Genomic DNA, 180000 nt, shown 5'->3' on the forward strand with positions numbered 1-180000 from the left:
CGGGATTTATACGGTATGCGTATCACCAGATAAATTGGAAGAACAGGCTTATTGGATTAATTGGTCCAAGAGGTGTTGGCAAGACAACTTTGGTTTTGCAGTATATAAAAAACAATCTGGACATTCGGCAAACCCTGTATGTGACAGTCGAAGATTTCTATTTTGCCAAAAACCGTTTAACAGATTTAGCAGATACCTTTGTAAAGTCGGGAGGAACATATTTGTTTATAGACGAGATACACAAATACCCCGATTGGTCAAAAGAGCTAAAACTAATTTACGATTACCATAAAGATTTAAACGTGGTTTTTACAGGTTCTTCGGTACTCGACATCAAGAAAGGCAGTTCCGATTTAAGCCGTAGGCACTAGTGTATACCATGCAAGGGCTATCTTTTCGGGAATATCTAGCGCTCTTTCATCAGATAAAAGTGCCAAAATTTAGTTTGGAAGATATCCTGAATCTAAAGGTAGACGTGCCTCAAATACCGCACCCTTTACCCTTGTTTTCAGATTATCTCAAGAAAGGATATTATCCCTTTTCTTTAGAAGATGATTTCGATTTGAGGTTACAGCAAGTCGTTAATCAAACTTTAGAAATAGACATTCCTGTTTATGCAGACATGAATGTAGCAACAGGCAGAAAACTAAAACAACTACTGGCCATTGTAGCCGAAAGCGCCCCTTTTAAACCCAATATGAGTAAAATTGCCGACATGTTAAACATTAGCCGAAACAACATTGCAGATTACCTTTTGTATATGGAAGAAGCAGGAATGGTGGCGCAATTGAGAGCTGAAACGGGAGGAGTTCGAGGATTAGGAAAGGTAAATAAAGTGTATTTAGATAATACGAATTTGGTTCATAATTTAGCCAAAGAAAACCAGAATAAAGGAAATGTTAGAGAGACCTTCTTTCTAAATCAATTACGGGTGAGTCATCAGCTTACCACGTCAAATGTAGCCGATTTTAAAATTAATACGATAGATTTTGAAGTCGGAGGAAAAAATAAAGGATTAAAACAAATCAAAACAGCAGCAAACGGTTTTGTAGTTAAAGACGATATAGAAAAAGGGTATCTTAATACAATCCCGTTATGGCATTTTGGGTTGATGTATTAAGTGTAATAACCAGCGTTTCGCATAACAACGGTTTTGTTAAACCACCCTGTTATCATGCAACACAACAAAACTTCCCTAAAAAGCCTCTAATCCCCAATCCCTAATCCCTAAGAACTCCCCACTATCCACTAAAGCACCACCAAAGGGTCACGTCTTCCGTCTTGGCTCATGACTCTTGGTTCCTAATTCAAGAGACACAATAAAATAGAAAAAACAAAACAAAATCCCCCTTTAGGGCCGGGGCGCAGACCTCTCAAATAAGTAAAGCAAAAACAAAATTCCCCCTTTAGGGCCGGGGCAAAGACCTCCCTTTAGGACCAGAGCGCAGACCCTCTAAAAAAAGCCCTCTGTCATTCAGAATAGAGTGCCAGCAAAACGAAGAATCTCAAAAAAACTAATCCCCAATTCCTAATCCCTAATACCTCCCCACTACCCACTAAAGTGCCACCAAAGGGTCACGTCTTCCGTCTTGGCTCATAACTCTTGGTTCCTGATTCAAGAGACACAATAAAATAGAAAAACCAAAACAAAAATCCCCTTTAGGGCCGGGGCAAAGACCCTCCCAAATAAATAAAGCAAAACAAAAATCCTCCCTTTAGGGTCGGGGCTCAGACTCTCTAAAATAAATAAACCAAAACAAGACTCTCCCTTTAGGGTCGGGGCAAAGATTCTCTCAAATAAATAAACCAAAACAAGATTCCCCCTTTAGGGTCGGGGCAAAGAAATCCTCCCTTTAGGGCCGGGGCAAAGACCCTCTAAAAAAAATCCTCTAATCCCCAATCCCCAATCCCTAATCCCCAATCCCCAATCCCTAATTCCTAATAACTACCAACCAAAAACCAAAAACCACCCACTAAAACCCACCACCCGTCATTATTATTCACAGATTCCCTATCTTTGGTTAAACGAACAAGCCTAAAACGAACAAGGCGCCTAATAACAGAACGCCATACGTAAACAACACCCCATTAACACGGGGCTAGGCAATAACATTCCATCATGCTTAAAACCATCTTCGATACCGTGATGGCCTTGGTGCTCCTCCTTGTTTTGGGCGTGCCTTTACTATTACTTTGGGGACTAAGCAGCATAGATGTGCAGGCCAACGGGCTGTTCTTGCAAACCCGTATTGGGCAGTACGGCCAACCCTTTACCATTTACAAACTGCAAACCGTACACCCCAAAAAACGAACCGTTACCAAATGGGGGCAATTTTTAAGGCGCTCAAAATTAGACGAGTGGCCACAGCTTATAAACATTCTAAAAGGCGAGATGAGCTTTGTAGGGCCGCGACCGGATATCCCTGGGTACTACGACCAACTTCAGGGCGAAGCCCGAAACATTTTAACCCTAAAACCTGGGATTAGCAGTTGGGCAGCCATAAAATATAAACACGAAGAAACCTTATTGGCGCAACAGCCCAACCCATTACAGTATAACGACGAGGTAATCTTTCCAGACAAAGTTAAAATGAACCTCGACTATTACTACAACAAAAGTTTTTGTGGCGATTTGAGAATTTTATGGAAAACCATATTCTAAAACTGCCTAAAAGTGTGTACTTTTATGGCCACGATTAATAGCCCTAAAAATACCTAAGAACAACCCCACTCCAAACGGTGTTTGGAGTGCAAAACGACTGTTATGAAAGACAAGATTTGGTTGTCCTCGCCCCATATGGGAGGGCGTGAACAGCACTATGTACAAGAAGCGTTCGATACCAATTGGGTGGCACCTTTAGGGCCCAACGTAAACGGTTTCGAGAAGGATCTAGAAACGTATTTAGGCCAACAGGCTAAAGTCGCTTGTTTGGCTTCTGGGACTTCGGCCCTGCATCTGGCCCTCATACTGGCAGGGGTTACCCATGGCGATGAGGTGCTGTGCCAAAGCATGACCTTCTCGGCTTCGGCAAACCCCATTGTATACCAAGGGGCAACCCCGGTATTTGTCGATAGCGAACCCCAAACCTGGAACATCTGCCCCAGCACACTCGAAGAAGCCATTACAGCCAGAATAAAAGCTAAAGGCACCCCGCCTAAGGCGCTTATTGTGGTGCATTTGTACGGCATGCCGGCCCAGATGGACCCAATAGCGGCCCTGGCTAAAAAATACAACATAACGCTTATAGAAGATGCAGCAGAGGCACTAGGCTCAACCTATAACGGCCAACAATGTGGCACCTTTGGCGATTATGGAATACTGTCGTTTAACGGCAATAAAATCATTACCACTTCGGGAGGTGGCGCTTTGGTGTGTCGTAATGAAGCGGACAAACAAAAAGCCATTTTTTTGGCCACCCAAGCGCGGGATCAAGCACCCCACTACCAGCATTCAGAAATTGGTTATAACTACCGCATGAGCAATATAGTGGCGGGCATTGGCCGTGGACAAATGGAAGTGCTCGATAAGCACATCGCCCTAAGGCAGGCTAACAACCAATTTTACCAAACCCTTTTTAAGCCTATAGAAGGCGTGCGCGTGTTTGCCGCACCGGCGCCAAGCTATGTGTCCAACCACTGGCTGTCGGCCATTATTATGAACGATATGGGACATGGTAAAACGGCCGAAGGCCTACGTTTAGCCCTAGAGGTCGAGAACATCGAATCGCGCCCCCTATGGAAACCCATGCATTTGCAGCCCGTATTTAAAACAGCACCCTATTATGGCGAGAATAGGGTAGCCGAAACCCTATTTGAAAAAGGGGTGTGCTTGCCTTCGGGCTCCAATTTAACCGATACCGATCGGGAACGCATTGCCCAAGTAGTACAAACGTATTTTTACCGTTAACAGAAGATATATTAATGTTATAGAGAACTCTAGAATAAACGCTATATTTGTTTGTCTTCTGGAAGGAAAGGCGATAGGGCTTTGCGCCTGTGATAAACAAAGTGGTTTTTAAGCGAATGAAGTATTTAGAGCGCAAATTTAAGGACTTGGGGTATCTGCCCCGTTGGATTATTTTAAGCATCGATACCATAATCATGATCGTGGCCTGCGTGCCGACCTTTCTAATTGTATCGAATCTTACGTTACGGTCGTACGATGCCTTTTCGGTATCGGCACGCTATGGCATGGTGGTGGTTGTACACCTGTTCTGTTTTGTTATTTTTCGAACCTATGCCGGAGTTATTCGCCACTCAACGGTCTCCGATGCCCAACGGTTGTTGGGGGCTAATTTTGTAGCCTTCATGGTGTTATTGCTGTTAAACTATGGCTATTATGCCGTTATGGGAACCAAAATCTTTTTGGTGCCGGCGCTCATCATTAATTTTGTGCTGTCCTTTATCATGCTGTTTGCGTTCCGCATAGCCGTTAAGTTTTTGTTTGAAAATTATTTGTCTTTCGAACGTCGACGCCAGCTTACCCGCGTAGCCATATATGGTACCGATGCCAATGCCGTAGCCTTGGCCAATGCCTTAAAAACCGAGCAGCCGGCTCGTTACCAGTTGGTGGGCTTTGTGGGCAGTAAAAAGTCCGCCCTAGCTAAGGAATTAATGGGCGTTCCCATCATTAGAAAAAAGAAAAACATCGCGCCTGTGCTGCGCTTGCTAAAAGCCGAGGCGGTTATTATTTCCGATAGGAAATTACCCAAAAGCACAAAACTTCAAATTGTAGAAAATTGCTTGGCGTTTAACTACCAAGTGCTTACCCTGCCACCCATAGTCGATTGGGAGGCCCAACAGCAAATTTCAAAGCGCATTAAAACCTTCGATATTAAGGATTTGCTCGAGCGTAGCCCCATTGTTTTGGACAACCATAAAATTGCCGAGCAGCTAAAGGGTAAGGTGTTATTGGTAACCGGAGCGGCAGGATCTATAGGTAGTGAGATTGCGTATCAGGTGCTAAACTTTGGCCCCGAAAAAGTGGTTTTAGTAGATCAGGCCGAAACGCCTTTGCACCATTTAAGCTTGCAGTTCGATAAATTAAACAAGCCTGTAGAGCTGGTCTCGATTGTGGCCGATGTTAAAGACGCTACCATCATGGGACGTATTTTTGAAACACACCGCCCAGAAGTGGTCTACCATGCGGCAGCCTATAAGCATGTGCCGCTTATGGAAGACAACCCCTATCAGGCCATTAAAACCAATGTGTTTGGCACCAAAAACTTGGCCGATTTGGCCGTGGCCTATAACACCAAACGCTTTGTGTTTGTATCTACCGATAAGGCTGTAAACCCCAGTAACATTATGGGGGCCAGCAAACGCATTGCCGAACTATACGTGCAATCCCAGTATTTCGATAAGCAAAACGCCTCACAAAACACCACTAAATTTATTACCACACGTTTTGGCAATGTGTTGGGGTCTAACGGTTCAGTGGTGCCCTTATTTACCAAACAAATAGAGGCCGGAGGCCCTATAACCCTAACCCATCCCGATATCATACGGTACTTTATGACCATACCCGAGGCCTGCCAATTGGTGCTAGAAGCTGGCGCGATGGGCAACGGGGGCGAGATATTTATTTTCGATATGGGCGAACCGGTTAAAATTATCGATCTGGCCAGAAAAATGATCCGCCTAGCAGGCTTTGTCCCCGAACAGGACATCCCCATCAAGATTATTGGCCTGCGTCCCGGAGAAAAACTGTATGAAGAACTGCTGAACGATACAGCAAAAACCTTACCGACCCACCATGAGAAAATTATGATTAGCGTCGATAAGCAATACGATGATGTTAAGGCTTTTGAAGCGTTAATAGCACAATTGTTAACCCATACCAACCAATTGGATTTAGATGATATGGTGGCCCTAATGAAACAAATCGTGCCCGAGTTTATCAGTAAGAATTCAGAATATGAGAAATTAGACCAAGTCACACCCGAGACGTCCAAAACATCAAAAGAGGCGTAAATTTTAAGATTAAAACAACAGCAATAAGGATATTAAAAAGGCGTTCTTTTGAGAATAACCAAAACCGCGTATCTTTGCTGCCATAAAACAACACTATGAAATTAAAACTTGCCCCCTTATTATTGCTTCTAGGGGTTGTTATGTCTTGCGCATCTAAAAAAGACATCCTGTATTTACAGGATGCCACCACCACAACAACCAAGACCTTAAACTATACCGATCCGGTTATACAGCCTAACGATATTTTAAAAATTACAGTAGAAAGCAGCATGCCCGAAGCGGCTTTGCCTTATAACAAAGTAGCATCTAATACCCTGTCGCAAAACCTGCAAGTCATGCAATTGGATGGCTATCTGGTGGCTAAAGACCATAGCATTCGCTTTCCCGTATTGGGGGCGGTTGCCACCAAAGGACTAACAACAGCTGGCCTAGGCGCACAAATTGCCAAACAGCTAATCGATGGCGGCCACCTGATGGACCCTAGCGTTACAGTCAGGCTAATCAATGCCAAGGTCTCCATTTTAGGGGAAGTTAAACAACCCGGCACCTATAATTTCACCGAACAAAACATCACCCTCATGCAGGCGTTGGGCTATGCAGGCGATTTGACCATTAATGGGAAACGCGACGATATTATTGTCATGCGTGAGGTTGATGAGGAAATGCGTATCGCCCATGTCGACCTTACCGATTCAAAATTTATCGATTCAGAATTTTACTACATCAAACCCAACGATGTGATTGTGGTAAATCCAAACGGCACCAAAGTAAAAACGGCCGGATTTATTGGTAATGCAGGAACCGTACTTACCATTGCTTCTTTAGCCCTAAGTGTCACCATTTTATTAACCCGTTAAGCTATGGACCAACACATGCAATCCCCGCCTCATTTTGATGCCGAAACCCCTACAGACCTCAAGTTAGAGATATACCGCTATTTACGGTATTGGCCGTGGTTTGCAGCAAGCGTTCTACTGGCTTTAATCTTGGCAGTAGGCTACCTAAGGTACACGCCCAAAGTGTACAACACCCAAGCGCAGGTTAAAATTGTCGACGAGTCTGAAGGGCTGGAATTACCCACTTCGGGACTTGTTTTAAATTCGGGGAACATTAATTTAGAGAACGAGATTGCCATCATGACTTCCTACCTGATTTTAGAACAGGTGGTGCGGGACCTAAATTTGAATACCACATTTTTTGTTGAAGGGAACATTAGAACCACCCCTTTAGTGGCGCTTCCGTTTGCTTTCGAACAGACCCTTGCTCCAGACCAGATAGAAACCGCAGTAGGTTACAAAGTGCATGTATTAGACCAGGGGGTTGAGGTGGAACAGATGGACACCGAAACAGTAACCACCTTTGGCCAGCACAACACCTACCTAGAGCAGCACAACTTGCCGTTTCAGATGCGATTAGACAGCACCCAGCAGGCTGCTCTCGGCAAATCCTATATGGTGCATTTAGCGCCTATAAAAGCGACGGTCATGGCGCTTAAACGCAACATTCGAGTAGAGCCGGTAGGCAAACAAAGCGATTTGTTGCGCTTGAGCATTAAAGGCGAATCGCAAGCGCGGTCAGAACTCATTTTAAACAAATTGATTGCCGTGTTTAATCAAGATGGCATCGAAGACCGCCAATTGGTGTCTAAACGCACTTTGGAATTTATAGACGAACGTTTTGTGTTTTTAGCTCAGGAATTGGATTCTATTGAGCTTGATCGCCAAGCGTTTAAGCAGGATAATAATTTGGTGGATTTAACCGTCGATGCCCAATTGGGGGTAGAGCAACGCAGCACCTCCGATGCCGAAGTGTTTAAGGTAGAAAACCAACTGGCTTTGGCCAAGGTGTTACAGCAAGCGTTGCAAACTCAAGAGCCATCAACCTTATTGCCCGCCAATATTGGTCTGGAAAACAGCAGCTTAAATAATCTAATTAACGATTACAACAACCTGGTGCTCAATGCCAACAAGCTTTTGGCCACTGGGGGCGAGAACAACCCTAGGGTGGTTCAACTGCGGGAACAGTTACAACACTTAAACACAAATATTACCGCGTCCTTATCGGGTTATATTTCACAATTGCAGCTATCGCAATCGCAAATGGCTTCCAGAAACCGCCGTTTTGTAGGTCAGGTTGCACAACTGCCTGAAAAAGAAAAGCTGTTACGAGCCATAGAGCGCCAACAAAAAATTAAAGAAAGCCTCTATCTGTTGCTTTTACAAAAGCGCGAAGAGGCTGCGATAAACCTAGCGATTACAGAGCCTTCTATTAAAGTGGTAGAGTATGCACTTACAGATGAAATACCGATTGCACCCAAATCGAAGATTATCTTATTAGGCGCATTTTTAATGGGACTGTTGCTGCCTTTTGGGGTGTTGTATCTGCGTTTTCTGTTAGATACCAAAGTGCACCAAAAGGAAGATATTGCCATGGTGAATAGCGATACGCCTGTTATTGCAGAGATTCCAGATATGAAAAAGGAGGGAACAAAACTGTTTACAAACCCTAACGATCGCTCCATGTTAGCCGAAGCATTTCGAATTTTGGCTGCTAATGTAAATTACAGTTTGCCTTTACATCAAGATGCTTTAGGAAAGGTGGTTTTTTGTACGTCGACCATTAAAGGTGAAGGCAAAACCTTTGTGAGTTTAAACCTCTCTTTAGCCTTGTCCAGTATGAACAAAAAGGTGTTGTTGATTGGAGCCGATTTACGTAATCCGCAAATCCATACAATTGTTAAAGTGAATAAAGATCAAGTGGGGCTATCTAATTGTTTACACAATCCTGAGATAGATTGGAAAACCTGTAAAAAGAACCTTTTTGAGGCACATCCGAATCACCAAATCTTGTTTTCTGGAAGCATACCGCCTAATCCGCCTAGTCTGTTAACCAATGGCCGATTTAAGCAGTTGTTAGAAGAGGCCAAAACCGAATATGATTACGTGATTGTCGATACCGCACCAACCATTTTGGTAACCGATACCACCCTAATCGCTCCCTTAGCAGATGCAACCCTGTATATGGTACGTGCAGATGTTACCGAAAAAAACTTACTACACTTCTCCAAAGATTTGGCAGAGACCAAAAAGCTGAATCATATGCTGTATGTGTTAAACGGTGTAGGAGCCAGCAAAGCCTATGGGTATAGCTATAATTATGGGTATAATTATGGGTATGGACAAAGCCGTTAATACACCACAACACCACAAAAACAACAAAAATTAAAAAAAGCCCCGTATGTGACATATGGGGCTTTTTTTTAACTGTTATATTGTTTACAAACAAAATACAAATTGTAAATGGTGCTGAAAGTGATTGCTATCTACAGGCTCTTGCCCTAAAGCAAATTTAGCGACACTTTGTACTTTTATGCCAAAACTGTGTGCCGAATTTAACCAAGCAACAGCACCAACACCTGCATTTAGAGAAAGGTTGGTTTCTTTAACAATAAACAACCCAGGCCCTGCACTTACATAAACATCTAACCAAGAGCGGTGATCCCATAATAAATCACGACCAATGTGGTAATTGGCGTGAAGGTCAGTAGCAAAATAGGTTTCGTCCTCTGGAAGCTCAAACCCATCTACGGTTTTTCCTGAATTAAAACCATTTAAGGATAATGCAACGTCTGCCGAAAAGCTGTCTGAAATAAGCTTGTTGGCACTAAAAGAAATAGGGTGTTTAAAGGCCCACTCATCAGGACTGTTGTATGGTGAGCGCAAACCAAGATTATTAATAAGGTTAGCACCAAAACTAAAACTCCATTCGCTGGCTTGGTGTTGCGCAAAACTTGAAAGGCTAAAAATTAAAGCGATTGTAAGGCAAAAGTATCTCATATTTAAATTTTGTAGGATTTTTGATAATAAACTTCAAATATAGTATAATATTATAAAAAACAAACCATATAACGCTATGGGCTATGGCAAGTTTAAAGTTATGCTTGTGTTAAGAATTGGCTAACGCTTTTAGGTCGGCAATAGTAGCCAATTGGTCTGCACTTTTAAAGACATAGCTGCCTGCAACCAACACATCGGCGCCGGCATCGATTAAAGCCTTGGCGTTTTTGTTGGTAACCCCGCCGTCAATTTCAATGGTTGTGCTAGCCCCCTTTTTAGCGATTAGGGCTTTAAGCTGCTGGATCTTGTTGTACGTGTTTTCTATAAAGCTTTGTCCGCCAAAACCAGGGTTGACACTCATAATACAAACCAGATCAATGTCAGCAATGGTGTCTTCTAAAAGAGACACATTGGTATGGGGGTTTATGGCCACGCCGGCTTGCATGCCTTCGGCTTTAATGGCTTGAAGGGTGCGGTGCAAGTGGGTACAGGCTTCGTAATGTACGGTAAGGATGTCGCTGCCTAATTCGGCAAAGGTTTTAATGTAACGATCGGGGTCGACTATCATTAAATGCACATCGATGGTTTTTTTGGCGTGTTTGGCAATGGCTTGCAAAACGGGCATGCCAAAAGAGATGTTAGGAACAAAAACACCATCCATAATATCGATATGAAACCAATCGGCTTCGCTGTTGTTTACCATGGTGATGTCGCGTTCTAGATTGGCAAAATCTGCTGCAAGAATCGATGGGGCAATTAATTTTGAACTCATGTGTTGTTGCGATTGTTTGTTGGTGCAAAAATAGCGTAAAAAAATGAACCCTCGGTCATCACTCCGAGGGTTCTTTCATCAATCAAAAAACGAACAGTTATGTTATTGTAACTGTTTGTTGCGGTAATATAATGTAATTTTTTAAAAATCCTAACCCAAGTAGGTTTTTAATATCTTGCTTCTTGAGGTGTGCTTTAAGCGTCTTATGGCCTTTTCTTTAATTTGGCGCACACGCTCGCGGGTAAGGTCGAAAGTTTCGCCTATTTCCTCTAGGGTCATAGGATGTTGGTTGCCCAAACCAAAGTACAAACGAATCACATCGGCTTCACGCGGGGTTAAGGTTTCCAAAGCGCGTTCAATTTCCGTGCGTAAGGATTCGTGTAATAATTCTTTGTCTGGATTTGGCGATTCCCCACTGTTTAAAACGTCGTAAAGGTTAGAGTCTTCACCTTCTACTAAAGGGGCGTCCATACTAACGTGGCGGCCAGAGTTTTTCATAGACTCCTTAACATCGTTAATGGTCATGTCCAGTTCTTTGGCAATTTCCTCGGCACTTGGTGGGCGCTCGTGGGCTTGCTCTAAAAAGGCAAAGGTTTTGTTTATTTTGTTAATAGATCCAATTTTGTTTAGGGGCAAACGCACAATACGCGATTGCTCGGCCAAAGCTTGCAGAATAGATTGGCGAATCCACCAAACAGCATACGAGATGAATTTAAAACCACGGGTTTCATCAAAACGTTGGGCCGCTTTAATAAGCCCTAAATTCCCTTCGTTAATTAAATCGGGGAGGGTAAGCCCTTGGTTTTGGTATTGCTTGGCTACCGATACCACAAAACGCAAGTTGGCCTTGGTAAGCTTCTCTAAAGCAATTTGGTCGCCCGCTTTAATGCGTTGTGCTAATTCTACTTCTTCATCGGCAGTAATCAGGTCAACCTTTCCAATTTCTTGTAAATATTTGTCTAAGGAAGCCGTTTCCCTATTGGTAACCTGCTTCGTGATTTTAAGTTGTCTCATCTAAAAAAATACGGTGTAAATACGTTTGGTGTTGCTTATACTTTTAGTTATACGTAAAAAACACAGAAAATGTTACAAAACAGCAAAAAAAAGCTGCAATATTAAACTGCAGCTTGAAAATGTGAACTTTAAATGTGTGTTTTTAAACTCTCACGTGGCCATCACCAAACACATAGTATTTGTTGGTAACTAATTGTTTTAAGCCTAATGGTCCACGATGGTGTAATTTATCGGTGCTAATAGCGAGTTCGGCACCAACACCCATTTGCCCGCCATCTGTAAATCGGGTAGAGGCATTATGATACACTGCTGCGCTATCTATTTGTTCCATAAATATAGCGGCAGTAGCTTTGTTTTCGGTGATAATGGCTGCAGAGTGTCCGCCCGAATATTTGTTAATCATAGTAATCGCTTCGTCTGTTGAAACAACTTCAGCAAGGACAATCTTTAAGGCTAAAAACTCTTCGTACCAAGTGTCTTCATTGTCGATCGTGGTTTCATTAGATAATATATTACCGACCTTATCATCGGTTACAATGGTCACGTTAACAGCGTGCAGAATTTCTTGAAGCTCTTTCAGTTTAGCGTTGTAATTAGGAATGTTTTTATTAATTAAAACTTTATCTAACGCATTACAGCCTGAGATTTTATCGGTTTTAGCATTCACGATTACTTTAATAGCTTTTTCCCAATTGGCATCTTCCGAAACATATAGGAAGTTATTACCACGACCACTAACAAGAACAGCACAAGAGGCATGATCTTTAACAAATTTAATTAGGCGTTCGCCACCACGAGGCACAATTAAATCAAGTGGTTCCGATGGGTTTCTTAAGAATTCTTGAGTTTCTTCGCGTTTTAAGTGTAATAGTCTAATCCAGTCTTTAGAAAGTCCGTTACTTTCTAAGGCTTCATGCCAACATTGTTCTAAAATTAAGTTGCTATTAATGGCTTCTTTACCGCCTTTTAATAAAATGTTATTGTTGGCTTTAAAGGCTAATACAGCTGCTTCTATAGTGACATCTGGTCTAGATTCGTAAATAATTAAAATCGTACCAAAAGGGGCCGTTTTGTTGGTGATTTGCAACCCGCTATCCAAGGTCATGTCAGAAATAGTCTGTCCCACAGGGTCGTCCTGAGCCATAACTTCTTTTACGGCTTGAATCATGCCATCAACTTTTGCTTCGTTAACAACCAGTCGGTCGTATAACGCTTGATCGTCTCGATTAAACGCATCGAGATCTTTTTTGTTGGCGGCGATAATGTTTTGGCGTTCTCTATCCAAGATGGTGATCATGGATTGAAGCACGTTATTTTTTATATCTGAACTTAAAAGTTTCATAGGTATATTATTTTTTTAATGAATAAATTTTGTGCCTACCGCTTTATCGTCAACAATGTCTACAATAACATTTTCACGTTTTCCGTTGGCGATATAGGTAGGGATGTTTTTTTTGGCAGTGCCTTTGGCAATTTTTAATTTAGAAGCCATACCACCACGACCTTCGCCTTCTTTTTTATTAGAGGCTTTGACGTATTTTTCAACGTTTTCATCGACTTTAACTTCGTTAAGTTTTTTAGAGTTATCGTCGTCCGGATGTCCTGTATAAAGGCCATCGGTATCTGATAAGATAATCAATCTATCGGCGTCAAGCAACTCGGCAACAAGACTGGCAAGCTCGTCGTTATCAGAAAACATAGACATGGTTAAAGATACGGCATCATCTTCATTGGCAATAGGAATAACGCCTTCCGATAGTAAGCCTTCGTAACAATTCACCATGTTTTGACGGTGTTTGCCTGGGTCGAAATCGCGTTTTGTGGCTAATACTTGAGCGCAACGCATACCGTAATCGTGAAAGATGCTGTAATAGTGCCGCATCATTCTTGGTTGCCCAATGGCCGAATAGACTTGGCGTCTAATTGATTTGTCTTTTATTTTGGTTTTTCCTAAGACTTCTTTTCCAGCAATAGCCGATCCAGAGGATACGAGGATAACCATAACATCGCGTTCGTAAAGTACCGCAATTTGTCTAACGAGTTCTCTTAAAACAGGGCCTAATATTCTATTGTCTTTATTAGTTAACACATTGGTGCCCACTTTTACAACAATACGTTTTGTGTCGTTTTTCATCTTATTTGTCGTTCCCTAGTTCTACAGCGCGATCAAAAGCGGCATAAGCAGCTTCTTGAATAAGTTGCTTTACATTATTATCTTCCATAGAGTCTATAGCCGCTTGTGTGGTGCCGCCTTTAGACGCTACGCGGTCAATCCAACTTTCTGGCGAAATATTAGATTGATTAAATAATTCGATAGCACCTTCAAAGGTGTTGCTTACAAGGACTTTAGAATCGTAGTCTGAGAACCCCATTTTTTGTGCGGCTTCTAGCATAGATTGCATAAAGTAAAACACGTAGGCTGGCCCACTACCCGAAATACCTGTAGAGGCATCGATATATTTTTCGGTGTCTACATGAATAGAGGTTCCGGTGGTATCTAATAAATTTCTAGCCATAAGAAGCTCTACTCTAGACACATCTTTAGACTCGGTATACGAAGTCACACCTTTACCTACTTTTGCCGGCAGGTTTGGCATGGTTCTAATCACTTTTTTGGCACCTAATAGCTTTTGTATGGTATGGATAGTTACACCAGCCATTAGAGATACAAATATTTGTTGTTGGTTTATCATAGGTTTCATGTCTTCAAACAAGCTTTCACTATGATAGGGCTTTACAGCTATAAAAACGATATCGGCTTTTGGAAGGCAATCTTCCAAGCTTTCGTAAACGTCAAAATTGGGGGTTTCTCTAAGTGTTGAAATTTTCTTTGGATCAGTATCATAAATTTTTAGGTTGTGTTTTCCTAAAAGTGGTGATTGCGACATGCCTTCGGAATATGTTAATCCCATGTTTCCTGCTCCAATTACAAGTACTTTCATGTTTTGTTTTTAAAATATTGATTTTCAGTGTTATTTGCTATATAAAGCCACAAGGATTGTGCGATAGTGCCAAATGATATTACGGATTTAAAAAATTATGATATTGAAACGTTTTTCCTCTTTATTGTATGATGTTGGAAGAGAAATGAAGGTTTTCTTGAAGAATGTTAAATTATAGCGTTGCTAAAACCTGTCATTATGTCGGCGACAAAATAGGGGAGTGCGTAAAAAAAAGCCTTAACAGTTGTGTTAAGGCTTTCGTAATTATATAATAAGAAACGCTTATTTTGTTGTTGAAGCACACACATAAAAAACGCCTTGATTCTTAAATCAAGGCGCTTTGGTTATGGATAATAATAGCTTAACAAAATATAAAATTAAAGGTTATTGGAATAATGCTGTAGGTGGTGGCGTTTTCAACGCGCAACCAAAACGTTATTTGGCTATCAGCTACGACATAAGGCTCTAATTCATCTAATACATTGGTTTGGTCTTGGGCATCTGCTGCCGTACTATAGTAGGTTGTGGTAATGTTTTCGGGGCTGTTTGAAATAGCATCGATATAGATGGCATCTAGGAGACAAGAGGTATGGTCTCCTAAAACAATTTCGGTCACCTCAATATTATCGAGATGGCATATTGAAAAATCCAATCCTGTATTAACGCAGCTTTGGTTTATAGTACAAAATTGACGCAGTATAACCGAGGTGTTATTTGCATCTAAACGCATTTCGGTGTCGCTAAGGTAGGTAACAATCCAATCGTGATTCCAGAAATTGGACGTTGCATCTTCACTGTTTAAATGAATGTTGAGGTGCAATTCGTCTTCGATAAAAAGAGGCGACCAAGACCCTATTAAATGCGTGTCGTCGAACGAAAAATTGGTGGCTCCGTTTTGGCCCTGAAATAAGGCTCCCGCATAGGTGTTGTTTGTGTGCTCTGAATAAACAACCTTCCAAAAACAGCTGTTTATTAATGTTTCGGATGCGCCTAAAAGCACGTCTTTTATACAGTTGTCTATGGCTTCTTTTAAGGCGTCATTAGAATTGATGGTTAATTGGGTGCCATCCTCTAGGGTGCTTTCTATGGGGTAACTAATGCTTATGGCCTGCGCGCTCGTTAATTGGCCTAATAAGGCGCTAAATTCCGCATCAGAATTAAGCATGTGAATGCTTTGGTACGCGTTGTTGTCATCAAATGTAAAAATGGTTAAGGGATAAACAAATTTAACACAGCTAACTTTGGTCGTGTCCAAATCGTTTTCAGGAACTTCAGCAACCCTGCGAATTAGGTTGTATAATTCAGAATCGACCTCGATGGTAGCTTCTTGATTGAAATCAGGGGTGTCGATAGGTTCGTTTTCGCAAGCGAAGAATAAGAACAAAGATATGGCGATTGAACATGTAAGGAGAAGACGAGTTATTTTCATGGAGTTTAATGTAATGGTTTATTATATAGTCTAAATACCCACAAAAGGTTGCGTTTAAAAGGTGTTGTTTTTGCAAAGCATCTAAAACCGATATTCAATACCTGCAGAAATGGAAATGGTATATGGCAGCACCTTCTCATAGTTTCTATAGGGGGCGACATAATATTTGAAACCCGATTCAACAGTTAAATATAAATTTTTAAAGACGTTTGTTTGAACACCTAAGCCGGCATTTAATGCCAAAGACGATTGGTTAAAATCGGTTTTGTTAGAGCTGCTATAGCCCGTTGAATGACCGCGCTCGTTTATGGTTGCGTCATAGACAAATAGGTAACTTAATCCCGTAAAGACATAAGGGGTGATTTTCTTGTCGATAAGCTTGTATTTAAGCTCTAAAGGGATTTCGGCATAGGCTATTTTTTGCTGAAATGTGGTGCCATTATCCGTCCAAGTTTGCTGTAAATTTAAGAGAGATACTCCCGACCTAAAGCTTAGTTTGTTCGCAGGGCGAAAGGTTAGATATACCCCGTAGCTAATCCGGTTATTGTCGCTGAAAGATTTTTTAAACCCGTTGTATTGAGTACGTGAGATATACGGGTATAGACTCCATTTTTTTAGGGGTTTAGAGGTTGAAACCGAGTCTTTGGAGGCCTCTGTTGTTGCTTGTGCATCTTCCGGTTGCAAGGGCTTATGTGTCAAGGTATCGCTTTTTAAGCTGTCTGGAATGTTTTCTGAACTTGTGCTTTTATGGCGTTGTTTGGTTGCATTCTTTCTTGATGATAAACCGTGTTTTGACGCGCTGGTCTGGGCTGCAATAGCCTGTTTTACCTGACCAGTAGTTGGGTGTTCCCCTTGATTAGTAGCCGGGTTTAGTTTGGTGGTGCCTGGTGTTTGTTTTGGCGTTGCAAATGCTGTTGCAAGGGTGTTTTTAGAGGGGCCTGCTAAGGGGGGAACTGGTGTTTCAGTTGCTTTAGTGGTTACGGCTTGTGTTGCTTTAACGGGAGCCGTTTTAAAAGTAGAAACAGTGCCATTGCTGTGTGTGGATTTTGGCTTATGCTGATTTTTAGGAGCGTTTGTGTTAGTGGTTTTGGCCCTTGTTTGCGTGGTCGTGTTGTTATTTGGGGATATGCTGGATTTCGAGAGTTGCCAATATTGCCCTAATGCGATTAAAACCAATAATAGGGCAGGGATGCCCCACCACAGGATTAAAAGACGTCTTTTCTTTTTGGGTTTTAACTCGCGCGCTATATGTTCCCAAACGACATCATCTGGGGATGCGCTATAATTTTGTAAGCGTTCCTTAATGCCTTTTCCAAGTGGTGTTTTAGATTCCATTTTTAATTGCTTTTTTGTTAGGAGTTTGGGCTTTACGGTGTGTGGTTATCTTATCCTTTAAAATAAGTTTGGCGCGGTGTAAATTAGACTTCGATGTGCCAACAGAGATGTTTAATTGGGTGGCAATTTCTTGATGGCTATAATCGTCCAATTCATACATATTAAAGATTAAGCGGTATCTGCTGGGTAATTCTTGTATAAATTTGAGGATGTTTTTTAAGGGAATTTTAAACAAATCTTCTGTATCAACATAGATGTCCGTAAAAATATAGTCGTCTTCTACAAGCAGAAAGCGACTTTCTTTTTTGTATTTGTCTATGGCCTTATTAATGGTTATTCTCTTTATCCAGCCTTCAAAAGAGCCTTTCCCCGAGTACCTATGGATGTTTGTAAATATTTCTATAAAAGCATCCTGTAAATTATCTTGGGCATCTTCCTTGTTCTTACAGTATTTTAAACAGCACATAAACAAGCTGTCTTTATACATGTTGTATAAGGCTAGTTGTGCTTGCGGATTGCGTTTTTTACAAGATTTTATCAGCTGTTCTAAAGTCAATATAAAAAGCGATTACATTATAGGTTGCAATAAAGGGCTTATTCTATAGTCTTCAAAGAATAAAAAGGTTGCGTAAAAAAAAAGGCTTTTAAAAAAAAGCCCTTTTTATATCTTGAAAAACCCGCAGTTTAATTGTTTTCTCTTGGTTTGCGGTCTCGGTCTCTGTTGTTGCCTTTGCTGTTGTTGTCTCTAGGCGGTCTTTCCTTAAACCCTTCAGGTTTTGGTAAAAGAGCCTTTCTCGAGATTTTTTCGCGTTTGGTACGTGGGTCAAAACCAAAGTACTTCACGTCAACAACATCACCAAGGTTCATTACATCGGTAACATTGCTGGTGCGTTCCCAAGCCATTTCAGAAATGTGCAACAGTTGTTCGTTTCCTGGGGCTTCGGTAAATTCTAATACCGCACCAAAATCAAGAATCTTAACCACTTTCATTTCGTACACGCTGCCTTTTTCAGGTTTAAAAGTCATGGCCTCTATTTTGGCCAATACAGCATCGATACCTTCTTGGCTGGTGCCTAAAATTTCAACAATTCCCGTTTCTGTGGCTTCGTCTTCGTTAATAACGATAGTCGTTTCGGTTGTTTTTTGTAGCTCTTGGATGTTTTTACCGCCAGGCCCAATAAAGGCACCAATAAGGTCGCCAGGAATGGTTGTAGTAACCATTTTTGGGGCATGGGGTTTTACATCGGCATTAGGCTGGGCAATGGTATCGGTAAGTTTGCTTAAAATATGCAAACGACCATCACGGGCTTGTTTTAAGGCTTGTACCAAAATGTCGTAGCTTAAACCTTTAATTTTAATGTCCATCTGGCAGGCGGTAATTCCGTCGGCTGTTCCGGTTACTTTAAAATCCATATCCCCTAGGTGGTCTTCATCACCAAGAATATCGCTTAATACCGCATGACGCTCGCCATCGGAAATTAGACCCATAGCAATCCCCGATACAGGTTTGTGCAATTGCACCCCGGCATCCATAAGAGCCATGGTTCCGGCACATACGGTAGCCATAGAAGACGAACCGTTGCTTTCCAGAACTTCCGATACCACTCTTACAGTATATGGGCAATCGGCAGGTACCATTTTCTTTAAGGCACGTTGTGCTAGGTTACCATGCCCCACCTCGCGGCGTGAAGTCCCTCTAATAGGCCTTGCTTCACCGGTTGAAAATGGTGGGAAATTGTAATGTAAATAAAAGGTCTCTTCGCCTTGGTAGGTTGGTAGGTCGATAACGTTGGCCTCTCTAGAGGTGCCTAAGGTTACTGTTGCCAAGGCTTGGGTTTCCCCACGCGTAAAGATAGACGATCCGTGTGTTGATGGCAGGTAATCTACCTCACACCAAATCGGGCGAATGTCGGTTGTTTGTCGGCCATCCAAACGCACCCCTTCGTTAAGGGTAAGGTTTCTAACGGCTTCTTTATGGGTTTTGCTAAAGTATTTAGAAATAAGTTTCCCGTAAGCTTCTTGCTCTTCTTCGGTAAACAAAGCAATTACTTGCTCTTTTACTTCGTTAAAGGCTAAGCCGCGTTCTTGTTTAGACGAGCCTGCTTTGGCAATGTCGTAACATGCTTGGTAAGCGGCTTCGTAAACTTTTTGCTCAATGGCTTCGTCCTCAAGTTCGGACTCGTAAGCACGGGTGGCTTTTTTACCAAAAGCTTCTGCTAAGCGCACTTGGGCTTCGCATTGTTCTTTAATGGCCTCGTGGGCAAATTTAATGGCGTCTGCCATTTCTTCTTCCGAAATCTCGTTCATCTCACCTTCAACCATCATCACAGAATCGGCAGAAGCACCAATCATCATATCAATATCGGCAGTTTCTAACTGTGCGCGGCTAGGGTTAATAACAAATGCCCCATCAATACGTGCTACACGCACCTCAGAAATAGGGGTTTCAAAAGGAATATCGCTTAGTTGAATGGCGGCAGAAGCGGCCAAACCAGCTAAGGCATCTGGCATAACGTCGTCGTCGTGCGACATTAACTGAATCATGACCTGTGTTTCGGCATGATAATCTTTTGGAAATAACGGGCGCAAGCAACGGTCTACCAAACGCATGGTTAGAACTTCGTTGTCACTTGGTCTGGCCTCACGCTTAAAAAAACCTCCCGGGTAACGCCCAGAAGCGGCAAATTTTTCGCGGTAGTCAACCGTTAGTGGTAAAAAGTCAACATCCGAGGCGTCGTAGTTAGATACAACGGTACAAAGCAACATGGCCTTGCCCATTTGCACAACAACCGAACCATGGGCTTGTTTAGCCAGTTTTCCGGTCTCGATAGAAATTTCTCTTCCATCGTCAAGAGTAATTACCTCTTTAAAAGTTTGTGGAATCATACATAATTAATTCTTGTTCAGGCCTAACAGGGCCCAAACTTGGTTAAACATTGGCGTTGTGTTGTTGTAGTTGTTGTGGTTACCAATGAAAAACTAAAATTTTTCAGCTTTTTGTCTTTATGGGCGTGCCCCTTAGGGGTCAGGCTTTCCGCTGTATCTTTTTTGGGTTGGTGGCCTTTTGCTGGTGTTAACAAAGTGCGTTTTTCCCAAAAAAGGATGCCGCTTCAATCCTTCACGCAAACAAAAAAGAGGCCGCAAAGCCTCTTAAATGTTATTTTCTAATACCTAATTCCTTGATTAGCTCACGATATTTAACGATATCTTTTTTCGCTAAATAATCTAGTAACGATCTACGCTTACCTACCAACTTTACCAGAGCACGCTCGGTGTTAAAATCTTTGTGATTGTTTTTCAAGTGGCCTGTTAGGTGGTTAATTCTAAACGTAAACAAGGCAATCTGACCTTCTGTAGAACCAGTGTTTGTTTTACTGCTTCCGTATTTTTGGAAGATCTCTTCTTTTTTCTCTTTTGTTAAATACATGCTAATATTGTATAAATGATTGTTATGTACAGCCCAGTACTAATTGGGCATTTTTTTTTTGAAAGGCTTTCTTTCAAGCGGCAAATATACTAATTATTTGTTAGTAACAAGATGCTGGACTTAAAATTATGCTCTTAAGGGCTGATTTGTAATTAAATCGATATACAAATTCACCTTGTTTTTTAAATCTTTTCTGTGGGTAATAAAGTCTAAAAAGCCATGTTCTAATAAAAACTCCGAGGTTTGGAAGCCTTCTGGCAGCTCTTGGCCGGTAGATTTTTTCTTCCGACTTTTTTTGTTTTACACACCTTAAAAACAACAATTTAACTTGTTGAAAATCAATGTTTCACCTTGTTTTTATGGTGTTTTTTTTTGTATCTTATTTACTGATAATCAATTAATTATGTCGGTATTTAAAGACCACAAAGTATCGGTAAAACAATTGTTAAGTGTTGTTCCAGAGGCGCTTCTGTCAAATTTATCATTAACCACAAAAGTCGATTATTACACCAAAATCCTTCATGGCAAAAAACTATTCTATTTATTGCTCTATGGCATTATTGAGAATGAGAAATTGAGCCAGCGTACCTTAGAAGACACTTTCAATGATTATTTGTTCAAAACACTTTTTGATTTAGATAAGTCGGAAACGGTAAGACGAAGCTCTATTTCTGAAAGGTTATCTAAAATCGACTCAGACTATTTCAAGCAGATATACCAGTGTGTTTATGAACAATTTCATGACACCTATCCTGAAAAAGACAAAGCAAAACACCATTTGATTCATGTAGATAGTTCTATGGTCGGTGAGGCTTTTGCGAAGTTGTTAAATGGAATAGATCATAAGAACGGTAAAAAAATCCGTTAAATACAGTATTGCCTTTGACGGTCTATTGCCTTGTGGTTCTGAGGTATTTACCGAACCCAAATATTCAAGTGAAGATATAGCCTTACCAAAAGCTATACTAAACCATGTAAAGCAAGAAACACATCATCAAAACATTTACGTTATAGATCGAGGCCTTCAATCTGCCAGGACCATGAAGAGCTTTAGCAGTAATACGATTTCCTTTATCGTTAGGGCTAAAGAGAATAGAAAATATGTGGAATTAGAATCATTGATTGATGGCAATCAAGATTTAAACTTAGGAGAACTGGCCCTTATCAAAGATAGTAAGGTATATCTTTACACAGGTAAAGCCATTAATAACAAGAAAGGGAATGTTCATTATAAAGAAGAATTGGTAGAAACACCTTTTAGGCTGATTATTACTAAAACAAAAACAGAAGAGGCTAAAGAGTTTTGGTTTATCACCAATGAATTCAATCTATCTGCCAAAGAAATTGCAGAAGCCTATAGAAAACGATGGGATATTGAGGTATTCTTTAGATTTATAAAACAAGAACTTAATGTCAGTCATTTAGTCTCATTAAATAAAAATGGTATAGAGGTTATGTTGTATATGACTTTAATCGTGGCAATGCTAATTCTTATCTATAAAAAAAGCCAATAATTTAGGGTACAAAACAGCTAAAAGAAGATTTAAAATGGAATTAAGAAACTTAGCTATAGCAATGATTGTAGTTATTTGTGATGGAAATTTAGACCATTTTGAAACCTAATAATAAAAAATGGTCGGAATTTCTTCCGACCATGACTGGACCAAATGGTCGCCTTTTATTAATTTGAACAATCTGTATCTCCCCAGCCAGTGACATTTGGTGGAAGGTTAAAGTCTTCTATGTTTTCAACCATATCCCAAACCTCTTGAGGTAAGCATAAAAGAGTTGTATTATTATATATATTAAAAACCTCTAAATTGGATAGATTACCAATTTCCACAGGTATACTGGTTAACGGATTTTGGGTTAAAGTTAAGTCGGTTAAATTATTCAGATATCCAATTTCTGAAGGGATAGTAGATAAATTATTATTGTCAAAGTTCAATTTAATTAAATTAGTTAAATTTCCAATAGATGAAGGAATATCATAGATCATATTGCTGTTCATTGAAAATTCAGTTAAGCTAGTTAGATTACCTATTTCTTCCGGGACGGAAGAAATATAATTATGACCTAAATTTAATATGGATAGGTTTGATAAATAACCAATAGAGCTAGGTATAGTTGTGATGTTAGTATATCTAAAACTCAAGTGGGTTAATTCAGATAAATATCCAATAGAATAAGGTATTGTAGAGAATGAATCTCCCTGAAAACTAATGACACTTACTCTACCATCATCATTTACAACAACACCTAAAATCTCTTCTAATAATTCAATGACTTCGCTTTCGTTTTGGGAATTCCAGCGGGGATCGTTGTGGTATTGAGGAAGAAAATTATTTGAAACATAAATTTCCTTAACAACTGCTGCATCGGTGAAAATGTCGAAATCATTTAAGTTCGTAATTTTAATATTAAAATAACCTGTTTTTTCATTAAAATCATCTGCATAAGAATAGTTTAAAGTAGCCACAGTTTCAACAATATTAGGGTCGTTTAAAAGGAGCTTTAAAGAAAGATTTCCGTTATTAAAGTTTAATGAATTTATAGTTACATCACTATTAGTAATTGAAAATGTAATATTATTATAAATGTCATTTGTGGTTATGATATTCTCTGTAGTGCTGTTTTGGGGAATAGTAATAGGTGTATTAAACGGATCCAATTGGAAAAGTGAAGGTGCATAATTATTATAACTATTAATCACGTTGTTTAAGCTATTTAATATGAAATTGTTGATCGTAGCAACATAAGAAAAGAAGTTGTTAATAAGTTCATTGTCGTCATTGTTGTCAGACGCCTTTAGGCTTCTCATATTATTTGTTATGGTAAAATCTTTTGAAACACCACTTGTAAAAAGAATTGGTGAGTTTCTGTTTTCACTTAAGTGGGATTTGGTAGATGAAGCTTGTTTAGAAGATACAAAGTTATCAAGCTTCATAAAAACATGTTTTATTTTACTTGTTAAGAAATTAGAACAATTCTCTACAGCATTTTTAAAAGATACTACAGCTCCAGCTGCAGCAAAAATAGAGATAGGCATAGTTGTGGGGTTTGCAGTAAGTGCCGCAATTCCTCCTAAAATAGCTGTTTTAAATTTTGCTTCTTGACATTTAGAAAAACTAGGTAACGCATCACTTGTTATAGCTGTTCGATTTGAAGAAAGGGAACCGTTTAATAGATCCTTGTTTATAAAGTAAAATTCAGCAATACTTTGTTTTTCAGAATTCGTTAAGGATGCGTAATAGGCATTAAAACTATCAATAAATTCTTGAACTTTTTCACCTTGGTCAAACCCTGAGGTATCAGTTGTGTTTAAGTTTGTTATAAAAGGTTCTATTGTCTCTTCTGGGGAGACACTAAGGGATGTCTGCTTTACTTTGTAATTTATTTTCAAATTTAATGAGTTGATTTCTAACAGATTGGTTTCATTAATGGCTGTAGAACTTGAAGGGACTAAAAAGGCTAATTCTCCTTCAGAGACATTAATGAGTTCTATGCTTGAACCATTAAAAGTTCCTTGGTAATACTCTTGATTTAGGTTTTCATGTTTGATTCTTACAATTTCAGAAGTGTAAACTGTACCTCCATCTCGTGTGACTTCTTGGTCCGATGAGCTATCGTCTGATGAACAATTGTTGAAATTTAAAGCAATGAGTAAAAAAAAGAAAATTGTTTTAAGTGGTTTCATTAAATGGGGAATTAAATTTGAAAAACATTATTAGTCATTATATGTGATGATGATTTTACAAAAAAAATAAAATATTAAAAAAAAAAAAATACTCAAATTGAGTATTTTTTTAAAGTTTGCTTAATTTCTAATGGATTGATTGGTAATCAAGTCAATATATAGATTTACTTTGTTTTTTAAATCTTTTCTGTGGGTAATAAAGTCTAAAAAGCCATGTTCCAACAAAAACTCCGAGGTTTGGAAGCCTTCTGGCAGCTCTTGGCCGGTAGTATCTCTAACCACACGAGGGCCTGCAAAGCCAATTAACGCCCCGGGTTCGCTAATGTTAATGTCGCCCAACATGGCAAACGAGGCTGTGGTGCCTCCGGTTGTGGGGTCGGTACAAAGCGAGATGTAAGGTACTTTAGCTTCGGCTAATTGGGCCAGTTTGGCCGAGGTTTTTGCCAGCTGCATTAGCGATAGGGCAGCTTCCATCATACGGGCACCGCCAGATTTAGAAATCATTAAAAACGGAATGTTCTTTTTTAGGGCATAATCGGCAGCACGCGTTATTTTTTCACCTACTACACTTCCCATAGACCCGCCAATAAACGCAAAATCCATACAAGCCACTACAAGATCCTGACCTTTCGATTTTCCTACGGCCGTTCTTACGGCATCTTTAAGCTGGGTTTTTTCCTGTGCCGCCTTTAGTCGGTCTGGGTACTTTTTAGTATCGACAAACTTTAAGGGATCTTTAGAGTCTAGCTTAGCATCTAACTCCTTAAATTTGTTGTCGTCAAAAAGAATTTCAAAATATTCCTTGCTTCCTATTCTTACGTGGTAGCCATCTTCTGGACTCACATAGAAGTTCTGTTCCAACTCTTTGGTGTCTACAATCTTTCCCGTAGGCGATTTGTACCAAAGCCCTTTTGGGGTGTCTTTCTTTTGATCGGTAGTTGTTTGTATACCTTTCTCTTTTCGTTTAAACCAAGACATTAAAAACTGTTTTTTTTGATTAGAAGTTGTTAGTTGCTAGTGCAAAGTTATAAAGTATTTACATTATTAAGGTCTTCGAAGGCTTTTTTTAATCTCGAAATAAACGCTTCTTCGCCTTTTCGTAGCCAAACCCTAGGGTCGTAATATTTTTTATTTGGGACGTCGTCGCCTTCTGGGTTGCCAATTTGCGCCTGTAGGTAATCGGCCTTGTCGGCCATATAATCTCTAACGCCACTCATAAAGGCATATTGCATATCGGTATCGATATTCATTTTAATCACCCCATAGCCAATGGCTTCCCTAATTTCTTCTACTGTCGATCCCGAACCTCCGTGAAATACAAAATCGATGTGGTTGTGGGGCACGCCATATTTTTCAGATACGTATTCTTGCGAGTTCTTAAGAATTTTAGGGGTTAGCTTAACGTTGCCGGGCTTATACACACCGTGTACGTTACCAAAGGCAGCGGCTATGGTAAACTGGTCGCTTATTTCACTTAGTGCTTCGTAGGCATAAGCAACTTCTTCTGGTTGGGTGTACAGCTTGGAGTCGTCTACATCGGTATTGTCTACACCGTCTTCTTCACCGCCGGTAATGCCCAATTCAATTTCTAGGGTCATGCCCATTTTGCTCATGCGGGCAAGGTAAGTTTTACAAATGGCAATGTTTTCTTCTATAGGTTCTTCGCTTAAATCAATCATGTGGGAGCTGTATAGCGGCTTGCCAGTTTCGGCAAAATGCGCTTCGCTGGCTTCTAATAAGCCATCAATCCAAGGCAATAATTTTTTGGCACAGTGGTCGGTATGCAAAATAACTGGAACCCCATACAGTTCTGCCATTTCATGCACGTGCTTTGCGCCTGCAACGGCCCCTGCAATAGCGGCTTGTTGGTTTTCGTTGCTAAGGCCTTTACCGGCGTTAAAGTGGGCGCCTCCGTTAGAAAACTGTATGATAACGGGAGCGTTTAGGGCAGCTGCAGTTTCTAAAACCCCATTTATGGAGTTAGACCCTACAACGTTAACAGCGGGTAAGGCAAAGCCTTTTGCTTTGGCGAGCTTAAAAATTTCCTGTACGTCTTTACCAGTTGCAACTCCTGGTTTAATATTGTGTGCCATGTTTGTTTTTTTGAGTTGTTTTAAGGGAACAAAAATAGTAAAATTATATAGCTTAAAAGGGGTAGTTTATACCAATGTTATAAACAGCATGCTTAAAATTGTAATCGTTAAACCATCTATTTTGGTCAATATAAGAGGGGTCGTAGGTTTTAAAACCAATATCCAACCTTAACAGGAATGGTCCAAAATCGTAGCGGAAGCCCAAGCCAGAGCCTATGGCGATGTCTTTTAACGAACCAAGGCTGTTAAAGGTCGCTTTGTCGTCTTCAACATCGTCTAGGGCATTCCAGATGTTGCCGGCATCGACAAACAGGGCGCCGTAAAAACTGCCAAAAATATTAAAACGCTGTTCGGCGCTTAGGGCAATTTTAAGGTTGGCTTCGTTAAACTCGTTGTTCGATTCCGAACTTCCAGGCCCTAAGCTATAGGCCGTCCAAGCGCGGTTGTCGTTGGCGCCTCCGGCAAAAAAGCTCTTAGAGAAAGGAATGTTTGTAGCGTTGCCATACGGTACGGCCAAACCAAAAAAGCTTCTTATGGCCACAACGTTCTTTTTGCCCAAATCCCAGTGTTTTACATAGTCTAACTCGGCCTTGGCGTATTGGGAGTAGGCCACATTAAAAATCTCGTACCGGTCGTTGCTGTTTTTGTCTAACCCACTAATGCTGGCAATGGTAGAAAACAGATTGCCGGCTAGCTCCAGTTTGGCTCTAAAAATAGAAAAGGTCTCATCGTATAGGGTTTCTCTATTGTCGCGTACATAGTTAAAGTTGGTGGCAAAAATAAGGTTGTCTTCTGTTAAACGTTCTTTCCGTTCGTTAATGGCAGAAACAGTTCTGTAGGGCTCAGTATTGGGTAAAATAGAGGTGTTGCCATTTAGCACGTCCCGTATAAACGCATCGGTTTGCGAGGGGTATTCCAAAGCGTTGCCGTTGTTGTAGTTAATGTTGTGGGCAATGCTGTTAAGCGAGTTAAAGGAGTTGGTATAGACCCCAAAGTAGTTGTCGGGGTTTAGGTTTTTTACAAACTGAACGTTAAACAGATCCAAGCGGTTAGTAACAATGTTCGAGGGGTGCCAGCGGTAGTTAAACACCCCAGAAAGGGTTTGCTTGTCAAGCCCAATGTTGGTTTGGCTTGTTGTGGATAGCGAGATTCTGGTGCTGGGGAACATGGTCTTGGGAATGATTTTTTCGGTCTTGAACGGGAAAAACAACCTTGGAATGGTGAGTTTTAAGTTTGCTCCAATCTCGTTAATGTCGAAAAAACGATCCCTGTCGTCACCGGCATCCTTCGATGCTCCAATAGATCCCAAAGCCGAAATCTCTAAGGTTTCTGCACCGCGAAATACATTTCTTATTAATAGCCCCGGGTTAAAGGAAAACCCTACGGTTTGTATGTTACTTTGGTAAGCTTCGGCACTTAAATTTAAGGCAAAACGCTTTTTTGGAGTAAGGTATATGTTGGCGGTTAACGTGGTGTCTGGGTTTTCAATGTATTCAATATCGGGGTAGTTAAAGGTGCGCAAATCGCTTAGGTGGCGGTAAGAGTTTCCGCGGTCTTTGTCCCTGAAAATTTCGTTTGGCGTAATAAAAATGGCATCGGTTAGCGCTTTGGGTTTAAAGCGCATTTTATCGTAGCTGTATAGGTTGTAGCCTTTGTAAGTGGTGGCGTGGTCTGGAGTTTGGTCTTTTTTGGCAAAGGCGTAATCGGTATAGATGTTAACGTCTTTTATGTGGTAAATGTTAAGCGGAAGGGTATAAGAAGAGTCTAAAGAGGTAATTTTCCTGTTTGATATTTGTAGCTCGACATTCACCTTGTGGTTGGTGTTTATGGTATCGTTTTCAAAAAAAATGTAGTCTTCAGAAAAGTGGTAAACCCCAGAATTTCGCATTTGGTAGTTAATCCGGTTTTTTTCTGCTTCAAAGTCCTTGGTTTCGTATTGTTTGCCTTGCACAACATGCGAAGCTTTGGCTTCCGATTGGTATAACGAGTCTATAATGGGCGAAGCAATAACGGTGGTTAACGAATCTATGGCATACGGTTTACCTGTGGTTACATTATAGGTTATTTCGGCCTTTTTGTCGTCTAGAACTGTAACGTTTGAAGTGGCAAGTGCATTAAACCAGCCGTTGTGGAAAAAATAAGCTTTTAGTTGCCTTTCGGATTTTTGGGTTTTCTCGTCGTTAATAATGGTGGGGGCTTCCCCCGTTTTTTTTAGCCATTGGTTAAACCCAACCCGAGAGGCGATGTATTTGTTTAATTGTTTTTTAGATAAAAAACGCTCTAAACGGTCCCGCCTTTTGGGGTGGGCGTCTATGTTAGCGTTTAAAAGCGAGTCGATATTGGGTCTGGCCAAATTGTAAATATGAAGCCTTAAGGGCGACACCCCTAACAACTCCCTGTTTTTGTGTTGGTAGAGGAGGTTGTTTATTCGCTCCGATTTGTTTTTCTCGCCATTTACCAAAACCGTGTTTTTAACCAGCAGGCGTTCACCATCAGGCACACGCTTAACAGTATTACATGAGGATAAAAATCCTAGAGAGAACAGAATTAATGCTATTTTTGAAAAAAATACTTTCAAATAAAAAATGATTAGTTTTAAAGGCTGTATGTTGTGTTAGGTCTATTACCTAACAACCAAGTCAAAAATACATTATTTACCCGAAAAACTATTGAAACACCTTTTAATGTTATCTAAAAATCAAATAAAATTAATAAACAGCTTAGGTCAAAAAAAGTATAGGCAAAAACATCGGCTTTTTGTTGCCGAGGGCATAAAGACCATTGGCGAGCTTTTAAACTCCGAGTTTAAGCTGCACCAGGTGTTTACAACGGCACCTTTTGATGGGGTTGCTACCGCCTATGAAACGCGTATTAGCCCTGCCGAATTGAATAAAATTAGTTTTTTAAAGTCGCCCAATACGGCTCTAGCGTTATTTAGCATGCCCGAAGAACAAGAGCTGGCAAATGCTCAAGAAGGGCTTACCGTTGCTTTAGATGGGATTCAAGACCCAGGGAATTTGGGAACCATTATCAGGCTTTGCGATTGGTTTGGGGTAACCCAATTGGTGTGTAGTTTAAACACGGTAGATTGTTATAACCCCAAGGTTATTCAGGCCACTATGGGGTCTATTAAACGGGTGCGGCTGTGTTATCGCGACTTAGAGACCTTTTTAGGCGCATCCAAACAGCCTGTGTTTGGCGCTTTTATGGATGGCGAAAACGTGTATGGTAAATCCCTGCCGCAACAGGGCATCTTGGTTATGGGAAATGAGGCTAATGGCATTTCGGCAGGTATAAAGGCCTGCATTACCGAAAAATTAGCCATTCCGCAATTTGGTGTTCATCAAGAAACCGAAAGCTTAAATGTGGCCACGGCCACAGCCATCTTATTAAGCGAGTTTAAACGGGCTACTGGAAGGTGAAGTTAATAAACACCCCGCGGGTTTTCATGGTTTCTATATTGCCGGTCCAAGGGCTGTTGGGATCGTAGTCTCTAACAACCTCGTCGTTAAGGGCAAATACCCCACGAATGGAAGGCGTAAATTTAAACCAGTACAGGTAAAAGTCAATCCCAAACCCAATTTCGTAAAAATACATGCTGCTTTTGGTTCTAAACTTTCCATTGCTGTTATCGTCGGGGTTGTCCTCGTTACTCGATAGGTTTAAAGCGGTAGAAATCCCGCCAACAATAAACGGTTTAAAATTGTTAAGACGTTTTGTAGAGAGCTTTAACAAGAGCGGGATGTGAATGTAGGTCGATTTAATTTCGCGCTCCAAATCGGAGTCGGTGTATTCCAGACCTTGAAAATAACTGGGGTGGTATTCCAAGTTACGAGTCGTCATGTACAAGCCTGGTTCCAGTCTTAAATCAATGTAGTTGTTAACGCGCATGTTACCAACCAGTCCAACATTAAAGCCTGTGGTTTTGTTAACCAAAATGTCTTTTCGGTCAACCTTGTAATCAAAATTAAAATCATAGCTGTTAAAGCCCAAGAAGTAGCCGTAGCTCAAGAATTTTTTGTCGAAATTATCGAGATTCCTAATACGTTCTTTGCTGAAGAGTTGGGCAGAAACCGATTGCGACATCAACACAAGCGCTGCGATATAAAAAAAATGCTTCATGTTACTTTTTCGATGATTTATAAATTGTTGCTACACCCAAAGTTTGTGGGAAGTTTTCAACTTGTATAAACCCAATTTTTCGTAAAATATTGTTTAAAGCTTCGCCATGAGGAAAAACCGATGCCGAATCGCTTAGGTACTTATAAGCACTTTTATCTTTAGAAAAGAGTTTGCCAATTAGCGGCATAATGTGTTTGGTGTATAGGTTGTAGCCTTGCTTAAACGGCGTTTTTGTAGGCACCGAGGTTTCTAGAATAACAAAAATACCACCGGGTTTTAAAACCCTAAGAATTTCTGATAGCCCTTGGTCGAGGTCTTCAAAATTTCTTACGCCAAAGGCCACGGTAATGGCATCGAAGGTATGGTCTTCAAAAGGCAGCTTTTCAGAATCGCCCAGCACCATTTCAATACGGTTGTCCAGTTTTTTTTCGTGTACTTTTTTCTTGCCTATCTCCAACATGCCGCTGCTAATATCCAGCCCTACAATGTTCGGGGCATCGGTTTTGGCCAGACTAATGGCTAGGTCGCCCGTTCCTGTTGCAATATCCAAGATAGATTCTGGATGGGATTGTTTTACCATCGCTACAACTCGGTTCCGCCATTTAATATCAATCCCAAAAGAAATAACACGGTTAAGGCTGTCGTAACCACCAGAAATGTTGTCGAACATTTTGGTGACTTGCTCTTTCTTTTTTAAATCACTGTCCTTATAAGGTTTTACTTTTCCCAATCGTTTCAAAATTTTTGTCAAATATAACCTTTTCAAGTGCCATTTTGCAATGGCGGGCGTAATAATTATATGCCGTAAATTTTTATCCCTCAAGTATTTTTGCTGTATATTTGTGTTCCCAATAGTACAAGAAAAATGAAAATAATTATTGCAGGAGCAGGTGAAGTCGGATTTCATTTGGCAAAATTATTATCTTACGAATCTCAGGAAATCACATTAATTGATGTTAACAAGGAAAGCCTTAACTATGCCGATACGCATTTGGATATTAAGGTGATTAGGGGCGATGCGACCTCTATTTCCATTTTAAAGGAGGCACGTATAGAAAATACCGACTTGCTTATTGCCGTAACCTCTTCTGAAACCACAAACATTACCGTTTGCGTTTTAGGAAAGCGTTTAGGGGCTAAGCGTACCATTGCGAGAATTTCTAATACGGAGTTTGTACACCACAAAGACGAAATCGCCTTTACCACACTGGGAATTGATGAGCTCATCTCTCCAGAAGCTTTGGCCGCTTCTGAAATTGAACTGTTGCTAAACCAATCGGCTTTTAACGATAGTTATGAGTTTGAGGAAGGCGCCCTGACCATGTTTGGGTTAAACCTATCCAGAACAGCGGCTTTTGTTGGTAAAACGGTTAAGGAGGCTGCCGAGATTTTTCCGGAAATACACTTTGTGCCCATAGCCATACAACGCTTTGGAACGCAGTATACCATTATTCCTCGCGGCGATACCCAGTTTAAAGACGGCGATAGTGTGGTTTTTATTACAAGCGAAGGCGGTGCCGAAGAGCTGTGCCGCATGACTGGAAAGGTGAATGCCGAGATTAAGAATGTCATGATTTTAGGGGGTAGTAAAATTGGGTATAAATCGGCTAGGGATTTAAGTAAAACCACCAATGTAAAGCTTATAGAAAAAGACCGCGAGCGGGCTTTTGATCTCGCCGATGGCTTGCCAAAAACCTTGGTTATTAATGGCGACGGACGAAATGTTGATGTGCTGGAGGAAGAGAATATTACCGACATGGACGCTTTTATTGCTGTAACGGGCAATTCGGAAACCAACATCATGTCTTGCTTGGTGGCCAAATCCAAAGGTGTGAAGAAAACCATAGCCTTGGTTGAAAATATGGATTATTTCGAGCTGTCCCAATCTATTGGGATCGATACCTTAATCAATAAAAAACTGCTTGCAGCCAACAATATTTTTAGATATATAAGAAAAGGAGAGGTTGTCGCCATGACCCGCCTTAACAATATGAATGCCGAGCTGCTGGAGTTTAAGGTGAAACCAACCTCTAAGGTGTGTAACAGGTATATTAAAGACATTGACTTCCCAAGATCGGCCATTATAGGTGGCGTTATTAGGGATGGTAAGGGGCATATTGCCCTTGGCGATTTTAAAATTAGTAAAGGCGATATGGTAGTTGTTTGTTGTTTGCCAAGATCGATAAAACAAGTAGAAAAATTCTTCCTATAAAATGAAGCTTAATTATAAGATTATCTTTCATTTTTTTGGCCTGTTGTTGCTCTTCAATGGCGGGTTTATGCTATTGGCCTCTTTAATAAGCTTAATCTATAAGGATGGGGCAACTTTAGGGGTGTTTGCAGCTGGAGCCTTAACCATTTTTACAGGCCTACTTTTAATGTACAACACCAAGGACCATAAAAAGGAAATGAACAAGCGTGAGGGATATGTGGTCGTGGCCTTTGGTTGGATTATTATGTCGCTGTCGGGAACGCTCCCGTACGTGATTACCGGGGCAATTCCCAGTTTTACCAATGCTTTTTTCGAGACCATGTCGGGGTATACCACCACGGGCGCTTCCATTTTAAACGATATTGAAGCAATTCCCAAAGGGGTGTTGTTTTGGCGAAGCCTAACCCATTGGATTGGGGGTATGGGAATTATTGTCCTAGCCGTAGCCGTCTTACCTCTATTGGGTATTGGCGGCATGCAAATGTTTGCTGCCGAAGCGCCTGGGCCTAGTGCCGATAAACTGCATCCCAGAATTACCGATACCGCCAAGCGGTTGTGGCTTATTTATTTTGGATATACGGCCGCAGAGACCATTTTGCTTAAGGTGGCGGGCATGTCTTTTTTCGATGCCATTAACCACGCACTATGTACGCTGTCTACAGGTGGGTTTTCTACCAAAAATGCCAGTGTAGCCCATTGGAACGACCAGCCTATTATTCAGTACATTATTATTGTGTTTATGTTTTTGGCAGGAACCAATTTTGTGCTGAGTTATTTTGCGTTTAAAGGGAAAGTGCAAAAGGTGCTTCAGGATGGCGAGTTTAAATTGTATTTTAGGTTTATAGTCGCTTTTACGTTAATTGCGGCAACCATAATTTATTTTCAAGCCGATGTGTCTAAATCGTCCATAGCCCATCCCATGGTTTGGGGCGAGGCCGAGAGTGCCTTTAGGCATGCGCTGTTTCAGGTGTTGGCCATAGTAACCACCACCGGATTTGTAACGGCAGACTATACGCTATGGACCCCATTTTTGGTGGTGTTCTTCTTTGGACTAATGTTTTTAGGAGGCTCGGCGGGAAGTACCTCGGGAGGTGTTAAGGTGGTGCGGCATTTAATGTTGATAGAGAACGGTTTTTTAGAATTTAAGCGGGCCCTGCACCCCAACGCCATTTTGCCGCTTCGATATAATAAAAAATCAATTCCTGGAGACATTGTTTTTAACATTCAAGGGTTTTTTATTCTCTATATGCTCTCGTTTATTGTGGGCGCCTTGGTGTTTTCAATGCTTGGTATAGACTTTAAGTCGGCCGTGGGTCTGGCTGCGTCTAGTTTGGGGAATGTTGGTCCGGCATTGGGCGAATTTGGCCCAGTAAATAATTATGCGGCCCTTCCGGGCTTGGGCAAATGGTGGGCGTCGTTTTTAATGCTGATCGGGCGTTTGGAACTCTTTACCGTTTTAATCTTGCTAACCCCTTTCTTCTGGCGGAATAGATAAAAATAAAAAAGAATCTACAGGGCTTATGCAGATTCTTTTTTAAGATAACCTATGGATTAGTTGTTGTTTTTTAGCTTACGACTTCTTTAATGCGTTTTAGGGCTTCAATAATCTGTTCTTTAGAAGCAGCGTAGGACAGGCGTATGCAATCTTTATTGCCAAATGCTTCGCCGGTTACCGTGGCCACATGAGCTTCTTCTAATAAATATAACGAGAAGTCGGTTGCATTAGTAATGGTCTTGCCTCGCAATGTTTTACCAAAGTAATGGGAGATGTTTGGAAACACGTAAAAGGCACCTTCTGGAACGTTGGTTTTAAACCCTTCAATATCATTAAGCAAATCTAGAATAAGATCTCTTCGGGTTTTAAACTCATCAACCATAAATTGAATGCGTTCTGGAGCTTCCGTTAGCGCGGTTATTGCAGCGCGTTGCGCAATACAGTTGGTGCCAGAGGTAATTTGGCCTTGCATTTTTGTACAGGCCTTGGCAATCCACTCTGGGGCGCCAATGTAACCAATTCGCCAGCCGGTCATGGCAAAAGCCTTGGCGAGACCGTTAACCGTAATGGTGCGGTCGTACATGCTGGGAATGGCCGCAAAACTGAACATTTTAGGGCCGTAATTAATATGTTCGTAAATTTCATCTGAAAGGATGAAAATATTCGGGTGGTCTTCCAAAACTTCTGCTAGAGCGCGGTATTCTGCTTCAGAATAAATGCTACCACTAGGATTGTTGGGCGAATTGAAAAACACCATTTTGGTTTTTGGGGTAATGGCAGCCGCCAATTGCTCTGGGGTAATCTTGAAATCGTTTTCAATGGTTGAAGGGATTTCTTTAAAGCTGGCTTCGCATAGCATGGCTATGGCCGAATAGCTTACCCAATAAGGCGCGGGCAATAGGACCTCGTCGCCGGGGTTTAAAAGCACCTGGGCAACATTGGCAATGGCTTGTTTTGCTCCAGTAGACACCACAATCTGATTGGGTTTGTAGTCCAGACCGTTATCCCTTTTAAATTTAAGCGCTACAGCTGCTTTCAAGTCGGCATAACCGTCTACAGGAGTGTAGGAATTGTAATTGTCTTCAATGGCTTGAATAGCGGCCTCCTTAATATATTCTGGGGTGTTAAAATCGGGCTCTCCAAGGCTTAGGCCAATAATATCAACGCCTTGCTCTTTAAGTTCCCTAGCTTTAGCGGCCATGGCTAAAGTGGCCGATGTAGGTAAGCTGTTAATCCGGTTAGAAAGTTGGTTGTTCATGCAAAAAAAATTAAGCAGTTACAGGTTTTGCTCCCATGTCCTTTAGGTATTTAAAGTGGGCTGCAATGGCTTTTCTTGTGGTTTTGTATTCGTTATAAGGTAAATTAAATTCTTTAGCGGTTTCTCTAACAATTTTAGAGATTTTAGTGTAATGCACATGGCTAATGTGTGGGAAAATGTGGTGTTCTACTTGGTGGTTTAGCCCGCCTGTAAACCAATTAACCAGTTTGTTTTTTGTTGAAAAGTTTACCGTGGTTTTTAATTGGTGGATGGCCCAAGAGTTTTTCATAGTCCCGCTTTTTTCTGGTAGGGGCATTTCGGCCTCTTCCATAACGTGAGCCAATTGAAAAATAACACTTAAAATAAGTCCGGCCGTATAGTGCATGATAAAGAAGCCTAAAAGAATTTTCCACCATACAATGTCTAAAATTAGCATAGGAAGTACAATCCAAACAGCAATGTAAATAAGTTTTGAGATAACCAATTTACTCCAGTTCCAAACAGGATTTGGAAACTGCCCGTAAGACAGTTTGCGTTTCATGTAGCGTTTCATTTGCTGCCAATCGGTGGTGATGGCCCAGTTAATGGTTAACAAACCATAAAGCAATACAGAGTAGTAGTGCTGAAATTTGTGGTGCCAGCGCCATTCGGCATGTTCTGAGAATCTTAAAATACGTCCGGCTTCTAGGTCTTCGTCATGACCATGGATGTTTGTATAAGTATGGTGCAATACATTGTGTTGTACTTTCCAGTTGTAAACATTTCCTGCTAAAATATAAATACTGCTTCCCATCAATCGGTTAATCCAGGCTTTGTTCGAGAACGAACCATGGTTCCCGTCGTGCATAACATTCATGCCCACACCGGCCATACCAATACCCATAACAATAGTTAAAAGCAATTGGGCCCAACCGGGAATGTCTAGGGTTAACAGTAAAAAGTAAGGGGTTAAAAATAAGGAGAACATCACAATGGTTTTTACCCATAATTTCCAGTTACCTGTACGTTTTATGTTGTTTTCCTTGAAATAATTATTAACGCGTTTATTAAGCGTTCTGAAGAATTTTGCTGAATCTGTTCTTGAGAACGAAAGGGTTTGATTTGACATCTGTAAGATTTTTAATCTATTGAAGCCGTATGGCTTAAACTGTTTTAGGTGCCAAATATAATTAATATCTCATGCTTGCAGGCCAAAGTTTTCATAAAATATACACGATAAATTGTTTATTTTTGTCGAAAATTACACGGCATGGAGCTCATCCTAAACTATTTCCCTAATCTTACCAAGACTCAAATACAACAATTTAAAGCCCTAGAGAACTTGTATCAGGACTGGAATTTGAAAATAAATGTAGTGTCTAGAAAAGACATAGAAGAGCTTTATTTAAGGCATGTACTGCACTCTTTGGGAATTGCCAAGGTTATTCAATTTAAACCCGGTACGCGCATTATGGATGTTGGTACAGGTGGTGGGTTTCCGGGCATTCCTTTGGCTATTATGTTTCCGGAGTGCAGGTTTCATTTGGTAGATAGCATAGGAAAAAAGCTCAAGGTAGTTGACGAGGTTGTAGCAGGACTGGGGCTTGAAAATGTTAAAACAACCCACACGCGGGTAGAGGAGATAGATGAGACTTACGATTTTATTGTTAGTAGAGCCGTAGCGGCCATGCCTACATTTGTAAGATGGATTAAAGGCAAAGTGGCCAAAACCCAAACAAACGACCTTAAAAATGGGATTCTTTATTTAAAAGGCGGCGACCTTTCAGAGGAATTACAAGACTATCGGGCAGCAACACTTTATGAGTTGTCCAGCTTTTTTTCGGAACCCTTTTTTGAAACAAAAAAAGTGGTGCATTTGCCCATAAAGTTTAAAGGATAAAAAAAGCGCTTTGTGTCACACAAAGCGCTTTTTTGATGTACGGTACCTTATTTAACCAGCAGTTTGGTTTTTAATGCGGTTCCCTTTTGGGTGGTAACCTCTAAGAGATACATGCCAGAGGCTAACGATATCGGGATGTCGGCCTGTTCTTGAAGGTCTAACATGCTTTTAAAAACTTGTTTTCCTGTCATGTCATTAATATGAATGCTTGCCTGTTTATGAACTGTGTTACTATATAACTTGAGGCGTTGTCCTAAAACAGGATTTTGCCTTAGTGTAATGATGTCTTTAGTTGCAATCAGGTCTTCTACCGATAAAGTGCCTTGTAATATTTCGTTCAAAGCAAAAGTAATGTTGGGCTCGGTTAGCGTAACGTGGGGTTCGTTATCGGTTGGTACAAATGCATCGTCAAACGGGGCGTTGTTTAAATTGGGTGAGGCGTACCAGTTGTTGTCTGTTATGGCTAGCGCACTAAGCGTTGGAATAAAGCAGAAGTACTGCGAGTTTAGGTTGTTTACAAATTCGGTAATCATGGCATTCGAGCCATCGTCAAAGGCATGCATGTCAAACTGCCCGCCAGGCGCGCTGTCCAGGCCATCAGAAGAGGCTGTAGCCATGGCATCAGCCGAATAAAACATAGCGGGAACCCAACTGCCAAAAAGATTGATTTCACCAAGAAAATCGGTTACCGTAATCGTTTGGTTGGCGCTTGGTGCAAAATGCAGTTGTATGGTTGCTTGGGTGTCAAACCCAGATTGTTGCCCCGTGTCGAAGGTATGATTAATAAGCTCTAGGCCGGGTGTGCCGGTCATTTGCCCAGAGTTGCTGCCATTAGCAATGGTGATGTTTCTCGTGTTTTCAGGGAATCCCATGCCATCTAGTTCGGTTTGAAAGGCATCTCTAAAATTGGGGGCGCCAATGGGGGTGTGCGTTATGTTGTTGTCTTGGTCTATGCCAGAACCGTCAACATGCCCCAAATAATGATCGATAAGCATTTGTTTGGCGGCAGGACTGTTAAGTAGGCCACTAACAAGAGGCTCGGCTTCTGTAATGCCAGGGTCGCCATTTACCATATAATTAAAGAGGTACTGTATGCCAATAGGAACGTTAGCGCCAAGGTGGGGGGAGTCGAAGGAAATATATAGTCTGGTGTCGTGGTTTAGGGTGTTTTGTTCCATATACTTTAGGGCGTATCTGGAAATTAATCCGCCCATGCTTGGTCCAATAACAACATTTTCCTCATTGCCTTGTTTTTGGGCGTTGATGGTGTTGATGAGCTCGATAAGAATAAAGGCGTTGCGCTGAATAAAATCGGCACCGCCATTAATTTGGGCACCATCGGCAGCCCTAGTATAGGTTGGGAAGTTTAAAACCACAAGGTCGAAGCCTTGGTCTCTTACTACATCGGCTAAGTTTTCTACAGGATCGCCATAGTCTAGTAAGCTGTACATGGCTGGGATGTTCCTAGAATCGTTGGGGTCAAAACCATCCACAAAAAAGATGGGTTTGTCGAGAACACCATCCAAATTGTCGTAGTAAATTTTGTATTCCCCTGTACCAATATGGCCTTGGGTTTCGCCAAAGCCTTGGTATAAAATGGTTGATTGTATGCTGGTAATGTTACTTTCACTCCCGGCTTGGGGCAGCGCAATGGTGGTATGCAGTAAGAAAATGAGTAAGTAGTTTAATTTCATAAGATGTTTTTTTAAAGTGATAGCTGCGACTAAAGATAAGAAGTTTGATGTTAATAACGGAGGTGTTTGGAGAAGTGGTTATAAAAAAAGCCTTTAAAACAGGTGTTTTAAAGGCTTTTTATAAGGTATGTTAGGGTGTTTTTATTCCCCTAAGAAAGGATATCTGTAATCTACAGGAGTTACAAACGTTTCTTTAATCAATCTTGGCGACACCCAACGCAATAGGTTTTGTGCGCTTCCGGCCTTATCGTTTGTACCCGATGCTCTTGCGCCACCAAATGGCTGCTGCCCAACAACGGCTCCGGTTGGTTTGTCGTTGATGTAAAAATTACCTGCGGCATTTTCTAAAGCTTTTGTAGCTTCTTCAATAGCATAACGGCAGTTAGATATAATGGCTCCGGTTAGGGCGTATTCGCTTGTTTCGTCAACCAGTTTTAACGTTTCGCTGTATTGGTCGGCGTCGTAAACGTAAATAGTCATTACAGGACCAAACAACTCAGTACACATGGTTGTGTATTTTGGGTTGCTAGTTACAATAACCGTAGGCTGGATGAAGTACCCTTTAGACTTGTCGTAATTACCACCAACAATCACTTCAGCATCGCTATCGGCTTTGGCCTGATCGATGTACTTGGCTAGTTTGTCGAAGGAACCTTCGTGAATCACTGCGGTAATGAAGTTGCTCATATCTTCTGGAGAGCCCATTTTAAATGAGGCAACATCTTCAATTACGTAGTTTTTAACATCTTCCCAGATGTTGTTAGGGATATAAGCTCTAGAAGCTGCGCTACATTTTTGGCCTTGGAATTCGAAAGCTCCTCTAGAAATGGCAGTAGCCACTTGTTTTGGGTTGGCCGATTTGTGCGCGACAATAAAGTCTTTACCACCAGTTTCACCAACAATTTTAGGGTAGGTTTTGTAAATGTGGATGTTGTTTCCAATGGTTTTCCAAAGGTCTTGGAATACGTTGGTAGATCCTGTATAGTGCAATCCTGAAAACTCAGGGTGGTTTAAAACGGTATCGGTAATCATGGCTGGGTCACCAAAAACAACGTTAATAACCCCGTCTGGTACACCGGCTTCCTTAAACACATCCATGATAACTTTAGCCGAATAGACTTGGGCACTACTTGGTTTCCAAACCACAACGTTCCCCATTAAGGCCATACACGATGGCAGGTTTCCTGCAATGGCAGTAAAGTTAAATGGCGTTACGGCATAGGTAAACCCTTCTAATGGACGGTACTCTACACGGTTCCAAGCATCGCTGGTGCTTTCGGGTTGTTCCATGTAAATTTCGGTCATGTACTGTACGTTAAAACGCAAAAAGTCAATAATTTCACAGGCCGCATCTATTTCTGCTTGGTGAATGGTTTTAGACTGCGCAATCATAGTTGCTGCGTTCATTTTAGCACGGTAAGGCCCGGCAATTAATTCGGCAGCTTTAAGAAAAATACCGGCGCGTTGTTGCCAAGGCAATTGCGACCATGATTTTCTAGCTTCTAAAGCCGTAGCAATAGCCTCGTCGATATGAGATTTTTCGGCAAGGTGGTAGGTGCCCACAACATGTTGGTGGTCGTGAGGAGGAGACATGGTCCTGGTTTTACCTGTCTCAATATTTTTTCCGTTGATGTAAAGTGGTACATCAACCTTACTGTTGTACATGGCTTTGTAGGCAGCTAAAACCTCTTCACGCTCAGGGCTTCCTGGGGCATAAGATTTTACTGGTTCGTTAACTGCAATCGGTACATTAAAGAATCCGTTTCCCATATGTTGTGTTTTTATAGGGTTAGTATCAATTAAATCAGGCGCAAAGTTACGGTTTTTTAAGTATTTTTTAAGGTGAAAAGTTACTAAAACCGCGTTAAAAGTTTTTGGTTTTTTGTAAGTTGCCACGGCTTAAAAAGAGACTGTAGTTTTATGTGCACCGTAACACTAATTCCAAAGGGGAAAACCGATTTTATACTAACCTCAAGCAGAGATGAGGCGCCAGACCGGGAAACGTTGCCACCAGATTTTTATGTTGAGGGGCAAACCACCTTGTTGTACCCTAAAGATAAACTGGCTGGCGGCACTTGGCTTGGCGCTAGCGAAAAACAGCGGGTTATTTGCTTGCTTAATGGTGGGTTTTCCAAACACCAGCGTGCGGCGTCGTATACCATGAGTAGGGGAGTGGTTGTTAAAGCGTTGTTGGTGGCCGATCATCTAGAGGATGCCGTAAAAACGTTTCACTTTAAAGGGATCGAGCCTTTTACGATTGTTGTTGTTGATTGGAGCGTTGGCTTGCGGTTTTTTGAGTTGGTTTGGGATGGTGAAACTTCCTATTTTAAGGCTTTGCCATTGGCGCCGAGAATTTGGTCGTCTTCTACCTTGTATACCCCAGAAATGAAGTTGGCGCGGGAGAGTTGGTTTGCAGATTTTAAAAAAAGCCATACCCTAGAGGCGCGTACGCTTTTAGAATTTCATAAAACCACCCACCTGGATAATAAAACTTATGGGGTAGTTATGGATCGGGGTGTTGTGCGAACCACCAGTATTACACAGGTGGCAAAAACAGACGACGTCCTGCAAATGGTTTATAACGATTTAAAAAAAGAAGAACCAATAACCACTACTTTTCCAGTAATGGGAAATGCCTATGAATGATACTGGAATTATTTTAACGTTAGCCTATCCAGAAACTGTTGTCATGCATGCCGAAGAATGGTATTCTCCTTTTTTAAAGTACTTGGGCATTGGGAATAAAACCCATGTTAGAGCAGGCCATGCTGCTTTGGTGCTTATAGATAAAGCAACGGGTGTTTTAGAGTACCACGATTTTGGCAGGTACATAACCTCGCGTCCTAATGGTAGGGTAAGGGGCAGGGATACCGATTGTGAATTAGCTCCTCCTATGCAGGCCAAACTGGTAGCAGGTGAACTGGTGAATTTAAAGGCAATTTTGCGGTATTTGGCAACCCATCCAGAGTTTACTCATGGTGAAGGACCCTTGTATGCATCTGTGTGTAAAAAAATAGATTACCAAAAAGCTCGGGCTTTTATAGATGGTATGCAGGACTTGCATTTTATACGGTATGCAGCCTTTATAAAAGCGGCCAGTAATTGTGCGCGTTTTGTTACAGATACTTTAATCGCATCGGTAACCGATTCAAAAATAAAAAAGCGGCTGTTACGTTCAAAATGGTTTACTCCAAGTACGGTGGGCAATGTGCTGCTTTCAAATACCGAAACAGCTGTTTATAAGGTGTCAACGTTTGGTGAGGTAGATGTTTTTAAGGGGTCGGTCATGCAGATTAACCGGGCTTGTTTTCTGGATAAGTTAAGGGGGCATGGTGTTTCGCAAGTGGGCACACATTTGCCAAAAGGCGATGAGCACGTTGTGGCGCATGCCCAATGGCTGCCTGGGATTGCTGCCGGTGCCTGGTTTGAGTTGCATCCCGGAACGCTTGAAAACGAATATAGATTTAGACGGGTGTCGCCCCAAGGGCATGTTGATGTTGATGCTATTTTTATTGTGCAACAACACGGGTTTCGGTACCAACAAGCCTATGCGTTTGTACACTATTCTAACTGCCTGTTTTTTCATGTTGAGCAGCACGATACAATCTATCGTTTTAATAGGAAGTATGGTTAATTAATTGCGAAAGGTGCGCTTAGTTTAAACGTGGGGATGTTCACCTTAAAATAAGAGGTGGTGGCAAAGTCTACCATATCGTAATGTCCGCTCATGGCGCCAAATGGAGCTGTAAGCAAGCAGCCAGAGCTGTAGGTGTGGGATTCGCCGGGTTTTAAAATGGGTTTTTGTCCAATAACCCCAGGGCCTGAAACGATGGTGGTGTGGTTTAGGGCATCTTTAATAATCCAGTGCCTTGCAGAAAGCTGCACGGTGTTTTTTCCTTGATTTTCTATGCTAACCTTGTAGCCAAAAGCATATTGTATTTTATAGTCTTTGTAAAATGTCCCTTCAAATGTGGTTTCAACCGAAATCTTGATGCCTTTTGTAACTTGCTGTACCATATGCCATACGTTTGCTCCATGCAAGATGGAATGCGCAAAAGTACGAAATTTTAGAATAAGGTGTATGTAAAAAGGCTTGATAACCAATTTTTTAACATGTTTAGTTGGAGATGTTTACCGAAGTGGTCTCTCCAATGCCAATCAATCTGTCGTACCTAGCGCCCAAATCGCGATAGTATACTAAAACCTTATAGTTGTTTTCGGTTTGGTAGTAGTTGCCGCTTACATCGCCCTCTCCCAAGACACCATTGGCATCGACGGTAACGTATTTATAGTTGTAAAAACCTTGTTTTAAAAGGATGCTGGCCTGGTAGGTGTTGCTGTCTGCGTTGTAATGCATGATGTTGCTCTGGTTGGTGGCGTAATTGTTAAAGTTGCCATAAACGTAAACCTGTTTGTCTTTAAGGGTGTTATTGGCTACAAGAGAAAAGTGTACCCAGGCGTAGTCGGCTTCAATGGCTGTTTTTTCAACATCGAGTGCTGTAATTACAAAATTACCGTTAATGTCGGGGTTGTAGGTATAGGGTTTGTTTTTTCTGCTAACATTGGTAAAGAGGTAGTTATTGTACAGGTCGTGCAACTCGATAAACTGAATGTTGTTGTTTGCGGCGCGAATGTCTTTGTTTTCAAAGAACAGGTATTCGTTTCCGCCCCAAAAGCTGGTTTCTTTGGTGTATTTGTAAATCAGCTCGTTACCCAGGGTGTATTGTGGTTTTAGTCCAGATATGGCTGTGGTTAGGTTGTTGTTCTGTACGATTAATGTTTTTACCGTTTGGGACGGGTTGTTAAACCTAATGTTGTTGGAGTTTACAATAATATCAACACTTTGTTTTTCGTCTAAATACGTCACGTCTCTAGACCGTTTAATGCTAACTCCTACTTGAGCCATATTTTCTTGAACCATAAATTTTCTTGAAAAAACCAGTTCGTCATAGTCGTTGTAAATATTAAGCATGTAATTTCCCGAAACCTTTAGCGCACGGGTTCTTTGGTTTGGAATGGTAAGCTTGTAATGCGAATAGATTTGGTAGGTGTTAAAGGAGTTTTCGTAATTCCTGATGCGTTGGTTGTCGAAGCCCTCCATAAATTCTGCTCTGGCCAAGACCGAAGGCGTCCAATCGTAATTGTAATGCTCGATTTTGTAGTAAAAGTCTTCTTCGTCTCCGTTTAGGGCATCGAACTCTAAAACCAAGTATTCCCCTAAGGTTAAAATGGGGAGTTGGCTCTCTGAGGTGTCGCCCTTAAAGGTAATGGTTTTTATGTAGTCTGGCGGGTTAACTTCCTGCACTTGACCAACAATGGCTTGAAACTGAAAAAGAATAATAGAGAGATATAGCGTGAGTTGTTTCATTGGGAATTTTATACAGTTTGTGGGTAAAGATAAGCAATTTTTGTGCCTAAGACGAAAACCCTTATTTAGAACAAGTATAAATAAAATACTCCCGAGGTTTAAGCATCATTATTTCCTATTTACTTCGTAAATTTGCAGCGATTTTTTTGAGAACTAATATCAAATTAAACCTATGTCAAACGACATTACCATTAAGAAAGGTCTGAATATCAATCTAGTTGGTGAAGCTGAAAAGACTACTGAAAATGCCATAGTTAGCAATTTCTACACCATCAGACCTGAAGATTTCCACGGCATAACTCCAAAACTTATCGCAAAAGAAGGCACCCAGGTAAAAGCTGGTGAAACTTTATTCTACAACAAGGACGTTGAAGGGATGAAATTTGTATCGCCTGTTTCTGGTGAGGTTGTAGAGGTTGTACGTGGAGCCAGACGACGAATTATGGCTATTAAGATCCAAGCCGACAAATCGCAAACCGCTGTAGACCACGGTGCGTTTGATGTAGCTAAGGCCGATGCCGAAAGCATTAAGGCCCATTTATTGGCTTCAGGATGTTGGGTGTTTATCAAACAGCGTCCGTACGATGTTATTGCCAATCCTGCAAAAACACCGAAAGCCATTTTTATTTCGGGCTATGCTTCAGCGCCTTTAGCAGCAGATTACGATTATGTGTTGCAAGGGAAAGAAGCCGAAATGCAAGCTGCTATTGATGCCTTAGGGAAGTTAACCGAAGGGCCTGTACATGTTAGTGTAGGTAAACATTCAAATTCGCCTTTGGCTGGATTAAATGGAATTACACTACATAAGGTATCTGGGCCACACCCATCGGGGAATGTAGGTACGCAAATCAATAAAATAGACCCTGTAAACAAAGGCGAGACCGTTTGGACCATCAATCCGCAAGATTTGGTTGTTATAGGCGAGTTGTTGCTAACAGGTAAGTTTAACCCTGAGCGCGTGGTTGCCATGGTTGGTTCGGAAGTTAAATCGCCACGTTATTTTAAAACCAAAATTGGTAGTGAAGTATCGACTATGGTTTACGATAATGGTATAGAAAAGGACGCCAATGCGCGAATCATTTCTGGAAATGTTCTAACAGGAAAACACATTAAACCAGATGGTGCTTTAGATTATTACAGCAATACCATTACGGTAATTCCTGAAGGCGACGATTACGACTTATTTGGTTGGAACAAACCAATTTTTAATAAAATCTCGACATCGAGAGCCTTGACGTTTTCTTGGTTAAACCCAAAGAAAAAATACGACCTTAACACCAATACCAATGGTGAGCACAGAGCATTTGTAGTGACTGGAAGTTACGAAGAAGTATTTCCGTTGGATATCTACCCGATGCAACTGCTTAAAGCCTGTATGTATAAAGATTTAGATGAAATGGAGGCCCTAGGAATGTACGAGGTTGCCCCAGAAGACTTCGCTCTAACCGAATTTGTGTGTGTGTCTAAACAACCGCACCAAAAAATAATTAGAGAAGGTCTGGACATCATGATTAAAGAAATTGGGTAATCGTTCATTTTTAATTTCTAGAATGAAAAACTTTAAATAAATGAGTTTAAAAAACAATTTACATAAGCTAAAGGAAAAATATAATGGTACCAAGATGGCACCGTTGTTTAACGGTTTCCATACCTTTTTATATACGCCGAACGAAATAACGCATGGTGGGACGCACATTAAAGCTGCAGACGACTTAAAGCGTACCATGAACACCGTAATCATGGCATTAGTACCATGTTTAATTTTTGGTATGTTTAATGCCGGATACCAGCACCATTTAGCCCTAGGCGACATCCAAGCAGCCAATGGTTTTTTTGGAGCAACATTTTGGAGCTGGGATAATTTAGTGGTGGGATTATGGAAAGTATTGCCACTTGTAATCGTGTCTTATGGCGTTGGTTTGGCGATCGAATTTTTATTCGCCGTAATTAAAGGCCATGAAATTGAAGAGGGCTACCTGGTAACAGGGATGTTAGTGCCTCTAATTGTACCAATAGATTTACCACTATGGATGCTGGCTGTAGCCGTAGCCTTTGGGGTGGTTATTGGGAAAGAAGTCTTTGGTGGTACAGGAATGAACATCCTTAACCCTGCTTTAACCATTCGTGCCTTCTTATTCTTTGCCTATCCAACCTGGATGTCGGGCGATAAGGTATGGGTACATGGTGCTGTAGAGCGCGCCCAAGAGATCGCTGGAGGAGCCAATGTTGATGCCATTTCTGGCGAAACCGTTTTAGGAAGCTTGGCCCAAGGGCACGAAGCCAGCTATTCGGTTGCCGATATGTTCTTCGGAATGATTCCAGGATCTGTAGGTGAAACATCAACCTTATTAATCTTATTAGGTGGCTTGTTCTTAATCTTTACTAAAATAGGAAGCTGGAGAATTATGCTGTCATCGGTTGTTGGTGCTTTAGTGATGGGCTTGATATTTAATGGCGTTGTCGATGCTGGTTGGATTAGCGAAAGCAGCAAGTTTTATGGACTAATGAGTACCGAGTTCTGGCACCACTTACTAATTGGTGGGTTTGCCTTTGGTGCTGTGTTCATGGCAACCGATCCTGTAACCGCTTCACAAACCAATAAAGGAAAATGGATTTACGGATTCTTAATAGGATTTATTTCAATCTTAATCCGTGTGTTCAACCCAGCCTACCCAGAAGGTGTTATGCTAGCCATCTTATTGATGAACGTATTTGCGCCAACGATTGACCACTACGTGGTACAAGGGAATGTGAAGAAAAGAATGAAACGTTTAAAAGCAAAAACAGCTTAAAATGAGTAATAAAACAGATAGCAACGTATATACCGTATTGTTTGCCATAGGTATGGTAATTGTAGTTGGGGCTTTGTTGGCATTTACGGCATCGTCATTAAAACCAACGATTACAAAAAATAAAGAGCTGGAGAAGCAGCAAAACATCCTGTATGCTATGGGGGTTAATGAAAACGACGAGACAAGTGCAAATTTTGTATCGACCGATGTAGCTCCAGAATTATTTAACAAGTACATCACCAAACAGCTAGTTATCCAAGGTGGCGAAGTTTCCGAAGATAATGAAGCCTATTTAATGGATATTAAAAAAGAAAAGGCACAAGCTAAAGGCGATGCTTCTAAAAGAAGACTACCACTATTTATAGGGGAAAAAGATGGGAAAACCTATTACATTGCCCCAATACGAGGAAAAGGACTTTGGGATGCCGTTTGGGCTTATATAGCTTTAGATAAGAACATGGTTATTCAAGGCGCTTATTTCGATCATAAAGGAGAAACACCTGGTTTAGGTGCCAACATTAAAGAGCGTTATTTTATGGACGACTTTATAGGTGAGCATCTGTTGGATAGCAATGGCAACTTTAAAGGAGTGGCCATTACAAAAAGTAATGCCGATCCAACCAACCAGGACAAGACCGATAACGAAGTCGATGCCATTGCCGGAGCAACCATTACCGGAGATGGTGTGGCTGCCATGATTAAAGGAGATTTAGCATTGTACGTACCTTATTTTAAAAATTTAAACAACTAATCTTATGGGATTACTTTCAAAAAAAGACGCCAAGTTAATTACAGATCCGTTAGCCGATAATAACCCAATTACCATTCAGGTATTAGGTATCTGTTCTGCCCTAGCCATTACGGCGCAGTTAAAGGCCTCTATTGTAATGTCTTTGTCGGTATTGTTTGTAATGGGCGTAGGAAATGTGGTTATTTCTTTAATTAGAAATATCATCCCATCAAAAATTAGAATCATCGTTCAGCTTACCGTTGTAGCAGCCTTGGTAATTATTGTAGACCAAGTGCTTAAGGCTTATGCCTATTCTTTAAGTAAAGAGCTTTCGGTATTTATTGGGTTAATTATTACCAACTGTATTATTATGGGGCGTTTTGAAGCCTTTGCCTTAGCGAATGGCCCTTGGCGTTCGTTTTTAGATGGTATTGGTAACGCTCTAGGATACGCTGTAATCTTGGTAATTGTTGGGTTTTTTAGAGAACTTTTAGGCTCTGGTACCTTATTAGGAATAAAAGTATTGGGCGACCCTATAGAGAAAACAGGATTGTATGCCCTAGGTTACGAGAATAACGGTTTTATGCTGTTGTCGCCCATGGCGTTAATTGTAGTAGGAATCATTATTTGGGTACAACGTAGTAGAAACAAAGATTTAATAGAGGATTAAAATTGACTTGTCATTCTGAACTAGATTCAGAATCTCATCAAAATAAAGCATATGGAACATATAGAATTATTTTTCAAATCAATATTTATCGACAACATGGTATTTGCCACGTTCTTAGGAATGTGTTCGTACCTGGCGGTATCTAAAAAAGTAAGTACCGCAGTAGGTCTAGGTGCTGCAGTAATCTTTGTTTTGGCGGTAACTGTACCGGTAAACTGGTTGTTAGATCAATACATTTTACAACCAGGTGCCTTACAATGGTTAGGCGCAGAATACGCCGATTACGATTTAAGTTTCTTATCGTTTATCATGTTTATTGCTACCATAGCAACCATGGTACAATTGGTAGAAATTGTGGTAGAGAAGTTCTCACCATCGTTATATAACTCTTTGGGGATTTTCTTACCGCTTATTGCTGTAAACTGTGCCATTTTAGGAGGCTCTTTATTCATGCAGTCTAGAGAGATTGAAACCATAGGACTAGCCTTAAACTATGGTGTGTCTTCGGGTATTGGTTGGTTTTTGGCCATTTTAGCGATTGCCGCTATTCGTGAGAAAATACGTTACTCTAACGTGCCAGCACCATTAAGAGGCTTAGGTATTACGTTTATCATTACAGGTTTAATGGCGATTGGGTTTATGAGTTTTGGAGGCATGTTAACTGGCGGTGACGACGAGGCAAAGCAGGAGGAAACCACAACGGCAAAAGTAGAGCAAGCCAAGAAGGCAGAAGACAATAAATTAGCTGAAAACACCACGACAATAAACGAGTAACATGATATTAGCAGCAGGAACATTAGGAACAATTTTAGCAACCGTAGGGGCCTTTTTAGTGGTTACCCTAGTTTTGGTAGGCTTATTATTATTCGTAAAGCAAAAGCTTTCACCATCTGGGCCAGTAACCATAAAAATCAATGGTGAAAAAGAAATTGAAGTAGCCTCTGGAGGTACTTTATTATCAACATTAGGAAACCAAAAAATATTTTTACCATCGGCTTGTGGTGGTGGTGGAACATGCATTCAGTGTGAGTGTCATGTGCTAGAAGGTGGGGGCGAAGCGCTTCCAACCGAAACACCTCACTTTACACGTAAGGAACTGCAACACGGTGTTCGTTTAGCATGCCAGGTAAAAGTAAAACAGAACATGGAAATTACCATTCCAGAAGAAGTTTTTGGTATTAAAAAATGGGAAGCCGAAGTGGTGCGTAACTACAACGTAGCATCTTTTATTAAGGAGTTTGTGGTGCGTATACCAGAAGACATGAACTATAAGGCCGGAGGATACATTCAAATTGAAATTCCACCGTGTACCATCAATTATAAGGACATCGATATTACGGCTCACCCAGAAGAGCACGAAACACCAGACAAGTTCCAAGCAGAATGGGATAAATTTGGATTATGGCCTTTGGTGATGAAAAATGATGATGTTGTAGAGCGTGCCTACTCCATGGCTTCTTACCCTGCAGAAGGGCGCGACATTATGCTTAACGTGCGTATTGCTACGCCGCCATGGGACCGCAATAAAAACGGATGGATGGATGTAAACCCTGGGGTAGCATCATCGTATATTTTTGCTCAAAAACCAGGCGACAAGGTAACCATTTCTGGTCCTTATGGTGAGTTCTTCATCAACGAGTCTGAAGCCGAAATGTTATACGTTGGTGGTGGAGCTGGTATGGCGCCAATGCGTTCGCACTTGTACCACCTGTTCAAAACCCTTAAGACTGGTAGAAAAGTAACCTATTGGTATGGTGGTCGTTCTAAGCGTGAATTGTTCTATATTGAGCACTTTAGAGCGTTAGAAAGAGACTTCCCTAACTTTAAGTTCTATTTGGCCTTATCGGAACCGTTACCAGAAGACAACTGGAAAGTGAAAACCGATATTAACGATGAAGCAGGTGATGGATTTGTAGGCTTTATTCACAATTGTGTGATCGATAACTACCTAAGCCACCACGATGCACCAGAAGACATTGAACTGTATTTCTGTGGGCCGCCGTTAATGAACAAAGCCGTTGAAAAAATGGGACAGGATTTTGGTATGCCAGATGAAAACATCCGATTTGATGATTTTGGTGGATAAACCAAAACAACATAATGAAACAAGCCAGCTCATTCGAGTTGGCTTTTTTATTTAATAGAGGAGCTTAAATGTTCAGCGTTATAATTAAACATCTTGGAGCAATCCATAACATTAGGTAAGTTGTCTAGTTTACAGAGGACTTCAACAACATACGACAAGCCTTTAAATAAGTTATCCGGATTTGTTGCATGTTCGGGCTTCGAGTTTTTATGGTTTAAGGGGAGCTGGTAGCCGCAACCTTTTAAAAAAGCATGTTCAATTTGTAGCAATTCTAAAGGGGTATAACCATTAAAGCGTCGTCCAAACCTCTGGTTAACTAGCCCAATGTAATTCAAGTTTAAACTCCCATGCTCATCAGAGAGGTGTTTCCATTGCGCTGTTTGATTTAGAATATTACCAACAGCACATTGCTTGCAGCACTCTGGGTTAAGGGTGTTGCTGTGAAAAGCCGTGTATAATTTTATAACAGCTGCTTCAAAACGTGCGGTTGTTTTCATAACGAACTATCTATTAGTAAGATACAAAAAAATATTTAAAAGATTAATATTGAGCTAATTGAAGTGGTTCTGAAGGAGAAAGAACAGCTTGTAGCCATTTGCTTAAAATTGACAAAAAATTTAATGAAACGTGATTTTAGTTGTAATTTTGTGCTATGGGCAAGCCACTAAACACACAAGAACTGCATAACCTAGCCATGAACCACGTTGGAAAGGAACTGGAAAGCAGGGGGTATGAATTTGTAGCGATAAACAGCCAATTAAAACGGCATCCGCAATTTGTATGCATCGATAAAAATGGCCAATATTATTTTGTTATTGTAAAGGCTGTTATGCTACCAGATAACCCCAACAACTACGATGTGGTCTGGATGGAAACCTTTAAAAAGCATGCGCGCGAAAAAGATGCTCTAGTCTTGTATGCCGGTGTTGGTCTGGGCAACCCCAATGGCGAGCACCTTCCTATTTATCTAAACGAAGAATACTTAATGGAATACAACGGTATTCAAGTAATTGACATGAACTTAAACTAATGAGAACTCTTTTTTTTATAGCCTTAGCGGCTTTGGCGGTGTCCTGCAAAAAAGCGCCTAAAAACACCGCGCTTTCTGGACAAGTTTTTGGTACCTCGTATTCGGTTATTTACGATAAGGAAACCGATTTTACCCAAGAGTTCGATAGCTTGTTTCATGTGATTAACAAGTCCATGTCGACTTATCAGGTAAATTCAGATATTTCTCGGTTAAATAGAAATGAAACGCTAAAAGTAGATGCCCATTTTATTGAGGTTTTTCAAGCCGCTAAAGCCATTTATAGAGCCACCGAAGGCGCTTTCGATCCAACCATAGGGGCCGTAGTTAACGCCTGGGATTTTGGGCCCGGAGGGAAAATTCAGCAATTGGATAGCCTAAAAATAGACAGCTTAATGGCTTCGGTAGGGTTTAACAAAATGGGTTTGGTTAACGGTGAGGTTAAAAAACGCAATGGGGCATTTATCGATTTTAATGCCATCGCCAAAGGGTATGGAGTTGATGTTATTGCCAACTTTTTAGAGGGTAAACAAGTGGCAAACTACCTGGTTGAAATTGGTGGCGAAATCCGTACGAAGGGTTTAAATGTTGAAAAGGAAACTCCTTGGCGGGTGGGTGTAGAAATGCCGCATTTTGATGGCTCACAGTCCATTTTAAGAAGCATTGACCTAACAGATGCTGCCATGGCCACTTCAGGAACGTATAGAAAGTTTAAAACCGATGAACAGGGCAATCGGTATTCCCACATTATCGATACCCAAACAGGATATCCTAGTAAGACTAATTTGCTTAGTATTTCGGTTATTGCCAACGATTGCATGACAGCCGATGCCTATGCCACCGCTTTTAAAACCATGGGAGTGGAAAAAGTGACAAGATTTATGGTTTCACATCCGGAACTAAAGGCCTTTTTAATTTTCGAAAACGATGAAGCCGAGCTCGAAACTTTAGCCTTAAATGGGTTTCCTGAAAATTAAAGTTTTCTAACCAAAGGAATAATTTCACCTTTGGCCAAACAAAATTTTTCAATGTCTTGGTCAGAAAGGGTTGCGGTGTAATTAACTTCTTCTACCTCAAACCCTATGGCACGAAGCTTATCGAAGTAATCGCGGCCATAAATACGCACGTGGTCGTACTGTCCAAAAATTTTAGCGCGCGCTTTTTTGTCGGTTATGCTGTTGTCTTCAAAAGTAGTCGCCCTGTTTAAATCCTGCGGAATTTGAAAAATACCCCAGCCGCCAGGTTTCATTACCCGGTAGAGTTCCTGCATGGCTTTGGTGTCATCGGGAATGTGTTCCAAAACGTGGTTGCATAAAATAACATCGTAGCTGTTGTCTTTAAATGGCAGGTTACAGATGTCTGCTTTTACATCGGCCAGAGGCGAATTTAAATCGGTTGTGGTATACGCAATATTATGGAGTGCTCTAAATCGCTTGTAAAAAGCCTGTTCTGGCGCAAAATGGAGCACCTTTAAGTTTTCGGAAAACCAAGATGTTTCATTTTTAAGATAGAGCCACAATAGCCTGTGGCGCTCCAAACTTAGCGTAGATGGCGAGAGCACATTGTTGCGCTGTTGGCCATAACCATACGGTAAAAAGTGTTTAAAACTTTTGCCATCTATGGGATCGGTGTATGCGTTGCCCTTTAATATAAACGCAACAACTGGGCGTATAAGGTAGCTAAGCCTAATTAAAATAGGCCTCGGAATAACATTTAGGAGTATTTTAAATAGGGATTTCAAACGGTTGTTATACCACTAATGGGGTTTGCCTAAAGGCGTTTTCTTCATCGCTTTCTATACCTAGGGCACGATACACATAAGCAAAGGTAGAAAGGATTTCTGGCTTGCCATCGATAATGGCCACATCATGCTCGAAGTGGGCGCTTGGTTTGCCATCTTGGGTTACTATGGTCCAGCCGTCTTTAAGTTGTTTTATTTTGTGGGTGCCTAAGTTAATCATGGGTTCTATGGCTACAACTTGGCCTTCTAAAAACTTTTTACCACGACCGCGTTTGCCATAGTTGGGCATTTCGGGGTCTTCGTGCATTTTTCTTCCTAGCCCATGGCCTACAAGTTCTCTTACAACGCCGTAGCCTTGCGCTTCGCAATATTTTTGAATGGCAAAACCAACATCGCCAACACGGTTGCCTAATTTAAATTCCTTAATTCCTACGTAAAGCGATTCTTTGGTTATTTGAAGCAGTTTTTTGGTTTCTGGAGCTACTTCGCCAATTTCGAAAGTATAGGCATGATCGCCGTAAAAATCGTTCATCAAGGCGCCACAGTCTATCGAAACAATATCGCCTTCTTCCAGCGGTCTGTTGGTTGGCAACCCATGAACAACAGCATCGTTAACGCTGCACAATAGGGTGGAAGGGCAGTCGTAAAGTCCTAAAAACCCAGGAACAGCCCCTTGTGCACGGATAAAATCTTCGGCCAGTTTATCTAATTGGTTGGTGGTTACGCCAGGTTTAACCTCTTTGGCCAACATGCCCAATGTTTTAGAAACAACTAAGGCACTTTGGCGCATCAATTCAATCTCTTCTCGTGTTTTTACTATAATCATGCTAAAAAAAATATGGGCAAAGATACTTAAAAATATACGAGTAAAATCTGATATTAGAGGTTTAATTCCGAAGCATAAATAGGTGGAATAAAAAGGATAAGCGATAAAGTATTGTTTTGCGTTATTATTAAGGAAATATGATTTTTGACAGCTTTTATCATGCGTATTATTCGGAACTTTGCCGTACTAAAACAAAGAATTATGTATAAACCAGTTAGTGCTGAAAAAGCTGTAGAGATTATTAAATCGAACGACAAAGTGTATATTCAAGCTGCTGCTGCTGCGCCTCAAGTTTTAATTAAGGCGTTAACCAATAGGCATGAAGAATTAAGAAACGTTGAAATTTGCCAACTCCATACCGAGGGCGAGGCACCTTACGCCAACCCAGAGTTGCGTGATAGTTTTCATGTAAATTCCTTTTTTATAGGGAAAAATGTGCGACACACCCTAAAGGCGGGAAATGGATCGTATACGCCGGTATTTTTAAGCGAGCTGCCCTTGCTGTTTAAACGCAACATTGTTGATTTGCAAGTGGCGTTAATTCATGTATCTGTGCCAGACAGACATGGGTACTGCTCTCTAGGAGTCTCGGTAGAGGCGACGCTGGCGGCCATAGAAAATGCCGATTATGTTATTGCTCAAGTAAACAAACAAATGCCGCGAACTCATGGTGCGGGCATTATCCATATTTCTGAAATCGATGCATTTGTAGAGTGTGATGAGCCACTACCAGAGCATGCCATTTCGACCCCAACCGAGGTAGAACAAACCATAGGCGATTATGTGGCAAGCCTTATTGAAGACCGAAGTACCTTGCAAATGGGTATTGGTAGTATTCCTAATGCTGTTTTGGCAAAACTGGGCAACCACAAAGACCTGGGGCTGCATACCGAAATGTTTTCGGATGGCGTTATTGACCTCATTTTAAAAGATGTTATTAACGGTAATTATAAAGCCATAAACCGCGGTCGCGCATTAACCACTTTTTTAATGGGATCTAAACGGTTGTACGATTATGTAGACGACAACCCTTTTGTGGAAATGAGAGCGTCTAATTATACCAACGATGTTTCTATAATTAAACAAAACCCAAGAATGGTTGCAATTAACTCCGCCATAGAAGTTGATGTAACAGGGCAGGTTTGTGCCGATTCTATTGGGTCTAACATGTATTCTGGTGTTGGTGGACAAATGGATTTTATCCGCGGAGCCTCGCTAAGTGAGGGCGGCAAGGCTATAATCGCCTTACCTTCGATAACCAAAAAGGGGATTAGCCGAATTGTACCATCGTTAAAGCCTGGTGCAGGGGTTGTTACCACGCGCTCACACGTGCATTATGTTGTAACAGAATACGGGATTGCCAATTTGTACGGAAAAACCATTGGGCAGCGTATAAAAGCATTGGTTAATATTGCCCATCCCGACCATAGAGAGCAGATAGACAGGGCCTATTTTGATATGACGAGAGTGTAGTTTAGGATCTGAAAAAGTTAAAAAACCCTTTCTTACGGCGACGTTTAGGGATGTTGGGGGTTTCTTTGGTGATGGTTTGATAAATTTCGCCCCAGCCCAAGAAACCTCCAATATTTCTATCGTCAATAAAAATATCGGCGTGGATTTTCCTGCTTTTGTTTACATCGAACTGTTCGCCGGGAAAGCTTTTGTTTACAGCATAAAAATCAATGCCGTTTTCTTGGCAAAAATCTACCGCCTCTTGTAGTCTATCATCGCAGCGGTAGGTCCATAAAATTAACCGGTGCCCATCTTGTTGAAGCCGTTTTAAGGTTTCGAAAGCAAATAATTTAGGTTTGCCAATTTTAGGGTAGACGTCTTCGACTATAGTACCATCAAAATCTACGGCAACAATAAGCTTATCTAAATAATTCATGCATTTAATTTAGTTATAAGATACAAATTTTTTAAAACTAGGTTTGGTTAATGGTTACCCATGTCGTTTGTATGGTATTGGCTACATCTGATATAATAGGTGGCTTAGCGTGGTACTAAGGTAAATATTTTGTTCGGATTTTTATGCGGAATCTAAAATAGTTTGGTGCTATGGCATGGTGTTTTGACCATGTGGAATTAGAAAATTAGCACATAAAAAAACCGAAGCTAACTGCTTCGGTTTTTAAAGTAATTGCTGTACTCGAGCTATTTAATTCCAAAAAATAATTACAGCAATTCTTTTCAATAGCATTGTCTGTTGTGGTATGGTCGCTAATTGGGTAACCATAATCCCGTCATTCATACGTTCTTGTAAAAAGAGAAAAGGCCCTCCACCATTTTGTATGAAGGTTTCAAGATTGTTTATAAATAGGAGCATTCTGGATGGGTGTTTTTAGAGGGGCGTAGTATTATAATTTCTATAGGGACAAAAAAGGGTTTAGTCTATAGCGGCAGAGAATGTGCCGTTTGTAACGGTTATGGTTTTTGTTCCTGAAAGATTTTCGGCACTAAACTCGAAGGTTCCTTTAAGCTGGTTATTGGTGTTGCTAGTAATGGTTAGCGTACCAGAAAGATTCCCAGAACCATAGTCCTCACCTGTTTGGGTGTCGGTATATACAGCCCAAAAGCCATCTTGGTCTATTAAGTGGCCCACATTTGCTATAGGGTAGGTGCCGGGGCTTGGGTTGGCCAAAGTATTGTCGCTAAATGCTTTATAAAAGACCAAACTAAAGGTTTGCGTATCGAATGATGCCCCATCGTGGTTAGAAATCATGTAGGTGTTATTAGCATTTTCTACGGTTACGATAGAAGAACTCCCCGTTTTGCTGCCAGTTACATCACCGGCTATATCAAAAGCCATTTGATTGTTTTGTGTTGTGTTTGGTGGGGTGTTGTTTGGATTGTTGTTGTCGTCATCGTTAGAACATGATAGTGTAAAAAGGGTTAAAGCTAAAACGCAAGTGCTGGTCATAGCCTTTTTTAAAAAAGATTTTCTCATAGGAGGTTAAAGTGTAAAATTAATAATGCATTCAAAGGTTAATGCCATAGCCGTTTGCTGGTTAACATTTTTGAAGGTGTTTTTTTACAAAAAACCACTAAATATCTAACATTTAGTGGTTTGGGCTTTTACAGGATTGTTGTATGTGCTTGGTTTTTAGTTAAATAAGCCAAGAAGCTGGGGTGTAACGCGTATTATAGGTTTTATACCAAACTGTGCTGTGTCATGGCTTTAGGTTGCTCAATACCCATAAGGTGTAAAATGGTGGGGGAGATATCGCCCAAAACGCCATCTTTAATGGGGAGTTTTTCCTTGTCGATTAAAATTAAAGGTACGGGGTTGGTTGTGTGGGAGGTATTGGGTGAGCCGTCGGGGTTAATCATGGTTTCACAATTTCCGTGGTCGGCTATTAAAATGGTGGTGTAGTTGTTTTTTAAGGCCGAAGTAACAACGTCCTTAACGCATTGGTCAACAACTTCACAGGCTTTAATGGCTGCTTCCATAACACCCGTGTGGCCCACCATATCGCCATTGGCAAAATTAAGGCACACAAAGTCTGTTTTGCCTTGTTCTAGTTCTGGTAGTAGTGCATCGCGAAGCTCATAGGCGCTCATTTCGGGTTTTAAATCGTAGGTGGTAACCTTTGGCGAGTTTCTTAAAATTCGGGTTTCACCTTCAAAAGGCGTTTCCCGCCCTCCAGAAAAGAAAAAAGTAACATGGGGGTACTTTTCGGTTTCGGCAATCCGTATTTGAGTTTTATGGTGTTTTTCGAGCGTTTCACCAAGGGTGTCTTTTAGGTTTTCTTTGTCGAAAACAACATGAATGTTTTCGAAAGAATCGTCGTAATTGGTCATGGTTACATAGTGCAAATCCAGTTTGTGCATATTCTGTTCATGAAAACCCTTTTGGGAAAGGGCTTGGGTTAGTTGCCGCCCTCTATCGGTTCTAAAATTAAAGAAAATAACCACGTCACCATCTTGTATTTTAGCTATAGGACGCTCGTCTTTATCGGTTAGCACAATGGGTTTTATAAACTCGTCGGTAACATCGTCTTCATAGCTTTGATCTATGGATTTTAAGGCGTCTTTAGATGCCGTTCCTTTGCCATTTACCATGGCATCGTAAGCGAGTTTAACGCGTTCCCAGCGGTGGTCTCTGTCCATGGCGTAGTAACGCCCTGTTACGGTAGCCAATTGGGTATTGGTATTTTCTATATGTTGTTCCAGTTCGGTAATAAAGCCATATCCGGATTTGGGATCCACATCGCGGCCGTCGGTAAAGGCATGAATGTAGGAGTTGGCAATGCCATAAGCCTTGGCAGCATCAATTAAGCCAAATAAGTGATTGATGTGCGAATGCACGCCGCCATCGCTAACTAACCCTAAAAAGTGAACAGGTTTATTGTTTGTTTTTGCGTATTCAAAAGCATTCTTAATGGCAGTTTCATCACCTAGGGTATTGTTTTTTACGGCCAAGTTTATTTTAACCAGATCCTGATACACAATGCGTCCAGCACCTAAGTTTGTGTGGCCCACCTCGCTGTTGCCCATTTGGCCTTCGGGAAGCCCAACATGTAAGCCGTCGGTGCGCAAATTAGCATTGGGGTAGGTTTGGTATAGCGCATCTATAAAAGGGGTCTTGGCATGCTCTATGGCAGATACTTTGGGGTCTGGAGATTTTCCCCAGCCATCCAAAATCATTAAAATAACTTTTTTGTTCATGGTGTGTCCTTTACACCACCAAAGATAAAGGTTATAAATTTTTATTAAAAAAACCAGAATACAAAATATGCGGGTTTATCGCTTTTTTATGTCTTTATGCTGAAAAGGTTAATAGAAAAAAAGGTTTTAATACGCTCTTAACAGATTTGTTTGCTTATAGTTAAAAAAATGTTATAAGATTTTTTGAGGTGTAACAGACTAAAAAAAATATCGTCTCTTTAGTATAATCAAAATTAAAGCAATCAATTAATTTAAATTCTTTCATCATGAAAAAAACAGCAGTAATTTTAGCTATCGCATTAGGGGTATCCTTTGGATATGCACATGCCAACAACACCTTAAATTTTTCTAACAGCATCGAGGTTGTCTCATCACCAACCGTAAGTCCGTTTTGTGCGTCTATTGTAAAAGGCGACATGGATACTGTGAAAAAGCTTATTGAGTTGGGGGTAAATGTTAACGAAAAATCCAATGGAATGACACCAGCCATGTATGCCGCTAGATTTAATAGAGTAGAAATTTTAGAGCTTTTAATTAACGAAGGCGCCAATTTAAAACTAAAGAGCAAGAAAGGTTACACGGCTTTAAAGTACGCAGAGCTTTCTAATGCAGAAGCCGCCAAAAGCTTAATTAAAGAGACATTAAAGAAGAAGTAAACAGTAGTTTATTTTCAGTTGGTTAGTTAGTTGTAAAGCCCCAAAAGGGGCTTTGCTTTTTTAACGGTATTTTTCGATAGCCGCTTTTATGTGTTCTATTCTGTTTTCTGGATCGGGGTGAGTACTCTGGAATTCTGGCACCCGGTTTGGTCCGGCAGCTGATTTTAAAATTTCCATAACGCCAATCATTGCTTCGGGGTTATAGCCTGCTTTAATCATAAACTTCACGCCCAGATCATCGCTTTCCAGCTCGTCGTCACGACCATTTGCCAATAAGGTGTTTTGCCCTATAGATTGTACAAAATCGCCCATATCGGCACCTACCGAAGCTCCCATGGTTATGGTTTTCCAAAAATTAGCCTCGCTAATCCTCTCGTTGGAGTGTTTTCCTAAGACATGCCCAATTTCATGCCCCAGCACCCCAGCAAGCTGATCTTCATTTTCTAATTTAGAAAACAAAGCATAAGTAATAAAAACCTGACCACCTGGTAACGCAAAGGCGTTTATGGTATTTGGATCTGCCAACAAATGAAACTCATAGTCGTAAGGCGTTTTATTGGCGATGCTCCCATTAACAAGTTTTGCGCCAACTTGGTCTACAAAGGCTTGGTATTCGTTGTTGGGGTACAAGCCGCCATGTTGCTGAGCCATTTGTGGAGCGCTTTCTAGGCCAATGGCAATCTCCTGTTCGGGAGAAAGTGTGATGGTTTGCGTTCTGCCGGTATAAGGGTTTACTTCTTGTTGACTGCATTTTCTTAAGTAAGCAAATGCCACAATGGCAAGCCCTATAATTAGCCGTATTTTAAAATTTTTGCTTCTCATGTTAAGGGGGATTAGAGTGTTAAAGTTACTAAAGTAATTTTAAAAAGTCATTAAAGGTATGTTCCGGAACATCATAAGATGTGTTCCTATAAGCGGCACATGAAACGGTTTGCCAAACGCTAGAAAATCATTCCTGTTATAAAAGGAAATGGCGGCTTCTCTGGCATGGCACCAAACAATAGGGCAGTTTAAATGGACCAATTTTTCAATGCCGGCATCAATAAGTAGTTTGCCTAGCCCTTGTCCTTGAAAGGGTTTTAAAAGGGCCATGCCCCGCAACTGGTATTGGTGTTTTTCGGGTAGGTGTTCGTTAGAGGCAAGCATAAAACTAACAACGCCAATAAGCTGATTGTGATGAAAAAGCCCCAAGTGGAAGGTGGTGTTTAAATCATCACCTTCAAAAACACAGGTAGCCTTAGGCTGGCCTTGTCGTAAAATAGCATGCCTAATGGTGTGGGTGTCTCTTGCTGGGATTGTTTTAATGTGGTAATCTGGATTCAATTTTTTAAGTGAAATTTAATAAAAAAAACGTTGCTTTAATTTGAAAGAAAAGCTTTTGCTGAAAAAAATCTTTAATTATATTTGCACCCACGATTGCGGGAGTAGCTCAGTTGGTAGAGCGTCAGCCTTCCAAGCTGAATGTCGCCGGTTCGAACCCGGTCTCCCGCTCAAAGGACTTTGCCAAAAGGTAAGGTCTTTTTTTATGGGCACTCATTTCAGGTTTTAAAGACGGATTTAGGGTGAGAAGTTTATGCCGAGTGAAGCCGAGGTAAACCCGGTCTCCCGCTCAAAGGACTTTACCAAAAGGTAAGGTCTTTTTTATTTTAAATCACTTAAGTCGGCATTGGTGTCAACCTCGTAAGGCGGGGTGCCGCATTCAAAAATTCTAGCCTGCAAATGGCCTCTTAACGTAATGGTTTCGCTAGTGATTTCTAACCAACTCCCTTCGCGTAAGCCCACAACAGGTTGGGTGTTAAATTGATGGAATTCCTTTATTCGTGTTTCTCGTGTTTCGCCCATGTGCTTGCTGTTTGGTAAGGGGTCTAGGTAGTGGGGGTTAATGTTGAAGGGCACCAAACCAAGGGTTTTAAAACTAGGTGGATAAACAATAGGCATGTCGTTAGTGGTGTTCATGGTAAGGCCGCCAATATTGCTGCCGGCACTGGTGCCAAAATATTTTGCCCCCCTAAGAATGCTGGCTTTTAAGGGCTCGAAAACATGGTTTTTATAGAGCTGCTGTACCAATAAAAACGTGTTTCCGCCACCTGTAAAAATAGCTTTTGCATTGGTGATAGCCTCAATAGGGTCGTCGTATTGGTGTAGCCCAGTAACCGTTTTATTAATGTTTTTAAACCCTGCTTGTGCAATTTCTGTGTAGGCTTGGTGTGTGATGCCGCCGGGCCTGGCATAAGGGATAAAAAGAATGTCTTCTATGCCGTTAAAAAAAACGTCGAGCTCGGGTAAGATGTATTCTAGGTAGCCACTGCCATGAATGGTTGACGTGCTTGCAAGGATAAGATGTTTCATAAGATTACTTTTTGTAAAAGTAATTAAAGCTATCATTTAACAAAAGTTTATTAATCCCTTCCGAAGACATTAAGATATCAGAACCTTACTTTATACCAGCTGAAAACAAAACCGTTGGAAAAAATTAGAAGCAATAGGACAACGGGTTTTTTTAAATAACAGCTTTAAAAAGTCTTAAAAACCGATTTTTTCTATTTTTGTGCCGAAGCCCTAAACGTTATAACCTCTTGTAAAAACACAAGCATTACTTTTTTGCAGGAAAGAATTCAGCAGTATAAAAAGAATTTAAAACCAAAAACCCTCAATTTGGAACATTTTTTGACTTTATTACGGCGTTTTAAAAACCTTAAAATGAAAACATACATTAAGTACATAAGTTTACCTTTCTTATTGGTTTTTCTCGCTTTTGGCGTGCATAAGTACTATGTGAGCATTACCCAAATAGAGTATGTTGAAGACCAGGCCTCCGTACAAATTATTAGTCGGGTTTTTATTGACGATCTTGAAAATGCCTTAAAAAAGCGCTACGACAAGACCTTGGTGTTAAAATACAGCAACGAGTCCGAACAGGTAGATTATTACTTGGAACGCTACCTAAAAAGTAAACTTAGCATTAAGATTAACGGGAAAAAGCAGTTGCTAACCTTTATCGGCAAAGAATACGATGCCGATATTGCTGTTTGTTACTTGGAAATTAAGGGGGTTAAAGAGATTGCGCAACTAGAAATTTCTAACCAAGTTTTGTTCGATATGTTCGACGACCAACAAAACGTTATAAGAGCAAAGATTTACAATAAGAATAAAAGTTTTCTTCTGATAAAAGAGAATGATAAAGCTTTGTTAAATTTCAAGGAAAAACAATAAGGGTTTAATAAAATCAGTATTTTACGCAATTAATTTTTAAACAAACGCTCCGCAATGAGAATTTTGATGCCTCTATTCCTTTCGGTATTATTTTTATCTGTGGCAACTTACGCCCAAGAACAAAATGCCCAAGCGCCCAAAACAGGCCACCAAAACAACAATAAGTTTAAACAGCTTTACGACGAATTTTCTACACCCAATAGCTATCGTGCAGCTTCGGGAGCACCGGGTCACGCCTATTATCAGCAACAGGCAGATTATAAAATGGACATTGAGATAGATGACAAAAATGCGCGACTTTACGGAAACGAAACCATTACTTACACCAATAATTCTCCAGACAAATTAACGTATTTGTGGGTGCAGTTAGATCAAAATGTGCGTGCCAAAGACTCCAAAACACCGCTTATTCAAAGTGACGAAGTGGCCATGGCAAGCCAAGTGGCTACATTTGCCAAAGATTATATGACAGAACCTTTTGATGGCGGTTTTAAAATACAAGCCGTAAAAGATGCCCAAGGAAAAGATTTGCCCCACATGATTAACAGAACCATGATGCGGGTTGAGCTTCCAGAACCCTTAAAAACAGGCGAAAAGTTTGTCTTCTCCATCAAATGGTGGTACAACATTAACGACCACGTTAATGAAGATGGCCGCTCGGGTTACGAGTACTTTCCAGAAGATGGTAACAGAGCCTACGTTATTGCACAATTTTACCCCAGAATGGCCGTCTATAACGATGTGGAAGGATGGCAAAACTCCCAGTTTTGGGGGCGTGACGAATTTGCTTTGCCCTTTGGGAATTTTGAGGTGAATATTACCGTGCCGGCAGACCACATCCTCGATGCCACCGGAGAATTAATGAACCGTAAGGAAGTCTTCACAAAAACCATGATGAAACGGTATGAAGATGCTAAAAAAACCTACGACAAACCCGTACTAATAGTAACCCAAGAAGAAGCAGAACAGGCCGAAAAAACCTTTTCCAACGATAAAAAAACGTGGAAGTTCTATGCTGAGAATGTGCGCGATTACGGATTTGCGACCTCGCGTAAATTTATTTGGGACATGATGGCTGTTAAAATAGGCGATAAAGATGTTATGGCCGTATCTATGTATCCTAAGGAAGGAAACCCACTGTGGGAAGAATGGTCTACAAAAGCTGTAGCGAGTACCTTAAAATCCTACTCACGAATGACCTTCGATTATCCGTACCATAAAGCCATATCGGTACACGCCAAAAACCAAGGCATGGAGTACCCTATGATTTGTTGGAATTACGGCCGTCCAAACAGCGATGGCATTTATAGCGACCGTGTAAAATATGGCATGATTAGCGTTATTATCCATGAGGTAGGGCACAATTTTTTTCCAATGATTGTTAATAGCGACGAGCGCCAATGGACCTGGATGGACGAAGGTTTAAATACGTTTGTACAGTATGTAGCCGAACAGGATTTTGCTAAATGGTACCCAGCGGCTTTATCGGAAGGGCACGATACATACCCGTCACGTCGCGGACCCGCTGCCAAGATAGTACCTTACATGGGGGGCGATCAAAACTTTATTGCTCCAATCATGACCAAGGGGCTTAATACCTACCAGTTTGGAAATAACGCCTACGGCAAACCGGCAACGGCCTTAAACATCCTGCGCGAAACGGTTATGGGCGAAGACCTGTTCGATTATGCCTTTAAGGAATATGCACAACGTTGGATGTTTAAACACCCAACCCCAGAAGATTTCTTTAGAACCATGGAAGATGCCTCGGCATTCGATTTAGATTGGTTTTGGAGAGGGTGGTTCTATACAACAGACTGGGTGGATATTGGTATAAAAGAAGTGAAAAAATATAGAGTGTCTGCAGAACCTAACGACTACGTTAAAAACTTAGTGGCCGAACGCGGCATGCGAATGAGCGACCTGCCTCCATTGGTTTATATGGTTGATGAAAACAGTAACGAGTATACACAACACACACAAAACTTAAGCTCAATGGATGTGACCACGCTTAAGGAATATGTGATGGATAATTTTTCTGAAACAGCCCGAAAAAACATTAAAGATCCTAAATATTTTTACAATGTAACTTTTGAAAAACCTGGCGGATTGGTTATGCCTATTATTGTGGAATACACCTATGCCGATGGCACCACCAAAACCGAGCATTACCCAGCTCAAATATGGCGATTGAACGACTATGAGGTGAATAAGGCCATCGCTTCAGATAAGGAAATTGTTAAAATTACAGTCGATCCAAACTTAGAAACAGCCGATGTAGACACCACGAACAACGCTTGGCCAAAACAAGAACAACCAAGTGCTTTCGATGCATTTAAGCAAAAAGTACAAGACTAATTAAAATATAGCTTTAAAAAGCCGGTTTTTTTAACCGGCTTTTTTATTCTATACAAACTCTCATTATATTTGTAACGTGATACAAGAAGCTACATTTTTATTTATAGGAACCACAGAGATTGTTTTTATTCTCTTTGTTGTGGTTATGGTATTTGGTGCCGATAAAATTCCAGAAATTGCCAAGGGCATGGGTAAAGGCATGCGCATGCTTCGCGATGCATCAAACGATATTAAGTCTGAAATTACCAAAAGTGCCGAAAAAAGCGGTATCGATACCAGTGTAACTAAAGACATTCAAGATGAACTCAACAAAGTAAAAGACGATCTTGAGGATTTTACAGGCTCGGTAAGAAGAAAGCTGTAAAGGAAAGCAACACACTTTCTTCGACTTATAGATATTGGGGTTCCAGTCAAACGTGTTATGCCTAAAAATAACAAAAATTCAAGCAACAGCCTTTGGTTTTTTACGCTTTTAAATACAATACAACCAACAAACATCTTAGGGCTTGGTGGTGTTCGTAAGCCTTCAGGGCAGATGTTTAAACTTCCGTAGTTAGACTTTCTAGGGCATAAAGCAACCTGTTCTCGGCATTGGCCTGCGAACCGAAAATAGAGCGGTATAGCGTTTTGTCTTTGCTAATAAGAAGCCATTGTGGGGTGCCTTCGCTTTTAAACCTATCGTAAACCTTATGGTTGTCGTCAATATATATGGGGAAAGGCAATGTTTTGGTGGTGAAAATAGATGTGATATCGGCTTTGGTAACTTGCTCAGATCTAAAATTGCTGTGAATGCCCAACACCTTAATATGCTGGAACATGTTTTGAAATTTATAGGCCAAAGGAATGGCTCTTCCAGTGCATCCTAAACATTGGTTGTTGTAAAGAAGTAGCAGCAGGTTTTGGTCGTTGTAAAGGGAAAGCAACTCTACGTTGTTGCCGTCCAGGTCTTCTACCCAAATGGTGTCGATAGCGGTTTGCACGAGCTTATTTTTTTCGGCTTATGGTTAACCCATCACGAATGGGTAACATGACGGTTTCTACTCTGGGATCGTCTTTTAACAGCTTGTTATAGGCGATTAAAGCTTTAGTGTCTTCATCGTCCTCTTTTATCGTTTCAATAACTTTTCCGCTCCATAGCACATTGTCCGATAAGAGAACACCTCCCGGATTTAACAGATCGATAATAACCTTAAAGTAATTGGGGTAATTGGCTTTATCGGCATCGATAAACACTAGGTCAAAACGCTTGTTTAAGTGCGGAATGATGTCTAGGGCATTTCCAAGATGTTGGTGGATTTGATTGCCAAACCCCGAGAGATCGAAATACTTACGCTGAAAATCGATCAATTCTTCGTTAATGTCTATAGTGTGCAATTCACCATCTGCCTGCATGCCTTCGGCTAGGCATAATGCCGAATAGCCGGTATAGGTGCCTATTTCCAGAATGTTTTTTGGAGCCATTAATTTAGAGATGACGCTTAGCACACGTCCCTGATAATGCCCACTTAACATTCGCGGCTGCAAGATTTTCTGGTAGGTTTCCCTATTTAAGGCTTGTAAGAGCTGAGGTTCGTCCTCGGTGTGTGCCACCACATAATCGTCTAGCTGTTCTGGAATAAAATGCATTAGCTTAAAATTTTATTTACCAAGTCTTGTTTGCCCTTTTCATCATTACCATAAAGCCATTGTAGGACATTGTCTTCCCACATAGCGTCTTTCTCGGTTTCGTTTATAATGTCGCGTTCTATGGCTAGGTCTAAAATTTTTCCTGGGTAGGACGATTGTGGCAAACTTTCCATTTCACCTAATGGGTACGGATCATCTAAACCAATTAAAACTTGTTTAGAGCCTTGATTCTTTATAAGCAAGTCTAAAGAATTAGTATCGTGGACTAAAGTGTCAAAAAAGATGTTTTTATGGCCAACAGCCTTTCTTGGGTGTACTTTGCCCTCAAACAAATCGTGACGACCATCAAACCCCTGAATTCTCCGGCCGAGGTTTATTTGGGCCAATTGCCCGCCATGGGCAAAGCAAACACGCATGTTGGGATATTTTTCGTAATAGCCGTTAAGGGTTAAAAAATGATAAGCATCGGCACATTGCGCCAGCATCCAAATTAAATGAAACCTCCAAGAGGTGTTCTCAAGTTTTATAAACTTCTCACCATCATACGGATGAATTTCAACCGCTAGGTTATATTTGTTGGCCAATTCAAAAATAGGCTCGTTCTCTTCATCAAAAATACAACGCCACGTTCCAATGGTGTCCATATAGTGTGTGGGCAGGCATAACAGGCGCATGCCCAACTCCTCAACGCAACGTTCTATTTCCCAGCAAGCACCGCGTACAAATCCGGGGTGTACCACAAAGCCACAGGTGAATTTGCTTTGGTTTTCAGCCTGAATACGTGCATTAAAATCATTCTGGAAACGCAAGGCTTGTTTCATTTCCTCTAGGCGCAGTCCGTTGCCATAAAGTTGGGAAAGGTTTAAAACCACAGCGTGGTCTATCTTAAAACGATCCATCCAGGCCAGTTTTTCATTCAAAAAGAAACTAGAATCCGTGATGGGTCTATTCCAATCTTTTTGAAGCATAAATTTTCGGTCTTTATCAACCCAGAAAATCCCTTTATCCTTCATAAATTGAGGGATTTCCTCTGGATAAGGTAATAAATGCGAATGACCATTTATACGTAATTTGCGCTTTTCCATATAAGTTATTACTAGCTTTTAGATCTTATCTAAGATTAAACCTTAATGCATTAATATTTTAATTTAATAGAGTTTACTACTCACTACTTCTTAGGTGGCTGCATAACGTGACCACAAGACGTGCAAGTCCGTTTTTCTTCGTTACTGTAATATTTATCAAAAATCACAGGCATATCGGTTTCTATATTATCCAACGGAAATTCCTCACGATACAACAGCTCATTGCAATTCTCACAATACCACTCTAAGGCATCGTTTACTCCATCTGGGCGTGGATATTCTATTACTAAACCAACAGTGTCTGCTTGACGTTGTGGAGAATGTGGGACTTTAGGAGGTAGTAAATAAATATCTCCTTCCTTAATATGAACATCTTCGGGTTTGCCGTTGTTCATGATTTTAAGCACCATATCGCCTTCCAGCTGGTAAAAAAATTCTGGTGTTTCGTTGTAATGATAATCTTTTCGGCTGTTAGGGCCGCCAACCACCATCACGATATAATCCCCATTAGGCCAAACACATTTATTGCCAACAGGCGGTTTTAATAAATGGCGGTTTTCATCAATCCAAGCTTTAAAGTTCAAAGGGGTTACTAAATTGCTCATAAACTATATATTTTTTTGGGCGTGCCCCTATCGGGTCGGGCTTTACGCGCTACACGGTAGCTCGCTTCAATCCCTCACGCGGGTTTTGTTATAAAGTTACAAAGATTTTGTGCGCCCACCATCAACAGGCAGGTTAATTCCATTTATATAACTGGCACATGCACTGGCCAAAAAGGTAATGGCATACGCCAGCTCTTCTGGTTTGGCAAAACGTTTTGCCGGCACGGCTTGTTTCATAGCATTGGCAGCTTCTGTCTCGGTACTGCCGGTTTTTACCGATTTATTTTTAATAATTTCGGTTAAGCGCTCGGTTCCTGTGGCTCCGGGTAGCACATTGTTTACGGTAATGCCAAATTGGCCAAGCTCGTTGGCCAGGGTTTTACTCCAATTGGCCACAGCACCACGAATGGTGTTGCTTACACCAAGCCCATCTAAAGGTTGTTTAACCGATGTGGAAATTACATTAATAATACGCCCATAACCTTCATCTTTCATAAAAGGAACAACTGCTTGCGCCAACACATGGTTGCATTTTAAATGCTGTGTAAACGCGTTTTGAAATGCGTCTAGTTTGGCATTAAAAATTGGGCCGCCAGCTGGACCGCCTGTATTATTAACTAAAATATGAAAGCCGTGGTGGTTGGTTATAAAATCGGTAACCTTTTGTTGTAAAACTTCTGGGTTAGAGAAATCGGCAACAATATAACTGTGGTTCTCGGCATGCGGTAATTCTGTTAAAACAGCTTTAAGCTTGTCTTCGTTTCTGGCTATAAGCGTCACGTTTGCTCCTTCATGGGCCAATGCTAGGGCTGTAGCTTTTCCAATACCGGCGGTACTTCCGCAAACCAAAGCGTTTTTGTTGTTTATGTTTAGATTCATATTATTTCTTGATAGATAGATTTAATTATGTCGTTTTTTAAATATTATTTTTCACATCTCACATCTCACGCCTCAATACTTAATACACACATTCTTGGGTTCGGTAAAAAAGCGCAGGGCTTCAAAACCGCCTTCACGACCAACGCCAGAAGCTTTCATGCCGCCAAAAGGGGTTCGCAAATCGCGCATTAACCAGGTATTCACCCACACAATACCAGCGTGTATTTGGTTGCTTAGGCGCATGGTACGTTTTAAATCGTTTGTCCAAAGGGTGGCCGATAAGCCGTATTTTACTTTGTTGGCCATTTGTAGCACATCGTCTTCGGTATTAAACGGCATAATAGTTACCACAGGGCCAAAAATTTCTTCTTGGTTTACGCGACAGTCATCCGTTGTGACTTCAATAACGGTTGGTTCTAAATAATAACCGTTTTCAAAACCTGCAACAGTTACACGATTACCGCCACAAAGGACCTTGCCGTTTTCTTCTTTGGCAATTTGTATGCAATCCATTACTTTTTCTAAATGTGGTTTAGAAACTAAAGCACCAATATTAGTATCGTTTTTAGATGGATGACCAACTTTGAGTTGCTTTACTTTTTTAACATAATCGGTTTTGAACTTCTCATAGATGGAAGCTTCCACAAAAATACGACTGCCACATAAACAAATTTGACCTTGATTGGCGAACGATGATTTCACGGTTGTTTTCAGCATATCGTCATAATCGCAATCGGCAAAAATGATGTTAGGGTTTTTGCCGCCTAATTCCAAAGACAGTTTTTTAAACATTGGCGCAGCAGTTCTAGCAATATGAGCTCCTGTTGCCGTGCCTCCAGTAAACGATATGGCTTTAATGTCGGGATGCTCAATAATGGCTTGGCCAGTAGTGGTTCCCAAACCGTGAACAATGTTTAAAACACCTTTAGGTAAGCCCGCTTTATTGCAGATTTCGCCTAGTAAATAAGCGGTCATAGGTGTAACTTCACTGGGTTTTGCCACCACGCAGTTTCCTGCTGCTAAGGCTGGAGCGATTTTCCAAGTAAACAGGTATAAGGGTAAATTCCATGGAGAAATACACCCCACCACGCCAATAGGCTGGCGTAAGGTGTAGTTTATGGCATTCATACCAACACTTTCGTGACTTTCACTGGCAAATTGTGTAATGGCATTGGCAAAAAAACGAAAGTTACTTGACGCACGTGGAATATCAATAGCTTTAGCCAAGCTAATGGGTTTGCCATTGTCTTCGCTTTCGGCTTGAGCTAATTTGCCGAGGTTGGCCTCAATGCCTTCCGATATTTTTAGTAAAATGCGGCTGCGTTCTTCTAAGGTTGTTTGCGACCAACTAGGAAACGCCGATTTGGCGGCAATGTAAGCGTTTTCAACATCTTCTTTTGATGAGTTGGGAATTTGCCCATATACTTCGCCGTTGGCAGGACAAAAATTATCAATCCATTCGTTGGAGGATGGCTCGTGAAAATTGCCGTTAATGTAGTTTTTTATGTCCATATTTTTAGATGATAGAACCAAGAGGCAGGAACCAAGACATCTTGGTCTGGAGCCTTGCTTCTTATGTTTTTACACGTTCTTTTTATAGGCCATCACCTTAATTTCGACCACCAAATCGGGGTGTGGTAATTGGTGTACCGCAACAGTGGTTCTGGTTGGCCCGTTCGCTTTGTCGAAAAACTCGGCGTACGCTTTGTTGTAACCTGCAAAGTCGTTCATATTTACAAGAAATGAGGTTACATCAACCACATCTTTAAGCGAAGCACCAACAGTTTGTAGGTTTTTGTCAATATTCTTTAAAACTTCCCGTGTTTGCACTTCGGCATTCAGGCGTTTGGTGCCCATCTCGTCAATAATATCTACACCGGCAATGGTATTGTCTGCTCTTCGTGAGCTGGTGCCCGATACAAAAATAAAGTCGCCTACAACTTTAACGTGTGGGTAAGCGCCGCGTGGGGTTACATTAGTTCCTTTGTTCATAATGTTTTTGTCATTTTGTTATTCTGCACTTGGTTCAGAATTTATTGATACTTTTTACGGTTGAAATGAATTCCGCATTGTAGTGCGGAATGATAAACTACTTCAATCCTGCAATTCTATCGTCTTCCAGCATGTTCTCGGTTTCGGTTTTTACATCTTCCAAAACGTTTTTTAAGTCTGCTTTTGCTATATTGGTTACTGCTGGGATATTGCCGTCGGCCAACATGTTTAAAATGGCCTTGTCTTGGGCGCGACCTCTTAGCATGGCGTCACGATAGCCAATATCTTCATTAAAGGTAACCAAGGAATATTTTGATGAATACTCGGTTGGGAATTCTTTTTCAAAAGCCATTTCCAGGTTGCGTTTTTCTCTAAAATTAGTATGGTTTACATGGCCTTTCATTTCGTGAAAATTGTCGATTGCTAAATCGGCAATGGCATCGGTGTCTTTTTTTCTATTGGCTTGGTACACTTTAAAAATGGTTTCCCAGTCTTGATGTCCTTCATCTAGTACTTTATCAAATTCGGTAACATCTTCAAACGAGGCATTCATGCCCTGGCCATAAAAGGGAACAATGGCATGTGCAGCATCGCCCATTAACAGGGTGTTGCCTTTGTAGTGCCAAGGCGCACATTTAACAGTGCCTAATGGCGATGTTGGGTTTTTAAAGAAATCGTCAACCAGATTCGGCATGAGCTCTAAGGCGTCTTTAAAGTATTTTTCGAAGAATTCTAAAACGTGTTCTTTGGTGGTTAAGTTGTTGAAATTGTATTCGCCTTCATCAAAACTTAAAAAGAGGGTAACGGTAAAACTGCCGTCTAGGTTAGGCAGCGCAATAAGCATAAATGCTTCGCGTCCCCAAATATGAAGGGCGTTTTTAAAAGTTTTATAACTGCCGTTTTCTCCTGGAAGAATGCTTAATTCCTTATACCCATGGGTTAGCCAGTCTTGTGAAAAGCTGAACAAAAACTTCTTACCTAAGTAATAGCTTTGGCGTAGTGCAGAGCCTGCGCCATCTGTGGCAAAAATAACATCAGCATCTTCGATAAACTCTTTTTTAGTGTCGTAGTCTTTGAAAAGTGCTGTGGTTTTTTCAAAATCAACTGACAAGCATTTTTTATTGAAATGAATGTTGACGTTATCGTGCTTTTCGGCTTCGGTGAGTAGTAATTCGTTTAAACCACCACGAGAAATGGAGTTGATGTATTCGTGCTCACGCCCACTGTATGGTGCTAAAATAGTCTGGCCTTCTATATCGTGAAGCATTCGTCCTTTCATTGGAATACAGAGCGGCATGACTTTATCTAAAATACCAACCAAGTTCATAGCCTTAATACCACGATCTGAAAACGCTAAGTTTATGGACCGACCAGCGCTAATATCTACTTTTCGCATGTCTGGGCGCATTTCCATAACGGTAACGTTGTAGCCGCGTTGTCCCAACCGTAAAGCCAGTAGGGAACCACAAAGGCCTGCGCCAATAATGAGTATGTTTTGTTGTTTAGTCATTTAATATTTCTTTCAAACGGTTAACCATTTTGTACACATCTTCATAACTGTTGTAAAGTGGTACTGGGGCACAACGAATGACATCGGGTTCGCGCCAGTCTGCAATTACGCCAGCTTGGGTTAATTTGTCGAATAATGCCCGATTGGCATTTTTTACTTGTATAGACAATTGGCAACCTCTGTTTTCAGGGTTTTCTGGGGTGATAATACGAATGGTATCTTCGCCTAATTGTTTCAGTAAGAATTCAAAATAGCCTGTTAGGGTTTTGGATTTTTGGGCTAAGGCGTTCATGCCAACTTCACCAAAAATGTCTAGCGATGCTCTAATGGCTGCTAACGATAAAATAGGCGGGTTGCTTAATTGCCAGCCTTCGGCACCAGGAAGTACATCAAACTCGTGGCGCATGTTAAAGCGGGTTTGCTTGTTGTGGCTCCACCATCCTGTAAAACGGTTTAAGGTTTTGTTGTGGGCATGGCGTTCATGAACAAAAGCACCAGCTAAACTTCCAGGGCCCGAGTTTAGGTATTTGTAAGAGCACCAAACGGCAAAATCGGCACCCGAATCGTGAAGGTTTAATGGCACGTTTCCAGCACCGTGAGCACAATCGAACCCCACCATACAGCCGTGTTTGTGGCCTAGGGAGGTAATGCGTTTCATGTTAAAAAACTGTCCGGTGTAGTAATTGGTGTTGCCAATTAAAATAAGGGCAATTTCGTCGCCTTGTGTGTTTAAAATAGCCTCTAAATCCTCAAGGTGTAACAATTCTTCGTTTGGGCGTGGTTTCCAAAGGACCAACCCGTCCTTGTCATCGTATCCATGGTGGCGAAGTTGCGATTCAACGGCGTACTTGTCGCTTGGAAACGCATCGCTCTCTATTAAAATCTTGTAGCGTGTTTTTGTGGGTTTGTAAAAGCTTACCATCATAAAGTGTAGGTTGGCGGTAAGGGTATTCATGGTAACCACTTCCAAAGGTTTTGCGCCTACTACTTTTGCCATATTTTCGGTAAGAAATTCGTGGTAGGGCAACCAAGGGTTTTTGGCTTGGGTATGGCCTTCTACGCCTAAATTGGCCCAATCGTTCAGCTCTTGGTCAATGTAATCTTTTGTGGCTTTTGGTTGGAGGCCTAAAGAGTTTCCGCAGAGATAAACAAGCTCGTTTCCATTGTTGTCTTTTGGAATGTGAAACTTGTTGCGGTACCTTTTTAACGGATCGTTTTGGTCCATTTCTTTTGCGAAATCCAGACCTGTTTTATAGTTCAATGTGGGTTGCGTTTTTTGAGTTTTCCCAAAAATACAAATAATAGGGACGTTTTAAAGGGAGATGTGTAAAAAAAGCACGGCATTCAGAGCAGATTTTTTTAAGGAATGTGCGCATTAATGTTGTATTTTAGAGGGTGAAATTTTATACAGATGGAAGCACACAAAACGTATTTTGAAGTAAATAAAGCAACCTGGAATAAAAAAGTAGAGGTGCATGCCAAAAGCGCGATGTACGATTTAGAGGCATTTAAACAAGGGAAAAGCTCTTTAATGCCTTACGAGCTTAAGGCTTTGGGCGATGTTGCTGGTAAGACATTGTTGCATTTGCAATGCCATTTTGGGCAGGATACGTTAAGTTGGAGCAGGGCAGGAGCAAAATGCACAGGCATTGATTTAAGCGACGAAGGCATAAAATTAGCAAAAGCGCTTAATGCCGAATTGAATTTGGATGCCCATTTTGTATGCTGTAATGTCTTTGAAACATCCAAACATGTTCATGAAACTTTTGATGTAGTATTTACCAGTTATGGGGTTATTGGCTGGTTGCCCGATTTAAGGCCTTGGGCGCAAATGATTTTTGAAAGGTTAAAACCTGGAGGGATATTTTACATGGTTGAGTTCCATCCTATAGTTTGGATGTTTGACTACCTTGAAGAACCGCCCAAATTAAAATATGGTTACATGCAGGATGAGGTTATTTACGAAGAATATGAAGGCACCTATGCAGATGGCGAATCGAAAATGGTTAGTAAGGAATACGGTTGGAACCACGGTTTGGGCGCGGTTGTTTCTGCTTTGGCCGAAGCGGGATTGCACATAACATGTTTAAAGGAACACGACGAAAGCCCTTATAATGTGCTGCCCGATTTGGAAAAAACCACCTCTGGGATGTATGTAACCAAAGACAAGCTTTATCCCTTAATTTTTGAGATTAAAGCAACAAAACCTTAATGCTTGTTAAGATCTTTAATCAGGTCTTGAACGTTTTTCTTCACCAAAAGGGGGCAGCTTTGGTATAGTTTGTCCAGCCGTTTTTTAGAGACATTCTGAATGTATGGGTTGTTTGGATTGCGTTTTTCGTAGTTCTGGTGGTAGGCTTCGGCTTCCCAGAATTTTTGGAAAGGCATAATTTCGGCAGCGATATGACCACCAATTTTTTTAGCCCACTCGGCTTTTTTGGCCTCTGCAATTTGTTTTTGCTCGTCGTTCTGATAGAAAATAATAGAGCGGTATTGTGAGCCCCAATCTGGCCCCTGGCCGTTGATTTGGGTAGGGTCTTGTGTGCTAAAATACACGTCTATTAAATTGGCGTAGCTTACTATGTTTGGGTCGTAAATAACTTCTACGGCCTCGGCATGGCCTGTTTGCCCGGTATTGCTAGACTCGTAGGTGGGATTTTTGGTGTGCCCACCAGAATATCCAGATATGGCTTCGTCTACACCAATAACACTTTCGTAAATGGCCTCGACACACCAAAAGCAACCGCTGGCAAAATAGGCTCTGGCCTTACCGTTTTGTAAAGGTATTTCAATAGGGGTGTTGTGTGTCATTGCTTGCTGTTTTTTGGGATTATTGTGCGCATGATTGTTACAATTAAATAAAAGGACAACCATAAGTATTGGAACAAACTGTTTCATAGCAAGGTTTTTTATGTAGTCGAAACAATACCGGAAACCTTAAGTAAAAAGGGCTGGAATTTTCTATGAGTGGTATAAAGGTATCATTTTTTTGTTAAAAATAGTTGTGTTGGTGTTTGTTGTTGATAAAAAAAGCCCTTGCTACTGCAAGGGCTTTTTTGGTGTATGGTCAAGTTTGGATTAAAGCTTAGAAAATAGCTTCTCCATCTTTTCTTTTTCTTCTTCAGCTAATACGGCATCGACTAAAATACGGCCACTGTGCTCGTCGGTAATGATGCGTTTTCTGGTAGCGATTTCCATTTGAATTTGTGGTGGAATGGTAAAGAAAGATCCTCCAGAGGCACCTCTTTCAATAGGTACAACGGCTAAGCCATTTTTTACGTTAGAACGTATTCTGGTGTAGGCCTTAACCAATCGTTCTTCGATGTTCTCTTTGTAATCTTCAGATTTTTCGATTAGGGCTTTTTCTTCTTTTTCAGTTTCGGCTAAAATGGCATCCAATTCATTTTTCTTGTGCTTAAGGTGCTGTTGGCGCTCTTTTAGTTTGTCCTTGGTTTCAGAAATAACCTCTTTCTTTTGCTCTATTTGAACTTTAAATTCTTTGATGTGCTTTTCTGCTAACTGAATTTCCAATTCCTGGAATTCAACCTCTTTGGTAAGCGAGTTGTACTCTCTGTTATTTCTAACGTTTTTTTGCTGCTCGCTGTACTTTTTGATGAGTGCTTTAGACTCTTCAATAAGATTTTTCTTATCGCTAATTTGATTGTCAATAGACTCCAAGCTAGAGTCTAACTTGTCTAACCTTGTATTAAGACCTTCGACTTCGTCTTCCAAATCGCGAACTTCTAGAGGAAGTTCTCCACGAACATTTCTTATCTCATCGATGCGCGAGTCGATTAATTGCAAATCGTAAAGCGCTCTTAAACGCTCTTCTACAGTTAGTTCTTTCTTTTTTGCCATACTTTAAAAATAATTTACCGGATTGGTATTGGTCTTTGATAAAACGACTGCAAAATTAGTAATTTTTTTTGTAAGATAGGTGGTTAGGAGGTTTTTTGTGTACTGTTCGCTTTCAAAATGTCCAACATCGGCTAAAAGAATCTCGTTATTTGCCGAAAAAAAGTCGTGATATTTTAAATCGGCCGTTACATAGGCGTCTGCCTGCTGGGCTTTAGCTGCTTGAATGGCAAAACTTCCCGAGCCTCCCAGAACAGCTATTTTTTTAATGGGCTTGCCTAATAATTTGCTGTGGCGAATGCACCGGGTGTTCATGCGGTTTTTTAAGAACGTTAAAAAATGAGCCTCGTCCATAGGCTGTTCAAGCTCACCAATCATGCCCATACCCGTGTTTTGGTTGTCGTTGTCTAGAGTGATAATGTCGTAAGCGACTTCTTCGTAAGGGTGTGCATTAAACAGCGCTTTTAAGATTTGACGTTGTTGGTGTTTTTCAAAAATAACGGCAATTTGGGTTTCTGCTTCGGTGTGTAGTTGGTTTTTATTGCCAACGCTTGGGGTTGCGGCATCGTTGCCCATAAATGTGCCATAGCCTTCTGTGTTAAAGCTGCAGTTACTGTAATTGCCTATGCTGCCAGCGCCGGCGCTAAAAAGGGCTTTTCTAACGCTTTCGGCAGCTTTATTGGGGACAAAAGTGATGAGTTTTTTAAGGCTGTTTTTTTGGGGGATTAATATGCGGTTGTTTACCAGTCCCAGTTTTTCGCAAATCGCATGGTTTACACCAAGGGGGGCATTGTCCAAAGCTGTGTGAATGGCATAAATGGCAATATCGTTTTTAATGGCTTTTAAAACGGTTCGTTCGACATAATCCTTTCCGGTAATGCTTTTTAAGCCTTTAAAGACAATAGGATGAAAACTTACAATAAGGTTGCAGTTGTTAGCTATGGCCTCATCAACTACCTCTTCTAAGGTGTCTAGGGTAACTAAAACGCCCGTAAGGCTTTTGGTTTTGTCGCCTACCAATAGGCCAACATTGTCGAAATCTTCGGCATATGCCAAAGGTGCCAACGCTTCTAGATAATTAATGACATCCTGAATACTCATAAAGTTTTGGGTTTGGATTTAAAAACAAATATAAAATATTTACTTTCGTTACTATGAAATTACTCCGTTTACTTCTGTTTCCTGTGGTGCCCATTTATTATATTATTACATGGTTGAGAAACCGGTTGTACGATATGGGCTGGAAAGCCTCGACAGCATTCCCTTTTCCTGTTATTTGTGTGGGGAATTTAAGTACAGGTGGTACGGGCAAAACGCCTATGATAGAGTATTTGGTAAGGTTGTTAAAAGACGATTACAAGTTGGCGACTTTAAGTCGTGGGTATGGCAGGGCAACCAAGGGGTTTCGGCTTGCTGGAGCGCAGGATACTGCAGCGACTATGGGAGATGAGCCATTTCAGTTTTATAACAAGTTTAAGCCAGAATTGGCTGTGGCTGTAGATGGCGACCGGGTACGTGGTATAAACCAATTGGTTTTAAAAGTTGCTCCAGAAGTGATTTTGTTGGACGATGCCTTTCAACACAGACGGGTTAAAGCGGGTTTTAACATCCTGCTTACAACCTACCACGATTTGTATGTTAACGATTTTGTGTTGCCAACCGGTAATTTGCGAGAGCCTGTAAGTGGTGCAAAGCGTGCCCAGATTATTGTTGTAACCAAGTGCCCCGAAACCCTTTCTGAACAGGAACGGACAGGAGTTGTTAATTTGCTTAAACCACAAAAGCAGCAGCAGGTGTTTTTTAGTTTTATTACCTATGCCGAGCATGTTTATTCAGAAAACGCGTCGTTGCCGTTAAAGACGTTAAGGCCGTTTACCTTGGTTACGGGAATTGCTAACCCAAAACCGCTTTTAGCGTTTTTGAAGCAGGCAGGGTTATCTTTTAGGCATCATGCTTTTAAAGATCACCATGTTTTTAGCGAACAGGATGTTGCCGGTATTTTAGAGGACAGCACTTGTATTGTGGCTACCGAAAAGGATTATATGCGTTTAATGCAGTTTGAACAGTTAAAAGACAAGTTGTTTTATTTGCCAATAACGGTTGGTTTTTATGAGCAAACGGCTTTTAATAACGCAATAGCGCGTTTTGTTTCGGGAGATTAAACGGGTTTTTTGCGGTCTACAATAAGGGCGTTAAAGAGTTTTTTCTCGAAGTCTTCCTGCTTGAATGGTTTAGAGATAATATCGTCGAAGCCAGCTTCGTCAAATTCGTGCATTTTATCTTCTAAAGTAACGGCCGTTAGTGCAAAAATAGTAATGTCTTTGTTAAAGTCTCGTATTAGTTTGGTTGCTTCTAAACCGCTTATTCCAGGCATGTGAATATCCATTAAAACCACATCGTAAAATTGGTTTCGTACTTTTTCAACGGCAGCTTCGCCATTGTCAACCACATCGCACTTAAGCTGCATTTTGTTAAGGATTTTTTTGGTGATCATTTGGTTAATCTTGTTGTCCTCAACAATTAAAATGTTTATGCTTTCCAGATCCACTTCATCCACATTGCTAAAGTAGCTTTTCTTCACTTCGACCACTTCTTCTTTTTCGGTGTATTTTAAAGGGATTTCGAAGGTGAAGTTCGAGCCTTTTCCAAGTTCGCTATTCAGGTAGATTTTTCCTTTAAGAATTTTCACCAATCCTTTAACAATTGAGAGCCCTAACCCGGTTCCACCGTATTTTCGGTTAATTTGAATGGAGCCTTGTGAGAAGCTTTCGAACAGTTGCTCTTGTTTTTCTTTGCTAATGCCAATACCGTTATCGATAATCTCGAACTTGAGGTTTAAAACATCGCCTTCCTGGCTAGTTTGGCAAACTTTTACCCAGATATCGCCATTTTTGGTAAACTTAATGGCATTGCCAATTAGGTTTATAAGTATTTGCGAGATTTTTATTTGGTCTGCAATAAAGTTTTGAGGCAAGTCTTTTTCATACTCAAAATGCAGTTTGGTGTGGTTGTCGTTGGCCGAATTTTTTAAGGCTGCAATAACATTGGTAATCTTTTTCTTTAAGTTAAAAGGTTCTGGTTCGATCTCTACTTTATTGGCTTCAATTTTATTTATTTGAAGGATGTCGTTAATAAAAGTTAACAGGTAATCGCCAGAGAATTTTAACGATTTTAAATGCTGAATTTGCTCGGGTTTGGGGTCTTCTTCCAAGAGCATATTGGTTAGGCCCGTAACAGCATAAAGCGGTGTTCTTAGTTCGTGGGTTACCGTAGAGAGGAAGTTGGCTTTGGTTTTCGAGGCGAGTTCGGCCTTTTCTTTAGAAACAATAAGCTCGCTGTTTTTTTTGTGGAGCATGTTGTTGGTTTTTAGCCTAATGTTGTTGTTTTTGTATAGCGATAAGGTTAAAAGTGAAAGAATGGTAATTAGCGCAATACTTAAAATGGTGGTTAGTTTGCTTAGGTCGTTGGCTGCTTTTTGATCTTCCAGGTCGGCCAATTGCTTTTTTTGGTATTCGGTTTGGCCATCGGTTAGGAGTTGTACCCTTTTGTCTTGAGAAAGGCTGTTTCGTTTGGCTTCAAGCAACGAGTCGGAAAGCGTTAAGTGTTTTTTTAAATGTTCGTTTGCTGCTTGGTAGTTGCCATTAAACTCGTACAAATCGCTTAAAATAAGGTAGCCCTCATTTAAAACTACCGTAAATTTGTTGTCGGTCGCTATTTTAAGGCCTTGGTTGGCTTCTCGTAAGCCGGTTGCTTTTTCGTCTAGTTGGTATAAGCTGTATCCAAAATAAATTTTAGCACTGCTTAGTATCTTGTTCAACTCGTATCTGTTGGCAAGCAAGATGGACTTTTGTAATTGTTTTTTGGCTTTGGGGTAATCTTTTAAAGCGATGTAGGTTTTTCCTTGGTTAAGCAGAATTTCGGCTACAAAATTGTTGAGGTTGTCTTGCTCAAAAAGTGAATGCGAAGAGGTGTAGTACTCTAGGGCTTTATGGTATTCCTTTTTGGCGTAGTACACATTGCCCAAAATTTTATAGGTCTCTGCCAGATTGGTTTCGTCCTTGGCCAAACGTTGAATTTTATTGGCCTTAATTAGGGTTTTTATCGCTTCGTCTGGTTCTTCTGTAATAAATTGAAGCTTGCCTATTTTAGCATATATAATGCCCAGACTTTTTTGGTTGTCTATTTTGTTGGCAAGTACAAGGGCTTCGTCTAGTTTTTTTTCGGCCTCAAAAAAATTGTTGTTCTCAATGTCCCGTTGCGCTTGATTTATCCTAAAATCAATGCTGTTTTGTATGGTCTCTGGGTCGTCGCTAATGGACGTTTGAGCTGTTATACTGCAGCTTAGCAGGATAATAATAACACATATGAATTTGGTAATTTGGGACATATTTATAAGTTACTATACAAACAAATATAATTATTTATTCGATTAAAGTTATGTTTTTATCGATAAATCGCAAATTAAATCTAAAATTCTTGAAGCATATCCAGTTTCATTGTCATACCAACCAATAATTTTCACCATGTTTCCAATAACCGATGTCATTTGCGCATCGAAGATACAAGAGTGCGTATTTCCTACAATATCAATAGATACTATAGGGTCTTCGGTGTATTCTAGAATGTTTTTAAGCGTTGTTTCAGAAGCTGTTTTAAAGGCGTTATTAACTTCTGCAATGCTTACGGTTTGTTTTACGTTTAAGGTAATATCGGTTAACGAGCCATTTGCTACAGGCACCCGAATGCCACAGCCTCCAATAACATTGGCTAGGTCTGGGAAAATTTTGGTTAAGGCCTTTGCAGCACCTGTTGTTGTTGGGACAATAGATTGTGCGGCGGCTCTTGCCCGGCGCAAATCGCGATGTGGCTGGTCGTGTAAGCTTTGGTCGGTGGTGTAAGAATGTACAGTTGTAATATAAGCTTCGTTAATGCCGCAAAGGTCGTTAATGATTTTTATCATCGGTGCGGCATTGTTGGTGGTGCAAGAGGCGTTGGAAACAATGGTTTCTGTACCATCCAATGTGTTGCTGTTAACTCCTAGTACAATGGTTTTAATATCATCTTCTAAAGGCGGAACACTTAAAATAAGCCGTTTTGCCCCGTTGTTTAAATGGTGTTGCAAAACGCTTCGTTGCTTAAATTTTCCGGTACACTCTACAACAAGATCAATGTTGTATGCCGACCAGTTTATTTGCTCTGGGTGGTTGTGGTTTAATAGCGGGATAGCTTTGCCTTGCACTAATATGCTGTTTTCGGTATGGGAAACCTCAGCATTTAAAACCCCGTGAATGCTGTCGTATTTTAACAGATGGCTTAGGGTTTTGGCATCAGCTAAATCGTTAATAGCTACAATTTCTATGGCCGGATGGTTTAATGCCAATCTTAATAAGCGGCGGCCAATTCGGCCAAAGCCATTTATGCCTACACGAATCATTAGTTGATGTGCTTTTGGGCCTTGTAAGACGATCTTACCAAAGCACTACTCTCTACATGGCGGAACCCTAACTCTAAACCTATGGTTTTGTATTCCTGAAACTCGTCGGGAAGGATAAAGCGTTTTACAGGCAGATGTTTTTTACTTGGCTGCAAATATTGGCCAATGGTAACCACATCTACTTGGTGGTCTTTTAAATCGTGAAGGGTTTCGATAACCTCTTCGCGCGTTTCGCCCAAGCCAAGCATAATGCCCGATTTTGTGCGACGTTGCCCTTGTGTTTTTAGGTATTTTAAAGCGCCCAAGCTTCTGTCGTATTTTGCTTGAATACGCACATCGCGGGTTAGGCGGCGTACGGTTTCAATGTTGTGCGATACCACTTCTGGGGCAACCTCAATAATGCGGTCTAAATGGCGTTCTATACCTTGAAAGTCCGGAATAAGGGTTTCTAGGGTGGTTTCTGGATTCATGCGGCGTACAGCCTTTACGGTTTCGGCCCACATAATGCTTCCCATGTCTTTTAAATCGTCGCGGTCTACACTGGTAAGTACAGCATGTTTAATTTTCATGAGTTTTATAGAACGCGCCACTTTTTCGGGTTCGTCCCAATCTACAGTTTCTGGTCTTCCTGTTTTTACACCACAAAAACCACAGCTTCTGGTACATATGTTTCCTAAAATCATAAAGGTAGCAGTACCTTCACCCCAGCACTCGCCCATATTTGGGCAGCTTCCCGAGGTGCAAATGGTGTTTAAGCTGTATTTGTCTACTAAACTGCGTAATTCGGTGTATTTTTTTCCTGTAGGAAGTTTTACACGAAGCCATTTGGGCTTACGTTCTTTAGGTAATATGTTGGATGCTGTTTTTGTTTCCATAAATTGACTATGAGCTTACAAAGATACAAAGTATATGATTAAAACGGTAATAAAGAATTTCTTGAAGCGGACGGCCTAGAAGCTACATCTTGAGGATTTTTTTTAGATTAAGAAACCGCAAGGGGTATAACGTAAGGTAAAGAGGTGTTTATTTTTTAGCAATAATTTCTGCTAAGAGTTTTTTAGCCCGAAGTAGTTTTACTTTAACGTTGTTTATGGGCTCGTCGAGTTCGATAGAAATTTCCTTATAGCTCAGTTCTTGGAAGTATCTTAGATTAATAACTTTTTGGTAGTGGGGTTTTAATTTTTTTATGTCTCTAAGTAACTTGGCGAGGTTTTGTTCGGTAATGAGTTTGTCTTCGGCAGAGGGCGACTCATCTGCAATGGCATAATATTCATCTTCAACGGTGGTATTGGCTGTGCTTTCAACCGACGATTTTTGCCTTCGAAGCAAATCGATATGGATGTTTTTTGAAATGGTAATTAGCCAAGTTTTAAACACATACTTGTCGTTGTAGGTGTCTATTTTGTCAAACGCTTTGGAGAAGGTTTGAATGGTAATGTCTTCGGCATCATTTTCATTTTGGGTGCGTTTTAATTGAAAGCCGTATACGTCGTTCCAATAGGTGTCCAACAAAAAATTGAAGGCCATTTGGTTGTTTTTTTTAGCTTTTTCTATCGCTTCTTTTATTTCCAATGATGTGGTTTTGAGATAAGGTTTTTAATAAAGATAACCATTTGCATGCTAATTAAAAACAATTCGAGTATTGGTAGTACAGGCAAAAGGCCTTTTTCGCCAAGTTTGCGGGCAGTTTGTCCTAAAATAAGGTACAGCATAAAAAACCTAAATGCCACTAAGGCAAGTACAAGTTCCCAATTAAACATGGCGGCCAATAAAGTGACAGCCAAGCCCCAAAACAAGAACTGCGACGCATAAAAGGCCGTTAGCATAAGTTTGTGTTTTAGACGGTACCTGTGCGCTGTGCTTATGTGGCGTCTTTTTTGCAAGATCCAGTCCTTAAAAGTGGTTTTTGGTAAGGAAACCGTAAAGCTGTTTTTTGTAACACAAATACTGGTGTTTGCTGCTGTGGCAATTTCGTTTACAAACAGGTCGTCATCGCCAGAGTTAATGTCAATATGGTTCATAAACCCTCTGGCCTCGTAAAAGGTTTCGCTTCTATAAGCTAAATTTCGCCCCACGGCCATATAGGGCATGCCAATACTGGCGTACGAGAAATATTGTGTTGCCGTAAGCAAGGTTTCAAACCTTATAAGCAGGTTTAGCAAGGAACCTTTTATGCGTTTGTAGCTGCCATATCCTAGTACAATGGTTTTGTTATCGCTAAAACAGGAGCTCATTTCGTTTATCCATTGGTTAGAGACGGGCTTGCAATCGGCGTCGGTAAAAAGAAGGGTATGGTTTTTGGCGGCTTTTATGCCCAGTGTAAGCGCGTACTTTTTATTGGCCCAAAAGGCTTCAATATTTTTTACGTTTACAATTTTTATGTTGTTGTGTTGCGCTTTAAAATGTTCCATGACCTCTAAGGTGTTGTCGCGCGAACTGTCGTTTATTAAAATAACCTCAAAGTTGGGGTAGTCTTGTTGCAGTATGGAGGGTAGGAAGTTTTTTAGGTTCTGGGCTTCGTTCTTGGCACAGACAATAACCGAGACAGGGATGTTTTTTTTGGGGTTATGCTTTACCTTTTTGAAAGCAAACTTCGAAAAAATACCCAGATAGAACAGCGTTTGAATGCATATAACTACAACAAAGCTGTAGTATACGATATCTAATAGCGGCATTAAGGGTTAGGAATGTTGAGGTTCGTTACAAGAGTCGAATTGGTCTGGGGTTTTACCGCAAAAGCCACAAGCTTCACCGTCTTTGTTTAGCATGGGGTTTTGGCTGGCGCATGTACCCGCAAATTTACCGTCTTTTTTGGCCCAAATTTTTATGGCAATACCAGCAATTCCAAGTCCTAGTAGTAGTAGTGTGATTAATAAAAGTTTCATGTGCGGAAATTTTATGCAAAGGTACAATAATTAATGTATAGAGCCTAAATACGCTATATGAATTATGGGTGTGGAAATGGTATTTAAAAAAAAAGACCGGATTAAAAATCCAGCCTTCTTTTTTGTTTTACTTTTTTTGGAGTGAAATCTCTGCGACTTCGTTTTCAGAGGTAGTGGCATCTGTATTGGCTTTGTCCTCTATTGTTATGGTTAAGCCCAAAGCGTCTTCCATGTATGGAATGTTCTTAAGCTTTCTGTCGGCTTCATCTAGTATGCCTAAATTTACCATACGGTCCTGCACTTCGGCCCAGATTTGATAGGTTTGGTGTTCTGGTAGCTTAGGCAGTGAAATAACATCAATCATCGATGTTTTGTCCTTGGCGTTAATGTAGGCTACAGTTTTAAGGTTTTTGGCCCGGTCGTTGCCGCGTAACACGTATTTTTCGGTGTCTGGATTATTCAACTTCATGAACTGACGCATTAAATCGTCTAGCTTGTTGTTGTTGTTGTCGATATCGTTTCTTAGATCGAAAATCTCATCAACCACAGTTTGGTTTTCATGTTTAAGAGCTTGATTTTGCTGGTACAACATCACCGAAAGTGTGGCGAAGGCCACGGCTGCAAAACTTGCCGCTATGGCGTATTTAAACCACTTTTTAGAAACACGCACACTTCTGCTTTTGGTGGTTAAGGTTCTAACAGGGGTGTCGTCTAACGCATCCAACACATTGTGAAGGATGGTTTTTGGGGCTTCTACAGCATGGTACTTAGCAATAACCTCTAGGTTGTCTTGCAAGGTATTGTATGCTTGTGCTACTTCTGGATGTTTGGCGATGTAAGTCTCGACCATTTCTGTTTCGCCAGAAGAAGTTTCGCCTAAAAGATATTTTTCTAATAGGCCAGAACTTAAAAATGTAGTTATTTTATCATTCATGACGCTTTTTATTCTGGATCGTAAATTTTTTTCAATTCACGAAGTCCAATTTTTAATCTCGATTTTATAGTGCCTAGCGGAATGTCTAGTTCGTCGCTGGCCTCCTGTTGTGTCATCCCTTCAAAAAACAGGGCTTTAAGTACAATTTGATACTTTTCGTCCAGTGTTTTTAAGTGGGTTTTTATATCTATAACATCTTGATTTATACTTTTTGATGTCAATTTATATACGTTAGAAACTTCAATTTGGATTTCCTTACTTTGCTTATTCGATCTCGAACGTACTTTGTCTATGGCAGTGTTGTAGGTAATTCGGTATAGCCAAGTAAATAGTTTGGCTTTTTTGGGGTTGTAGGACTGTGGTTTTTTCCACACCTTAATCAAGCTTTCTTGAAGCGCATCCTGCGCTAAGTCGTCGTCTTTAAGAATCTTCATGGCTACGCCATAGAGGGCATCGGCATAATTCTCATAGAGTAGCGTGATGGCTCTTTTGTCGCTCTTTCCTAAAAGATCAATGATTTCTTGTTCTATTGAAGTCCTCAAATGGTTTAGCGTTAAGTTAGAAGCCCAAAGTTAGATATTTTTTATATAATATTAACTTCGGTGTCAATATCTATACCAAAAATTCGTTTAACGGTCTTTTGGATTAACCTAGCGAGGTTTAAAATATCTTTTCCAGAAGCATTGCTGTAATTTACCAAAACAAGGGCTTGTTTTTTATGCACACCATAGTTGCCAAAGGTTTTGCCTTTAAACCCCGCGTGTTCAATTAGCCAGCCGGCTGGGATTTTAAAGGTTTCTTTAGAAACTTGGTAGTATGGCATGTTGGGAAATTGGCTTTGCAAGCTGTTGAATGTTGCTTTAGAAACAACCGGGTTTTTAAAAAAACTACCGCTGTTACCAATGTCTTTTGGGTTGGGCAATTTGCTTTCTCTTATTGCAATAACGGCTTCAGAAACATTGGAAATGGTTGGGTTTGTAACTTTCATTTCTTGTAGCTGAGCCGTAATGGCACCATAATCTGTATGCAGTTTATGGTCTTTTTTTGAAAGCGAAAAGCAAACACTGGTTATAATGTATTTTCCTTTGGCTTGCTGTTTAAAAATCGATTCGCGGTACCCAAATTGGCATTCAGCATTGGTGAAAGTAACCACTTTTTGTGTGGTTACCTCAACGGCCTCACATGATAAGAATACATCTTTAAGCTCCACCCCGTAGGCGCCAATGTTTTGTATTGGGGCGGTGCCAACATTGCCTGGAATTAACGATAAGTTTTCCACACCACCAAAGTTGTTGTTTATGCACCACAGGACAAAGGCATGCCAATTTTCGCCAGCTTGGGCCTTTACGACCACATGACTGTCGCTTTCAGACAGCATTTCGATGCCCTTAAGGTTGATGTGTAAAACCAGAGCATCGATATCTTGGGTGAGTAGCATGTTGCTGCCACCGCCTAGAATAAACAAATCTTTGTTTTGGTGAACCTTTAAAGCTGTTTTTAAATCGGCTAGTGTGTTGACCTCCAAAAACGATTTGGCTGTTACATCAATACCAAAGGTGTTGTAGGGCTTTAAAGATATATTTTCCTTAACGACCATTAAGCTTTTTTGTAAACTTTTAAGGCTTCGCTAATTATTTTAACGGCTTTAATCAGACTTTCTTTTTTAAGCACGTAAGCAATTCTAATTTGGTTTTTGCCAACGCCCTTGGTTGAGTAAAACCCTGCTGCTGGGGCAACCATAACGGTTTCGCCATCAACATCAAAATGTTCTAAAAGCCATTGTGCAAAATCATCGGCATCTTCAATAGGAAGTTCGGCAATGCAATAAAAGGCGCCTTTTGGTTTGGCTACTTTAACACCTTCTATTTTTTCTAGCTCAGCTATTAAGGTGTTTCGTCGGTCTACATATTCGTCAATAACACTATCAAAATAGCTTTTTGGGGTTTCTAGAGCGGCTTCACTGGCAATTTGTGCTAAGGTTGGCGGACTTAACCTCGCTTGGGCAAATTTTAAGGCAGTTGCTATCACGTCTTTATTTTTCGATACCAAACAGCCTATTCTGGCCCCGCACATGCTATATCGTTTAGAGACAGAGTCTATCATGATGGCGTGATCTTTTATAGAAGCTTCCTGCATGATGGAGTAATGCTCGTAACCATCGTAAGTAAACTCTCGGTATACTTCATCGGCTATTAAAAAGAGGTCGTGTTTTTTAACCAAGTCGGCCAATTTTTTTATTTCTTCCTTAGAATAAAGATATCCCGTAGGGTTTCCTGGGTTACAAATAAGGATGGCCTTAGTTTTAGGGGTGATTAATTGCTCGAATTCTTCAATTGGAGGCAAAGCAAAGTTGTCTTCTATTTTAGAAATTACAGGAACAATATTCACGCCAGAAGCCGTAGAAAATCCATTGTAGTTGGCATAAAAGGGTTCTGGGATAATCACTTCGTCATCAACATCCATAATGCTTCCAAAGGCAAACAAAAGCGCTTCGCTACCACCAGTAGTAACAATAATGTCGTTTTTGGTAACATCGATGTTTTGATTGTGGTAATATTGAGCGATTTTTGTGCGGTAACCATCAGAGCCTTCAGATCTGGTGTAGGCTAAAATATCTAGGGAGTGTATTTTAACAGCATCTAAAGCAATTTCTGGTGTCTTTATATCAGGCTGCCCTATGTTTAAGTGGTATACTGTTTTACCTTCTTGATACGCTTTCTCGGCGTAAGGAACCAATTTTCTAATTGGCGATTGTGGCATGTTTTGCCCTTTTGATGATATTGCTGGCATGATTGTATATTTGTTTGCAAAGGTCTGAAATTTATCTTAAAGTTTTTTTAAAAAGAAACGTTAAAAAGCACACTTAAAAGAAAGATTTGTAACTTGGAGATAACGCAAAATGGCCTTTATGAAATTTTGGTTTGTGTATATCTTTGTTTTTTTAAGTGCGGGAGGCCATATTCAGGCTCAAGACGACTTTGTCTTGAATGCTAATCACTCTCGAAAAATCCCTTTTAAGTTAATTAATAATGTTATTGTACTGCCTGTAGAGGTTAATGGGGTGGCGTTGTCTTTTTTGCTGGATACCGGGGTGAGCAAGCCCATTGTTTTTAATATTTTGAATTTGGAGGATTCGCTTCAGGTAAAAAAATCGGAGAAAATTCTTTTGCGTGGTTTGGGAGAAGGAGACCATGTTGAGGCCTTGCGGTCTAGGGGGAATGTTTTTAAAATAGGCGAGGTTTTTAATATTAATCAGGAGTTGTTTATTGTTCATAACCAGATCTTGAATTTCGAGCCCCGTTTGGGCGTTCCAATTCACGGCATTATAGGCTATGATGTGTTTCGAGATTTTGTGGTTCAGATTAATTATGGTAAAAAGTACATTAGGTTTTATAAGCCTGAAAGCTTTGAGCCTAAACCTTGTAATCGATGTGCTGAGCTTGACTTGGAGTTTTATAGAAACAAACCCTATTTAAGGGGTGAGGTTGCCATTGGTAGCCAGAAGATTCCAGTAAAACTATTAATTGATACGGGAGGGAGTGATGCCTTATGGCTTTTTGAGGATGATAGCTTGGGGCTTGTGCCAGACCAACCTTATTTTAAAGATTTTTTGGGCCACGGCCTAAGCGGTAGTGTTTATGGTAAACGGTCTAAAATAGCAGCTTTTACGCTAGGCGAATTTACATTTCATCATGCCAATGTGTCTTTTCCAGAGGCTTCATCCATTTCGTATGTTAGAGAGCACAAAACACGGAATGGTAGTGTAGCGGGCCACATACTAAAACGGTTTAATCTTTATGTCGATTACCCTAGAAAACGCCTCTACCTAAAGAAAAATCGTTATTATAACGAACCCTTTAGGTACAACCGCAGTGGGATAGAGCTTGAGAAAAACGGGTTTATGTTAATTGTGGGAGAGCAAGGCGGTAAAACAGGAGAGGGGCTTGCCTTAAAGCCAGCGTTTATGGTTGTGGAGTTGCGTGAAAACTCTCCCGCCCAACAGGCTGGCGTTAAAATAGGCGATGTGGTGTTGTCTGTAAACGATAAGGCTAGTAGCGAATTTACGCTACAAGAAATCACACATAAATTCTATGGTGATAATGGTAAGAAAATGAGGTTGGTGTTAGACCGCGATGGTCAAATAATAAAAATGGCTTTTAGGTTAAAAAGCTTTTTTAAGGAGTAATAAAAAAGCCCCGGGGTGACCGGGGCTTTTTTTTATTTTGCCATAACGCTTTTCTTGTCTTTCTTCTCTAGTACACTAGATTTATTAGGGTCGATAACCTCTCCCTTAATTTTTAGGGCAACGGTAGGTGTATCGGCATTAGACATAACAGTAATGGTTTTTCTAATAGGCATAACACGTTTGGTGTCGTATTTTACTTGAATTTCTCCAGTCTCACCCGGCATAATCGGGCCTTCTGGTTTTTTTGGAACCGTACAGCCGCAGCTGGATTTTACATTCGAAATTATAAGCGGGGCATTTCCTGTGTTAGTAAATTCAAACACACGAACGCCATTGGCACCTTTTTCAATGGTTCCATAATCTATAACATCGGTTTTAAACTCGATCTTAGCTACTTTATCTTGTGCTTGTACAGTAAAGCTTAATAACCCAATGAATAGAATTGTAATTAAATTTTTCATGATATTTATATTTAATTGAATTGTAAACTTAGTTACTTTTCAGACCTTCTGCAAAAAAAATAGATGTAATGCATGTTAAAAATAATGTATCCCCATGCATCGGGCCTTAAATCTTTTCACAGAAAACAAATTATAAGTACTTTTGCATACTATATTTCAAAAACTATTCCAAAGTATGAATATTCCATCAAAATATGATGCCCGTAATGTAGAGAGCAAATGGTATGATTACTGGTTAAAAAACAAGTATTTTCATTCAAAACCCGACAAACGCGAACCTTATACTATAGTTATTCCTCCTCCTAACGTAACAGGGGTTTTGCATATGGGACATATGTTGAATAACACCATTCAAGATGTCTTAATTCGTCGTGCCCGTTTACTGGGGAAAAATGCCTGCTGGGTGCCCGGAACAGACCATGCGTCTATTGCAACCGAGGCTAAAGTGGTGGCTAAATTAAAAGATCAGGGAATAGATAAAAACGACCTGTCTCGCGAGGCGTTTTTAAAACACGCTTGGGATTGGACAGAAGAGTATGGTGGTGTTATCCTGGATCAGCTTAAAAAATTAGGCTGTTCCTGCGATTGGGACAGAACCAAGTTTACGATGGACGAGGACATGTCCGAATCGGTGATAAAAGTATTTGTAGACCTGTATAATAAAGGTCTTATTTATCGTGGATACCGTATGGTAAATTGGGACCCAGAGGCTAAAACCACGCTGTCTGACGAAGAGGTGGTTTATGAAGAAAAACAAGGCTTGCTATATTATTTAGCCTATAAAATTGAAGGTAGCGACGAAACCGTAACCATCGCAACCACACGCCCTGAAACCATTTTGGGCGATACGGCAATTTGTTTAAACCCTAACGATGAACGTTTTTCGCATTTAAAAGGGAAAAAGGCCATTGTGCCATTGTGCAACCGTGTTATTCCTATTATCGAGGATACGTATGTTGATGTGGAGTTTGGAACAGGTTGCTTAAAAGTAACCCCAGCCCACGACGAGAATGATAAAATGTTGGGTGACAAACACAATTTAGATGTTGTAGATATTTTTAACCCAGACGCCACCTTAAACAGCTATGGCCTGCACTACCAAGGTCAAGATCGTTTTGTTGTGCGTAAGGCCATTGCCAAAGAACTGGAAGAAAAAGGGTATTTGGTAAAAACCGAAACCCATATTAATAAAGTAGGTACTTCCGAAAGAACCAAAGCGGTTATCGAACCACGATTAAGCGACCAGTGGTTCTTAAAAATGGAAGATTTGGTAAAACCTGCCGTTAAGGCAGTGCTGGAAACCGAAGAGGTTAAACTATTCCCGAAAAAGTTTGAAAACACCTATCGCCATTGGATGGAAAACATACGCGATTGGAACATTTCCCGTCAGTTGTATTGGGGACACCAAATTCCAGCCTATTACTATGGCGATGGTAAGGACGATTTTGTGGTGGCAGAAACTGTAGAAGCAGCCTTAGAACTGGCCCAATCAAAAACAGGAAACACCCAGTTAACTCTAGATCATTTAACTCAAGATCAAGATGCTCTAGACACGTGGTTCTCGTCTTGGTTATGGCCCATGAGTGTGTTTGATGGCGTACGCCACCCAGAAAACGACGAGTTTAAATACTATTACCCAACAAACGATTTGGTAACCGGTCCGGATATTCTTTTCTTTTGGGTAGCACGTATGATTATTGCAGGTTACGAATACACCGGCGAGAGACCATTCGAAAATGTGTATTTAACCGGTTTGGTGCGTGATAAGCAACGTCGTAAGATGAGTAAATCTCTAGGAAACTCGCCAGACGCCTTAAAGCTTATTGATGATTATGGAGCCGATGGTGTGCGTGTTGGCTTGTTATTGAGTTCGGCAGCTGGAAACGATTTAATGTTTGATGAAGCCCTTTGCCAACAAGGAAAAGGATTTGGCAACAAGGTTTGGAGTGCCTTTTACTTAACAACACTATGGGACGTCTCAGAAACTGCAGCACAACCCAACGCAAGCAAAATAGCTTTAGAGTGGTACGAAGCCAAGTTTCAAAAAGCGCTGATTGAAATAGAAGACCACTTCAGCAAATACAGGTTAAGCGATGCCTTAATGGCAATTTATAAATTGATTTTCGATGATTTTTGTGGCTGGTTACTAGAAATAGTTAAACCAACTTATGGGCAACCTATAGATGCCGTAACCTATAATAAGCTTCTAAATTTATTTGAGGAGAATCTAAAAATCATGCATCCTTTTATGCCATTCATTACCGAAGAAATATGGCAAACCATGCGTAGCCGTACCCCAGAGGAAGCTTTAATAGTTGCGGCATGGCCAGAACAAAAAGCGGTGAACGAAACCTTGATTTCAGAATTTCAATTTGCGACCGAAGTCGTTTCTGGCATCCGTTCAATACGAAAGGATAAAAACATCGCCTTTAAAGACCCTATTGCATTTTCGGTGTTAAATAACGAAAACGTTAAGCCAACCTTCGATGAGGTGCTTAAAAAACTGGGTAATTTAGAGGATGTCTCTTATGTTACAACCGCTGTAGAGGGCGCGCTAACATTTAGGGTGAAAGCCAACGAATACTTTGTGCCCATGTCGGGAACTATTGATGTGGCGGCAGAAATTGAAAAGCTTGCCGAAGAATTAAAGTATACCGAAGGCTTCCTAAAATCGGTTCAGAAAAAATTGGCTAACGAGCGTTTTGTTAACAATGCACCAGAACAGGTGGTTGCTGTCGAAAAGAAAAAAGAAGCCGATGCGCTGGCCAAGATAGAAACTTTAAAAGCAAGCTTAACAGCTTTAAAATAATGAGCAAACGAACGCTATATTCCATCTTGGCAATTCTAGTTTTAGGTGGAATATATGTGTTTGAAGCCTACCTAGAACATCAGGAAGAGCAAGCCGTTGTAAGCCAAGGTGCACAAGAAAAAACACTTACAAACACCTTTTTTTTGCCAACAAGTACTACTGGGCAAGTGGTGCACCATAAAGGGTTTTCATTGTCTTATAACGAAACCTATGAACAGGCCGAATGGGTCGCTTACGAATTAAAAAAGACCCAATTGGTTCATGCGAATTTTAAGCGCCCTTATTTTGAAATAGACCCAGCCGTAAAAACCGGAGCGGCGAGCTGGCGAAATTATAAAAACTCTGGTTATGACCGTGGTCACTTGTGTCCGGCTGCCGATAGGGAGTTTGATTACGACTTGTATACCGAAACGTTTTTTACCAGCAACATTAGTCCGCAGGAGCACAGCTTTAATTCTGGCATTTGGAATCGCCTAGAGCAAAAGGTACGCTATTGGGCTTCGCGCTATGACGGGGTTTATGTGGTAACAGGTGGTGTTTTTACCAACAACATGAAAACCATAGGGCAAGAGCGTGTTGCCGTACCCAAACAGTTTTTTAAAATTGTATTGGACTACAACCAGAATAAGCCTAAAGTCTTAGCTTTTTTAATGCCACATAAAAATTCTGATGGCCCTTTGTATCGCTTTGTGGTCTCTGTCGATTCTTTAGAAACGTTAACCGGTATAGACTTTTTTCCTGAATTGGAAGACCGTATAGAGGCAGAAATTGAAGCCTCGGACAGTTACAAGAATTGGCATTTTTAATGTAACTTGTTTAGCATTCCTTTCCAGCGTAATTTTCTTATAAACAGGCCTTGTTCTTTAGTGACCAATGGTTCGACGTTATTTTTTCTAGCTTTAAAATAACCAACCATATAATCCTTAAATAACGAAAACCGCTGTTTTCTGTAAGCTAATTTTATAGCAGAAATCAGTGTGATTATAAATCCGTAACGCATTTTATACATGGCCTCACCCTGAAGGTGTTTAGAGGCTTTGTTGTAGCTAATACCTGTGGGTTTTAGGTGCTTTACATGCAGGGAGTCGTCGGTTAAGAGTTCCCAGTTGTAAAATTTGGCTAGAAGTTCATCAACAGTATCCCAACCCATGGCTGGTTTTAGTTTGCCAATATCTAAAAAACATTGCTTGCGGTAAGCTTTTAACGCACCGCGAATATGGTCTTTACGGGTTAAATTTTCTAAAACCCAATGGCCTTCTTTTTCAATATAACAGAAGCCAGCACACATGCCAAGTTTGGAATTTGCTTTAAAATGAGTCGCAATTTGTTCTAGATAGTTATTGGGAAAAATTAAGTCGGCGTCAAATTTACAAATCACATCATAGTTATTATCTAACGTTTCAAAACCTTTATAAAAGGCCTTAATTATTTTACTGCCGGGCAAATGTTTGTTAGAGGAAGTTGCGTTTACTAAAGAAATGAAATTGAATTTTTCGCAAAATGTCTCAACAACATGCCGGGTGTTATCGGTAGAGTGATCGTTTACCACCACCACATGCTTTGGTAATAATGTTTGCTTAACTAACGATTGCAGTGTTTGCTTAATAACATCGGCTTCATTATGTGCAGGTATGACGATGTAGAAGTTCATTCTGATATTCTTTCGGCATAAACGATGTAATACCTAGGTGTAAACCAGCGTAAAATAGGTCTTAAGCCTATTTTTTTAGTAGGATTTGTCCATTTTTCCCTAGCTACAATTTTCCATCCGGTTTTTTCTAATAGCCAATCGAATTGCCAGTCTTCAAACTCGTGGTAGTGTCTGTCCCAGATATCGGTCTTGCTTTTATAAGCTGGCGAAAACCATAAACGTAAAGGAACGCTAGCGACCAGTTTATTGGCTTTTATAGACTGTAAAACAGTGAAGGGAGACAAGAGGTGTTCAAAAATTTCAAAGGCGGTAACAACAGTGGCCTTAGAATTTTCAATAGCCGAAGTGTCAAAATCCAAATCTTCACCAGAAGTGTTTTCAACGGTAAATCCTTCATTAGCCATAATTTTAGAAAAGGGATTTTCAACCCCAAGATCTAAAATTTTAGCATCGGTAGTAATGTGTTTTTTAAGAAAATGAGCCGTAAGCTTAAACCGTTTGTTCGGAAATGTTTTTTCGTACATTATTAATATCTATAAACCATAGCGTTTATGTGCATGCCTGCACCAACGCTTGCAAATATAATAACATCGCCTGTTGTTAGGGTGTGGTTTTTTAATTTATTGCGTTTTACCAAATCGAACAGTGTGGGAATGGTGGCTACAGAGCTGTTTCCTAGCGTGTGAATGCTCATAGGGGTAACATCTTTGGGTTCGGGGGTTTTATAAAGTCGGTAAAACCGTTTAATAATGGCTTCGTCCATCTTTTCGTTGGCTTGATGGATGAATATTTTTTTCACGTCCTTTATATCAACACCACTATTATCAAGACAAGTTTTCATGGCTTTTGGAACCTGGGTAAGGGCAAATTCGTAAATTTTTCTGCCGTGCATTTTAATGTACCTTGTATCGGGGTCTAGCCTAGTGTTGTTCGATTTTCCAAAGTGCAGATAATAGGCTTCATCGTAAGTAAAGCTAGCAGTTTCATGGGCTAAAATACCGCTGTCCTTTTCGTCGGTAGCTTCAATAACCGTAGCACCAGCTCCATCAGAGAAAATCATGGAATCGCGGTCGTGTTTATCGACAACCCTAGAAAGGGTTTCGGTACCAATAACCAAGCATTTTTTTGCCATACCAGCTTTAATAAAAGCTTGGGCCTGAATAACCCCTTCTACCCAGCCCGGACAACCAAACAGGATGTCGTAGGCCACACATTTTGGGTTTTTAATACGTAGAGTGTGTTTTATTCTAGCGGCCAAACCTGGCAGAATATCACTTTGTATGGTTTGGTGCTTAACATCTCCAAAGTTGTGAGCCGTAATAATATAATCTAAAGTCTCTGGGTCTATGTTGGCATGGCCTATGGCCTTTTCGGCGGCAAAGGCTCCAATGTCTGAAGCGGTTAAATGGGCATCGACGTAACGCCTTTCTATAATGCCAGTAATGGCCTCGAATTTTTTAACAATAACATCGTTTGTCGATTCGATATAAGAGCCATCGGTATTTAAAAATTCATGGTTGTGAAATCCCGAGTTTTTTTCAATGTTACCTGGGATATAAGAGCCGCTACCTGTAATTTTTATAGACATAACCGTTGTATTTTTTGGCGTTAATAACACGTATTAAAGAACTAAGCTATGGATTTAATCATAAACAGCAGAAGGTTTTGGGAAGTATTTAAGAAAAAAAGCTGTTTTTGTAGGTGGGTAAAGACATAAAAAAAGCACCTATAAACTATAGGTGCTTTTATGATTTAAAAGGCTGTAAGATTAAGCCTCCATGTATTCTTCGATAGGTGCGCAGGTGCAAATTAAATTGCGGTCTCCATAGGCATCGTCAACACGACGCACCGAAGGCCAGAACTTATTGTCTGCTACAAACGCTAATGGATAGGCTGCTTTTTCTCTAGAATACGGAAGATTCCAGGTGTCTGCAGTAAGCATCTCTAAAGTGTGAGGCGCGTTTCTAAGGACGTTGTTAGGCTCGTCTTTAGATGCGGCATCGATTTCTTTTCTAATGGAAATCATGGCATCGCAGAACCTATCTAATTCCTCCTTGCTTTCACTTTCTGTAGGTTCGATCATTAGGGTGCCGGCCACCGGGAACGATACTGTTGGCGCATGAAAACCGTAGTCCATTAAACGTTTGGCAATATCGGTAACTTCAATACCATGAGCTTTAAACGGACGGCAGTCTACAATCATTTCGTGAGCGGCACGGCCTATTTCGCCAGAGTACAAGGTGTCGAAGTGTCCTTCAAGGCGCTGTTTCATGTAGTTGGCATTAAGAATGGCTATTTTAGTCGCATCGGTAACACCTTTGGCTCCTAACATTTTTATATATCCATAGGAAATTAAGCACACTAGCGCAGACCCATAAGGAGCTGCAGATATGGCTGTGATGGCTTGGTCTCCTCCTGTTTTTACAACGGGGTTTCCGGGTAGGAAAGGAACCAATTGTTTGGCCACACAAATTGGGCCAACACCTGGGCCACCGCCACCATGTGGAATGGCAAAGGTTTTATGAAGGTTAAGATGACAAACATCGGCGCCAATTTGTCCTGGGTTGGTTAAACCTACTTGGGCATTCATGTTGGCACCATCCATATATACTTGTCCGCCGTTATCGTGAATAATTTGTGTAATTTCCTTAATGGCCGATTCGTACACACCGTGTGTAGATGGGTAAGTTACCATTAAGCACGATAGGTTGTCTTTGTGCAATTCGGCTTTTTCGCGTAAATCGTCAACGTCTATATTTCCTTTTTCGGTCGATTTGGTAACAACCACTTTCATGCCGGCCATAACAGCAGAGGCTGGGTTTGTACCGTGTGCCGAAGCAGGAATTAAGCAAATATTTCTATGATGATCGCCACGAGATTCGTGGTAAGCTTTAATAACCATTAAACCGGCAAACTCGCCTTGAGCGCCAGAGTTTGGTTGTAATGAAGTTGCGGCAAAACCTGTAATTTCTGTTAATTGGTCTTCAAGTTCCTTTAAAACAGTAAGGTAACCTTTGGCTTGTTTTGCTGGAACAAAAGGGTGCACATTTGCCCATTTAAAAATGCTTAATGGTAGCATTTCGGCAGCAGCATTCAATTTCATGGTACAAGAGCCAAGAGAGATCATCGAGTGGTTTAACGATAAATCTTTGCGTTCTAGTTTTTTAATATAACGCATTAACTCGGTCTCGGAGTGGTACTTGTTGAAAACAGTTTCGGTTAGGAATTCGGTTTGCCTTTGTAAGTTTTCAGGAATGGCACTTGTTTGAGGAATGTCATCGATGGTGAAGGCCTCTTTATTGGCGATTTCCGAGAAGACTAAAATTAAATAGTTAAGGTCGCGAACTGTCGTGGTTTCGTTAATGGAGATGGTTACGGTGTTTTCATCTGGATAGAAGAAGTTAACCTTTTTCTCCTTAGCTATTTTTCTAACTTTCTTGGCATTGGTTTTAATTTGAAGGGTGTCGAAAAATGCTGTGTTTATTTGTTCAAACCCTAATTGCTTTAGAGCGTTAGATAACAAGGCTGCAGCGCTGTGTACACGGTTAGCAATAAATTCTAGACCTTTTGGCCCGTGGTAAACCCCATACATACCTGCCATAACGGCCAAGAGTACTTGTGCGGTACAGATGTTAGATGTCGCACGATCGCGTTTAATGTGCTGCTCGCGGGTTTGTAGTGCCATACGCAGGGCGCGGTTGCCATCTACGTCTTTGGTAACGCCAATAATACGTCCGGGGATTTCCCTTTTGTAAGCTTCTTTTGTCGCAAAGTAAGCAGCATGCGGGCCACCATAGCCCATAGGAATTCCAAAGCGTTGTGTGGTTCCTACAACCACATCGGCACCAAATTTTCCTGGGGCTTCTAATTTAACTAAGCTTAGAATATCGGCAGCTACGGCAACTTTAATGTTGTTGGCGTTGGCCTTTTCTATAAAGGTTTTAATATCGGTTACTTGACCATATTTTCCAGGGTATTGTAGGATGGCCCCGAAAAATTCAGTAGAAAAATCGAATTCGTTCTCTTTTGCTACAACTAATTCTATGCCAATAGGAATGGCTCTGGTTTTTAGTAGTGATAGGGTTTGAGGGAGGATGTCTTCGGAAACGAAAAACTTGTTAACCCCAGCTTTTTTCTGTGCCCTATCGCGAACGGCAAATAGTAAGCTCATGGCCTCTGCAGCTGCGGTACTTTCATCTAAAAGCGATGCATTTGCAAGCTCCATACCTGTTAGGTCGGCAATCATGGTTTGGAAATTAAGCAAAGCTTCTAGGCGACCTTGGGCAATTTCTGCTTGATAAGGCGTGTATGCAGTATACCAACCTGGGTTTTCCAATATGTTGCGTTGGATTACTGCAGGGAGGATGGTGGGGTGATAGCCCAGCCCGATGTAGGTTTTATATACCTTGTTCTTTTTAGAAAGGTTGTGGATGTGCACCAAGTATTCTTGTTCGCTCATGGCTTCGTCTAGCTCAAGCGGTTTTTCCAGTTTAATACCGTCTGGAAGGGTTTCAAAAATAAGTTGGTCCAAAGAGTCAACACCAATGGTGTTTAACATCTCTTTTTGTTCCTGTTGGTCTGGCCCAATATGGCGCAGTGCAAAAGATGTTGTATTCATTGAAAAATTAGTTGCGTTTAAAGGCGCAAAATTACGGAATAATTCAGGGTTTTTTGTTAAAGCATGCTAAAGTTTTTAACCAAAAATTATGGTTATTAACACATTGCCTATTTTTGTGGTATGCAAATGCTAAAACAGAGTTTCGATTTTTATTTAAACAGCAGCATTCATGTGGCTTTAAATGCTGTGGCGTTATCTTGGGTAACAGGCATAACATTTCATTTGCCTGTTGATGGGGCGGTGTTGTGGTTTGTGTTTTTTGCATCGGTTACGGGGTACAATTTTGTGAAGTATTCTGGATTAGCCAAATTTCATCATCGGCAGTTGGCAAATTGGTTGCGTGCCATACAGCTGTTTTCCCTTTTTTGTTTTGTTGCCATGCTTGTTTATTTTTTTAAATTAAGGCCGCAAACGTGGTGGTATGTTTTGGGTGTGGCGGTCATGACGTTTTTGTACGCGGTGCCATTTCTTCCCCAAAAGTATGTGCTAGATAAGCACGGGAACTTACGTAATATAGGTGGATTAAAAGTGTATATTATTGCGTTGGTGTGGGCCGTAGTTACAGTGGTTTTGCCGTTAGTGAATGGTCGGTATATCTTTGATTTTGACTGCCTTATAACACTTGTTCAGCGGTTTGTATTTGTGTTGGTTTTAATGCTGCCTTTCGAGATTCGAGATTTGCAATTTGATAGTTTAAAGCTAGCGACTATACCGCAACGGATAGGTGTTTTAAAAACCAAGGTTCTAGGGAGTTTGGGTTTGGTTGTATTTTCCTTGTTGGAATTTGTAAAAGACGATGTTTCTTTTAGGCTGGTTGTGCCCATGTTGGTTATTTCTGTAATAACCTTGGGTTTTTTATGGTTTTCTAAGGGTAACCAGGGAAGGTATTACTGCGCCTTTTGGGTAGAGGGTATTCCTATGATGTGGTTGTTATTGTTGCTTTTTTAACGCTTGTTTAAATTGCTGTTGCAGGTTTTGTTTTTCTGAGGTGTTTAGGCAATTTAATTGCGAACGCTCAATGGCCTGAGTAAGTTTTTTATTTTTACATACATAGGTGCGTGTTATGCGGCACCAAACATACCTAAAGTATAGTTTAACCTTTTCTAAAAATGAGGCTTCTTTGTATTGTGCTTTGTCGCAAATGAGTTTGGCCTCGTCGCAGGAGATAAATAAAAAGGATTGTTTTTTCTTCATATTAAAACCAGGTTTTTTCCATGCAGTCTGCCATAGCGTTTCTTGCTCTATGAACAATTACCCAGAGGTTAGACGCAGTAATATTTAATTCATTACAAATGGTTTCGGTGTCAAGTCCTTCAATGGTTTTCATTCTAAAAACGGCGGCTTGTTTTTCTGGGAGTTTTTCCAGGCACTTGAAAATGGCCTTACCAAGCTCGTCGTTTTCTAGGGTGTCCTCGGCCGTTTTGTCGAAGGGGTCGGCTACTTGTGCTTCAAGCCAGTCAGTTTCATCTTCGTTAAGGGTGTAGTTAATTTTAACTTCGGCCTGTCCCTTTTTGGAGTTGCTTTTGCGATAGTAGTCAATAATTTTTCGCTTTAAAATGGCAATAAGCCATGTGCGCTCACTGGCATCGCCCTTAAAGTTTTCCATGGACTTTAATGCAGCAAAAAACGTGTCTTGAACCAAATCCTTCGCCATTTCGCGGTCGTTAACCCGGGAAATGGTATAGTTAAACAAATAATCGGAATATCTGTTAATCCAATTGTCGGGATTTAGTTTGCGTTTTGGCATTGAAGCTCATTGTTTCTTCAAATGTAGTGAAAAATCTATTCTATTTCTCAATCAACCCAGCGCGTTTCAATAAGGCTTCTGGTTGTGGTTCTTTTCCGCGAAAGCGTTTGTAAAGTGTCATGGGATCTTCGGTTCCACCTTGCGAAAGCACGTTGTCCTTAAATTTTTGAGCAACATTTTTGTTGAAAATGCCTTCTTCTTTAAAAAACTCGAAAGCATCGGCATCCAATACTTCAGCCCATTTGTAACTGTAGTAACCAGACGAATAACCACCTTGAAAAATATGTGAAAACGAAGTGCTCATACAGTTTTCTGGAGCATCTGGATATAGTTTGGTGTTTTCAAAGGCTTCAGTTTCGTGTGCTTTTACGTTTGTAATAGTCGTTGGGTCTGAACCATGCCAACTCATATCCAGTAATCCAAAACTTAACTGACGTAAAGTTTGCATGCCTTCGTGGAAGGCGGCTGAAGCTTTTATTTTTTCAATTAAATCCATAGGAATCACGTCGCCGGTTTCATAGTGTGTGGCAAACAGTTCTAAAGCTTCTTTTTCGTAACACCAGTTTTCCAGCACCTGACTTGGTAGCTCCACAAAGTCCCAAAACACAGAGGTTCCCGATAAACTTGGGTAGGTGGTGTTGGCCAACATGCCGTGCAGTGCATGACCAAACTCATGGAACAGTGTAGTCACTTCGTTAAAAGTTAATAGCGAAGGTTTGGTTTTAGTGGGCTTGGTAAAGTTACATACAATAGAAATGTGTGGTCTGCTGTTTTCACCATTTTTTACATATTGCGGTTTGTAAACGGTCATCCATGCACCATTGCGTTTCCCTGTTCTAGGGAAGAAATCCGCATAGAAAATAGAAACATATTCACCAGATTCATCTGTGACTTTATAGGTTAAAACATCTTCATGGTATTTGTCAATGGTATTGATTTCCTCAAACTGCAACCCATAAAGTTTATTAGCAATATTGAAAACACCATTAATCACGTTTTCAAGTTTAAAATAGGGCTTTAGCTTTTCGTCGTCTAGATCGAATAGTTTTTGTTTTAGTTTTTCCGAATAGTAGGCACTGTCCCATTTTTGGAGTTGGTCAATACCATCCAATGTTTTTGCAAAATCACTAAGTGTGTTAAACTCGCGTATGGCAGCAGGCTTGGCTTTTTCTAAAAGCTTGTTTAAAAAGGTTTCAACAGTTTCGGGAGTTTTAGCCATACGCTCTTCCAATACAAAATGCGCGTGGGTTTTATAGCCTAATAAATTGGCGCGTTTGTGACGTAGTTTGGCTATTTTAAGTACGATTTCTTGATTGTCTAATGCATCATTGTTAAACCCTTTTGCTCCAAACGCTAGAGCCAATTTTTTACGCAGCTCACGATTATCGGCATACGTCATAAACGGAATATAGCTTGGATATTGTAAGGTAATCATCCAGCCGTCTTTACCTTTTTGTTCAGCAGTTTGTTTAGCTTCTTCTTTGGCGCTTTCTGGTAAGCCCGCTAAATCGGCTTCATGGGTAATGTGAAGTTGGTATTTGTTGGTTTCGGCCAAGACATTTTCACCGAATTTAAGTTTTAGTTGGCTTAGCGTTTTGTCTATTTCGCGAAGCTGTTGCTTTTGGTCCTCGGGTAAATTAGCACCGTTTCGAGAAAAGCTTTTGTATTTTTTATCGAGAAGCGTTTGCTGCTCTAAGGTTAAATTTAAGCGTTCCCGCTGCTCGTAAACTGTTTTTACGCGTTTAAATAAGGCTTCGTTTAAAGTAATGTCGTTACTGAATTCTGAGAGGAGCGGCGAAACGTCTTGAGCAATCTTTTGAATTTCGTCGTTGGTTTCGGCAGCATTCAAATTAAAGAAAATACTAGAAATGCGGTCTAATTGTTGGCCCGAAAAGTCTAGGGTTTCAATGGTGTTTTTAAAGGTAGGCGTTTCGGGGTTGTGTATAATAGCATCAATCTCGGCTTTAGCATCTGCAATGGCTTGTTTAAAGGCGGGAAGAAATGCGTCGTTTTCTATCTGGGAAAATGGCGCTGTGTGGTATGGTGTGTTGAATGTGTGGTTTAATAGATTCATGCTAAGGTGTTTGAAAGTAATGGATTTCTTACTAAGAAATTGATATTCTGAATATTAACAAAATTTTAGTTTCTTGTTTGAAAGAAGATGTTATCTTTGCCAAGATTTTTCATAAGAGTTTTAAAAGGCATACCCTTTTAAAAATTGGTTAATAGCGCTAAAAGCCTCGGTTTTATACCGAGGCTTTTATTTTAAGTCTTTGGCAGAGTCGTGAACTTTTGCCTTAAGATTCTCTTTATAGGCTACAATTTTATTTAAGATGTCGTTGTTCGAGCTGCCTAAAATTTGAGCGGCCAAAATGCCTGCATTTTTTGCGCCATCTAGAGCTACCGTAGCTACTGGTACTCCTCCTGGCATTTGTAAAATAGAGAGCACAGAGTCCCAACCATCGATAGAATTTCGACTTTTTACAGGCACGCCAATTACAGGAAGCGGCGATAACGATGCAACCATTCCTGGTAAATGTGCAGCACCGCCAGCTCCAGCAATAATAACGGCTATGCCTCTGTTGTGGGCATGGCTGCCGTAGTCGAACAATTTGTCTGGCGTGCGGTGTGCCGAAACGATATCGACTTCTACGGCAATACCAAATTCCTTTAAAATATCAATAGCGTCTTGCATTACCGGCAAATCGCTTTTACTTCCCATGATAATTCCTACTTTGCTCATAAAATTTTATTTTGTTAGCTGAAGTGCCACTGTGCTTGGGCACACGTTATTTACTAATTACTTTTATGGTGTTTTTTACATGCTCGGCAATTTGCCTTGCCGCATTAATATCTTCGTTAACAATAGTTACATGCCCCATTTTTCTAAATGGCCTAGTTTCTTTTTTGCCATAAATATGAGGGGTTACACCGTCCATTTTCATAATGGCATTGATGTTCTCGTAAACCACTTGGCCTGTATGGCCTTCGGCACCCACTAAATTTACCATAATTCCGCCCACCTTACTTGCGGTTTGTCCTAGGGGTAAATTTAAAATAGCCCGTAGGTGTTGTTCAAACTGCGAGGTGTAACTGGCTTCAATGGTTTGGTGCCCAGAATTGTGGGGGCGTGGGGCAACTTCGTTTACCAAGATGTTGTCGTCTTGTGTTTGAAACATTTCTACAGCCAATAATCCTACATGGTTAAACGCTTCGGAAACCTGTAAGGCAACCGCTTGCGCTTTTTTGGCTACGGCTGCATCAATTCTGGCAGGGCAGATAACGTACTCTACCTGGTTGGCTTCTGGATGAAACTCCATTTCAACCACTGGAAAGGTTTTAACTTCGCCATTGACGTTTCTGGCCACAATAACGGCCAATTCGTTTTTAAACGGAATCATGCGTTCGGCAATACATTCTACGTTTGGTAGGCCCTTTAGGTCTTCAACATGTCTAACCACTTTTACGCCATTGCCATCGTAACCAAATTGGGCACTTTTCCAAACAAAAGGCAGTTCCAGACCACCATTGTTTAGGGCTTCCTTAATTTCGGAGGTATAGGCAAACCTAGAAAACGCGGCAGTAGGAATGTTGTGGTCTACATAAAACAGCTTTTGTTTTGCCTTGTTTTGAATGGTTCTTAGTGTTTTTGATGAAGGGTATACTTGTACCCCTTCTTTTTCTAAGATTTCCAAAGCATTAACGTTAACGTTTTCAATCTCAATGGTTAGGGTGTTAACGCGTCGCCCAAAGGCCACAACGGTATCGTAGTCCATCAAGTCGCCTTGAAAAAACTCGTTACAGGCAATTTTAGAGGGGGCTTCATTACTGGGGTCTAAAACACAGGTGTAAATGTCAAATTTACGTGTGTTGTAAAGTAACATCTTACCAAGTTGCCCACCGCCAAGAATGCCGAGTTTAAAGTCTGAAGAGAATAAGTCCATGCAACGAAATATTTTCAGCAAAAGTACAAATCAATGGGCTACCAAAAAAGCCAAAACTCAAACAATGTAAAAGCAAATTCGCAAAACGTTAATCAAATGATTATCTTTGCATTTCTAAAACTTAAAAAATACGTGATGAAGCTTCACGACTTAGAATTTAAGCCGTTTATAAAGGCTGAAGAAATCGAAAAAACCGTAGCAAGGTTGGTTGGCGAAATTGCCGAAGATCTTAAGGATGAGGTTCCTGTATTTGTAGGGATTTTAAATGGCTCGTTTATGTTTGTGAGCGATTTTGTAAAAGCCTATCCCAAGCCTTGCGAAGTAACCTTTATTAAGCTGGCTTCTTACGAAGGGGTCAAGTCGACAGACGATATACAGCGCCTTATAGGCCTAACACAAGACCTTACTGGCAGAACGGTTGTGGTTTTAGAAGACATTATCGATTCGGGTAAAACCTTGGCCGAAGTGCACCGTATTTTTAAAAACGAACGCGTGAAGGCTCTTAAAATAGCCACGCTGTTTTACAAACCCGAAGCGTATAAAAAAGATTTTAAACTACATTATGTTGGTATTGAAATTCCCACAAAATTTATTGTTGGTTATGGCCTTGACTATAACGGCTTGGGAAGGGATTTACCAGAAGTATACCAATTAAAAACAACACAACACATGACAAATCTAGTCCTCTTTGGACCTCCAGGAGCAGGAAAAGGCACACAGGCAGAATTTTTAAAGGAAAAATACAATTTAGTACACATTTCAACAGGCGACGTGTTTCGATATAACATAAAAAACGAAACCGCTTTAGGCATGCTGGCCAAATCTTTTATGGATAAAGGCCAATTGGTGCCAGACCATGTTACCATAGACATGCTTAATGCCGAAGTAGAAAAAAATACCGATGCGAATGGGTTTATTTTTGATGGTTTTCCAAGAACCAATGCACAGGCCGAGGCATTAGATAAATTAATGGAAGAAAAAGATTCTCAGATTGATGGCATGATTGCCCTTGAAGTTGATGACGAGGTGTTGGTAAAACGTTTGTTGGAACGCGGAAAAACAAGTGGCCGCACCGACGATGCCGACGAAAATATTATAAGAAACCGCATTACCGAGTACTATAAGAAAACAGCCATTTTAAAAGAATTTTATTCGGCTCAGGATAAATTCTATGGCGTTGATGGCGTAGGCAGTATAGAAGAAATTACCCAGCGTTTAAGCAAGGTAATAGACGCGCTTTAACCGCTTTTTTTCTGCGTAAGCAGAGCTTAATTTAAAAGATTCCCGTTTTCTCGGGAAACAACTATGACAGAAGGAAATTTTGTAGACTACGTAAAACTGTATGTGTCATCGGGTAAAGGCGGAAAAGGTTCTGCCCACTTACACCGTGAAAAGTATATTGCCAAAGGCGGTCCAGACGGTGGCGATGGCGGCCGTGGCGGCAATGTTATTGTGCGGGGCAGCAAAAACCTTTGGACACTTTTCGAATACAAGTTTAAACGCCATTTTAGGGCCGGCCATGGTGGCGATGGTGGCAAGCAACGCAGCACAGGTGCCGACGGGGAGGATGTGTACATGAATGTGCCTTTAGGTACCGTAATTAGAGACAAAGCAACCAACAAGGTGCTTTTCGAAATTACCGAAAATGGCGAGGAAAAAATTATTGCCCAAGGCGGAAAAGGTGGTCGTGGGAATTGGCATTTTAAAAGTGCTACCAACCAAACCCCGCGTTATGCACAACCGGGCATTCCTGGAGAAGAAAAGGAGATTATTCTAGAGTTAAAAGTTCTGGCCGATGTTGGTCTTGTTGGTTTTCCAAATGCCGGAAAGTCAACTTTGCTCTCTGTCGTTACCGCAGCAAAGCCAAAAATTGCCGATTATGAGTTTACCACCCTAAAACCTAATTTGGGTATTGTAAAACACCGCGATTACCAAACGTTTGTTATGGCCGACATTCCCGGAATTATAGAAGGGGCTGCTGAAGGAAAAGGATTGGGGCATTACTTTTTACGTCATATCGAGCGTAATTCTACGTTGTTGTTTTTAATTCCTGCCGATGCCGAGGATATTAAACAACAATACGACATTCTGTTGAACGAACTAAAGCGCTACAACCCCGAAATGCTGGATAAAAATAGATTTATCGCCATTTCTAAAAGCGACATGTTAGATGACGAGCTAAAGGCAGAGCTAAAAGCCGAACTGGATAAAACACTGCCTGTAGAATATATGTTTATCTCATCGGTGGCACAGCAAGGTATTACGGCATTAAAAGATAAACTTTGGGAAATGCTTAACAGCTAAACTTAAAAACGGTGAGGGAGTTTGTTAAACGCGTAGTTGAACTTAACGATAACAGCCTAAGCAAGTGGTTTGCCTTTGGCATTCAAGTCTTAATTTTCTTATCGGTAATCGCCTTTACCGTAGAAACGCTTCCCGATTTAAAACCACAAACAAGAACCATTCTCCGCTCTATAGAGGTGGTTACCGTGATTATTTTTTCTTTGGAATACCTGCTACGTATCTATGCGGCCGATAACAAGCTTAAATTTGTATTTAGCTTTTATGGCATTATCGATTTATTGGCCATTTTGCCATTTTATCTGGCTTTTGGTTTCGATTTAAGGTCGTTGCGAGCCTTACGGTTTTTAAGACTCTTTAGAATTTTAAAGCTGGTACGTTATAATAAGGCAATCGCGCATTTTACCCGCGCTGTAAAATCGGTAAAAGAAGAGATTGTACTGTTTGTAGTGGTAACCATGATTTTAATTTACTTTGCGGCAGTAGGGATTTACTATTTCGAAAATCAGGCACAGCCCGAAAATTTCTCATCGATTTTCGATAGCTTGTGGTGGGCTATCATAACCCTAACAACTGTGGGGTATGGCGATGTTTACCCAATTACCGTAGGCGGGCGGGTATTTACATTCTTAATTTTAATGATTGGTCTTGGTATTGTAGCCATTCCTACTGGAATTATTTCTTCTGCCTTAACAAAATCACTAGACGAAAAAAAGTAATTATCTACCCCTGAATATCTGGTATTAAAACCCTTTCAGAACGCTTAAATTATAGCTATCTTTATGGCAATAAGCCTTTGGGCGGTTTAATGTTAGTCATGTTATGAAGTACGCTGTGTTTTTGTTGCTGTTGGCAATGGTGTCTTGTGCACCCATTAAAGTAGCCTATGATTTTGATGAAACGGTAACATTTTCACAATACAGAAGTTATAACTATTATTCTAATAGCGAATCGGGCTTAAGCGAGCTGGACAACAAGCGGTTGTTACAGCTGCTAGATGAAACCTTACAACAACGCGGATTTTCACTATCAGATACGCCAGATTTTTACATTGCCATTCAAAGCAGTACCTATCAAACACCCAATAGAAGCAGCGTGGGAATTGGTATAGGTAGCAGTGGCCGAAATGTGGGTGGTGGCATATCAATAGGTGTGCCCGTTGGCGAAGCCAATGTAACCAGAACCATTCAGTTTGATTTTGTAGATGAAGACGGGAGCGGCCTATTTTGGCAAGCTGTTAGCGAAAGTGCTTTTAATCCAAACGATTCTCCCGAAAAACGAACGGCACAATTACAGGCTATAGTAGAAAAAGTACTCGAGGGATTTCCGCCTAAACAGTAATCCTGCAATCTTAAGAAATTATAGGGCTGTTTGGGTTTTTCATTTTGTAACTTTGATAAAAAATAAGACCATATGGAAACTACAACACATAAAGTTGCCTTAATTACGGGCGGCACAAAAGGCATTGGTTTTGGCATAGCCAAAGCTTTATTAGACCAAAATATTAATGTCGCCATTACCAGTAGAAGCAGCGCCAAAGCCCACGAAGCGGCTGGCAAGCTTAATGCACAATCTAAAACCGATGCTAAGGTGTTTGGCTTAAAAGCCGATGTGCGCAGTTTAAAAAGTCAACAGGAAGCCGTTAACGATGTTTTAAAGGAGTTTGGGCAATTGGATATTGTTGTTGCTAATGCCGGGTTAGGACATTTTGCAAGCATTGAGGACATAACGCCAGAACAATGGCAGGAGACCATAGACACCAATTTAACAGGGCCATTTAACACCATAAAAGCCAGCGTTGATGCCCTTAAAAAAAGCAAGGGGTACTACATTACCATTTCCAGTTTGGCAGGTACCAATTTTTTTGCCAAGGGTTCTGCCTATAATGCCAGTAAATTTGGGTTAACAGGCTTTACACAAGCGGTCATGTTAGATTTGAGACAGCAGGGCGTTAAGGTGAGTACCATTATGCCGGGATCGGTATCGACTTATTTTAACGGTAACGAGCCTAGTGATAGCGATGCTTGGAAAATTCAGAGTGAGGATATTGGCGAGCTTGTGGTTGATTTAATTAAAATGAATCCACGAACTTTGCCCAGTAAAATAGAAGTTAGGCCAAGTATACCGCCAAGTAAATAAAAAAAATCGGTTTCATTTTGAAACCGATTTTTTTTATGGTTAATTTTTAACCGAAATCCTAACACCTTCACTATGGCTACTAAACTCTGGAGCATACATGCTTTGTATGGTGGTTATACCATTGCTCATAACACCGGCGTTGTTCACGCGTAAATCGTATTCAAACACATAAATGCCTTTGGGTAAGTAGTCGAAAAAGAAATTGGTGCTGGCATCTTTGGTGCTTTCGTAATAGCCTAAACCATCCTGCCATTTGTATTGCGAGAGTACATTTACAGGTTCTAGTCCAGCTGCGCGCATGTCTTTCATATGAAGAAATTCCATGTCGCGATCGCTTCGTAATTCGATATGCACACGTACCAAGTCGCCAACCTTTAATGGGGTTTCGGGTGTTATTTCGGTAATCACTTCACCGGTGTCTGTATTCTTTTTCTTGAATAATTTCTTCTTCAGTTTTAAAGGCGTTTCTGCCGAGGTGATGTTATCCAAATCTTCGAAATATTGCCAGTACAATCCGCCCCAAGCTATGCCGTCGCCTTTTTTGGTTAGGGTTACGTTGGCCATATTGGGTGTAATTTCCGAAGCCTCCCAAGAGGTTTTGTAATAGCCTGTTCCAGCTTCAACGGTTACATTGTCTATTTTTGAAGGTTCAAGTGGCTCGCCACCAACCCAAACAGCAACGGCATCTGTAACGCTTAACCAATCGCTGCCTTGTAATAACAGGGCATAAACCGCATTGGCAGTGGCTTTGGTGGTTTCCCATTTATTGGTTTGTTTGTTTTTAAGCAGCCAGATTTTTAGGTTGTCGATGGTTTCGAGGTTTTCCACTTCACTCTGAAAAATGGTGCCAACTTCAGAAAACGCTTCAATCATTAGAGCTTGGGTTTCTATAGGGGCCTGATGCCAATACCATGAGGCTGTGTTTGCTTTCCAGTACATGCCCAATTCGTCGTTGGTAATGCTATTTTCTTTTAGCGATTTTAAAATGCTTTCGGCTGTCTTATCATCCTGCATTCTATGGGTAATTAGTGCCATTAAGCCTTTGGAGTATAACGAGCGTTTTAACCAATACGTTTTAATTTGCGCGTGGTAGTATTGGGTAATGTCTTGCACTTCTTTTGAGGATTTAATTTCTGGGAAGAAGCTTCGCATATACAAATAGTGCAATTGGGTATAGCTTAGGTGGTCTTTGCTTAAATCGACATTTTTGTTGTATTTGGTCAAGTTTTTATACTCGGTTACAAATTCTGAATCGAGATAGGCAATGGCTTTGTTAATCATAGATGTCTCGACTGCGCCCGACGTAACATTGAGGTGCTTTAAATGCCCGAATCCAGCAATGATGTGTTGGCTGATAAAACGGTTTGGTCGCCCGCCGTTAAACCATGGCCAAGCTCCATTGTCCATTTGGTTTTGCTTTAATTTTTGTAAGGTGTTTTGTAGCTCGTCAGTCATTTTGTTGAGGTCAAACAACAAGGCAATGCGTTTTTTCTGTTCGGTTTCGCTTTGGGCATCGCGCAGCCAAGGGGTTTCTTGAATGAGTATGTTTTTTAAATCCTCGTTCTTTTCAAGATTGCTAATAAGCGCATCTTGAGCCCCCCATTGCTTAAAGACCTCTTGAATTCTTGGGTTGTTATTTGCAATATGACTTGCCAAGGCATTAGCGTAATATCGGCTAAAGGTTTGCTCGTTGCAATCGTACGGATATTCCATTAAATACGGCAACGCCTGAACCGCATACCAAGCCGGGTTGGAAGTCATTTCTAAAGTTAATTTATGATGCTTTAAGGTTGTAGAACTTGTCGAGGCCAATTTGTCTAGCGTAAAGGTTCTGGTCTCGTTGCTTTTTATCCACATGGGTAAGGTTTCGGTTACCAACATGCGGTTTGACAATACTGGCAACGCATTTTGTTCACCATCGCTAAAATCACCGGCTTTGGCTACAATTTTGTATTGCAGGGCATTTACGGTTTCAGGAATGGATAAATCCCAAGAGACTTGGGTGTTTCCATGTTGTTCAACAGAAAAGTTCTCAACGGCATTCGAACGGATTATCGATTCGGTAATGGCTTTTCCTGTCATGGCATCGAGCAATTGCAATTGTGCTTGTCCGGATAGGGGGGTGTCGGATAGGTTGGCAATTTTAGTACTTATGGTAATCTTATCGCCATGGCGTAAAAAACGCGGGGTATTAGGCATGACCATGAGTTCTTTTTGGGTCACGGTTTCTAGACTGGTTACAGTGCTTTCCAAAGTTTTGGTATGTGCCAAAAGTTGCAGTTTCCATTGGGTTAAGGCTTCTGGTGTGGTGAAACTAAAACTTACATTGCCATCTTTGTCTGTGAGCAATTGCGGATAGAAGAAGGCGGTTTCCTGCAGGTTTTTGCGAGTTTGTATTTGAGTAAGTTGGCTTAACCCTTGTTTGGTTGTGATAATTATTACACCGTTTTCCCCTTTTTCACCATATAGTGCTGTGGCTTCAGAGCCTTTTAAAGCTTTGATGCTCAAAATATCATCTTCTGAGATGTTTGCGAGACTAGTAGTTGGTTGACCATCAACAATAAATAATGGAGATGTTTTGTTATCATTAATATTAGAGCTGCCTCTTAAAATAATCTTAGTGTTGTTGCCTGGTTGTCCATTATTAGTTACAATATTAATACCTGCAATTTTTCCTTCAAGTGCTTGAGCAAAATTAGTATTGGCAGCTTCTTCATCCATTTCAGCCTCTTGTACTTCTTCTGCAACCATTTCGTTTATGGCAATGCCAGATGCTTTGCTACGTAACATTTGGTAGCGGTTTCCACCAAAATGTAGTCCAAACCAATTTAGCTGACTGTATTGTTGTAAGGGGTAGTTGGCACGCAAGCGGTCTTGGTTGTAAACCTTAAATCCATTAACTGCAAAACTTAAATGGGCATTTCTGCGCAAATACGAATTGTAAATAGGCTGCTGCAACGGACTAAAACGCCAATCATGCGGTTTAAATTGATCCAAGGATTTATCGTACATGCTAGCCAAAAGCTCGGCCGATACTTGCTCGCCTTTTGGGCCTTTTATTTTAAAGTTCCAGGTTTCCTTTTGGCCCGGTTGTAATTTATCCCTAAAAGTTGTGGTTTCAATTTCCAAATCGGTTTTAGGGTAGGGCACAGCAACCATTTTGGTGCCAGAGCCAAAACTATTAGCAAAAGCATAACTATAATGTATAGCAAAACCGCCCAGATCGTTTTGGGTTACTGGAACGGAAATGGTTTTCTTTTGGTTGCTAAGTGTAATAGTTTCGGTTTTTACAAGCTGTTTGTTTTTTTCGATAGCAAGGGTAACCACCATATTTTTAGCTGAAGTGCCTAAAGTAATATGGACTCTGTCGTTAGGTTGATAGCTCGATGTGTCGGTTGTGATGCTAAATAATTGATTATCGGCCAAGGTTTTGTCTGTGTTGCTGTACAGTGTTGTTTGGGTTTGGTCTTTTACCGTTTGCCCAAATGCGTCCTGAGTTTCCAATGTAATAAGGTATGCGCCAGAGGCCCAGTTTTTAAGCCTTCCCAACGGCAATTCCTTGGTGTTTTCGGTGTTGAAAGTTTTTTCGAATACCAACGGTCCTTTTTCCCAATTTTTTTGGTCGCTTTCATTGGCATAGGCCTCGTGCGGGAATTTGTTTATAAAATCTTCTTTTGAAATGTCCTGATAATCTGGTGCATTCCAAGGCCGTGGTCTTAGCACACGATCTGGGGCGCTTAGTTTGTATATTTTTATATTGCCTGTTGCAGGAACAAATGCCCCATTTAGGTTTTTGGTGTTAATAGTAAGTTGGTGCTTGCTGTTTGTTTTGTCTAATGCGGTTTCAATCAAAACTTCAGCTGTTAATGCGTGGTAGCCAACATTTACCAGGGTTGTGGCGCTTCGGGTTTCACCATTAATATCGGTTACATCGGCGGTAACCTCATATTGAAATGTGGGTAGGTCGTCTTTGTTTACACTTTGGTCGGGCAGTGCTTTAAACACAATGTCGAACGCACCATTCTTATCGGTGGTGGTTTCGCCATGAGCAATTTCTTGTGGCTCGCTATTAAACCATGGTCTAGACCAATAGTACCATCTTGGGAACTGTACTTTTCTGTGCACGCGATAGACCACTTTAGCCTGACTAATGTTACTGCCGGCATACGCTTTGGCGGTGCCATGTACTGTAACCGAATCGTTTATTTTAAAGGTCTCTGTAATGGGGTTGAAATTGGTTTCAAATTTTGGACGCTTGTATTCTTCAACCGAAATGTTGGCATAAGCGTATTCACCACAAAACATATCCAAGCTGTAATTTCCAGTGAGTCCAGTGTTTGGTAAAATAAATTCTCCAGAAACCGAACCGTAATCGTTGGTTTTTAAGAGCAATTCACTAACCACCTCACCATTAACGTTTTTAAGCCTAATTTTAGCTGCCTGTTGTGGGTTTACTAGAGTTTTGCCGTCTTTTGTAATGGTGCTAATGCCTTTAAAATACACTGTTTGGCCTGGTCTGTAAATGCTCCTATCTGTAAGTAGGAAGCCTTTGTATTGTGCTGTGTTGTCTTGATTGTTGTTACGGTAGTTGTACAAATAGAAGCTGCCAAAGTGGGCCGTTGTACCCCCATGTTCTACATTAATGTTAACATCTCTAAGGCGCTCGTTAGGTTGTTTGCTTCTGTTAAACAACCCTTGGGGATCGGTTGTATAAGTTTCATTAAAGGTACGACCGTTATAATTTTTTAAATAGGTTAATGTTATGTTGGCACCGCTTACAGGTTGCCCGTTACGGCGGTCGATAACTTGAAAACGATGCTGTAGGTCATCGCTTAATTCTACAACCGCAAGGTTGGTAATTTGAACGGTTTGTGTTGCAAATATTTTGGACTTATTGTTTACCGATGCTACAACAATGTAGTGTCCATTTTCTAGTTGCGGTAGAGGAACTTCTGTACTGTGAAACTGGTAGTCGTTTTCGTTTTTTAAGGTCGCGTTCCACTGTTTTTTAAGCGGTAATTTATTAATAAATGCCCGTTTTTTATCTTCTCCATAAAGTTTATCGAAGGCTTGTATTTGCGAAAAAGAGGCGTTGTATACTTTAAAATCTAGAGTGTTTAAGTTTTTATAACGCACCAAAACTTTAGCAAGGGTGTGAGGTGGAAGTTGTTTTTCTGAAGTAATTTGAAGCTGTTCGTTTAAAATCTGTTCCTTTAACACCTCAAGCTTTTTAGCAGCACGACTTTTAGGAAACGCAAAGATGTAATTGTTGCAAATGGTTAAGGCTTCTTTTAGGGCCCATCTGGCTTCTGTCTTGGTTTTTGGGTTGTAATCAGCGCCTTGTTGTTTTAGGATTTTGGCTTTTTCAAATGCATACAAACCAGAAATGGGTTGCCCTTTGTATTGTGCTATATTTTGGTCGAGTGTTTTTAAAAGCGGAGTGTCTTTATTGGTGAAAACACTAGCATTGTATACAAAATTTAAACGTTCAATATCTACTTCAACTAGCGCTTCGTGAGAATTTCTTTTTAAATGAAATTGGGTAAGATCCTGATACAGTTTTAAGGCATTAAGCTGAAGTGAAGTGGAATCTTTTGAGCTGATGTTAAGTTTTGAGAATTCGTTGGCGGTAGCTAAAAACTGCGGCTTGTCAAGCTCAAATTTGTAGGCTGGTTTGCTAATGCTGTTTTCATCGGTTTTATAAAACGCCAATGCATTGTGAGCTAAAATATCGTAAAGGGTTGGCCGATACGTTTTAGAGTTTTTGGCGGTTGTTAGAATGGTTTCAAAATGGTCGATACTTACGTTTTGCAAATCTTTTGAAGCACCTAATGAGTTTTGGTAATAGCACTGTATTTCTTCAAACAAGGTTTGCAGATCCCAAGTTCTAAAGTCGGTCTTGTCAATCTTTTCTTCGGTTTTGGTACGGTTGTAAAACGCCCATCTGTTTTGCTCAAAATATTGCCAGTACAAGGTGGCAAGCATATTTTCCAGTACGGCTTTGGTGGATAATGGGCTGTTGGAAATGTCGCTTTTAAAGCTTTCTATAATGTTTAATTGCGCGTCTTCCTCGAGAATTAAGGCATATTTGCTTTTAAACAGCAAGGTTTTTATGTGTTGGGGCTGGTTGCCTTCTTTTTTGGCCAAGGCTTCAATTTGTTCAACGGTTTTTAAGGCCGATTTTGGTAGGCCTTTAGTATCAAAATGAGCCACTTGTTTCCAAAGCGATTGGTAGTTGTCTTGGGCCTGGGAGGTGTGCGCGAAAAGTATAATCATTAAAAGTGCTGTAAGGTGTTTCATAGGTGTTATTTTCTTCAAAGCTACATTCAAAATGTATTCCAAAATAGCGGCAATGGGGTAAAATGTGGTTTTGAATGAGTGAAGTTAGCCAAATTTTGAGTAATCTTGAAAAAGCAATCTTTTAATTTCTAAAACTTAATATGCTGCGGTTGGTCATTTTTTTGTTGTGCACGTTTCCAGCTTTTGGGCAGGCAGCACTTGAGGATATTTCTAGCCTTATTGAAAAGAAACAGTACCTCATGGCAAAAGAACAGGCCGAGGAGCTTGTGGTTTCTTATCCAGAAAACGCAAAGTTGTATGAGCTTTTAGGAGATGTTTACAGCCATTTAAAAGATTGGGATAAGGCTATTGACGTTTACGAAAATCTTGTAGCTTTAGACCCCTACAGTGCTGCTTATCATTACAAATACGGTGGTGCATTGGGAATGAAAGCCCAATCGGTTAGTAAACTTCGCGCCTTGGTAATTATTGGCGATGTGGAAACCGCTTTTTTAAAGGCCGCCAAATTAGATTCAAACCATATTGATGCGCGATGGGCCTTGGTATACTATTATTTACACGTTCCCGGACTTGTAGGCGGAAGCACCACAAAAGCCCTGGTATATGCCAAGGAGCTATTGGCCTTGTCGCCTGTAGATGGGCATTTGGCTTTGGGGCAGGTATATGGTTATAAAAAGGATTTTAAAAATGCCGAAACCCATTACAAGCAGGCTGTAGCTGTTGGTGGGAGCAAAACCTGTTACACCCATTTGGCCAATTTGTATGTAACTTTTAAAAAATACCCATTGGCCATTGACACCTTACAGGAGGCTTACAATAAGCTGGGGGATTCCCATTTTTTACACCGAATTTCCGAAGTAAAAGCTAAAATGGATTAAGCCTTTTTGGGCTTCATGCTTCCAAGAAAAACCTATATCTTTGGGAATTCAATCTCAAGTTTTATGAACGTACATTTTATCGCTATTGGTGGTGCTGCCATGCACAATTTAGCCATAGCATTGCACAATAAAGGGTATCAGGTAACAGGAAGCGACGATACGATTTTCGATCCCTCTAAATCGCGCTTGGAAGCCAAAGGATTATTGCCAAACGAATTTGGGTGGTTTCCGGAGAAAATTACAACCAAGCTCGATGCCATTGTGTTGGGCATGCACGCCAAGGCCGATAACCCCGAATTGCTGAAAGCCCAAGACTTAGGGTTGAAAATTTATAGCTATCCAGAGTTTCTTTACGAACAGTCCAAAGATAAAACCCGCGTTGTTATTGGTGGTAGCCATGGTAAAACCACCATTACTTCTATGATTTTGCACGTTATGAACTACCACAATCGCGATGTCGATTTTATGGTTGGCGCACAACTAGAAGGCTTTGATGTGATGGTAAAACTAACGGAAGCAAACGATTTTATTGTTTTGGAAGGCGACGAGTATTTAAGTTCGCCCATAGATAGACGCCCAAAATTCCATTTGTACAAACCCAACATTGCTTTGTTAAGTGGCATTGCCTGGGATCATATTAATGTGTTTCCTACCTATGAAAACTATGTGGAGCAATTCAAGATTTTTGTCGATAGCATTGTACAAGGCGGCAGCATTAACTACAACGAGGAAGACGATGAAGTAAAACGTGTGGTAGAAGCCAGTGAAAACCCGATTAGAAAAATAGGATACCACACCCCAGAGTATGTTATCGAGCACGGCGAAACCCTTTTGGAAACTTCGGAAGGTCCTATGCCCATAGAGATTTTTGGAGCGCATAATTTGAATAATCTGGCAGGCGCCAAATGGATTTGCCAGCATATGGGCATTGACGAAGACGATTTTTACGAAGCCATTGCTACCTTTAAAGGTGCTAGCAAACGCTTAGAGAAAATAGCCGAAAGCCCTACAAGTGTTGCTTACAAAGATTTTGCCCATTCGCCCAGTAAGGTAAAGGCAACCACCACAGCCTTAAAAGAACAGTATCCAGAGCGCACTTTGGTGGCGTGTTTGGAATTGCACACTTACAGCAGTTTAAACGCCGAGTTTTTAAAGGAATACAAAGGCGCCTTAGCTGCTGCCGATGTTGCTGTGGTGTTTTATTCGCCACATGCTGTTGAAATAAAAAAACTAGAGGCCATTACCCACGAGCAAATTGCCCAAGCCTTTGAACGTGACGACTTGATTATTTATACCCATCCAGAGGATTTTAAAAACTATTTGTTTTCGCAGGATTTTAACGACAAGGCTTTGTTGCTGATGAGTTCAGGTAACTATGGAGGCTTGGATTTTGATGCCGTGAAAGCTGTTGTGACGAAAGTTTCCTAGGAAATCACAAACAGACACCGTTTGCTGAAGGGGTATGTCCTTTATCGTTAAAATCATTTAATGCAGTTCGTTTTTTTCAACTAACAACCAAATTAAAGAATCCGGTTTAAAAGTAACTCAATACTTTCCCGATGCCGTTTCATCAGTTCTTGTGTTGCCAATTCAAAATCTTCTTTGTTGCGGTTTTGGGAGAGTTTAAACTTGCCTTCCCAATGCGAAATGGTTATCTCAAACCCTTTTACGTAGGGTAAATAGGCTTCCATTTTTGGGTCGTTGGCTTTTAGCACATAGGCATTTTCAGGCTCTAAAAAAGTGGTCATGTCAAGCATACTTTGCTTAATGGCTTCTGGAGTTTCAATTGCAGTAGCGCTACCTTTTAAGTGTACTTTTACATAGTTCCAGGTTGGGAGTTGCTCGGTTTTGTATATGCTGGGTGAAATGTAACATTGCGAACCAGAAAATATTACGGTCACCGGTTGATTGTTTTGTAATACCTCTGCTTGGGGGTTAAATTTATCCAAATGCCCAACAAGTTTACCGTTTTTATAAATAAGCGGTAAATGCGTAACAAGCGCTTCGTTGTCTTTTACCGAAATAACTGTAGCCAAAGGGAATTGCTGTATGACAGCAAGCATATGGTCTTTGTTATCGTCTTGATGGATTTTTGGAGGATAAGCCATTTACACATTAAATTGTTTTAAATGATGGTCTAAGTGTTTGTATTGCATTTGGCCCCATTGTGAGCGGGTAAAATTACCAAACATGGGGTGTGGAGGCCATTGCTCTTGTCCTTTTTTAAGATGAAATTTATCAATCTCATTCAAAAGATTTTCTTTTTCGACATGAAACACCTTGCCATTGCTTACAACAAATTCCTTAGCTGTTGGCAGTCCTTGTTTCCAAGGTTTGTTGTTGTATAGCGAAGTTTTCACCAAAGAAAACACAAAGCGTTTTAGGGCATTGGGCTTTTTTAGTTTTAAATCGCCAAGAGCAACTTGTAGCGGGAATTGGCAATGTGCCAGCATTTGCGCGGCGTTCATTTGTCCCCACTGTGGTGGGTTGTTAGGGCTTAATTGGTTTAAACGGGATTTTATTTCAGAAACGGCTTCTTCAGAAAATAAGGATTTCATACTAGGGTTGAATAAATTAAAATTGCTTCTGAAAGTTACAATATTTATCTTTATAAAATGACCAATAAACCCAACTCGTTTTCCATTAAACACTGGAACCAAGATGACCAACCGCGCGAAAAGCTTCGCGATAAAGGCAAAGCGGCATTAAGCGATGCAGAGCTGGTGGCTATTCTTATTGGGTCTGGCAGTCGTGACGAAAGTGCTTTAGAGCTTTGTAAACGCATACTGGCCAGTGTTGACAATAACTTAAACGAACTGGGCAAACTGTCCTTAAACCAACTAATGGCGTTTAAGGGCATAGGCGAGGCCAAGGCCATAAGCATTGCTGCTGCTATGGAGCTGGGCAGACGTCGTAGGGGAGAGGAGGCCTTGGAACGAAAAAAAATTACCTCCAGCCTTTCGGTATACGAACTTATGCAACCCATTATCGGTGAGTTACCACACGAAGAGTTTTGGATTGTTTATTTAAACAATTCCAATAAAGTCTTACAAAAACTGCAATTGAGCAAAGGCGGAATTACAGGAACTTTGGTCGATGTACGATTGGTCATGAAAACGGCTTTAGCATGTGGTGCAACCGCTATTATTTTAGCACATAACCACCCGTCGGGAACACTAAAACCCAGTACGGCCGATAAACAAATTACCCAAAAGTTAAAACACGCCGGGCAAAGTTTGGATATAAAGGTGCTGGACCATCTTATCGTAACCGAAAATGCTTACTTTAGCTTTGCCGATGAAGGTCTGTTGTAAACCCGTTTCATGCTGTTAGTTTATACCCATAAAATCACCCCCCGTTTAACGTATGCTTTTAAGCATATTTGTACCCGTATTTTGGGGGTTCGGGTGGCATTTACAACTAAAATAGAAGAGTTTATTGCCCACGATAGCATGAAAATGTCTTATAGTAGACAGGCTTTAGGCAATGAGGTTTTTGTTAAAAGCCATGAATTGCTATTTGAACAAGGCCTATCGGATTTTGAAACCCATGTACAGGATTGGGATGATACCAAGGGGTTTTTTTCTACCTCTGAAAAAAGCAGTTTACCTTTCGATATTTTTGCCGCTGCCTTTTATTTGCTAAGTCGGTATGAAGAATATTTGCCTCATGTTAAGGATGATTACGGGCGGTTTCCTGCTACCGAAAGCCTAGCATATAAGCACGATTTTTTACATCAACCGGTTGTTGATATTTGGGCCTACAAACTAAAGGTGGTGTTACAAAAGCAATTCCCAGATTTCGAGTTTCCGGATAAATCATATGAGGTAAGCCCGATTATTGATGTGCCGGCGCCGTATCATTACCAACTTAAAGGTGTTTTAAGGAGTACAGGGGGCGTTATAAAAGATTTGTACGCCCTTAAGATTAAAGATTTGTACCATCGTTTTTTGGTGTTGTTTGGGTTAAAACACGATCCCTACGACACCTTTAAATACATCCTAAACAAACAAAAACAGTACGATTTTAAGTTTCTGTTTTTCTTTTTAATAGGGGATTATTCTACTTACGATAAAGGAATAAGTGCTCAAAAAAAACGCTATGTGTCGCTCATTAAGCACGTTGGTGATTACTGTAAGGTTGGTCTAAAAACATCGTATTTTGCCATAGAGGATGTGTCGATTTTAAAGAAAGAGAAAAAAACTATGGAGGCCATTTTAAACACCTCTTTGTTGGCCTCTAGGCAATCGTTTTCCAAGCTTAATCTGCCAGAATCCTATCGTAATCTTGTAGAGTTGGAGGTTTTAGAAGATTATACCATGGGGTATGTTAATCACATAGGATTTCGTGCCGGAACATGTACTCCGTTTTTCTTTTTCGATTTGGATTATGAGATACAAACTCCTTTAAAAATCCATTCGTATCACCTTATGGATTACGCCCTATTAAAAACAGCCTCCCAATTGGATAAGAAAAAGGTGCTGCATGAAATAATAACAAGCATTAAGGCTGTTAATGGCACGTTCGTTCCTGTGTTCCATAACTATACATTTAGCGATTTGGAACGCTGGAAGGGGTTTAAAGAATTATTTAATATAATACTGAAATCGCAAGATGAAAATTAAAAATATTACAGACATTTTTTTCGATTTGGACCATACGCTATGGGATTTTGATAAGAACTCCAAGCTAACGTTTGACAAGATTTTTAGAATGCATGACGTTCAAATCAATTTAGATGAGTTTATTGAACATTATGAGCCTATAAACCTGCAGTATTGGAAACTGTACCGCGATGAAAAAATTGACAAGGCGTATTTGCGCTTTAATAGATTAAACGACACCTTTAAGCGTTTGGGCTTTAAGGCAGATAGCACTTTAACGCACAAGCTTTCGCAAGACTATATTTCCCATTTAACAACATTCAATCACCTTTTTAAAGATGTGTTTTATATTCTGGAATACCTTCAGGAAAACTATAGATTGCACGTTATAACCAATGGGTTTAACGAGGTGCAAAAACGGAAATTAAAAAATGCCAATATTGATCATTTTTTCCATACCGTAACCGATTCGGAGTCGGTTGGGGTAAAAAAGCCCAATGCTAAAATTTTTAACTATGCGTTACAGCAAGCACAGGCAAAACCTAGCACCAGTATTATGATAGGTGATAATTTAGAAGCCGATATAGAAGGGGCTTTAAATGCTGGTATAGATGCCATTTGCTTTAACGTTCATAATGCAAAAATAGATGGCAGTATAAAACAAATTACTCAGTTACACGAGTTGCAGCACTATCTATAAATCTACTATATTTACAAAAAAAACACCTATGAGAAAGCACTTTTTATTAGCCATAGCCTTATTTGTGATAACGACTGTTACGTATTCGCAGGCCAGTATGAACGCCTACAAATATGTGGTTGTTGAGAGCAAGTTTGACTTTTTAAACGAAGCCGATGCATACCAGCTTAATTCGTTGGCCAAATTTTTATTTGAAAAGTATGGGTTTCATGCTGTAATGTCTGGCGCAATAATCCCTGAGGATTTAGCAAAAAATAATTGTTTAGGTATGACCTCTAAGGTTACAAAAGAACGCAGTCTTTTAAAGACCAAGCTAAAGGTCGAGCTTAGAGATTGCCATGGCCGGTTGTTGTTTACCAAGACAGGAACGAGTTCGGAGAAAGCCTATAAGGTTGCCTATAATTTGGCATTACGCGAGGCTTTTACGTCTTTCGAGGATGTACATTATGCTTATAAACCAACCCCCGATAGTTTAGAAGCAAAAGACGCACCACAGAAAACCGTTTCGGCACCTGCAGATGTGGCCGGTGTTACAGCAGTAGCAGCTGCAAAAGCACAACCTGCTGCAGAAGTAAACTTAGGAGAACTGTATGCTCAGGAAATTGCGGGAGGCTATCAATTGGTCGATAAAACGCCAGCTGTTGTTATGGTTTTATTGGCTACGCCAAAGTCCGATGTGTTTATGGTAGACGGCAAAAACGCCATCGTTTACAAGGCAGAGGATGGCACATGGGTTTTATCGGAGAAAATTAACGACCAAACAAAAACAACCACCCTACAGATTAAGTTTTAATAACCGTATTTCGTTTTCCAACGCTGTTTTAAAAAATCTTTTTGGGCATTTTCTCGGGCATTGTTACCAGGTGTGTAAAGGGTTGTACCCTTTATTTCCTCTGGAAGAAATTCTTGGGGCGCAAAATTATTATCGTAGTTGTGGGCGTATTTGTAGTTATCGCCATACCCTAAGTCCTTCATTAATTTGGTTGGGGCATTTCTAATGTCGAGGGGTACACTTAAATCTCCCGTTTGTTTCACTAAGGCCTGAGCGGTATTAATGGCTTGGTATGCCGCATTGCTTTTTGGTGAACAAGCCAAATAGGTGGCGCACTGGCTTAAGATAATTCTAGACTCTGGGTTTCCAATGGCTGTAACAGCCTGAAAGGTGTTATTGGCTATCACCAAAGCAGTGGGGTTGGCATTGCCGATGTCTTCGCTGGCGAGAATTAATAACCGTCTGGCAATAAATTTAACATCTTCGCCACCTTCAATCATTCTGGCCAGCCAATAGACTGCAGCATTGGGGTCGCTGCCTCGTATGGATTTTATAAAAGCCGAAATAATGTCGTAATGTTGCTCGCCAGTTTTATCGTACCTAGCAGTATTGTTTTGAACTTTGTCTAAAACCAAACGATTGGTAACAACAATCTCTTCCGATGTTTCGGAAACCACAATCAATTCAAAAATATTTAACAACTTTCTGGCATCTCCACCAGAGAGGCGTAAAAGGGCGTCGGTTTCTTTAAGGACGATGTTTTTTTTAGATAGTTGTTCATCTTTTTCCAGAGCGCGGTTTAAAAGGGCGATGAGATCGGTTTTTTCAAATGCATTTAAGATATATACCTGGCAACGGGACAATAGCGCGGGGATAACTTCAAAGCTAGGGTTTTCGGTGGTGGCGCCAATTAAGGTCACCCAACCTTTCTCTACGGCCTGTAAAAGGGAATCTTGTTGCGATTTGCTAAATCTATGAATCTCGTCAATAAACAGAATGGGGTTTTTGGTTGTAAACAGGCCCCCGCTTTGTTTGGCTTTCTCAATAACCTCTCTAATGTCTTTAACCCCAGAGTTTATAGCACTAAGCGTATAAAAAGGCCTGTTAGAGTGCTCGGCAATAATGTTGGCCAACGTGGTTTTTCCAGTACCCGGTGGGCCCCATAATATCATTGAAGGAATAATGCCTTGGTTGATATGTTTGGTTAAAATACCATTTTTCCCTACCAAATGATCCTGACTAACATAGTCTGTTAAGGATTTAGGACGTAATCGTTCTGCCAGCGGTGCGTTCATGTTGTAAAAATACAGCAAATTCGCAGGAATTGAAAACTAAAACCGACTGACAATTTATCATTATTTGTTATATTGGATTGCCTTTTGTTAAGGCTATAGGTATGAGTCGAGATGAAACATTAAAGTTTACCAACGGGGTTGTTGTATTTCCCATGCTGTTTGTGTTAATCATATGGGTGGTATTTTGGATTGAAATACGCTTTGGCGTGGATTTTACGACCTTGGGTATATACCCGCAGCGCATTTCGGGTTTAAAAGGCATTTTGTTTAGCCCATTTATACATTCCAACATCACACACTTGTACCATAATACCCTACCGCTTTTTATATTATCGGCAGCACTGTTTTATTTTTATAGAGATATTGCTTGGAAGGTCATTCTTCTTGGAATCCTGTTTTCTGGGGCAATCACTTGGAGCATTGGGAGACCTTCTTACCATATTGGGGCAAGTGGGCTTATTTATGTTTTGGCTAGTTTTACTTTTTTTAAAGGTGTTTTTGCTAAGTATTACCGGTTAATAGCCTTATCGTTATTAGTTGTGTTTCTTTATGGGAGCATGCTTTGGTATGTTTTTCCTGTGAAAGAGAACATGTCGTGGGAAGGCCATTTAGCAGGTTTGTTGGTAGGTGTAGTTTTTGCATTGGTATTTAAAAAGCACATTCCAGCTCCAAAAAAATACGCTTGGGAAGAGGCGCACTTTAATGAAGAAGATGATCCCTTTTTAAAGCATTTTGATAAAGACGGGAATTTTATTGAGGAGCTGCCAGAAGAAGATGATGGGGCAGTAGAAAGCGCCCCTCCTAAAATAAATTACATTTATAAAGAAGACAAGGATTAACGCCTTTGTCTAACCACTTCGTACAAAAAGGCCCCACACGCTACAGAGACATTTAAGGATGCGATCTCGCCAAGCAGAGGGAGTTTTGCTTTTTCATCTACAGCTTTTAAAACAGAAGGCGATATGCCTTTTCCTTCGGCTCCCATAATAAGGGCACAAGGCGTATTAAAGCTAACATCGTAAAGGGTGTTGTCTGTCTTTTCTGTAGCTGCTATAACCTTAATACCCGAAGCTTGAAGGTGGAATACGGCATCTTTAATATGATCAACTTTACAAATAGGAACTTTAAACACTGCGCCGGCACTGGTTTTAATGGTATCGGCATTTACTGGAGCGCCGCCTTTTTTTTGAATGATTATGCCATGCACTCCGGTACATTCGGCGGTTCTAATAATGGCGCCAAAGTTGCGAACGTCGCTAAGTTGGTCTAGAAGCAAAAATAGGGGGGTAGCACCAGATTCGATTACCTGCAATACCAAACTGTCTAGATCGTGAAAATCTATAGGGGAAATTTGAGCGACCACTCCTTGGTGGTTTTTTTGTGTTAAGCGGTTAAGTTTTTCTAAAGGAACAACGTTGTAGGTAATGTTCTCTTTTTTGATTAATTGGTTAAGCTCTTTAAAAAGTTCGCCCTGTAAGCCTTTTTGAACAAAAAGCTTATCGATGGTCTTCCCAGACTCTATAGCTTCGATAATCGCACGAATGCCATATATTTTTGTTTGTTTTTCCATTGGTGTAAAGGTATAAAAAAAGCGACTGAATTTTCAGTCGCTTTTTTAAGAAATAAGTTAAGACTTCTTATAACGGTGTTACCGTGTACATATGACCATCAACCACTTCTAAAGTTGCTACAGGAACAGTTCCTGAACCGTCTGCAAGCGTAAAAGATTCGTCGACAAACCCACCAGCTCCGAAAGCACCGTCAGAAGTGTTTTCGTAATGTTGGCTGTATGTAACGTTAATGGTTATAGTATCATTAGCTCCATACTGAGAAAGTACATTTTCCCACATATCAACAGCTAAGTAGTAAGTACCATCGGCTAAAACGGCAGAGTTAATGCCAATAGCCTCAGGACAAGAACCTGTTGCAGCATCGTATAATGGTACGACATTGAATGCTGAATCAAAAATTAAAAAGTCAAAATCAATATCACAAAGATCCATAATCAATTGGGTATTGTTTGGAAGCGTATAAGCAACCTCACCAGACCAATCTACCTCAAACGAGATGATGTTGTTAACATAATCGTCGGTGATTGTACCATTGAAAGCAAAATCAGCTAAGTTAAGATTACCTCTATCTGTAGCAGTAATGGTGAAGGTTTCGTCTTCTTCAACATTTCCTGTTGGGATAATCTCAACAAGAGCCGTACCAGAAGTGCTACCCGCAGGAATAATGATAGGCGATTCTATATGAATATCATCACTATTGGCTGTTCCTCCTGTTTGAGCAAGATCGATTACCACTTGAGCATTTGACGGTGCATCTAATTGTGCCGTAATGGTATACTCTAGGTTGCTTCCATTTTCAGAAACCATAATGTTGTTGTTATCTACCATTAAGGTCGCATTAACAGGGCTGTTGTTTATTAAGCTATCACCTGTTTGGTCGTCATCGCTACAAGATGCTAATAGCAATGATATAGAAGCGAAGGCTAAAATTTTATTTAAATTTCTTTTCATGTGTATCATTTTAAAAAATTAGAATGTGTTTTGTTATTGTCTTACGTAGGTAGACATGTATTCTGCCGGAGCCCAAGAAAAGAAAGCATTTGTATTTTCTAAAACTAAAATACCAGCATCTTGATCCCAAGAACCACCAACAATACAACCAATACCATAACCACCACCTTGACAGTAATCTGGACCATCGTTAGTGTTAGAAGCATCAACAACGCCTCCACAAAGTACAGCAAAACTACCAGGGTTTGTTATGTCATTAGAAGAACAGAAATTTAACAGACCACCATCAGCATGTGTTGCATACCAAGTACCATCTGAATTTGCTGAAATTTGAACAATTTCAGAAGAAGCACAAACGTTATTGGTCATTACATAGGTTCCAGTAAGGTCGTAAAAACAGTTTAATGTTAAAGCGAAACGTGAGTTTGCGTAGTAGTACTGACTACCATCATTTTTGTAAACTTTAACTTTAAATATAAAAGAATCTCCAATTCTTAAATCTTCAGATTGCATGTTAAGACCTGCTAAGAAATCATCGATAGATGATAAGGTTGCAGTAAAAGGCAAAGTAGAAGACTCGGCAACGGTAACGGCAGTATCAGCTGCACCAGAAGTATCATCACCGTTAAAGAACTTAATAAGTTCAAATTTTTGGATGTCTCCTAAAGAGCCAGATGCTTTAGTTACGTTTACAACTGCACTAGCGTCACTAATTGTTACTAATGCATCTTCTAAATCAACTCCAGCTTCTGGAGATCCATATAAACCACTACCAGCAGCAACTTCAACGTTAACCATTGCTCCTGCAGTATCTCTTCCTTCTATCACTTCTGCTTCGTCATCAGACTCGCAAGCAGTAAAGGCGCTTACAAACAAAAGTCCTAAAAGTAATTTATGTATATTTTTCATAATATTATTTTTTAAATTAAGTGATTATTAGTTTTGATCCCACCAAACTTTTGTCGTTAACTCATCACCACCTTGGTTGGCTGTAGCAGCTCCTACGTTGGCACCGTTTAATGACAATTCGTCGTTGGTATAGGTGTATCTTGTTGGAATGCTTCCTACACCCGGTTGTGGATCTACAGCAAGATCTAAATCGTTAGGGATGTCTGTTCTTCTCCACTCAGCCCAAGTCTCGTAACCTTGCATATAAGTGCTTACCCATAGTTGCTCGGCAATAGACTGGTAACCGTTATAAATTGGAGTAAAAGATCCAGCAGATAAACCATTTTGCACTAATGAAGCGTTAATACCATCCATAAAGAATGATTGTGGATCACCAGAAACACCGTGTAAAAGGGCAGCTTCTGCAAGAAGTAAGTTTACTTGTGCTGCGTTAATAAAGTATAACGGAGTGTCGTATTGCATGTAAAAATCACCAATTTCAGAAACAACACCTGCACCGTAACCAGATAATCCTGGGTTAATGTAACCTGCTGGTTTTCCAACATAGTCTCCATCGGCATTAGGGTTGGCGTAAACAGCCAATCTCGGGTCACCAGCAGCTAACATGTGATCTACAAGTGCTTCTCCCATACACCATTCGGCTTCACGGCCATTTAAAACGATATCGTAGTAAGGGTTTGCGTTTGGCGCATTCTCTGTTTCAAATGCAATAAAAGCATTGTCAGCAGTAGTTGTAATTAGGTTTCCTGAGTTAGCCATTGCTTGTATTGCAGACGCATCAAACAAATCGGTATCAGAAACACGCATCATGGCTCTAAACTTAATAGAGGTTGCGAATTTTAACCATTTAGCGGTGTCGCCTCCGTAAATTAAATCTTGACCACCATCTATGCTACCAGCACCAGAATTAAAATGAGCAATGGCTGTATCTAACATATCGAAGATTTGTACATATACATCTCTTTGCGCATCGTATTTAGGTGTAAAGTTTCCTTGGTCACCTTGGTTGGCCTCAGAGGCAGGAATATCTCCAAAAGCATCGGTTAACGTTTGTAAGGCAATAGCTTTTAATGTTAAAGCGGCACCTTGTACAGCTCTGTTACCAGCTTCACCTGCTAAACGGTTCATTTCGTCTGCATCTGCGATAACGCTGGCATACATGGTATTCCAAAAAGCGTTAAGTGCAGATAAACGTGGGAAATATCTGTCGGCATCGTTGTATATTGGCTTAGAAAGGTGTTGTGGCCATGTAGCCGCACACTCTCCAGAGGCGAAATAATCGTAAACCTGGTTAAGGAGGGTTCGTTCTATATACCCTAACTGTAAATCCTCACTAATTTCTACAGGGTCGTTAGGGTTTGTATTTACTTCATCGAAGTCGCCATCACAAGCCGTAAACATAGGGAATACGACCATTATGGCTAAAGCATATTTAAATAAATTTTTCATTTTCATCTCAATTAAAATTTAACATTAAGGTTAACACCAATTGTACGAGTAGAAGGTGTTTGAGCGTACTCTAAACCTTGCTGACCTACATCTGTACCAAAAGCAGTTTCTGGATCGATGTGTGGCGCTTCTTTATAAAGAATAGCTAAGTTACGTACATTAACACCTAAAGAAATAGATTGTACTCCTGTGTTTTGTAACATTTTGCTTGGTAAGCTGTAGCTAAGTGATAATTCTCTCCACTTCACAAAAGAAGCATCGTAAACAGAAGACTCAGCAATGTTTTGGCTATAAGCAGTAGAGTAGTAAGATTGCGCATCAACAACAACGTTGTTTTGTACATAACCACCGTTACCATCAGACATAACACCTACACCTACAACACCAGTTTCTCTACCTACTAAGGTTTCTTCAAGAACCCCGGCTAAGTTACCCCATGTATTGGTTTGTGAATATACTTCACCACCCATTTTAACATCGAATAAGGTACGGAAGTTAAAGCCTTTAAATGAGGCATTAATTCCTAAACCTCCAGTCCAATCTGGTTGTGAGTTACCTAATATTTTGTAATCACCAGCTACAGGTAAACCGTTTTCGTAAAGGATTTGTCCATTAGGACCTCTTTCAAAAGAAGGGCCGTAAAGCACACCAATAGGCTCGCCATTTCTAGCTTGTGAATCTACGTTCCATAAGCTACCGTTTGTAAGGTTAAGTACTCCACTACCTTCAATGTTGCTTACTTCGTTATCGTTTTTACCAAAGTTAATGTCAACACCTAAGTTAAGGCCGTTACCTTGGTTTTTAATAATGTCTGCTCCAACAACAAGCTCAATACCTTTGTTAGTTATGGTTGCAGCATTTTTCCATACGTTGGTATAACCAGAGGCCGCAGAAACTTCTAGAGGCATAATTACATCGTTGTTTTCTTTGTCGTAGTATGTAAAGTCTAAACGCAATCTGTTAGATAAGAAACGGGCGTCTACACCAAACTCCATAGCAGTTTCTCTTTGTGGTTTAATATCTTGATTCCACAAGGTGTTCGGGTAAATAGCCGTTGGGCTAGAACCGTTTAATGGGAAAGCAGATAATGCATACGTTGGGTTAACATCGTAAGCTCCTAATGGTCCAGTACTACCTGTTTCTGCCCAAGATCCTCTAAGTTTTAAGAACGTTAAAGCTTCAGAGTTTAGGTCAAGCATATCGTGTACTAATGCACTTAAAGATACCGAAGGGTAGAAAATGCTTGTTTTACCAGAAGGTAACACACTCGCCCAGTCGTTACGTGCCGTGAAGTTTAAGTATAAGTAATCGTTATAGCTTAATTCACCAGTACCAAATAAACTGTTGATTTTAGACTGAGAGTGCGATTGCCCTAAAAGTGGGGCGTCAGATGAGTTAGAGATGTTAAATAAGCCATCGATAACCAATTGTTGTGCTACAGCACTATAGCCTCTGTACTTATTTACCATAGCATTTCCACCACCGCTTAGCGACAGACCAAATTGGTCGTTACCACCAAATTTGTTGTTGTAAGAAAGCAACACTTGCGTGTTTACCTCGTATCTGTTTCTTTCTACATAAGAGTAGTAACCATTTCTGTTGTCAACAGTACCAAACATACGCTTGGTTTCGCTAAAGTTGTTAAAATAGTCGATACCAGTTTGGGCGTTGATAGAAAGGTTATCCGTAATTTGGTATCCAATATTAGCCGTACCCAACCAACGGTTACGCTCCCATGGGTGTAAGTTGTTATCTAATGCCCAGAAAGGGTTGTTGTTATAACGTAAGTTCCAGTTAATTGGTGTCATAATCCCGTTTCCTGTATCTACTAGAGGTAGGTTTTTCCAATCTCTTAAAGCACCCCAATCTACTTGACGGGCACCCCATACAAGTTGTCCAATTTGGTTGTCTGGATCGCCATAACCAACAGCGTTACGGTTATCAGAAGTACTCTTAATATAACGTGCAGAGAATCCAACACTCCACTTATCACTTAAGTCGTAGTTAACACTACCAGAAATGTTGTATTTTTTAAGATCTGTGTTGTAGATTACCCCTTTAGCATCGGTTAAACCAAATGATGCACGGTAAGTTGCTTTATCTGTACCTCCTGAAAGTGATACGGTATTGTCTGTAGTAATTCCAGTTTCGTAGAAATCCTTAATTACGCTATCTGGGTTAGATACCCAAGGCTTAGCTTGTGGGTTGTTAGGATTGTCTATGAAAGACGTGTATTGAATAAAGTCAAAGCCAGCGTCTAAAGCTGGTCCCCAGCTCTCATCTGTACCACCATCACCACCGTTGGCACCTAGGTCGTAACCAAAGCCATCAACGTACTCAAAGTACGAGGTGCTGTGACCTTGACCATAAGAGTTTTGGTAATCTGGGAAGATGTATGGGTTAGAGAAAGAGATTGTGCTGTTAATTTCAACACCTAAGGCTTGTTTTTTAGTACCCGCTTTAGTTGTAATTACAACAACCCCGTTAGTACCTCTCATTCCATAAAGCGCTGTAGCGGCACCACCTTTTAATACGTTAACGCTCTCAATATCTTGAGGGTTAATATCGGCCAAGCCATTTGGAATGTCTGTACCAGAGTTCGCATTGCCGTAAGTGTTGTTATCCATTACAATACCATCAACCACAATTAAAGGCTGAGAGTTACCGTAAATGGTGGAGACACCACGAATAGTAATACGCGACGATGATCCAATATCACCAGACGACTGGGTAATGTTTACCCCGGCAACTTTACCTGAAAGCGAGTTTACAACGTTTGTAGTTGGCACATCGGCAATCGCTTCACTTTTTAATTGTTGCGAGGCGTAACCAATAGCCTTTTCCTCTTTTTTAATACCTAATGCCGTAATTACTACCTCATCAATGGCTTGTACATCGGGCTCCATAGAGAAGCTGATGTTGTTTGACGCTCCTACGGTCATTTCTTTTGTGGTGTAACCAACAAAAGAGTAAGCTAACACATCACCTGTGTTGGCAGAAATGGAGTAATTACCGTCAAAATCTGTTTGTGTACCAGAAGAGGTACCTTTAACAATGACATTAACTCCAGGAAGTGGCAGTCCGTTCTCGTCGGATACCGTTCCTGAAATCGTTTTTTCTTGTGCTAACGAAAGCTGCACAACAAACGCTAGGAATAGCGTTAGAATTCCACTAAACTTTGTTTTCATTTTATATTTTATTTGAATTAGTCTAGGCCAAAAATCATAATAAAAAGTTAATTAAACAATAAATAAGGGTTAAAATTTTAAATATTTTTAAAAAACACGGGGTTTAACGCTAAGGAATACTTAAAAAAATGCCGTTAAACTAAGATGGACTTGAGAGTTGGAAAATTTAAATTTCTGGGTGTCGTTTTTGCCATTTGCATAGTTGAATTTCAGTAGTCCAGCCCGGGTTAAAACACCAAAGCCAAGCCCGAATCCGTAAAGATTTGCCTTGTGGTTTTGAAGGTGATTTTCTAAATAGGCAAAATCAATAATGGTATGTACGTAAATGCTGTGGCTAACCAGGTAACGATATTCTGTATTTAACACCGCATACGTATTGGCTATAATGCTGTTCTCTTCAAAGCCTCTTATGGAGTTTATGCCACCAAACCTATAAAGCTCGTTCTCTAGGTAGTCGGGCGAGTCGAGATGCCCGCCATGAGCGCCTACAAATACGTTATTCTTGTTGTTTAGGGCGAAAATATTAAACCCGTTAAAAAGAACTCCAATCTGATTGCTTTTCGTTTGGTCTGTGGTTCTTTTTCCGCTGGAGAGTTCTAAATCTAGCTGCGTTTTTTTTGGAAATAGCCTGCTGGTGATGTTTAGGTTCTGGTAAGTGTAATTTACCGTATAGAAAAACGCGTCGTAATCGCTTAGAGGGAAAAGGGTGTTTTGCGTGGTGAGCAAGTTGTTGGATGTCGTGGATTTGATGCCTGCCGAAACGGTGTTTTTTGGGGAGATGGGGTGGAATAATTTAGCGCTTTGTTGGCTTGTGGTAAACGACGAGTCTTTTTTAAATAAGTTTAGCTGCAGTTCTGTGCCTATGGGTGAATTAAATAGGTAGGGTACTCTTAAATTAGCATTGAAGGTGCGTTGGTCGTTTTCGTCGCTTTTGTATACAAGAGAAAACGTTTCGCCTAAATTCAAATTGTTGTTAAGGGCTAGGTTTAGATAGCCGTTAAATTCGATGGAGCCGGTTTCTTCGTTGGTGCCAAACCCTAAAAAACCATCAAAGTGATTGCTTTTTGTTTTTTCTAAATAAAGGTATAGTAGGGTGGAGTCTTTGGTGAAAAGTGCTTCGGGATCTTTTATTTTGCTGGCAAACCTAATTTGGTTTAGGTGGTTCAATTGCTTTTTAATTTGTGTTAGGCTAAAGGGCTTGCCGGTTGTAATCTTTAGGTGGTGTTTTAAGAATGTTTTTGGGAATTTTTCATAGCCCTTAACGATGATGTTGTCAATCGTTCTGGCTTCCTTCGTTTTGTTAATGGTTAGGGTGGCTTCCAAAAGCGGGGCTTTTTGGATGAAGTTGGTTAGCTTTAGAGTTGTAAATGGATGTCCGCTGTCACTTATCTCAAGACTGATTAGGTTAAGGGCGGTTTCAACCTCTTCTATTTTACAGCTAAAATAGTTTTTATTGAAGTTGTGATTAAATATGGTGTTGGGGTGTTTTTTAAAATAAGACTTTAGCGGATGAATATCGTTGTTGTAATATACCTTAATAGAGTCGAACTTTTGGCCCAATGAAAATTCCGAAATTACCAGAGAGTCGTTTGCTTTGGCGGTGCTTAAAACTTTGGTTTCAATGTAGCCTTTGCGCAGCAATGTTGTCTTTAAATGTGCAATTTCGTTATGTACGGATTGATAGTTAGGGTGAAGGGTTTTGTGTCCTGTGCGGGTTATCTGTTGGGTTTCTAAGCTATCCTGACCGTGTATTTTTAATGTTAGTGTTTGCCCGAACCCTAAATTAATGTTTATACAATATATAATAAGGAAAGCAAATAATGTTCTAAACACGTTTACGTTTGATTGGTTTTGTAAAACTAACGCAAATTGCAAATATAATATATAAAGGTATGGTCAATTTTTTAAGTTGCTTGAAAATTAATGTGATAACATTTGAAAAATTAATTTTTATTTCTACCTTTGCAGCCCTCAAAAGTGAGGGTTTAAATAATTTTATATAGAAATATATGCCAACAATTTCACAATTAGTACGAAAAGGAAGAGCCAAAATAACCAAGAAGAGTAAATCGGCTGCTTTAGATTCGTGCCCACAGAGACGTGGGGTTTGTACGCGTGTATATACAACTACGCCAAAGAAACCAAACTCGGCAATGCGTAAAGTTGCAAGGGTAAGGTTAACAAACGGTAAGGAAGTAAACGCATACATCCCAGGTGAGGGTCACAACCTACAAGAGCACTCGATAGTATTGGTTAGAGGTGGAAGGGTAAAAGATTTACCAGGTGTTAGATATCACATTGTTCGTGGTGCATTGGATACCGCAGGTGTTCAAGGTAGAACGCAACGTAGATCTAAGTATGGTGCAAAACGCCCTAAGAAGTAATTAAAAACTTTTAAGAAGAAGACATGAGAAAAAGACAAGCGAAAAAAAGGCCTCTTTTACCAGATCCACGTTTTAACGATCAGTTAGTGACGCGTTTCGTTAACATGATGATGTGGGATGGAAAGAAGTCTGTGGCTTTTAAAGTGTTTTACGAAGCAATAGATATCGTAGAGCAAAAGAAGACAGATGACGAGAAAACAGCTTTAGAAATTTGGAAAGATGCGCTTTCAAACGTGATGCCTCACGTAGAAGTGCGTAGCCGCCGTGTAGGTGGTGCTACATTCCAGATTCCTATGCAAATCCGTCCAGACCGTAAAGTGTCGACTGCTATGAAGTGGTTAATCAACTTTGCGAGAAAAAGAAACGAAAAATCAATGCCTCAAAAATTAGCTGCCGAAATTTTAGCTGCGGCTAAAGAAGAAGGTGCTGCCGTTAAGAAAAGACTAGATACACATAGAATGGCAGAAGCAAATAAAGCATTCTCACACTTTAGATTTTAATAAAAAATGGCAAGAGATTTAAAATATACAAGAAATATAGGTATTGCTGCTCATATTGATGCTGGTAAAACAACAACAACAGAGCGTATCCTTTTCTATACTGGAGTTAACCACAAAATTGGGGAAACCCACGAAGGTGCTTCAACTATGGACTGGATGGAGCAAGAGGCTGAAAGAGGTATTACCATTACTTCCGCTGCAACAACTTGTACGTGGAAATTCCCTATGGAAAATGCTAAGCCATTACCAGAAACTAGCGATTATCATTTTAACATTATAGACACGCCTGGTCACGTTGACTTTACCGTAGAGGTAAACCGTTCGTTACGTGTATTAGACGGGTTAGTGTTCTTGTTCTCTGCAGTAGATGGTGTTGAGCCACAATCTGAAACCAACTGGCGTTTAGCAGATAACTATAAAGTACCTCGTATTGGGTTCGTTAACAAAATGGACCGTCAAGGGGCTAACTTCCTAGAAGTAAACAAGCAGGTAAAAGACATGTTGAAGTCTAACGCTGTGCCAATCGTTTTACCTATTGGAGATGAAGCAGACTTTAAAGGTATTGTAGACTTAGTTAAGAATAGAGCCGTAGTATGGCACGACGATAACTTCGGGTCGACTTTTGATGTTGTTGATATTCCTGAAGATATGAAAGAAGAGGTTCGTGAATACAGAGCCTTATTGATCGAGGAAGTAGCTAGCTACGATGAGAATTTATTAGAGAAATTCATGGAGGACGAAGACTCTATTACAGAAGCAGAAGTGCACGCTGCGCTTAGAGCTGCTGTAATGGATATGGCCATTATACCAATGGTATGTGGGTCGTCATTTAAAAATAAAGGAGTACAGTTCTTATTAGACGCTGTATGCCGTTATTTACCTTCGCCTTTAGATAGAGATAATATTGTTGGAACAAACCCAGATACAGGAGAAGAAGAAGTGCGTAAGCCAGATGCACAAGCGCCATTTGCGGCCTTAGCATTTAAAATTGCTACCGATCCTTTCGTAGGACGTTTAGCATTCTTCCGTGCGTATTCTGGTCGTTTAGATGCGGGATCTTATATCCTAAACAACCGTTCAGGTAAAAAAGAGCGTATTTCGCGTATTTACCAAATGCACGCCAACAAACAAAATGCAATCGATTTTATTGAAGCAGGAGATATTGGAGCAGCAGTAGGATTTAAAGACATCAAGACAGGAGATACCATGTCTGATGAGAAACATCCAATTGTTTTAGAATCGATGGATTTCCCAGATCCGGTAATTGGTATTGCTGTAGAGCCAAAAACCAAAGCCGATGTAGATAAGTTAGGTATGGCTTTAGCCAAGTTAGCTGAAGAAGATCCAACATTCACCGCTAGAACCGATGAAGCTTCAGGACAAACCATCATCTCAGGAATGGGAGAGCTTCACTTAGATATTATTGTAGACCGTCTTAAACGTGAGTTTAAGGTTGAAGTAAACCAAGGTCAGCCACAAGTAGAGTACAAAGAAGCTATTACAAAACGTGCCGATCATCGTGAGGTTTATAAGAAACAATCTGGTGGTCGTGGTAAATTCGCCGATATCGTATTTACCCTTGAGCCAGCAGAAGAAGGTAAAGTTGGTTTAGAATTCGTTTCAGAGATTAAAGGTGGTAACGTTCCTAAGGAATTTATTCCTTCAATCGAGAAAGGTTTCAAAGAAGCTATGAAAAATGGCCCATTAGCAGGTTACGAGGTAGATGCGATGAAGGTTACATTAACCGATGGATCTTACCACGATGTAGATTCTGATCAATTATCATTCGAATTGGCTGCTAAAATAGGATTTAAATCGGCTGCAAAAGCTGCTAAATCTGTAATCATGGAGCCAATCATGAAACTAGAAGTGTTAACTCCAGAAGAAAACATGGGGGATATTGTAGGAGACCTTAACCGTCGTCGTGGTCAAGTTAACGACATGGGCGACAGAGCAGGTTCTAAAGTAATTAAGGCCGATGTGCCATTATCTGAAATGTTTGGTTACGTAACCTCTTTACGTACCTTATCATCAGGTCGTGCAACATCTACCATGGAATTCTCACATTATGCAGAAACACCTTCAAACATTGCCGAGGAAGTAATTAAGGCAGCAAAAGGCGTTGAAGCTTAAACATTACGAAAATGAGTCAAAAAATCAGAATAAAACTAAAATCGTACGATCACAACTTAGTAGACAAATCTGCTGATAAGATTGTAAAAACAGTAAAAAGTACGGGTGCTGTAGTAACTGGACCAATTCCATTACCAACACACAAGAAAATTTTCACTGTACTACGTTCGCCACACGTAAACAAGAAATCTAGAGAGCAGTTTCAATTAAGCTCTTACAAGAGATTACTTGACATCTACAGCTCATCATCAAAAACAATCGATGCTTTGATGAAACTAGAGTTGCCAAGTGGCGTAGAAGTAGAGATTAAAGTGTAATTGCATTCCTGCATTGGTAGGGGCTCTTAAACGAGGTTCCCGCTTTTGCGAGAATGGAAATGTCCCACCGCTGCGGGCGCGGGAAAAACGGTAAAAATACATTTCAGGGTTGAAACGTATTTCGACCCTGAAATTTTTTAAATAAGTAAGTAACTATAAATTTTAATTAATAATTATGTCTGGGTTAATAGGAAAAAAAATCGGTATGACCAGCATTTTCGATGCCAACGGGAAGAACATTCCATGTACGGTAATCCAAGCTGGGCCATGTATCGTTACCCAAGTCAGAACTGAAGAGGTTGACGGCTATAATGCGGTTCAATTAGGTTTCGATGACGCGACAGAAAAAAGTGCTACAAAAGCTGAATTAGGTCACGCTAAAAAAGCTGGTACTTCTGTAAAGCGCAAAGTTGTTGAATTCAAAGGTTTTGATACGGAGTACAAGTTAGGTGACGCCATTACAGTAGAGCATTTTACTGAAGGCGAATTTGTTGATGTGGCTGGCACATCAAAAGGAAAAGGATTCCAAGGTGTTGTAAAACGTCACGGTTTTGGTGGTGTAGGTCAAGCTACCCACGGTCAACATAACCGTTTAAGAGCGCCTGGTTCTATTGGTGCTGCATCTTATCCTGCACGTGTATTTAAAGGTATGCGTATGGCCGGGAGAATGGGCGGCGAAAAAGTGAAAGTTCAAAATTTAAGAGTTTTAAAAGTAGTTCCAGAAAAGAATCTACTTGTTGTTAAAGGTTGTGTACCTGGACACAAAAACGCTTATGTAATTGTAAGAAAGTAATGAAAGTAGCAGTTTTAGATATAAACGGAAAAGACACAGGTAGAAAGGTAGAACTTTCTAAAGATGTGTTTGCTATAGAGCCAAACAACCATGCTGTTTACTTAGATGTTAAGCAATATTTAGCAAACCAACGTCAAGGAACACACAAGGCTAAAGAGCGCGCAGAAATTACAGGAAGTACGCGTAAAATTAAAAAGCAAAAAGGAACTGGTACTGCAAGAGCAGGAAGTATTAAGTCTGGAGTTTTTAAAGGTGGTGGACGTATGTTTGGTCCAAGACCTAGAAACTACGGGTTTAAGCTTAACAAGAGCCTTAAGCGTTTAGCGCGTAAATCGGCCTTAAGTATGAAAGCTAACGAAAAAGCGATTACGGTACTAGAAGATATTAACTTCGAAACACCAAAGACCAAAGAGTTTAAAGCGGTGCTAAAAGCCTTAAACCTAGAGGGTAAAAAATCGCTGTTTGTGTTGGGTGCGTCAAATAATAATGTATATTTGTCGTCACGTAATTTACAAGGGCATGAAGTTGTAAATAACTCAGAATTAAGCACTTATAGAATTGTTAACGCAAACCAAGTGGTGCTTTTCGAGAGTTCATTAGAAGGAATTGAAACGAATTTAAGCAAATAAGAACCATGAATATCTTAATAAAACCTATAATCACAGAAAAAGCGACCACTCAAAGCGAGACTTTGAATGCTTATGCTTTTGAGGTGAACGCCAAGGCGAACAAGATAGAAATTAAGCAAGCGGTAGAAGCTGCTTATGGGGTTTCTGTTGAAAAAGTTCGTACAATAAATGTCCGTCCAGAAAGAAGAACGCGTTATACTAAAACGGGTATTCAGCACGGTAAAACAAAAGCCATTAAAAAGGCTATCGTTCAAGTGACGGAAGGTGAGATTATTGATTTATACAGTAATATGTAAATAGACTAAAATGTCAGTAAAGAAATTAAAACCAATCACGCCAGGTCAGCGTTTTAGAGTAGTTAATGGGTATGACGCCATTACTACTGATAAGCCGGAGAAAAGCTTGCTTGCTCCGAAAAAAAGATCTGGTGGTAGAAACAGTCAAGGAAAAATGACCATGCGCTATATTGGTGGAGGTCATAAAAAACGTTATCGTATTATCGATTTCAAACGTAACAAAGCAGGTGTTTCTGCAGAAGTTATGTCTATCGAGTACGATCCAAACAGAACTGCATTCATCGCTTTGTTAAAGTACGAAGATGGTGAAAAGAGATATATCATTGCACAAAACGGCCTTCAAGTTGGTCAAAACGTTATTTCTGGACAAGAAAACGTGCCAACCGAAATAGGCAATACCATGCCATTAAGCAAAATTCCATTAGGAACCATTATTTCTTGTGTAGAGCTACGTCCAGGCCAAGGAGCCGTAATGGCGCGTTCGGCTGGAGCATTTGCCCAGTTAATGGCAAGAGATGGTAAGTTTGCGACCATAAAATTACCATCGGGAGAAACCCGTTTGGTGTTGGTGTCGTGTATGGCTACCATAGGGGTTGTGTCTAACTCAGACCACCAATTGTTAGTATCTGGTAAAGCAGGTAGAAGCCGTTGGTTAGGTAGAAGACCAAGAACCAGACCAGTAGTAATGAACCCAGTAGATCACCCAATGGGTGGTGGTGAAGGACGTGCCTCTGGAGGACATCCACGTTCTAGAAAAGGGTTACCAGCTAAAGGCTATAGAACACGTTCTAAAACCAAAGCAAGTAATAAGTATATTGTAGAACGTAGAAAGAAATAATAAGACATGGCAAGATCATTAAAAAAAGGACCTTACGTTCATTTTAAATTAGAAAGAAAAGTTCAAGCCAATGTAGAATCTGGTAAGAAAACTGTAATCAAAACTTGGTCAAGAGCCAGTATGATTACTCCAGATTTTGTTGGTCAAACTATAGCTGTACATAACGGGCGCCAATTTGTGCCGGTTTACGTAACAGAAAACATGGTAGGACATAAATTAGGAGAATTCTCGCCAACAAGATCTTACAGAGGTCATGGAGGTTCTAAAAATAAAGGAAAAAGATAATAAGCTATGGGAAGTCGCAAAAAACAAATGGCAGACGCTATTAAGGAACAGAAGAAGCAGATTGCTTTCGCCAAGCTTAATAACTGTCCTACGTCTCCAAGAAAAATGCGTTTAGTAGCCGATTTAGTAAGAGGCGAACGCGTAGAGAGAGCTCTAAATATCTTAAAATTCAGCCAAAAAGAAGCATCAAACCGTTTAGAAAAGCTATTGCTTTCTGCTATTGCCAACTGGCAAGCAAAAAACGAAGATGCCGATATCGAATCAGCTGAACTTTATGTGAAGGAAATTAGAGTAGACGGTGGTGCAATGTTAAAAAGATTACGCCCAGCACCACAAGGTCGTGCTCATAGAATTAGAAAACGCTCAAACCACGTAACTGTTGTGGTTGATGCTAATAATAAAACACAAAGTTAAGATAGAGGTATGGGACAAAAAACAAATCCAATAGGAAACCGTTTAGGAATCATCAGAGGATGGGAATCCAACTGGTTTGGTGGAAACGACTATGGAGATAAGCTTGCCGAAGACGACAAGATTAGAAAATACATCCACGCGCGTCTATCTAAAGCAAGTGTTTCAAGAGTAATCATCGAGCGCACCCTTAAACTTGTAACCGTTACTATCACTACTGCCCGCCCAGGTATCATTATCGGGAAAGGTGGCCAAGAGGTAGATAAGTTAAAAGAGGAGCTTAAAAAGATTACTGGTAAAGAAGTTCAAATAAACATATTTGAAATTAAAAGACCGGAACTAGATGCACACCTAGTTGCAGCAAGCATTGCACGCCAAATAGAGAACCGTATCTCTTACCGTCGTGCCATTAAAATGGCTATTGCCGCAACTATGAGAATGAATGCTGAAGGAATTAAAATTCAAATTAGTGGTCGTTTAAACGGCGCCGAAATGGCACGTAGCGAGCACTACAAAGAAGGCCGTATTCCTTTATCTACATTTAGAGCCGATATTGACTATGCTTTAGTTGAAGCCCACACTACCTACGGTAGATTAGGGATTAAAGTATGGATCATGAAAGGCGAAGTATATGGAAAAAGAGAGCTTTCTCCGCTTGTTGGATTGTCTAAGAAGCAAGGAAAAGGTGGACGTGGAAAATCCCGTCGTAGAAAGTAATTTTTTAAACAAGAAAGAACATGTTACAGCCTAAGAAAACAAAATTTCGTAAGCAACAAAAAGGGCGCATGAAAGGAAATGCCGGAAGAGGGCATAGACTAACAAGCGGTTCTTTTGGAATAAAATCTTTAGACGCTAAGTTTGTTACAGCACGTCAAATAGAAGCCGCGCGTATTGCCGCCACACGTTACATGAAAAGAGAAGGGTCTATCTGGATTAAAATTTTCCCAGATAAGCCAATTACCAAGAAGCCTCTTGAAGTACGTATGGGTAAAGGTAAAGGTGCCGTTGAATATTGGGCAGCCGTAGTTAAACCAGGTAGAATGTTATTTGAAGTAGGCGGTGTGCCTTTAGAAACAGCTAAAGAAGCATTGCGATTAGCAGCACAAAAATTACCTGTAAGAACTAAGTTTGTTGTTGCAAGAGATTACGAACACGACGCATAATTTATTTGATATTATGAAACAATCAGAAATTAAAGAATTATCTGTAGCTGAGTTGCAAGAGAAACTTAGTGAGACAAAACAGAGCTATTCAGAGTTAAAAATGGCTCATACGATTTCTCCTTTAGAGAATCCAATTCAATTACGTGCCGTAAGACGTACCGTAGCTAGAATTGCAACCGAATTAACTAAAAGAGATTTACAATAATTCTGCAGTAGAATATGGAAACAAGAAATTTAAGAAAAGAACGTATAGGTGTAGTTACTAGTAACAAAATGCAGAAATCGATTGTAGTTTCTGAAGTGAAAAAAGTAAAGCACCCAATGTACGGTAAATTCGTATTAAAAACGAAAAAGTACGTTGCACACGACGAACAGAACGATTGTAACATTGGAGATACTGTAAAAATCATGGAAACAAAACCCATGAGTAAATCCAAATGTTGGAGACTAGTTGAAATAATTGAAAGAGCGAAGTAATTATGGTACAGACTGAATCAAGATTAAAAGTAGCCGATAACACCGGAGCCAAGGAAGTATTAACCATACGTGTACTTGGTGGTACTAAAAGACGATATGCTTCTGTAGGCGATAAAATAGTTGTTTCTGTAAAAGAAGCCACGCCAAACGGAAACATTAAAAAAGGTGCCGTTTCTACAGCAGTAGTAGTACGTACAGTAAAAGAAGTACGTCGACCAGACGGATCATACATCAGATTCGACGACAACGCCTGTGTCCTTCTAAACCCACAAGGGGAAATGAGAGGAACACGTGTGTTTGGTCCTGTAGCAAGAGAACTTCGTGATAAACAATTCATGAAAATTGTATCATTAGCACCAGAAGTGCTTTAATGAAATTAAAAAATGACAAAGCTTAAAATTAAATCAGGAGATACCGTAAAAGTTATTGCTGGAGATCACAAAGGGACCGAAGGTAAAGTACTTAAGGTATTAAAAGATAAGAACAAGGCGATTGTTGAAGGTGTAAACTTGGTGAAAAAACACATGAAACCAAGTGCGCAAAACCCTCAAGGCGGAATCGTTGAAAAAGAAGCAGCTATTCATGTATCTAACCTATCTTTGTTAACCCCAAAAGGCGAGACAACACGAGCTGGATACAGAATGGAAGGAGACAAGAAAGTAAGATTTGCTAAAAAATCTAATGAAGTAATTTAGTTATGGCATATACACCGAGACTTAAAGAAGAATACAAGAGCAGAATTATATCGGCTCTTACAGAGGAATTTGGTTACAAAAATGTTATGCAAGTTCCTAAGCTAAAGAAAATCGTTTTATCTAAAGGTATTGGAGCTGCTGTTGCCGACAAAAAGTTAATCGACCATGGTGTTGATGAACTGACAACCATTACTGGGCAAAAAGCCGTAGCAACCATGTCTAAAAAAGACGTTGCTTCGTTCAAGCTTCGTAAAGGCATGCCCATAGGAACTAAAGTTACTTTACGTGGCGAGCGTATGTACGAATTTTTAGATCGTTTAATTACATCGGCCTTACCACGTGTAAGAGATTTTAATGGTATTAAAGCCACAGGTTTTGATGGAAGAGGTAACTACAACTTAGGAATTACCGAACAAATTATCTTCCCAGAAATCGATATCGATAAGGTAAACAAGATTTCTGGTATGGACATTACATTTGTAACCAGCGCAGAAACCGATAAAGAGGCAAAATCATTATTAACACAATTAGGATTACCTTTTAAAAAGAACTAAATATGGCTAAAGAATCAATGAAAGCCCGTGAGGTAAAGCGAGCTAAAACCGTAGCTAAATATGCAGAGAAACGCAAAGCTTTAAAAGAAGCTGGCGAATACGAAGCATTACAAAAGCTGCCAAAAAACGCTTCACCAGTACGTATGCACAACCGTTGTAAACTAACTGGACGACCAAAAGGTTATATGAGACAATTTGGTATCTCACGTGTAATGTTCAGAGAGATGGCTAACAAAGGGTTAATACCTGGCGTTAAGAAAGCCAGCTGGTAAAAAAACAAATATAAACGGGTATCAGGTTTAATGTTGAAAGACAATATTAAAAACCGTTACCGAAATTTAATAACTATGTATTCAGATCCAATAGCGGATTATTTAACGCGAATTAGAAACGCTGTACGTGCTAACCACAGAGTGGTGGAGATTCCAGCATCTAACTTAAAAAAAGAGATAACTAAAATATTATTCGACCAAGGATATATTTTAAGTTACAAATTTGACGACTCTGCGTCGGCTCAAGGGACCATTAAAATAGCCCTTAAGTACAACAAAGACACCAAAGAGTCTGTTATTAAAAAAATACAGAGAATTAGTAAACCAGGTTTACGTAAGTACTCAAGCTCTAAAGAGCTACCACGTGTATTAAACGGTTTAGGGATTGCCATTGTATCGACCTCTCACGGTGTTATGACAGGCAAGCAGGCCCAACAAGCCAACGTAGGTGGAGAAGTATTGTGTTACGTATACTAAAAAGCTGAAAAACATGTCAAGAATAGGTAATAGCCCAATAGAAATCCCAGAAGGAGTAACCGTAGACATTAATAATAATGTTGTTACCGTAAAAGGGAAATTAGGAGAATTAACCCAAGAAATTTCAGCAGTATCTGTAAAGGTAGAAGATGGAAACTTATTGGTAGAACGTTCTTCTGAGAAAAAAGATGAAAAATCGAAACACGGTTTGTACAGAGCTTTAATCAATAACATGATTGAAGGCGTTTCTAAAGGTTGGACAAAAGAATTAGAGTTAGTAGGGGTAGGATATAGAGCCAGTAACCAAGGCCAAAAATTAGATTTAGCCCTAGGTTTCTCTCATAATATTGTTTTAGATCTTGCACCAGAGGTGAAAGTAGAAACCATCTCTGAAAAAGGAAAGAACCCAATTATCAAGCTAACATCGCACGATAAGCAACTTGTAGGACAAGTAGCAGCAAAAATTCGCTCTTTCCGTAAGCCAGAACCTTATAAAGGAAAAGGAATTAAATTTGTTGGTGAACAAATTAGAAGAAAAGCAGGTAAATCAGCATAATAATTAAGTTATGGCATTAACAAAGAACGAAAGAAGACAAAGAATAAAGAACAGAGTTCGCAAAGTGGTATCTGGTACAGAAGCTAGACCTAGATTATCTGTTTTTAGAAGCAATAAAGAAATTTACGCTCAAGTAGTAGACGATGTAACTGGTAAAACAATTGCATCAGCATCTTCAAGAGATAAAGACATTAGTTCTGCTACAGGAACCAAAACCGAAATCGCTACATTAGTAGGAAAAGCGGTAGCTGAGAAAGCCCTTAAAGCAGGTGTAGACACCATTTCTTTTGATAGAGGTGGGTATTTATATCACGGTAGAGTAAAATCATTAGCCGAAGGAGCTAGAGAAGCAGGACTTAAATTCTAAATATATTATGTATCAAAAATATAAAAGCGCAGAATTAGTAAAACCAGGTGGACTAGATCTAAAAGATCGTTTAGTTGGTGTACAAAGAGTAACAAAAGTAACCAAGGGAGGTAGAGCTTTTGGTTTCTCGGCAATCGTAGTGGTTGGCGATGAAGCAGGAGTGGTAGGCCACGGTTTAGGAAAATCTAAAGACGTAGCCAGCGCCATTTCAAAAGCTGTAGAAGACGCTAAGAAAAACTTAGTGCGTATTCCATTGGTTAAAGGAACGTTACCTCACGAACAAAAAGGTAAATACGGCGGAGCTAGAGTAAACATTATTCCTGCTGCTCCTGGTACAGGAGTTATTGCCGGTGGTGCTGTGAGAACTGTTTTAGAAGCCGTTGGTGTACATGATGTATTATCAAAATCTCAAGGGTCATCAAACCCACACAACGTAGTAAAGGCAACTTTCGATGCCCTACTGCAGTTACGAGATGCAAAAGCAGTTGCTAGAGAAAGAGGTATCTCTCTTGAGAAATTGTATAAAGGTTAATAAAGGATAACGATGGCAAAGATTAAAGTTACAAAAGTAAAAAGTGCAATCAACCGTACCCAAAAACAAAAAAGAACCCTAGAAGCATTAGGACTTAAAAAAATTGGTCAAGTAGTTGAGCACGATGCCACGCCAAACATCCTTGGTATGGTTAATAAAGTTAAACATTTAGTTTCTATAGAAGAAACAAAATAATAAGATACTGAAAAATGGATTTAAGTAATTTAAAACCTGCTGAAGGTTCAGTTAACAAAAACGCGAAACGTATAGGACGCGGACAAGGTTCTGGCAAAGGAGGTACAGCAACAAGAGGACACAAAGGCGCCAAGTCGCGTTCTGGATACTCTAAGAAAATAGGTTTTGAAGGTGGGCAAATGCCACTTCAAAGACGTGTGCCTAAATTTGGTTTTACCAATAGAAACCGCGTGAGCTATCAAGGGGTAAACCTAGATACAATACAACAATTGGTAGACGAGAAAAAGATTACAGATACCCTAGATTTTGAAACGATGGTTTCTTTAAGATTGGCTAGAAAAAATGAACTAGTAAAAATCTTAGGAAGAGGCGAATTAAAATCGAAAGTAAAAGTATCTGCTCATAAATTTACCGCTTCAGCTCAAGCTGCTATTGAAGGAGCAGGAGGAGAAGCCGTAACATTATAATCTTGTTTAAGCGCATGAAGTTTATAGAAACAATAAAGAACGTTTGGAAAATAGAAGAACTAAGAAACAGAATTATAGTAACACTAGGTCTGTTATTAGTTTACCGTTTTGGTGCACAAGTAGTTTTACCTGGTATTGATGCTGCTCAGTTAGAAAACTTGCAGAGCAATACAGAATCAGGATTGTTAGGATTGCTTAATGCGTTTACCGGAGGAGCATTTGCAAATGCATCGGTTTTTGCCTTAGGTATCATGCCTTATATTTCGGCATCTATTGTGGTGCAGTTAATGGGAATCGCAATTCCTTACTTGCAAAAACTACAAAAGGAAGGCGCCAGTGGCCAAAAGAAAATAACCCAAATAACACGTTGGTTAACCATAGCCATCTGTTTGGTGCAAGCACCAGGGTACTTAGCTAGTTTACCAACAGCATTTGGTATTCCGCAAAGTGCTTTCTTATTAGGTACAGGCGGTGTATTCTATTTTTCATCAATCGTTATTTTAGTAACAGGTTGTATTTTTGCCATGTGGTTAGGTGAAAAAATCACAGATAAGGGAATTGGAAACGGAATATCACTATTAATTATGGTGGGTATTATCGCAACATTACCTAAGGCATTTTTACAAAACGCCTCTTCAAGATTAGAAGGGAACAACGTAATGCTAATCCTTTTCGAACTGGTAATCTGGTTGGTTATTATTTTAGCATCTGTTATGTTAGTAATGGCTGTAAGAAAAATTGCCGTGCAGTATGCTAGAAGAACAGCATCTGGTGGTTACGAAAAGAATGTTTTTGGATCAAGACAATACATCCCGTTAAAGCTTAATGCCTCGGGGGTAATGCCAATTATATTCGCCCAAGCTATTATGTTTGTGCCAGGTTTAATAGGCGGAACATCTTTTATGAAAGACTCTGCGGTAGGCCAATGGTTACAAACCCAGTTTGCCGATATATTTGGATTTTGGTACAATGTTGTATTTGCCGTATTGATTATTGTATTTACATATTTCTATACCGCTATTACAGTACCAACCAACAAAATGGCCGATGATTTAAAAAGAAGTGGCGGGTTTATTCCTGGAATTAGACCAGGCTCTGAAACCTCGGAATACTTAGACAAAATAATGTCTCAAATAACCTTACCAGGATCTATATTTTTAGCTATAATCGCAGTTTTCCCTGCCATTATCGTTAAACTATTAAATGTACAGTCTGGTTGGGCCTTATTTTTTGGAGGAACATCATTGTTAATTATGGTTGGAGTTGCAATAGATACCATGCAACAGGTGAATTCTTACTTGTTGAACAGACACTATGATGGCTTGATGAAAACAGGTAAAAATAGAAAAGCAGTAGCTTAATAAACGTACTATGGCAAAACAAGCAGCAATAGAACAAGATGGAACAATTATAGAAGCATTGTCTAACGCAATGTTTCGTGTAGAGTTAGAGAATGGCCACATCGTGACCGCTCACATCTCAGGAAAAATGAGAATGCACTACATTAAATTGTTACCAGGAGACAAAGTAAAATTAGAAATGAGCCCTTACGATTTAACGAAGGCTCGAATAACTTATAGATACTAATACGATGAAAGTAAGAGCATCAGTTAAAAAAAGAAGCGCAGACTGTAAAATCGTGCGCAGAAAAGGTAGACTTTACGTCATTAACAAAAAGAATCCTAGATTCAAACAAAGACAAGGATAATTATTATGGCAAGAATTGCAGGTGTAGACATACCAAAAAACAAGAGAGGTGTTATCTCTTTAACTTACATCTACGGTGTAGGAAAAAGCAGAGCAAAAGAAATTTTAGCTACAGCTAAAGTAGACGAAAACACTAAAGTACAAGATTGGAACGATGACCAAATAAGCAACATTCGTGCTGCTGTAGGAAATTACACGATCGAAGGGGAATTACGTTCAGAAACATCTATGAACATTAAGCGATTAATGGATATAGGGTGTTACAGAGGTATTCGTCACAGATCTGGACTTCCTTTAAGAGGTCAGCGTACAAAAAACAACTCTAGAACCAGAAAAGGGAAAAGAAAAACTGTTGCCAACAAAAAAGTGGCAGGTAAATAATTTAAAGACGTTAGTCAGTAGTATTTAGAAGTTAGACGAATCTGCTTGAAATAGGAATGTTTAGGATTCTAATAACTAAAACTAACAGCTAAAAACTAAAATTTAATATGGCAAAGTCAAATACAAAAAAACGTAAAGTAATTGTAGACGCTATTGGAGAAGCTCACGTTACCGCTTCTTTCAACAACATCATTATCTCACTTACCAATAAAAAAGGCGACGTAATATCTTGGTCGTCTGCAGGTAAAATGGGCTTTAGAGGCTCTAAGAAAAACACACCTTACGCTGCTCAATTAGCTGCCGAGGATGCTGCAGGTGTAGCATCAGAAGCTGGGTTAAAGAAAGTAAAAGTATACGTAAAGGGACCAGGTAATGGTAGAGAGTCTGCTATTCGTTCTATTCACAATGCGGGTATAGAAGTAACAGAAATTATTGATGTTACACCACTACCACACAACGGGTGTAGACCACCAAAGCGTAGAAGAGTATAATTACATGCAAAGACAAATTAATATCAACTGTTTTAAATAGTTGATATTAATTTTTTTATATGTAAATTTGCAAACTGAAAAAAAATAAACAAGTATAACAAGAGATTAACGATTATCGAAGGATAAGACTAAGACCTTAATTCAATAATCACTCTTAAAATTAATTAAAATGGCAAGATATACTGGTCCTAAAACTAAAATAGCTCGAAAATTTGGAGAAGCTATTTTTGGAGAAGATAAATCTTTTGAAAAAAGAAACTACCCTCCAGGTCAACACGGAGCAAACAAGCGTCGTGGAAAAAAATCTGAATACGCAATCCAATTACAGGAAAAGCAAAAGGCAAAATACACTTACGGTATTTTAGAGCGCCAATTCAGAAACATGTTTAAAAAAGCAACTGCTGCCCCTGGAATTACCGGTGAGGTATTGTTACAATTATGCGAGTCTAGATTAGACAACGTCGTGTTTAGAATGGGAATCTCTCCTTCACGTAGTGGCGCAAGACAACTTGTATCGCACAGACACATTACTGTAAACGGCCAAGTTGTAAACATTCCTTCTTACCAATTAAAAGCAGGCGATGTTGTAGGGGTAAGAGAAAAATCAAAATCACTTGAGGCTATAAAAAGTTCATTAGCTAACTCAAGCCAAGTGTACGAATGGATTACCTGGAATAACGAAAAAAGCGAAGGAACTTACGTTTCTGTTCCTGCTAGAATTCAAATTCCAGAAAGCATTAACGAGCAATTCATCGTCGAATTATACTCTAAATAATAATTAAAAAACATTGGTATTTAGCCAAAGGGTTTATAAGTATTTCTTCAAACTTTTAAACCGCGCAACTAAATAACAATTAAAACGAAGAAATCATATGGCAGTATTTAATTTTCAAAAACCAGATAAAGTAATCATGATCGATTCGACAGATTTCGAAGGCAAATTCGAATTCCGTCCCTTAGAACCTGGTTATGGATTAACAGTTGGAAATGCTCTTAGAAGAGTATTGCTATCCTCTTTAGAAGGTTTTGCAGTTACATCGGTAAGAATAGAAGGTGTAGATCATGAGTTTTCTACCATCCCTGGAGTTGTAGAAGATGTTACAGAAATTATCTTAAACCTAAAGCAGGTTCGCTTTAAAAGACAGATAGAAGATGTTGATAACGAGTCTGTTTCAATAGCTGTTTCTGGGCAAGAGCAAATTACTGCTGGCGATTTTCAAAAGTTTATCTCTGGATTTCAAGTGTTAAACCCAGAATTGGTTATCTGTAACCTAGATTCTAAGGTTAACATTAACATGGAAATTACAGTAGAAAAAGGACGTGGGTACGTGCCTGCAGAAGAAAACAAAAAAGCCTCTGCGCCAATAGGTACCATCTTTACCGACTCTATTTACACGCCTATTAAAAACGTAAAATATAGTATTGAAAACTATCGTGTTGAGCAAAAAACCGATTACGAAAAATTAGTTTTCGAGATTATTACAGACGGTTCTATCAATCCGCAAGATGCATTAACCGAAGCTGCTAAAACGCTAATCCACCACTTCATGTTATTCTCTGATGAAAGAATAACCCTAGAAGCCGATGAGATAGCACAAACTGAAACATATGACGAAGAATCACTTCATATGAGACAGTTGCTAAAAACTAAATTGGTAGATATGGATCTTTCTGTACGTGCCTTAAACTGTTTAAAAGCAGCCGAAGTAGATACCTTAGGAGATTTGGTAGCATACAACAAAAACGACTTAATGAAATTCCGAAACTTTGGTAAAAAATCGTTAACCGAGCTAGAAGAACTAGTAAACGTTAAAGGATTGAACTTTGGTATGGATTTGTCGAAATATAAATTAGATAAAGAATAATATAAACGCATCATAATTTGCTCTCCTATTAAAGGATAGAAGCAAGATGATAGCCAAACTTAAAGGTCATGAGACACGGAAAAAAATTTAATCACTTAAGCAGAAAAACAGCTCATAGAAAAGCCATGCTTGCCAATATGGCTTGCTCTTTAATCGAGCACAAGCGTATTAACACAACTGTAGCCAAAGCAAAAGCTTTAAAGCAGTTTGTAGAGCCTTTGGTAACCAAGTCTAAAGAAGATACAACTCACAACAGACGTGTGGTATTTGCTAAATTAAGACAAAAGGAAGCCGTTGCAGAGCTTTTTAGAGAAGTAGCTGCTAAAGTAGGAGACAGACCTGGAGGATATACAAGAATTATTAAGCTAGGAAATCGTTTAGGAGATAATGCAGACATGGCTATGATAGAACTTGTAGACTACAACGATACTTACAACCCGTCTGGTGCTGCTAAAAAGAAAACACGTAGAAGCAGAAGAGGAGGCGCAAGCAAAGCTGCTGCCGCTCCAGCTGCAACTCAAGAAAAAGCATCTAACGAAGAAGAATAAAAACTTCAGGTGTTAAAAAATGTTAATTTGAAAGGGGGAGACTACTTAAGTCCTCCCTTTTTTTATATTTGCAGAACTTAAAAAAATTAAAAATGAAGCATCTATTATTTGTATTGAGTTTTTTGTGCAGCATGCCTGCCGTATTTTCCCAAAATTCCGAAATTGTAGGGTCTAACAGAAGCAACAATAATGTTGGTGGCAGCATGACTTTTAATCCAGGTCAAGGTATTTGGGTAACCAATCCAAATAATAATAAAAATAGAACAATAGATGGTTCGCCATATTTATATGAAGATTGGAATGCTTCAAGACAATCCAAAATGCATGTGTTAGACAAAACGTATTTAGTTAATGGCTTAAACTATAATGTTGCTTTAGACAGGTTTGAAGTAAAAATAGCGCAAGATTCTGTATTTGCCATTAATTCTAACATTTTACGTAAGGTTGAAATTACAGATAAAGAGTTTGTTAAAATAGTAAATGAACACGGGATTTCTAGGTTTTATGAATTCTTGGGGCAGGCAGATGATAACAAGTTTTTAATAGATTACAAAATAACGATTGTAGAAGGCGCCGTTAACCCTATGACCCAACAAAAATTGAACAATAATAGAATGGTTGTTGAAGAGGAGTTTTATGTTTTGCCAGAAAATGAGAAAGAGTTAAAAGAATTAAAACTTAAAAAGAAAGACGTAACCAAATATTTTAACGCCGATAAGAAAGAAAAAATATTGAATTATGTTAAAAGCGAGAAGCTTAAGTTCAATGATTTGGCAGATTTAAAGAAAATAATGAAATTTTATAACACGATTTAACATCATGTTGAAATGTGAAAATTATTAAAGGATAAACTATTTTAGTTTATCCTTTTTTTTATGCAATTTTGCAAAACCTTTTTTTTCAATTAATAGATTTTTAATGAGCACGATGAAATACAAAAAAAGAGACAAAGCCCTGATACTTTTGGCCGATGGAACTATTTTCTATGGGAAATCAGTAGGAGGGAAAAAAGGCACTTCTTTTGGCGAGATTTGTTTTAATACTGGTATGACTGGCTACCAAGAAATTTTCACAGATCCATCCTATTATGGGCAACTTATGGTGGCCACCAATGCACACATTGGAAATTACGGAACCAATGTCGACGAAGTAGAATCGGGGTCTATAAAAATAGCTGGGCTAATTTGTAGAAACTTTAGCTACGAATACTCGAGAGTTAATGCAGATGCATCTTTAGAAGAGTTCTTAAATAAAAATAACCTATTGGCCATTTCCGATGTCGATACTAGAGCATTGGTAAGCTACATCCGCGATCATGGTGCCATGAATGCTGTAATTTCTACCGATGTAGACAATATAGACGCACTAAAAGCACAGTTGGCAGACGTTCCCGACATGAACGGTCTAGAATTGGCCTCTAAAGTATCAACAACAGAGCCGTATTATTATGGCGACGAAAATGCAACGTATAAAATAGCCGCTCTAGATATTGGTATAAAAACCAACATCTTAAGAAACTTTGCCCAAAGAGACGCTTACATAAAGGTGTTCCCTTATAACACATCTTTCGAAGAAATGAGCGCCTGGAACCCAGATGGCTATTTTCTTTCTAACGGCCCTGGTGATCCAGAACCCTTACACGAAGCACAGGCATTAGCTAAAGAAATTCTAGAACGTAATTTACCCCTTTTTGGTATTTGCCTAGGCCACCAGGTTATTGCGTTAGCAAATGGCATTTCAACCTATAAAATGCACAACGGGCACAGGGGGATTAACCACCCCGTTAAAAACCTGTTAACTGGTAAAGGCGAAATTACCTCGCAAAATCACGGTTTTGCAATTAATAGGGAAGAAACAGAAAACCACCCAGACGTCGAGATAACCCATGTTCATCTTAACGACAATACAGTAGCGGGCATTCGCATGAAAAGTAAAAACTGCTTCTCGGTGCAATACCATCCAGAGGCTAGTCCAGGACCACACGATGCCGCCTACTTGTTTGATCAGTTTATAACGAACATCAAAAAATAACCCTCCATAACCTCAAGGCTCATAAAACCGCTTTGAGGTTTTTTTAATTCTTAACATACAGCAAAAAATTAAAGCGTCAACCAATTAAGGCCATATAAAAAGCGGAAGTATTTCCGTAAATTTGTGGCACACAAATAAATTAAACCATGAGCATTATAGTAAACATACATGCGAGACAAATTTTAGACTCTCGCGGGAATCCAACAGTAGAAGTAGATGTTATTACCGAAAACGGCATATTAGGAAGGGCTGCTGTGCCCTCTGGCGCCTCGACAGGTGAGCACGAAGCGGTAGAGCTTCGTGATGGTGGTAACAGTTATATGGGTAAAGGCGTACTTAAGGCCGTAGAAAATGTTAATGCTATAATTGCACAGGAGCTGTTAGGCGTATCTGTACTAGAACAAGCTTTAATAGATCAAATCATGATCGAGCTAGACGGCACACCCAACAAATCTAAATTGGGAGCCAATGCCATACTAGGCGTGTCTTTGGCCGTAGCCAAAGCTGCAGCCAACGAGTTAAACATACCGCTATACCGTTATATTGGCGGTGTTTCTGCAAAAACACTTCCTGTGCCTATGATGAATATTATTAATGGCGGCTCGCATAGCGATGCGCCTATTGCATTTCAGGAGTTTATGATTATGCCGGTAAAAGCAGAAAACTTTACCCATGCCATGCAAATGGGAACAGAAATTTTCCACCACCTAAAAAAGGTGCTTCACGATAGAAACTTAAGCACAGCTGTTGGTGACGAGGGTGGGTTTGCCCCAACCTTAGAAGGCGGTACAGAAGATGCCTTAGACACCATAGCCAAGGCCGTAAAAAATGCCGGATATACTTTAGGCGATGATATTATGATTGCCTTAGATTGTGCATCGGCAGAGTTTTATGTTAATGGAAAATACGACTATAAAAAATTTGAAGGCGATAAAGGTCAAGTAAGAACCTCTGAAGAGCAAGCACAATATTTGGCTGATTTATGTGAAAAATACCCCATCATTTCTATTGAAGATGGTATGGACGAAAACGATTGGGAAGGCTGGAAATTACTAACAGAAAAAGTAGGAGACAAAGTGCAGTTGGTTGGTGACGATTTGTTTGTAACCAATGTAGAACGCCTGTCTAAAGGTATTGAAAACAACATTGCCAATTCAATCTTAATTAAGGTAAACCAAATAGGTACATTAACCGAAACCATTGCCGCTGTAAACATGGCGCACAATGCAGGGTATACTTCTGTAATGTCGCATAGATCAGGAGAAACAGAAGACAATACAATAGCCGATTTGGCCGTAGCATTAAATACTGGGCAAATAAAAACCGGCTCGGCTTCCCGAAGCGACCGTATGGCGAAATACAACCAATTGTTGCGAATAGAAGAAGAATTGGGCGATGTTGCATACTACCCAAAAGAAAAGGCCTTTAAGGTAAAATAAGCAAAAAGGAAAAGCGGTTGTTAAATATTTAATAACCGCTTTTTTTATATAGCATTTAACAATCTATTAATAGCTAAAACCTTTGCTAAGTTCCTTTAAAAATCATTAGATATTTCTTAAATTTGTGACACGTTGAGGCAAAAGTCAAATAACCCTAAATAAACACACATTATATGTCAGATAAAGCTACGTTAGAAATTAATGGTCAAAAGCATGAATTCCCTCTAATTACTGGTACAGAAAATGAAGTTGCCATAGATATTAAAACGTTAAGAGGGGTTACAGGTGGTGTTACCACCATAGATCCAGGATATAAAAATACAGGATCGTGTGAGAGTGCCATTACCTTTCTTGATGGTGAAAAAGGAATTTTAAGATATAGAGGATATGCTATTGAGGACCTTGCCGAAAAGGCAGATTTCCTTGAGGTGGCTTATTTATTGATTTTTGGCGAGCTTCCAAATAAAGAACAGTTAGACAAGTTTCATACAGACATAAAGAAACACTCTGTAGTTGATGATGATGTTAAGAAAATTCTAGACGCTTTTCCTAAGTCGGCGCACCCAATGGGCGTGTTGTCTTCGTTAACAAGTGCGCTAACAGCATTCAACCCATCTTCTGTAAATGTAGATTCAGAAGAAGATATGTACAATGCTATTGTAAGAATTTTAGGGAAATTCCCAGTTTTGGTGGCTTGGGCCATGCGTAAAAAGTTAGGTTTACCACTAGATTATGGCGATAGCTCTTTAGGTTATGTAGAGAACGTTTTAAAAATGATGTTCAAGCAACCTAACGAAGACTATAAAATAAACCCAATTGTTGTTGATGCTTTAGATAAATTATTAATCCTTCATGCAGATCACGAGCAAAACTGTTCTACATCAACAGTGCGCATTGTAGGTTCTTCACACGCTGGATTGTTTGCTTCGCTTTCGGCTGGTATTTCTGCCCTTTGGGGACCCTTACATGGTGGTGCCAACCAAGCAGTATTAGAAATGTTAGAAGCGATTAAAGAAGATGGTGGCGATACCAAAAAATTCATGGGTAAAGCTAAGGACAAAGAAGATCCGTTCCGTTTAATGGGCTTTGGTCATCGCGTTTACAAGAATTTCGACCCTAGAGCTAAGATTATCAAAAAATCGGCAGACGAAGTGTTGGAAGATTTAGGGGTTGAAGATCCTATTTTAGGAATAGCCAAAGGCTTGGAGCAAGAAGCTTTGAACGACGATTACTTTGTAAAGCGTAAGTTGTACCCTAATGTCGATTTCTATTCAGGAATTATCTATAAGGCTATGGGCATTCCTGTAGAGATGTTTACTGTAATGTTTGCTTTAGGAAGATTACCAGGTTGGATCGCTCAATGGCGTGAGATGCGCTTGAAAAAAGAACCAATAGGTCGCCCAAGACAGGTATATGTTGGTGAAAATCTAAGGGATTTTAAAACCATAGATAACAGATAATATTAAAAAAATGTACATCAAAAAGCTTCATAGGCCTTATGGAGCTTTTTTTATTTTATTTCCTTTATGTTAAAGCTAAATGTTAATAACGAAACGGCCAGATTACGTGCAGTAGTTTTAGGAACGGCAAAAAGCAATGGGCCAGTACCCAAGGCAGAGGATACCTACGATCCCAAATCACTTCAGCATATAAAAGCGGGTACTTACCCCAAAGAAGCCGATATGGTAAAGGAAATGGAAGCCGTAGCACGCGTATTCGAAAAATACCATGTTACCGTTTTCCGCCCAGAGATTATCGAAGATTACAACCAGATTTTTTCTAGAGACATCGCTTTTGTAATCGATAACAAGTTTATAAAGGCCAACATTCTTCCAGATCGCGATAGAGAGTACGAAGCCATTAAACATGTTGTGTCGCAAATTCCCCAAGAAGATGTTATTGTTTTACCAGAGGCCTGCCATATTGAAGGTGGCGACGTTATGCCTTGGAACGACTATATTTTTATAGGCACCTACTCTGGCGCGGATTATTCTAGTTACATTACAGCCAGAACAAACACACAAGCTGTCGAGGCCATTAGAGAATTGTTTCCAAATAAAGTGGTAAAATCCTTCGAATTGCGAAAATCCAATACCGATCCTAAAGAGAATGCACTTCATTTAGACTGTTGTTTTCAGCCTATAGGAAAAGACAAGGCTATTATTCATAAAAATGGCTTTTTAATAGAAGAAGAATACCAGTGGTTGGTTGATTTTTTTGGAAAGGATAAGGTGTTCGAAATTACAAAAGAAGAAATGTACCAAATGAACAGCAACATATTTTCCATTTCGGAAGATGTGATCATTTCAGAAAAAAACTTTACTAGGCTAAATACTTGGTTGCGTGAGCAAGGGTTTACCGTAGAGGAGGTGCCGTATGCCGAGATTGCCAAGCAGGAAGGGTTGTTACGCTGTTCTACTCTGCCACTAATAAGAGATTAGTTAACAACGCAAGTAATGGTTACGTTGGCCTCTTCGCCAACTCGTAACGTGCCAAAGTCCTGGCCAATGTTATAGTCAAACCGGTTAATGGTAAATTGCCCTTTAAACGTATTGTTTTTAAACGTAAAGGGAATGCTAACGGTTTTTGTAATGCCGTGCATGGTTAAAAGACCAACGGTGGTATAGCCTTTCATGGTTTTCGCTATGCGAGTGGATTTAAAGCAAATGTTAGGATAGGTTTCAACCTCAAAAAAATCGGGATCTTTTAGGTGTGCATCACGTTTTTTGTTTCCTGTATCTACCGTTGAAGGCGCAATGCAAATATCAAAACTAGACTGATTAAGATTTTCTGGGTTGAAGGAAAAATCGCCTTGCATACCGGTAAAAGTGCCTTTTATATTAAAAAGGCCACCGCCTTTTATTTTAAACTCTACCTTAGAGTCTTTAGAGACAATTTCTTGGGCCGAACAAACCAACTGCAAGGCCAAAAAGCAAACCAAACTAAAAAATATCTTCATGATGTGAAAGTTAATGGTTGGATACTAAAAATAAGCAAAATAATTCGATTTTAGCCTTCAACCTTCTCAGGAAAGTACATGTTTATAAGTTTGTACAGCCGTTCTTTAACAAATGGTTTGGTAAGGTAGTTTGTCATGCCGCTTTTCATGGCTTTTTCAATGGCATCGGTTGTAACGTTTGCCGAAAGTCCAATAATAACAACTTGGTCGTTTACTTTTCTAATGTTTTGGGTGGCTTCGTAACCATCCATTTCGGGCATGTGGATGTCCATAAAAATAATATGGTAGTCGTTAACTTTGGTTTTCTTTAAAGCCTCAAGACCGTTATTAGCGACATCTACATTTATGTTTACTTCTTCGAGAAGCTTTCTAAGAACGATAACGTTTATTTTGTTGTCATCGACCACCAAAATATTGAGGTGTGATAAGGACAAGCTATCAAGCGGTTTTTTAACAATGTTTTCTTGATTTTCACATATTTTAAACATAGCTGTAAAAACAAAAGTGCTGCCTTCGTTTTCAGAGCTTTCAACGGTAATGTCTCCATTTAGCAGCTCGGCAAACTCTTTACTAATGGCTAGGCCTAAACCACTGCCTTCATGCTGTTTTTTTAAGCTGCTGTCTATTTGTATAAACCTTTTAAAAATGCTGTTTAGCTTGTTGTTAGGTATGCCTACGCCAGTATCTTTTACAACCACTCTTACGTTTAACCTATCATCTAAAATATGCTCGCAGTAGGTAATGTCTATTCCGCCTTTAGGGGTGAATTTTAAGGCGTTTTTTAAGATGTTGGTTACAACCTGAGAAAACTTGTTTTTATCGCCTTTAACTTTTATACCGCCATTTTTAATAAAATCGGTTTTTAAGTAAAGGCCTTTGTCTATAAACTGCAGTTGAAAAGTGTCGGTAATTTCCCTAACTTTTTTTAAGGGGATAAAGGCGGTTTCTTCTAGGGTAACCGTGCCAGATTCAATTTTATGAATTTCGAGAATATCGTTAACAATAGCCAATAGACTTTTAGACGATTTCCCCATAAGATTAATGTACTCCTTTTCACGATCGTTAAACTCGCTTTGCTTTAAAATTTGAAGAAACCCTAAAATGGCGTGTAGGGGCGTTCTAATTTCATGACTCATATTAGAGAGAAAGTCTGTTTTGGCTTTAGAGGCGTCTTCGGCCCTCTTTTTTTCTTTCTTTAAACGTAGGTTTAAATTAGCCAAACGTGTGTTTCCTTCAAGAGCTCTTTGGGTTTCTTTTAGGGATTTGTGATAAAAATAAATAAGCAAGCTAAGCATAAACGACAAAGCCACCCCAAAGATTAAGGTATAATTAATAAATGCCGTTTCGTTTGTTGATGAGAGCAACTCATTAGTAGGGTGTAGCCTTAACTCCCAATTTTGCCCTTTTAGCTTGTCGGCCTCTAAGGTGTTTGTAAAGGTATACTCATCGCCAACGTTTGCTTTATTGGCTAGGTTGTAGGTGTAAAAGGAGGTGCCGTTATCGTCTATTAATTCTATGCAATAGTTTTCAAGTCCGCTGGTAAATTCGTTAAAGCTGGTTGTGAAATCCATTCCTGCCGAAACAGTACCCTGAAGTTTATTGTTGTAGTACGTGGGGATATCGATTAGAAAAGCATCTCCACCTTGAGTCATTTTAGACCACGAGGTAATGTTTATTGTTTTGTTGGTGGTATGTTTAACCCAATCGTTTTTTCGGTAATCAATTTTTGAAATGTCTAGGCCAAGAGCATTTTCATTCCCTTTTAAGGGGGTTATTTTTTTTATGACCATGGTGGTGTCTATCCATTCAATAAATTTTATTGTTTGCGATTGACTTAAGATCATGTTGGTTTCTTTTGCCCAATAATTATGAAACCTACCGTTAGATACTTCTAGTCTGGTTTTAAGGTTTTCAAGCCTTTGAACCTCTTTGTTTATGGTTTTAATAAACTCTTTGGTAGAAATATTTCCGGTTAATTGTATTTGCTCCTTAACCCTTATTTGGTAATCACTTATCGATTTTTCCCATATAAAAAAGGCAACGGTAGACAGCCCAAAAAATATAATAATGGGTATGATAAGAATGTTCTTACCAGAGGTTAGTGTTTGGGTTAAATTCTTCATGTTTGTTTTGGGGCAAAAAGCTAAAGAAGTTATAACATAACTTCTCTAGCGAAACATAAAAATCTAAAATTATAAAATTTCTACAAATAAACCAGCATCGGTTTTGTTAACTTTAGCTAATCCATTCTTGGTTAAGCCTTTAATGGATTTATCCCATTTTTTATTGCTTAAGCCTGATAGCTCTTTTAACTGATCTAATGCTATGGGAGTGTGGGCTTTTAATAGCGAAAGCACGGCTTTTTCTTCTTCGGTTAATTCTGGTGCTTTCTTTTCTGGTTTCATTTGAGGGAAGAACAGCACCTCTTGAATGGATTGGTTGTTGGTTAAAAACATAATTAAACGGTCCATACCTATTCCCATTCCCGAAGTAGGAGGCATACCATATTCTAAGGCGCGCAAGAAGTCGTAATCGATAAACTGTGTTGCTTCATCATCGCCACGATCGGCCAGTTTTAGCTGGTGCTCAAAGCGTTCTCTTTGGTCTATTGGGTCGTTTAGCTCTGAATAGGCATTGGCAATTTCCTTACCGCAAACCATCAGTTCAAAACGTTCTGTTAATTCTGGATTGTCGCGGTGCTCTTTACACAGCGGGCTCATTTCCTTTGGGTAGTCGGTAATAAAAGTAGGTTGTATGTAGTTGCCTTCGCACTTTTCGCCAAAAATCTCATCGATTAATTTACCTTTGCCCATGGTGTCATCAACTTCTATTCCCATGTTTACAGCAGCTTGGCGAATCTCGTCTTCAGATTTTCCTGTAATATCAAAGCCTGTAAATTCTTTAATAGAATCGGCCATAGTGATTCGCTTGTATGGGGCTTTAAAGTCTATTTCATGTTCGCCAAAAGTGGCCTTCGAGGTACCATTAACGGCAATGGCACAATGCTCTAACAGCTTTTCACAAAAATCCATCATCCAGTTGTAGTCTTTATAGGCAACATAAATTTCCATGGCGGTAAATTCTGGATTGTGGGTGCGGTCCATCCCTTCGTTACGGAAGTTTTTAGAGAATTCGTAAACCCCATCAAAGCCTCCTACAATAAGTCGCTTTAAATACAGCTCGTTGGCAATACGCATATACAACGGGATGTCTAAAGAATTGTGATGTGTTATAAAAGGGCGTGCGGCGGCACCTCCTGGAATGGGTTGTAAAATAGGGGTTTCAACTTCAAAATATCCGGCATCGTTAAAAAATTGACGCATGGCGTTAAAGAGTTTTGTGCGTTTTACAAAAACATCTTTTACATTAGGGTTTACAACCAAATCGGCATAACGTTGTCTGTAGCGTTGCTCGGGGTCATCAAACTTATCGTGTATAAGGCCATCGGCATCTACCTTTGGTAAGGGCAATGGCTTTAAGGCTTTGCTTAGAAGTGAAAAATCTTTAACCATAATGGTTTTTTCGCCAACTTGCGTGGTGAACAATTCGCCTTCTACACCTATAAAATCGCCTATATCGAGCAGTTTTTTATAAATGTCGTTGTATTTGGTTTTGTCTTCGCCGGTACAAATTTCGTCTCTGTTAAAATAAACCTGAACTCGACCTTCGCTGTCTTGTAACTCGGCAAAAGAGGCTTTACCTTGAATACGACGCGACATAAGCCGTCCGGCAACAACTACTTTTTTGCCTTCTTCAAAACGCTGTTTAATACTTGTTGAGGTGTCTTGTACGGGGTATAAATCTGCTGGGTAGGGATTTATGCCCAACGCTCTCAATTTTTCTAATTTTTCTCTTCTTACTACTTCTTGTTCTGAAAGTTGCATGCTCATTATATTTTAATAGGTTGCCTTTTGTGACAAACGTGTGCAAAATTACGCTATTTCAAAAAATTAACATGCAACTTGATGTAGGAATTTAGCAATTGGCAAGAAGCAAAAACCGATTTATTTTTCTGCTAGATTGGGATTTAAAACTTCCCCTTTTATTCTTAACGTTTTGGCGCTTTCTACTGCATTGGATATAACCGTAATGGTCTTTTTAAATGCGCCAACTCTATTTGTGGCATAATGTACCTTTATCTCGCTTGTTTCGCCTGGCATGATAGGTGTTTTGGCATAAGACGGTACGGTACACAGGATGTTTTTACGTTAGAAATAACAATAGGTGCACGGCCTGTATTGGTAAACATAAATGTGCGGTCGCCATTGGCATGTTGCTTTATGGTGCCGTAATCTATTTCTTCTGTCTCGAAGGTAAGAACTCCTAGGTTGTTGTCTTTTAAGACGGCTTCTTGCGCGTAGTTAGACAAAAATGTTAAGAAACAAATACATGTTAATGCGGTTGATTTAAGTGTTTTCATAATGTTTTAAATTTATTGATTACAAAAACAAACATCTTTAAAATGCGGGTAAAAAGACAGAAAAGCCAGGATGAAATGGGTACTAGTACCTAGGTTAATTTTTTGTAATCACTTTGTAAACAATGACTTAGCCTCTTCTCTAGACTGCACGTTTAATTTTCTGTAAACATTGTTTACGTGGGTTTTTACTGTGCTTAAACTAATAAAAAGCGTTTTGGCAATTTCCTTATTGGTCTTTTCTTCCAACAAAAGGTCGAGAACTTTTTGTTCTTGGTTGGTAAGCGTTTCCTTTATGATTGATTTTTTTTTGGTTTTGTGCTTTTTTAATATGCTCCATAACCAGGCATTGCCTAGCAAGGATAAAACCAACAAGGCATAAATAATGAAGTGTTTGTTTGAGATTGAAGCGCCGCTTTTTTGAATGCTATATTTATCTGAAGCGAGTTCGTTTTCGTATTGTGCGGTATAGGTAAGGTCTGGGTAGCGTTTTTTTAAGCGGTTTAATAGCTTGTCGTAATAAGGGTTGTTTTCAAGATCCTTAAGGTAGTATTCGTGAAGGTCGTGACTGCGGTTAGACAGAAATGCATAAATGTAAAGCTCTGCAAGCGGTTCGTTAAGTTGTTCGCCATACGATTGAAATGTTTTAAACCACTTTTTGTTGTTTAGTTTTCGACTGGCTTCACTTCTAAACTCACCATAGGCAAATTTCATGTCATCCTTTAAAGAATCAATTTTAACAAGGGCTGCCGTTTTGGGGTTGGTCGCGTTTATGTTGCAAAACATTTGTTTGTCGAAAGAGAAGGGAAATACCACGGTATCGTTATTTTTTGCTATAAAAACAATCTCTTTACTATCGTCGCAATGGCCGTTAAAATGGTTGGCGCTTTGCTCGTCATCAAAACAATTATCGACGTGTATTCTGTAAATTCTGTTATCGTTTTCAAGTTCGTTTCCCGTAAACTCAAAATACCCAAGGCTGTCTGTATTAATTTTAGAAATGATTTGCTCGTAATAAACTCCAGAGATTTTCCGGTAGTCTTCAATTACAGACAAGTACACATTGTTATGCCATTGCTTGTGGTTTACGTGCCCACTAAAACTATATTGTGCGCTGGCACAGCTAACCCATAATAAAAAACCGAGGATAAAAGCGTTTTTCATAACTCTAAACTACTATTTTTATTTTAAAATGGGGCTGTAACAAATTCAAAAAGAGAACGTCCTATACGTACATCAATCAACAAACAAAATTATTATGAGTTTTTGGAGAGTGTTACTTTCTATTTTATGCCCGCCTTTAGCTGTTTTAGATAAGGGTTGCGGATCTATTTTTATTGTATTCTTGCTTTGGCTTTGTGGCTGGGTTCCTGGGGTTATTGCCGCTTTGGTAATTTTAAACAATCCTAAAAGTTAAGCCATAATTTTTCCGTAATTTTGTACGCTATGAACAAACAAATAGAGCTACAGGAATTAGGGGAAAAAGATTATAAAGCGACTTGGGACTATCAGGAATCGCTTTTTAAAACAATTTTAGACTTAAAGATTAAAAATAGAAGAGAAGATTTAAGTCTAGAAACGCCCAATTATTTTTTATTTGTCGAGCACCCACATGTGTATACACTTGGTAAGAGTGGCGATATGTCTAACTTATTAATAAACGAAACCCAATTGGCAGAAAAAGGGGCGACGTTTTATAAGGTAAACCGTGGTGGCGATATTACGTATCATGGCCCGGGGCAAATTGTAGGGTATCCTATATTGGATTTGGATAATTTTTTTACCGACATTCATAAATACCTGCGCTTTTTAGAAGAAACCATAATCCTTACTCTAGCCGAGTATGGTTTAAAGGCCGAACGTAGCGAAGGCGAAACCGGTGTGTGGCTGGATGTAGGAACACCCTTTGCTAGAAAAATTTGCGCTATGGGCGTGCGTGCCAGTCGTTGGGTAACCATGCATGGTTTTGCCTTAAATGTAAATGCCAATCTGGGGTATTTCGATAACATGATTCCTTGTGGCATTCGTGGAAAAGCCGTAACCTCCTTAAACGTAGAGTTGGGGCAAAAAGAGGTTGATGTAAACGAGGTAAAAGACAAACTTCTAAAACATTTTAAAACGTTGTTTGAAGCGGAATTTGTAACCAAATAAAAACTAAAAAGCACTCAATAATTGAGTGCTTTTTTTTTAGCCTTCTTCGTTAAAATACACTTTGTAATAGTGCATTTTTTTCTCATCGTCGTAACCGCGTTCCAGATATTCGCTGGAAGCCTCTGGCGCATCAATATCTAGTTTTATTTGAATGTTGGTATCGAGTTTAATTTCGGTTTTTAATTTGCGTTTGGCTTTTTTAACCACATTTTCGGCTACATCAAAGTGGTTTTTTATAACAATGTCCAGCTCGCTTTCAAAGCTTTTCTTGTAGTCGTCAAAAAGGGTTTTGTGTTTGTCCTCTTCAAAAATATCGTCTTTAAAGTCTTCTATATTAACACTTTCGTGTTCTTTAAAATAGTCGATGGTTTTTGCAAGAAAGGTGTTTTGTTCTTGGTTGCCATAGGAGGGTTTTAGTACTTCTTCAGAAAAGTCCCTACACAATTCTATGTATTGTTGGGTGTGTTGGTTGGCATCATCGGCATAGGCTACATTTAAAAAGTGCTTGGTCCAATATTGGGCATCGTAATTGTTATTGTCGGCACATAGCACCATGCGGCCTTCGCCATCGCTTTGGTTTAAAATAAGACAGCCTTTATCAACTTTTTTACTGCTAATGCCTTTTTGCACGACAATATCGTAACTGTTGTTTTCTAGATATGTTTGAAAAAAGTTGACTTTACTTTCTATTTTAAAAATGCCTAGGGCATTGGTGGTTATGTCGTTAAATTCAATACCTTCAAAAAGCACGATAAGCACATCGCCGGTTTTTATTTGAGCCGAATTGGATTGCTCGAACAAATGCTCTACAATATGTTTGGAGGTGTCTATAAAGGCCTCGTCATCTAAAAAAATAGTATTGCTGTAAGTGTTTATTTCGTTTAGGCTAATATCGGCATGGTGGCTAAAGCGGTAGCTTTGCACTTCGCTAACAAAAGGTTTTAGTAGAAAGGGCAGCATGAGGTCGTAGCTAGCATCATCAAAATGAATCAGGTCTTCAGAAAACGCATTTCGGGTATGGTTAAACTTATTGCCCACCTTATGCAAAATGCATTTTGCAATGGTGGCGTTTTTGCGTGAAATCATAACATTAATATTAGAGTGCAATACTAATCATTTCCTTGAAGAAAAGCCCTAAAAAAACCGAAGCTTGTAACTTCGGTTTTTAAAAATTATTTAGGACGATTTAATTAGTCTTCTAATTCGAAATGAGTTATTAATTCTTCATATGACATTTTTGAGTAATCTATAGTGTTTTTGGCTTCTACACCACCGGGTATTAAAACATATTTAAAATTAATATAAGTTAGAGTTTCTAAATCACTTATGTCAGACCCGTTTGCAAAAATAACTAGTGAGTTTTCTACACCCTCACTAGGAACATTAGCTAAAGCGAAAGAAAGCATGTCCTCGTAAGGTAAAGGATGTATAATAGATTCTCCATTCAAATTTTGTCTTAAGTATACCATGGCTACACCACCATTATCGACAAATTCTTGGTAGTTTGGAATGTTTATGGCCATATAAGCATAATCATTAGCAGTATTAATATGATCAAATTGAATTTGGAACCAATCTGAAGCGATTACATTCGCATTGCCGTCTTTTCCAGGAGCGCCATCTTCGCCGTCTTCTGGCGAGCATGCAACATTAAAAGATAGTAATAATGCAAGCATAAGGATTGATGTTGCTTTTAAATGAATCTTGATTGTTTTTAAAGTTTTCATTTTTAAATAAAATTTATGGGTTAAAAATGGTTATAAATACATGTTGTTGCCTATGCCGCCAGTGGTTGGAGTGTTTTCAATACCATCGCCGTTATCGTCGTATTGAGGGTTTTCTGATCTAGCATCGTTATCTAAAATATACATTTGTGCTTCGTACATTGATATTTGACCGTTGCCGTCTAGATCGGCATTTACAGGAGCTCCAGTAATAGGGTTTTCTCCCATGATAGCCGAGAAAAAGTGAAAGGTTTGTTCACCGTATTGTCCTGAGTGATGACTCCATGTGACTTGAAACTCGGTACCAGAAGTTAAAACAACTCGGTTATCACCTCTAAAGTCCCAGATAACACCACCACTATAACAAGGTTTTACTACAGCAATCATACTGCTCATGTTAAGGTTGTTAATTCTTTCGGCTAACCAATCGTCGGTTAATGCTGTGGAGTTGTTATAGAAGTAATATTGTTCATCTGAATTATCATTTATGCTACCACGATTATCATCACCATCACTATCAAAAACAGCTGTACTATAGCGTCCGTCGTTATCTTTTCCACCACCATGATTATTCATCATCAGGAAAAACTGATCTTGTCCATTCATGAATTCATTTAAATAAGAAAAGGCATTGTCTAATCCTGTTGGAGTAGCGGCATAGTGTACAGGAATATCGGAGTCTTCACCTGTTCCATTTTTATAAACTACACGTATGTTTTCTTCTTGATACCCCTTGTTTAATAAAATTTGGTACATAAGCTTTATGTCGTTCCAATAACGCGTATAGGCGTATGAAGAATTTATACCGCCACTATACAGCAAGGCTTTTTTGTGAGCAAACGGATCGATTTGAAAATTACATAACATAGGATATCTGTCACAAATTGAAAAAACGGGAATAGGTGTAATGACTACCGAACTGTTTAGAATTACAATATTCGAAATATTAGTGACTAGAATAGTTGCTAGCGACACATCGCCAATTAATTCGGCACTTTGTAAAATGGTACTATCGCTATTCTCAACACAAGTCCCTGTTATTCTTACACGCTTTCCAAAGTAGTCGTCATGATTAATTTGATTGCTAACTTGAGAAACATCTAAATGAATATAGTTGTCTTCTTCGGTTAAAGCATCTACATAAAAATCATCAGCATTGGTAAGTAGTTTTGTAACGCCATTAGTGTTTATAAAAATGCCTTCAACGGTAAATTCTTGTCCAATGTTATCGCGCCAATTGTCTGTTTTTACTTCAGAGAAAGAAGTTGTTTGAGGATCGTCATCTGTGGTCGGGCTTTCCGAGTCGTCATTTTCACAGCTACAAAACCCTATAAGGAGCAGTGAAAGAAATAAAATTCTTAAAGTTTTCATAGAATAAAATGTATTGGTTAATATGTATCTATGTTTTAGCCTTGTAAAAGGTTAACATTAGAGCGTTATATTATTATGGGGTTTCGGTTATTTCGTAAATCCAGTTTTTACTTGTAACATCACCATTGGAGTGTGTTACTTCTGCTGAAATTGGATAATCAAACTCGTTATACACGTAATCGTATTCTTTTAACGAACTATAAGAGTCACCTTGGATAGCTACCTGTGTTATATTGTTATTGTTGTAAATACATGTTCGGAAAAACACATAATTTTCGGGAGATTGATCATAAAGTTCGGCTAGGTTAAATATAGATTGAGGGTTGTCAATTCCCAGTTTGTTTAGGGTTAAGATACCTGGGTTTTTTTTGTTGTCGTAACTAAATGTTTGGGTTTCGGTTATTGTGTAAGTTAGCCCGTTGTCATAGCTAGCTTCGTTTATTATTTGTGAAACATTTCCTTGGGTGTTGTAAAACAATTTAACTTTAGTGCTATAGCTATTTTCACTAGCTGTTTCGGTAACAGTAGTAATTTTATTATCAGTATTGTATTCGTATTGTCGTTCTATATAATTAGTTGTTCCACTTGAGCTATAAGTGTAATGTGTGTAAGATGTTAAAACCAAATTGTTATTATTGTATGTGTAGTTTGTTGCAATGTTGGTGAATAAGGCCGAATTAGTTTGTGTAACACCCGACACCCTATCTAAACTATCGTAATTATAAGTGTAATTAGAAAACTGAATTATTTTACCTTCACTATCATAAATAATATTACTAGGGACTCCGCTATAGGTGTAACTTGTTAGTCTATCATTTTCATCGTAATTAAATAAAGTTTCCAAAGTACCAGTAATTACGCCTGTAAGTTTTATTGATTGTGTAGGAATGATATCATTTTGAGGCATATTATCGTCATCACTACTACAATTATAAATCAATAATGAAAAAAATATAATTCCGATTAGTTGTAAGGTTTTCATTTTAAATAAAGTTTATTGATTAACATCTATTTATGCTTTCACTTGTAAAAGGTTAACATCAAATAAATAAAAAAGCCAAAAGTTTATGCTTCGCTATGCATAAACCCTTGGCCTTGCAATTAACTAACTCAAAAAAAATGAGGTGTATAAAAGCATGACTATAAGCCATGTGCTTTAAATCTTTATGTTGCATAAGCGGTTAGGATTAACATAATTGTAAGGTTTTTTTTGTTAAAGAGATGGTGGTGTATAGGTTTAAAGGTTATTTTTGGCTATTGGTGTTAACCTTAAACCACAATTTTCATTAAATGGAAAATACTAATGCGAGCCATCATATACTAAAGGCGCTTCGGTCTGGTTCAGAGCGCACCCAGAGAGAAGTTTATGAAGCCAATAGGGACAAGTTTTTAAACTTTGCTAAACGGTATGCCCTTTCAGAAGAAGATGTTATTGATGTTTATCAGGATGCGTATATCATTTTTTACAACAATATTGTTTCTGGAAAGTTAGAGGTGCTTACAAGCAGTATAAGTACGTATTTATTCAGTATTGGGAAAAACCTAATTATGGACCGGTTAAGAAAACAGAAAAGGCAATTAAAAACCAACGATTACACGCATTTGGTTCAGGACGAAACGTCCGACTTGTCCGCTTTAGATTTAGAGCCGGAAGCTTTAAGCGAAGAACAGGAACTTTTACGAACACACTTTGGGACGTTAGGAAAAAAATGTCAAGAAATTTTAACCCTATTTTACTACAGAGGGTTTACCATAAGTGAAATATTGGAGTTTAGCGACTACAATAGTGAGAACGTGATAAAAAGCCAAAAATCACGCTGTTTAAAAACATTAAGAGAACTTATTAAATCTAATACGATTTAAAATGAATAAAGACGACCTATTATATAAGTACTTCTCAAATTCCTTAACGTTAAAGGAAACGCAAACATTCAACGAACTGTTAGAACAGGATGCGGCATTTAAAGCCCAGTTCGAGTTTGAGAAAAACCTAAAAAGTGCCATAAAAGAAACCGAAAGCCGTAAGTTAAAAGCAAGGCTTAAAGAGGTTGAGCAAGATTTAGCCAACACTACAATTAAACCGGGTAAAACAAGGTTTAATTACCAGATGTTTGCCGTTGCTGCTTCTATTGTTGTGTTTTTAGGTTGGTTTGGTTATAACACTCTTTTTGGCCTAAATTACAACAGACTTTACCAAGACAATTATAAAACTTATCCCAATACCGTTTATAGTATAACAAGAGGAGATGCTAATAATTCTTTAGAACGAGCGGCTTTTGTGGCTTACGAAGCAGAAGATTATAAGCAAGCGGTGGCGACGTTTAAAGAAATTGAGCAGACCAATAAAGCGAGCTATATTTCATTTTATATGGGGCAGACTTATTTGGAATTGGAAAATTTAGAAGCCGCCAAAACCATGTTCGAAAAGGTGATAGAAACTGAAAAAGATTTTGTGCCCGAAGCCCATTGGTATTTGGCCCTAACGTATTTAAAGTTGAAAAACAAGACGCAGGCCAAAGTGCAATTAAACACATTGGTAAATACGTATACATACAATAAAGAAAAGGCGTTAGAGATTCTTGACCGTTTAGATTAAGGCTTGGTTTTTAGAAAGGTTATCCCAAAAGCTACCAGCCCTAAAAAAGCAATTAAACCCCAAACGTAATGTGTTTGGGTTTCGTTAATTGCCGATAGATTTCCAGAAACAATAAAACCAGACCAATAATAAGGGTGTACTAGAGCATTTTGTTTGTTGTCTGCAATAAAATTTACCTTGGCTTTTTGCAAAGCCACATGTTTGGGATGACCCTGCGATAAGTAAGCGTAAAATCCATCCATTATTTTAGCGGTGGCGCCATCGTTAATCTTCCATAAGGTACTTGCAATACTTTTGGTGCCACTAAAATAAAACCCACGCGCAAGACTTAAAAAGCCTTCACCGCGTTTTAGTTCGCCAATGCCACTTTCGCAAGCGCTTAGGGTAACAAGTTCGGTACGAAGCTCTAGGTTGTATAAATCGCTTACGTACAGAAGGTTTTCTTCGTTGGTGTCTGGCTCGAAAGCAAGGTAGGAAAGCTCTGGGTGTTTGTCATTGGTAACGGCATGAGTTGCTAAATGAATTATTCCGTGCTCTTGATTTTCTTGTAAAAAATGATTAAGTGTGGCCTGTGCACCTATTAGCGATTTGCCATTAAAGTAATTTAAAATAACATTGGCCTCTTTTTTGTTGTTGGGTAGGGGTAATAGTGTTTTATTATTGCTGGTTTTAAAATCGGGGGCTAAAGCCAGTAGGTTGCGATTGCTTATAGAGGTCTCGCCCAACTGCATGAGTAGCGTTGCAGAATTGGCATAACCAATAGTTTTATGTGTTATTAAATAGTTTAGACCGTCTTTTTGCGTGTTAAAACTTCCAAATGGAAGGTAGTTTAACAAGCCGTCTGGAATAACAATAAGCCGCTGCGCTTTTTTATATGGTTTAATGGCTGGTAAAACAAGGAGGGTATACAGTTCGTGGGTTGCTGTGGCCAATACCGAAACTTGAGATTGGGGCGAGCTTAAATTTTTATATGCCGAAACAATTTTATTGTTAAGCGCTTCGGACATCTTAACTTTGTGTATGCTAGCCGAGTTTTGGTTTAACGAAATGCAGTACAAGGCATGATTGCCATAAAAGTATGTAATGGCAAGATCTTCTTCTTGTAGTGTTTCTTGGAACGCGTTTAAACGACTTACCTGTGTGTTGTATTTTAAGTTGTAATAATCCTTGTGGTTGGTTTCTATGGTTTTAATAATGTTCCAATGCTTTTTTTTAAGCTCGAATAGCTTGTCTTTTAAAGCATGGTTGTTATTCTGTTTGCCACTTATTATATTTTTCTCTAATCTGCTGATTTCAGATTTTAACTGTTTTTCATTTTCAAGTAGTTCATTTGGAATCATGCTAAACTTAGTGGCTTTAGCACTTAGCAAGGCTTCAAATAATAAGGTGTTTTTGCTTTTTTCTGAATAAAAAAAGGCGTGCTCTATAAAAGCTGGATCATTGGTGAGTTGGTATTGTTGGTAAGCAGCTTCTATACCGGCTTCAAACAAAGGAAAGGCATCTTCTATGAGCAAAAGTTTATCGGCTTCACTTTTAAAAGTTGGTTTTAAGCTGTCTAGGGCTGTAATGGCCAGTTGTACTGTTTTTGTAGTGTTTGTGTACGCTTCCTTTGTAGCAACCTGATTTAAAGCAATGGCTTTGTCTTTTAAAACCTTAACTAAAAGCGGCTGGTTTGATTGTAGTTGGGAGTTGTTTTGGTTTAATGTGGCAATGGCCAGATTGTAATTTAGAATACTTTTTTCTAGGTTGTTATTGTTGTAGTGCAACAACCCTATTTTATGGTGGTATTCGGCAACCTCCGGATGGGGCTGATTGTTCCATTTTTCTTGGGTTAAATCTAGGGCCTTTTGGTAGGCCTTTAAAGCCAGGGAGCTGTTTTGCTGATCCAGATATAGTTTGGCTTTGGCATTGTAATAGGTGTTCTCTAGCGGGTGCTTTACTGGTAAATGGTTTTTTAAAACCTGCATGTAATAATTAGCACTATCGGGTTGTTTTAAGGCAATGTAGTTGTTTGCGAGAATTTGGCTTAAAGAAATGATGGTGTTGTTATTGCCTTTATTTTCTAGGTTGTAGTTTAGCGCCTCCTTAAAAAGTAAATTGGCTTTTTTGTAGGCTTTTGTGCGACTGTATAAATCGCCAAGCAGGCCATAGTTAATGTAAAGCGAGGTTTTGTCTTCTGGTTTGTTATTTAATATAAACCGAATGTTTTTCTGATAATATTGTTCTGCCACGTTATACCTGCCAGCTTCACTGTTTATTTTTGCAATAAAGTTAAAAGCTCCAGAGAGCAAATCCGATGTTTCTTTTATATGTAATGTGTCTGGGAGGCTGTCTAGAGAGGTAATAATGTCCTGAAACGCTTTTTGCGATTGAGCATAGCTTTGGGTCTCAAAATAATACACGCCTTTATCGTATAGTATGGAATTTTTATAAACCAGATGATTGGGGAGCGCCTGAATATAATCCTCATGATTGACCCAAATACTGTCCAGCTCATTTAAACTGGATTTCATTTTGTTGAGGTTGTAGTTGTAGCTTGCAACCCTGTTAATGCTTATTAATGAAGCAATGGCGTGTTCCCATTGGTTTTCGTTTTTATAATGGGTTTTTATCTTGTTAAAATAATAATACGCCGAGTCTTGATTGGTGTAAAAGTGGGTGTAGGCTTTTTGCAAAAGGGTTTCTACGTCTAAGCTTTCTGACGAAGGTTGTGCCATGGCCCGTAACGAGCAAATTAAAAATATGAGGCAGTAGGTTTTTTTCATAAAAAAAGCTTTCAGCTATGGGAAACTGAAAGCTAATATACAAAATAAGTTAGGCTGTTACTCTCTTATGTAGGCCTGAACTTGGTATGCTGTGGTAACACCTTCTGTGTTAACTTTAATAATTTCTATAAAGGCGTCGCCTACATAACCTTGTTCTAAGGTTAACGGCTGGTAGCTTGTCTCTGCCCCAAAGTTAGGTAAAGGGGCTAGTGCAGAGTTTGTGGTACTCCCTAAAAGGACTTCGGCATTACTAAACACATTAACTGTTAATGAGGTGTAATTAGAATCGCATACAATGTAGTTAACGTCTATAGGAATGCAAGTACTCATAATAGTAGGGCATGGCGGTGGCGGTGGCGGTATAGGCACGCCTCCTATTGGCATGGGCTTTAACGTTGCTATTATACTGTTTAAAACTATTAACTCTTCTTGTGCCGCTTCAAGGTTGGCTTGGGTTTCTTCGTTCCCCTCATTATTGTCTATAATGGCTTGAAGGGTAGCAATCTCTTCTTCAATATAGCTAATTTCTGTATTAAGGTACTGTTTGTACATGCTACTTTCGTAAATGTAATTCTCCTCGGTAAGAATGTTTTCTGTGTTAGGAACCTCATTAACATTGTCATCGCACGATAGCATAATAAAGCAAGAAACGAGGATTGTTAAATAAAAAGATTTGGTTGATTTCATCATAATTGTTTTTTTAGGTTTAATGCGTTTGAAACATAAAGGTTAACAAAAAATTTAATTTATTTGATAGATTAAAATAGAATTATCGCTGCCTTTGGTTACAAATTCCAAATGTCTGTCTTTGTCTATATTGTCTAGTTCAATTTTAGAGGTGCCATAAATAGGAAAGTTGTCTAAGGATTTTCCGTTGCTGTCGAACAGGTAAATTTTATTGGTTTGTAAATCGGTAAGGGTAACGTAAATTTTGTCATACAGATAAAAAATCTCTGGCGCCGTATAATTGCCGTAATCCATTTCTAAAGTATTGCTTTTTATGGTCAAACGGTTTTCAGATTGTGCCACAAGGGTTTTGGCTGTTGTGGTTAAGTGGTGCATGTCGGTAAGCTTTAAATCGCGAGAAGCCGTATTGCCCTTTTGGTCTATAGTAATTAAAATACCATTTTTAGTGGTGGTTGCAAAGTTGCCCTGGTATTCGTAAACCGCTTGGTCGGAATAGTCATATTGGTTTTTTGGCGATACTCTTGGCTTTCCGGTTCTGTCTAAAATATACAACCTATTGGCGGTTTTTAGAACAATGTAGTCCTTTCTGCCAATTCTTATATGTTGCGGCTGATGGATTAAGGCCGTGTTAGCCGATTTAAAAGTGAAGCCTTTTACCGAGCTTCCTTTGGTATCTAGCATGAAAATGTTTTTGCCTTGGGTAACAAGCAGTCGGTATTTTCTGTTGTTATCGTAATCGAAAACCGAAAGCGGTTGCGTAATCTTATCATTAAATTCTAAAGGGAAGGGTTTTACATCGTTACCATTTCTATCAATAACATGAACCCTGTTAGCGGTGGCGAAGGCCAGTTGCAACCTACCGTTTTTATACATGTCAATTTGGTTAATGGTGCCTAAAATAGCTCCGGGAAGTTGTTTTTTCCAGAGGATTTTTCCTTTGTTAGAGATGAGGTATAGGTTGTTCTTGATGTCTTGAACAACAATTTCCTTTTCTTTAGTAAGATGATTGGTTACAAATTGCGGGGTGTTGAGTAAGCGTTCGTTTAGTTTTATGTTAAACTCTTCGGTAACCGAAGCTTCGGTAGCCTTGGCTTTGTCCTTTTTTATTATGCCGTGTATGTGTGCAAAGTTGTTGTCTGCAATAAATTGTATGGTTGCCCATTTATAATCATCCCCTTCAAGAGCGGCAGTATTAGAAAGGGTGTTTTTTAAAATAGCATTTAAGCGTGGCGTGTTCACCGAAATTAAAAGCGAACTCTCGTCGCTTAGTTTTTTTGAAATGTTCTGAAAGTAGCTTTTTTCGCTTAGGGTAGTATTGTTTTGGTAATTGGCAATAATGGTTTGCAAAAGTGCCATATCTTGGCAGAATACAAAAAAATTGTCCAACACAACATATTTATCGGCACGAAAAGACGTAACAAATGGCGATAAGGTATTTTCAAACAGTTCTGGTTGGTTAAAGCTTAAAACATCAACGCTTCTGTAGCTGTCAATACGTTGGCTGCTGCTAATGGCTTGAGCCGTTGTGGTTTCGTCTAAAGCATTTAAAACAAGCGCTTGTTGCTCTCCTTGGTAAATAACACCAATTTCAGAAATGCTACCAAAAAGGGTTTTGTCTAGCTCTAAAGAATCTGTTTTTTGGTAGGCTTTTAAGTTGTCGTGAAACGTGTGAAAATTATTAAACGTAAGGCTTAAAAAACCATCGCTGCTAGAAGGGGTTATTTTAGGGAGGTCGTTTTTTTGTGGCAGTGTGCCTTTAAAGGCGTTTATTAGGCTTTGGGTCGAGTCGGTAGCCCGGGTTATGCCGTTAAAAAGGACTTCGTCCTGCTCTAGGTTAACGTCTAGCAAGACGTATTCGGTTAACCTTTGCGGATGTAAAGAGTCTTTTAAAAGCAGTTCTGTAAAGACGTTGGTGGCTTTCTCGTCGATAAACATGGACAATTGACTGCCATTAGCGGCTGTTTTAAGTAAATCTTTGTGTTTATAAACATGACCTTTTAACGCCGAAAGCATAAGTTGTTGTGAGGTGGCGCCAATAAAAATGCTATCGACTACCGTGTTGAAAAAAGCGCGTCCGTTTACCGTAGTTTTATGATATGTTTGAGCTTTGGTCGTTATGGTTTCCACGCTGTGGTCTGGAGCCGTATCGAGGTTAAAAATACTATCGGTATATTTGGTTAATAAGGTGTATTGCAGGGCGCCACCATCGTCTTTGCTAAAAGCAATCATGGCAAGGCCTTTGTTGTTTAAGTGTTTTAAGATGTCGGTTTTTTTTGCAAGGCTATCAAAAACAGTCGAGCCGTTTAGTTTTTGCAAAAAGTGGTTGTTTTCAATATTGCTTACCAAACTTTGCAGGTCGGTACTTTTTATAACAAGATGTGCTTCTTCAGGAATGTAATTATACAGGTCCTTGTTCTTTTTTTCTGATGAACAAGCTGTGATTAAACAAGCAAGAAATAGTAATCGAAAAACTAATGCCATTAAACGAGGGTTTTTTGCAAATATAATTAAGTTAAAATTCAATCTTCAATTGTTGGGGGAGTAGCCTAAAAGATTTTCGGTGGTATTTGGTAATACCGTGATTTTGTATGGCGAGTCGGTGCTCTTTGGTAGGGTAGCCTTTGTTTTTTTTCCAGTTGAAAAAAGGAAACTCCTCATGTATTTCGGCCATATAGGCGTCGCGGTAGGTTTTTGCCAAAACCGAAGCTGCGGCAATCGACAGGTATTTGCTATCGCCCTTAACAATGGTCTTGTAGGGAATGTTGTTTAGTGGTTTAAACTTATTGCCGTCTACAATAATAAAGTCCGAAACGTGTTTTAGCCCCAAGATTGCTTTGTGCATGGCTAGAATAGAAGCGTTTAAAATATTCATCTTGTCAATCTCCTCAGGAAAAACATGCGCCACGCTATAGGTTAGAGCCTGCGCTTCAATATCGGCTCTTAGCTCATTGCGCATCTTTTCAGAAAGCTGTTTAGAATCGTTTAGTACCTCATGTTTAAAATTGTTGGGTAAGATAACCGCTGCAGCAGTAACCGGGCCAGAAAGACAACCGCGACCAGCTTCGTCGGTACCACATTCAAAGGTAAAGTTCGAGTATTTAAGCTTAAGCATCTAAATAAATCTTAATTAGGTAGCGTTATTATAATATATGTATATAAATTTGCAAGGTCTAAAAAATAATTATGAAGAAACTTTTTTTGGCAGTTTTTTTAATATCTTTCTTTAAGTTAGGCTATGCACAGGTTAGGCCAACCCTTTCTAAAGACCAGATGGGGGACTACAAAACCAATACACAGCGAAATAACGGAGCGCTAGATGACGATGATCCAGACTACAGAGGTTCTAGAAAAAGCACCAGCAATAAAAACATTAAAAATAAAGATGCCAAGATAGAGGACTATCTTATAATTTCGCATAAGAACGATACCACAATAGTCGATACCACACTTACCATTCATAAGGAATACAAGTTTAACTACTTAAGGAAGGATACCTATAGGTTAATGCCTTTTTCTAACGTAGGACAATCGTACAATACATTAATTTACGATTTTAATACCAGCCAACTCATGCCATTATTTGCGGCTAGGGCAAGACACTTTAATTATATGGAGGTCGAAGATATTAATTACTATCATGTGCCAACCCCTTTAACCGAGCTGTATTACAAAACAGCTTTCGAGCAAGGGCAGCAGGTCGACGCCTTTTTTACCGTTAACACCTCCAAGCAGCTTAACATGTCTATTGCTTATAAGGGCGTGCGGTCGTTAGGAAAATACCAAAATATTCTTACAAGTACCGGCAATTTTAGAGGAACGGTAAGCTATAAAACGAAAAACAAGAAATATGTAGCCCATGCGCATGTGGCCATGCAGGATTTGTTGAATAATGAAAACGGCGGTATAGCAGATAGTAATATCCCTTATTTTGAGTCGGGTAACCCCGAGTTTAAAGATCGGGCTGTGCTTGAGGTGAATTTTGAAGATGCCGAAAACATATTAAAGGGCAAACGCTTTTACCTAGACCATAGCTTTAAGCTCATTCAACCCAAAGACTCCATCTCGCAAAACCAATTGGCCTTGGGGCATGTTATTGCGTTCGAAGATAAATACTACGAATACAACCAAGACAGGCAAAACGATTATTTTGGCGAAGCTTTCCAGAACACCAATTTAAGAGATCGGGTAACCTTAGAGAACTTCTACAACAAACTATACCTTAATTATAAGAATGAATATATAGGAGATGTTACCTTTAATGTGGCTCATAACAATTACAACTATGGGTACGATAAAGTAACCTATATAAATAATGAGTATATAACCAACCGTCTAAAAGGCGATGTGGTATCTGTAGGAGGAACTTATAGAAAAAACATTGGGAGCTTTAACCTTGAAGGTGATTTTGGGCTGAACGTTTCGGGCGATTTCGAAGGCAACTATATAAAAGGAAAGGCCACCTATAAAGTGACCGATGGTATAGCGGTGTCGGCCATGGTTAATCACAATTCAAAAGCACCAAACTATAATTACCAATTATACCAAAGTGTATATAAGAACTACAATTGGCAGTCCAGTTTTAATAATACAGAAACACAACAGCTAACCTTTGCCTTAAACGCTAACAAGCTGGCCAATATTTCGGTCGACTTAATTACAATAAGTGACTATTTGTACTTTAAAAAGCAAACCAGTACAACATTTATAAAGCCATACCAAAGCAATGCTTCTATAAACTACCTTAAGGTTAATCTCGAAAAGCAATTTAATGTCGGGAAGTTTTCTTTAATGAATACGGTAACATACCAAAACGTCAAGAATGGCGATAACATCTTTAATGTGCCAGAAGTAGTTACCCGAAATACCTTATATTACTCTAATTACTTTTTTAAGAAAGCACTTTTCCTGCAATCGGGGGTTACCCTTAATTACTTTACAAGTTATAATATGAATGCCTACGATCCGCTTATGGCAGAATTCTATGTTCAAAACGACAGAGCGTATGGTGGTTTCCCTAGGTTAGACTTCTTTATAAACGCAAAAGTGCAACAGGCAAGGCTCTTTTTAAAAGCAGAACACTTTAATTCGGCCTGGACAGGGTACGACTTTTATTCGGCACCAAACCACCCATACAGAGATTTTACGGTAAGGTTTGGTATCGTGTGGAATTTCTTTTTGTAAGGCTTTTCTATAACCGGAAATTTTTCTTATCTTGTAAAGCTTTGAAAATCAAGACTTGATTTTAAAATCGAAAAAAAACTTCAAAAAAGGTTGCGAAAAGTTTGTTGTTTAGGAAAAAAGGGGAGTATATTTGCACCCGCAAACAGCAAGTGCTGTAAGCATAAGTTCTTAGAAAGTTATAGTGTGTTGAGGTTAAAGAATTGATTTTCAGTTCAAAATAAAAAACTTCAAAAAAACATTAAAAAATGTTTTTAGGATTAAAAAAGGCTGTATATTTGCAGCCGCAAAAATAGCGAACGCTATGAGTAGCAAAGTTCTTATAAGCATTGAAATTTTGAAAAAGAAACGAGTCGTTTAAGCCTCGAAATAAATTTCAAAAAAACTTTCAAAAAAGTTTTGCAGTTTTAAAAAGGGTTGTATATTTGCACCCGCTTTGCGAAACAAGGCGATACGATACAAGAAGACACGTTCATAAACATATTGAATTGACAGCGTAAGAGACGATTGGGAAACCAATTGTTTCGACAGAGAGAACAAACCATTTTGAGACCTTCAAAAATCGATTCGGGTCGTTATACAGATTTTAAGATTTAACGATGAAGAGTTTGATCCTGGCTCAGGATGAACGCTAGCGGCAGGCCTAACACATGCAAGTCGAACGGTAACAGGGATTAGCTTGCTAATCTGCTGACGAGTGGCGCACGGGTGCGTAACGCGTATGCAACCTACCTCTTACAGGGAGATAGCCCAGAGAA

Annotated in this window: 175 protein-coding genes, 1 tRNA gene, 1 rRNA gene and 2 pseudogenes (1 of these 179 only partly in view); 90 read left to right on the forward strand and 89 right to left on the reverse strand. The window is 39.8% G+C overall.

Features of this window, described 5'->3' with window-relative positions:
• The 7 genes from IA57_RS12710 to IA57_RS07360 form a co-directional block, all read left to right on the forward strand.
• Positions 1 to 371: ATP-binding protein (locus IA57_RS12710; RefSeq protein ID WP_236625385.1), on the forward strand; the 371-nt coding region annotated here is incomplete at its 5' end.
• A gap of 8 nt (positions 372 to 379) precedes the next feature.
• Positions 380 to 1120: a DUF4143 domain-containing protein gene (locus IA57_RS07335; RefSeq protein WP_236625387.1), complete on the forward strand. Its 741-nt coding sequence runs from the start codon at positions 380 to 382 to the stop codon at positions 1118 to 1120.
• Between the two features lie 999 nt (positions 1121 to 2119).
• The gene (locus IA57_RS07340; protein WP_036121466.1) at positions 2120 to 2662 is read left to right on the forward strand and encodes a sugar transferase; all 543 of its coding nucleotides are present in this window, start codon (positions 2120 to 2122) and stop codon (positions 2660 to 2662) included.
• A gap of 102 nt (positions 2663 to 2764) precedes the next feature.
• A complete protein-coding gene (locus IA57_RS07345) occupies positions 2765 to 3907 on the forward strand; it encodes a DegT/DnrJ/EryC1/StrS family aminotransferase (protein ID WP_084176736.1) in 1143 nt (380 codons plus the stop codon).
• Positions 3908 to 4023: 116 nt separating this feature from the next.
• Positions 4024 to 5973 carry a nucleoside-diphosphate sugar epimerase/dehydratase gene (locus IA57_RS07350; protein WP_051881013.1) on the forward strand — a complete coding sequence of 650 codons (1950 nt, stop codon included), beginning with the start codon at positions 4024 to 4026 and terminating at the stop codon, positions 5971 to 5973.
• Positions 5974 to 6068: 95 nt separating this feature from the next.
• On the forward strand, positions 6069 to 6830 hold the full coding sequence (locus IA57_RS07355) for a polysaccharide biosynthesis/export family protein (protein ID WP_036121473.1): 762 nt from the start codon (positions 6069 to 6071) through the stop codon (positions 6828 to 6830).
• A gap of 3 nt (positions 6831 to 6833) precedes the next feature.
• Positions 6834 to 9164: a GumC family protein gene (locus IA57_RS07360; protein ID WP_051881014.1), complete on the forward strand. Its 2331-nt coding sequence runs from the start codon at positions 6834 to 6836 to the stop codon at positions 9162 to 9164.
• Positions 9165 to 9248: 84 nt separating this feature from the next.
• Here the strand turns inward: IA57_RS07360 and IA57_RS07365 are convergent, their stop codons facing one another.
• The 12 genes and pseudogenes from IA57_RS07365 to IA57_RS12715 all read right to left on the reverse strand — a co-directional run.
• A complete protein-coding gene (locus IA57_RS07365) occupies positions 9249 to 9809 on the reverse strand; it encodes a hypothetical protein (protein ID WP_036121476.1) in 561 nt (186 codons plus the stop codon).
• Between the two features lie 109 nt (positions 9810 to 9918).
• Positions 9919 to 10581, reverse strand: a complete 663-nt coding sequence (rpe, locus tag IA57_RS07370; protein WP_036121478.1) for a ribulose-phosphate 3-epimerase — start codon at positions 10579 to 10581, stop codon at positions 9919 to 9921.
• Between the two features lie 150 nt (positions 10582 to 10731).
• On the reverse strand, positions 10732 to 11595 hold the full coding sequence (locus IA57_RS07375) for a sigma-70 family RNA polymerase sigma factor (protein WP_036121481.1): 864 nt from the start codon (positions 11593 to 11595) through the stop codon (positions 10732 to 10734).
• 142 nt (positions 11596 to 11737) lie between these two features.
• Positions 11738 to 12937: a glutamate-5-semialdehyde dehydrogenase gene (locus tag IA57_RS07380; RefSeq protein WP_036121484.1), complete on the reverse strand. Its 1200-nt coding sequence runs from the start codon at positions 12935 to 12937 to the stop codon at positions 11738 to 11740.
• 15 nt (positions 12938 to 12952) lie between these two features.
• Positions 12953 to 13729: a glutamate 5-kinase gene (gene proB / locus IA57_RS07385; protein ID WP_036121487.1), complete on the reverse strand. Its 777-nt coding sequence runs from the start codon at positions 13727 to 13729 to the stop codon at positions 12953 to 12955.
• Position 13730: 1 nt separating this feature from the next.
• A complete protein-coding gene (gene proC, locus IA57_RS07390; protein WP_036121489.1) occupies positions 13731 to 14537 on the reverse strand; it encodes a pyrroline-5-carboxylate reductase in 807 nt (268 codons plus the stop codon).
• A 361-nt stretch (positions 14538 to 14898) separates the two neighbouring features.
• Positions 14899 to 15966 carry a hypothetical protein gene (locus IA57_RS07395; RefSeq protein WP_131505679.1) on the reverse strand — a complete coding sequence of 356 codons (1068 nt, stop codon included), beginning with the start codon at positions 15964 to 15966 and terminating at the stop codon, positions 14899 to 14901.
• An 81-nt stretch (positions 15967 to 16047) separates the two neighbouring features.
• Positions 16048 to 17301 carry a DUF6089 family protein gene (locus IA57_RS07400; protein ID WP_036121495.1) on the reverse strand — a complete coding sequence of 418 codons (1254 nt, stop codon included), beginning with the start codon at positions 17299 to 17301 and terminating at the stop codon, positions 16048 to 16050.
• On the reverse strand, positions 17291 to 17857 hold the full coding sequence (locus IA57_RS07405) for an RNA polymerase sigma factor (RefSeq protein ID WP_036121498.1): 567 nt from the start codon (positions 17855 to 17857) through the stop codon (positions 17291 to 17293). Before IA57_RS07405 ends, IA57_RS07400 begins: the two co-directional genes overlap by 11 nt.
• Positions 17858 to 17985: 128 nt before the next feature.
• Complete coding sequence (locus IA57_RS07410) at positions 17986 to 20187, reverse strand: polyribonucleotide nucleotidyltransferase (RefSeq protein ID WP_036121499.1); 2202 nt, start codon at positions 20185 to 20187, stop codon at positions 17986 to 17988.
• A 271-nt stretch (positions 20188 to 20458) separates the two neighbouring features.
• Positions 20459 to 20728, reverse strand: a complete 270-nt coding sequence (gene rpsO / locus IA57_RS07415; RefSeq protein WP_036121503.1) for a 30S ribosomal protein S15 — start codon at positions 20726 to 20728, stop codon at positions 20459 to 20461.
• A 126-nt stretch (positions 20729 to 20854) separates the two neighbouring features.
• Positions 20855 to 21010, reverse strand: a pseudogene (locus tag IA57_RS12715) (acetyl-CoA carboxylase, carboxyltransferase subunit beta); the annotation flags it as partial.
• A gap of 121 nt (positions 21011 to 21131) precedes the next feature.
• On the opposite strand from IA57_RS12715, the gene IA57_RS12720 reads away from it, so the two are divergent.
• Together IA57_RS12720 and IA57_RS12725 are read left to right on the forward strand one after the other, a co-directional pair.
• Positions 21132 to 21596, forward strand: coding sequence for a hypothetical protein (locus IA57_RS12720; RefSeq protein ID WP_229730259.1), 465 nt, complete (start codon positions 21132 to 21134; stop codon positions 21594 to 21596).
• A 25-nt stretch (positions 21597 to 21621) separates the two neighbouring features.
• On the forward strand, positions 21622 to 22242 hold the full coding sequence (locus IA57_RS12725; RefSeq protein WP_229730258.1) for a transposase: 621 nt from the start codon (positions 21622 to 21624) through the stop codon (positions 22240 to 22242).
• Positions 22243 to 22409: 167 nt separating this feature from the next.
• On the opposite strand, the gene IA57_RS12350 is transcribed toward IA57_RS12725, so the two are convergent.
• The 4 genes from IA57_RS12350 to tamL form a co-directional block, all read right to left on the reverse strand.
• Positions 22410 to 24425 (reverse strand): leucine-rich repeat domain-containing protein, encoded by a 2016-nt coding sequence (locus tag IA57_RS12350; protein WP_051881015.1) that lies wholly within the window; start codon positions 24423 to 24425, stop codon positions 22410 to 22412.
• A 120-nt stretch (positions 24426 to 24545) separates the two neighbouring features.
• A complete protein-coding gene (gene accD / locus IA57_RS07430; protein WP_036121505.1) occupies positions 24546 to 25403 on the reverse strand; it encodes an acetyl-CoA carboxylase, carboxyltransferase subunit beta in 858 nt (285 codons plus the stop codon).
• A gap of 47 nt (positions 25404 to 25450) precedes the next feature.
• On the reverse strand, positions 25451 to 26518 hold the full coding sequence (fbaA, locus tag IA57_RS07435) for a class II fructose-bisphosphate aldolase (protein WP_036121508.1): 1068 nt from the start codon (positions 26516 to 26518) through the stop codon (positions 25451 to 25453).
• A gap of 52 nt (positions 26519 to 26570) precedes the next feature.
• On the reverse strand, positions 26571 to 29096 hold the full coding sequence (tamL, locus tag IA57_RS07440) for a translocation and assembly module lipoprotein TamL (RefSeq protein ID WP_036121511.1): 2526 nt from the start codon (positions 29094 to 29096) through the stop codon (positions 26571 to 26573).
• A gap of 106 nt (positions 29097 to 29202) precedes the next feature.
• Here tamL and IA57_RS07445 point away from each other — a divergent pair, with 106 nt between their 5' ends.
• Positions 29203 to 29940: an RNA methyltransferase gene (locus IA57_RS07445; RefSeq protein WP_036121514.1), complete on the forward strand. Its 738-nt coding sequence runs from the start codon at positions 29203 to 29205 to the stop codon at positions 29938 to 29940.
• Here the strand turns inward: IA57_RS07445 and porT are convergent.
• Entirely contained in the window at positions 29927 to 30640 is a 714-nt protein-coding gene (gene porT, locus IA57_RS07450) for a type IX secretion/gliding motility protein PorT/SprT (RefSeq protein WP_036121516.1), read from the reverse strand. The genes IA57_RS07445 and porT overlap by 14 nt on opposite strands.
• Before the next feature lies 1 nt (position 30641).
• On the reverse strand, positions 30642 to 31370 hold the full coding sequence (gene ubiE / locus IA57_RS07455; RefSeq protein WP_036121519.1) for a bifunctional demethylmenaquinone methyltransferase/2-methoxy-6-polyprenyl-1,4-benzoquinol methylase UbiE: 729 nt from the start codon (positions 31368 to 31370) through the stop codon (positions 30642 to 30644).
• A gap of 135 nt (positions 31371 to 31505) precedes the next feature.
• Between ubiE and trkA the strand changes: the two genes are divergently transcribed.
• Both trkA and IA57_RS07465 read left to right on the forward strand, forming a co-directional pair.
• Positions 31506 to 32852 (forward strand): Trk system potassium transporter TrkA, encoded by a 1347-nt coding sequence (trkA, locus tag IA57_RS07460; RefSeq protein WP_036121522.1) that lies wholly within the window; start codon positions 31506 to 31508, stop codon positions 32850 to 32852.
• Position 32853: 1 nt separating this feature from the next.
• Positions 32854 to 34347, forward strand: coding sequence for a TrkH family potassium uptake protein (locus tag IA57_RS07465; protein WP_036121525.1), 1494 nt, complete (start codon positions 32854 to 32856; stop codon positions 34345 to 34347).
• A 70-nt stretch (positions 34348 to 34417) separates the two neighbouring features.
• Here IA57_RS07465 and IA57_RS07470 read toward each other — a convergent pair whose 3' ends face one another.
• Both IA57_RS07470 and IA57_RS07475 read right to left on the reverse strand, forming a co-directional pair.
• The gene (locus IA57_RS07470; protein ID WP_188358222.1) at positions 34418 to 35605 is read right to left on the reverse strand and encodes a pyridoxal phosphate-dependent aminotransferase; all 1188 of its coding nucleotides are present in this window, start codon (positions 35603 to 35605) and stop codon (positions 34418 to 34420) included.
• Positions 35606 to 35615: 10 nt separating this feature from the next.
• Positions 35616 to 36713: a fatty acid desaturase family protein gene (locus IA57_RS07475; protein WP_036121529.1), complete on the reverse strand. Its 1098-nt coding sequence runs from the start codon at positions 36711 to 36713 to the stop codon at positions 35616 to 35618.
• A 141-nt stretch (positions 36714 to 36854) separates the two neighbouring features.
• Here IA57_RS07475 and rsmG point away from each other — a divergent pair, with 141 nt between their 5' ends.
• On the forward strand, positions 36855 to 37484 hold the full coding sequence (gene rsmG, locus IA57_RS07480) for a 16S rRNA (guanine(527)-N(7))-methyltransferase RsmG (RefSeq protein WP_036121532.1): 630 nt from the start codon (positions 36855 to 36857) through the stop codon (positions 37482 to 37484).
• A gap of 47 nt (positions 37485 to 37531) precedes the next feature.
• Here the strand turns inward: rsmG and IA57_RS07485 are convergent, their stop codons facing one another.
• Together IA57_RS07485 and pruA are read right to left on the reverse strand one after the other, a co-directional pair.
• Positions 37532 to 39178 (reverse strand): T9SS type A sorting domain-containing protein, encoded by a 1647-nt coding sequence (locus IA57_RS07485; RefSeq protein WP_036121534.1) that lies wholly within the window; start codon positions 39176 to 39178, stop codon positions 37532 to 37534.
• A 141-nt stretch (positions 39179 to 39319) separates the two neighbouring features.
• Positions 39320 to 40948, reverse strand: a complete 1629-nt coding sequence (pruA, locus tag IA57_RS07490; RefSeq protein WP_036123181.1) for an L-glutamate gamma-semialdehyde dehydrogenase — start codon at positions 40946 to 40948, stop codon at positions 39320 to 39322.
• 150 nt (positions 40949 to 41098) lie between these two features.
• Between pruA and IA57_RS07495 the strand changes: the two genes are divergently transcribed.
• Both IA57_RS07495 and IA57_RS07500 read left to right on the forward strand, forming a co-directional pair.
• Complete coding sequence (locus IA57_RS07495) at positions 41099 to 41824, forward strand: NRDE family protein (protein ID WP_036121536.1); 726 nt, start codon at positions 41099 to 41101, stop codon at positions 41822 to 41824.
• On the forward strand, positions 41817 to 42812 hold the full coding sequence (locus IA57_RS07500; RefSeq protein WP_036121538.1) for a DUF6695 family protein: 996 nt from the start codon (positions 41817 to 41819) through the stop codon (positions 42810 to 42812). The genes IA57_RS07495 and IA57_RS07500 overlap by 8 nt, the downstream gene beginning before the upstream one ends.
• Here IA57_RS07500 and apaG read toward each other — a convergent pair.
• Positions 42809 to 43195 (reverse strand): Co2+/Mg2+ efflux protein ApaG, encoded by a 387-nt coding sequence (gene apaG / locus IA57_RS07505; protein WP_036121540.1) that lies wholly within the window; start codon positions 43193 to 43195, stop codon positions 42809 to 42811. The genes IA57_RS07500 and apaG overlap by 4 nt on opposite strands.
• 100 nt (positions 43196 to 43295) lie before the next feature.
• On the reverse strand, positions 43296 to 44546 hold the full coding sequence (locus tag IA57_RS07510) for a type IX secretion system plug protein (RefSeq protein ID WP_036121543.1): 1251 nt from the start codon (positions 44544 to 44546) through the stop codon (positions 43296 to 43298).
• Positions 44547 to 44718: 172 nt separating this feature from the next.
• Between IA57_RS07510 and IA57_RS07515 the strand changes: the two genes are divergently transcribed.
• Genes IA57_RS07515 through nqrF form a run of 6 tightly spaced genes read left to right on the forward strand, consistent with a single transcriptional unit; the run spans position 44719 to position 50824 of the window.
• Positions 44719 to 46074, forward strand: coding sequence for a Na(+)-translocating NADH-quinone reductase subunit A (locus IA57_RS07515; RefSeq protein WP_036121546.1), 1356 nt, complete (start codon positions 44719 to 44721; stop codon positions 46072 to 46074).
• 40 nt (positions 46075 to 46114) lie between these two features.
• Positions 46115 to 47338 carry an NADH:ubiquinone reductase (Na(+)-transporting) subunit B gene (locus IA57_RS07520; protein WP_036121548.1) on the forward strand — a complete coding sequence of 408 codons (1224 nt, stop codon included), beginning with the start codon at positions 46115 to 46117 and terminating at the stop codon, positions 47336 to 47338.
• Between the two features lies 1 nt (position 47339).
• Positions 47340 to 48089, forward strand: a complete 750-nt coding sequence (locus IA57_RS07525; protein ID WP_036121551.1) for a Na(+)-translocating NADH-quinone reductase subunit C — start codon at positions 47340 to 47342, stop codon at positions 48087 to 48089.
• 4 nt (positions 48090 to 48093) lie between these two features.
• A complete protein-coding gene (locus IA57_RS07530) occupies positions 48094 to 48738 on the forward strand; it encodes an NADH:ubiquinone reductase (Na(+)-transporting) subunit D (RefSeq protein WP_036121554.1) in 645 nt (214 codons plus the stop codon).
• A 51-nt stretch (positions 48739 to 48789) separates the two neighbouring features.
• On the forward strand, positions 48790 to 49512 hold the full coding sequence (nqrE, locus tag IA57_RS07535) for an NADH:ubiquinone reductase (Na(+)-transporting) subunit E (RefSeq protein ID WP_084176737.1): 723 nt from the start codon (positions 48790 to 48792) through the stop codon (positions 49510 to 49512).
• Between the two features lies 1 nt (position 49513).
• A complete protein-coding gene (nqrF, locus tag IA57_RS07540) occupies positions 49514 to 50824 on the forward strand; it encodes an NADH:ubiquinone reductase (Na(+)-transporting) subunit F (protein WP_036121559.1) in 1311 nt (436 codons plus the stop codon).
• Positions 50825 to 50871: 47 nt separating this feature from the next.
• On the opposite strand, the gene IA57_RS07545 is transcribed toward nqrF, so the two are convergent.
• Positions 50872 to 51321, reverse strand: coding sequence for a hypothetical protein (locus IA57_RS07545; RefSeq protein WP_036121562.1), 450 nt, complete (start codon positions 51319 to 51321; stop codon positions 50872 to 50874).
• Positions 51322 to 51476: 155 nt separating this feature from the next.
• On the opposite strand from IA57_RS07545, the gene IA57_RS07550 reads away from it, so the two are divergent.
• Together IA57_RS07550 and IA57_RS07555 are read left to right on the forward strand one after the other, a co-directional pair.
• Positions 51477 to 51854, forward strand: a complete 378-nt coding sequence (locus IA57_RS07550; RefSeq protein ID WP_036121566.1) for a hypothetical protein — start codon at positions 51477 to 51479, stop codon at positions 51852 to 51854.
• A complete protein-coding gene (locus tag IA57_RS07555; RefSeq protein ID WP_036121568.1) occupies positions 51854 to 52828 on the forward strand; it encodes an FAD:protein FMN transferase in 975 nt (324 codons plus the stop codon). Before IA57_RS07550 ends, IA57_RS07555 begins: the two co-directional genes overlap by 1 nt.
• Here the strand turns inward: IA57_RS07555 and IA57_RS07560 are convergent.
• Both IA57_RS07560 and map read right to left on the reverse strand, forming a co-directional pair.
• Entirely contained in the window at positions 52825 to 53592 is a 768-nt protein-coding gene (locus IA57_RS07560; RefSeq protein ID WP_036121571.1) for a class I SAM-dependent methyltransferase, read from the reverse strand. The genes IA57_RS07555 and IA57_RS07560 overlap by 4 nt on opposite strands.
• 7 nt (positions 53593 to 53599) lie before the next feature.
• A complete protein-coding gene (gene map / locus IA57_RS07565; protein ID WP_036121574.1) occupies positions 53600 to 54418 on the reverse strand; it encodes a type I methionyl aminopeptidase in 819 nt (272 codons plus the stop codon).
• Between the two features lie 201 nt (positions 54419 to 54619).
• Here map and IA57_RS07570 point away from each other — a divergent pair, with 201 nt between their 5' ends.
• Positions 54620 to 55891, forward strand: a complete 1272-nt coding sequence (locus IA57_RS07570; protein ID WP_036123185.1) for an acetyl-CoA hydrolase/transferase family protein — start codon at positions 54620 to 54622, stop codon at positions 55889 to 55891.
• A 1-nt stretch (position 55892) separates the two neighbouring features.
• Here IA57_RS07570 and IA57_RS07575 read toward each other — a convergent pair whose 3' ends face one another.
• The 4 genes from IA57_RS07575 to gpmI all read right to left on the reverse strand — a co-directional run bounded on the left by IA57_RS07575 (position 55893) and on the right by gpmI (position 59086).
• Complete coding sequence (locus IA57_RS07575; RefSeq protein ID WP_036121577.1) at positions 55893 to 56306, reverse strand: BT0820 family HAD-type phosphatase; 414 nt, start codon at positions 56304 to 56306, stop codon at positions 55893 to 55895.
• A gap of 270 nt (positions 56307 to 56576) precedes the next feature.
• Complete coding sequence (locus tag IA57_RS12630) at positions 56577 to 56744, reverse strand: hypothetical protein (protein WP_160171685.1); 168 nt, start codon at positions 56742 to 56744, stop codon at positions 56577 to 56579.
• Between the two features lie 60 nt (positions 56745 to 56804).
• Positions 56805 to 57365 (reverse strand): DUF6252 family protein, encoded by a 561-nt coding sequence (locus IA57_RS07580; protein ID WP_036121579.1) that lies wholly within the window; start codon positions 57363 to 57365, stop codon positions 56805 to 56807.
• A gap of 203 nt (positions 57366 to 57568) precedes the next feature.
• Complete coding sequence (gene gpmI / locus IA57_RS07585; RefSeq protein ID WP_036121582.1) at positions 57569 to 59086, reverse strand: 2,3-bisphosphoglycerate-independent phosphoglycerate mutase; 1518 nt, start codon at positions 59084 to 59086, stop codon at positions 57569 to 57571.
• A 266-nt stretch (positions 59087 to 59352) separates the two neighbouring features.
• On the opposite strand from gpmI, the gene IA57_RS07590 reads away from it, so the two are divergent.
• Complete coding sequence (locus IA57_RS07590) at positions 59353 to 59742, forward strand: ankyrin repeat domain-containing protein (RefSeq protein WP_036121585.1); 390 nt, start codon at positions 59353 to 59355, stop codon at positions 59740 to 59742.
• Between the two features lie 60 nt (positions 59743 to 59802).
• Here the strand turns inward: IA57_RS07590 and IA57_RS07595 are convergent, their stop codons facing one another.
• Both IA57_RS07595 and IA57_RS07600 read right to left on the reverse strand, forming a co-directional pair.
• Entirely contained in the window at positions 59803 to 60564 is a 762-nt protein-coding gene (locus IA57_RS07595) for a M48 family metalloprotease (RefSeq protein WP_036121588.1), read from the reverse strand.
• Between the two features lie 39 nt (positions 60565 to 60603).
• Entirely contained in the window at positions 60604 to 61065 is a 462-nt protein-coding gene (locus IA57_RS07600) for a GNAT family N-acetyltransferase (RefSeq protein WP_036121590.1), read from the reverse strand.
• Positions 61066 to 61160: 95 nt separating this feature from the next.
• Between IA57_RS07600 and IA57_RS07605 the strand changes: the two genes are divergently transcribed.
• Positions 61161 to 61233: transfer RNA gene (locus IA57_RS07605), tRNA-Gly, on the forward strand.
• Between the two features lie 150 nt (positions 61234 to 61383).
• Here IA57_RS07605 and pepE read toward each other — a convergent pair.
• Positions 61384 to 62091, reverse strand: a complete 708-nt coding sequence (pepE, locus tag IA57_RS07610) for a dipeptidase PepE (RefSeq protein ID WP_036123189.1) — start codon at positions 62089 to 62091, stop codon at positions 61384 to 61386.
• A gap of 351 nt (positions 62092 to 62442) precedes the next feature.
• Here pepE and IA57_RS07615 point away from each other — a divergent pair, with 351 nt between their 5' ends.
• The 3 genes from IA57_RS07615 (at position 62443) to IA57_RS07625 (ending at position 65677) form a co-directional block, all read left to right on the forward strand.
• Complete coding sequence (locus IA57_RS07615; RefSeq protein ID WP_036123192.1) at positions 62443 to 62955, forward strand: DUF6702 family protein; 513 nt, start codon at positions 62443 to 62445, stop codon at positions 62953 to 62955.
• Between the two features lie 54 nt (positions 62956 to 63009).
• Positions 63010 to 65313: a M1 family metallopeptidase gene (locus IA57_RS07620; RefSeq protein ID WP_036121592.1), complete on the forward strand. Its 2304-nt coding sequence runs from the start codon at positions 63010 to 63012 to the stop codon at positions 65311 to 65313.
• A gap of 76 nt (positions 65314 to 65389) precedes the next feature.
• Positions 65390 to 65677, forward strand: coding sequence for a Sec-independent protein translocase subunit TatA/TatB (locus IA57_RS07625; RefSeq protein WP_036121595.1), 288 nt, complete (start codon positions 65390 to 65392; stop codon positions 65675 to 65677).
• A 175-nt stretch (positions 65678 to 65852) separates the two neighbouring features.
• Here the strand turns inward: IA57_RS07625 and IA57_RS07630 are convergent, their stop codons facing one another.
• The 9 genes from IA57_RS07630 to kynU form a co-directional block, all read right to left on the reverse strand.
• Positions 65853 to 66293: a TlpA family protein disulfide reductase gene (locus IA57_RS07630; protein WP_036121598.1), complete on the reverse strand. Its 441-nt coding sequence runs from the start codon at positions 66291 to 66293 to the stop codon at positions 65853 to 65855.
• Positions 66294 to 66297: 4 nt separating this feature from the next.
• Positions 66298 to 66939: an O-methyltransferase gene (locus tag IA57_RS07635; protein WP_036121601.1), complete on the reverse strand. Its 642-nt coding sequence runs from the start codon at positions 66937 to 66939 to the stop codon at positions 66298 to 66300.
• Positions 66939 to 68024 carry an amidohydrolase family protein gene (locus tag IA57_RS07640; protein ID WP_036121604.1) on the reverse strand — a complete coding sequence of 362 codons (1086 nt, stop codon included), beginning with the start codon at positions 68022 to 68024 and terminating at the stop codon, positions 66939 to 66941. The genes IA57_RS07635 and IA57_RS07640 overlap by 1 nt, the downstream gene beginning before the upstream one ends.
• An 83-nt stretch (positions 68025 to 68107) precedes the next feature.
• The gene (locus IA57_RS07645; protein WP_036121606.1) at positions 68108 to 68629 is read right to left on the reverse strand and encodes a 3-hydroxyanthranilate 3,4-dioxygenase; all 522 of its coding nucleotides are present in this window, start codon (positions 68627 to 68629) and stop codon (positions 68108 to 68110) included.
• Positions 68630 to 68725: 96 nt separating this feature from the next.
• The gene (locus tag IA57_RS07650) at positions 68726 to 69508 is read right to left on the reverse strand and encodes an SDR family oxidoreductase (RefSeq protein ID WP_036121607.1); all 783 of its coding nucleotides are present in this window, start codon (positions 69506 to 69508) and stop codon (positions 68726 to 68728) included.
• Between the two features lie 72 nt (positions 69509 to 69580).
• On the reverse strand, positions 69581 to 71020 hold the full coding sequence (locus IA57_RS07655; protein ID WP_036121610.1) for an aldehyde dehydrogenase: 1440 nt from the start codon (positions 71018 to 71020) through the stop codon (positions 69581 to 69583).
• Between the two features lie 69 nt (positions 71021 to 71089).
• Entirely contained in the window at positions 71090 to 71500 is a 411-nt protein-coding gene (locus tag IA57_RS07660) for a RidA family protein (protein WP_036121613.1), read from the reverse strand.
• Positions 71501 to 71597: 97 nt separating this feature from the next.
• Complete coding sequence (locus IA57_RS07665) at positions 71598 to 73010, reverse strand: FAD-dependent oxidoreductase (RefSeq protein WP_036121616.1); 1413 nt, start codon at positions 73008 to 73010, stop codon at positions 71598 to 71600.
• Positions 73003 to 74235, reverse strand: coding sequence for a kynureninase (kynU, locus tag IA57_RS07670; RefSeq protein ID WP_051881043.1), 1233 nt, complete (start codon positions 74233 to 74235; stop codon positions 73003 to 73005). Before kynU ends, IA57_RS07665 begins: the two co-directional genes overlap by 8 nt.
• Positions 74236 to 74421: 186 nt before the next feature.
• On the opposite strand from kynU, the gene IA57_RS07675 reads away from it, so the two are divergent.
• The gene (locus IA57_RS07675; RefSeq protein WP_036121621.1) at positions 74422 to 75222 is read left to right on the forward strand and encodes a class I SAM-dependent methyltransferase; all 801 of its coding nucleotides are present in this window, start codon (positions 74422 to 74424) and stop codon (positions 75220 to 75222) included.
• Here the strand turns inward: IA57_RS07675 and msrA are convergent.
• The 3 genes from msrA to IA57_RS07690 form a co-directional block, all read right to left on the reverse strand.
• Entirely contained in the window at positions 75219 to 75908 is a 690-nt protein-coding gene (gene msrA / locus IA57_RS07680; protein WP_036121624.1) for a peptide-methionine (S)-S-oxide reductase MsrA, read from the reverse strand. The two genes, IA57_RS07675 and msrA, sit on opposite strands and share 4 nt — an antisense overlap.
• A 180-nt stretch (positions 75909 to 76088) precedes the next feature.
• Positions 76089 to 76868, reverse strand: coding sequence for a zinc ribbon domain-containing protein (locus IA57_RS07685; RefSeq protein WP_036121627.1), 780 nt, complete (start codon positions 76866 to 76868; stop codon positions 76089 to 76091).
• Between the two features lie 3 nt (positions 76869 to 76871).
• A complete protein-coding gene (locus IA57_RS07690) occupies positions 76872 to 77966 on the reverse strand; it encodes a Nif3-like dinuclear metal center hexameric protein (protein WP_036121630.1) in 1095 nt (364 codons plus the stop codon).
• Between the two features lie 53 nt (positions 77967 to 78019).
• Here IA57_RS07690 and lpxK point away from each other — a divergent pair, with 53 nt between their 5' ends.
• Positions 78020 to 79027, forward strand: coding sequence for a tetraacyldisaccharide 4'-kinase (lpxK, locus tag IA57_RS07695; protein ID WP_036121633.1), 1008 nt, complete (start codon positions 78020 to 78022; stop codon positions 79025 to 79027).
• On the opposite strand, the gene IA57_RS07700 is transcribed toward lpxK, so the two are convergent.
• The 10 genes from IA57_RS07700 to IA57_RS07745 form a co-directional block, all read right to left on the reverse strand.
• Positions 79024 to 81252, reverse strand: a complete 2229-nt coding sequence (locus IA57_RS07700) for an ATP-binding protein (protein ID WP_036121636.1) — start codon at positions 81250 to 81252, stop codon at positions 79024 to 79026. The two genes, lpxK and IA57_RS07700, sit on opposite strands and share 4 nt — an antisense overlap.
• A gap of 48 nt (positions 81253 to 81300) precedes the next feature.
• Positions 81301 to 82299, reverse strand: a complete 999-nt coding sequence (gap, locus tag IA57_RS07705; protein ID WP_036121639.1) for a type I glyceraldehyde-3-phosphate dehydrogenase — start codon at positions 82297 to 82299, stop codon at positions 81301 to 81303.
• Positions 82299 to 83174 (reverse strand): lipoyl synthase, encoded by an 876-nt coding sequence (gene lipA, locus IA57_RS07710; RefSeq protein ID WP_036121642.1) that lies wholly within the window; start codon positions 83172 to 83174, stop codon positions 82299 to 82301. Before lipA ends, gap begins: the two co-directional genes overlap by 1 nt.
• Positions 83175 to 83322: 148 nt before the next feature.
• Entirely contained in the window at positions 83323 to 83871 is a 549-nt protein-coding gene (locus IA57_RS07715; RefSeq protein WP_036121645.1) for an RNA polymerase sigma factor, read from the reverse strand.
• Positions 83862 to 84974, reverse strand: coding sequence for a glycosyltransferase (locus IA57_RS07720; RefSeq protein WP_036121648.1), 1113 nt, complete (start codon positions 84972 to 84974; stop codon positions 83862 to 83864). Before IA57_RS07720 ends, IA57_RS07715 begins: the two co-directional genes overlap by 10 nt.
• Positions 84975 to 84980: 6 nt before the next feature.
• On the reverse strand, positions 84981 to 85184 hold the full coding sequence (locus IA57_RS07725) for a membrane or secreted protein (protein WP_036121650.1): 204 nt from the start codon (positions 85182 to 85184) through the stop codon (positions 84981 to 84983).
• Positions 85185 to 85311: 127 nt separating this feature from the next.
• The gene (locus IA57_RS07730; RefSeq protein ID WP_036121653.1) at positions 85312 to 86118 is read right to left on the reverse strand and encodes an anti-sigma factor; all 807 of its coding nucleotides are present in this window, start codon (positions 86116 to 86118) and stop codon (positions 85312 to 85314) included.
• An 8-nt stretch (positions 86119 to 86126) separates the two neighbouring features.
• Positions 86127 to 86660 (reverse strand): RNA polymerase sigma factor, encoded by a 534-nt coding sequence (locus IA57_RS07735; RefSeq protein ID WP_036121656.1) that lies wholly within the window; start codon positions 86658 to 86660, stop codon positions 86127 to 86129.
• Between the two features lie 41 nt (positions 86661 to 86701).
• A complete protein-coding gene (gene murB / locus IA57_RS07740; RefSeq protein ID WP_036121659.1) occupies positions 86702 to 87715 on the reverse strand; it encodes a UDP-N-acetylmuramate dehydrogenase in 1014 nt (337 codons plus the stop codon).
• The gene (locus IA57_RS07745) at positions 87715 to 88908 is read right to left on the reverse strand and encodes a pyridoxal phosphate-dependent aminotransferase (protein WP_036121661.1); all 1194 of its coding nucleotides are present in this window, start codon (positions 88906 to 88908) and stop codon (positions 87715 to 87717) included. Before IA57_RS07745 ends, murB begins: the two co-directional genes overlap by 1 nt.
• A gap of 118 nt (positions 88909 to 89026) precedes the next feature.
• On the opposite strand from IA57_RS07745, the gene IA57_RS07750 reads away from it, so the two are divergent.
• A complete protein-coding gene (locus IA57_RS07750) occupies positions 89027 to 90304 on the forward strand; it encodes an aspartyl protease family protein (protein WP_036123195.1) in 1278 nt (425 codons plus the stop codon).
• Between the two features lie 32 nt (positions 90305 to 90336).
• Here IA57_RS07750 and IA57_RS07755 read toward each other — a convergent pair whose 3' ends face one another.
• Positions 90337 to 90765, reverse strand: a complete 429-nt coding sequence (locus IA57_RS07755) for a DUF1573 domain-containing protein (RefSeq protein WP_036121663.1) — start codon at positions 90763 to 90765, stop codon at positions 90337 to 90339.
• Positions 90766 to 90940: 175 nt separating this feature from the next.
• Here IA57_RS07755 and IA57_RS07760 point away from each other — a divergent pair, with 175 nt between their 5' ends.
• Positions 90941 to 93574, forward strand: coding sequence for a valine--tRNA ligase (locus IA57_RS07760; protein WP_036121666.1), 2634 nt, complete (start codon positions 90941 to 90943; stop codon positions 93572 to 93574).
• Complete coding sequence (locus IA57_RS07765) at positions 93574 to 94380, forward strand: DNA/RNA non-specific endonuclease (RefSeq protein ID WP_036121669.1); 807 nt, start codon at positions 93574 to 93576, stop codon at positions 94378 to 94380. The genes IA57_RS07760 and IA57_RS07765 overlap by 1 nt, the downstream gene beginning before the upstream one ends.
• Here the strand turns inward: IA57_RS07765 and IA57_RS07770 are convergent.
• The 4 genes from IA57_RS07770 to gcvP all read right to left on the reverse strand — a co-directional run bounded on the left by IA57_RS07770 (position 94377) and on the right by gcvP (position 99843).
• Positions 94377 to 95225: a glycosyltransferase family 2 protein gene (locus IA57_RS07770; protein ID WP_036121672.1), complete on the reverse strand. Its 849-nt coding sequence runs from the start codon at positions 95223 to 95225 to the stop codon at positions 94377 to 94379. The genes IA57_RS07765 and IA57_RS07770 overlap by 4 nt on opposite strands.
• Positions 95222 to 95749, reverse strand: a complete 528-nt coding sequence (locus IA57_RS07775) for a methyltransferase domain-containing protein (protein WP_036121674.1) — start codon at positions 95747 to 95749, stop codon at positions 95222 to 95224. Before IA57_RS07775 ends, IA57_RS07770 begins: the two co-directional genes overlap by 4 nt.
• A 2-nt stretch (positions 95750 to 95751) precedes the next feature.
• The gene (locus IA57_RS07780; protein WP_036121677.1) at positions 95752 to 96813 is read right to left on the reverse strand and encodes a 3-oxoacyl-ACP synthase III family protein; all 1062 of its coding nucleotides are present in this window, start codon (positions 96811 to 96813) and stop codon (positions 95752 to 95754) included.
• 180 nt (positions 96814 to 96993) lie between these two features.
• Positions 96994 to 99843, reverse strand: coding sequence for an aminomethyl-transferring glycine dehydrogenase (gcvP, locus tag IA57_RS07785; RefSeq protein WP_036121679.1), 2850 nt, complete (start codon positions 99841 to 99843; stop codon positions 96994 to 96996).
• A 120-nt stretch (positions 99844 to 99963) separates the two neighbouring features.
• On the opposite strand from gcvP, the gene IA57_RS07790 reads away from it, so the two are divergent.
• Positions 99964 to 100791, forward strand: coding sequence for a UbiA prenyltransferase family protein (locus tag IA57_RS07790; protein ID WP_036121682.1), 828 nt, complete (start codon positions 99964 to 99966; stop codon positions 100789 to 100791).
• Here IA57_RS07790 and IA57_RS07795 read toward each other — a convergent pair.
• The 5 genes from IA57_RS07795 to IA57_RS07815 all read right to left on the reverse strand — a co-directional run bounded on the left by IA57_RS07795 (position 100774) and on the right by IA57_RS07815 (position 105534).
• A complete protein-coding gene (locus IA57_RS07795) occupies positions 100774 to 101037 on the reverse strand; it encodes a hypothetical protein (protein ID WP_036121684.1) in 264 nt (87 codons plus the stop codon). The genes IA57_RS07790 and IA57_RS07795 overlap by 18 nt on opposite strands.
• A 1-nt stretch (position 101038) precedes the next feature.
• Positions 101039 to 101590, reverse strand: a complete 552-nt coding sequence (locus tag IA57_RS07800; RefSeq protein WP_036121688.1) for a sigma-70 family RNA polymerase sigma factor — start codon at positions 101588 to 101590, stop codon at positions 101039 to 101041.
• A gap of 40 nt (positions 101591 to 101630) precedes the next feature.
• Positions 101631 to 103664: a M3 family metallopeptidase gene (locus IA57_RS07805; RefSeq protein WP_036121692.1), complete on the reverse strand. Its 2034-nt coding sequence runs from the start codon at positions 103662 to 103664 to the stop codon at positions 101631 to 101633.
• Positions 103665 to 103850: 186 nt separating this feature from the next.
• The gene (gene purE, locus IA57_RS07810) at positions 103851 to 104333 is read right to left on the reverse strand and encodes a 5-(carboxyamino)imidazole ribonucleotide mutase (RefSeq protein WP_036121695.1); all 483 of its coding nucleotides are present in this window, start codon (positions 104331 to 104333) and stop codon (positions 103851 to 103853) included.
• Between the two features lie 46 nt (positions 104334 to 104379).
• On the reverse strand, positions 104380 to 105534 hold the full coding sequence (locus IA57_RS07815) for a 5-(carboxyamino)imidazole ribonucleotide synthase (protein ID WP_036121697.1): 1155 nt from the start codon (positions 105532 to 105534) through the stop codon (positions 104380 to 104382).
• A gap of 132 nt (positions 105535 to 105666) precedes the next feature.
• Here IA57_RS07815 and IA57_RS12480 point away from each other — a divergent pair, with 132 nt between their 5' ends.
• From IA57_RS12480 to IA57_RS07840, 5 genes are all read left to right on the forward strand, one after another.
• Entirely contained in the window at positions 105667 to 106776 is a 1110-nt protein-coding gene (locus IA57_RS12480) for an adenylate kinase (protein WP_084176757.1), read from the forward strand.
• A gap of 63 nt (positions 106777 to 106839) precedes the next feature.
• On the forward strand, positions 106840 to 107838 hold the full coding sequence (gene obgE, locus IA57_RS07825) for a GTPase ObgE (protein WP_036121700.1): 999 nt from the start codon (positions 106840 to 106842) through the stop codon (positions 107836 to 107838).
• An 11-nt stretch (positions 107839 to 107849) separates the two neighbouring features.
• Positions 107850 to 108554 (forward strand): ion transporter, encoded by a 705-nt coding sequence (locus tag IA57_RS07830; protein ID WP_036121704.1) that lies wholly within the window; start codon positions 107850 to 107852, stop codon positions 108552 to 108554.
• A gap of 103 nt (positions 108555 to 108657) precedes the next feature.
• Complete coding sequence (locus IA57_RS07835; RefSeq protein WP_036121706.1) at positions 108658 to 109176, forward strand: DUF4136 domain-containing protein; 519 nt, start codon at positions 108658 to 108660, stop codon at positions 109174 to 109176.
• A 72-nt stretch (positions 109177 to 109248) separates the two neighbouring features.
• Positions 109249 to 109974 carry an SDR family oxidoreductase gene (locus IA57_RS07840; RefSeq protein ID WP_036121708.1) on the forward strand — a complete coding sequence of 242 codons (726 nt, stop codon included), beginning with the start codon at positions 109249 to 109251 and terminating at the stop codon, positions 109972 to 109974.
• Positions 109975 to 110013: 39 nt separating this feature from the next.
• On the opposite strand, the gene IA57_RS07845 is transcribed toward IA57_RS07840, so the two are convergent.
• Positions 110014 to 116274, reverse strand: coding sequence for an alpha-2-macroglobulin family protein (locus tag IA57_RS07845; RefSeq protein ID WP_036121711.1), 6261 nt, complete (start codon positions 116272 to 116274; stop codon positions 110014 to 110016).
• 239 nt (positions 116275 to 116513) lie between these two features.
• On the opposite strand from IA57_RS07845, the gene IA57_RS07850 reads away from it, so the two are divergent.
• Complete coding sequence (locus IA57_RS07850) at positions 116514 to 117152, forward strand: tetratricopeptide repeat protein (protein ID WP_160171686.1); 639 nt, start codon at positions 116514 to 116516, stop codon at positions 117150 to 117152.
• Between the two features lie 63 nt (positions 117153 to 117215).
• Positions 117216 to 118580 (forward strand): UDP-N-acetylmuramate--L-alanine ligase, encoded by a 1365-nt coding sequence (locus IA57_RS07855; RefSeq protein WP_036121716.1) that lies wholly within the window; start codon positions 117216 to 117218, stop codon positions 118578 to 118580.
• Between the two features lie 92 nt (positions 118581 to 118672).
• Here the strand turns inward: IA57_RS07855 and IA57_RS07860 are convergent, their stop codons facing one another.
• A complete protein-coding gene (locus IA57_RS07860) occupies positions 118673 to 119260 on the reverse strand; it encodes an FMN-binding negative transcriptional regulator (protein WP_036121719.1) in 588 nt (195 codons plus the stop codon).
• A complete protein-coding gene (locus IA57_RS07865; protein WP_036121722.1) occupies positions 119261 to 119710 on the reverse strand; it encodes a DUF1569 domain-containing protein in 450 nt (149 codons plus the stop codon).
• 57 nt (positions 119711 to 119767) lie between these two features.
• Here IA57_RS07865 and radC point away from each other — a divergent pair, with 57 nt between their 5' ends.
• From radC to IA57_RS07885, 4 genes are read left to right on the forward strand one after another with little or no spacing between them, the layout of a single operon-like run.
• The gene (radC, locus tag IA57_RS07870; RefSeq protein WP_036121726.1) at positions 119768 to 120466 is read left to right on the forward strand and encodes a RadC family protein; all 699 of its coding nucleotides are present in this window, start codon (positions 119768 to 119770) and stop codon (positions 120464 to 120466) included.
• A 9-nt stretch (positions 120467 to 120475) separates the two neighbouring features.
• A complete protein-coding gene (locus IA57_RS07875) occupies positions 120476 to 121777 on the forward strand; it encodes a polysaccharide deacetylase family protein (RefSeq protein ID WP_036121730.1) in 1302 nt (433 codons plus the stop codon).
• Positions 121767 to 122456, forward strand: a complete 690-nt coding sequence (locus IA57_RS07880) for a YjjG family noncanonical pyrimidine nucleotidase (RefSeq protein ID WP_036121733.1) — start codon at positions 121767 to 121769, stop codon at positions 122454 to 122456. Before IA57_RS07875 ends, IA57_RS07880 begins: the two co-directional genes overlap by 11 nt.
• Before the next feature lie 28 nt (positions 122457 to 122484).
• A complete protein-coding gene (locus IA57_RS07885) occupies positions 122485 to 123249 on the forward strand; it encodes a hypothetical protein (RefSeq protein ID WP_036121736.1) in 765 nt (254 codons plus the stop codon).
• Here the strand turns inward: IA57_RS07885 and IA57_RS07890 are convergent.
• Entirely contained in the window at positions 123246 to 124523 is a 1278-nt protein-coding gene (locus IA57_RS07890; RefSeq protein ID WP_036121741.1) for a replication-associated recombination protein A, read from the reverse strand. The two genes, IA57_RS07885 and IA57_RS07890, sit on opposite strands and share 4 nt — an antisense overlap.
• Positions 124524 to 124624: 101 nt before the next feature.
• Here IA57_RS07890 and IA57_RS07895 point away from each other — a divergent pair, with 101 nt between their 5' ends.
• A complete protein-coding gene (locus IA57_RS07895; RefSeq protein WP_036121744.1) occupies positions 124625 to 125362 on the forward strand; it encodes a rhomboid family intramembrane serine protease in 738 nt (245 codons plus the stop codon).
• Here IA57_RS07895 and rlmB read toward each other — a convergent pair.
• The 6 genes from rlmB to IA57_RS07925 all read right to left on the reverse strand — a co-directional run bounded on the left by rlmB (position 125359) and on the right by IA57_RS07925 (position 134424).
• Positions 125359 to 126093: a 23S rRNA (guanosine(2251)-2'-O)-methyltransferase RlmB gene (gene rlmB / locus IA57_RS07900; protein WP_036121747.1), complete on the reverse strand. Its 735-nt coding sequence runs from the start codon at positions 126091 to 126093 to the stop codon at positions 125359 to 125361. The genes IA57_RS07895 and rlmB overlap by 4 nt on opposite strands.
• 67 nt (positions 126094 to 126160) lie before the next feature.
• Positions 126161 to 127045 (reverse strand): hypothetical protein, encoded by an 885-nt coding sequence (locus IA57_RS07905; protein ID WP_036121749.1) that lies wholly within the window; start codon positions 127043 to 127045, stop codon positions 126161 to 126163.
• Between the two features lie 33 nt (positions 127046 to 127078).
• The gene (locus IA57_RS07910) at positions 127079 to 127954 is read right to left on the reverse strand and encodes a hypothetical protein (RefSeq protein WP_036121751.1); all 876 of its coding nucleotides are present in this window, start codon (positions 127952 to 127954) and stop codon (positions 127079 to 127081) included.
• 27 nt (positions 127955 to 127981) lie between these two features.
• On the reverse strand, positions 127982 to 129403 hold the full coding sequence (locus IA57_RS07915) for a SusD/RagB family nutrient-binding outer membrane lipoprotein (protein ID WP_036123201.1): 1422 nt from the start codon (positions 129401 to 129403) through the stop codon (positions 127982 to 127984).
• A gap of 11 nt (positions 129404 to 129414) precedes the next feature.
• Positions 129415 to 132591 carry a SusC/RagA family TonB-linked outer membrane protein gene (locus IA57_RS07920; protein ID WP_036121754.1) on the reverse strand — a complete coding sequence of 1059 codons (3177 nt, stop codon included), beginning with the start codon at positions 132589 to 132591 and terminating at the stop codon, positions 129415 to 129417.
• 120 nt (positions 132592 to 132711) lie between these two features.
• A complete protein-coding gene (locus IA57_RS07925) occupies positions 132712 to 134424 on the reverse strand; it encodes a BamA/TamA family outer membrane protein (protein ID WP_229730256.1) in 1713 nt (570 codons plus the stop codon).
• A gap of 176 nt (positions 134425 to 134600) precedes the next feature.
• Here IA57_RS07925 and rpsL point away from each other — a divergent pair, with 176 nt between their 5' ends.
• The 37 genes from rpsL to IA57_RS08105 all read left to right on the forward strand — a co-directional run bounded on the left by rpsL (position 134601) and on the right by IA57_RS08105 (position 157835).
• On the forward strand, positions 134601 to 134975 hold the full coding sequence (rpsL, locus tag IA57_RS07930) for a 30S ribosomal protein S12 (protein ID WP_036121756.1): 375 nt from the start codon (positions 134601 to 134603) through the stop codon (positions 134973 to 134975).
• A 23-nt stretch (positions 134976 to 134998) separates the two neighbouring features.
• The gene (rpsG, locus tag IA57_RS07935; RefSeq protein ID WP_036121758.1) at positions 134999 to 135475 is read left to right on the forward strand and encodes a 30S ribosomal protein S7; all 477 of its coding nucleotides are present in this window, start codon (positions 134999 to 135001) and stop codon (positions 135473 to 135475) included.
• 6 nt (positions 135476 to 135481) lie between these two features.
• The gene (gene fusA, locus IA57_RS07940) at positions 135482 to 137608 is read left to right on the forward strand and encodes an elongation factor G (RefSeq protein ID WP_036121759.1); all 2127 of its coding nucleotides are present in this window, start codon (positions 135482 to 135484) and stop codon (positions 137606 to 137608) included.
• An 11-nt stretch (positions 137609 to 137619) separates the two neighbouring features.
• Positions 137620 to 137925 carry a 30S ribosomal protein S10 gene (gene rpsJ, locus IA57_RS07945; protein ID WP_007650482.1) on the forward strand — a complete coding sequence of 102 codons (306 nt, stop codon included), beginning with the start codon at positions 137620 to 137622 and terminating at the stop codon, positions 137923 to 137925.
• Positions 137926 to 138100: 175 nt separating this feature from the next.
• Positions 138101 to 138718: a 50S ribosomal protein L3 gene (rplC, locus tag IA57_RS07950; RefSeq protein ID WP_036121764.1), complete on the forward strand. Its 618-nt coding sequence runs from the start codon at positions 138101 to 138103 to the stop codon at positions 138716 to 138718.
• Positions 138718 to 139347 carry a 50S ribosomal protein L4 gene (rplD, locus tag IA57_RS07955; RefSeq protein WP_036121767.1) on the forward strand — a complete coding sequence of 210 codons (630 nt, stop codon included), beginning with the start codon at positions 138718 to 138720 and terminating at the stop codon, positions 139345 to 139347. Before rplC ends, rplD begins: the two co-directional genes overlap by 1 nt.
• 5 nt (positions 139348 to 139352) lie before the next feature.
• Complete coding sequence (gene rplW / locus IA57_RS07960) at positions 139353 to 139643, forward strand: 50S ribosomal protein L23 (protein ID WP_036121770.1); 291 nt, start codon at positions 139353 to 139355, stop codon at positions 139641 to 139643.
• A 10-nt stretch (positions 139644 to 139653) separates the two neighbouring features.
• Entirely contained in the window at positions 139654 to 140481 is an 828-nt protein-coding gene (rplB, locus tag IA57_RS07965; RefSeq protein WP_036121772.1) for a 50S ribosomal protein L2, read from the forward strand.
• A gap of 6 nt (positions 140482 to 140487) precedes the next feature.
• Positions 140488 to 140766: a 30S ribosomal protein S19 gene (gene rpsS, locus IA57_RS07970; protein ID WP_036121775.1), complete on the forward strand. Its 279-nt coding sequence runs from the start codon at positions 140488 to 140490 to the stop codon at positions 140764 to 140766.
• Positions 140767 to 140772: 6 nt separating this feature from the next.
• Positions 140773 to 141180 (forward strand): 50S ribosomal protein L22, encoded by a 408-nt coding sequence (gene rplV, locus IA57_RS07975; RefSeq protein WP_036121778.1) that lies wholly within the window; start codon positions 140773 to 140775, stop codon positions 141178 to 141180.
• Between the two features lie 9 nt (positions 141181 to 141189).
• Entirely contained in the window at positions 141190 to 141894 is a 705-nt protein-coding gene (rpsC, locus tag IA57_RS07980; RefSeq protein ID WP_036121781.1) for a 30S ribosomal protein S3, read from the forward strand.
• Positions 141895 to 141914: 20 nt separating this feature from the next.
• Positions 141915 to 142340 carry a 50S ribosomal protein L16 gene (gene rplP / locus IA57_RS07985; RefSeq protein ID WP_036121784.1) on the forward strand — a complete coding sequence of 142 codons (426 nt, stop codon included), beginning with the start codon at positions 141915 to 141917 and terminating at the stop codon, positions 142338 to 142340.
• A gap of 13 nt (positions 142341 to 142353) precedes the next feature.
• The gene (gene rpmC / locus IA57_RS07990) at positions 142354 to 142545 is read left to right on the forward strand and encodes a 50S ribosomal protein L29 (RefSeq protein ID WP_036121787.1); all 192 of its coding nucleotides are present in this window, start codon (positions 142354 to 142356) and stop codon (positions 142543 to 142545) included.
• A 14-nt stretch (positions 142546 to 142559) separates the two neighbouring features.
• On the forward strand, positions 142560 to 142817 hold the full coding sequence (gene rpsQ / locus IA57_RS07995) for a 30S ribosomal protein S17 (protein ID WP_036121790.1): 258 nt from the start codon (positions 142560 to 142562) through the stop codon (positions 142815 to 142817).
• A gap of 2 nt (positions 142818 to 142819) precedes the next feature.
• Complete coding sequence (gene rplN, locus IA57_RS08000) at positions 142820 to 143188, forward strand: 50S ribosomal protein L14 (protein WP_036121793.1); 369 nt, start codon at positions 142820 to 142822, stop codon at positions 143186 to 143188.
• A gap of 12 nt (positions 143189 to 143200) precedes the next feature.
• Positions 143201 to 143512 (forward strand): 50S ribosomal protein L24, encoded by a 312-nt coding sequence (gene rplX, locus IA57_RS08005; protein ID WP_036121796.1) that lies wholly within the window; start codon positions 143201 to 143203, stop codon positions 143510 to 143512.
• A 2-nt stretch (positions 143513 to 143514) separates the two neighbouring features.
• Positions 143515 to 144066 (forward strand): 50S ribosomal protein L5, encoded by a 552-nt coding sequence (gene rplE / locus IA57_RS08010; RefSeq protein ID WP_036121799.1) that lies wholly within the window; start codon positions 143515 to 143517, stop codon positions 144064 to 144066.
• A 2-nt stretch (positions 144067 to 144068) separates the two neighbouring features.
• The gene (gene rpsN / locus IA57_RS08015) at positions 144069 to 144338 is read left to right on the forward strand and encodes a 30S ribosomal protein S14 (protein WP_036121802.1); all 270 of its coding nucleotides are present in this window, start codon (positions 144069 to 144071) and stop codon (positions 144336 to 144338) included.
• Positions 144339 to 144413: 75 nt separating this feature from the next.
• Entirely contained in the window at positions 144414 to 144815 is a 402-nt protein-coding gene (rpsH, locus tag IA57_RS08020) for a 30S ribosomal protein S8 (protein WP_036121805.1), read from the forward strand.
• A 13-nt stretch (positions 144816 to 144828) separates the two neighbouring features.
• Positions 144829 to 145371, forward strand: coding sequence for a 50S ribosomal protein L6 (gene rplF, locus IA57_RS08025; RefSeq protein ID WP_036121808.1), 543 nt, complete (start codon positions 144829 to 144831; stop codon positions 145369 to 145371).
• A gap of 10 nt (positions 145372 to 145381) precedes the next feature.
• Entirely contained in the window at positions 145382 to 145738 is a 357-nt protein-coding gene (rplR, locus tag IA57_RS08030; protein WP_036121811.1) for a 50S ribosomal protein L18, read from the forward strand.
• Between the two features lie 7 nt (positions 145739 to 145745).
• Complete coding sequence (gene rpsE, locus IA57_RS08035; RefSeq protein WP_036121814.1) at positions 145746 to 146270, forward strand: 30S ribosomal protein S5; 525 nt, start codon at positions 145746 to 145748, stop codon at positions 146268 to 146270.
• Between the two features lie 12 nt (positions 146271 to 146282).
• On the forward strand, positions 146283 to 146465 hold the full coding sequence (gene rpmD, locus IA57_RS08040) for a 50S ribosomal protein L30 (RefSeq protein WP_036121817.1): 183 nt from the start codon (positions 146283 to 146285) through the stop codon (positions 146463 to 146465).
• A 14-nt stretch (positions 146466 to 146479) separates the two neighbouring features.
• Entirely contained in the window at positions 146480 to 146932 is a 453-nt protein-coding gene (rplO, locus tag IA57_RS08045) for a 50S ribosomal protein L15 (protein ID WP_036121820.1), read from the forward strand.
• 14 nt (positions 146933 to 146946) lie between these two features.
• On the forward strand, positions 146947 to 148293 hold the full coding sequence (gene secY / locus IA57_RS08050) for a preprotein translocase subunit SecY (RefSeq protein ID WP_036121822.1): 1347 nt from the start codon (positions 146947 to 146949) through the stop codon (positions 148291 to 148293).
• Positions 148294 to 148303: 10 nt separating this feature from the next.
• Entirely contained in the window at positions 148304 to 148519 is a 216-nt protein-coding gene (gene infA / locus IA57_RS08055; protein ID WP_007094967.1) for a translation initiation factor IF-1, read from the forward strand.
• A 4-nt stretch (positions 148520 to 148523) separates the two neighbouring features.
• Positions 148524 to 148640, forward strand: coding sequence for a type B 50S ribosomal protein L36 (gene ykgO, locus IA57_RS12485; protein ID WP_013305171.1), 117 nt, complete (start codon positions 148524 to 148526; stop codon positions 148638 to 148640).
• A gap of 5 nt (positions 148641 to 148645) precedes the next feature.
• The gene (gene rpsM, locus IA57_RS08060) at positions 148646 to 149020 is read left to right on the forward strand and encodes a 30S ribosomal protein S13 (RefSeq protein ID WP_036121828.1); all 375 of its coding nucleotides are present in this window, start codon (positions 148646 to 148648) and stop codon (positions 149018 to 149020) included.
• Between the two features lie 107 nt (positions 149021 to 149127).
• Entirely contained in the window at positions 149128 to 149511 is a 384-nt protein-coding gene (gene rpsK, locus IA57_RS08065; RefSeq protein ID WP_036121831.1) for a 30S ribosomal protein S11, read from the forward strand.
• A gap of 169 nt (positions 149512 to 149680) precedes the next feature.
• Positions 149681 to 150286, forward strand: a complete 606-nt coding sequence (gene rpsD, locus IA57_RS08070; protein ID WP_036121833.1) for a 30S ribosomal protein S4 — start codon at positions 149681 to 149683, stop codon at positions 150284 to 150286.
• Positions 150287 to 150383: 97 nt separating this feature from the next.
• Positions 150384 to 151376, forward strand: a complete 993-nt coding sequence (locus IA57_RS08075) for a DNA-directed RNA polymerase subunit alpha (RefSeq protein WP_036121836.1) — start codon at positions 150384 to 150386, stop codon at positions 151374 to 151376.
• Positions 151377 to 151444: 68 nt separating this feature from the next.
• Positions 151445 to 151924, forward strand: coding sequence for a 50S ribosomal protein L17 (gene rplQ / locus IA57_RS08080; protein WP_036121839.1), 480 nt, complete (start codon positions 151445 to 151447; stop codon positions 151922 to 151924).
• Between the two features lie 92 nt (positions 151925 to 152016).
• Positions 152017 to 152739, forward strand: coding sequence for a hypothetical protein (locus tag IA57_RS08085; protein ID WP_131505680.1), 723 nt, complete (start codon positions 152017 to 152019; stop codon positions 152737 to 152739).
• A gap of 112 nt (positions 152740 to 152851) precedes the next feature.
• Positions 152852 to 153955: a glutamine-hydrolyzing carbamoyl-phosphate synthase small subunit gene (gene carA / locus IA57_RS08090; protein ID WP_036121843.1), complete on the forward strand. Its 1104-nt coding sequence runs from the start codon at positions 152852 to 152854 to the stop codon at positions 153953 to 153955.
• 146 nt (positions 153956 to 154101) lie between these two features.
• A complete protein-coding gene (gene eno / locus IA57_RS08095) occupies positions 154102 to 155394 on the forward strand; it encodes a phosphopyruvate hydratase (RefSeq protein ID WP_036121845.1) in 1293 nt (430 codons plus the stop codon).
• Positions 155395 to 155567: 173 nt separating this feature from the next.
• On the forward strand, positions 155568 to 156854 hold the full coding sequence (locus IA57_RS08100; RefSeq protein WP_036121848.1) for a citrate synthase: 1287 nt from the start codon (positions 155568 to 155570) through the stop codon (positions 156852 to 156854).
• A gap of 66 nt (positions 156855 to 156920) precedes the next feature.
• Positions 156921 to 157835: a dimethylarginine dimethylaminohydrolase family protein gene (locus IA57_RS08105; protein ID WP_036121850.1), complete on the forward strand. Its 915-nt coding sequence runs from the start codon at positions 156921 to 156923 to the stop codon at positions 157833 to 157835.
• On the opposite strand, the gene IA57_RS08110 is transcribed toward IA57_RS08105, so the two are convergent.
• From IA57_RS08110 to IA57_RS12490, 5 genes and pseudogenes are all read right to left on the reverse strand, one after another.
• Complete coding sequence (locus tag IA57_RS08110) at positions 157832 to 158353, reverse strand: YceI family protein (protein WP_051881016.1); 522 nt, start codon at positions 158351 to 158353, stop codon at positions 157832 to 157834. The two genes, IA57_RS08105 and IA57_RS08110, sit on opposite strands and share 4 nt — an antisense overlap.
• A 50-nt stretch (positions 158354 to 158403) precedes the next feature.
• Positions 158404 to 160476, reverse strand: a complete 2073-nt coding sequence (locus IA57_RS08115) for a response regulator (RefSeq protein ID WP_036121855.1) — start codon at positions 160474 to 160476, stop codon at positions 158404 to 158406.
• A gap of 69 nt (positions 160477 to 160545) precedes the next feature.
• Positions 160546 to 162237: a lysine--tRNA ligase gene (gene lysS, locus IA57_RS08120; protein ID WP_036123207.1), complete on the reverse strand. Its 1692-nt coding sequence runs from the start codon at positions 162235 to 162237 to the stop codon at positions 160546 to 160548.
• A gap of 120 nt (positions 162238 to 162357) precedes the next feature.
• Positions 162358 to 162773 (reverse strand): annotated as a pseudogene (locus IA57_RS08125) (DUF1573 domain-containing protein).
• 108 nt (positions 162774 to 162881) lie between these two features.
• Positions 162882 to 163934: a response regulator transcription factor gene (locus tag IA57_RS12490; RefSeq protein ID WP_084176739.1), complete on the reverse strand. Its 1053-nt coding sequence runs from the start codon at positions 163932 to 163934 to the stop codon at positions 162882 to 162884.
• 94 nt (positions 163935 to 164028) lie between these two features.
• On the opposite strand from IA57_RS12490, the gene IA57_RS12495 reads away from it, so the two are divergent.
• Both IA57_RS12495 and lipB read left to right on the forward strand, forming a co-directional pair.
• The gene (locus tag IA57_RS12495; protein ID WP_084176740.1) at positions 164029 to 164187 is read left to right on the forward strand and encodes a YqaE/Pmp3 family membrane protein; all 159 of its coding nucleotides are present in this window, start codon (positions 164029 to 164031) and stop codon (positions 164185 to 164187) included.
• Between the two features lie 29 nt (positions 164188 to 164216).
• Complete coding sequence (lipB, locus tag IA57_RS08135; protein WP_036121858.1) at positions 164217 to 164921, forward strand: lipoyl(octanoyl) transferase LipB; 705 nt, start codon at positions 164217 to 164219, stop codon at positions 164919 to 164921.
• Positions 164922 to 164957: 36 nt separating this feature from the next.
• Here lipB and IA57_RS08140 read toward each other — a convergent pair whose 3' ends face one another.
• The 4 genes from IA57_RS08140 to IA57_RS08155 all read right to left on the reverse strand — a co-directional run bounded on the left by IA57_RS08140 (position 164958) and on the right by IA57_RS08155 (position 168998).
• Entirely contained in the window at positions 164958 to 166007 is a 1050-nt protein-coding gene (locus IA57_RS08140; protein WP_036121861.1) for a nucleoid-associated protein, read from the reverse strand.
• A 104-nt stretch (positions 166008 to 166111) separates the two neighbouring features.
• Positions 166112 to 166648, reverse strand: a complete 537-nt coding sequence (locus IA57_RS08145) for a hypothetical protein (protein ID WP_036121864.1) — start codon at positions 166646 to 166648, stop codon at positions 166112 to 166114.
• 30 nt (positions 166649 to 166678) lie between these two features.
• Entirely contained in the window at positions 166679 to 168016 is a 1338-nt protein-coding gene (locus IA57_RS08150) for a hypothetical protein (RefSeq protein WP_036121865.1), read from the reverse strand.
• A 73-nt stretch (positions 168017 to 168089) separates the two neighbouring features.
• Positions 168090 to 168998 (reverse strand): hypothetical protein, encoded by a 909-nt coding sequence (locus tag IA57_RS08155; protein ID WP_036121867.1) that lies wholly within the window; start codon positions 168996 to 168998, stop codon positions 168090 to 168092.
• 308 nt (positions 168999 to 169306) lie between these two features.
• Here IA57_RS08155 and IA57_RS08160 point away from each other — a divergent pair, with 308 nt between their 5' ends.
• Entirely contained in the window at positions 169307 to 169879 is a 573-nt protein-coding gene (locus IA57_RS08160) for an RNA polymerase sigma factor (protein WP_036121870.1), read from the forward strand.
• Between the two features lies 1 nt (position 169880).
• Complete coding sequence (locus IA57_RS08165; protein WP_036121872.1) at positions 169881 to 170612, forward strand: tetratricopeptide repeat protein; 732 nt, start codon at positions 169881 to 169883, stop codon at positions 170610 to 170612.
• Here IA57_RS08165 and IA57_RS08170 read toward each other — a convergent pair.
• The 4 genes from IA57_RS08170 to IA57_RS08185 are packed head-to-tail and all read right to left on the reverse strand — an operon-like array spanning position 170609 to position 177176.
• Entirely contained in the window at positions 170609 to 173377 is a 2769-nt protein-coding gene (locus IA57_RS08170; protein ID WP_036121875.1) for a CHAT domain-containing protein, read from the reverse strand. The two genes, IA57_RS08165 and IA57_RS08170, sit on opposite strands and share 4 nt — an antisense overlap.
• Before the next feature lie 57 nt (positions 173378 to 173434).
• Entirely contained in the window at positions 173435 to 174067 is a 633-nt protein-coding gene (locus tag IA57_RS08175; RefSeq protein ID WP_036121878.1) for a hypothetical protein, read from the reverse strand.
• A gap of 51 nt (positions 174068 to 174118) precedes the next feature.
• Entirely contained in the window at positions 174119 to 176545 is a 2427-nt protein-coding gene (locus tag IA57_RS08180) for a ribonuclease HII (RefSeq protein ID WP_036123212.1), read from the reverse strand.
• A gap of 31 nt (positions 176546 to 176576) precedes the next feature.
• Positions 176577 to 177176, reverse strand: coding sequence for a ribonuclease HII (locus tag IA57_RS08185; protein WP_036121880.1), 600 nt, complete (start codon positions 177174 to 177176; stop codon positions 176577 to 176579).
• A gap of 71 nt (positions 177177 to 177247) precedes the next feature.
• Between IA57_RS08185 and IA57_RS08190 the strand changes: the two genes are divergently transcribed.
• Positions 177248 to 179245, forward strand: a complete 1998-nt coding sequence (locus IA57_RS08190) for a putative porin (RefSeq protein WP_036121882.1) — start codon at positions 177248 to 177250, stop codon at positions 179243 to 179245.
• A gap of 593 nt (positions 179246 to 179838) precedes the next feature.
• A 16S ribosomal RNA gene (locus IA57_RS08195) occupies positions 179839 to 180000 on the forward strand; it runs 1364 nt beyond the window's last position.

The organism is Mangrovimonas yunxiaonensis (assembly GCF_000733475.1).
In the GTDB taxonomy this organism is placed as follows: Bacteria; Bacteroidota; Bacteroidia; order Flavobacteriales; family Flavobacteriaceae; genus Mangrovimonas; species Mangrovimonas yunxiaonensis.

What these genes read in the sequence shown, in the direction of transcription:
- IA57_RS07335 (WP_236625387.1), top strand. Translation starts at nt 380, where the DNA reads ATGCAAGGGCTATCTTTTCGGGAATATCTAGCGCTCTTTCATCAGATA.
- IA57_RS07340 (WP_036121466.1), top strand. Translation starts at nt 2,120, where the DNA reads ATGCTTAAAACCATCTTCGATACCGTGATGGCCTTGGTGCTCCTCCTT.
- IA57_RS07345 (WP_084176736.1), top strand. Translation starts at nt 2,765, where the DNA reads ATGAAAGACAAGATTTGGTTGTCCTCGCCCCATATGGGAGGGCGTGAA.
- IA57_RS07350 (WP_051881013.1), top strand. Translation starts at nt 4,024, where the DNA reads ATGAAGTATTTAGAGCGCAAATTTAAGGACTTGGGGTATCTGCCCCGT.
- IA57_RS07355 (WP_036121473.1), top strand. Translation starts at nt 6,069, where the DNA reads ATGAAATTAAAACTTGCCCCCTTATTATTGCTTCTAGGGGTTGTTATG.
- IA57_RS07360 (WP_051881014.1), top strand. Translation starts at nt 6,834, where the DNA reads ATGGACCAACACATGCAATCCCCGCCTCATTTTGATGCCGAAACCCCT.
- IA57_RS07365 (WP_036121476.1), bottom strand. Translation starts at nt 9,809, where the DNA reads ATGAGATACTTTTGCCTTACAATCGCTTTAATTTTTAGCCTTTCAAGT.
- rpe (WP_036121478.1), bottom strand. Translation starts at nt 10,581, where the DNA reads ATGAGTTCAAAATTAATTGCCCCATCGATTCTTGCAGCAGATTTTGCC.
- IA57_RS07375 (WP_036121481.1), bottom strand. Translation starts at nt 11,595, where the DNA reads ATGAGACAACTTAAAATCACGAAGCAGGTTACCAATAGGGAAACGGCT.
- IA57_RS07380 (WP_036121484.1), bottom strand. Translation starts at nt 12,937, where the DNA reads ATGAAACTTTTAAGTTCAGATATAAAAAATAACGTGCTTCAATCCATG.
- proB (WP_036121487.1), bottom strand. Translation starts at nt 13,729, where the DNA reads ATGAAAAACGACACAAAACGTATTGTTGTAAAAGTGGGCACCAATGTG.
- proC (WP_036121489.1), bottom strand. Translation starts at nt 14,537, where the DNA reads ATGAAAGTACTTGTAATTGGAGCAGGAAACATGGGATTAACATATTCC.
- IA57_RS07395 (WP_131505679.1), bottom strand. Translation starts at nt 15,966, where the DNA reads ATGAAAATAACTCGTCTTCTCCTTACATGTTCAATCGCCATATCTTTG.
- IA57_RS07400 (WP_036121495.1), bottom strand. Translation starts at nt 17,301, where the DNA reads ATGGAATCTAAAACACCACTTGGAAAAGGCATTAAGGAACGCTTACAA.
- IA57_RS07410 (WP_036121499.1), bottom strand. Translation starts at nt 20,187, where the DNA reads ATGATTCCACAAACTTTTAAAGAGGTAATTACTCTTGACGATGGAAGA.
- rpsO (WP_036121503.1), bottom strand. Translation starts at nt 20,728, where the DNA reads ATGTATTTAACAAAAGAGAAAAAAGAAGAGATCTTCCAAAAATACGGA.
- IA57_RS12720 (WP_229730259.1), top strand. Translation starts at nt 21,132, where the DNA reads ATGTCGGTATTTAAAGACCACAAAGTATCGGTAAAACAATTGTTAAGT.
- IA57_RS12350 (WP_051881015.1), bottom strand. Translation starts at nt 24,425, where the DNA reads ATGAAACCACTTAAAACAATTTTCTTTTTTTTACTCATTGCTTTAAAT.
- accD (WP_036121505.1), bottom strand. Translation starts at nt 25,403, where the DNA reads ATGTCTTGGTTTAAACGAAAAGAGAAAGGTATACAAACAACTACCGAT.
- fbaA (WP_036121508.1), bottom strand. Translation starts at nt 26,518, where the DNA reads ATGGCACACAATATTAAACCAGGAGTTGCAACTGGTAAAGACGTACAG.
- IA57_RS07445 (WP_036121514.1), top strand. Translation starts at nt 29,203, where the DNA reads ATGTTATCTAAAAATCAAATAAAATTAATAAACAGCTTAGGTCAAAAA.
- porT (WP_036121516.1), bottom strand. Translation starts at nt 30,640, where the DNA reads ATGAAGCATTTTTTTTATATCGCAGCGCTTGTGTTGATGTCGCAATCG.
- trkA (WP_036121522.1), top strand. Translation starts at nt 31,506, where the DNA reads ATGAAAATAATTATTGCAGGAGCAGGTGAAGTCGGATTTCATTTGGCA.
- IA57_RS07465 (WP_036121525.1), top strand. Translation starts at nt 32,854, where the DNA reads ATGAAGCTTAATTATAAGATTATCTTTCATTTTTTTGGCCTGTTGTTG.
- IA57_RS07470 (WP_188358222.1), bottom strand. Translation starts at nt 35,605, where the DNA reads ATGAACAACCAACTTTCTAACCGGATTAACAGCTTACCTACATCGGCC.
- IA57_RS07475 (WP_036121529.1), bottom strand. Translation starts at nt 36,713, where the DNA reads ATGTCAAATCAAACCCTTTCGTTCTCAAGAACAGATTCAGCAAAATTC.
- rsmG (WP_036121532.1), top strand. Translation starts at nt 36,855, where the DNA reads ATGGAGCTCATCCTAAACTATTTCCCTAATCTTACCAAGACTCAAATA.
- IA57_RS07485 (WP_036121534.1), bottom strand. Translation starts at nt 39,178, where the DNA reads ATGAAATTAAACTACTTACTCATTTTCTTACTGCATACCACCATTGCG.
- pruA (WP_036123181.1), bottom strand. Translation starts at nt 40,948, where the DNA reads ATGGGAAACGGATTCTTTAATGTACCGATTGCAGTTAACGAACCAGTA.
- IA57_RS07495 (WP_036121536.1), top strand. Translation starts at nt 41,099, where the DNA reads ATGTGCACCGTAACACTAATTCCAAAGGGGAAAACCGATTTTATACTA.
- IA57_RS07500 (WP_036121538.1), top strand. Translation starts at nt 41,817, where the DNA reads ATGAATGATACTGGAATTATTTTAACGTTAGCCTATCCAGAAACTGTT.
- apaG (WP_036121540.1), bottom strand. Translation starts at nt 43,195, where the DNA reads ATGGTACAGCAAGTTACAAAAGGCATCAAGATTTCGGTTGAAACCACA.
- IA57_RS07510 (WP_036121543.1), bottom strand. Translation starts at nt 44,546, where the DNA reads ATGAAACAACTCACGCTATATCTCTCTATTATTCTTTTTCAGTTTCAA.
- IA57_RS07515 (WP_036121546.1), top strand. Translation starts at nt 44,719, where the DNA reads ATGTCAAACGACATTACCATTAAGAAAGGTCTGAATATCAATCTAGTT.
- IA57_RS07520 (WP_036121548.1), top strand. Translation starts at nt 46,115, where the DNA reads ATGAGTTTAAAAAACAATTTACATAAGCTAAAGGAAAAATATAATGGT.
- IA57_RS07525 (WP_036121551.1), top strand. Translation starts at nt 47,340, where the DNA reads ATGAGTAATAAAACAGATAGCAACGTATATACCGTATTGTTTGCCATA.
- IA57_RS07530 (WP_036121554.1), top strand. Translation starts at nt 48,094, where the DNA reads ATGGGATTACTTTCAAAAAAAGACGCCAAGTTAATTACAGATCCGTTA.
- nqrE (WP_084176737.1), top strand. Translation starts at nt 48,790, where the DNA reads ATGGAACATATAGAATTATTTTTCAAATCAATATTTATCGACAACATG.
- nqrF (WP_036121559.1), top strand. Translation starts at nt 49,514, where the DNA reads ATGATATTAGCAGCAGGAACATTAGGAACAATTTTAGCAACCGTAGGG.
- IA57_RS07545 (WP_036121562.1), bottom strand. Translation starts at nt 51,321, where the DNA reads ATGAAAACAACCGCACGTTTTGAAGCAGCTGTTATAAAATTATACACG.
- IA57_RS07550 (WP_036121566.1), top strand. Translation starts at nt 51,477, where the DNA reads ATGGGCAAGCCACTAAACACACAAGAACTGCATAACCTAGCCATGAAC.
- IA57_RS07555 (WP_036121568.1), top strand. Translation starts at nt 51,854, where the DNA reads ATGAGAACTCTTTTTTTTATAGCCTTAGCGGCTTTGGCGGTGTCCTGC.
- map (WP_036121574.1), bottom strand. Translation starts at nt 54,418, where the DNA reads ATGATTATAGTAAAAACACGAGAAGAGATTGAATTGATGCGCCAAAGT.
- IA57_RS07570 (WP_036123185.1), top strand. Translation starts at nt 54,620, where the DNA reads ATGTATAAACCAGTTAGTGCTGAAAAAGCTGTAGAGATTATTAAATCG.
- IA57_RS07575 (WP_036121577.1), bottom strand. Translation starts at nt 56,306, where the DNA reads ATGAATTATTTAGATAAGCTTATTGTTGCCGTAGATTTTGATGGTACT.
- IA57_RS12630 (WP_160171685.1), bottom strand. Translation starts at nt 56,744, where the DNA reads ATGCTCCTATTTATAAACAATCTTGAAACCTTCATACAAAATGGTGGA.
- IA57_RS07580 (WP_036121579.1), bottom strand. Translation starts at nt 57,365, where the DNA reads ATGAGAAAATCTTTTTTAAAAAAGGCTATGACCAGCACTTGCGTTTTA.
- gpmI (WP_036121582.1), bottom strand. Translation starts at nt 59,086, where the DNA reads ATGAACAAAAAAGTTATTTTAATGATTTTGGATGGCTGGGGAAAATCT.
- IA57_RS07590 (WP_036121585.1), top strand. Translation starts at nt 59,353, where the DNA reads ATGAAAAAAACAGCAGTAATTTTAGCTATCGCATTAGGGGTATCCTTT.
- IA57_RS07595 (WP_036121588.1), bottom strand. Translation starts at nt 60,564, where the DNA reads ATGAGAAGCAAAAATTTTAAAATACGGCTAATTATAGGGCTTGCCATT.
- pepE (WP_036123189.1), bottom strand. Translation starts at nt 62,091, where the DNA reads ATGAAACATCTTATCCTTGCAAGCACGTCAACCATTCATGGCAGTGGC.
- IA57_RS07615 (WP_036123192.1), top strand. Translation starts at nt 62,443, where the DNA reads ATGAAAACATACATTAAGTACATAAGTTTACCTTTCTTATTGGTTTTT.
- IA57_RS07620 (WP_036121592.1), top strand. Translation starts at nt 63,010, where the DNA reads ATGAGAATTTTGATGCCTCTATTCCTTTCGGTATTATTTTTATCTGTG.
- IA57_RS07635 (WP_036121601.1), bottom strand. Translation starts at nt 66,939, where the DNA reads ATGCATTTTATTCCAGAACAGCTAGACGATTATGTGGTGGCACACACC.
- IA57_RS07640 (WP_036121604.1), bottom strand. Translation starts at nt 68,024, where the DNA reads ATGGAAAAGCGCAAATTACGTATAAATGGTCATTCGCATTTATTACCT.
- IA57_RS07645 (WP_036121606.1), bottom strand. Translation starts at nt 68,629, where the DNA reads ATGAGCAATTTAGTAACCCCTTTGAACTTTAAAGCTTGGATTGATGAA.
- IA57_RS07650 (WP_036121607.1), bottom strand. Translation starts at nt 69,508, where the DNA reads ATGAATCTAAACATAAACAACAAAAACGCTTTGGTTTGCGGAAGTACC.
- IA57_RS07655 (WP_036121610.1), bottom strand. Translation starts at nt 71,020, where the DNA reads ATGGACATAAAAAACTACATTAACGGCAATTTTCACGAGCCATCCTCC.
- IA57_RS07660 (WP_036121613.1), bottom strand. Translation starts at nt 71,500, where the DNA reads ATGAACAAAGGAACTAATGTAACCCCACGCGGCGCTTACCCACACGTT.
- IA57_RS07665 (WP_036121616.1), bottom strand. Translation starts at nt 73,010, where the DNA reads ATGACTAAACAACAAAACATACTCATTATTGGCGCAGGCCTTTGTGGT.
- kynU (WP_051881043.1), bottom strand. Translation starts at nt 74,235, where the DNA reads ATGGACCAAAACGATCCGTTAAAAAGGTACCGCAACAAGTTTCACATT.
- IA57_RS07675 (WP_036121621.1), top strand. Translation starts at nt 74,422, where the DNA reads ATGGAAGCACACAAAACGTATTTTGAAGTAAATAAAGCAACCTGGAAT.
- msrA (WP_036121624.1), bottom strand. Translation starts at nt 75,908, where the DNA reads ATGAAACAGTTTGTTCCAATACTTATGGTTGTCCTTTTATTTAATTGT.
- IA57_RS07685 (WP_036121627.1), bottom strand. Translation starts at nt 76,868, where the DNA reads ATGGCAAAAAAGAAAGAACTAACTGTAGAAGAGCGTTTAAGAGCGCTT.
- IA57_RS07690 (WP_036121630.1), bottom strand. Translation starts at nt 77,966, where the DNA reads ATGAGTATTCAGGATGTCATTAATTATCTAGAAGCGTTGGCACCTTTG.
- lpxK (WP_036121633.1), top strand. Translation starts at nt 78,020, where the DNA reads ATGAAATTACTCCGTTTACTTCTGTTTCCTGTGGTGCCCATTTATTAT.
- IA57_RS07700 (WP_036121636.1), bottom strand. Translation starts at nt 81,252, where the DNA reads ATGTCCCAAATTACCAAATTCATATGTGTTATTATTATCCTGCTAAGC.
- gap (WP_036121639.1), bottom strand. Translation starts at nt 82,299, where the DNA reads ATGATTCGTGTAGGCATAAATGGCTTTGGCCGAATTGGCCGCCGCTTA.
- lipA (WP_036121642.1), bottom strand. Translation starts at nt 83,174, where the DNA reads ATGGAAACAAAAACAGCATCCAACATATTACCTAAAGAACGTAAGCCC.
- IA57_RS07720 (WP_036121648.1), bottom strand. Translation starts at nt 84,974, where the DNA reads ATGCCGCTATTAGATATCGTATACTACAGCTTTGTTGTAGTTATATGC.
- IA57_RS07725 (WP_036121650.1), bottom strand. Translation starts at nt 85,184, where the DNA reads ATGAAACTTTTATTAATCACACTACTACTACTAGGACTTGGAATTGCT.
- IA57_RS07730 (WP_036121653.1), bottom strand. Translation starts at nt 86,118, where the DNA reads ATGAATGATAAAATAACTACATTTTTAAGTTCTGGCCTATTAGAAAAA.
- murB (WP_036121659.1), bottom strand. Translation starts at nt 87,715, where the DNA reads ATGGTCGTTAAGGAAAATATATCTTTAAAGCCCTACAACACCTTTGGT.
- IA57_RS07745 (WP_036121661.1), bottom strand. Translation starts at nt 88,908, where the DNA reads ATGCCAGCAATATCATCAAAAGGGCAAAACATGCCACAATCGCCAATT.
- IA57_RS07750 (WP_036123195.1), top strand. Translation starts at nt 89,027, where the DNA reads ATGAAATTTTGGTTTGTGTATATCTTTGTTTTTTTAAGTGCGGGAGGC.
- IA57_RS07755 (WP_036121663.1), bottom strand. Translation starts at nt 90,765, where the DNA reads ATGAAAAATTTAATTACAATTCTATTCATTGGGTTATTAAGCTTTACT.
- IA57_RS07760 (WP_036121666.1), top strand. Translation starts at nt 90,941, where the DNA reads ATGAATATTCCATCAAAATATGATGCCCGTAATGTAGAGAGCAAATGG.
- IA57_RS07765 (WP_036121669.1), top strand. Translation starts at nt 93,574, where the DNA reads ATGAGCAAACGAACGCTATATTCCATCTTGGCAATTCTAGTTTTAGGT.
- IA57_RS07770 (WP_036121672.1), bottom strand. Translation starts at nt 95,225, where the DNA reads ATGAACTTCTACATCGTCATACCTGCACATAATGAAGCCGATGTTATT.
- IA57_RS07775 (WP_036121674.1), bottom strand. Translation starts at nt 95,749, where the DNA reads ATGTACGAAAAAACATTTCCGAACAAACGGTTTAAGCTTACGGCTCAT.
- IA57_RS07780 (WP_036121677.1), bottom strand. Translation starts at nt 96,813, where the DNA reads ATGTCTATAAAAATTACAGGTAGCGGCTCTTATATCCCAGGTAACATT.
- gcvP (WP_036121679.1), bottom strand. Translation starts at nt 99,843, where the DNA reads ATGAATACAACATCTTTTGCACTGCGCCATATTGGGCCAGACCAACAG.
- IA57_RS07790 (WP_036121682.1), top strand. Translation starts at nt 99,964, where the DNA reads ATGCAAATGCTAAAACAGAGTTTCGATTTTTATTTAAACAGCAGCATT.
- IA57_RS07795 (WP_036121684.1), bottom strand. Translation starts at nt 101,037, where the DNA reads ATGAAGAAAAAACAATCCTTTTTATTTATCTCCTGCGACGAGGCCAAA.
- IA57_RS07800 (WP_036121688.1), bottom strand. Translation starts at nt 101,590, where the DNA reads ATGCCAAAACGCAAACTAAATCCCGACAATTGGATTAACAGATATTCC.
- IA57_RS07805 (WP_036121692.1), bottom strand. Translation starts at nt 103,664, where the DNA reads ATGAATCTATTAAACCACACATTCAACACACCATACCACACAGCGCCA.
- purE (WP_036121695.1), bottom strand. Translation starts at nt 104,333, where the DNA reads ATGAGCAAAGTAGGAATTATCATGGGAAGTAAAAGCGATTTGCCGGTA.
- IA57_RS07815 (WP_036121697.1), bottom strand. Translation starts at nt 105,534, where the DNA reads ATGGACTTATTCTCTTCAGACTTTAAACTCGGCATTCTTGGCGGTGGG.
- obgE (WP_036121700.1), top strand. Translation starts at nt 106,840, where the DNA reads ATGACAGAAGGAAATTTTGTAGACTACGTAAAACTGTATGTGTCATCG.
- IA57_RS07835 (WP_036121706.1), top strand. Translation starts at nt 108,658, where the DNA reads ATGAAGTACGCTGTGTTTTTGTTGCTGTTGGCAATGGTGTCTTGTGCA.
- IA57_RS07840 (WP_036121708.1), top strand. Translation starts at nt 109,249, where the DNA reads ATGGAAACTACAACACATAAAGTTGCCTTAATTACGGGCGGCACAAAA.
- IA57_RS07845 (WP_036121711.1), bottom strand. Translation starts at nt 116,274, where the DNA reads ATGAAACACCTTACAGCACTTTTAATGATTATACTTTTCGCGCACACC.
- IA57_RS07850 (WP_160171686.1), top strand. Translation starts at nt 116,514, where the DNA reads ATGGCAAAAGAACAGGCCGAGGAGCTTGTGGTTTCTTATCCAGAAAAC.
- IA57_RS07855 (WP_036121716.1), top strand. Translation starts at nt 117,216, where the DNA reads ATGAACGTACATTTTATCGCTATTGGTGGTGCTGCCATGCACAATTTA.
- IA57_RS07860 (WP_036121719.1), bottom strand. Translation starts at nt 119,260, where the DNA reads ATGGCTTATCCTCCAAAAATCCATCAAGACGATAACAAAGACCATATG.
- IA57_RS07865 (WP_036121722.1), bottom strand. Translation starts at nt 119,710, where the DNA reads ATGAAATCCTTATTTTCTGAAGAAGCCGTTTCTGAAATAAAATCCCGT.
- radC (WP_036121726.1), top strand. Translation starts at nt 119,768, where the DNA reads ATGACCAATAAACCCAACTCGTTTTCCATTAAACACTGGAACCAAGAT.
- IA57_RS07875 (WP_036121730.1), top strand. Translation starts at nt 120,476, where the DNA reads ATGCTGTTAGTTTATACCCATAAAATCACCCCCCGTTTAACGTATGCT.
- IA57_RS07880 (WP_036121733.1), top strand. Translation starts at nt 121,767, where the DNA reads ATGAAAATTAAAAATATTACAGACATTTTTTTCGATTTGGACCATACG.
- IA57_RS07885 (WP_036121736.1), top strand. Translation starts at nt 122,485, where the DNA reads ATGAGAAAGCACTTTTTATTAGCCATAGCCTTATTTGTGATAACGACT.
- IA57_RS07890 (WP_036121741.1), bottom strand. Translation starts at nt 124,523, where the DNA reads ATGAACGCACCGCTGGCAGAACGATTACGTCCTAAATCCTTAACAGAC.
- IA57_RS07895 (WP_036121744.1), top strand. Translation starts at nt 124,625, where the DNA reads ATGAGTCGAGATGAAACATTAAAGTTTACCAACGGGGTTGTTGTATTT.
- rlmB (WP_036121747.1), bottom strand. Translation starts at nt 126,093, where the DNA reads ATGGAAAAACAAACAAAAATATATGGCATTCGTGCGATTATCGAAGCT.
- IA57_RS07905 (WP_036121749.1), bottom strand. Translation starts at nt 127,045, where the DNA reads ATGAAAAGAAATTTAAATAAAATTTTAGCCTTCGCTTCTATATCATTG.
- IA57_RS07910 (WP_036121751.1), bottom strand. Translation starts at nt 127,954, where the DNA reads ATGAAAAATATACATAAATTACTTTTAGGACTTTTGTTTGTAAGCGCC.
- IA57_RS07915 (WP_036123201.1), bottom strand. Translation starts at nt 129,403, where the DNA reads ATGAAAAATTTATTTAAATATGCTTTAGCCATAATGGTCGTATTCCCT.
- IA57_RS07920 (WP_036121754.1), bottom strand. Translation starts at nt 132,591, where the DNA reads ATGAAAACAAAGTTTAGTGGAATTCTAACGCTATTCCTAGCGTTTGTT.
- rpsL (WP_036121756.1), top strand. Translation starts at nt 134,601, where the DNA reads ATGCCAACAATTTCACAATTAGTACGAAAAGGAAGAGCCAAAATAACC.
- rpsG (WP_036121758.1), top strand. Translation starts at nt 134,999, where the DNA reads ATGAGAAAAAGACAAGCGAAAAAAAGGCCTCTTTTACCAGATCCACGT.
- fusA (WP_036121759.1), top strand. Translation starts at nt 135,482, where the DNA reads ATGGCAAGAGATTTAAAATATACAAGAAATATAGGTATTGCTGCTCAT.
- rpsJ (WP_007650482.1), top strand. Translation starts at nt 137,620, where the DNA reads ATGAGTCAAAAAATCAGAATAAAACTAAAATCGTACGATCACAACTTA.
- rplC (WP_036121764.1), top strand. Translation starts at nt 138,101, where the DNA reads ATGTCTGGGTTAATAGGAAAAAAAATCGGTATGACCAGCATTTTCGAT.
- rplD (WP_036121767.1), top strand. Translation starts at nt 138,718, where the DNA reads ATGAAAGTAGCAGTTTTAGATATAAACGGAAAAGACACAGGTAGAAAG.
- rplW (WP_036121770.1), top strand. Translation starts at nt 139,353, where the DNA reads ATGAATATCTTAATAAAACCTATAATCACAGAAAAAGCGACCACTCAA.
- rplB (WP_036121772.1), top strand. Translation starts at nt 139,654, where the DNA reads ATGTCAGTAAAGAAATTAAAACCAATCACGCCAGGTCAGCGTTTTAGA.
- rpsS (WP_036121775.1), top strand. Translation starts at nt 140,488, where the DNA reads ATGGCAAGATCATTAAAAAAAGGACCTTACGTTCATTTTAAATTAGAA.
- rplV (WP_036121778.1), top strand. Translation starts at nt 140,773, where the DNA reads ATGGGAAGTCGCAAAAAACAAATGGCAGACGCTATTAAGGAACAGAAG.
- rpsC (WP_036121781.1), top strand. Translation starts at nt 141,190, where the DNA reads ATGGGACAAAAAACAAATCCAATAGGAAACCGTTTAGGAATCATCAGA.
- rplP (WP_036121784.1), top strand. Translation starts at nt 141,915, where the DNA reads ATGTTACAGCCTAAGAAAACAAAATTTCGTAAGCAACAAAAAGGGCGC.
- rpmC (WP_036121787.1), top strand. Translation starts at nt 142,354, where the DNA reads ATGAAACAATCAGAAATTAAAGAATTATCTGTAGCTGAGTTGCAAGAG.
- rpsQ (WP_036121790.1), top strand. Translation starts at nt 142,560, where the DNA reads ATGGAAACAAGAAATTTAAGAAAAGAACGTATAGGTGTAGTTACTAGT.
- rplN (WP_036121793.1), top strand. Translation starts at nt 142,820, where the DNA reads ATGGTACAGACTGAATCAAGATTAAAAGTAGCCGATAACACCGGAGCC.
- rplX (WP_036121796.1), top strand. Translation starts at nt 143,201, where the DNA reads ATGACAAAGCTTAAAATTAAATCAGGAGATACCGTAAAAGTTATTGCT.
- rplE (WP_036121799.1), top strand. Translation starts at nt 143,515, where the DNA reads ATGGCATATACACCGAGACTTAAAGAAGAATACAAGAGCAGAATTATA.
- rpsN (WP_036121802.1), top strand. Translation starts at nt 144,069, where the DNA reads ATGGCTAAAGAATCAATGAAAGCCCGTGAGGTAAAGCGAGCTAAAACC.
- rpsH (WP_036121805.1), top strand. Translation starts at nt 144,414, where the DNA reads ATGTATTCAGATCCAATAGCGGATTATTTAACGCGAATTAGAAACGCT.
- rplF (WP_036121808.1), top strand. Translation starts at nt 144,829, where the DNA reads ATGTCAAGAATAGGTAATAGCCCAATAGAAATCCCAGAAGGAGTAACC.
- rplR (WP_036121811.1), top strand. Translation starts at nt 145,382, where the DNA reads ATGGCATTAACAAAGAACGAAAGAAGACAAAGAATAAAGAACAGAGTT.
- rpsE (WP_036121814.1), top strand. Translation starts at nt 145,746, where the DNA reads ATGTATCAAAAATATAAAAGCGCAGAATTAGTAAAACCAGGTGGACTA.
- rpmD (WP_036121817.1), top strand. Translation starts at nt 146,283, where the DNA reads ATGGCAAAGATTAAAGTTACAAAAGTAAAAAGTGCAATCAACCGTACC.
- rplO (WP_036121820.1), top strand. Translation starts at nt 146,480, where the DNA reads ATGGATTTAAGTAATTTAAAACCTGCTGAAGGTTCAGTTAACAAAAAC.
- secY (WP_036121822.1), top strand. Translation starts at nt 146,947, where the DNA reads ATGAAGTTTATAGAAACAATAAAGAACGTTTGGAAAATAGAAGAACTA.
- infA (WP_007094967.1), top strand. Translation starts at nt 148,304, where the DNA reads ATGGCAAAACAAGCAGCAATAGAACAAGATGGAACAATTATAGAAGCA.
- ykgO (WP_013305171.1), top strand. Translation starts at nt 148,524, where the DNA reads ATGAAAGTAAGAGCATCAGTTAAAAAAAGAAGCGCAGACTGTAAAATC.
- rpsM (WP_036121828.1), top strand. Translation starts at nt 148,646, where the DNA reads ATGGCAAGAATTGCAGGTGTAGACATACCAAAAAACAAGAGAGGTGTT.
- rpsK (WP_036121831.1), top strand. Translation starts at nt 149,128, where the DNA reads ATGGCAAAGTCAAATACAAAAAAACGTAAAGTAATTGTAGACGCTATT.
- rpsD (WP_036121833.1), top strand. Translation starts at nt 149,681, where the DNA reads ATGGCAAGATATACTGGTCCTAAAACTAAAATAGCTCGAAAATTTGGA.
- IA57_RS08075 (WP_036121836.1), top strand. Translation starts at nt 150,384, where the DNA reads ATGGCAGTATTTAATTTTCAAAAACCAGATAAAGTAATCATGATCGAT.
- rplQ (WP_036121839.1), top strand. Translation starts at nt 151,445, where the DNA reads ATGAGACACGGAAAAAAATTTAATCACTTAAGCAGAAAAACAGCTCAT.
- IA57_RS08085 (WP_131505680.1), top strand. Translation starts at nt 152,017, where the DNA reads ATGAAGCATCTATTATTTGTATTGAGTTTTTTGTGCAGCATGCCTGCC.
- carA (WP_036121843.1), top strand. Translation starts at nt 152,852, where the DNA reads ATGAAATACAAAAAAAGAGACAAAGCCCTGATACTTTTGGCCGATGGA.
- eno (WP_036121845.1), top strand. Translation starts at nt 154,102, where the DNA reads ATGAGCATTATAGTAAACATACATGCGAGACAAATTTTAGACTCTCGC.
- IA57_RS08100 (WP_036121848.1), top strand. Translation starts at nt 155,568, where the DNA reads ATGTCAGATAAAGCTACGTTAGAAATTAATGGTCAAAAGCATGAATTC.
- IA57_RS08105 (WP_036121850.1), top strand. Translation starts at nt 156,921, where the DNA reads ATGTTAAAGCTAAATGTTAATAACGAAACGGCCAGATTACGTGCAGTA.
- IA57_RS08110 (WP_051881016.1), bottom strand. Translation starts at nt 158,353, where the DNA reads ATGAAGATATTTTTTAGTTTGGTTTGCTTTTTGGCCTTGCAGTTGGTT.
- IA57_RS08115 (WP_036121855.1), bottom strand. Translation starts at nt 160,476, where the DNA reads ATGAAGAATTTAACCCAAACACTAACCTCTGGTAAGAACATTCTTATC.
- lysS (WP_036123207.1), bottom strand. Translation starts at nt 162,237, where the DNA reads ATGCAACTTTCAGAACAAGAAGTAGTAAGAAGAGAAAAATTAGAAAAA.
- IA57_RS12490 (WP_084176739.1), bottom strand. Translation starts at nt 163,934, where the DNA reads ATGAAAAACGCTTTTATCCTCGGTTTTTTATTATGGGTTAGCTGTGCC.
- IA57_RS12495 (WP_084176740.1), top strand. Translation starts at nt 164,029, where the DNA reads ATGAGTTTTTGGAGAGTGTTACTTTCTATTTTATGCCCGCCTTTAGCT.
- lipB (WP_036121858.1), top strand. Translation starts at nt 164,217, where the DNA reads ATGAACAAACAAATAGAGCTACAGGAATTAGGGGAAAAAGATTATAAA.
- IA57_RS08140 (WP_036121861.1), bottom strand. Translation starts at nt 166,007, where the DNA reads ATGATTTCACGCAAAAACGCCACCATTGCAAAATGCATTTTGCATAAG.
- IA57_RS08145 (WP_036121864.1), bottom strand. Translation starts at nt 166,648, where the DNA reads ATGAAAACTTTAAAAACAATCAAGATTCATTTAAAAGCAACATCAATC.
- IA57_RS08150 (WP_036121865.1), bottom strand. Translation starts at nt 168,016, where the DNA reads ATGAAAACTTTAAGAATTTTATTTCTTTCACTGCTCCTTATAGGGTTT.
- IA57_RS08155 (WP_036121867.1), bottom strand. Translation starts at nt 168,998, where the DNA reads ATGAAAACCTTACAACTAATCGGAATTATATTTTTTTCATTATTGATT.
- IA57_RS08160 (WP_036121870.1), top strand. Translation starts at nt 169,307, where the DNA reads ATGGAAAATACTAATGCGAGCCATCATATACTAAAGGCGCTTCGGTCT.
- IA57_RS08165 (WP_036121872.1), top strand. Translation starts at nt 169,881, where the DNA reads ATGAATAAAGACGACCTATTATATAAGTACTTCTCAAATTCCTTAACG.
- IA57_RS08170 (WP_036121875.1), bottom strand. Translation starts at nt 173,377, where the DNA reads ATGAAAAAAACCTACTGCCTCATATTTTTAATTTGCTCGTTACGGGCC.
- IA57_RS08175 (WP_036121878.1), bottom strand. Translation starts at nt 174,067, where the DNA reads ATGATGAAATCAACCAAATCTTTTTATTTAACAATCCTCGTTTCTTGC.
- IA57_RS08180 (WP_036123212.1), bottom strand. Translation starts at nt 176,545, where the DNA reads ATGGCATTAGTTTTTCGATTACTATTTCTTGCTTGTTTAATCACAGCT.
- IA57_RS08185 (WP_036121880.1), bottom strand. Translation starts at nt 177,176, where the DNA reads ATGCTTAAGCTTAAATACTCGAACTTTACCTTTGAATGTGGTACCGAC.
- IA57_RS08190 (WP_036121882.1), top strand. Translation starts at nt 177,248, where the DNA reads ATGAAGAAACTTTTTTTGGCAGTTTTTTTAATATCTTTCTTTAAGTTA.